Annotated in this window: 225 protein-coding genes, 1 tRNA gene and 2 pseudogenes (1 of these 228 running past the window's edge); 128 read left to right on the top strand and 100 right to left on the bottom strand. The window is 62.0% G+C overall.

The features are described from left to right. Positions 1 to 430: the 3' end of a DUF2125 domain-containing protein gene (locus ROSMUC_RS10140; protein WP_245875154.1), read on the top strand. 572 nt of this gene lie to the left of the window's left edge; 430 of the gene's 1,002 nt are visible here — the last part of the coding sequence; its start codon lies off the left edge, out of view; the stop codon is at positions 428 to 430. A gap of 2 nt (positions 431 to 432) precedes the next feature. Here ROSMUC_RS10140 and ROSMUC_RS10135 read toward each other — a convergent pair whose 3' ends face one another. From ROSMUC_RS10135 to cobU, 3 genes are read right to left on the bottom strand one after another with little or no spacing between them, the layout of a single operon-like run. Then, a complete protein-coding gene (locus ROSMUC_RS10135) occupies positions 433 to 1,311 on the bottom strand; it encodes a glutathione S-transferase (RefSeq protein WP_037272567.1) in 879 nt (292 codons plus the stop codon). Positions 1,312 to 1,369: 58 nt separating this feature from the next. After that, positions 1,370 to 1,942, bottom strand: a complete 573-nt coding sequence (locus ROSMUC_RS10130) for a histidine phosphatase family protein (protein WP_037272564.1) — start codon at positions 1,940 to 1,942, stop codon at positions 1,370 to 1,372. Next, positions 1,939 to 2,466 (bottom strand): bifunctional adenosylcobinamide kinase/adenosylcobinamide-phosphate guanylyltransferase, encoded by a 528-nt coding sequence (gene cobU, locus ROSMUC_RS10125; RefSeq protein ID WP_037272985.1) that lies wholly within the window; start codon positions 2,464 to 2,466, stop codon positions 1,939 to 1,941. Before cobU ends, ROSMUC_RS10130 begins: the two co-directional genes overlap by 4 nt. Before the next feature lie 147 nt (positions 2,467 to 2,613). Here cobU and ROSMUC_RS10120 point away from each other — a divergent pair, with 147 nt between their 5' ends. From ROSMUC_RS10120 to ROSMUC_RS10095, 6 genes are all read left to right on the top strand, one after another. Further along, a complete protein-coding gene (locus tag ROSMUC_RS10120; RefSeq protein ID WP_037272983.1) occupies positions 2,614 to 3,447 on the top strand; it encodes an RNA polymerase factor sigma-32 in 834 nt (277 codons plus the stop codon). Beyond that, complete coding sequence (locus ROSMUC_RS10115) at positions 3,444 to 4,214, top strand: ChaN family lipoprotein (RefSeq protein ID WP_037272561.1); 771 nt, start codon at positions 3,444 to 3,446, stop codon at positions 4,212 to 4,214. The genes ROSMUC_RS10120 and ROSMUC_RS10115 overlap by 4 nt, the downstream gene beginning before the upstream one ends. Before the next feature lie 67 nt (positions 4,215 to 4,281). After that, positions 4,282 to 5,475, top strand: a complete 1,194-nt coding sequence (gene coaBC, locus ROSMUC_RS10110) for a bifunctional phosphopantothenoylcysteine decarboxylase/phosphopantothenate--cysteine ligase CoaBC (protein WP_037272558.1) — start codon at positions 4,282 to 4,284, stop codon at positions 5,473 to 5,475. A gap of 36 nt (positions 5,476 to 5,511) precedes the next feature. Beyond that, a complete protein-coding gene (dut, locus tag ROSMUC_RS10105) occupies positions 5,512 to 5,967 on the top strand; it encodes a dUTP diphosphatase (protein WP_037272556.1) in 456 nt (151 codons plus the stop codon). Continuing rightward, entirely contained in the window at positions 5,967 to 7,037 is a 1,071-nt protein-coding gene (locus ROSMUC_RS10100; protein ID WP_037272553.1) for a HesA/MoeB/ThiF family protein, read from the top strand. The genes dut and ROSMUC_RS10100 overlap by 1 nt, the downstream gene beginning before the upstream one ends. After that, positions 7,015 to 9,027 (top strand): M3 family metallopeptidase, encoded by a 2,013-nt coding sequence (locus ROSMUC_RS10095; RefSeq protein ID WP_037272552.1) that lies wholly within the window; start codon positions 7,015 to 7,017, stop codon positions 9,025 to 9,027. Before ROSMUC_RS10100 ends, ROSMUC_RS10095 begins: the two co-directional genes overlap by 23 nt. 128 nt (positions 9,028 to 9,155) lie before the next feature. Here ROSMUC_RS10095 and ROSMUC_RS10090 read toward each other — a convergent pair whose 3' ends face one another. The 4 genes and pseudogenes from ROSMUC_RS10090 to ROSMUC_RS10075 form a co-directional block, all read right to left on the bottom strand. Next, on the bottom strand, positions 9,156 to 10,652 hold the full coding sequence (locus ROSMUC_RS10090) for a phosphomannomutase/phosphoglucomutase (RefSeq protein WP_037272549.1): 1,497 nt from the start codon (positions 10,650 to 10,652) through the stop codon (positions 9,156 to 9,158). A gap of 16 nt (positions 10,653 to 10,668) precedes the next feature. Then, positions 10,669 to 11,502: a 3-deoxy-8-phosphooctulonate synthase gene (kdsA, locus tag ROSMUC_RS10085; RefSeq protein ID WP_037272547.1), complete on the bottom strand. Its 834-nt coding sequence runs from the start codon at positions 11,500 to 11,502 to the stop codon at positions 10,669 to 10,671. A 1-nt stretch (position 11,503) separates the two neighbouring features. Next, positions 11,504 to 13,142, bottom strand: a pseudogene (locus tag ROSMUC_RS10080) (KpsE/RkpR family capsule polysaccharide export protein). Then, on the bottom strand, positions 13,120 to 13,779 hold the full coding sequence (locus ROSMUC_RS10075) for an ABC transporter ATP-binding protein (protein WP_037272544.1): 660 nt from the start codon (positions 13,777 to 13,779) through the stop codon (positions 13,120 to 13,122). The pseudogene ROSMUC_RS10080 and the gene ROSMUC_RS10075 overlap by 23 nt, the downstream one beginning before the upstream one ends. 276 nt (positions 13,780 to 14,055) lie before the next feature. On the opposite strand from ROSMUC_RS10075, the gene ROSMUC_RS10070 reads away from it, so the two are divergent. The 11 genes from ROSMUC_RS10070 to ROSMUC_RS10020 all read left to right on the top strand — a co-directional run bounded on the left by ROSMUC_RS10070 (position 14,056) and on the right by ROSMUC_RS10020 (position 22,368). Then, positions 14,056 to 14,535, top strand: coding sequence for a UPF0262 family protein (locus tag ROSMUC_RS10070; RefSeq protein WP_037272541.1), 480 nt, complete (start codon positions 14,056 to 14,058; stop codon positions 14,533 to 14,535). A 3-nt stretch (positions 14,536 to 14,538) separates the two neighbouring features. Further along, the gene (locus ROSMUC_RS10065) at positions 14,539 to 15,000 is read left to right on the top strand and encodes an arsenate-mycothiol transferase ArsC (protein ID WP_037272538.1); all 462 of its coding nucleotides are present in this window, start codon (positions 14,539 to 14,541) and stop codon (positions 14,998 to 15,000) included. Further along, positions 14,997 to 15,392, top strand: a complete 396-nt coding sequence (locus ROSMUC_RS10060) for a ketosteroid isomerase-related protein (RefSeq protein WP_037272535.1) — start codon at positions 14,997 to 14,999, stop codon at positions 15,390 to 15,392. The genes ROSMUC_RS10065 and ROSMUC_RS10060 overlap by 4 nt, the downstream gene beginning before the upstream one ends. Then, a complete protein-coding gene (locus tag ROSMUC_RS10055; RefSeq protein ID WP_037272532.1) occupies positions 15,389 to 15,973 on the top strand; it encodes a GNAT family N-acetyltransferase in 585 nt (194 codons plus the stop codon). The genes ROSMUC_RS10060 and ROSMUC_RS10055 overlap by 4 nt, the downstream gene beginning before the upstream one ends. Positions 15,974 to 16,099: 126 nt before the next feature. Continuing rightward, a complete protein-coding gene (locus ROSMUC_RS10050) occupies positions 16,100 to 17,032 on the top strand; it encodes a lipid A-modifier LpxR family protein (protein ID WP_037272529.1) in 933 nt (310 codons plus the stop codon). 101 nt (positions 17,033 to 17,133) lie between these two features. Continuing rightward, complete coding sequence (locus tag ROSMUC_RS10045) at positions 17,134 to 18,198, top strand: Hint domain-containing protein (protein WP_037272526.1); 1,065 nt, start codon at positions 17,134 to 17,136, stop codon at positions 18,196 to 18,198. A 139-nt stretch (positions 18,199 to 18,337) separates the two neighbouring features. Further along, on the top strand, positions 18,338 to 18,868 hold the full coding sequence (locus tag ROSMUC_RS10040; protein ID WP_037272523.1) for a peroxiredoxin: 531 nt from the start codon (positions 18,338 to 18,340) through the stop codon (positions 18,866 to 18,868). A 155-nt stretch (positions 18,869 to 19,023) separates the two neighbouring features. Beyond that, positions 19,024 to 19,644 carry a 30S ribosomal protein S4 gene (gene rpsD, locus ROSMUC_RS10035; RefSeq protein ID WP_008280757.1) on the top strand — a complete coding sequence of 207 codons (621 nt, stop codon included), beginning with the start codon at positions 19,024 to 19,026 and terminating at the stop codon, positions 19,642 to 19,644. Between the two features lie 116 nt (positions 19,645 to 19,760). After that, entirely contained in the window at positions 19,761 to 20,843 is a 1,083-nt protein-coding gene (hisC, locus tag ROSMUC_RS10030; protein WP_037272520.1) for a histidinol-phosphate transaminase, read from the top strand. Continuing rightward, complete coding sequence (locus ROSMUC_RS10025; RefSeq protein ID WP_206018442.1) at positions 20,843 to 21,760, top strand: prephenate/arogenate dehydrogenase family protein; 918 nt, start codon at positions 20,843 to 20,845, stop codon at positions 21,758 to 21,760. The genes hisC and ROSMUC_RS10025 overlap by 1 nt, the downstream gene beginning before the upstream one ends. Next, a complete protein-coding gene (locus ROSMUC_RS10020; protein WP_037272515.1) occupies positions 21,757 to 22,368 on the top strand; it encodes an extensin-like domain-containing protein in 612 nt (203 codons plus the stop codon). Before ROSMUC_RS10025 ends, ROSMUC_RS10020 begins: the two co-directional genes overlap by 4 nt. 3 nt (positions 22,369 to 22,371) lie before the next feature. On the opposite strand, the gene ROSMUC_RS10015 is transcribed toward ROSMUC_RS10020, so the two are convergent. The 7 genes from ROSMUC_RS10015 to ROSMUC_RS09985 all read right to left on the bottom strand — a co-directional run bounded on the left by ROSMUC_RS10015 (position 22,372) and on the right by ROSMUC_RS09985 (position 32,056). Next, entirely contained in the window at positions 22,372 to 23,133 is a 762-nt protein-coding gene (locus ROSMUC_RS10015) for an SDR family NAD(P)-dependent oxidoreductase (protein WP_037272513.1), read from the bottom strand. Then, on the bottom strand, positions 23,130 to 24,707 hold the full coding sequence (locus ROSMUC_RS10010; RefSeq protein ID WP_037272511.1) for a GMC oxidoreductase: 1,578 nt from the start codon (positions 24,705 to 24,707) through the stop codon (positions 23,130 to 23,132). The genes ROSMUC_RS10015 and ROSMUC_RS10010 overlap by 4 nt, the downstream gene beginning before the upstream one ends. Further along, positions 24,704 to 26,698, bottom strand: a complete 1,995-nt coding sequence (locus ROSMUC_RS10005; RefSeq protein ID WP_037272509.1) for an acyltransferase family protein — start codon at positions 26,696 to 26,698, stop codon at positions 24,704 to 24,706. The genes ROSMUC_RS10010 and ROSMUC_RS10005 overlap by 4 nt, the downstream gene beginning before the upstream one ends. Beyond that, on the bottom strand, positions 26,695 to 27,984 hold the full coding sequence (locus tag ROSMUC_RS10000; RefSeq protein ID WP_037272507.1) for a glycosyltransferase family 4 protein: 1,290 nt from the start codon (positions 27,982 to 27,984) through the stop codon (positions 26,695 to 26,697). Before ROSMUC_RS10000 ends, ROSMUC_RS10005 begins: the two co-directional genes overlap by 4 nt. A 10-nt stretch (positions 27,985 to 27,994) precedes the next feature. Next, positions 27,995 to 29,389: a membrane protein gene (locus ROSMUC_RS09995; RefSeq protein ID WP_037272504.1), complete on the bottom strand. Its 1,395-nt coding sequence runs from the start codon at positions 29,387 to 29,389 to the stop codon at positions 27,995 to 27,997. A gap of 210 nt (positions 29,390 to 29,599) precedes the next feature. Continuing rightward, the gene (locus ROSMUC_RS09990; protein WP_037272503.1) at positions 29,600 to 30,289 is read right to left on the bottom strand and encodes a sugar transferase; all 690 of its coding nucleotides are present in this window, start codon (positions 30,287 to 30,289) and stop codon (positions 29,600 to 29,602) included. 900 nt (positions 30,290 to 31,189) lie between these two features. Continuing rightward, on the bottom strand, positions 31,190 to 32,056 hold the full coding sequence (locus ROSMUC_RS09985) for a branched-chain amino acid aminotransferase (protein ID WP_037272501.1): 867 nt from the start codon (positions 32,054 to 32,056) through the stop codon (positions 31,190 to 31,192). Positions 32,057 to 32,221: 165 nt separating this feature from the next. On the opposite strand from ROSMUC_RS09985, the gene ROSMUC_RS09980 reads away from it, so the two are divergent. The 8 genes from ROSMUC_RS09980 to leuB all read left to right on the top strand — a co-directional run bounded on the left by ROSMUC_RS09980 (position 32,222) and on the right by leuB (position 39,806). After that, positions 32,222 to 32,719 (top strand): MarR family winged helix-turn-helix transcriptional regulator, encoded by a 498-nt coding sequence (locus ROSMUC_RS09980; RefSeq protein WP_037272981.1) that lies wholly within the window; start codon positions 32,222 to 32,224, stop codon positions 32,717 to 32,719. Then, complete coding sequence (locus tag ROSMUC_RS09975; RefSeq protein WP_037272499.1) at positions 32,716 to 33,417, top strand: response regulator; 702 nt, start codon at positions 32,716 to 32,718, stop codon at positions 33,415 to 33,417. The genes ROSMUC_RS09980 and ROSMUC_RS09975 overlap by 4 nt, the downstream gene beginning before the upstream one ends. A gap of 151 nt (positions 33,418 to 33,568) precedes the next feature. Continuing rightward, a complete protein-coding gene (locus ROSMUC_RS09970) occupies positions 33,569 to 34,075 on the top strand; it encodes a hypothetical protein (RefSeq protein ID WP_206018441.1) in 507 nt (168 codons plus the stop codon). A gap of 306 nt (positions 34,076 to 34,381) precedes the next feature. Then, positions 34,382 to 35,785, top strand: coding sequence for a 3-isopropylmalate dehydratase large subunit (gene leuC, locus ROSMUC_RS09960; RefSeq protein WP_037272496.1), 1,404 nt, complete (start codon positions 34,382 to 34,384; stop codon positions 35,783 to 35,785). Continuing rightward, complete coding sequence (leuD, locus tag ROSMUC_RS09955) at positions 35,785 to 36,390, top strand: 3-isopropylmalate dehydratase small subunit (RefSeq protein ID WP_037272495.1); 606 nt, start codon at positions 35,785 to 35,787, stop codon at positions 36,388 to 36,390. Before leuC ends, leuD begins: the two co-directional genes overlap by 1 nt. Before the next feature lie 333 nt (positions 36,391 to 36,723). Next, positions 36,724 to 37,572: a hypothetical protein gene (locus ROSMUC_RS09950; protein WP_037272493.1), complete on the top strand. Its 849-nt coding sequence runs from the start codon at positions 36,724 to 36,726 to the stop codon at positions 37,570 to 37,572. Beyond that, positions 37,572 to 38,621, top strand: coding sequence for an endonuclease/exonuclease/phosphatase family protein (locus ROSMUC_RS09945; protein WP_037272977.1), 1,050 nt, complete (start codon positions 37,572 to 37,574; stop codon positions 38,619 to 38,621). Before ROSMUC_RS09950 ends, ROSMUC_RS09945 begins: the two co-directional genes overlap by 1 nt. Positions 38,622 to 38,699: 78 nt before the next feature. Beyond that, complete coding sequence (gene leuB, locus ROSMUC_RS09940) at positions 38,700 to 39,806, top strand: 3-isopropylmalate dehydrogenase (RefSeq protein ID WP_037272491.1); 1,107 nt, start codon at positions 38,700 to 38,702, stop codon at positions 39,804 to 39,806. Between the two features lie 204 nt (positions 39,807 to 40,010). Here leuB and adh read toward each other — a convergent pair whose 3' ends face one another. Together adh and ROSMUC_RS09930 are read right to left on the bottom strand one after the other, a co-directional pair. Next, entirely contained in the window at positions 40,011 to 41,531 is a 1,521-nt protein-coding gene (gene adh, locus ROSMUC_RS09935; protein WP_037272488.1) for an aldehyde dehydrogenase, read from the bottom strand. 123 nt (positions 41,532 to 41,654) lie between these two features. Continuing rightward, on the bottom strand, positions 41,655 to 42,521 hold the full coding sequence (locus tag ROSMUC_RS09930; RefSeq protein WP_037272485.1) for a GAF domain-containing protein: 867 nt from the start codon (positions 42,519 to 42,521) through the stop codon (positions 41,655 to 41,657). A gap of 261 nt (positions 42,522 to 42,782) precedes the next feature. On the opposite strand from ROSMUC_RS09930, the gene ROSMUC_RS09925 reads away from it, so the two are divergent. Further along, positions 42,783 to 42,859: transfer RNA gene (locus ROSMUC_RS09925), tRNA-Pro, on the top strand. A gap of 115 nt (positions 42,860 to 42,974) precedes the next feature. Here ROSMUC_RS09925 and ROSMUC_RS09920 read toward each other — a convergent pair. From ROSMUC_RS09920 to ROSMUC_RS09910, 3 genes are all read right to left on the bottom strand, one after another. Next, a complete protein-coding gene (locus ROSMUC_RS09920) occupies positions 42,975 to 45,326 on the bottom strand; it encodes a DUF6851 domain-containing protein (RefSeq protein WP_037272975.1) in 2,352 nt (783 codons plus the stop codon). 241 nt (positions 45,327 to 45,567) lie between these two features. Further along, on the bottom strand, positions 45,568 to 48,333 hold the full coding sequence (locus ROSMUC_RS09915) for a [protein-PII] uridylyltransferase (RefSeq protein WP_037272482.1): 2,766 nt from the start codon (positions 48,331 to 48,333) through the stop codon (positions 45,568 to 45,570). A gap of 46 nt (positions 48,334 to 48,379) precedes the next feature. Next, the gene (locus ROSMUC_RS09910; RefSeq protein ID WP_037272479.1) at positions 48,380 to 49,558 is read right to left on the bottom strand and encodes a penicillin-binding protein activator; all 1,179 of its coding nucleotides are present in this window, start codon (positions 49,556 to 49,558) and stop codon (positions 48,380 to 48,382) included. A gap of 84 nt (positions 49,559 to 49,642) precedes the next feature. Between ROSMUC_RS09910 and rsmI the strand changes: the two genes are divergently transcribed. Genes rsmI through ROSMUC_RS09890 form a run of 4 tightly spaced genes read left to right on the top strand, consistent with a single transcriptional unit; the run spans position 49,643 to position 52,828 of the window. Continuing rightward, on the top strand, positions 49,643 to 50,521 hold the full coding sequence (gene rsmI / locus ROSMUC_RS09905; RefSeq protein WP_425442787.1) for a 16S rRNA (cytidine(1402)-2'-O)-methyltransferase: 879 nt from the start codon (positions 49,643 to 49,645) through the stop codon (positions 50,519 to 50,521). Positions 50,522 to 50,524: 3 nt separating this feature from the next. After that, a complete protein-coding gene (locus ROSMUC_RS09900; protein ID WP_037272477.1) occupies positions 50,525 to 50,959 on the top strand; it encodes a YraN family protein in 435 nt (144 codons plus the stop codon). Between the two features lie 58 nt (positions 50,960 to 51,017). Continuing rightward, the gene (gene gshB / locus ROSMUC_RS09895; RefSeq protein WP_037272475.1) at positions 51,018 to 51,953 is read left to right on the top strand and encodes a glutathione synthase; all 936 of its coding nucleotides are present in this window, start codon (positions 51,018 to 51,020) and stop codon (positions 51,951 to 51,953) included. Next, positions 51,950 to 52,828: an alpha/beta hydrolase gene (locus ROSMUC_RS09890; protein WP_037272473.1), complete on the top strand. Its 879-nt coding sequence runs from the start codon at positions 51,950 to 51,952 to the stop codon at positions 52,826 to 52,828. The genes gshB and ROSMUC_RS09890 overlap by 4 nt, the downstream gene beginning before the upstream one ends. Here the strand turns inward: ROSMUC_RS09890 and ROSMUC_RS09885 are convergent. Further along, positions 52,815 to 54,329: a YifB family Mg chelatase-like AAA ATPase gene (locus tag ROSMUC_RS09885; RefSeq protein ID WP_037272472.1), complete on the bottom strand. Its 1,515-nt coding sequence runs from the start codon at positions 54,327 to 54,329 to the stop codon at positions 52,815 to 52,817. The two genes, ROSMUC_RS09890 and ROSMUC_RS09885, sit on opposite strands and share 14 nt — an antisense overlap. 154 nt (positions 54,330 to 54,483) lie before the next feature. On the opposite strand from ROSMUC_RS09885, the gene rpiA reads away from it, so the two are divergent. From rpiA to ROSMUC_RS09800, 17 genes are all read left to right on the top strand, one after another. Next, positions 54,484 to 55,272, top strand: coding sequence for a ribose-5-phosphate isomerase RpiA (rpiA, locus tag ROSMUC_RS09880; RefSeq protein WP_037272471.1), 789 nt, complete (start codon positions 54,484 to 54,486; stop codon positions 55,270 to 55,272). Positions 55,273 to 55,282: 10 nt separating this feature from the next. Further along, positions 55,283 to 56,638: a glutathione-disulfide reductase gene (gor, locus tag ROSMUC_RS09875; RefSeq protein WP_037272470.1), complete on the top strand. Its 1,356-nt coding sequence runs from the start codon at positions 55,283 to 55,285 to the stop codon at positions 56,636 to 56,638. Positions 56,639 to 56,707: 69 nt separating this feature from the next. Beyond that, a complete protein-coding gene (gene hflK, locus ROSMUC_RS09870; RefSeq protein WP_037272468.1) occupies positions 56,708 to 57,859 on the top strand; it encodes an FtsH protease activity modulator HflK in 1,152 nt (383 codons plus the stop codon). Positions 57,860 to 57,863: 4 nt separating this feature from the next. Beyond that, positions 57,864 to 58,736: a protease modulator HflC gene (gene hflC / locus ROSMUC_RS09865; RefSeq protein WP_037272466.1), complete on the top strand. Its 873-nt coding sequence runs from the start codon at positions 57,864 to 57,866 to the stop codon at positions 58,734 to 58,736. Further along, entirely contained in the window at positions 58,733 to 58,930 is a 198-nt protein-coding gene (locus ROSMUC_RS09860; protein ID WP_037272462.1) for a DUF2065 domain-containing protein, read from the top strand. Before hflC ends, ROSMUC_RS09860 begins: the two co-directional genes overlap by 4 nt. A gap of 198 nt (positions 58,931 to 59,128) precedes the next feature. Next, the gene (locus ROSMUC_RS09855; protein WP_245875161.1) at positions 59,129 to 60,541 is read left to right on the top strand and encodes a Do family serine endopeptidase; all 1,413 of its coding nucleotides are present in this window, start codon (positions 59,129 to 59,131) and stop codon (positions 60,539 to 60,541) included. A 143-nt stretch (positions 60,542 to 60,684) separates the two neighbouring features. Beyond that, positions 60,685 to 62,019: a flagellar hook-length control protein FliK gene (locus tag ROSMUC_RS09850; RefSeq protein WP_052115307.1), complete on the top strand. Its 1,335-nt coding sequence runs from the start codon at positions 60,685 to 60,687 to the stop codon at positions 62,017 to 62,019. A 249-nt stretch (positions 62,020 to 62,268) separates the two neighbouring features. Beyond that, positions 62,269 to 62,604 (top strand): flagellar basal body-associated FliL family protein, encoded by a 336-nt coding sequence (locus ROSMUC_RS21310; RefSeq protein WP_245875152.1) that lies wholly within the window; start codon positions 62,269 to 62,271, stop codon positions 62,602 to 62,604. An 8-nt stretch (positions 62,605 to 62,612) separates the two neighbouring features. Continuing rightward, entirely contained in the window at positions 62,613 to 63,590 is a 978-nt protein-coding gene (gene fliM, locus ROSMUC_RS09840; RefSeq protein WP_037272450.1) for a flagellar motor switch protein FliM, read from the top strand. Positions 63,591 to 63,606: 16 nt separating this feature from the next. Continuing rightward, complete coding sequence (fliN, locus tag ROSMUC_RS09835; protein ID WP_037272447.1) at positions 63,607 to 63,915, top strand: flagellar motor switch protein FliN; 309 nt, start codon at positions 63,607 to 63,609, stop codon at positions 63,913 to 63,915. An 80-nt stretch (positions 63,916 to 63,995) separates the two neighbouring features. Further along, complete coding sequence (locus ROSMUC_RS09830) at positions 63,996 to 64,268, top strand: hypothetical protein (protein ID WP_037272444.1); 273 nt, start codon at positions 63,996 to 63,998, stop codon at positions 64,266 to 64,268. Next, positions 64,265 to 65,005: a flagellar type III secretion system pore protein FliP gene (gene fliP, locus ROSMUC_RS09825; protein WP_037272441.1), complete on the top strand. Its 741-nt coding sequence runs from the start codon at positions 64,265 to 64,267 to the stop codon at positions 65,003 to 65,005. The genes ROSMUC_RS09830 and fliP overlap by 4 nt, the downstream gene beginning before the upstream one ends. A gap of 2 nt (positions 65,006 to 65,007) precedes the next feature. After that, complete coding sequence (gene fliQ, locus ROSMUC_RS09820) at positions 65,008 to 65,274, top strand: flagellar biosynthesis protein FliQ (protein WP_037272439.1); 267 nt, start codon at positions 65,008 to 65,010, stop codon at positions 65,272 to 65,274. A 1-nt stretch (position 65,275) separates the two neighbouring features. Beyond that, on the top strand, positions 65,276 to 66,097 hold the full coding sequence (gene fliR / locus ROSMUC_RS09815; RefSeq protein ID WP_037272437.1) for a flagellar biosynthetic protein FliR: 822 nt from the start codon (positions 65,276 to 65,278) through the stop codon (positions 66,095 to 66,097). After that, entirely contained in the window at positions 66,090 to 67,244 is a 1,155-nt protein-coding gene (locus ROSMUC_RS09810; protein ID WP_037272435.1) for an EscU/YscU/HrcU family type III secretion system export apparatus switch protein, read from the top strand. The genes fliR and ROSMUC_RS09810 overlap by 8 nt, the downstream gene beginning before the upstream one ends. Then, positions 67,241 to 67,429: a hypothetical protein gene (locus ROSMUC_RS09805; RefSeq protein ID WP_102105923.1), complete on the top strand. Its 189-nt coding sequence runs from the start codon at positions 67,241 to 67,243 to the stop codon at positions 67,427 to 67,429. The genes ROSMUC_RS09810 and ROSMUC_RS09805 overlap by 4 nt, the downstream gene beginning before the upstream one ends. 188 nt (positions 67,430 to 67,617) lie before the next feature. Continuing rightward, positions 67,618 to 68,226 carry a response regulator gene (locus ROSMUC_RS09800; RefSeq protein ID WP_037272433.1) on the top strand — a complete coding sequence of 203 codons (609 nt, stop codon included), beginning with the start codon at positions 67,618 to 67,620 and terminating at the stop codon, positions 68,224 to 68,226. Positions 68,227 to 68,286: 60 nt separating this feature from the next. Here ROSMUC_RS09800 and ROSMUC_RS09795 read toward each other — a convergent pair whose 3' ends face one another. Continuing rightward, positions 68,287 to 68,673, bottom strand: a complete 387-nt coding sequence (locus ROSMUC_RS09795) for an META domain-containing protein (protein WP_037272431.1) — start codon at positions 68,671 to 68,673, stop codon at positions 68,287 to 68,289. Positions 68,674 to 68,678: 5 nt separating this feature from the next. Further along, complete coding sequence (locus ROSMUC_RS09790) at positions 68,679 to 69,236, bottom strand: TetR/AcrR family transcriptional regulator (protein ID WP_037272429.1); 558 nt, start codon at positions 69,234 to 69,236, stop codon at positions 68,679 to 68,681. A 162-nt stretch (positions 69,237 to 69,398) separates the two neighbouring features. On the opposite strand from ROSMUC_RS09790, the gene phnC reads away from it, so the two are divergent. The 7 genes from phnC (at position 69,399) to ROSMUC_RS09755 (ending at position 75,351) form a co-directional block, all read left to right on the top strand. Further along, positions 69,399 to 70,223, top strand: coding sequence for a phosphonate ABC transporter ATP-binding protein (gene phnC / locus ROSMUC_RS09785; protein WP_037272971.1), 825 nt, complete (start codon positions 69,399 to 69,401; stop codon positions 70,221 to 70,223). Positions 70,224 to 70,287: 64 nt separating this feature from the next. Beyond that, positions 70,288 to 71,202: a phosphonate ABC transporter substrate-binding protein gene (gene phnD, locus ROSMUC_RS09780; RefSeq protein WP_037272427.1), complete on the top strand. Its 915-nt coding sequence runs from the start codon at positions 70,288 to 70,290 to the stop codon at positions 71,200 to 71,202. A 69-nt stretch (positions 71,203 to 71,271) separates the two neighbouring features. Continuing rightward, positions 71,272 to 72,141: a phosphonate ABC transporter, permease protein PhnE gene (gene phnE, locus ROSMUC_RS09775; protein WP_037272425.1), complete on the top strand. Its 870-nt coding sequence runs from the start codon at positions 71,272 to 71,274 to the stop codon at positions 72,139 to 72,141. A gap of 4 nt (positions 72,142 to 72,145) precedes the next feature. Then, the gene (gene phnE / locus ROSMUC_RS09770; protein WP_052115305.1) at positions 72,146 to 73,492 is read left to right on the top strand and encodes a phosphonate ABC transporter, permease protein PhnE; all 1,347 of its coding nucleotides are present in this window, start codon (positions 72,146 to 72,148) and stop codon (positions 73,490 to 73,492) included. A 211-nt stretch (positions 73,493 to 73,703) separates the two neighbouring features. Beyond that, complete coding sequence (locus ROSMUC_RS09765) at positions 73,704 to 74,156, top strand: hypothetical protein (protein WP_037272423.1); 453 nt, start codon at positions 73,704 to 73,706, stop codon at positions 74,154 to 74,156. 11 nt (positions 74,157 to 74,167) lie between these two features. Further along, entirely contained in the window at positions 74,168 to 74,740 is a 573-nt protein-coding gene (locus tag ROSMUC_RS09760) for a hypothetical protein (protein WP_037272421.1), read from the top strand. After that, positions 74,737 to 75,351: an SCO family protein gene (locus ROSMUC_RS09755; RefSeq protein ID WP_037272417.1), complete on the top strand. Its 615-nt coding sequence runs from the start codon at positions 74,737 to 74,739 to the stop codon at positions 75,349 to 75,351. The genes ROSMUC_RS09760 and ROSMUC_RS09755 overlap by 4 nt, the downstream gene beginning before the upstream one ends. Before the next feature lie 220 nt (positions 75,352 to 75,571). On the opposite strand, the gene ROSMUC_RS09750 is transcribed toward ROSMUC_RS09755, so the two are convergent. From ROSMUC_RS09750 to ROSMUC_RS21015, 9 genes are all read right to left on the bottom strand, one after another. Next, positions 75,572 to 75,952, bottom strand: coding sequence for a hypothetical protein (locus tag ROSMUC_RS09750; protein WP_206018440.1), 381 nt, complete (start codon positions 75,950 to 75,952; stop codon positions 75,572 to 75,574). Positions 75,953 to 75,957: 5 nt separating this feature from the next. Continuing rightward, positions 75,958 to 76,569 (bottom strand): hypothetical protein, encoded by a 612-nt coding sequence (locus tag ROSMUC_RS09745; protein ID WP_102105922.1) that lies wholly within the window; start codon positions 76,567 to 76,569, stop codon positions 75,958 to 75,960. Beyond that, positions 76,563 to 78,980, bottom strand: coding sequence for a Hint domain-containing protein (locus ROSMUC_RS09740; RefSeq protein WP_102105921.1), 2,418 nt, complete (start codon positions 78,978 to 78,980; stop codon positions 76,563 to 76,565). The genes ROSMUC_RS09745 and ROSMUC_RS09740 overlap by 7 nt, the downstream gene beginning before the upstream one ends. 20 nt (positions 78,981 to 79,000) lie before the next feature. Further along, on the bottom strand, positions 79,001 to 79,288 hold the full coding sequence (locus tag ROSMUC_RS09735; protein WP_102105920.1) for a hypothetical protein: 288 nt from the start codon (positions 79,286 to 79,288) through the stop codon (positions 79,001 to 79,003). A 431-nt stretch (positions 79,289 to 79,719) separates the two neighbouring features. Beyond that, positions 79,720 to 80,268, bottom strand: a complete 549-nt coding sequence (locus ROSMUC_RS09730) for a carboxymuconolactone decarboxylase family protein (RefSeq protein WP_037272410.1) — start codon at positions 80,266 to 80,268, stop codon at positions 79,720 to 79,722. Positions 80,269 to 80,308: 40 nt separating this feature from the next. Further along, a complete protein-coding gene (locus ROSMUC_RS09725) occupies positions 80,309 to 80,671 on the bottom strand; it encodes a hypothetical protein (protein WP_037272407.1) in 363 nt (120 codons plus the stop codon). A gap of 171 nt (positions 80,672 to 80,842) precedes the next feature. Further along, entirely contained in the window at positions 80,843 to 81,313 is a 471-nt protein-coding gene (locus ROSMUC_RS09720; RefSeq protein ID WP_102105919.1) for a GNAT family N-acetyltransferase, read from the bottom strand. Continuing rightward, a complete protein-coding gene (locus ROSMUC_RS09715) occupies positions 81,310 to 82,275 on the bottom strand; it encodes an AraC family transcriptional regulator (RefSeq protein ID WP_037272401.1) in 966 nt (321 codons plus the stop codon). The genes ROSMUC_RS09720 and ROSMUC_RS09715 overlap by 4 nt, the downstream gene beginning before the upstream one ends. A gap of 10 nt (positions 82,276 to 82,285) precedes the next feature. Continuing rightward, positions 82,286 to 82,432 carry a hypothetical protein gene (locus tag ROSMUC_RS21015; RefSeq protein WP_170062560.1) on the bottom strand — a complete coding sequence of 49 codons (147 nt, stop codon included), beginning with the start codon at positions 82,430 to 82,432 and terminating at the stop codon, positions 82,286 to 82,288. A 38-nt stretch (positions 82,433 to 82,470) separates the two neighbouring features. Between ROSMUC_RS21015 and ROSMUC_RS09710 the strand changes: the two genes are divergently transcribed. The 7 genes from ROSMUC_RS09710 (at position 82,471) to ROSMUC_RS09680 (ending at position 86,605) form a co-directional block, all read left to right on the top strand. Beyond that, positions 82,471 to 83,019, top strand: coding sequence for a cytochrome P460 family protein (locus tag ROSMUC_RS09710; RefSeq protein ID WP_037272397.1), 549 nt, complete (start codon positions 82,471 to 82,473; stop codon positions 83,017 to 83,019). Positions 83,020 to 83,207: 188 nt separating this feature from the next. Next, positions 83,208 to 83,690, top strand: a complete 483-nt coding sequence (locus ROSMUC_RS09705; RefSeq protein WP_037272394.1) for a YHS domain-containing (seleno)protein — start codon at positions 83,208 to 83,210, stop codon at positions 83,688 to 83,690. A 271-nt stretch (positions 83,691 to 83,961) separates the two neighbouring features. After that, positions 83,962 to 84,318: a cupredoxin domain-containing protein gene (locus ROSMUC_RS09700; protein ID WP_075571730.1), complete on the top strand. Its 357-nt coding sequence runs from the start codon at positions 83,962 to 83,964 to the stop codon at positions 84,316 to 84,318. Between the two features lie 60 nt (positions 84,319 to 84,378). Next, positions 84,379 to 85,056, top strand: a complete 678-nt coding sequence (locus ROSMUC_RS09695; RefSeq protein ID WP_037272965.1) for a glutathione S-transferase family protein — start codon at positions 84,379 to 84,381, stop codon at positions 85,054 to 85,056. A gap of 13 nt (positions 85,057 to 85,069) precedes the next feature. After that, entirely contained in the window at positions 85,070 to 85,588 is a 519-nt protein-coding gene (locus ROSMUC_RS09690; RefSeq protein ID WP_037272390.1) for a GNAT family N-acetyltransferase, read from the top strand. A gap of 11 nt (positions 85,589 to 85,599) precedes the next feature. After that, positions 85,600 to 86,004 (top strand): VOC family protein, encoded by a 405-nt coding sequence (locus tag ROSMUC_RS09685; protein ID WP_245875151.1) that lies wholly within the window; start codon positions 85,600 to 85,602, stop codon positions 86,002 to 86,004. Beyond that, positions 85,970 to 86,605, top strand: coding sequence for a uracil-DNA glycosylase family protein (locus ROSMUC_RS09680; RefSeq protein WP_052115303.1), 636 nt, complete (start codon positions 85,970 to 85,972; stop codon positions 86,603 to 86,605). Before ROSMUC_RS09685 ends, ROSMUC_RS09680 begins: the two co-directional genes overlap by 35 nt. A gap of 101 nt (positions 86,606 to 86,706) precedes the next feature. On the opposite strand, the gene ROSMUC_RS09675 is transcribed toward ROSMUC_RS09680, so the two are convergent. Next, positions 86,707 to 87,189, bottom strand: a complete 483-nt coding sequence (locus ROSMUC_RS09675) for a YHS domain-containing (seleno)protein (protein ID WP_037272386.1) — start codon at positions 87,187 to 87,189, stop codon at positions 86,707 to 86,709. A 495-nt stretch (positions 87,190 to 87,684) separates the two neighbouring features. Between ROSMUC_RS09675 and ROSMUC_RS09670 the strand changes: the two genes are divergently transcribed. After that, a complete protein-coding gene (locus ROSMUC_RS09670; RefSeq protein ID WP_037272383.1) occupies positions 87,685 to 88,302 on the top strand; it encodes an LbetaH domain-containing protein in 618 nt (205 codons plus the stop codon). A gap of 128 nt (positions 88,303 to 88,430) precedes the next feature. Here ROSMUC_RS09670 and phnF read toward each other — a convergent pair whose 3' ends face one another. After that, the gene (phnF, locus tag ROSMUC_RS09665) at positions 88,431 to 89,150 is read right to left on the bottom strand and encodes a phosphonate metabolism transcriptional regulator PhnF (protein ID WP_037272380.1); all 720 of its coding nucleotides are present in this window, start codon (positions 89,148 to 89,150) and stop codon (positions 88,431 to 88,433) included. A gap of 114 nt (positions 89,151 to 89,264) precedes the next feature. On the opposite strand from phnF, the gene phnG reads away from it, so the two are divergent. From phnG to ROSMUC_RS09650, 3 genes are read left to right on the top strand one after another with little or no spacing between them, the layout of a single operon-like run. After that, entirely contained in the window at positions 89,265 to 89,708 is a 444-nt protein-coding gene (phnG, locus tag ROSMUC_RS09660; protein WP_037272377.1) for a phosphonate C-P lyase system protein PhnG, read from the top strand. Beyond that, entirely contained in the window at positions 89,708 to 90,277 is a 570-nt protein-coding gene (phnH, locus tag ROSMUC_RS09655) for a phosphonate C-P lyase system protein PhnH (RefSeq protein WP_037272375.1), read from the top strand. Before phnG ends, phnH begins: the two co-directional genes overlap by 1 nt. Then, positions 90,278 to 91,366: a carbon-phosphorus lyase complex subunit gene (locus ROSMUC_RS09650; protein ID WP_037272373.1), complete on the top strand. Its 1,089-nt coding sequence runs from the start codon at positions 90,278 to 90,280 to the stop codon at positions 91,364 to 91,366. Between the two features lie 29 nt (positions 91,367 to 91,395). On the opposite strand, the gene ROSMUC_RS21175 is transcribed toward ROSMUC_RS09650, so the two are convergent. After that, positions 91,396 to 91,563 carry a hypothetical protein gene (locus ROSMUC_RS21175; protein WP_206018439.1) on the bottom strand — a complete coding sequence of 56 codons (168 nt, stop codon included), beginning with the start codon at positions 91,561 to 91,563 and terminating at the stop codon, positions 91,396 to 91,398. Positions 91,564 to 91,616: 53 nt separating this feature from the next. On the opposite strand from ROSMUC_RS21175, the gene ROSMUC_RS09645 reads away from it, so the two are divergent. Genes ROSMUC_RS09645 through phnN form a run of 5 tightly spaced genes read left to right on the top strand, consistent with a single transcriptional unit; the run spans position 91,617 to position 95,102 of the window. Continuing rightward, positions 91,617 to 92,219, top strand: coding sequence for an HAD family hydrolase (locus tag ROSMUC_RS09645; RefSeq protein WP_037272370.1), 603 nt, complete (start codon positions 91,617 to 91,619; stop codon positions 92,217 to 92,219). Continuing rightward, entirely contained in the window at positions 92,216 to 93,085 is an 870-nt protein-coding gene (locus ROSMUC_RS09640) for an alpha-D-ribose 1-methylphosphonate 5-phosphate C-P-lyase PhnJ (protein ID WP_037272368.1), read from the top strand. Before ROSMUC_RS09645 ends, ROSMUC_RS09640 begins: the two co-directional genes overlap by 4 nt. Next, on the top strand, positions 93,082 to 93,852 hold the full coding sequence (phnK, locus tag ROSMUC_RS09635; RefSeq protein ID WP_037272366.1) for a phosphonate C-P lyase system protein PhnK: 771 nt from the start codon (positions 93,082 to 93,084) through the stop codon (positions 93,850 to 93,852). Before ROSMUC_RS09640 ends, phnK begins: the two co-directional genes overlap by 4 nt. Before the next feature lie 21 nt (positions 93,853 to 93,873). Next, positions 93,874 to 94,557 carry a phosphonate C-P lyase system protein PhnL gene (gene phnL / locus ROSMUC_RS09630; RefSeq protein WP_037272963.1) on the top strand — a complete coding sequence of 228 codons (684 nt, stop codon included), beginning with the start codon at positions 93,874 to 93,876 and terminating at the stop codon, positions 94,555 to 94,557. Further along, complete coding sequence (gene phnN, locus ROSMUC_RS09625) at positions 94,554 to 95,102, top strand: phosphonate metabolism protein/1,5-bisphosphokinase (PRPP-forming) PhnN (RefSeq protein WP_037272364.1); 549 nt, start codon at positions 94,554 to 94,556, stop codon at positions 95,100 to 95,102. Before phnL ends, phnN begins: the two co-directional genes overlap by 4 nt. Here phnN and ROSMUC_RS09620 read toward each other — a convergent pair. Next, positions 95,084 to 95,770 (bottom strand): DUF1045 domain-containing protein, encoded by a 687-nt coding sequence (locus ROSMUC_RS09620; RefSeq protein ID WP_037272361.1) that lies wholly within the window; start codon positions 95,768 to 95,770, stop codon positions 95,084 to 95,086. The genes phnN and ROSMUC_RS09620 overlap by 19 nt on opposite strands. A 50-nt stretch (positions 95,771 to 95,820) precedes the next feature. Here ROSMUC_RS09620 and ROSMUC_RS09615 point away from each other — a divergent pair, with 50 nt between their 5' ends. From ROSMUC_RS09615 to ROSMUC_RS09605, 3 genes are all read left to right on the top strand, one after another. Then, positions 95,821 to 96,963: an alpha-D-ribose 1-methylphosphonate 5-triphosphate diphosphatase gene (locus ROSMUC_RS09615; RefSeq protein WP_037272359.1), complete on the top strand. Its 1,143-nt coding sequence runs from the start codon at positions 95,821 to 95,823 to the stop codon at positions 96,961 to 96,963. Between the two features lie 71 nt (positions 96,964 to 97,034). After that, positions 97,035 to 97,733, top strand: coding sequence for a fumarylacetoacetate hydrolase family protein (locus tag ROSMUC_RS09610; protein WP_037272356.1), 699 nt, complete (start codon positions 97,035 to 97,037; stop codon positions 97,731 to 97,733). Positions 97,734 to 97,738: 5 nt separating this feature from the next. Then, a complete protein-coding gene (locus ROSMUC_RS09605) occupies positions 97,739 to 98,701 on the top strand; it encodes an SLAC1 anion channel family protein (protein WP_037272353.1) in 963 nt (320 codons plus the stop codon). 205 nt (positions 98,702 to 98,906) lie between these two features. Here ROSMUC_RS09605 and ROSMUC_RS09600 read toward each other — a convergent pair whose 3' ends face one another. Continuing rightward, a complete protein-coding gene (locus ROSMUC_RS09600) occupies positions 98,907 to 100,595 on the bottom strand; it encodes an acyl-CoA dehydrogenase family protein (protein ID WP_037272352.1) in 1,689 nt (562 codons plus the stop codon). A gap of 165 nt (positions 100,596 to 100,760) precedes the next feature. Between ROSMUC_RS09600 and ROSMUC_RS09595 the strand changes: the two genes are divergently transcribed. Then, complete coding sequence (locus tag ROSMUC_RS09595; protein ID WP_037272962.1) at positions 100,761 to 101,546, top strand: sulfite exporter TauE/SafE family protein; 786 nt, start codon at positions 100,761 to 100,763, stop codon at positions 101,544 to 101,546. 116 nt (positions 101,547 to 101,662) lie between these two features. Here the strand turns inward: ROSMUC_RS09595 and recO are convergent. From recO to folK, 14 genes and pseudogenes are all read right to left on the bottom strand, one after another. Continuing rightward, positions 101,663 to 102,399, bottom strand: a pseudogene (recO, locus tag ROSMUC_RS09590) (DNA repair protein RecO). Positions 102,400 to 102,405: 6 nt separating this feature from the next. Continuing rightward, positions 102,406 to 102,738: a DUF1491 family protein gene (locus tag ROSMUC_RS09585; RefSeq protein WP_037272350.1), complete on the bottom strand. Its 333-nt coding sequence runs from the start codon at positions 102,736 to 102,738 to the stop codon at positions 102,406 to 102,408. A 4-nt stretch (positions 102,739 to 102,742) separates the two neighbouring features. After that, positions 102,743 to 103,648 carry a GTPase Era gene (gene era / locus ROSMUC_RS09580; RefSeq protein ID WP_037272349.1) on the bottom strand — a complete coding sequence of 302 codons (906 nt, stop codon included), beginning with the start codon at positions 103,646 to 103,648 and terminating at the stop codon, positions 102,743 to 102,745. A gap of 69 nt (positions 103,649 to 103,717) precedes the next feature. Continuing rightward, the gene (locus ROSMUC_RS09575) at positions 103,718 to 104,014 is read right to left on the bottom strand and encodes a hypothetical protein (protein ID WP_037272348.1); all 297 of its coding nucleotides are present in this window, start codon (positions 104,012 to 104,014) and stop codon (positions 103,718 to 103,720) included. 31 nt (positions 104,015 to 104,045) lie between these two features. After that, positions 104,046 to 104,729, bottom strand: coding sequence for a ribonuclease III (rnc, locus tag ROSMUC_RS09570; RefSeq protein WP_037272346.1), 684 nt, complete (start codon positions 104,727 to 104,729; stop codon positions 104,046 to 104,048). Next, the gene (gene lepB / locus ROSMUC_RS09565; RefSeq protein WP_037272345.1) at positions 104,726 to 105,556 is read right to left on the bottom strand and encodes a signal peptidase I; all 831 of its coding nucleotides are present in this window, start codon (positions 105,554 to 105,556) and stop codon (positions 104,726 to 104,728) included. The genes rnc and lepB overlap by 4 nt, the downstream gene beginning before the upstream one ends. 53 nt (positions 105,557 to 105,609) lie before the next feature. Next, on the bottom strand, positions 105,610 to 106,020 hold the full coding sequence (gene acpS / locus ROSMUC_RS09560; RefSeq protein ID WP_037272344.1) for a holo-ACP synthase: 411 nt from the start codon (positions 106,018 to 106,020) through the stop codon (positions 105,610 to 105,612). After that, positions 106,017 to 107,504 (bottom strand): alpha/beta hydrolase, encoded by a 1,488-nt coding sequence (locus ROSMUC_RS09555; RefSeq protein ID WP_052115302.1) that lies wholly within the window; start codon positions 107,502 to 107,504, stop codon positions 106,017 to 106,019. Before ROSMUC_RS09555 ends, acpS begins: the two co-directional genes overlap by 4 nt. 11 nt (positions 107,505 to 107,515) lie before the next feature. Further along, positions 107,516 to 108,316, bottom strand: a complete 801-nt coding sequence (locus tag ROSMUC_RS09550) for an MreC domain-containing protein (protein WP_037272342.1) — start codon at positions 108,314 to 108,316, stop codon at positions 107,516 to 107,518. Between the two features lie 4 nt (positions 108,317 to 108,320). After that, entirely contained in the window at positions 108,321 to 109,070 is a 750-nt protein-coding gene (locus ROSMUC_RS09545; protein ID WP_037272340.1) for a pyridoxine 5'-phosphate synthase, read from the bottom strand. Between the two features lie 39 nt (positions 109,071 to 109,109). Then, entirely contained in the window at positions 109,110 to 109,790 is a 681-nt protein-coding gene (locus ROSMUC_RS09540) for a DUF2062 domain-containing protein (RefSeq protein ID WP_037272339.1), read from the bottom strand. Between the two features lie 23 nt (positions 109,791 to 109,813). Then, positions 109,814 to 111,940, bottom strand: a complete 2,127-nt coding sequence (locus tag ROSMUC_RS09535) for a RelA/SpoT family protein (protein WP_037272338.1) — start codon at positions 111,938 to 111,940, stop codon at positions 109,814 to 109,816. Positions 111,941 to 111,970: 30 nt separating this feature from the next. After that, positions 111,971 to 112,324 (bottom strand): DNA-directed RNA polymerase subunit omega, encoded by a 354-nt coding sequence (gene rpoZ, locus ROSMUC_RS09530; RefSeq protein ID WP_037272337.1) that lies wholly within the window; start codon positions 112,322 to 112,324, stop codon positions 111,971 to 111,973. 79 nt (positions 112,325 to 112,403) lie between these two features. Further along, complete coding sequence (gene folK, locus ROSMUC_RS09525; RefSeq protein ID WP_037272336.1) at positions 112,404 to 112,970, bottom strand: 2-amino-4-hydroxy-6-hydroxymethyldihydropteridine diphosphokinase; 567 nt, start codon at positions 112,968 to 112,970, stop codon at positions 112,404 to 112,406. 146 nt (positions 112,971 to 113,116) lie between these two features. On the opposite strand from folK, the gene ROSMUC_RS09520 reads away from it, so the two are divergent. The 4 genes from ROSMUC_RS09520 to ROSMUC_RS09505 all read left to right on the top strand — a co-directional run bounded on the left by ROSMUC_RS09520 (position 113,117) and on the right by ROSMUC_RS09505 (position 115,875). Continuing rightward, the gene (locus tag ROSMUC_RS09520) at positions 113,117 to 113,689 is read left to right on the top strand and encodes a LabA-like NYN domain-containing protein (RefSeq protein ID WP_037272326.1); all 573 of its coding nucleotides are present in this window, start codon (positions 113,117 to 113,119) and stop codon (positions 113,687 to 113,689) included. A 42-nt stretch (positions 113,690 to 113,731) separates the two neighbouring features. Next, positions 113,732 to 114,184 carry a YqaA family protein gene (locus ROSMUC_RS09515; RefSeq protein ID WP_037272323.1) on the top strand — a complete coding sequence of 151 codons (453 nt, stop codon included), beginning with the start codon at positions 113,732 to 113,734 and terminating at the stop codon, positions 114,182 to 114,184. A 192-nt stretch (positions 114,185 to 114,376) separates the two neighbouring features. After that, positions 114,377 to 115,327: a 4-hydroxy-3-methylbut-2-enyl diphosphate reductase gene (gene ispH / locus ROSMUC_RS09510; protein ID WP_037272320.1), complete on the top strand. Its 951-nt coding sequence runs from the start codon at positions 114,377 to 114,379 to the stop codon at positions 115,325 to 115,327. A gap of 146 nt (positions 115,328 to 115,473) precedes the next feature. Next, a complete protein-coding gene (locus tag ROSMUC_RS09505; RefSeq protein WP_146005682.1) occupies positions 115,474 to 115,875 on the top strand; it encodes a hypothetical protein in 402 nt (133 codons plus the stop codon). Positions 115,876 to 116,012: 137 nt separating this feature from the next. On the opposite strand, the gene ROSMUC_RS09500 is transcribed toward ROSMUC_RS09505, so the two are convergent. The 5 genes from ROSMUC_RS09500 to ROSMUC_RS09480 all read right to left on the bottom strand — a co-directional run bounded on the left by ROSMUC_RS09500 (position 116,013) and on the right by ROSMUC_RS09480 (position 121,723). Further along, a complete protein-coding gene (locus ROSMUC_RS09500; RefSeq protein ID WP_037272314.1) occupies positions 116,013 to 116,825 on the bottom strand; it encodes an MBL fold metallo-hydrolase in 813 nt (270 codons plus the stop codon). A 73-nt stretch (positions 116,826 to 116,898) separates the two neighbouring features. Then, complete coding sequence (locus ROSMUC_RS09495) at positions 116,899 to 118,068, bottom strand: DNA recombination protein RmuC (protein WP_037272310.1); 1,170 nt, start codon at positions 118,066 to 118,068, stop codon at positions 116,899 to 116,901. Further along, positions 118,065 to 119,900 (bottom strand): DNA mismatch repair endonuclease MutL, encoded by a 1,836-nt coding sequence (gene mutL / locus ROSMUC_RS09490; RefSeq protein ID WP_037272307.1) that lies wholly within the window; start codon positions 119,898 to 119,900, stop codon positions 118,065 to 118,067. Before mutL ends, ROSMUC_RS09495 begins: the two co-directional genes overlap by 4 nt. A gap of 124 nt (positions 119,901 to 120,024) precedes the next feature. Next, positions 120,025 to 121,359 carry an ammonium transporter gene (locus ROSMUC_RS09485; protein WP_037272304.1) on the bottom strand — a complete coding sequence of 445 codons (1,335 nt, stop codon included), beginning with the start codon at positions 121,357 to 121,359 and terminating at the stop codon, positions 120,025 to 120,027. 25 nt (positions 121,360 to 121,384) lie between these two features. After that, the gene (locus tag ROSMUC_RS09480) at positions 121,385 to 121,723 is read right to left on the bottom strand and encodes a P-II family nitrogen regulator (protein WP_008279099.1); all 339 of its coding nucleotides are present in this window, start codon (positions 121,721 to 121,723) and stop codon (positions 121,385 to 121,387) included. A gap of 255 nt (positions 121,724 to 121,978) precedes the next feature. On the opposite strand from ROSMUC_RS09480, the gene ROSMUC_RS09475 reads away from it, so the two are divergent. Continuing rightward, positions 121,979 to 124,123 carry a transglycosylase domain-containing protein gene (locus ROSMUC_RS09475; protein ID WP_102105917.1) on the top strand — a complete coding sequence of 715 codons (2,145 nt, stop codon included), beginning with the start codon at positions 121,979 to 121,981 and terminating at the stop codon, positions 124,121 to 124,123. 52 nt (positions 124,124 to 124,175) lie between these two features. Here the strand turns inward: ROSMUC_RS09475 and ROSMUC_RS09470 are convergent, their stop codons facing one another. Both ROSMUC_RS09470 and ROSMUC_RS09465 read right to left on the bottom strand, forming a co-directional pair. Further along, positions 124,176 to 124,781 carry an MlaC/ttg2D family ABC transporter substrate-binding protein gene (locus ROSMUC_RS09470; protein WP_037272300.1) on the bottom strand — a complete coding sequence of 202 codons (606 nt, stop codon included), beginning with the start codon at positions 124,779 to 124,781 and terminating at the stop codon, positions 124,176 to 124,178. Then, a complete protein-coding gene (locus ROSMUC_RS09465; protein WP_075571723.1) occupies positions 124,771 to 125,586 on the bottom strand; it encodes an MlaA family lipoprotein in 816 nt (271 codons plus the stop codon). Before ROSMUC_RS09465 ends, ROSMUC_RS09470 begins: the two co-directional genes overlap by 11 nt. Before the next feature lie 168 nt (positions 125,587 to 125,754). Between ROSMUC_RS09465 and ROSMUC_RS09460 the strand changes: the two genes are divergently transcribed. Together ROSMUC_RS09460 and ROSMUC_RS09455 are read left to right on the top strand one after the other, a co-directional pair. Further along, a complete protein-coding gene (locus ROSMUC_RS09460; protein WP_037272295.1) occupies positions 125,755 to 127,479 on the top strand; it encodes a type I secretion system permease/ATPase in 1,725 nt (574 codons plus the stop codon). After that, complete coding sequence (locus tag ROSMUC_RS09455; protein WP_037272290.1) at positions 127,476 to 128,783, top strand: HlyD family type I secretion periplasmic adaptor subunit; 1,308 nt, start codon at positions 127,476 to 127,478, stop codon at positions 128,781 to 128,783. The genes ROSMUC_RS09460 and ROSMUC_RS09455 overlap by 4 nt, the downstream gene beginning before the upstream one ends. A gap of 9 nt (positions 128,784 to 128,792) precedes the next feature. Here ROSMUC_RS09455 and ROSMUC_RS09450 read toward each other — a convergent pair whose 3' ends face one another. The 9 genes from ROSMUC_RS09450 to coxB form a co-directional block, all read right to left on the bottom strand. Next, positions 128,793 to 129,377, bottom strand: a complete 585-nt coding sequence (locus tag ROSMUC_RS09450) for a GNAT family N-acetyltransferase (protein ID WP_037272956.1) — start codon at positions 129,375 to 129,377, stop codon at positions 128,793 to 128,795. A 2-nt stretch (positions 129,378 to 129,379) separates the two neighbouring features. After that, positions 129,380 to 130,642, bottom strand: a complete 1,263-nt coding sequence (locus tag ROSMUC_RS09445) for a M16 family metallopeptidase (protein WP_037272283.1) — start codon at positions 130,640 to 130,642, stop codon at positions 129,380 to 129,382. Next, a complete protein-coding gene (thrC, locus tag ROSMUC_RS09440) occupies positions 130,639 to 132,027 on the bottom strand; it encodes a threonine synthase (RefSeq protein WP_037272281.1) in 1,389 nt (462 codons plus the stop codon). The genes ROSMUC_RS09445 and thrC overlap by 4 nt, the downstream gene beginning before the upstream one ends. Then, a complete protein-coding gene (locus ROSMUC_RS09435; RefSeq protein ID WP_037272273.1) occupies positions 132,024 to 132,707 on the bottom strand; it encodes an SURF1 family protein in 684 nt (227 codons plus the stop codon). Before ROSMUC_RS09435 ends, thrC begins: the two co-directional genes overlap by 4 nt. A 101-nt stretch (positions 132,708 to 132,808) precedes the next feature. Further along, positions 132,809 to 133,609 (bottom strand): cytochrome c oxidase subunit 3, encoded by an 801-nt coding sequence (locus tag ROSMUC_RS09430; RefSeq protein WP_037272271.1) that lies wholly within the window; start codon positions 133,607 to 133,609, stop codon positions 132,809 to 132,811. Positions 133,610 to 133,634: 25 nt separating this feature from the next. Beyond that, positions 133,635 to 134,216, bottom strand: coding sequence for a cytochrome c oxidase assembly protein (locus ROSMUC_RS09425; protein ID WP_037272268.1), 582 nt, complete (start codon positions 134,214 to 134,216; stop codon positions 133,635 to 133,637). After that, positions 134,216 to 134,380, bottom strand: coding sequence for a hypothetical protein (locus ROSMUC_RS21010; protein WP_037272953.1), 165 nt, complete (start codon positions 134,378 to 134,380; stop codon positions 134,216 to 134,218). Before ROSMUC_RS21010 ends, ROSMUC_RS09425 begins: the two co-directional genes overlap by 1 nt. Next, positions 134,377 to 135,333, bottom strand: a complete 957-nt coding sequence (gene cyoE, locus ROSMUC_RS09420; protein WP_037272257.1) for a heme o synthase — start codon at positions 135,331 to 135,333, stop codon at positions 134,377 to 134,379. The genes ROSMUC_RS21010 and cyoE overlap by 4 nt, the downstream gene beginning before the upstream one ends. 85 nt (positions 135,334 to 135,418) lie before the next feature. Continuing rightward, the gene (coxB, locus tag ROSMUC_RS09415; protein WP_037272252.1) at positions 135,419 to 136,303 is read right to left on the bottom strand and encodes a cytochrome c oxidase subunit II; all 885 of its coding nucleotides are present in this window, start codon (positions 136,301 to 136,303) and stop codon (positions 135,419 to 135,421) included. A 200-nt stretch (positions 136,304 to 136,503) separates the two neighbouring features. Here coxB and tldD point away from each other — a divergent pair, with 200 nt between their 5' ends. The 5 genes from tldD (at position 136,504) to ROSMUC_RS09385 (ending at position 144,813) form a co-directional block, all read left to right on the top strand. Then, positions 136,504 to 137,925, top strand: a complete 1,422-nt coding sequence (gene tldD / locus ROSMUC_RS09410) for a metalloprotease TldD (RefSeq protein WP_037272249.1) — start codon at positions 136,504 to 136,506, stop codon at positions 137,923 to 137,925. A gap of 1,483 nt (positions 137,926 to 139,408) precedes the next feature. Beyond that, a complete protein-coding gene (gene dprA / locus ROSMUC_RS09400; protein ID WP_075571722.1) occupies positions 139,409 to 140,542 on the top strand; it encodes a DNA-processing protein DprA in 1,134 nt (377 codons plus the stop codon). Positions 140,543 to 140,666: 124 nt separating this feature from the next. Further along, complete coding sequence (topA, locus tag ROSMUC_RS09395; protein ID WP_037272240.1) at positions 140,667 to 143,351, top strand: type I DNA topoisomerase; 2,685 nt, start codon at positions 140,667 to 140,669, stop codon at positions 143,349 to 143,351. 137 nt (positions 143,352 to 143,488) lie between these two features. Further along, the gene (locus ROSMUC_RS09390) at positions 143,489 to 144,184 is read left to right on the top strand and encodes a CoA transferase subunit A (RefSeq protein ID WP_037272239.1); all 696 of its coding nucleotides are present in this window, start codon (positions 143,489 to 143,491) and stop codon (positions 144,182 to 144,184) included. Further along, on the top strand, positions 144,184 to 144,813 hold the full coding sequence (locus ROSMUC_RS09385; RefSeq protein ID WP_037272237.1) for a 3-oxoacid CoA-transferase subunit B: 630 nt from the start codon (positions 144,184 to 144,186) through the stop codon (positions 144,811 to 144,813). Before ROSMUC_RS09390 ends, ROSMUC_RS09385 begins: the two co-directional genes overlap by 1 nt. 48 nt (positions 144,814 to 144,861) lie before the next feature. On the opposite strand, the gene ROSMUC_RS09380 is transcribed toward ROSMUC_RS09385, so the two are convergent. Beyond that, positions 144,862 to 145,680, bottom strand: a complete 819-nt coding sequence (locus ROSMUC_RS09380; RefSeq protein ID WP_037272235.1) for a lytic transglycosylase domain-containing protein — start codon at positions 145,678 to 145,680, stop codon at positions 144,862 to 144,864. A gap of 356 nt (positions 145,681 to 146,036) precedes the next feature. On the opposite strand from ROSMUC_RS09380, the gene ROSMUC_RS09375 reads away from it, so the two are divergent. The 14 genes from ROSMUC_RS09375 to ROSMUC_RS09310 all read left to right on the top strand — a co-directional run bounded on the left by ROSMUC_RS09375 (position 146,037) and on the right by ROSMUC_RS09310 (position 159,293). Further along, positions 146,037 to 146,237 carry a Flp family type IVb pilin gene (locus ROSMUC_RS09375; protein ID WP_037272232.1) on the top strand — a complete coding sequence of 67 codons (201 nt, stop codon included), beginning with the start codon at positions 146,037 to 146,039 and terminating at the stop codon, positions 146,235 to 146,237. A 220-nt stretch (positions 146,238 to 146,457) separates the two neighbouring features. Next, complete coding sequence (gene cpaB / locus ROSMUC_RS09370) at positions 146,458 to 147,327, top strand: Flp pilus assembly protein CpaB (RefSeq protein WP_037272230.1); 870 nt, start codon at positions 146,458 to 146,460, stop codon at positions 147,325 to 147,327. Positions 147,328 to 147,518: 191 nt separating this feature from the next. Beyond that, a complete protein-coding gene (locus ROSMUC_RS09365; protein ID WP_037272227.1) occupies positions 147,519 to 148,937 on the top strand; it encodes a type II and III secretion system protein family protein in 1,419 nt (472 codons plus the stop codon). Between the two features lie 16 nt (positions 148,938 to 148,953). Beyond that, a complete protein-coding gene (locus ROSMUC_RS09360) occupies positions 148,954 to 149,616 on the top strand; it encodes an OmpA family protein (RefSeq protein WP_037272224.1) in 663 nt (220 codons plus the stop codon). Between the two features lie 254 nt (positions 149,617 to 149,870). Next, positions 149,871 to 151,121 (top strand): CpaE/TadZ family protein, encoded by a 1,251-nt coding sequence (locus ROSMUC_RS09355; protein ID WP_052115318.1) that lies wholly within the window; start codon positions 149,871 to 149,873, stop codon positions 151,119 to 151,121. Between the two features lie 16 nt (positions 151,122 to 151,137). Then, complete coding sequence (locus ROSMUC_RS09350) at positions 151,138 to 152,583, top strand: TadA family conjugal transfer-associated ATPase (protein ID WP_037272221.1); 1,446 nt, start codon at positions 151,138 to 151,140, stop codon at positions 152,581 to 152,583. A 5-nt stretch (positions 152,584 to 152,588) separates the two neighbouring features. Then, on the top strand, positions 152,589 to 153,557 hold the full coding sequence (locus tag ROSMUC_RS09345) for a type II secretion system F family protein (RefSeq protein ID WP_037272218.1): 969 nt from the start codon (positions 152,589 to 152,591) through the stop codon (positions 153,555 to 153,557). A gap of 10 nt (positions 153,558 to 153,567) precedes the next feature. Beyond that, positions 153,568 to 154,554, top strand: coding sequence for a type II secretion system F family protein (locus ROSMUC_RS09340; protein ID WP_037272215.1), 987 nt, complete (start codon positions 153,568 to 153,570; stop codon positions 154,552 to 154,554). A 9-nt stretch (positions 154,555 to 154,563) separates the two neighbouring features. Further along, positions 154,564 to 155,115 carry a tetratricopeptide repeat protein gene (locus tag ROSMUC_RS09335; RefSeq protein ID WP_037272213.1) on the top strand — a complete coding sequence of 184 codons (552 nt, stop codon included), beginning with the start codon at positions 154,564 to 154,566 and terminating at the stop codon, positions 155,113 to 155,115. A gap of 29 nt (positions 155,116 to 155,144) precedes the next feature. Further along, entirely contained in the window at positions 155,145 to 156,002 is an 858-nt protein-coding gene (locus ROSMUC_RS09330) for a tetratricopeptide repeat protein (RefSeq protein WP_037272211.1), read from the top strand. 9 nt (positions 156,003 to 156,011) lie between these two features. Beyond that, positions 156,012 to 156,512 (top strand): A24 family peptidase, encoded by a 501-nt coding sequence (locus ROSMUC_RS09325; RefSeq protein ID WP_037272210.1) that lies wholly within the window; start codon positions 156,012 to 156,014, stop codon positions 156,510 to 156,512. Positions 156,513 to 156,669: 157 nt separating this feature from the next. Then, positions 156,670 to 157,980, top strand: coding sequence for a P-loop NTPase family protein (locus ROSMUC_RS09320; protein ID WP_037272950.1), 1,311 nt, complete (start codon positions 156,670 to 156,672; stop codon positions 157,978 to 157,980). Positions 157,981 to 158,098: 118 nt separating this feature from the next. After that, entirely contained in the window at positions 158,099 to 158,701 is a 603-nt protein-coding gene (locus ROSMUC_RS09315; protein WP_037272207.1) for an ImuA family protein, read from the top strand. Between the two features lie 34 nt (positions 158,702 to 158,735). After that, positions 158,736 to 159,293: a YceI family protein gene (locus tag ROSMUC_RS09310; RefSeq protein ID WP_037272204.1), complete on the top strand. Its 558-nt coding sequence runs from the start codon at positions 158,736 to 158,738 to the stop codon at positions 159,291 to 159,293. A 146-nt stretch (positions 159,294 to 159,439) separates the two neighbouring features. On the opposite strand, the gene ROSMUC_RS09305 is transcribed toward ROSMUC_RS09310, so the two are convergent. Further along, positions 159,440 to 160,519 (bottom strand): AraC family transcriptional regulator, encoded by a 1,080-nt coding sequence (locus ROSMUC_RS09305; protein ID WP_342748350.1) that lies wholly within the window; start codon positions 160,517 to 160,519, stop codon positions 159,440 to 159,442. Between the two features lie 118 nt (positions 160,520 to 160,637). Between ROSMUC_RS09305 and ROSMUC_RS09300 the strand changes: the two genes are divergently transcribed. Genes ROSMUC_RS09300 through ROSMUC_RS09285 form a run of 4 tightly spaced genes read left to right on the top strand, consistent with a single transcriptional unit; the run spans position 160,638 to position 165,894 of the window. Further along, a complete protein-coding gene (locus tag ROSMUC_RS09300) occupies positions 160,638 to 162,326 on the top strand; it encodes an acyl-CoA dehydrogenase family protein (RefSeq protein WP_281256593.1) in 1,689 nt (562 codons plus the stop codon). A gap of 21 nt (positions 162,327 to 162,347) precedes the next feature. Beyond that, positions 162,348 to 163,157, top strand: a complete 810-nt coding sequence (gene dmdD / locus ROSMUC_RS09295) for a methylthioacryloyl-CoA hydratase (protein WP_037272196.1) — start codon at positions 162,348 to 162,350, stop codon at positions 163,155 to 163,157. A gap of 16 nt (positions 163,158 to 163,173) precedes the next feature. Continuing rightward, positions 163,174 to 164,784, top strand: coding sequence for an AMP-binding protein (locus ROSMUC_RS09290; RefSeq protein ID WP_037272193.1), 1,611 nt, complete (start codon positions 163,174 to 163,176; stop codon positions 164,782 to 164,784). Positions 164,785 to 164,790: 6 nt separating this feature from the next. Beyond that, positions 164,791 to 165,894, top strand: a complete 1,104-nt coding sequence (locus ROSMUC_RS09285; protein ID WP_037272190.1) for a dimethylsulfoniopropionate demethylase — start codon at positions 164,791 to 164,793, stop codon at positions 165,892 to 165,894. 375 nt (positions 165,895 to 166,269) lie between these two features. On the opposite strand, the gene ROSMUC_RS09280 is transcribed toward ROSMUC_RS09285, so the two are convergent. From ROSMUC_RS09280 to ROSMUC_RS09265, 4 genes are all read right to left on the bottom strand, one after another. Then, on the bottom strand, positions 166,270 to 167,115 hold the full coding sequence (locus tag ROSMUC_RS09280; RefSeq protein ID WP_245875150.1) for a DMT family transporter: 846 nt from the start codon (positions 167,113 to 167,115) through the stop codon (positions 166,270 to 166,272). Positions 167,116 to 167,335: 220 nt separating this feature from the next. Next, entirely contained in the window at positions 167,336 to 167,557 is a 222-nt protein-coding gene (locus ROSMUC_RS09275) for a tautomerase family protein (RefSeq protein WP_037272188.1), read from the bottom strand. A 4-nt stretch (positions 167,558 to 167,561) separates the two neighbouring features. Beyond that, a complete protein-coding gene (locus ROSMUC_RS09270) occupies positions 167,562 to 167,942 on the bottom strand; it encodes a nuclear transport factor 2 family protein (protein ID WP_037272185.1) in 381 nt (126 codons plus the stop codon). A gap of 395 nt (positions 167,943 to 168,337) precedes the next feature. Next, on the bottom strand, positions 168,338 to 169,219 hold the full coding sequence (locus tag ROSMUC_RS09265; protein ID WP_037272183.1) for a LysR family transcriptional regulator: 882 nt from the start codon (positions 169,217 to 169,219) through the stop codon (positions 168,338 to 168,340). Positions 169,220 to 169,411: 192 nt separating this feature from the next. Here ROSMUC_RS09265 and ROSMUC_RS09260 point away from each other — a divergent pair, with 192 nt between their 5' ends. Then, entirely contained in the window at positions 169,412 to 170,005 is a 594-nt protein-coding gene (locus tag ROSMUC_RS09260; RefSeq protein ID WP_037272180.1) for a flavodoxin family protein, read from the top strand. Between the two features lie 207 nt (positions 170,006 to 170,212). On the opposite strand, the gene ROSMUC_RS09255 is transcribed toward ROSMUC_RS09260, so the two are convergent. Next, a complete protein-coding gene (locus tag ROSMUC_RS09255; protein ID WP_245875148.1) occupies positions 170,213 to 171,142 on the bottom strand; it encodes a LysR substrate-binding domain-containing protein in 930 nt (309 codons plus the stop codon). An 88-nt stretch (positions 171,143 to 171,230) separates the two neighbouring features. On the opposite strand from ROSMUC_RS09255, the gene ROSMUC_RS09250 reads away from it, so the two are divergent. Continuing rightward, the gene (locus tag ROSMUC_RS09250; protein ID WP_037272173.1) at positions 171,231 to 171,899 is read left to right on the top strand and encodes an FMN-dependent NADH-azoreductase; all 669 of its coding nucleotides are present in this window, start codon (positions 171,231 to 171,233) and stop codon (positions 171,897 to 171,899) included. A 74-nt stretch (positions 171,900 to 171,973) separates the two neighbouring features. On the opposite strand, the gene ROSMUC_RS09245 is transcribed toward ROSMUC_RS09250, so the two are convergent. From ROSMUC_RS09245 to ROSMUC_RS09215, 7 genes are read right to left on the bottom strand one after another with little or no spacing between them, the layout of a single operon-like run. Continuing rightward, the gene (locus ROSMUC_RS09245) at positions 171,974 to 172,675 is read right to left on the bottom strand and encodes a DUF1989 domain-containing protein (protein WP_037272169.1); all 702 of its coding nucleotides are present in this window, start codon (positions 172,673 to 172,675) and stop codon (positions 171,974 to 171,976) included. Positions 172,676 to 172,677: 2 nt separating this feature from the next. Then, positions 172,678 to 173,571 carry a polysaccharide deacetylase family protein gene (locus tag ROSMUC_RS09240; RefSeq protein WP_037272166.1) on the bottom strand — a complete coding sequence of 298 codons (894 nt, stop codon included), beginning with the start codon at positions 173,569 to 173,571 and terminating at the stop codon, positions 172,678 to 172,680. Beyond that, positions 173,568 to 174,836, bottom strand: a complete 1,269-nt coding sequence (locus tag ROSMUC_RS09235; RefSeq protein ID WP_037272163.1) for an amidase family protein — start codon at positions 174,834 to 174,836, stop codon at positions 173,568 to 173,570. The genes ROSMUC_RS09240 and ROSMUC_RS09235 overlap by 4 nt, the downstream gene beginning before the upstream one ends. Next, positions 174,833 to 175,951 (bottom strand): ABC transporter ATP-binding protein, encoded by a 1,119-nt coding sequence (locus ROSMUC_RS09230; RefSeq protein WP_037272161.1) that lies wholly within the window; start codon positions 175,949 to 175,951, stop codon positions 174,833 to 174,835. Before ROSMUC_RS09230 ends, ROSMUC_RS09235 begins: the two co-directional genes overlap by 4 nt. After that, positions 175,948 to 176,769: an ABC transporter permease gene (locus ROSMUC_RS09225; protein ID WP_037272158.1), complete on the bottom strand. Its 822-nt coding sequence runs from the start codon at positions 176,767 to 176,769 to the stop codon at positions 175,948 to 175,950. The genes ROSMUC_RS09230 and ROSMUC_RS09225 overlap by 4 nt, the downstream gene beginning before the upstream one ends. A gap of 3 nt (positions 176,770 to 176,772) precedes the next feature. Beyond that, positions 176,773 to 177,660, bottom strand: a complete 888-nt coding sequence (locus ROSMUC_RS09220) for an ABC transporter permease (RefSeq protein ID WP_037272155.1) — start codon at positions 177,658 to 177,660, stop codon at positions 176,773 to 176,775. A 57-nt stretch (positions 177,661 to 177,717) separates the two neighbouring features. Further along, entirely contained in the window at positions 177,718 to 178,833 is a 1,116-nt protein-coding gene (locus tag ROSMUC_RS09215; RefSeq protein WP_102105913.1) for a polyamine ABC transporter substrate-binding protein, read from the bottom strand. A gap of 105 nt (positions 178,834 to 178,938) precedes the next feature. On the opposite strand from ROSMUC_RS09215, the gene ROSMUC_RS09210 reads away from it, so the two are divergent. Beyond that, positions 178,939 to 179,811, top strand: a complete 873-nt coding sequence (locus ROSMUC_RS09210; RefSeq protein WP_037272149.1) for a LysR substrate-binding domain-containing protein — start codon at positions 178,939 to 178,941, stop codon at positions 179,809 to 179,811. Between the two features lie 542 nt (positions 179,812 to 180,353). Here the strand turns inward: ROSMUC_RS09210 and ROSMUC_RS09205 are convergent. Next, on the bottom strand, positions 180,354 to 181,298 hold the full coding sequence (locus ROSMUC_RS09205; protein ID WP_245875160.1) for an AraC family transcriptional regulator: 945 nt from the start codon (positions 181,296 to 181,298) through the stop codon (positions 180,354 to 180,356). Between the two features lie 108 nt (positions 181,299 to 181,406). Here ROSMUC_RS09205 and ROSMUC_RS09200 point away from each other — a divergent pair, with 108 nt between their 5' ends. The 4 genes from ROSMUC_RS09200 to metG all read left to right on the top strand — a co-directional run bounded on the left by ROSMUC_RS09200 (position 181,407) and on the right by metG (position 186,494). Further along, the gene (locus ROSMUC_RS09200) at positions 181,407 to 182,276 is read left to right on the top strand and encodes an SDR family NAD(P)-dependent oxidoreductase (protein WP_037272147.1); all 870 of its coding nucleotides are present in this window, start codon (positions 181,407 to 181,409) and stop codon (positions 182,274 to 182,276) included. A gap of 12 nt (positions 182,277 to 182,288) precedes the next feature. Continuing rightward, on the top strand, positions 182,289 to 183,101 hold the full coding sequence (locus ROSMUC_RS09195; RefSeq protein WP_037272145.1) for an SDR family oxidoreductase: 813 nt from the start codon (positions 182,289 to 182,291) through the stop codon (positions 183,099 to 183,101). A 383-nt stretch (positions 183,102 to 183,484) separates the two neighbouring features. After that, a complete protein-coding gene (locus tag ROSMUC_RS09190) occupies positions 183,485 to 184,720 on the top strand; it encodes an MFS transporter (protein ID WP_037272143.1) in 1,236 nt (411 codons plus the stop codon). 55 nt (positions 184,721 to 184,775) lie between these two features. Continuing rightward, positions 184,776 to 186,494 carry a methionine--tRNA ligase gene (metG, locus tag ROSMUC_RS09185; RefSeq protein ID WP_037272140.1) on the top strand — a complete coding sequence of 573 codons (1,719 nt, stop codon included), beginning with the start codon at positions 184,776 to 184,778 and terminating at the stop codon, positions 186,492 to 186,494. 49 nt (positions 186,495 to 186,543) lie between these two features. On the opposite strand, the gene ROSMUC_RS09180 is transcribed toward metG, so the two are convergent. Next, the gene (locus ROSMUC_RS09180) at positions 186,544 to 187,278 is read right to left on the bottom strand and encodes a hypothetical protein (RefSeq protein ID WP_052115300.1); all 735 of its coding nucleotides are present in this window, start codon (positions 187,276 to 187,278) and stop codon (positions 186,544 to 186,546) included. A gap of 88 nt (positions 187,279 to 187,366) precedes the next feature. On the opposite strand from ROSMUC_RS09180, the gene ROSMUC_RS09175 reads away from it, so the two are divergent. Then, positions 187,367 to 187,690, top strand: a complete 324-nt coding sequence (locus ROSMUC_RS09175) for a winged helix-turn-helix transcriptional regulator (protein ID WP_037272137.1) — start codon at positions 187,367 to 187,369, stop codon at positions 187,688 to 187,690. Positions 187,691 to 187,751: 61 nt separating this feature from the next. Here ROSMUC_RS09175 and ROSMUC_RS09170 read toward each other — a convergent pair whose 3' ends face one another. Continuing rightward, complete coding sequence (locus ROSMUC_RS09170; protein ID WP_037272134.1) at positions 187,752 to 187,988, bottom strand: HP1242/YdcH family protein; 237 nt, start codon at positions 187,986 to 187,988, stop codon at positions 187,752 to 187,754. Between the two features lie 110 nt (positions 187,989 to 188,098). Continuing rightward, positions 188,099 to 188,905 (bottom strand): pseudouridine synthase, encoded by an 807-nt coding sequence (locus ROSMUC_RS09165; RefSeq protein WP_037272131.1) that lies wholly within the window; start codon positions 188,903 to 188,905, stop codon positions 188,099 to 188,101. A 62-nt stretch (positions 188,906 to 188,967) separates the two neighbouring features. On the opposite strand from ROSMUC_RS09165, the gene ROSMUC_RS09160 reads away from it, so the two are divergent. Continuing rightward, on the top strand, positions 188,968 to 189,435 hold the full coding sequence (locus ROSMUC_RS09160) for a nucleoside deaminase (protein WP_037272128.1): 468 nt from the start codon (positions 188,968 to 188,970) through the stop codon (positions 189,433 to 189,435). Here the strand turns inward: ROSMUC_RS09160 and ROSMUC_RS09155 are convergent. The 4 genes from ROSMUC_RS09155 to ROSMUC_RS09140 all read right to left on the bottom strand — a co-directional run bounded on the left by ROSMUC_RS09155 (position 189,421) and on the right by ROSMUC_RS09140 (position 193,481). Then, on the bottom strand, positions 189,421 to 190,386 hold the full coding sequence (locus ROSMUC_RS09155) for a LysR family transcriptional regulator (RefSeq protein ID WP_037272125.1): 966 nt from the start codon (positions 190,384 to 190,386) through the stop codon (positions 189,421 to 189,423). The two genes, ROSMUC_RS09160 and ROSMUC_RS09155, sit on opposite strands and share 15 nt — an antisense overlap. Before the next feature lie 6 nt (positions 190,387 to 190,392). After that, complete coding sequence (gene phaR, locus ROSMUC_RS09150; protein WP_037272122.1) at positions 190,393 to 190,950, bottom strand: polyhydroxyalkanoate synthesis repressor PhaR; 558 nt, start codon at positions 190,948 to 190,950, stop codon at positions 190,393 to 190,395. 138 nt (positions 190,951 to 191,088) lie between these two features. Further along, positions 191,089 to 191,538, bottom strand: a complete 450-nt coding sequence (locus ROSMUC_RS09145; RefSeq protein WP_037272119.1) for a hypothetical protein — start codon at positions 191,536 to 191,538, stop codon at positions 191,089 to 191,091. Between the two features lie 140 nt (positions 191,539 to 191,678). After that, the gene (locus tag ROSMUC_RS09140; RefSeq protein ID WP_037272117.1) at positions 191,679 to 193,481 is read right to left on the bottom strand and encodes a PHA/PHB synthase family protein; all 1,803 of its coding nucleotides are present in this window, start codon (positions 193,479 to 193,481) and stop codon (positions 191,679 to 191,681) included. A 108-nt stretch (positions 193,482 to 193,589) separates the two neighbouring features. Here ROSMUC_RS09140 and phaZ point away from each other — a divergent pair, with 108 nt between their 5' ends. Then, positions 193,590 to 194,864: a polyhydroxyalkanoate depolymerase gene (phaZ, locus tag ROSMUC_RS09135; RefSeq protein ID WP_037272942.1), complete on the top strand. Its 1,275-nt coding sequence runs from the start codon at positions 193,590 to 193,592 to the stop codon at positions 194,862 to 194,864. Positions 194,865 to 194,900: 36 nt separating this feature from the next. Here the strand turns inward: phaZ and ROSMUC_RS09130 are convergent, their stop codons facing one another. The 3 genes from ROSMUC_RS09130 to ROSMUC_RS09120 form a co-directional block, all read right to left on the bottom strand. Further along, on the bottom strand, positions 194,901 to 195,629 hold the full coding sequence (locus ROSMUC_RS09130; RefSeq protein ID WP_037272114.1) for an alpha/beta fold hydrolase: 729 nt from the start codon (positions 195,627 to 195,629) through the stop codon (positions 194,901 to 194,903). An 83-nt stretch (positions 195,630 to 195,712) separates the two neighbouring features. Then, complete coding sequence (locus tag ROSMUC_RS09125; protein ID WP_037272939.1) at positions 195,713 to 196,456, bottom strand: alpha/beta fold hydrolase; 744 nt, start codon at positions 196,454 to 196,456, stop codon at positions 195,713 to 195,715. 77 nt (positions 196,457 to 196,533) lie between these two features. Beyond that, a complete protein-coding gene (locus tag ROSMUC_RS09120) occupies positions 196,534 to 196,758 on the bottom strand; it encodes a hypothetical protein (protein WP_037272111.1) in 225 nt (74 codons plus the stop codon). 250 nt (positions 196,759 to 197,008) lie between these two features. On the opposite strand from ROSMUC_RS09120, the gene thrS reads away from it, so the two are divergent. Next, positions 197,009 to 198,955: a threonine--tRNA ligase gene (gene thrS / locus ROSMUC_RS09115; RefSeq protein WP_037272109.1), complete on the top strand. Its 1,947-nt coding sequence runs from the start codon at positions 197,009 to 197,011 to the stop codon at positions 198,953 to 198,955. A 12-nt stretch (positions 198,956 to 198,967) separates the two neighbouring features. Here thrS and ROSMUC_RS09110 read toward each other — a convergent pair whose 3' ends face one another. Beyond that, complete coding sequence (locus ROSMUC_RS09110; protein ID WP_037272106.1) at positions 198,968 to 199,684, bottom strand: GNAT family N-acetyltransferase; 717 nt, start codon at positions 199,682 to 199,684, stop codon at positions 198,968 to 198,970. A gap of 68 nt (positions 199,685 to 199,752) precedes the next feature. Continuing rightward, positions 199,753 to 201,534, bottom strand: a complete 1,782-nt coding sequence (gene aspS, locus ROSMUC_RS09105; RefSeq protein ID WP_037272937.1) for an aspartate--tRNA ligase — start codon at positions 201,532 to 201,534, stop codon at positions 199,753 to 199,755. 236 nt (positions 201,535 to 201,770) lie between these two features. Here aspS and ROSMUC_RS09100 point away from each other — a divergent pair, with 236 nt between their 5' ends. Then, entirely contained in the window at positions 201,771 to 202,997 is a 1,227-nt protein-coding gene (locus ROSMUC_RS09100) for an SAM-dependent methyltransferase (RefSeq protein WP_037272104.1), read from the top strand. A 6-nt stretch (positions 202,998 to 203,003) separates the two neighbouring features. Here the strand turns inward: ROSMUC_RS09100 and ROSMUC_RS09095 are convergent, their stop codons facing one another. Then, the gene (locus ROSMUC_RS09095; protein ID WP_037272102.1) at positions 203,004 to 204,128 is read right to left on the bottom strand and encodes an aminodeoxychorismate synthase component I; all 1,125 of its coding nucleotides are present in this window, start codon (positions 204,126 to 204,128) and stop codon (positions 203,004 to 203,006) included. Positions 204,129 to 204,288: 160 nt separating this feature from the next. Between ROSMUC_RS09095 and ROSMUC_RS09090 the strand changes: the two genes are divergently transcribed. From ROSMUC_RS09090 to ROSMUC_RS09065, 6 genes are all read left to right on the top strand, one after another. Further along, positions 204,289 to 204,810, top strand: coding sequence for a hypothetical protein (locus ROSMUC_RS09090; RefSeq protein WP_037272099.1), 522 nt, complete (start codon positions 204,289 to 204,291; stop codon positions 204,808 to 204,810). 108 nt (positions 204,811 to 204,918) lie between these two features. After that, positions 204,919 to 208,218 carry a carbamoyl-phosphate synthase large subunit gene (carB, locus tag ROSMUC_RS09085; protein ID WP_037272096.1) on the top strand — a complete coding sequence of 1,100 codons (3,300 nt, stop codon included), beginning with the start codon at positions 204,919 to 204,921 and terminating at the stop codon, positions 208,216 to 208,218. A gap of 138 nt (positions 208,219 to 208,356) precedes the next feature. After that, a complete protein-coding gene (locus ROSMUC_RS09080; protein WP_037272094.1) occupies positions 208,357 to 208,623 on the top strand; it encodes a hypothetical protein in 267 nt (88 codons plus the stop codon). A gap of 91 nt (positions 208,624 to 208,714) precedes the next feature. Next, positions 208,715 to 209,086 carry a helix-hairpin-helix domain-containing protein gene (locus tag ROSMUC_RS09075; RefSeq protein WP_037272092.1) on the top strand — a complete coding sequence of 124 codons (372 nt, stop codon included), beginning with the start codon at positions 208,715 to 208,717 and terminating at the stop codon, positions 209,084 to 209,086. 373 nt (positions 209,087 to 209,459) lie between these two features. After that, complete coding sequence (locus tag ROSMUC_RS09070) at positions 209,460 to 209,798, top strand: hypothetical protein (protein WP_037272090.1); 339 nt, start codon at positions 209,460 to 209,462, stop codon at positions 209,796 to 209,798. Positions 209,799 to 209,999: 201 nt separating this feature from the next. After that, the gene (locus ROSMUC_RS09065) at positions 210,000 to 211,670 is read left to right on the top strand and encodes a hypothetical protein (RefSeq protein WP_037272087.1); all 1,671 of its coding nucleotides are present in this window, start codon (positions 210,000 to 210,002) and stop codon (positions 211,668 to 211,670) included. 12 nt (positions 211,671 to 211,682) lie between these two features. Here ROSMUC_RS09065 and ROSMUC_RS09060 read toward each other — a convergent pair whose 3' ends face one another. After that, positions 211,683 to 212,513, bottom strand: coding sequence for an ABC transporter permease (locus ROSMUC_RS09060; protein WP_037272085.1), 831 nt, complete (start codon positions 212,511 to 212,513; stop codon positions 211,683 to 211,685). Between the two features lie 178 nt (positions 212,514 to 212,691). On the opposite strand from ROSMUC_RS09060, the gene ROSMUC_RS09055 reads away from it, so the two are divergent. Next, positions 212,692 to 213,291 (top strand): GcrA family cell cycle regulator, encoded by a 600-nt coding sequence (locus tag ROSMUC_RS09055; RefSeq protein WP_037272083.1) that lies wholly within the window; start codon positions 212,692 to 212,694, stop codon positions 213,289 to 213,291. A gap of 19 nt (positions 213,292 to 213,310) precedes the next feature. Here the strand turns inward: ROSMUC_RS09055 and ROSMUC_RS09050 are convergent, their stop codons facing one another. Both ROSMUC_RS09050 and dapE read right to left on the bottom strand, forming a co-directional pair. Beyond that, positions 213,311 to 213,892: a TIGR04282 family arsenosugar biosynthesis glycosyltransferase gene (locus tag ROSMUC_RS09050; protein WP_037272081.1), complete on the bottom strand. Its 582-nt coding sequence runs from the start codon at positions 213,890 to 213,892 to the stop codon at positions 213,311 to 213,313. Next, a complete protein-coding gene (gene dapE / locus ROSMUC_RS09045) occupies positions 213,892 to 215,043 on the bottom strand; it encodes a succinyl-diaminopimelate desuccinylase (RefSeq protein ID WP_037272078.1) in 1,152 nt (383 codons plus the stop codon). Before dapE ends, ROSMUC_RS09050 begins: the two co-directional genes overlap by 1 nt. Before the next feature lie 368 nt (positions 215,044 to 215,411). Here dapE and ROSMUC_RS09040 point away from each other — a divergent pair, with 368 nt between their 5' ends. Next, positions 215,412 to 216,992 carry a Hint domain-containing protein gene (locus tag ROSMUC_RS09040; protein WP_037272075.1) on the top strand — a complete coding sequence of 527 codons (1,581 nt, stop codon included), beginning with the start codon at positions 215,412 to 215,414 and terminating at the stop codon, positions 216,990 to 216,992. Positions 216,993 to 216,995: 3 nt separating this feature from the next. Next, positions 216,996 to 218,084 carry a Hint domain-containing protein gene (locus ROSMUC_RS09035; protein ID WP_037272072.1) on the top strand — a complete coding sequence of 363 codons (1,089 nt, stop codon included), beginning with the start codon at positions 216,996 to 216,998 and terminating at the stop codon, positions 218,082 to 218,084. Here ROSMUC_RS09035 and ROSMUC_RS09030 read toward each other — a convergent pair. Together ROSMUC_RS09030 and ROSMUC_RS09025 are read right to left on the bottom strand one after the other, a co-directional pair. Then, entirely contained in the window at positions 218,056 to 219,321 is a 1,266-nt protein-coding gene (locus ROSMUC_RS09030) for a sensor histidine kinase (RefSeq protein WP_052115299.1), read from the bottom strand. The two genes, ROSMUC_RS09035 and ROSMUC_RS09030, sit on opposite strands and share 29 nt — an antisense overlap. 375 nt (positions 219,322 to 219,696) lie before the next feature. Further along, entirely contained in the window at positions 219,697 to 220,029 is a 333-nt protein-coding gene (locus ROSMUC_RS09025; protein ID WP_052115298.1) for a hypothetical protein, read from the bottom strand. Positions 220,030 to 220,160: 131 nt separating this feature from the next. Here ROSMUC_RS09025 and ROSMUC_RS09020 point away from each other — a divergent pair, with 131 nt between their 5' ends. Beyond that, a complete protein-coding gene (locus ROSMUC_RS09020) occupies positions 220,161 to 220,553 on the top strand; it encodes a rhodanese-like domain-containing protein (protein ID WP_206018438.1) in 393 nt (130 codons plus the stop codon). A gap of 67 nt (positions 220,554 to 220,620) precedes the next feature. Further along, positions 220,621 to 221,859: an NAD(P)/FAD-dependent oxidoreductase gene (locus tag ROSMUC_RS09015; protein WP_037272063.1), complete on the top strand. Its 1,239-nt coding sequence runs from the start codon at positions 220,621 to 220,623 to the stop codon at positions 221,857 to 221,859. A gap of 66 nt (positions 221,860 to 221,925) precedes the next feature. Here ROSMUC_RS09015 and ROSMUC_RS09010 read toward each other — a convergent pair. After that, positions 221,926 to 223,121: phenylacetate--CoA ligase family protein (locus ROSMUC_RS09010; RefSeq protein ID WP_037272060.1), on the bottom strand; the 1,196-nt coding region annotated here is incomplete at its 5' end.

The following is a 223,121-nucleotide window of genomic DNA, read 5'->3' as shown; positions in this document are numbered from 1 at the left end:
GCAAGGGCGCCTGCCTCGGCAGATTTCCGGGCTCCATGCCGATCTGACCGTGCGATTTGACCGGATCTGGGACCGCAGCGCCGTCGAAGACGCCCGGCCACAACCGACCGAGATCAAGGTAAAGCTTGCCGATGCGAAATGGGGGCAACTGCATCTTCAGGCTGCGGGCGCGGTCAAGGTCACGCCCGAAGGCTGGCCCGAGGGCGACATCACGCTCAAAGCACGCAACTGGCGCGACATCCTGCAAATCGCAGCTCAGACCGGGGCGGTGCCTGAGAGCATGCTGGGAACGCTTGAGAACGGTCTCTCCCTCATGGCGCAGATGTCAGGCAATCCCGAAACGCTGGATGTGCCACTGACATTTCGCAACGGGCGTATCCTGCTGGGGCTAATCCCGATCGGCCCGGCACCGATACTGCGGCTGAGATAGGTTCAGGCCCCGTCGCGCAGGGCAACAAAGGCCGGCCATGCATCGGGATCAGCCACTGTCTTGTCGCGGCAGAACGGGTTGCAAAAGCCGAAGATGCGCCCTTCGCTCTCCATCAGGTCGGTCACGGGATCGCCGGAATAGGGACAGGCCGTATTCTCGGGCGTGCCCTCAGCCACCGCGCGTGCCGGGCGCGGCACCGGGCCGGGCCAAGGTGCCGTGGCATAGGGCTTGGCATAGCGGGCAAGCGTCGCCCCGCGCACCAGTCCCATGGCGCGCCAACGACGAAACGCAGGATCGTTCAGATGGGCCGCAACATAGGCGCGGGCATGCTCGGACACCGGCAGGCCATACCCCGCAATCCGCGCAGCCACCGGTGCAAAAAACGCATCCGCAGCGCTGTAATCCCCACAAAGCCATGGGCCATTTGGCGCGCAGGTGGCACGGGCGTGCTGCCACAGGGTCTCGATCCGGGCGAGATCATTCAGCACCGCCTGCGAAGGCGTGACACCGATATAGGCCGCGCGCAGGTTCATCGGACAATCGCCGCGCAGAGCCCCAAAGCCCGAATGCATTTCCGCTGCAAGTGTGCGCGCCGTTGCGCGGGCTCGTGGATCGGTGGGCCATATCACCGCCTCGGGATGTCGGCTGGCCAATTCCTCGGCCATGGCAAGGCTGTCTGACACTGCAACCCCTTCGGGCGTCACCAGCACCGGCACGGTGCGTGCCGGGGCCAAATCGGCCAATTGCTGCGCCACGCTCGCCTCGGCGTCGAAATCGAGCAGGCGCACGCGATAAGGAAGTCCAAATCGCGCGAGCAAGAGCCATCCGCGCAGGGACCAGGACGAATAGGCGTAATCGCCAAGGATGAGATCATAGGTCATGGGGCGATGCTATCGCTGGCCCCGCCCCGCGCCTAGTGCGATTTTGTGCGACCCTGCATCACGGATGGTGATTGATCGCACGTGCCTGCCAACCCACCCCGACCCAATGCAACTCGGTCACCGAGAGGTTGTCGATCCGATGCGCGAACGCCTCGTAGGCCGTGACCCCGAGGGCGGCCTGCACCTGTGTCAGGATCGCGCCCATATGCGCCACCGCGACAATATCGCGACCCGGATGAGCGGCACGCAATCGCTCTGCGGCGCGCGAGACGCGGGCGGACACCTCATGCCAGCTTTCACCGCCGGGTGCGCGGATATCGCCCGGCTTTTCCCAGAAAGCGCGCAACAGGGGTTGATCGGGCACGGTATCAAAAGCCTGCAATTCCCATGCGCCAAAATGGATTTCGCGCAGGTCGGGATCATCGGCAAGACGGTCTCGCCTACCCGCAATGGCATCGGCCGTGGCACGCGCGCGGCTCAGGTCAGACGAAATCACCAAGGCATCGTCGGGCAGATGCGATGCCACCCGCGCCAGCCGTGCCACATCGCTCAGGTCCGCCGGAATATCCGACCAGCCCACCATGGACTTGGCATGCGTCGGCCCGTGGCGAACCCAGAAAAATCGGCTCACGGCAGCGTACCCTTCAGAACTTGGGGCAATCCCGCGATGACATTCACCACCAGATCCGCGCGGGCCGCCAACGCCTGATTGATCCGGCCCTGCGCGTCCCGGAACCGACGGGCGAGCGCGTTGTCGGGCACCACCGAAAGCCCCACCTCGTTCGAGACCATCACCACGGGTGCAGCGCAGGCATCAAGCGCGGCGATCAGCGCCGCTTGCGCTCGGTCGAGGTCATGCTCGGCCAGCAGGTGATTGCTGAGCCACATCGTGATACAATCCAGCAACACGACCTCATCCGCCCCCGCCTGTTCCAGCGCCGGGGCCAGATCGAGTGATGCCTCAATGGTGCGCCAGTCTGGTCCGCGCATGACGCGATGACGCTCCAGCTTGGCGCGCATCTCGTCGTCAAAGGCCTGCGCCGTCGCCAGATAGACCCGTGTGCGTTCGGTGCCGGTAACAAGCGCCTCGGCAAACCCTGATTTACCCGAAGCAGCGCCCCCCAGAACAAGGCTCAGTCGTGGAAGATTGGACACGCGCCCTCCTTTTTTGATCCGGTCACGCCCGCGCTGCGTAGCACTTTGCGACAAGAGGAAAAAGGGCGCAACGAAGTCACGCCGCCGATAGGGGGAAATGAGATGCCACTGGACGCACCGCAGCAAAGGTCCATGTCCCGCACCGCCATGAAAGCGGAAATGCTGGACGCCGAAACCGAACTGGCGCTTGCCTATGCTTGGCGCGATCAGCGCGACGAAGAAGCGCTGCATCGCTTGATCAACGCTTACATGAGGCTTGCGATTTCGATGGCGTCGAAATTCCGCCGCTATGGCGCGCCGATGAATGACCTCATTCAAGAGGCTGGCCTTGGCCTGATGAAAGCGGCGGACAAGTTTGACCCCGACCGTGGCGTCCGGTTTTCGACCTATGCCGTGTGGTGGATCAAGGCCAGCATTCAGGACTATGTGATGCGCAATTGGTCGATGGTACGCACAGGGTCTACGTCCTCGCAAAAGTCCTTGTTTTTCAACATGCGCCGCGTGCAGGCACGGCTGGAGCGCGAGGCCCTTGCGAATGGCGAACAGCTAGACGGCTATCAACTGCGTGAGATGATCGCGCATGAGGTGGGGGTGCCGTTGCGTGATGTCGAGATGATGGAGGGGCGTCTGTCGGGCTCTGATTTCTCGCTCAATGCGACGCAATCCTCCGAGGATGAGGGCCGCCAGTGGATCGACACGCTCGAAGACGATGGCGCGCGCGGAGACGAGATCGTGGAACGCGACCATGATATGCACGCGCTGCGCACATGGCTGGCGGATGCCTTGTTGCGCCTCAATGATCGCGAGCGGTTCATCGTGCGCGAACGCAAGCTGCGGGATGATCCGCGCACGCTGGAGAGCCTTGGCGAGGAGCTGAACCTCAGCAAGGAACGCGTTCGCCAGCTTGAGGCGGCGGCCTTCCAGAAAATGCGCAAGCATCTTGAAAAGCACGGTGGCGAGGTGCAAAACCTGCTCGCATGACCGTGCGCGCCCTTGCCCTTTCGATCAGCTTTGTCTTGGCCTCGCCTACATGCGCGCAGGACGTGGTGATACTCGGCGAAGTGCATGACAATCCCGCACACCATGCAGAACAGGCTGCGCGCGTCGCTCGAACAAGGCCAAAGGCAATCGTATTCGAAATGCTGACTGCTGAGCAGGCCGCGCGCGTCACCCCACAGGTGCGGGGGGATGAAGCAGAACTTGAGGCAGCGTTAGGTTGGGCCGAGAGTGGCTGGCCAGATTTTTCGATGTATTATCCGATCTTCGCCGCAGCCCCTGAGGCCGAAATCTATGGCGCGCAGGTGCCTCGTGACGCCGCGCGCGCAGTGATTGCCGACGGGCCAGCCGCTTCGTTCGGGGAAGAGGCTGCGCGCTACGGGCTCGACCGCGATCTTCCGCCGCAAGAGCAGACAGCCCGTGAAACGCTCCAGAAAGAGGCGCATTGCAACGCCCTGCCCGCAGAGATGCTGCCCGGCATGGTCGCCATCCAACGCCTGCGCGACGCCGTATTGGCCCGTGCGGCCATAGAGGCGCTCGAGGCAACCGGCGGGCCGGTGGCGGTAATCACTGGCAACGGCCACGCCCGCCGCGACTGGGGCGTGCCCGCCTACCTGACTATGGTCGCGCCGGATCTCGACATCTGGGTTCTGGGCCAGACCGAGGACGGCCGCCCGCTCGACGGCGGGTTTGACTTGGTCACAAGCGCCCCTGCGGTCGAGCGCCCCGACCCCTGCGCGGCGTTCAAGTGATCCGGCGCACCCTTGCGCGGCCCCGGCCCCGGCCCTAGTGTCAGGGCGCAAGTCACAAGGAGCGGCCATGCTCAGCGCGAAACGCATTCTTCTGATCATCGGCGGCGGCATCGCGGCCTACAAGACGCTCGATCTCATCCGGCGTTTGCGCGAACGCGGCGCGTCGGTAACGCCGGTGCTGACCCGCGCCGGGGCGGAATTCGTGACCCCGCTCGCGGTCTCGGCTCTGGCTGGGCAAAAGGTGTTCTCGGACCTCTTCGACCTCACCGACGAGGCAGAGATGGGCCATATCCAACTTAGCCGCTCTGCCGATCTGATCGTGGTGGCCCCGGCCACCGCCGACCTCATGGCCAAGATGGCGACGGGCCGGGCGGACGATCTTGCATCAACAGTTCTGTTGGCCACCGATACGCCTGTGCTGATCGCCCCCGCGATGAATGTGCGGATGTGGGAGCACCCTGCTACGCAACGCAATATCGCTGTGCTGAAAGGCGACGGAATTACCTTTGTCGGACCAAATGCGGGCGATATGGCGTGCGGAGAGCATGGTCCGGGACGCATGGCCGAGGTGCCGGAAATTTTGAGTGCCATTGAAACAGCGCTTGGCGATGGCCCGCTGAAGGGGCAGCGCGTGCTCGTAACCTCTGGCCCCACGCATGAACCCATCGACCCGGTGCGCTATATCGCCAACCGGTCGTCTGGGGCGCAGGGCACGGCGATTGCCCGAGCGCTTGCGGCCCTCGGGGCGCATGTGGTCTTTGTCACCGGCCCCGCCACTGTGCCGCCACCCGATGGGGTGATAGTGATCCGTGTCGAGACCGCCCAAGAAATGCTGGACGCCGTCGAAGCCACCCTGCCGGTGGATGCAGCAATCTGCGCTGCCGCTGTGGCGGATTGGCGCGTTTCCAGTGCGAGTGACCACAAGATCAAGAAAACCAAGGGTGGCCTCCCGGTGCTGGAGTTCGCCGAGAACCCCGACATACTTGCAACGCTCAGCCAGAAGACGACGGACAGACCAAGGCTGGTCGTGGGCTTTGCCGCCGAAACCAATGACGTGATTGCGAACGCCACCGCCAAACGCGCGCGCAAGGGCTGTGACTGGATCGTCGCCAATGATGTGCGTCCCGATACCGGCATCATGGGAGGCAGTGAAAACGCTGTCACGCTGATCACCGCGGACGGAGCCGAAGACTGGCCGCGTATGGGCAAAGATCAGGTGGCCACGCAACTGGCGGCCAGGATCGCTACGGCCCTGAGCTGAAATTATGCTTACTTTCAACAGGATGGAGAGGGGCGTATGCTGACCGTCGCATTTCAATGGGAGGACGGGGCAGACCGCGACCTTGGCCTGCCCGCCTATGAAACCACCGGCGCGGCCGGGGCCGATCTGCGCGCGAATTTCCCGGATCGCGCTTCGGTCATGCTGGCACCGGGCGCACGGGCGCTGGCGCCCACAGGGCTGCGGTTGGCGGTGCCGGCGGGGTACGAAGTGCAGGTGCGCCCACGCTCGGGCCTTGCCCTCAAGCATGGGATCACACTTCTCAATAGTCCCGGCACCATCGACAGCGATTATCGCGGCCCCTTGGGCGTGATCGTGATGAATGCCGGAACGGAGGCCTTTGAAATCACACACGGAATGCGGATTGCACAAATGGTGGTGGCCCCTGTGGTGCAGGCGCGGTTCACCCTGGTCGAAACTCTGGACGAGACCGCGCGCGGTGCGGGTGGGTTCGGCTCGACGGGGATCGGCTGATGCTGCTGGTGGGGGTCATGGCGGCGGTGCTCTGGGGCATTGGCGCGGCGTTAGGCACGCCCCGGCGGCTGCGGTGGGGGATGATCGCGGGGCTATGGGCTGCGGTGGTGCTGACGCATCTGGTGCTGCCGGAGGGCCATCCGCTCCGCATGGTCACGGGCGAGAGCCCCGCGCTCTGGCTGATGATCGGCGGCTCGGCGGTGATCGTGCTGATCTACCGCGCCGGATTGCGCCACATGCGGGCGCGCTCAGTGCGGGCAGAAACGGCGGTTGATACGCACAAACCCTTGTTTTCAGAGACAGAACTTGGACGTTACGCGCGCCATATCGTGCTCCGGGAAATTGGCGGACCGGGGCAAAAGGCGCTGAAGCAAGCCCGCGTTCTGGTCATTGGCGCGGGTGGTCTTGGCTCGCCAGCGTTGCTCTATCTGGCGGCGGCGGGTGTGGGCACCATAGGGATCATCGACGATGATATGGTGGATAACTCCAACCTGCAGCGGCAGGTGATCCACCGAGATGCGGATATCGGCCTGCCCAAGGTGCAATCAGCGATGGCAGCGATGCAGGCGCAGAATCCACATGCCGTGGTGCGCCCCTATCAACGCCGTCTGACACCCGAAATCGCGAGTGACCTCTTTGCCGATTATGATCTGATTCTTGACGGCACCGACAATTTCGAGACGCGCTATCTGGCCAATGCGACCGCAGCAAAACAGGGCAAGCCGCTGATTTCAGGAGCTTTATCGCAATGGGAAGGGCAGTTGAGTGTATTTGACCCAGCCCATGGCACACCCTGCTATCAGTGCATCTTTCCAGAGGCCCCCGCCCCCGGTCTGGCGCCATCCTGCTCCGAAGCGGGGGTCTTGGGGCCCTTGCCAGGCGTGGTCGGTGCCATGATGGCCACCGAGGCGGTGAAACTCATTACTGGAGCAGGACAATCCCTGCGCGGAGAGATGTTGATCTATGACGCGCTCTATGGCGAAAGCCGCAAGATAGGGCTAAGCCGCCGTGCAGATTGCCCTATATGTGGGGGAAAAGGAGAGAGTGATGACCAACATGTTGCTGGCTGAGTGGACAACACCATTCGCCCTTGCCCCCTTTCACGCCATTTCGGACGCGGATTTCACACCTGCGTTCGAGGCAGCTCTGGACCAGGCGCGCGCCGAAATTGCGACGATTGCCGATAATCCGGAGCCGCCCAGCTTTGCCAACACGATCGAGGCGCTGGAAGCCTCGGGCAAGGGATTGGATCAGGTGCTGTCGGTTTTCTACACGCTGGCGGGTGCGGACAGCAATCCAAAGCGGCAGGAATTGCAGCGTCAATTCGCCCCGAAGCTCGCGGCATATTCGTCAGAATTATATGGAAATAAAGCGCTTTTTTCACGTATTGAAACCCTCTGGGCGGCTCGGGACACTCTAGACCTGACACCGGAAGAGGAGCGATTGCTGATACTGACCCACCGGGGCTTCCGCCGCTCTGGCGCGGCATTGACCGGGGATGAGGAAGCCCGGATGCGCGCAATCATGGCGCGGCTGGCGGAATTGGGGACGGCATTCACGCAGAACCTGCTGGCTGATGAGGCCGGGTGGCATATGGAACTGGCTGAGGCTGATTTGGCGGGGTTGCCTGATTTTCTGGTCGATGCCGCCCGCGCGGCGGGGCGCGAAAAGGGGCTGGAACGGCCAGTTATCACCCTCTCGCGGTCGTTGATCGTGCCGTTCCTACAATTCTCGCCCCGTCGTGATCTGAGAAAAAAGGCATATGAATCATGGGTTTCGCGTGGGGCCATGGGAGGTGAGACTGACAATCGCGAGGTGGCTGCCGAGATTCTGCGCCTGCGGGCAGCGCGGGCGGCGTTGCTCGGATACGAGAGCTTTGCGGCTTACAAGCTGGAAACCGAGATGGCCAAGACACCAGAGGCGGTGCGCGACCTCTTGATGGCAGTATGGGAACCGGCCAAGGCGCAGGCGGAAAGGGATGCCGCGCGCCTGACGGAAATGATGCAAGCCGATGGAATCAATGGAGAATTGGAGCCATGGGACTGGCGCTACTATGCCGAGAAACGGCGGCAGGCAGAGCATGATCTGGATGAAACCGCGCTCAAACCTTACCTATCGCTCGAGAGTATGATCGCGGCGGCGTTTGGCTGTGCCAATCGGCTGTTCGGTTTGGAGTTTCACCCCCTTGATGTGCCCCTCTACCACCCTGATTGCCGGGCCTGGGAGGTGACGCGCAATGGTGAGCATGTCGCTGTTTTCATTGGGGATTATTTTGCGCGCGGGTCCAAGCGGTCGGGTGCCTGGTGCTCGGCGATGCGCGGTCAGGCCAAGCGGCCAAAGGTGCAGGGGCCGGTGGTGATCAATGTCTGCAACTTTGCCAAGGGCGATCCGGCGCTGCTGAGTTATGACGATGCGCGCACCCTCTTTCACGAGTTCGGCCATGCCCTGCACCAGATGCTGTCAGACGTGAATTATGAAAGTATTTCAGGGACTTCCGTGGCGCGTGACTTTGTCGAGCTGCCCTCGCAGCTCTATGAGCACTGGCTGGAAGTGCCCGAAGTGCTGGAACGCTATGCAACCCATGTCGAGACGGGCGAAGCCATGCCACGGGAATTGCTGGATAAATTGCTAAGAGCCGCGAATTTCGATCAGGGGTTTCAGACGGTCGAATATGTCGCCTCTGCCCTTGTCGATCTGGCGTTCCACGAGGGCGAAGCCCCCCGCGACATCATGGCCAAGCAGTTGGAAATATTGGACAATATTGGCATGCCGAAGGCCATTACCATGCGCCATGCCAGCCCGCATTTCGCGCATGTCTTTTCCGGGGATGGGTATTCCAGCGGGTATTACAGCTATATGTGGTCCGAGGTGATGGATGCGGATGCCTTTGCCAGTTTCGAGGAAGCCAGCGGGCCATTTGACGCGGAGCGGGCCAAGGCCTTGGAATCGCACATTCTTTCGCGCGGCGGATCAGAGGATGCCGAAACGCTCTATCTGAAATTCCGTGGGCGGATGCCGGGGGTCGCGGCGCTGCTCAAAGGTCGCGGGCTTGCGGCGTGAGCGGTGTAAGCTCTGTAAGGTTTGTCAGGTGATTTTGTAAGGTCCAAGGGGGGATTGGGGGCGCTGCCCCCGCCCCGGATGAAATCCGGGACTCCCCCGAGGTATTTTCGGCCAGATGAAACCCGGTTTCAGATCGTCTGGTCGTAGTCGCCTACGCCCGGTTCGGTGCGGATGACGGCATCAATATCCGCGAAGATGGCGCGCATTTCCGCGTCGCTGTCGCTGCTCTCGCACACGACCACGAGGTTCGGGGTGTTGGAGGAGGCACGCACGAGGCCCCAAGAGCCATTGTCGAGAATGACGCGGGCGCCATTGACGGTCACGACCTCTTTGATCGCGCGCCCGGCGAGGGGTTCGCCTGCGGCATGACGCGCGACAAGGCGCGCGACAATACGGTCCAGCACGGCGTATTTCTCGGTATCGGCGCAATAGGGCGACATGGTGGGGGTCGAATAGGTCACGGGCAGCGCGCGGCGCAGGTCGGACATCGACATATCGGGGTTGCGGTCCATCAGTTTGCAAATCTCGACCGCGACGCGCATGCCGCAGTCGTAGCCCCGTCCGATGGGTTCGGCGAGGAAGTAATGCCCCGATTTCTCAAAGCCCGCGAGCGCACCCAGTTCCTTGACCCGGCGCTTCATATGGCTATGGCCGGTTTTCCAGTAATCGGCGGTCACGCCGTTTTTGATGAGTTCGGGGTCAGAGGCGAAGAGGCCGGTGGATTTCACATCCGCAACGAAGGTGGCGTTGGGGTAAATCTTGGACAGGTCGCGCGCCATGATGACGCCCACCTTGTCAGCAAATATTTCCTCGCCCTCGTCATCCACCACGCCGCAGCGGTCGCCGTCGCCGTCAAAGCCGAGCGCGAAATCGGCGCCCGTCGCGCGCACGGTTTCGGCCATGTCATGCAGCATTTCCATGGCTTCGGGATTGGGATTGTAATGCGGAAAGGTGTAATCGAGCGTGTTGTGCGAGGGGATCACCTCGACCCCCAAGCGCTCGAACAGCTCAGGCGCAAAGGCCGAGGCGGTGCCGTTGCCGGTGGCGCAGACGACGCGGAGTTTGCGGGTCATGCGGAAATCGCCGACGAGATCGTCGAGATAGGCCTCGCGCACGCCAGGAACAAATTCGTAAGCGCCGCCGGGGCGGGGCAGACCGCGCCCTTCGAGCACGATGTCGCGGAGTTCGGCCATCTCGTCGGGGCCGTGGGTGAGCGGGCGATCAAAGCCCATCTTGACCCCGGTCCAGCCATTCGGGTTGTGCGAGGCCGTGACCATGGCAACGGCGGGCACATCGAGATGGAATTGCGCGAAATAGGCCATGGGGCTGAGGGCGGGGCCAATATCCTTGACCGTGATCCCAGCCTGCATGAGACCGAGGATAAGGGCGTTCTTGATCGAGAGCGAATAGTCGCGATAGTCATTGCCGACCGCGATCACAGGTGCGATGCCGCGCGCGTGCATCTGGGTGCCGAGACCGAGACCGAGAGCGGTAATGCCGGGCAGGTTGATCTGATCGGGGTATTTCCAGCGGGCGTCATATTCGCGAAAGCCGGTGGGCGCGATCATGGCATCGCGGAGAAATTCCCAGGTGTTGGGAGTGACGGTCGGCAAGGGTTTGGTCATAAAAGCACTTTGTCAGTCAGAGGTGGATCGGGTTGGCCTTGGCCAGACGGTCGAATTGCATCAGCGTGTCGATAAGCGCTGACATCTGCGAGAGCGGGATCATGTTGGGTCCGTCAGAGGGTGCGTTGTCCGGGTCTTCATGGGTTTCGATGAAGACGGAGGCGACGCCCAAGGCAACCGCCGCGCGGGCCATCACAGGAGCGAATTCGCGCTGTCCACCACTGCTGCCGCCGCGCCCGCCGGGTTGTTGCACCGAATGGGTTGCGTCCATCACCACGGGATAGCCGGTCGCCGCCATCTGCGGCAGGCTGCGCATATCGGCGACGAGGGTGTTGTAGCCAAAGGAGGTGCCGCGTTCGGTCAGCAGGATGCGGGTATTGCCGGTGCTTTCGATCTTGGAGATGACATTGGGCATGTCCCAAGGGGCGAGAAACTGGCCCTTCTTGACGTTGATCACCGCGCCGGTTTCACCGGCCGCGATCAAGAGATCGGTCTGGCGACAGAGAAAGGCGGGGATTTGCAGCACATCGACCACCTCGGCCACAGGCGCGCATTGGTCGGCGGTGTGGATGTCGGTGAGCACCGGAAGACCGAGCGCATCCTTGACCGATTGCAGCACCTTGAGACCCTCGTCGATGCCCAGACCGCGCTTGCCCGAGAGCGAGGTGCGGTTGGCCTTGTCAAAGCTGCCCTTGAAGATCAGCCCCGCACCATGGGCAGCGCAGGCCTCTTGCAGCGTGCCCGCGATCATCTGGGCGTGATCGGCGGATTCGAGCTGGCAAGGCCCGGCAATGAACGTCAGAGGGCGGTCATTGCCGATGGCCCATCCGTTGAGGTCGATATGTTTCATATCAGGAAGACACCTGTTCACGCAGAATGGAAGCTGTAAGCGATATGAGCAGGTAGATACCAGAAAAGATCAGGAAGGCCAGTATCGTATTCTCGAAGGCCCGCGGATAGGAGGAATCCTGCGAGGCAAGGGGCCGCACGCTAACCGTGAGATAGCGGACCTGCTTGTTGGCCTCGATCTCGGACTGGCGCTTTGCCTCAAGCGCGGATTGCAACACGAGGTCTGCGGTGGCGAGGTCGGCCTGTGCCATCTGGATCGCGGCGGTCTTGGAGGCGAGCGAGCTTTCGCCGGCGGTGGCCTCGGTCAGGCGGCTTTTCTGGCGGGAGAGTTCGGCGCGCAGGATCTCGATCTCGCTCTGGAGTGCCTCGACGCGGGCGGCGTTGGGGCGGGCGTTGTTGAGTTGGATATTGAGGGCCAGTTCCTTTTCCTGAAGCTGCAATTCGACGGTGTTCACGAGGGCGCGGATGCTGGCAATCTCGCCCTCGGGATCGAGGATGGTCCCCTCTTGCAACGTCACGAGCATCTGCTGGGCGGCGCGACGGTCGGCCTTGGCCTGCTCCAGGCTGGTGGCGGCGGTGCTGACCGCGTCCTGACGTTTTTGGCGGCTGAGGTCATCCACGCGCTCTTCGGCATATTTGATGAGGCGTTCGGAAAAGGTGGCGCTGAGGGCGGGATCTGCGGTCGAAACCTCCATCCGGATCACGCCTTCGGTCGGGTCGTAGCCGAGTTTTCACGTATTTGCGATAGAGCTTGTAGGCTGTTTCGTGGCTGGCATCGGGATCGAGTCGCTGGAGCGGGTCGATCGAGGGGTCGCTGAAATGCGCACGAAAGCCGAGTTCCTCGTCAAGGCGCAGCATCGCATCCTTGGATTCGAGATATTCCTGAGTGGCGATGGCATCCTGACCGGTGGCGAATTGCGTGGGCAAAAGGCCGCCCAAACCGCCACCTGTGCTGCTGCCGCCATCCGCCGACAGGATCAAGAAGGCGGATTTGGTCGAATACATCGGCGTGGCGATGGCGTAGAAATAATAGCTGACCACGATGGTCGGCAGCAACACGAAGGCTGCAAGGCGCGAAAAGAGCAACAGCAAACGGCGGCGGCGGCGGCGACCGATGTCGCGCTGAATTTCCTGGATTTCCTTGGCGCGGCGATCCGCCGGGCTGATATCGGTGGAGGGCAGCGTCTGGCGCGCGACGGGCACGGTTTGCGGCAATTGCACGCGGCCCTGCGGCGCGCCCGGATCACTTGCCGCGGCGGGGCCATTGGGCGGGGGCGGCGGGGTGTTGCCACCATCGCTGGCCACAAGTTCGAGAATGTTGGCCCGCTGAAACGGGTCAATGCCGCGCGCGCGCAAGAGGCGCACGGCGTCGAAATCCGACGTGGGCGCGAGCCCGTGCTTTTGCGCCATGCGCCGGGCCATGCGCAGTTCGCGCCCGGTCAACCCCTCGCGGCGGATGTCGTCGATACTTTGACTGGTCGCGGTTTCGCGCGCCGAGGCGACCTGCCCCTCTTGTGCGGGCGGTAACGTTTCCGCAACAGGCGCGGCAGCACCTGCATCATCCGAGGTGGCGACACGCGGCGCGAGGGAATCGGCGCTCCGGCGGATGCGGAACTTTCTAGCCTTGGGTTTCGTAGTCATAAAGCTCTTTTGCCTCTTCCAAGGTGTCAAACATGTATAGTTTGCCGCCCATCAGCACAGCGGCCGAACGGGCGAATTTCTCCAGCACCTTGGGATCATGCGAGACGATGATCACGGTGGTGGTGCGCAGACGTTCCTGAAGGATATCGCCTGCCTTGCGGTTGAACTCGACATCGGTCGAGCCGGGCATACCCTCGTCGATCAGATACATATCAAAATCGAGGGCCAGCATGAGCGCGAAGCTGAAGCGCGCGCGCATGCCCGAAGAATAGGTACCGAGCGGTTGGTCGAAATATTCGCCCAAGCCACAGAGCCAGCGGCAGTAGGCCTCGATGTAGTCGGGATCAAGGCCGTAGAGACGCGCGATATAGCGCGAGTTGTCCAGCGCCGAGAGGCGGTTGACCACCCCCCCCATGAAGCCCAGAGGAAAGGAGATGCGACAGCTGCGCCGAACCACCCCCTCGTCCGGTTTTTCAAGACCGGCCATCATGTTGATCAGCGTCGTCTTGCCGGTGCCGTTGGGTGCCAGAATGCCAAGGCTATGGCCAAGCTCGACGCGGAACGACACCCGGTCGAGGATGACCTTACGCTGTGTGCCTGTCCAAAAGGACTTGCTGACGTTCTCGAACTCGAGCATTCAATCGCCCCGGTAAACCTGCTCTCCCCGATTATAACGGGATACTCTTAAGGTCGGCTTAGCCTGTTTTTCAGTATTATTGCCGATCTGGGAACAATTTGCCACGGCAACAAGGCAAGATTGTGATCAATCGCCAAGATTTCGCGGCAATTTCCCGGCATGCGTGGCGGGGGAGTGACGCCACGCGCCCCAAGCGACGGCCAAGAGGTCACGGCGATTGCCCAAGCCGCCGCGCTGCGTTAGGGACGAGGGAAGGACGCAGCACGAGTAAGACCAATGAGCCGGATTTGCCATATAGAGTTGGACGATGCCAACCTTCCGCCCCCCACGCCCGAGATCGAGCAGGAGCGCAAGGTGGCGATGTATGATCTCATCGAGGAAAACAGTTTTGCGCTGCCCGCGCGCGACGACCGCCCGGTGCCGGAGGGTCCGTATCGTCTGGGGCTGGCGATCCGCGAAAAACGGTTGGTGTTCGACATCCGCACCGACGCGGACGAACCGGCGGCCGAGTTCCATCTGTCGCTCAGCCCGTTCCGGCAGGTGGTCAAGGATTACTGGGCTATCTGCGAGAGCTATTTTGACGCGGTGAAGAACATGCCGCCCTCTCAGATCGAGACCATCGACATGGCGCGGCGCGGGATTCACAATGAGGGCGCGCGCGTGCTGGCCGAGCGGCTGGAGGGCAAGGCCGAGATCGACAATGACACCGCGCGGCGCCTGTTCACGCTGATCTGCGTGTTGCATTTCGGGGGCTGAGGCATGCCCGAGCCGCTGCCGCAATCGGTGCTGTTTTGTTGCGATCACAACGCGGTCCGCTCGCCCATGGCTGAGGGGATCATGAAGAAGTTTTATGGCACCGACACCTATGTGCAATCGGCGGGCGTCAAGAACGATATGGAGATCGACGGTTTCAGCATCGCCGTATGCCGAGAGATCGGCGTGGAGCTGGAGCGGCACCGCAGCCGCAGCTTTGACCAGATGGAGCAGTGGGGCGACGATCTGTCATCCTTTGACATCATCGTCGCGCTCAGCCCGGCAAGCCAGCGGCGGGCGCTGGAATTGACGCGGTTTTTTCATCTCGATGTGGTCTATTGGCCGATCATGGACCCGACCGGCCTTGCGCAGACGCGCGAGGCGCGGTTGGATAGCTATCGTCAGACCCGAGATCAGATCATCGGGCATTTGCAGGACCGTTGGGGACCACCCCGGGAGGATTTATGAACGAGACCGTCAAAGCCTATTTTGATGCCTTCAACCGGGGCGATGTGCCCGGCATGTTGGCCTGCCTGAGCGACGATGTGCGCCACCATGTGAACGAGGGGCAGGTGCGAGAGGGCAAGGACCTCTTTCGTGCGTTTTGCGATCACATGAGCCGGTGCTACCGCGAGGAGCTGACCGATATGGTGATCTTTGACGCCGAAGGTGGCACGCGGGCGGCGGCGGAATTCGTCGTGAACGGCACCTATCTGGAGACCGACGAGGGCCTGCCGGAGGCGAAGGGGCAGACCTATGTTCTGCCTGCCGGGTCGTTCTTCACGCTCAAGGATGGGCTGATCACCCGCGTCGTGACCTATTACAACCTTGCGGATTGGGTGAAACAGGTCTCGGCATGATCCGGGTCGAGCGGCTGACGGGGGCGGCGCTGGCGCGCGCCCTGCCCGATGTGGCGCGGCTCCGGATCGAGGTGTTTCGTGCCTATCCCTATCTCTACGAGGGCGATGCCGCCTATGAAGAGCGGTATTTGCAGGTCTACCGCGACAGTGCCGATGCCATTCTGGTAGGGGCCTATGACGGCGCGCGGCTGATTGGGGCGGCCACGGGCGCCCCGATGGAGGATCACGCCGACGATTTCGGCGCGGCCTTTGCCGAGAGTGGCATTGCGCTGGAGCGGATATTCTATTGCGCTGAAAGCGTGCTTTTACCCGAGTATCGCGGTCAGGGGATCGGTCATCGGTTCTTTGATCTGCGCGAGGCGCAGGCGCGGGAACTGGGGCGCGACTATGCCGCCTTTTGCTCGGTTGTGCGGCCCAAGGATCACCCGGCGCGCCCCGACGGGTATCAGCCCCTGGACGACTTTTGGCACAAGCGGGGCTATGCGCCTTTGTCAGGAGCGGTGGCGCAATTCAACTGGCGGGAGATCGGGGCGGCGCAGGAAAGCGCCCATGATCTGCAAGTCTGGATGCGCGCGCTCTGACCTTGCGCGCGCGAAACCATGGGATTTGCGCCACGGTTTCACGGAATGGTAAAGTTTAGCTGGTCAATTCGCGTGAGGGTTTGCTAAGCAGAAAACGCCGGGGGGCGCAACATGGGGACGTGACGCATGACACGTAGTTTCGCCATTGCCCTCGGGGCGTTTCTGGCACTGACAATGGGCCTGAGCACGGTTGCCTCGGCACAATCCGAAGGGCGGCAACGCCTGGGCTATGGCCTGTTGTTCACCAATGACGTTCTGGGCGACACGGACGATCGCTGGCGCACCGGGTCGATCACGTCGAGCCGGGTTTGGGGGCCTGCGTGGCAGGGTCACGCGCCAGAGCGCATCGGGCAGCTTCTGGAATTCCGGTTTCACGGTGAGGTAATTGCCCCCGAGAACCTGAGCCGCCCTGCCCCGCTGGATCGGCCCTATGTGGGCGCGCTCGGCTTTGGGCTGCATACGCATTTCCAGAAAGCTCAGGTGGATTACGCCTTGGGCGCAGATCTGATCGTGACCGGGCCGCAAACGCAGCTCGATGATTTCCAAGACTTTTTGCACGGGTTTCTGGGCGGGCGCGACGTGGGCCGGCGGGTCCGGCGCAACCAGATCGACGATGGAATCCGCCCCTCGGGCGTGTTCGAAGCGAGCCGCGAGTTTGAGCTGGGCTTTGCGCGGCTGCGCCCCTTTGCCGAGGCACGGCTGGGGGTCGAGGACCTGATCCGGGCGGGGGCAGACATCACCTTTGGGGACATCGGGCGCGGCGAGTTGCAGGTGCGCGATGCGGTCACGGGCCACCGCTACCGCGTGGTGCGCGCCGAGCAGGCGGGCACGGCGTTTCTCTTGGGGGCCGACATTGCCTATGTCGATGACAGCGATTACCTGCCCGCGCGCAGCGGTGTCACCCTGACCGAGGACCGCACACGGGTGCGCGCAGGGCTGCATTGGGAAAACCGCAACGGGGCCGCGCTCTTTTACGGGCTGACGTGGCTGAGCGAGGAATTCGATGAACAGCGCGAGGGGCAATTTCTGGGCGCTGTGCAGTTCAGGCTGCGGTTCTGACAAAAATGCAATCAGGGGCTTTTCAGACTGATTCGCCTTTGCTACCTTAACGATAATAATAAGCGATAAAAAAAGAAACGAAGAGGCAGGCAGTCAGGGTTATGGGGACGGGCTTTCGAGGCACGTTCGTCATTTCCTGGTCGCAAACAGAACTGGACGGGATCACGACTGCGCCGGTGCAGTCACTTTCGGTGGGACAGACGTGGTCCTGGCGGGGTGATGCGGTGCGAGTCGATGGGCCGAACCAACTGTTGCGTCTGGAAGGGGCGAATGGGGGAACCGTGAACCGCAAACGTGCGGCACGGATGGTGCGGCGTCTGGTGGGCGCAGCGATGAATAACACACGCGATCTGATCCCGGCGGATGTGGAAGAGCCGCTGATGGATTTGGGTTTCGTCGTCACAGACGGCACGCGCAGCTATACGGTCACGATCATCGAAGTGGGCAGCGAGGGCACGCCGCTGTTGATGTTTCACGACGAAATTCCGCCCCGCGGGCGGGAAATGTGGATCGTGCACCACTCGCTTGAGGGGATGCGCGGGGCCTCAACCGGACCGGCGAGCGGAGGGGTCATCTGTTTTACCCCCGGCACGCGGATCGAAACGCCCGAGGGACCGCGGCTTGTCGAGGAGTTGCGCGAGGGCGACCATGTGCAGACCCGGGACAACGGCGCCGAGGAAATCCAGTGGATCGGCAGTCGCCGGATGACCGGAGCACGGCTCTTTGCCATGCCCAAGCTGCGGCCGATCCGTCTACGGGCCGGGGCACTTGGCATCGGGCGGCCGGATGCGGAATTGCTGGTCAGCCCGGAACACCGGATGCTGGTGCGGGGCGATGTGGCGCGCGCGCTCTTCAACACGCCCGAGGTGCTGGTGATGGCGCGTGACCTCATCAACAATGACACGGTGGCGGTTGATCTGGCCTCTCGCGAGGTGACGTATATTCATCTGCTTTTGCCGCGCCATCAGATCATCTGGGCCAATGGCCTGGAAACCGAGAGCTTTCACCCCGCGAGCGCGGCACTCTCGACGCTGGACGAGGGCGATCGCGCGCGGCTCCTCGCGATCAATCCCAATCTGGAATACGAGCCCAATCTCTATGGCGGCTATGCCCGGCGCTGTCTGAACGGGTCCGAGGCGGCGATCCTCGCGCATGAGGCGGCGTAAGGTTCGGGGGCGCTGCCCCCGGACCCCCGAGGTATTTCGGGCCAGATGAAGAACGGATTTTGGCGGGTTTGGCCCCTTTACCACGCGCGCGGGTGGTTTATGTCGGGGAACAGTTCCAGCCTCAACCGGAGATCCCGACGTGACCCCCAAAACCGTGCCTGATGTCATCTTTCATACCCGCGTGCGCAATCCGGCGCTGGAGGGCGACAATCCCTTTGAGTGGAAGGATCTGAGCACCGCCGATATTTTCGCGGGCAAGCGCGTGGTGGTTTTTGGCCTGCCGGGCGCGTTCACGCCCGCCTGTTCCGAGAGCCACCTGCCGGGGTATGAGTGGCTCTATGACGAATTCATCGCTGCCGGGATCGACCGGGTGATCTGCACCGCTGTGAACGATGCCTTTGTGATGTTCCAATGGGGCAAGGCGCAGGGGATCGAGAAGACCATGATGCTGCCCGATGGCAATGGCGATTTTGCCCACGGTTTGGGCATGCTGGTGGATCGCTCGCGTCAGGGCATGGGCAAGCGCAGCTGGCGGTATTCGATGCTGGTGGAGGATGGGGTGATCACCGCGCTCTTTGCCGAGCCGGGGTTGCAAGACAACCCGGCGGGCGTGCCGGTCAAGGTGTCGGATGCTGAGACGCTGCTGGCGCATATTCGCGAGAAAGAATAAAGGGGCACTGCCCCCTGTTGACACCCGCTGGCGCGCCTGTATAAGCGCGGCTTCATTGGTGTTGGTGGACCCCGCAAGGGGAGACCTGTCGGCTGACCGGAACGTGCCGGAACGCAGAGGACAACGCCCTTCGATTCAAGTGAAGGAGATCAGCCGTGACCAAACGCACGTCTGCCAAGTACAAAATTGACCGCCGGATGGGTGAAAACATCTGGGGCCGCCCGAAATCCCCCGTCAACAAGCGTGAATATGGCCCCGGCCAGCACGGTCAGCGCCGCAAGGCCAAAATCTCTGACTTTGGCCTGCAGCTGCGCGCCAAGCAGAAGCTGAAGGGCTATTACGGCGACCTGACCGAAAAGCAGTTCCGCCGCATCTATGCCGAGGCCGAGCGTCTGAAGGGCGACACCGGCGAGAACCTGATCGGCCTCTTGGAGCGTCGTCTGGATGCCGTGGTTTACCGCGCCAAATTCGTGGTCACCATGTTTGCCGCGCGCCAGTTCGTGAACCATGGCCATGTCACCGTGAATGGCCAGCGGGTCAATATCCCCTCCTACCGTGTGAAAGAGGGCGATGTGATTGAGGTCCGTGACCGTTCCAAGCAGATGACCGTTCTGCTCGAGGCCGTGCAACTGGCCGAGCGTGACGTGCCCGATTACATCGAGGCGGATCATTCCAAGATGAAGGCCACCTTTGTCCGTCAGCCCGGCCTGTCGGATGTGCCCTATCCGGTGATGATGGAACCGAACCTCGTGATCGAATTCTACGCGCAGAACTAAGCGTTCTGAAATGCAGCGAAGAGGCCGCGACGGGGAACCGCCGCGGCCTTTTCCTTTTGGTGCTGGTCAAGCCGGGGCACCAAAGCTAGAACCTCTGACGATAGACGGGGAATGACATGACCAAGATCACGCCGCAGCCGGGCATCATGGAAATCGCGCTCTACAAGAGTGGCGAGGCCGTGATTGCAGGCAAAGCCGAGCCACTGAAGCTTTCGGCCAATGAGAGCCCTTATGGCCCGTCGGACAAGGCCAAGACGGCCTTTGCCCGCTCTGCCGCGACGCTGCATCGCTATCCCGGCACCGACCATGCCGAGTTGCGCAGCGCGATTGCCGAAGCGCATGGGCTGGACCCGGAGCGGGTGATCTGTGGCGTGGGATCGGACGAGGTGTTGCAATTCGTGGCACAAGCCTATGCCGGAGCGGGTGACGAGGTGATCCACACCGAGCACGGCTTTGCCATGTATCCCATCCTCGCGCATGCGGTGGGGGCCACGCCGGTCTGTGTGGCCGAGCGGGAGCGCGTGGTGGATGTGGACGCCATTCTGGCGGCCTGCACGGCGCGAACGCGGATCGTCTTTATCGCCAATCCCGGCAATCCCACCGGCACCATCCTGCCCGAGGCGGAATTGGCGCGGCTTGCCGATGGCCTGCCCGAGGGGGCCATTCTGGTGCTGGATGGGGCCTATACGGAATTCGCCGCAGGCTATGACGGCGGTGTGGCGCTGGTCGAGGCACGCGACAATGTCATCATGACGCGCACCTTTTCCAAGGCCTATGGTCTGGGCGGGCTGCGGATCGGCTGGGGCTATGCGCAGCGCGCGATGATCGAGGTGCTGAACCGCATTCGCCAGCCTTTCAATCTGTCGCCCACGCAACTCGTCACCGCCGAAGCGGCGGTGCGGGATCAGGAGTGGCTGGGCAAGGTGGTGAGCGACACGCTGCGCAACCGGGCCTGGCTGACCGAGGCGCTGCGCGAGAGCGGTGTTGCGGTGGACGAGAGCCACGCCAATTTCGTGCTGGCGCGGTTTGACTCGGAGGACGAGGCGGCGGCCTGCGATGCGGCCCTGCGCGCCGATGGGATCATCGTGCGCCGGGTGGGCGGCTATGGCTTTCCCAATGGGTTGCGGATCACGGTGGGCGAGGAATCCGCCTGTCGCCGGGTGGCGCATGTGATCGGACAGTTCAAGGGGGTCCGGTGATGGCGCAGATCTATGACCGGGTGGCGCTGATCGGGCTGGGGCTGATTGCATCATCCATGGCACATGCGATGCGCCGCGCGGGTGTTGTGGGCGAGATCACGGGCTATGCGCGCTCGCCCCAGACGCGCGAAGTGGCACGCGAAATCGGGCTGTGTGATCGCGTCTGCGACAGCGCGGCAGAGGCAGCGGCGGGTGCCGATCTGGTGGTGCTCTGCGTGCCGGTGGGCGCGATGGGGGCGGTTGCCGCCGAGATCGCGGGCGCGCTCAAGCCCGGTGCCACGGTCAGCGATGTGGGATCGGTCAAGAAGGCGGTGATCGAGGCGGTCGCCCCCCATATTCCGGCGGGCGTGCATTTCGTGCCGGCGCATCCGCTGGCGGGGACCGAACATTCGGGGCCGCGGTCGGGCTTTGCCGAACTCTTTGACAACCGCTGGTGCCTGATCGTGCCGCAAGCGGGCAGCGACCGTGCGGCGGTGGAGCGGCTGGAGGCGTTCTGGCGGGCGCTTGGGTCGAACACCGATGAGATGGACGCCGAGCATCACGATCTGGTGCTGGCGGTGACGAGCCATGCGCCGCATCTGATTGCCTATACGATGGTCGGTGTGGCCGACGATCTGCGCCGCGTCACCGATAGCGAGGTGATCAAGTATTCCGCCGCCGGGTTCCGGGATTTCACCCGGATTGCCGCGTCTGATCCGACCATGTGGCGCGATGTGTTTCTCAACAACAAGGAGGCGACATTGGAAATTCTGGGCCGCTTTACCGAGGAGTTGTTCGCGCTGCAACGCGCCATTCGCATTGGCGATGGCGATCACCTGCACGCCTATTTCACCCGCACCCGTGCCATTCGGCGCGGCATCATCGAGGCCGGGCAGGACACTGCCGCGCCGGATTTCGGCCGGGCCAAGAAGGCATGAGGCGGGCGGTTCTGGGCATCGCCGCGGGCCTGAGCCTGATCGCGTCGGGCTGTGGGCGCAGCGACAATGACGAGGTCAGCCGGGGGGGCGGGCTCTGTGGTGATCCGGGGTTGATCGGGTCTGTCTCGGGGTTTCAGCACCATGAGGTGAATGGCTGTGGGATTGAGCGCGCCGTGCGGCTTGAGGCGGTGCATGGCGTGCGATTGAGCCAAGCGGCGACGCTCGATTGCCCGACGGCGCGGGCGCTCGGGGATTGGGTCAAGCGCAGCGCCAAGCCGGCGGTCGGGCGCATGGGCGGCGGGCTGACGGGGTTGCAGGTGCCGGCGCATTACGTCTGCCGCACGCGCAACAGCCAGCCGGGCGCGCGGATTTCCGAACATGGGCGCGGCAAGGCAATTGATATTTCGGCGCTGAAGCTCAAAGACGGCTCGGATATCTCGGTTCTCAGGGATTGGGGCCGAGGTCATGAGGGGCGTATCCTCAAGCGGGTGCATGGCGAGGCTTGCGGGACGTTTGGCACCGTGCTTGGCCCGAATTCGGACCGGCACCATAAGGACCATTTCCATTTCGACACGGCCAAGCACGGCAACGGGCCGTATTGCCGGTAACGGTCAGGTCTGGATCACGCGCGGGCGGCGGCGGCGCAGCAAGAGCGCATCCTTGATCAGGCCCTTGAGGCCGCGCGCGGGCAGGATTTCGCGATCCTGCTCGAACACCGCGCCATTGAGCGTGGGATCGTGCCAGAGCGCAAGAGCGGCACCCCAGCGTGCAGCCTGCGCCGGGTCAAGCCCATGGGGCACGCCCATGCGGGTAGCGAGCATGCCGGGCATCCAGTCGGTCAGGACAATGCCCGGAAAGCGGTCGGCAAGGTCGGCCAGAAGCGCGCGGGTCAGGATGCGCCCTGCCCCCTTGGACACCGCATAGGCCGAGGAGGCGGGCAAGGGGACCAGATCGGCGAAGGTCGAGACATTGAGGATGCGGCCAAAGCCGGTTTCGACCATGCTGTCGAGAGCGAGCCGGGTGCAGGCCACGGTGCCGCCCAGATTGATCGCCACGGTTTCGGCAAAGCTCTCGGGGGTTTCATCCAGAAAATCGCGGCGCGGGTAGACGGCGGCGTTGTTGACGAGCAGCGTCACCGGCGCGGTTCGGGTGATCTGGGCAAAGGCCGCGCGCAGGGCCTGCGGGCCTGTGACATCGGCGGTGACGGGCGTGATCCGGCCGCTTTTGTCCATGGCGGCGGTCTCGGCGATCCCATCGGGGGCGCGGCCAAGGGCCACGACACACTGACCGCGCGCCGCGAGGTCTAGGGCTAGCGCACGCCCCAAACCGCCGCCTGCGCCGGTCACGACCGCCAATCCGTCCGAGAGCCTCATGTCATGGCCTTTCTGCGGCGGGCGATCACCTCGGCCACGCGCAGCGCGTTGGCGGCGATGGTGAGGCTTGGGTTGACCCCCATGGACGAGGGCATGAAAGAGGCATCCGCCACATGGAGATTATCGAGCCCATGCGCCCGGCAGTCGGGGTCAAGCACGCTGGAGCCGGGATCGGTGCCAAACCGCAGCGTGCCGCAGGGATGGCCAAAGTTCAACTCTGGCGTATGGGTGAGAAAGAGCCTCCGGTGCCCGCGCAGCCCCGCCCGGATAGCCTGTCGAAAGGCGCGGCGGCGTGCGAGCAATTCAGGGTGCAGCGTGTAGCTGATGTCGATGGCATCGGGCGTGGTGCGGTCATAGGTGACACGGTTCTCGGGGTATCCCAGATCCTCCATCAGCCCGACAAAAACCTGTGCCCGCCCCAATATCCGCGCCGCAAGGGCCGCAGGCAGGCGGGTGAAATGGCGCAAGGGGCGGATATGGCGCAGGGCGGAGCGGTCGAACATGCCGTTCAGCGTGTGCACGATTTCGCCATAGCCCGCCGCGATGCCCATCGACTGCACCGTACCAAAGCGTTGGCCATCGGTGTGGTAGAAATCACGCAGCGAGATCGCCTTGCTCGGGCCGCTGTCGGGCGTGCCGCGGGGCGGCCAGAGGGCGAAAATCTCGTTGAGGTGGAACATGAGGTTGCGCCCCACGAGGCCGGAGCCATTGGCGCAACCCTCGGGCCAGTGCTCGGATGCGGAGGCCAAAAGCAGGCGGGGCGAGCCAAGCGCGCCTGCGGCGAGCACGATCTGGGGTGCTGTAAGCGTGAAGCTCTCGCCCTCGCGGATGACCTCGATATGGGTGATGGTCTGGGACGTGCCGCAGAGGCGGCGCACCTCGGCACGATCCAGAAGGGCCGCATTGCCGGTGGCAAGGGCCGGTTCCACGCCCGCAGAGCGGCCATCCATCTTGCAGGGCTTGGGGCATTTGACGCCCAGACACTCATGGCACCCCGGCACATGGCGGATCGCGGCATGGAGGCGGTAGGGATGCAGCCCCACCGCGCGCAGGCTCTGCATGAGGGCGGCATCGGGAGCCGAGAGCGGCGGTGCCGGGCGCAGCGGCGCGTCCGCCTCGGGCGAAAGCGGATCGGCATCGCCACAGATATGCAAGAGGGTTTCGGCCTGATCATACCAGTCGCGCATCGCGTCAAAGCCCACGGGCCAGCCGCCGGTCGGGTGCGGGCGGGTCTCTGTCGCATCGAGATCGTGGCGTTCGGGGCGTTCCAGCGTGGCGGCGTAGAATACGGACGAGCCGCCCACCCCGGCCCCGATGGGATCAAAGAATTCCGAGGCACGCCCATTGATCTGCGCCCGGATCGGCCCCGGCCAATAGCCGCGCAGCTGGCGGGCGGTGGGATCGACCATTTCGGGGTTGAGGCCCTGACGCTCGGACCTGTGGCCTTTGGGGCCTTTCTCGATGAAGAGCACCTTGAGGCCACGCTCGGCCAGCCTGCGCCCGATGAGGCCACCGCCCATGCCGGTGCCGATGACGATCACGTCCCAATGGGCATTGCGTATCTCGGCGGTCATTGCGAGGCCTCGAAGGTGGGCGCGAAAAGATCGCTGAGGGCGATGGCGGCGCGGTTGGTGAGGTGGTTGTTGTCGAAATAGAGCGCTTGGCCGTCCTGCATCACGCCGCATGTGCTGGCATCGCAGAGCCGTGGCCAAGGGTCGATGAGGGTGATCGCCCCGGAGCGGGCCAAGGCCATCAGCGGCGCCTCGGCGCGGGCGGCACGCGCCTCGGCCATGGCGCGGGGCACGGTGAGGCGGGTCGTGTCGTCCACGCCCATGCGGCCATGTACCAGTGCGCGGGCCACGGCGCGGGAATCGTACTCTGGCACCTCGGGCGGTTGGCGCAGGATATGGATGCGCGGGACGTGCGTGGAGATCTCGGCGATGGTGCGGGTCAAGCCTGCGTTGAAGAGCGTGTGTTGCGGACCTTGGGGCAAGAGGCTGTCGGGCAATGGCGCAAGAGTAATGCGGTTGTGCGCGTCGAGCCCTACCCCCTGCCCTTCGGCATAATAGGACCAGCGGCCGATCAGGAGCAGGGTTTGCAGGCTGTCCATTTGGGCGATGCCGGAACGGATGGTCTGATTGGCGCGGGTGCAGGCGGCGTCCTGGGCCGGGGTGGCGGCGGTTTCGGCCTTGGCCACGTCAAAGAGTGGCGGACAGCCTGCGTGCCAGAGGATGAGCGCGGGGCGGTTGGCGGCGAAGGCGGCGACCTCCAACCCCTCTTTCATGGCGCGCAGGTGGCTGTCGCCCCAGATCAGCACCTCAGGCGGGCCATCCGGGCCGATGGGGCAGGTCTCGACCCCCGCCAGTGGGCCGGTGGTCGGGGTGGTGCAGCGCGACCAGTCCTGATTGAAATCACCCGAGGCGGCGATATGCGTGCGCAACTCGGGCGCAAAGCGGGTGGGCAGGCCATCGCCGCGCCAGAGGAGCAGACCCACGGCCAATAGGGCAAGCGAGGCCAGCGCCGTGCCTGAGACAAGCGCGCGCGTACCGCCCTGCATCCGGCGCACGGGGCGTTCGATGTAACGCCACGAGAGGATGGAAAGGGCAAAAGCAAGCGTGAGCCAGGCGGCAGACTCGACCGGGCCGGAATAGCCATCGCGCCAATAGGAGGAGAGAACAAAGATCGGCCAGTGCCAGAGGTAGAGCGAATAGGAGATGAGGCCGATGAATACCGGTGCCCGGTGCATCAGGGCGCGGTTCACGGGGTTGGCATCGCGGCCATTCATCAGGATCAGCAGCGTGCCCGCGACGGGCAAGAGCGCCTGCCAGCCGGGAAAGCCCTCGGCCCGGATCAGGGTGATGGAGGCGAGCAGGAGCGCCAGACCGGCCCACGAGAGCGCAGGATGAAGGGCGTAGCGCGCCTTGTTCTCCTGCCCCGCGATGGCCAGCAGGACGCCCGCCAAAAGCTCCCACGCGCGGAAGGGGAAGAGGTAAAACGCCGCCGTGGGCGAGTGGGGCGTGAGCCAGAGACAGGCGGCGAGCGAGAGCGCGGCGAGGGCCGCGAGGATCATGGGCAGCGTGGGGCGCCAGCGGACCAGAGCCAAGAGGAGGAAGGGCAGGACGATGTAGAATTGTTCCTCGACCGCCAGCGACCATGTGTGCAAGAGCGGCTTTTCCTCGGACACGCCGTCGAAATAGCCCGCTTCACGGTAGAAATGGATGTTGGAGAGATAGACCGTGGCGGCGATCAGGGATTTGCCGAATTCGCGAAACTCGAATGGCAAGAGGATGAGCCAGCCCATCAGCAGCGTTGCCGCTGCCATGGCGAAATAGGCAGGGGCCAGACGGCGCAGGCGGCGCAGGTAAAACCGGGCAAGGCGAATGCGGCCCGTTTCACGCAGGTCCGCCCAGAGGATGCCGCCGATCAGAAAGCCGGAGATGACGAAGAAGATGTCCACGCCGACAAAGCCGCCGGGAATGCCCGGCATCCCGAAGTGATAGAGCACCACGAACAACACCGCGATGGCGCGCAAACCGTCGATTTCGGGGCGGTAGGCGGCGCTCATGCGGCAAAGACCTCGGGCAGCGGGGCCTTGGCCAGCAGGGCGTCGTAGACGGCGCGCACCTGGCCTGCCTTGGCGGCCCATGTGGCCTGGTCCAGCACCCATGCGCGGCCCGCCTGCCCCATGGCGGCGAGGGCGGCGCGGTCGTGGCTGAGCGCCTCAAGCGCCTTGGCAAAGCCTGCGATGATTTCGGCCCGCGTGCCCAAGGGCACCTTGAGCCCGCGCGCGGCTGTGACCAGCTCGCCGGGGCCAGCGTAATCGACGATGAGCGGCGGCACGGCCAGGGCCATCGCCTCGAGCACCACGCCGCCGCCGAATTCGCGGATCGAGGGGAAGGCGAAGAGGTGGCAGGTGGCGAGCACGTCCTGCACGGCGCGATGCTCCAGCCAGCCGTGAAAGGTGATCTGAGTGCTCACGCCCAAGGTATCGGCCTGCGCGCGCAAGGCGGACATCATCGGCCCGTCGCCCACCAGATCAAGACGCAGGTGCCCCGAGCGCAAGAGAGGTGCTGCAGCCTCGATCAGCATATCGGGGCCTTTATAGGGCACGAGCCGCCCGACGAAGGCCGCGCGCAAGGGGCCATTCGAGGCGGGTGTGGCGATGCGGGAAAAGCGGGCGGGGTCGATGGCGTTCTCGGGCAGATAGACGGTCTTGGCACGGGCAAAGGCAGGCAATTCGCCCATCGTGTGACGAGAGCCTGCAAAGATGGCGGCGCTATGGCGCAGGGTCGCGGTGCGGCCCGGCAGCGCCTTGTAGGCGCTGCGCAGATAGCTGAAATATTCGCGCTCGCGCCGCCGCTCGGCATCAAAGCCAGCGGGCCATGGCACGCCGCCGTTGAGCGGCCCGAGGACAAAGGGCACGCCCGCACGGGCGCATTTGCCCGCAAGAGACGAGGAAATCGTCGGGCTGAGCGGGGTGATGCGATGCACGATGTCATAGCGCCCGGCGCGGATAGCCGCGCCGAACTGTTGCCACACAAGATGCTCGAACCACGGATAGCTGAGCGCGTTGATCACTTGCAGCGTGGTCCAGCCCCTGCCCTGCCCCATGCGCAGCCGCTCGCCCAGGGCCCAGAGGGGGCGGGCCAGCGCCTCGGAATCGATGGCGGTGAAATCCACGCCCTCGACCAGCCCCGCGCGCAAAAACGCATCGCGGTTGCGGATTTGGGTGACGATATGCACCTCGGCCACCTCGCGCAGGGCGGTGGCCAGCGACCATCCGACCAACGGCACGCTGACCCATTCGGGATTGGCGGCCTCGGCAAGGACCAGCACGCGGGGGCGGGTCATGGCGCGCGCCTCACATGATCGGCCGCCAGCCCAGAGGGCGGCGGCGGGCGGTCACGGGGCGCTGATGGCGCGCGGTCTCGGCCAAGCCCAGCACCGCCCCGGCAAAGAGCCATGTCAGCGGCGTGAGTGTGGCATTGGGCAGCATGTCAATCAGGTTGACCGCGAGCAAGAGCGCCACCGGGCCAATCAGGCGCATATGAGCCGCATCGCCCAGACGGCGACCATAGACCCAGAGCATCAGGACCGGCAGGGCAATCAGGCCAAATTCCGCCAGATACCCAACCCAGCCGAAAATACCGATCAGGATGATCCAGCGCCCATCGGTCACGGTCTCGATCACGCCGGTGATGGGATTGAGGATATGGTTACGCCCCCAGCTGCCCCAGCCAAAGAGCGGCTTTTCAAGGGCGCGTTCCATCAGGATGTCCTCGTTATCGAGGCGGAAGCGCAGGGAATTGGCGCGCTCGGGGTCCACCTTGGCGGCCTGTTCGAGAATCCAGTCCACGGGGATCAGGCCTGCGCCCTTGAGCACGGGATAGGCAATCGCCACCACCGCAATGACCCCTGCGATGTGGATTTGCATCCGGGTGGGCAGGAACAGCGCCAGAGGGGCCAGATAGACGCCGTAGATGAGCGACCCCAGCGATTTGCAGAGCACCAGCACGCCGCCGAGATAGAGCGCCGCCAAGAGGTAAAAGATGCGCCGCCGCACATCCGCCTCGCGCGCAAGCGCGATGGCGCAGGTCATGGCCATGACCGTGAAGAAGGCCACCCAGAGGCCATGATACATGAAGACGATGGGGCGGAAGCCGCCCGCGCGCATCATCTGCTCGAAACTGTGCTGGAAGTAGCCGTAAATCCAGATGTTGAGCTGGGGAGAGAGCCGCACCTCGAGGAGCATCGGCAGGGAATAGATCAACCCGCCCAGCATCAGCGCCTTCACCAGTTCGCGCAGCCCCTCAGGCGTGGCCAGATGTTGCCGCGCCAGCAGAAAGGGCAAGAGCAGGATGGCTTGCAAGAGGCAGAGCGCCACCATGTCCTTGAGCCCGAGCGCGGGCAGGCCGATACGGCCATAGAACACCGGCTCGCCATTGGTGAGGACCGTGGCCACCGGGCTGAGGATGAAGAGGGCGACAAGGACGCGGGCCGGCAGGGTCTGAGGCAAGAGCGGCGCGCGGGCCTTGGCATGGATGAGGCAGATGACAAAAGTGGCAAGGCTGGGCAGCGATTCCTTGGTCAGGGGTGGCATCAGCGGGAAATCGAAGGCCGCAGGCGGCGGAGGCAGGAACATATAGGCGCCCAAGAGCGACCAGATCAGCGCACGCTCCATGGGCCAACGCCGGAACATCACCAGCGTGATCAGCGGCCAGGCGGCCAGCATCAGATAGGCCAAGGCATTGGGCATGACGCGCCGGGCACCTCTTTGACTGTTTCGCCGGTCTGGCAGCGGGTCGCAGCGCGCCCCACAAAGCCAGATGGCACGGATAGCCTAGGTGCCAAAACCGATGAATTTCAATAGATTCAGACCGATGCGCCGCGATTTTGGCCGCTAGGTGCATCAATGCGCCAGTCCCGGTCAGATTGTCCCGCGCGCAGGCAAGGGCGGTGCAGGTGCCTAACAGCCGGTCCCGCTCAAGACCACGCGGAAAGTGCAGAGCATCACGCGCAGGTCGGTCCACAAGGACAGCTCACGCAGATACTTGGTATCGAATTGGGCGCGTTCGGCAAAGCTGCTCTCGTTGCGCACCGAAATCTGCCAATAGCCGGTGATGCCGGGACGCAGGGCGTAATAGCCGCGAGCGGGATAGAGCGCCTTTTGGTTGGGCATCATGGGGCGCGGGCCCACGATGGACATATCACCGATCAGCACGTTCCACAGTTGCGGCAGCTCATCGAGCGAGGTCTTGCGGATCAGCCGACCGATGCGGGTGATCCGCGGATCATGGCGCAGTTTCTGATGCTCGTCCCATTCCAGACGACGGGCGGGATTGGCCGCAAGATAGCTCTCAAGCTGTTCATCGGCATTCAGCACCATGCTGCGCAGTTTCCACATCCGGAAGATGCGGCCATTCTTGCCAACCCGGTCCTGCGAATAGAAGGGCGACGCGCCATCCCGTGCAATCAACACGCAAAGGGCGAGTACGACCGTGAGCACGGCGGGTGCCGCAAGCAGGACGATCACAATATCCAGAACGCGCTTAAAAAAATGTCCGTAGACCTGAACCGATTTCAATCCGACGGTCGGATTTTGAATCAAATTCGCGTCTTCCCGGCGCAAAGGCACCGAAATAGATCGCAGTGACATGGCAGCTCTCCCCAGAATCTCGAAACCCTAAAACCGTTTACACATACCCCGCCCTGCCTGTTGCCACGGGCCGCGCCTGTCGTCTGGCGCACCGTTACAATGATGTCCGAAATGTGGCGCAACTGTCGCCAGAGTTCGGCAGGCTGGGACCAAGTAATGCGTCACTTTTCGCATATGACTTCGGTCAGGCAATTCACCCCGAGGATACGACCGGCCAATGCCCCCACTGCCTGTCATTTCCAGATTTACTAGTTATTAACGTAACTTACATGTTGATGCACCTTGCCTCTGACCAAGTCAAGGACCCCGAAAAAATACAACTCAGGGGTGTTTTCGGCCGCCACCGCTTCCCGTCAGGTCACGGCAGCCCCCCCTGTGGCCGCCCATGTTTTGCCACAATGCGTCTTGCCCATTTTGTCCGGATGCGGCCAGATCATGCCACATTTTAACCACAAACTGTCCCTCGAACTGTTGACGGCATCACGGATCGCACAGGGGGTTGTGCGCCGGATTGTCCCGCCTCTCGAAACAACCCTTCGATACGCCGCGCATTGCCGCCGCGATAGGGGGAAAAATACCGCTTTGGTTGCCAAGCACGGGTTGCGACGTAGCGTAATGTTGCAGCCCTGGAAACAGGAGATGATCTGGACCGTGCGCCGAAGCCCTCGCAGGCAGAGCTGCGTTGTGCGACGCAGGCGCGACACATTTCTGACACGTTTAAGGAGAGCTTTGAGGGGAACTTTTACGGGATCAAATGGCGTCGCGGTGTGAAATTTCAGCGAATCACTCAGTCAGCACGGTGCAAAAACACCGGACTCCGCATGAAAACGCCGCCCGACAGGACCGAGCGGCGATTGTGGCGAAATTAGGGCCGGGGTCCGGCCGGGGCTTTGCAGCCGGTCAGGCGCGCACAAGCGCCTCGTAGGCCTGTGAGACGTCGCGCGTCATCGCGCCCACCTCAAAGGTGTAGTCGCCGATCTGGCCCACCGGCGTCACCTCGGCGGCGGAACCGGTCAGCCAGCACTGTTCGAACCCTTCCAACTCTTCCGGCATGATATGGCGCTCATGCACCTTGATCTGGCGATCCTTGAGCATGCCGATCACGGTCTGGCGCGTGAGGCCGTTGAGGATCGCATCGGCCAGCGGCGTATGCACCTCGCCATCCTTGACGAAAAAGATATTGGCCCCCGTCGCCTCGGCCACATAGCCGCGATAGTCGAGGAACATGGCATCCGAACAGCCCTTGGCCTCGGCGGCGTGTTTGGACATGGTGCAGATCATGTAGAGACCGGCGGCCTTGGCGGCGACGGGGATCGTTTCGGGGCTGGGGCGTTTCCATTTGGCGATGTCGAGCTTGGCCCCCTTCATCTTGGCGTCGCCGTAGTAATTGCCCCATTCCCAGGCGGTGACGGCCATGCGGATCGGGTTGCGCGCAGCGGCAACACCCATGTCGGGGCCCGCTCCCCGGAATGCGACGACACGCACATAGGCATCGGTGAGGTTGTTGGCCTCGAGCACGGCGCGCTTGGCCGCCTCGATTTCATCCACCGTGTAGGGGATCGCCATATCCATCAACTCGCCCGATTTCAGCAGGCGTTCGGAATGGGCGCGGCTCTTGAAGACCTTGCCGCCATAGCAGCGCTCGCCCTCGAAGACCGAGCTGGCATAATGCAGCGCATGGGTCAGGATATGCACATTGGCATCCCGCCAGTCCACCATTTTGCCATCCATCCAGATTTTGCCGTCCCGATCGTCATAGCCAGACATTTCCGCTTCCTCTTCGCGATGTTTGCATTTATTGCGCTGCTTATGTCCGCCTCGGACATATTATTGCGCAAAAACTGAGATTCGGTAGCAGTTTGATCTTGGAATGTCAACAAAGCTGACTTAATATGAAATATGTGGCGTGATGATTGTGAACGGAGCCTGAGCATGGCCGAAATGCATGGTGGCGAAAACCTGTTGTTTCTCACCGACGAGCAATTGCGTCAGGGTATCGAGGCGATGTTCTTTGCCTATCGCGGATTTACCGCCGATCCCGACCGTATTCTGGCCACCATGGCCTATGGCCGGGCGCATCACCGGGCGATCCATTTCATCGCGCGCAGCCCCGGCACCACGGTCAACAACCTGCTGGCCATCCTTGGCGTGACCAAGCAATCCCTGAACCGCGTGCTGCGCACCCTGATCGAGGACGGGCTGGTCGAGAGCCGGGTCGGCACCACGGACAAGCGCGAGCGGCACCTGACCTTGACCGAAGCGGGGGCGGCACTTGAGCGCAAGCTGTCGGACGCACAGCGCGCGCGCATGCGCGCCGCCTATCGCGCGGCGGGTCCGCAGGCCGTCGCCGGGTTCCGTCAGGTACTGGAGGCGATGATGGAACCAGACTTGCGCCGCCGTTATCATGCCATCCGGGAGAGTGACACATGACCGAGCCCGCCCCGCATCTGCTGATTGTGGATGACGACGAGCGTATTCGCGGCCTTTTGCGCAAGTTCCTGATGCGGCATGGATTCCTGGTGTCCGTGGCGCGCGACGCAGGCCATGCGCGCCGCGTGCTGGCGGGGCTGGATTTCGACCTCATCGTGCTGGATGTGATGATGCCCGGCGAGAGCGGGGTGGAATTGACGCGCGCGCTGCGCGCCACCCACAAGACGCCGATCCTGCTCTTGACCGCCAAGGGAGAGACACCCGACCGGATCGAAGGGCTGGAGGCGGGCGCCGATGACTATCTGCCCAAGCCGTTCGAGCCCAAGGAACTGTTGCTGCGGATCAACGCGATCCTGCGCCGAATGCCCGAGCCCGAGCAGGAGCCCGCGCAACCCAAGATCGTGCATCTGGGGCCGGTGCGCTATGACATCGAGCGCGCGGAACTCAGCCGGGCGGGCAAGCCTGTGCGCCTGACCGCGACCGAGGTGCAGCTGATGCGGATCTTTGCCGAGAACCTGCGCAAGCCGGTGAGCCGCGCCAAGCTGGTCGAGGATCTCGGCCGCGACGGTGGGCAGGCGCAGGAACGCGCGGTGGATGTGCAGATCACCCGTTTGCGCCGCAAGATCGAGAGCGATCCCAAGCAGCCGCGTTATCTGCAGACCGTGCGCGGCGAGGGCTATATGCTGTCGTCGGACTGAGCGTGGCCCCCATACATTCCAAAATCACGATATTTGCACGCATAAGTGACTGACTGAAATCAAACAACCGTTGAGCGCGTGGTGCCTGCGTGAAAAGCTTTGCCTGTCGGCCGATCAGGCTTGGACAGATCGTTTCGCAGGAGAACCACAAATGCATTTTAGATTTGAGACAGCGCGCCTTGCGGCGCTGAGCGCAGTCACCTTGCTGCTGGCGGGCGGGGCGATGGCCGCGCCCGTATCCGTCAGCGCGGTCATGGACCCGCAAGAGCAGATGCGCTTTGAGATGGGCGACGGCACCCCGCATTTCGTACTGGCGGTGCGCCGCGAAGGCGTATCCGAGGGAGAGGGCGTGCTGGCCGGGGCAAAGGTCACGGAATTCGGCTGGCATGACATTCAGCCGCCCCTGGGGGGCGACCCGCGCGGCTATCTGCGGTTCGAGGCGGAAAACGGCGATGTGGCGGTCATCAAGTTCACCGTGCGCGCCGTTTTCATGAAAGGGGCCGACAAGCCCGCCCTGCATGATGACGGGTTTTGGGAACTGGTCAGCGGCACCGGGCAATTCGCGGACAAGCGCGGGGTTGGCGCGCTCAAGATCGAACCGGCGGGCGATCCCAAGCGGCTCTTTACCCTGGTAGGCGAGATCGGCGACAAGCCTTGATTTGAAAAGTGGGATGGGGGCGCTGCCCCCGTCCCGGATTTCATCCGGGACTCCCCCGAGGTATTTTGGGCCAGATGAAGCCGGAGCGGCACGGCATTGACCGCATCGCGGCGCGCTACCCTCTTGATAGAGGGGCGGCGGCACTGTATCTGCGGTGCATGACACGGGTTTTCGACATGGATGATCGCGCGCGCCTGCCCTGGAGGTTCTTTGGGGCGATGTGCAGCATTACTGCGCGCCTATGAGGCGCGCTGCCTTTTCGTGACGTCTCTTAGCCAATCCAACCAGCAAAACGGGAGAGGACGCATGTCCCCCAAGACACTCTATGACAAGATATGGGATGCCCATGTGGCCCATGAGGCCGAAGATGGCACGTGCCTTTTGTATATCGACCGCCACCTCGTGCATGAGGTGACAAGCCCGCAAGCCTTTGAAGGGCTGCGGATGGCCGGGCGCAAGGTACATGCCCCCGACAAGACCATTGCCGTGCCCGATCACAACGTGCCCACGACGCTCGACCGCGCCAATGCCGCCACCATGACCGAGGACAGCCGTATTCAGGTTGAAGCGCTGGACAAGAATGCGCGCGATTTCGGCATTCATTATTATCCGGTGTCGGATGTGCGGCAGGGGATCGTGCATATTGTCGGCCCCGAACAGGGCTGGACCCTGCCCGGCATGACGGTGGTGTGCGGCGACAGCCACACCGCGACGCATGGGGCCTTTGGCGCGCTCGCGCATGGCATCGGCACCTCGGAGGTCGAGCACGTGCTGGCGACGCAGACGCTCATTCAGCGCAAGGGCAAGAACATGAAGGTCGAGATCACCGGCAAACTGCGCCCCGGTGTGACCGCCAAGGACATCACGCTCTCGGTCATCGGCGCCACCGGCACGGCGGGCGGCACCGGCTATGTGATCGAATATTGCGGCGAGGCCATTCGCGATCTGAGCATGGAAGGCCGCATGACGGTGTGCAACATGGCGATCGAGGGCGGCGCGCGCGCAGGCCTGATCGCGCCGGACGAAAAGACATTCGAATATGTCAAAGGCCGGCCGCACGCGCCCAAGGGCGCGCAGTGGGAGGCGGCGCTCAATTGGTGGAAAACGCTCTATTCCGATGACGACGCGCATTGGGACAAGGTGGTGACACTCAAGGGTGAGGATATCGCCCCCGTCGTGACATGGGGCACGAGCCCCGAGGACGTGTTGCCGATTACCGCCACCGTGCCTGCGCCCGAAGATTTCAGCGGCGGCAAGGTGGATGCGGCCCGCCGGTCGCTGGAATACATGGGCCTCAAGCCCGGTCAGAAGCTGAGCGAGGTCGAGATCGACACCGTCTTTATCGGCTCTTGCACCAATGGCCGGATCGAGGACCTGCGGGCCGCGGCCGAAATCCTGAAGGGCAAGAAGATCAAGGTGAAACGCGCCATGATCGTGCCCGGCTCTGGCCTTGTGCGGGCGCAGGCCGAAGAAGAGGGGTTGGCGGATATTTTCATCGAGGCCGGTTTTGAGTGGCGGCTTGCGGGTTGTTCGATGTGCCTTGCGATGAACCCCGACCAGTTGTCGCCGGGCGAGCGCTGCGCGGCCACCTCGAACCGCAACTTCGAAGGGCGTCAGGGCCGGGGCGGACGCACCCACCTGATGAGCCCCGCCATGGCGGCGGCGGCAGCGGTGACAGGGCATCTGACGGATGTAAGGGAGATGATGTGATGGAAAAGTTCGAGAAACTCAGCGGTATCGCCGCCCCCCTGCCCCTGATCAATATCGACACCGATATGATCATCCCCAAGCAGTTCCTCAAAACGATCAAGCGGTCGGGGCTGGGGGTGAACCTCTTTGACGAGATGCGCTATGACAGCGAAGGCAAGGAAATCCCCGATTTCGTGCTGAACAAGCCGCAGTATCGCGACGCGCAGATCTTGGTTGCGGGCGACAATTTCGGCTGCGGGTCGAGCCGCGAGCACGCCCCCTGGGCGATCAAGGATTTCGGCATCCGCTGTGTCATCGCGCCGAGCTTTGCCGATATCTTTTACAACAACTGCTTCAAGAACGGCATCCTTCCGATTGCCCTGCCGCAAGAGCAGGTGGATGTGCTGATGAAAGAGGCCGAGAAGGGCGCCAATGCGCGGATCGAGATTGATCTGGAGGCGCAGACCGTGTCGACGTCGGAAGGTCAAATCTTTGGCTTCGAAGTGGATGCGTTCAAGAAGCATTGCTTGCTGGAAGGGTTGGACGACATTGGCCTGACGCTGGAAAAGGCCGCGGCCATCGAGAGCTTTGAGGCGCAGGCGGCACAGGCGCGCCCCTGGGTCTGAACCGGACCGCCACACAAGAAAAGGACGCCGCGGAGCAATTCGCGGCGTTTTCTTTTGGCCGCGCGCCTTGTGGCCAGCCCGACACACGCTACAAGATACAGTGTTTACAGCCCCTTACGCCACAAAGTTGAACCAAGTTTGATGCAATCCTGCACCACTTGGACCCTCAATCGGCCCTAAATCTTTCGTCTTATTAACCAAGGGCTTGTGGTGAATAGTGAAAGTAGGCAAAAATTGGGCGAGATTGAGGCAACCCGCCATAAAGTGTGGGATCAAGTTGGAACAAGGGCGCGGCACCGCATCGCGACCGACCAAGTTGAAGGGGAACGGGCAGTGTTTTCACTGATTCCAGGTGCGCTTGCGCGTGCCATACTGATTGCGATCCTGGTCGCCACGCCCTCTTTGGTCGTGCCGTCCACAGGCGCGGATACCGCGCAGATCGTGATCGTGCTCTCGATCCTCGCGGGGTTCATGACCTTTATCGAATATTACGGCAAATATCCCAGCATCATCGAATTCCGCTTTGCCCCGCCGTTCAACCGATCCAAGTTTTTTGCATTGGCCGCCATCCTCGTGTCATTGTCGATGATCGTGCGCGGCACGACCAACCCAACCGAAGCGACCGAGTGGGTGACGCAATTCGGCCGGGGTTTGGGCGACGCCATCGATTTTCCCTATTCACCCGTGCGTCTGGTGGTGCTGATGATGCCTGCAGATGCCGATGCCGCGCTGATAGACATGGTGCGGATCGCCTCGGGGATTTCCTATACCTTGTCGCTGGTCATGATCCTCTATTTCGTGACGCTGGTGCGGTTCCTGGGCTGGCCTGCACGGTCGGGGGCGTTCAACGTCTGGATCAACCTGCCGCTCTTTGATCCCACAGGCGGCGGCGATGTGCTGCACCGTTTGCGGCGGGATGCCGCTCTTAACGTTGTATTAGGATCTTTGCTGCCATTCTTGATTCCAGCAGTGGTGCGCGCGGCCTCGGGTATGATTGACCCGATTTCGATCACGCAACCGCAAACCTTGATCTGGACGATGACCGCATGGGCGTTTCTTCCTGCCAGCATGTTGATGCGCGGCATCGCGATGAGCCGGATCGCCGACATGATCGAGGACAAGCGCCGCCGCGCCTATGCCGAAGGCGACGCGCTGATCGCAAAGGGGCTGCAGGGCGCCTGATCTGGGGGCTTTTCGCGCTATTTCTCTGCGCACTGCCCGCCTATGCAGACAGACTGCGTCTGGCGAGTTGGAATGTAGACTTGGAACGCGCGGGGCCGGGCCTTCTTTTGCGGGATTTGCGGCAGGGCGACGATGCGCAGATCGCAGCAATCCTGCATGTGCTGGCGCAAACTCAGCCGGATATTCTGGTCTTGCAGGGGGTGGATTATGACCTGGATCTGCTTGCGCTGAGCACGCTGCGCGACCGTATTTCCGACAGGGGCGGGCCACGTTACGAACACCTCTTTGCCCGCGCCCCCAATGCAGGTCTCGCCACCGGGCTCGACATGGATGGCGACGGGCGGCGCGGCGGACCACGGGATGCGCAGGGGTATGGCGCCTTTGCCGGTCAGGGCGGCATGGCGCTCTTGTCGCGCTATCCCGTGGGGGAGGCGGACGCGCGAGACTTCACCGCGTTTCTGTGGCGGGACCTGCCCGGCGCGCTTTTGCCCCGAAAGGGCGATGCCCCCTTCCCCTCAGATGCGGCACAGGCGGTGCAGCGCCTGTCGTCGCGCGCACATTGGGTGGTGCCGGTCCTGCTGCCTTCGGGGCCGTTGCAGGTGATGACCTTTCACGCCACCCCGCCGGTCTTTGACGGCCCGGAGGATCTGAACGGGCGGCGCAACCATGATGAGCTTCGGTTCTGGCAGCTCTACCTTGATGGCGCGTTTGGGCCGTCGCCTAGGGGACGGTTCGTGCTGATGGGCGTTGCCAATCTGGATCCCGAGATCGGCGAGGGGCGGCCTGAGGCACTGCGCGCGCTCTTGGCCGACCCGCGCCTGCAAGACCCCCGCCCGATACGCCCCGGAGAAAAGGCGGCGCAGCTGGAAACCGTCGAATGGCCCCCTCCGGGCCCCGGCGCGCGGCGGGTGTCCTATATCCTGCCCGCCGCTGATTTGAGGGTCGCGGATGCAGGCGTGCATTGGCCGCCCGAGGGCACGCCAGAGGGGGATATGGCCGCCACCGCCAGCCGTCATCGGCTGGTCTGGGTCGATCTGAGCCTGCCGTAACATCGGGGTTTCTTGACCATTCCGGGGCTTGCGTATAGGCCAACGGGCAACATCCAACGCAAGCCAAGGAAACGCCCCATGAGCAACCCATCGCTTCTTATTCTGCCCGGTGACGGTATCGGCCCCGAGGTCATGACCGAGGTGGTCAAGATCATCGACTGGTACGGGGCCAAGCGCGGGCTGGTGTTCGACGTCTCCGAGGATCTGGTGGGCGGGGCCGCCTATGACAAGCACGGCACGCCGCTGCATGACGACACGATGGCACGCGCGCAAGAGGTCGACGCCGTGCTCTTGGGGGCCGTGGGCGGTCCGAAATACGACAACCTCGATTTCAGCGTCAAACCAGAACGTGGCCTTTTGCGGCTGCGCAAGGAAATGGACCTTTTCGCCAACCTGCGCCCGGCGCAATGCTTTGACGCGCTGGCGGATTTTTCAAGCCTCAAGCGGGATGTGGTGGCCGGTCTCGACATCATGATCGTGCGGGAATTGACCAGCGGCATCTATTTCGGCGAGCCGCGCGGCATTTTCACCGAAGGCAATGAGCGCGTCGGCATCAACACGCAACGCTACACCGAGAGCGAGATCGACCGCGTGGCACGTGCCGCGTTCGAGCTGGCGCGCAAGCGGGGCAACAAGGTCTGTTCCATGGAAAAGGCCAATGTCATGGAGTCGGGCATTCTCTGGCGCGAGGTCGTGCAGAAGGTGCATGACGCGGATTACCCCGATGTCGAGCTGAGCCATATGTATGCGGACGCAGGCGCGATGCAGCTTTGCCGCTGGCCCAAACAGTTCGACGTGATCGTCACCGACAACCTCTTTGGCGATTTGCTGTCGGATGCGGCGGCGATGCTCACGGGATCGCTGGGTATGCTGCCGTCCGCCTCTCTCGGCCTGCCGATGGCCAATGGCCGGCCCAAGGCGCTCTATGAGCCGGTGCATGGCTCTGCCCCTGACATTGCCGGACAGGGCAAGGCCAACCCGATCGCCTGTATCCTCAGCTTTGCCATGGCGCTGCGCTATTCGTTCGACCAAGGGGCAGAGGCCACGCGCCTGGAGAAGGCCGTGGAGCAGGTGCTGGCGGACGGGCTGCGCACTGCCGATCTCTTGGGCGAAGAGGGTGTAACGCCGGTCTCTACCTCGGAAATGGGGGATGCCATCGTGGCGGCGCTGGAGGCAAGCCTCTGAGGCGAACGCCGCTACAAAAGTCCAAAGGCCCGCCAATTGCGCGGGCCTTTTTGTTGGAGGGGGTGCACGGCGTAGGTTTGGCTGGGTGGCGGGGGCCAATGCCACAAGAGATGAGCCGCGCATTGACGATTGGGGCCAGCGTCAACCCAATGCAAAAACCGCCGGGAATGCCCCCGGCGGCTCACACTCTTTAACCGTGAACCTTCAGAAAAACCCGAGCTTGTTGGGATTGTAGCTGACCAGCATGTTCTTGGTCTGCTGGTAGTGATCCAGCATCATCTTGTGGGTCTCGCGCCCGATGCCCGATTGCTTGTAGCCGCCAAAGGCCGCGTGGGCGGGGTAGGCGTGATAGTTGTTGACCCAGACGCGGCCCGCCTCGATAGCCCGGCCAAAGCGGTAGGCGCGCGTGCCATCGCGGGTCCAGACCCCGGCCCCAAGGCCATACATCGTGTCATTGGCGATGGCGAGCGCCTCGGCCTCGTCCTTGAAGGTGGTCACGGACACGACCGGGCCAAAGATTTCTTCCTGGAACACGCGCATCTTGTTGTGGCCCTTGAGGATGGTAGGCTGGATGTAATAGCCGCCCGCAATCTCGCCGTTGAAGCGGGCAGCGTCGCCACCGACCAGCACCTCGGCCCCCTCTTCCACACCGATGGTGAAGTAGGACATGATTTTTTCGAACTGCTGCAGGCTGGCCTGTGCGCCGACCATTGTGGTCATCTCGCGCGGGTCGCCCTGCTGAATGGCCTTCACGCGGGCGATGCAGCGCGCGATGAACTCTTCATAGATGTCTTCCTGGATCAGCGCGCGGCTGGGGCAGGTGCAAACCTCGCCCTGATTGAAGGCAAAGAGAACAAAGCCCTCGACCGCCTTGTCGAGAAAGGCGTCATCGGCGGCCATCACATCCGAGAAGAAGATGTTGGGGGATTTGCCGCCCAGTTCCAGCGTCACGGGAATGAGGTTCTCGGTCGCGGCCTCCATGATCTTGCGGCCTGTCGCGGTCGAGCCGGTAAAGGCAATCTTGGCGATGCGGGTGGATTTGGCGAGCGGCGCGCCAACCTCGGCCCCCATGCCGTTGACGATGTTGAGCACACCGGCGGGCAGGAGAGGGGCGACGAGTTCGGCCAGAACCATGATCGCGGCAGGGGTCTGTTCGGCCGGTTTCAGCACGATGCAATTGCCAGCGGCCAAGGCCGGGGCGAGTTTCCACGCCGCCATCAGGATCGAGAAATTCCACGGGATGATCTGACCCACCACACCCAAGGGTTCGTGGAAATGATAGGCGACCGTGTCATGGTCGATCTCGGACATGGTGCCTTCTTGGCTGCGCAGGACGCCTGCGAAATAGCGGAAATGATCGACGGCCAGCGGGATGTCGGCATTGGTCGTCTCGCGAATGGGCTTGCCGTTGTCCCATGTTTCGGCCTGCGCCAAGAGGTCGAGATTGGCCTCGAGCACATCGGCGATCTTGAGCAGGGTGTTGGAGCGCTCAGCGGCCGAGGTACGGCCCCAGGCCTCGCGCGCGGCATGGGCGGCATCAAGCGCCAGTTCCACATCCATCGCGTCGGAGCGGGCGACCTCGCAGATCACCTCGCCGGTGATGGGCGTGATATTGTCGAAATAGCGGCCATTGACGGGGGGCACGAATGTGCCGCCGATGAAATTGTCATAGCGTGTCTTGAAGGGCGAGGCATAGCTGCCCGCGACTTGGGTCATCTCGTTCATTGGGGTTCCTCCGGTTGCGCCCGGTCCTCCGCCGGGAATGACCAGAGAATGCGCCCTGCCCCGGCTTGCGTCACCGGGGGGGCGGGGCACCGGGCGGCCCACCTGTCTCAGGAGTGAGACACATCAATGCAGGTTTTCACCGATCCCCAGCCGTTTCATCCGGCGATAGAGCGTGGCGCGGCCGATACCCAAAGCGCGCGCCGCCTCGGACACATTGCCGGACGCGCGGGCAAGGGCGCGAATCACCGCTGCCCGCTCTGCCCGCTCAAAGCCGCTGGGGCCATCCTCGCGATCAAAGATGTCAGAGGCGGGAACAGGGCGGATCGGCCCGGTGGCCCCCAGATTGAACGCCTTGCGCGCGGCGCGGGTGGCACCCACGACGATGTCATCGGTATCGACCGCGAGCAGCATCGCCGCCTCGGTTTCGTCGTGGTCGGCATAGAGAATACGAGCGCGCGGATGGGCGGCGCGGAAATTGTCGGCCTCGATCTGGCGGGCGGTCTGGGCCACCATCGCGGCGATCAGGCGGTTGAATGCCTCGGTCTGGTCGGAACGGGCCGAGGACACATCGAGCGCACCGATGATGCGCCCATCCGCGCCATAGATCGGCGCGTCCATACAGCTCATGGCGGTGTTGCGCGCCAGAAAATGCTCATCCCGGTGGATGATGACACGGCGATCCTCGGCAAGACAGGTGCCGATCCCGTTGGTGCCCTCGGAGGCCTCGGACCAATCGGCACCCTGCCAGAGGCCCCAGTCCTGAAAGATCGCGGCATCGCCCTGCGCGCAGCGTTGATCCAGAACAACCCCCTCGGCATCGGTCAGGAGCACGGCACAGCCGGAATGGCCGACAAGGCCGAAGAGCTGATCGAGTTTGGGTGCGGCCACTTGCAGGAATTGCGCCTGCGCGCCCTGGCGGGCAACAAGATCGCTGGCCTCTACCCGCCCCGGCGCGCGGCGTTCGGCGGGGTCCAGCCCATGCTTGAGCATCGAGCGCCGCCAAGAGGCGACGATGCGCGAGCGCGCGGGCGCAGAGGCTGACTGCGATTCCTCGAGAACCTTGTCGATATGGGTGCGGCGATGGGCGATCTGGGGGCCTCTTGCAATCCCGGCAGCGATGGAATGTCTCTTTAGATGCCAGTGGCGCCTGCCCTGTCAATCCGACCTTCGGACCGGTTGCACAGCGCGGGCAAAACACCGCGAAACCCCTTGCAATGCCCCGCCACGCGGTATAATCGCCTGTCTCACGGTCGGGCTGTAGCGCAGCCTGGTAGCGCACCTGCTTCGGGAGCAGGGGGTCGGAGGTTCGAATCCTCTCAGCCCGACCAGTGACACCCTTGAGACGAACGCCGCATGAAAAAGGCCCCTTTCGGGGCCTTTGTTTTTTTGTGGTCCGCGTCTGTCAAACGGTGACAGGGGGCGGCATCCGCCCCCCGCCCGCGATCACAGGAACGTAAAGCTGTCGAGCGTCAGATCTGCGGCCAGCACGGCCTCAACGAGCACGTCGTTGCCGTTCACGTTGAACTGGGCACCGGCCACGGTATCGACGATGCCAAGCGCGTCAACGAAGCCCTGAAGCCCGTTGCCACCGTTGTCGAGGTCGTCGACACGGATGAAGAAGCTGTCGATCCCCACCTCGAAATCGGTGATGAGGTCGAAATCGCCCGCGACAAATTCGTTGAACACGAAGAGGTCCGCGCCTTCGCCGCCCGACATCTCGTCATTGCCAGCTCCGGCATTGATCGTGTCATTGCCCGCGCCACCGTCGATGATGTCATCACGGCCACCGCCTGCGAGGAAGTCGTTGCCGTCACCGCCGAAGATATCGTCATCGCCTTCGCCGCCGCCGATCTGATCGTCGCCTGCGCCGCCCAGGATCGTATCCTGCCCAGTGCCGCCGCCGACGATGTCATTGCCGTCGCCTGCATCGATGCTGTCGCTGCCAAAGCTGCCGGACATTGAATCGTCGCCCGCGCCACCGCCCAGCGTATCATTGCCGGCACCACCGCTGACCACGTCATTGCCGTCACCACCTGCGGCTATGTCATCGCCTTGGCCTGCGCCGATCACGTCATCGCCGGCGCCGCCGTCAATCGTGTCATTGCCCAGGCCGCCGCCGATCCGGTCAGCGCCATCCTCACCGAGCACGAAGTCATTGCCGTCGCTGGCGGCCAGCACGTCATCGCCTGCGCCGCCTTCGATCGTGTCGTCCCCGGCCCCGCCGACGACGCTGTCATTGCCAGCGCCCGCAAGGGCAAGCGCGCCGTCATCGGAGAGGGTGATGAAATCCGACCCGCCGTTGGAGAAGAGCGCGCTCCACCGTGCTTGGGCGTTTTCCGCAACCTGCTCGCCCACTTGCAGACCGAACAAGTTGCCGTCCTGAATGTGGATGCCGCCGAAAATGCGGGACTGTCCCGCTTCCTGCGCTGCCTCGGTCAGGGTTTCCCACCGCAGCACGATCGGATCACCGCCATCGGCGCGATCCTCGAAGGTCAGCTCAGAGGTGACGAATTCGCCAAGCAGGTCGAGACCTTCGACACCGTCGAGGTCATAGTTGCTGACGCTGGTGCCATCGTAATAGGCATCGCTGCCCAGATAGGCGGCCAGGGTCCGCGCGGCGGCTGCCGAAAAGGTCGAGTGACCCGAAACAAATTCGGGGAAGGGCGGCGTGGGCGCCGTCACATCCTGATACGGCAGCCAGTTCTGGCCAAGGATGGTCTGGGTGCCCTGGTTCGGACCGCCCCATGCCTGAATTTCCTGATCGAAGAAGAGATCACGAATGGCCGAATAGGGGCGAATGTAGGTATAGGTGTATTTCGCCTCCCAGGTCGCGATCCCGGCGTCGAAAATGGCGGTGCTAAGCGCAAAGAACATCTCGGCGTCCTGCGCATTGCCATGGCCGTCGCGCAGCGCCAGATCCTGAGCGATCTGGAACCAGTGACCCGGAGGTGTCTCGCCGCGCGGACCGTTGGCCCAGTATTCGGCAATCAGCTTTTGCTCATCGGTCAGGTTGGCAGAGATTTCGAGCACTTGGCCGATTTGTGCGCGATAGGCGGCATCGCCCGTGGTGACATTGCCAAGCCCGTCGACATACTCGGAGAAATCACCGAGTTGCGGCGGTGCGGGCGGACGGAACTGATCGCCCGACGTCAGGGCGAAACCGTCAACGCCGCCCCAATGCGGGGTCAGGGCGCTTTGATCCTTGAAGGTGCTGGGATCATCATTGTCAAAGATCGGAATACCGTTGTCATCGGTCAGCGTGCCATTCGGCTCGCGCAGCGGCTGCCACTGGTTGGGATCGAAATTCTCGCCACCGGGCGCACGATCCGAGGTCGGATCAGCCTCGTTCACGGGCACGAAGCCGGTGGTATCAGCAAAATCATTCTCGAAGTTCGAGCCGTCATCGGCACGGGCGGCAAAGACATTCTGCGCCGCCAGATTGCCAAGACCGGCCGCCGTGTCCGGATCGGTCGAGACATTGGCCGGGTCGTATCCGAGGTCCACAAGGAAGGCTTCGAAATCAGCGGCTCTTTCCGGGTGAAGCTGGCTCATGACCGTGAAGGCCGCATAGCTGATCGCCTCGGCCAAGTTTGCATCGGTGTTCTCGAGCGAGGTCTCGATCTCGGAGTAGTGGCCCGAGGCAGTGGTCGACAATGCGGCATAGGCATCGTAGATCGCCGCATTCGCAAGGTGCAGTTGATAGGTTGTGGGTGTGGGGGCTGGTCCGCCTTCGCGGATTACTTCAAGTTGAAGTTCATTCCACTGGGCGACGACAGATTGTTGAATAGGTTCCATAAATTCTTCCTGTTGATCAAAGGTGTCCGTCACCGGTCACGCAAAATGACGGTGCGTAACGTTTGCGTGTATCCTTGATTCAGATCAAGGAATTTCTGAGAGATACCCTGCACTATTAACGATTATTCTGGATTTTTGCACAGACTCACGGCGCGCCCGAACCTACGCGAGCGGAGGCCGTGCACCCCACGACGCAGGGTTGTGAATGCGCCCCTCCAGGGTGGAGAGGGGCACAGCCGCCTCACATCGAGGCGCGTTCGACCCCTTCGGCGATGGCCGCGCGGAGTTTGCGTTCGAGCGCGGCGCGTTTGCTCTCGGAGTGGAATTTCAGCCCGAACATATCCTTGACGTAAAATGTATCGACCACCTGTTCACCAAAGGTCGCGATCACGGCGGAGGCGATATAAACGTTGTTGGCCGCCAAGGTCCGCGTGAGGTCATAGAGCAGGCCGGGACGGTCGCGGGTGTCCACCTCGATGATCGTGTAGATTTCCGAGCCATCGTTATCAAAGGTGATATGCGTGGGCACGCGGAAGGCGCGTTCGCGTTTCTTGAGCTTGTCGCGGGATTTGATCGCCTCGCGCGGGACCACTTCGCCCTTCAGTGTCTTTTGGATCATGTTGCGCAGGCGCGGCAGGCGGTCGGCCTCGAACGGGTGCCCATCGGCGTCCTGTATCCAGAAAACGGCGGTGGCAAATCCATCCTTGGAGGTATAGGTGCGCGCGTCCACCACATTGGCCCCCACCAGCGCCAGGGCCCCCGCCAGACGCGAGAAAATGCCCGGATGATCGGCCAGCGCGAAACAGGCGCGGGTCGCGTCGCGGTCCTCGTCAATCGCCAGATCAATGGCGATCTCATCCTCGTGCAGATTGTGCAGGAGGCGGGCAAAGACCACATGCGCGGTGACATGCAGCCCCTGCCAATAGGGTGGGTAATGGCGCGAGGTCTCGTGCTTGAGGTCCTTGGCATCCCAACCGGGCAGCGCCTCGCGAAGGTTGCGCTTGGCATCCGAGCCGCGCTGTTCGCGGTTGAGATCCTCAAGCCCGCCTTCCATGGCGCGGCGGGTCTGGCGGTAGAGCGCGCGCAAAAGCGACGCCTTCCAGTTGTTCCAGGTGCCGGGGCCCACGCCACGAATATCGCAAACGGTGAGCAGCAAGAGGAGGTCAAGCCGCTCGCGCGTCTGCACCGCCTTGGCGAAATCACGCACGGTACGGGGATCGGCAATGTCGCGTTTCTGCGCCATGTCGGACATCAGAAGGTGATAGCGCACCAGCCATTCCACGGTATCCACCTCGCGCGGCTTCAGCCCCAGACGGGGCCCAACGCGGCGTGCGATGCGCGCGCCCAGGATGGCGTGATCCTCTTCGCGCCCCTTGCCGATGTCATGCAAGAGAAGCGCGACATAGAGCACGCGCCGGTTGATCCCCTCCTTGAGGATGGAGGAAGAGACCGGCAGTTCCTCGATCAATTCGCGCCGCTCGATCTGGGCCAGGTGGCTGATACATTGGATGATATGCTCATCCACCGTGTAGTGGTGATACATGTTGAACTGCATCATCGCCACGATGGGTTCGAATTCGGGCAGAAAGGCCGATAGCACGCCCAATTCGTTCATCCGCCGCAGGGCGCGTTCAGGATTGCCGTGTTTCAGCAGGAGGTCGAGAAAGAGCTTCTGTGCCGCCGGGTCATTGCGCATACGCTCGTCGATCAGCCCGATATTGGCAGAGACGAGGAGCATCGCGTCGGGATGGATCAAGAGGCCCGTACGCAGCGCCTCTTCGAACAGGCGCAAGAGGTTGAGCGGATCGCCAAGAAACCCCTTGGGATCGACGATGCCAAGGCGGCCATGCACCTCGACATAGCCCTCTTTCAGCGTCTTGCGGCGGCGCAGGAGCCTTTGCAACAGCGGCTCGGACTTGATCTGCGTCGCCTCGAGCTTGGTCAGGAAGATGCGCGTCAGATCGCCCACGGCGGTGGCGTGGCGGAAATAATCCTGCATGAAGATTTCGACCCCGCGCCGGGCGGCGGTGTCCTTGTAGCCCATGCGCTGCGCCACCTCGACCTGCATGTCAAAGGTGAGCTGGTCATTGGGCCGCCCGATGATCAGATGCAGATGACAGCGCACCGCCCAGAGGAAGTTTTCGGCCTTGGCAAAGGTGGCAAATTCCTCGGGGGTGAACATGCCCAAGGCCACGAGTTCGCTCACATCACGGACGCGGTGCAGGTATTTGGCGATCCAGAACAGCGATTGCAGGTCTCGCAGACCGCCCTTGCCCTCTTTGACATTGGGCTCGACCATATAGCGCTCGCCCTGCTTTTCGTGCCGCGCGTCGCGTTCCGCCAGCTTGGCCTCGGCAAAGGCGCGCTCAGTGCCCTTGAAGAGATCGTCCCAGAGGCGTTGATTGAGTTTCTCGGCCAGATCGCCTTCGCCCGCCAGAAAGCGGTTTTCGAGGAGGGCGGTGCGGATCGTGTAATCCTCTGCGCCCAAGCGCAGGCAGTCGCGGATGGTGCGGCTGGCATGGCCCACCTTGAGCCGCAGATCCCAGAGCATGTAGAGCATCGATTCAATCACGCTCTCGGCCCAGGGGGTGATCTTGTAGGGCGTGAGAAACAGCAGGTCTACATCGGAATGCGGGGCCATTTCTCCACGGCCATAACCGCCCACGGCAAAGACGGCGATGCGCTCGGCCTCGGTCGGGTTGGGCAGCGGGTGCATCACACGGGTGGCCACATCGAGCGTGGTCAGGATCACGCAATCCGTGAGCCAGCAATAGGCGCGGGTGGTGGCGCGCGCGGCAAAGGGCTGGGCCGCCAGCCCCTCGGCAATCGCGGCGCGGCCTTGGGCAATGCGGGCGCTCAGGCAGGAGACGACCGCCCGGCGCAGCGCGCCCATGTCCGGCCCGGCCTCGGCCACGGCCTGCGCGACCTCTGCCGCGACGGCGGGAACATCGAAAATCGTCTCGGCGGGACAGATCAGATCGTCCCGCACCGTGATGGGCTGGATCATGTCAGGCGTTTCACACCCGTGTCAGAGCACGTTTGACCGGCGCGGCTCAAAATCCGGCCCCGCCAAAGCTCTGGGGTGCCGGCGACAGGATCGTCACGCGCTTGTCGCGGATCGTGGCCACGGCCAGGCCCCGCTCGTTGCTGCCATCGGAACGAAAGCGAAAGACGCCGCTCACGCCCTGGAACCCGGCGGATTGAGTGAGCGCATTGCGCCCCAGCGCCTCGCGGTTGCCGGATTTCACCAAGGCCCCGACTGCGGCGATGCCGTCGTAGGACAGGCTCGCGATCGGATGCGGCGCGTTGCCATAGGCGGCGCTGAAACGCTGGGTGAACTGGCTGGCGCGCGCCGGGTCCGGCAGGGCGAACCAGCCCCCCTGAACCCCCGGTAGATCGAGCGTCTGCGGCGGGGTATCCCAGCGCGAAAGGCCGATATATTGCACCCGGTCAGGGCCCAGCCCGTTCTCCGGCAGCATCTGGGAAAAGAGTGGCAGGGCACCGGCGGAATTTGCGGTCAGGAAAATCGCATCGGCGGCATTGGTCTCGGCGGCACTCTTGATCTTGGGAATGGCGTCGATCACGCCCTCTTGCGAGAATTCGTAGCCCACGCTGCCCGCCAGCGTCGCGCCATTGTCGCGCACCGCCTGCTCAATCGCCGCACGCCCCAATTGCCCCGCGAGATTGTCGGAATAGACCGCCATGATCCGGGATTTACCCTGGCGGGAGGCAAAATCCGCAAGCCGGTTGGCAGTGGTCTGGAAGGTCTGCCCGAGAATGAAGAGATTGCCGCCCGCAATGGTCGGGTTGTTGGAAAAGGCCAGCACGTTGATGTTGCGCGGGGCCATGGCGACCGCCACGGCATTGGCCGATTCGGCGTGGAGCGGCCCGATGATGATACGCGCACCATCCGCGGCAGCATTGAGGGCCGCCTGCTGCGCCTGCTGTGCTTGGCCTGCGGTGCCATAGACGCGCAGGTCGATCTGCACCCCCGCAAGGTCCGACACGGCAAGCCGCGCGGCGTTTTCCAGATCACGCGCCAACTGCGCCTCTTGCGCATCCGCGCTGCCATGCGGCACGAGGAGCGCCACTGGAACCGGTCCCGAAGGGGCCGTACCGCCACCGCCCGGGGTGGCCACCGACACCGGCTGACAGGCGGCGAGAAAGAGCGCGGCAAGCACAAGGAAAGAGCCGGCGAACGACTTGCGGATGATGTGTAAAACGGCGAACATGCGTATCTCTCACTCCCTTGTTGCGCTTTGCCCTTGGCCAGACGCGATTGCGGACAATCATAACGGTCATACGGAGCGGGTCCAGTGGTGAATCCCAAACAGCAGAAACTGGCCGGTGGTCTCTATCTGATTGCCACCCCCATCGGGACCGCGCGCGACATCACGCTGCGCGCGCTCGACATCTTGGCCTCGGCGGATGTGCTGGTGGCCGAGGATACCCGTAGCCTGCGGCGGCTGATGGAAATTCACGGCGTGTCCTTGGGCGAGCGCCCGCTCTGGCCCTATCACGATCACAATGGCGCGCAGATGCGGCCCCGGATTCTGGCGGCGCTCGAGGCCGGGCAATCGGTGGTCTATGCCTCGGAGGCGGGCACACCGATGGTGGCGGATCCCGGGTTCGATCTGGGCCGCGCGGCGGTGGCAGCGGGGTTTGACCTTGTCTCGGCCCCCGGCCCTTCGGCGGTGATCACGGCGCTGACGCTGGCGGGCCTGCCCACGGATCGGTTTCTCTTTGCGGGCTTCCTGCCCAACACCGCCTCCAAGCGCAAGGCGGTGCTCCGGGAACTGGCGAGCGTGCCCGCGACGCTGGCCTTTTACGAATCACCCAAGCGGGTGGCGGCGATGCTGCGCGATGCGGCCGAAGTGCTGGGGGTTGCGCGCTCGGCGGCAGTCTGTCGTGAATTGACCAAGAAATTCGAAGAAGTCCGGCGCGGCACACTGGAGGAATTGGCCCAGATCTGGGCCGATGCGCCACCGAAAGGCGAAATTGTCGTGATTATTGATCGCGGCGGTTTGGAGAAAATTAAGGAAGACGATTTAGACCATTTGGTGTTGGAGGCGCTGAAGGGGCATTCTGTGCGCGATGCGGCGGATCTTGTGGCGGCGAACACAGGCACGCCGCGGCGCGAGGTCTATCAACGGGCGCTCTTTCTGTCAAAGGGCGGGCAAACAGAGGCGGAGTAAGAGATGCGGCAACTGGCGTTTGATTTCGAGGCCGTTGGCGGGACGGCGATTGTGGTGCCGCCCGACCTCTTGCGCCGTCAGGACCGGGGGCGGCGGGCCTATCTCTCGGGTCAGGCGGCGGAGGCGGCCGTGTTGCGTGCCTATGAACGGTGCTCGGTGGCGCTCTTGCAGCAGCGCTGGCGCGGGCAAAGCGGCGAGATCGACATGATCCTGCGCGCGCCCGATACCTATGTCTTTTGCGAGGTCAAGCAAGCGGCCAGTTTCGACCTGGCCATCGAGCGGCTGCATCAAGGCCAGATGCGGCGGATTCATGCGGCGGCCTCGGAATATCTTGGCCTCTTGCCCGAGGGGCAATTGGCCCCGGTCCGGTTCGACCTGGGGATCGTGGATGGCCGGGGGGATGTGCGCATCCTCGAGAACGCCTTTGGTCATTTCTGAATTGCGCCCCCCGCGCTCTTGCCGCATGTAGGCAGGAGACGGTGAAAAGGGGCAGGATATGAAAATCGCTTTTCAGATGGACCCGATCGGGCCGATCAATATCAACGGGGACAGCACCTTTCGCCTCGCGGAAGAGGCGCAGGCGCGGGGGTATGAGCTGTTTTACTACACGCCCGACCGGCTGGCCTATGACGAGGGGCGGGTGACGGCGCGGGGCTGGCCGCTGACGGTGCAGCGGGTGCAGGGCGACCATTTTCGGCTGGGCGCGGAGCAGACTGTCGATCTGAGCACCTTCGATGTGGTCTGGCTGCGGCAGGATCCGCCGTTCGATATGTTCTACATCACCACGACCCATATCCTGCAGCGGCTGAGCCCCGGCACGCTGGTGGTGAATGATCCCTTCTGGGTGCGCAACTATCCTGAAAAGCTGCTCATCCTCGATTTCCCCCAACTCATGCCGCCCACCGCGATTGCCCGCGACCTGGACACGATCCGGGCCTTTCGCGCACGGCACGGCGATGTGATCCTCAAGCCGCTTTATGGCAACGGCGGCGCGGGCGTGTTCCACCTGCCCGAGAGCGACCGGAATCTCGCCAGCCTGCATGAGATGTTCACCGGATTCAGCCGCGAGCCGCTGATTGTCCAGAAATACCTGCCCGCCGTCAGCAAGGGCGACAAGCGTGTGATTCTGGTCGATGGCGAACCGATCGGGGCCATCAACCGCGTGCCCGCGCAGGGCGAGACGCGCTCGAACATGCATGTGGGCGGGCGGGCTGAAAAGGTAGAGCTGACGGCCCGCGACCGCGAGATTTGCGCCACCATCGGGCCGCTCCTGCGCGAGAAGGGGCAGATCTTCGTGGGCATCGACGTGATCGGCGATTACCTCACGGAGATCAACGTGACCTCGCCCACCGGCTTGCAAGAGCTGGAGCGGTTTGATGGCACCAATGGCGCGGGGCTGATCTGGGATGCCATCGCGGCGCGGCGGGGATGAGCTGGCAGCTGCGCCTCTTGAACCGCCACCTGCGCTGGTTCGAGAAGCCGGCGCTGGCGCGCCATGACAAGGACCGCCTCAGGCGGTCCTTTGCGTTCAAATCCCGGCTCTATTTCCATGCCCCGCTTGGCACGTCGTTTGAACGCGCCAGCCTCGGCGGGGTGCCGGTGCAATGGGCGCGGGCCCGTAGTGTGCAACCTGCACCCGTGATCCTTTATTTCCATGGCGGGGCCTATGTCTTTGGCACCTCGACCACGCATCGCGCGATGCTGGCCAAGCTGTCGGCGCTGACCGGCCTGCCCGCCTGTCTGCCCGATTACCGGCTGGCACCCGAGCATCCCTTTCCGGCGCAGATCGACGATGCGCTGGCGTGTTACCGCGCGCTCCGGGCGACGCATGAGGTGATCATTGGCGGCGATAGTGCGGGCGGCGGGCTGGCGCTGGCGCTCTTGCACGAGATTTTGGCGCAGGGCCTCGCCCCGCCCATGGGTGTCTTTGCCTTTTCGCCGCTCACCGATGTGACCTATTCCGGCGCCTCCGTTGCCGAGAATGCCGCGCGCGATTGCGTGCTGTCGGCCACCCGGATTGGCGAGATGCTGGAGATGTTCTTGCACGGCCAAGACCCGCGCGATCCGCGCGCCTCGCCGCTCTTTGGCCGGTTCACCGGCGCGCCGCCCGTGTGGATGACCGTGGGCGATACCGAAATCCTGCGCGACGACACGCTGCGGATGCAGGCCGCGCTGGTGGCGCAGGGGGTGCAGAGCGTGGCGACCCTCAAGCCCGACCATCCGCATGTCTGGCCCATCTTTCACAATGTTTTGCCCGAGGCAGGGCAAACCCTGCGCGATCTGGCGCGGTGGATCAGGTCTCTTTGACCCCGGCGATGCGAAAGCTGACCGCCTCGGCGACATGCGGCAGGCGGACATGGTCCGAGCCGTCGAGATCGGCGATGGTGCGCGCGACGCGCAACACGCGGTGATAGCCCCGCGCCGTCAGGCCAAAGCGGCTGGCGACACGGGTGACAAGGGCGCGGCCCTCGGCATCGGGTGTGGCGATATCGTCGAGCACCGCCCCTTCGGCATCGGCGTTGAGGCGCATATGGGCGTGGCCCGCAAAGCGCGCCGCCTGCACCGCCCGCGCCCCCGCCACGCGCTCTGCAACCGTGGCCGAGGCATCGCCGGAGGCGGGCAGATCGAGATCGGCAAAGGCCACGGGCGGCACCTCGATCCGCAGATCGAAGCGGTCCATCAGCGGGCCGGAAATGCGCCCGATGTAATCCTCGCCGCAATTGGGCGCACGCGAACAGGCGCGGTTGGGGTCGCTCAGATAGCCGCATTTGCAAGGGTTGGCGGCAGCGATCAGCATGAAACGGCAGGGATATTTCACATGGGCATTGGCGCGGGCGACCATCACCTCGCCGGTCTCTATCGGTTGGCGCAGGGTCTCCAGCACGGTGCGGGGAAATTCCGGGAATTCATCCATGAAGAGCACGCCATTATGCGCAAGGCTGATTTCCCCCGGCTTGGCGCTGCGCCCGCCGCCGACAATCGCGGCCATCGAGGCGGTGTGATGCGGCTCGCGAAAGGGGCGGGCGCGGTTGATGCCGCCCTCTGACAAGAGCCCGGCAAGCGAATGGATCATCGAGGTTTCCAGCGCCTCTGGGGCCGAGAGTGGCGGCAGGATACCCGGCATACGCGCGGCCAGCATGGATTTGCCGGATCCCGGCGTGCCGATCATGATCAGGTGGTGACGGCCTGCCGCCGCGATTTCCAGCGCGCGCTTTGCCCGCTCCTGTCCCTTGACGTCGCGCAGGTCACGGCCCTGCGGTGCTGCGATCACCTCGCCGGGGTCAGAGGCGGGGATGGGCGCCTGCCCGGTGTAGTGGCGCACCACATCCGAGAGCGATGCCGCCGCAATAACCTGCACCGCCCCCACCCAGGCCGCCTCGGGGCCGCAGGCCTTGGGGCAGAGCAGGATGCGATGTTCCTCGGCGGCGGCCATGGCGGCGGGCAGCGCGCCGATCACCGGCACCAACGTGCCGTCGAGCGACAATTCCCCCAATGCCGTCGTGCCCTCGGCGGCATCATGCGGGATGATTTCGAGCGCCGCCAAGAGGGCGAGCGCGATGGGGAGGTCAAAATGGCTGCCCTCTTTGGGCATGTCGGCGGGCGAGAGGTTGATGGTGATCCGCCGCGACGGCAGGGCGATGGCCATGGCCGAGAGCGCCGCACGCACCCGGTCGCGCGCCTCGGACACCGCCTTGTCGGGCAGGCCCACGAGGGAAAAGGCGGGCACGCCCGGCGTGATGGCACATTGCACCTCCACGGGCTTGGCCTCGACCCCCTCAAAGGCCACAGTATAGGCGCGCGCGACCATGCGGTCCCCTATTCATCAGACAAGGTTAATGCGTAGCGCGGCAGGGGTTTAGGAATGGTTAACGCTTGCCCCCCGGTCGCTTGGGCGAATTCGGTCTCGCACCTGCGCGGCATCTCTCTTATAACCCCTGCGAAACAGTCGGGGAGTCGCTGCCATGACCGGAGAATTGTCGCCGATCGACAAGGCCAAGTTCGTTGCCGCCAAACGGTCGGTGGATTTCGTCGAGGACGGGATGCGCGTGGGCCTTGGCACCGGATCGACGGCCGCCTGGATGGTGCGCTGTCTGGGCGAGATGGTGCGCGACGGCGGCCTGCGCATTCGCGGCGTGCCGACATCGACGCGCACGGCGGAGCTGGCGCGAGAGGTAGGCATCGAGGTGATCAGCCTGGATGAGGCGAAATGGCTCGACCTCACCATCGACGGGGCAGATGAATTCGACAGCAATCTCAACCTGATCAAGGGTGGCGGCGGCGCGCTCTTGCAGGAAAAGATCGTGGCGACGGCCTCTGACCAGATGATCGTGATCGCCGATGTCGGCAAGGAGGTCGAGGCGCTGGGCGCCTTCCCCCTGCCGGTCGAGGTGATCCCCTTTGGCTGGCAGACGACGAAATCGCTGGTCGAGGAACTCTTGATCAACATGGATGTGCTGGGGCGCGATGCCACGCTGCGGATGAACGGCACGCGGCCCTTCATCACCGATGAGGGCAATTATATTCTCGATCTGCATCTGGGCCGCATCGGTGCCGCGCATCAACTCTCGATGGCGCTCAATCAGATGCCGGGGGTGGTTGAAAACGGGCTTTTCCTTGATATCTGCGATGTGGTCATTCTGGGTTATGGCGATGGCCGGGTGGAAACCCGCGACATAAACGAAGGAACGGTCGAAGAAGACCGGCTCGACTTTGTCGAGACCGACAATCTCTTTCGCGACCTGACGGATTGAGGGGACAGGCATGGCATTCGACTACGATCTTTTCGTGATCGGCGGCGGCTCTAGCGGGGTGCGCGCGGCGCGGGTTGCGGCACAGGGCGGCGCGCGCGTGGCCCTGGCCGAAGAGGATCGCTATGGCGGCACCTGCGTCATTCGCGGCTGCGTGCCCAAGAAACTGATGGTCTTTGCCTCGGAATATCGCGGGGCGATGGCCGATGCGCAGGCCTATGGCTGGACGGTCCATGCCGGCGGCTTCGATTGGGCCACCTTTCGGGACAAGCTGCATGCGGAATTGGACCGGCTCGAAACGGTCTATCGCGGCATCCTGAAAAACAACGGCGTCGAGACCTATGACAGCCGGGCACGGCTGGTTGATCCGCACACCGTGGAATTGGCCGATGGCACGCGTCACAGCGCCAAGCATATCCTCATCGCCACCGGCGGGCGGCCCGTGAAGCCCGATCTGCCCGGCGCGGACCATGCGATCACCAGCAATGACATCTTTCATCTGGAGCGCCTGCCCAAATCGATCCTGATCATCGGCGGCGGCTATATAGCCTGTGAATTCGCCTGTATCCTCAACGGTTTGGGGGTCAAGGTCACGCAGTTCTATCGCGGCGCACAAGTCCTGCGCGGTTTTGACGAAGAGGCGCGCGGGCTGGTCTCGGACGAGATGATTGCCTCGGGGATCACCCTGCATCTGGGCACCAATATCGAGACCATGGAAAAGGTCGACGGCGGCTATCGCGTGACCGGCACCAACGGCAGCGAAGCGGTATTCGAAGAGGTGATGTTCGCCACCGGGCGTGCGCCCAATACGGAAAATCTGGGCCTGGAGGCCGCAGGCGTTGCCGTGGGCCGCAAGGGCGAGATTGTCGTCGACCGCTATAGCCAGACCGGCGTGCCGTCGGTCTATGCGATTGGCGATGTGACCGACCGCGTCAACCTCACGCCCGTGGCGATCCGCGAAGGCATGGCCTTTGTCGAGACGGTGTTCAACGGCAACCCGACGCCTGTCGATCACGATCTCATCCCCACCGCGATTTTCACCCAACCGGAAATGGGCACCGTGGGGCTGAGCGAAGAGGCCGCGCGCGATCAAGAGCCGATCGAGGTCTATGCAACCTCGTTCCGGCCCATGCACTCGGCCTTTGCCGGGCGTCCTGACCGGGTGCTGATGAAACTGATCGTCAGTCAGGCCACCCGCAAGGTGCTGGGGTGTCATATCGTCGCCCCCGGCGCGGGTGAGATGATCCAACTGGCGGGCATCGCCGTCAAAATGGGGGCCACGAAAGAGGATTTCGACCGCACCGTGGCGGTGCATCCGACCATGTCGGAAGAGCTGGTAACGATGAAAACGCCTGTGCGCACCGCTTGATTTTTCGCCTGTGCTGCACAGGTTGTGAGACAAGCCGGGAACGGCAGGACAACAAGGGAAGACAAACGTATGGCTGGAAACTCTGGCGGCCCATGGGGCGGCGGCGGTAATTCGGGCGGTGGCGGTGATGATCGCGACCGCAACAACGGGGGCGGTCGGCGCCCTCCCGAAGGAGGACCGCAACTGCCCGAAATCGATGAGTTGGTGCGCAAGGGTCAGGATCAGCTTCGCGTTCTCATGGGCGGGCGTGGCGGCGGCAACCGGGGCGGTGGCACCGGCGGCGAAGGCGGACCACAGTTCGGCAAAGGCACGATTGGCCTTGCGGCCTTGGGTGCCGTGGCACTCTGGGTTTTCGCCAGCGTCTATACGGTCAAGCCCGAAGAGCAATCGGTCGAGTTGTTTCTGGGCGCCTACTACAAGACCGGCAATCCCGGTCTGAACTTTGCCCCATGGCCCATCGTGACCGCCGAAATCGTCAACGTCACCTCCGAACGGACTGAGGACATCGGCCGCAATACCGGCGGGCGTGAAGAGGGGCTGATGCTGACCACCGATGCCAATATCGTCGATATCGGTTTTCAGGTCGTGTGGAACATCTCTGATCCGGCGAAATTGCTCTTCAACATCCGCGATCCGCAACTGACTGTGCAGGCGGTATCGGAATCGGTCATGCGCGAGATCATTGCCGCGTCCAATCTGGCCCCCATTCTCAACCGGGATCGTGGCATCATCGCCGACAGCGCGATGCGTAACATCCAAGAGGCGCTTGACGAATATGACAGCGGGATTCAGGTCGTGCGGGTCAACCTCGACAAGGCCGATCCGCCGCGCGAGGTGATCGACAGCTTCCGCGAAGTGCAGGCCGCTGAACAGGAACGCGACCGTCTGCAACGGCAGGCGGATGCTTATGCCAACCGGGCACTGGCAGAGGCGCGCGGTCAGGCCGCACAAATCCTCGAGGACTCCGAGGGCTACCGTGCCCGCGTGGTCAACGAGGCACAGGGTGACGCCAGCCGCTTTACCTCGGTTCTCACGGAATACTCCAAGGCGCCCGAAGTCACGCGCAAACGTCTCTATATCGAGACGATGGAGCGGGTTCTGGGCGATATCGACAAGACCATCCTCGACAACTCGATCATCGGCAGCGAAGGCGGCAACGGCGTCGTGCCCTACCTGCCGCTGAACGAACTGCGCCGCAACACGACAGATCAGGGGAACTAAGAGCATGACGAAATTTCTAATTCCTCTTGTGGTCGTTCTGGGCTTTCTGGGCCTCTCGTCGATCTTTGTCGTGGACGAGCGTGAAAAGGTGCTGGTGCTGCAATTCGGTCAGATCAAGGCCGTCAAGGAAGAGCCGGGCCTCTCGTTCAAGATCCCCTTCATTCAGGAGGTGGTGCGCTATGACGACCGCATCCTGTCGCTCGATACCGACACCATCGAGGTGACGCCGTCGGATGATCGTCGTCTCGTGGTCGATGCCTTTGCCCGTTACCGCATCCGCGACGCGGTGCAGTTCCGTCAGGCCGTGGGTGTGGGCGGCGTGCGTCTGGCCGAGGACCGGCTGTCGTCGATCCTCAATGCACAGATCCGTGAAGTTCTGGGTGCCGATCAGGTGACATCCGACACCATCCTGTCCGAGGATCGCCGCGAGTTGATGCGCCGCATCCAGCGGCAGGCCCAGACCAGCGCGGCGGGCCTTGGCCTTGACGTGGTGGATGTGCGCCTCAAGCAGACCAACCTGCCCGAGCAGAACCTCGAGGCGACCTTTGCCCGGATGCGCGCCGAGCGTGAGCGCGAAGCCGCCGACGAGATCGCACGCGGTAACGAGGCGGCGCAGCGGGTGCGCGCGCTTGCCGACCGGACCGTGACCGAGACCCTCTCGGATGCCGAACGTGAAGCGCAGGTGATCCGAGGCGAGGCTGACGCAGAACGCAGCGCGATCTACGCCGAGGCCTATGGTCAGGATCAGGAGTTCTATTCCTTCTACCGCTCGCTCGAGGCCTATGAAAAAGCGCTGCAAGGCAAGAATTCGACCATGGTTATGACGCCGGATAGCGAATTTTTCGACTATCTGAAGTCGGGAACGGCACAGGAATGATCGAAACTGCCCTGCTCGCGCTGGGACTGGTGCTGATTGTGGAGGGGCTGGTCTATGCGCTGGCCCCTTCGCTCATTGAACAGATGCTGGTGGCCTTGACAGCACTGCCCACCGAGGCGCGGCGCCTGATGGGGGCGATTGCGCTGGTGTTGGGGCTGATCCTCGTCTGGGCGGCCAAGACGCTTGGCGCTTGATCTTGCCGCGTCAAAGCGGTCACATGGCTGTGAATTGATCCTGCGACCTTTGCCATCGCGCAAAGACCGCATACATTCCAGTGCAAGAGGGGCGCGCGTTTGTCGCCCAATGCACGAACCAAAGGAGACATTGGTGTGAAGACCCAAACGATTTCCGAAACACGATCCCTGTCCACCGGCCTGCGGGCGCTCTGGGTCATGGCCCTGATGGTTGGGCTGTTGATCGCGCAGGCAATGTCCGCAGCAGCGCGGCCCGACAGCTTTGCCGATCTGGCCGACAAGATCAGCCCGGCGGTCGTGAACATCACCACCTCGACCGTGGTGGAACGGGGCAAAGGCCCCGCCCCCATCGTGCCCGAAGGCTCGCCCTTCGAGGATTTCTTCGAGCAGTTCCGCGACCGCTTGGGCGAAGGCGACCGGCCACAGCGCTCGTCCGCGCTTGGTTCGGGTTTCGTGATTTCCGAGGATGGCTTTGTGGTCACGAACAACCACGTGATCGAAAGCGCGGATGAGATCCTGATCGAATTCTTTTCCGGCGAAACCCTGCCCGCCGAAGTGATCGGCACCGACCCCAAGACCGACATCGCCCTGCTCAAGGTCACGGCGGACAAGCCGCTGCCCTTCGTCAGCTTTGGCGACAGCGACACCGCGCGCGTGGGCGATTGGGTGCTGGCCATGGGCAACCCGCTGGGTCAGGGCTTCTCGCTCTCTGCCGGGATCGTGTCGGCGCGCAACCGCGCGCTCAGCGGCACCTATGACGACTATATCCAGACCGATGCCGCCATCAACCGGGGCAACTCGGGCGGTCCGCTCTTCAATCTCGACGGTCAGGTGGTTGGCGTGAACACCGCAATCCTCAGCCCCACCGGCGGCTCGATCGGCATTGGCTTTTCCATGGCCTCGAACGTGGTCAAGCGCGTGGTCGATCAGTTGCAGGAATATGGCGAGACGCGGCGTGGCTGGCTGGGCGTGCGAATTCAGGACGTGACCGCCGATGTGGCCGAGGCGATGGGGCTTGAGAAAGCCGCAGGTGCGCTCGTCACGGATGTGCCCGAGGGTCCCGCCGCCGAGGCTGGCATGCTGGCCGGCGACGTGATCATGTCCTTTGACGGGCAGGATGTGTCGGACACGCGCAGCCTTGTGCGCACCGTGGGCAATACCGAGGTGGGCAAGACCGTCCGCGTGGTCGTGTTCCGTGAGGGCAAGACCACCACGCTCAAGATCACGCTGGGCCGCCGCGAAGAGGCCGAGGGTGCCATTCCCGTGGCGCAACCCGGCGAAGATGCGACGCCAGAGGCCCCGGTGGAAAAGACCATGCTTGGCCTGACCTTGACCCCGCTCAACGATGAGTTGCGGTCGCAACTCGAGCTGGACAATAACGCAACCGGTCTGGTCGTGGTCAATATCGATGAGCTGTCCGAGGCCTATGAAAAGGGCCTGCGCATGGGCGACGTGATCACCGAGGCCGGACAGCAGAAGGTGGCCACGATTGCCGATCTCGACGACCGTATTGCCGAGGCCAAGGAAGCGGGGCGCAAATCCCTGCTGATGCTGGTGCGCAGCGGCGGCGATCCGCGTTTCGTGGCGCTCTCGCTCGAAGACAACAAGTAAACGCCCGCACATATGGGCGGCAAAGGCACCCCACTCCGGGGTGCCTTTTTCATTGCACCGGGCCCGTTTGACGGGGCCCGCACCCGCCGCCCGCTTGGCATGATGCTTGCACCCTCTGGACTGACCCCCAGACGGAGCCCAGTATGACCGCCCCGGTATTGACCAGCCTTCCCACCCCCGCTGCCACGGCCCCCGGCCGTGCCGCTGCGGCGCTTGGCCAAGGTTCTGGCATGCCGATCCAGGGCTTTTCTGCCCTGTTGAATGCGGCGCAGACCCCGGTCCAAACACCCGTTCAGGCCCCTGTCCAGCCCTCCGTGCAGGCATCGGCACAACCGCTTGCGCCTGTGCCTGCGCCAGACATGGCCCGGATGGGCTCTGTCCCTGCCTCTGTCCCTGCCTCTGTCCCTTCCTCTGTTGACCTTCTGTCCCCAATGGCCGCAGCCCCCGCAGCACCGGCGACTGCCCCAGCACCGGCAACACCCGCACTGCCACCGCCTGCCATTGCGGCGCAACCTTCTGCCGCGCCCATCACCCCATCCGGGTTAGATACACTCACCGAGGCCCAGAACTTGCCCGAGGATACCGGAACCGATGCCATCGACGCCACCGACGCCACCGACGCCGAAGACACGGGCCCCGAGGCTATGGGCACCGAGGCCATAGCCCTGCCTGACCCAACCACGCCGCAAACCCAGCCCGCCATCCCGTCCGTTGCGGCACAGGTGGCACAGCCGACGTCCGAGCCGGACACCGGCGACAAACCGGACCTCACCAAAGATCCAGAGGCATCCGAGGTGCCGAGTCTCGCCGCTCCGACCCTGCCCATGGCGGCCCCTCTGGTGCCCGCGCCGCCCACGGCCCCCGTGCCCACAGGCGACAGCGCGCCCAACAGCCCTGCCCTCAGCGCAGAGGCCGCCCCGCCACCAACCCTGGCCACCACAGAGGGTAGCGTCCTTGCCGCGCCCCAGCCCGCCCTGCCCGGCAGCGCCCCTGCACCGCTGGCAACAGCGCCCCTGCCCCAGACCCTCGATCTCGCGGCCCCTCAGTGGCCCGAGCAAATGGTGCAGGACATCCGCCAGAGCGCCAGCGCCGCGCTCGACAACCTGACACTCACGCTCACGCCCGAGCGTCTTGGCCCGCTGCAAATCCGGCTGGAGACCCAAGACGGCGTGACCCATGTGCATATCGTGACCGAAACGCCCGAGGCCGCCCGCGCCATGGCCGAGGCCCAGCCGCGTCTGGCCGAGGCCATGGCCCGCGCCGGGCTTGAGATGGGGAGCCAGTCCACCACCACGACGGGCGGCTCAGGCGGCGCAGCGGGCTTTGGCACGACGGGCGGCGATGCCAACCCGCGCGGCAATGGCCATCCCGGCACCGAACCGGGTCCGCAGGGCAACGCGACCGCCTTTGATGACACCGCATCACAACCACTGTCCCCGCGCGCGCCTGCGCGCTCTTCCATTGACTTGATCGCCTGAGGTTCCCCATGGCCGATGCTGCACTCCCCAATCTCGATGCCCGCCCCAAGGGGGGCTTTCTCAAGAAGATGCTCGTCTGGCTCTTGATGGCGCTCATTCTTGGCGGCGGCGGCTTTGGCGCGGGATTCTACCTCTCCGGCGGGGCGCTGTCGCCGTCGCAAGAGGTGCTGCGCCTCATCGAACTGGAAACCGCCGCCTCCGAGGCTGCGGGCGACGCCGAGGGCGGCCCCCAAGCGTATACCCAAGGAAATGCCCGAAGCGCCCGTCTTCGAAACCCGCTACCACGAGTTTCCCGACCCGCTGACCACCAACCTCAAAAGTTCGCGCCGGTTTCTTCAGATCGGCGTCGGTGTCTCGACCCAATATGACGAGAGCGTCATCGCCAATGTCGAAACCCACGCCATGGCGCTGCGCTCGGATATGCTTGCCGTGATCTCGGGCTTTGCCGAAGAGGATGTCGAAGGCACCGCCGGGCGCGAGGCCCTGGCCGAGGCGCTCAAGACCGCGATCAACACCCGGCTCGAGGCGCTCGAAGGGTTTGGCGGCATCGAGGGCGTGTTCTTTCCCTCCTTTGTTCTGCAATAGGTCGCACCATGGCCCGCCCCACCACCAGCGCCACCCACAAACTCAGCTCGAACGAGGTCGCAGCCCTTGTCGACGGTCTGCTCGACATGGAGAAAGAGCAGAACCAAGGCACCGAGAACGTCAAGCGCTACAAATTCGGCTCTGACAACCTGTCGATCATGGGTGACTATCACGGGTTGCGCATGGTCAACGAACGCTTTTGCCGTCTGGCACGCCCTGTGTTCCTGCCGTTCTTGCGGATGCACCCGCGCATCTCCGCCTTTCCACCCGAGGTCAAAAGCTTTTCGCATTATTGCGACGAGTTGGAAAACTTTGTCAGCCTCACCACCGCCCGCGTCGATGCGCTGCGCAGCAATCAGCTCATCATGCTGCCGCCCAATTTCGTATCCTTGCTGACCAATGCCTATTACGGCGGCAATATCGCCTATCTGCCGGGTGGTCGCGCCGAATTCACCGCCAGCGAGACGCGCGTGATCGAGATCGTGACCAAAGGCATCTACCGCGCACTCGAGGCCGCGTGGCGCGATCTTATCCCGCTCGAGTTTGCCAACCCGATACACGAGGACAACCTGCAATTCGCAACATTCGTTGAAAGCGAGGAAAAGGTCGTCTGCTGCTCCTTCATCATTCAGCTGCCCGAGGCGGACCCGGCCACGCTGGACCTCATCTATCCGCTACAGGCGCTCAAACCCATTGCTGCGCGCTTGCGCTCGCGGATGCAGTCCGATCAGGTGGCCGATGACCTGCGCTGGCGCAACCGCCTGCGCGAGGCGGTGATGGCCGTGCCCCTCAATGTCACGGCGCGTCTGGCCGAACCCAATGTGCCGATCAGCGCCCTCACGGGGCTACGCCCCGGCCGCGTGGTGCCGATCGATCTGACACTACGCCCGCAATTGCTTGTCGAAGGCACGCCGCTCTTTGATGCCGAACCGGGCGCGCAGAATGGCCGTGCCGCGCTCTCGCTTACCCACCGTATTGAACCCTGATCCCGAGGAAACCGCCATGACCATCGACACAACCGAACCGACCGGCCAGCCCGACAGCAGCACAAGCAATGTGGATCTCGGCCTCTTGGCCAATGTCCGCGTCAGCATGACCGTCGAGGTGGGCAACACCCAGATCACGCTGCAAGACCTCTTGCGCCTCAACGAAGGCTCGGTGGTCGAGCTGGACCGCATGGCGGGCGATCCGCTCGACATTCTGGTGAACGGCACCCCCATCGCCAAGGGCGAGGTGGTCGTCGTGGGCGAGAAGTTCGGCATCCGCTTTGGCGATATCGTCGATCCCCGGCAACGGATCGAAACCGTCTGACACCCTACCCCTTCGCGTGGCACGAAACCTGCAACGGTTGATCAACTGAACCTTGATCAACCGTCGCAGGAGATTGCCCCGTGGACGTTCTAACCCCCGACCGCATCCTGACCATTGCGGGCTTTCTCGGCGTGCTCGTGCTCGCCTGGGCCGTGATCCGCCACAAACGCGCGCCGCTCAGCGCCCGTCTGGCAAGCATCCGCCAACTGGAACTGACCGAGACCCTCAATCTGGGCGGCGACAGCCGCGCGCTCTTGCTCAAGGCCGAAGGGCAAACCGTGCTCGTGGTGATGGGGCGCCGGTCCGGCACCGCCCTCACCCTGCTGCCCCGGGCCGAGGGGACCACAGCATGAGCCGCCTTCTTCCGCTCCTGATCCTCGCCCTCGTCCTGCCCGCGCCGGTTCTGGCGCAACAGGGCCTGCCCGCGATCACCCTCTCGGATGAGAACGGCACCACCTATTCGCTCTCGTTGCAAATTCTGGCGCTGATGACGGCGCTCACGGTGCTGCCGTCGCTGGTGCTGGGCATGACCGCCTTTACCCGCATCATCATCGTGCTCTCGATCCTGAGGCAAGCCATGGGCACGATGCAGACACCGCCCAATCAGGTGCTCATCGCCATCGCACTCTTTCTGTCCTTCTTCGTCATGCAGCCGGTGCTGACCGTGATTTACGACACTGCGCTCAGCCCCTATCTCGACGGGCAGATGGCCCCGGATGTGGCCATCGGGCTGGCATGGGATCACCTCTCGGGCTTCATGCTGGCCAATACCCGGCAAAACGACCTCTTGATGTTCGCGGAACTGGCGGGCGACGCCCCCTATGCCAGCGACGCCGACGTGCCCGTCGGGGTGCTCTTGCCCGCCTATATCACCTCGGAACTCAAGACCGCGTTCCAGATCGGCTTTCTGCTCTTTCTGCCCTTTCTGGTGATCGACATGGTGATTGCCTCGATCCTCATGGCGCTGGGGATGATGATGCTCTCGCCGATGATCGTGTCCCTGCCCTTCAAGCTGCTGTTGTTCGTGCTGGTGGATGGCTGGGCGCTGACCATGGGCTCGCTCGCCTCCAGCTTTCAAGGGGCGCTCTGACCATGGATTTCGACGCCAATATCGAACATCTGCGCATGGCCTATTGGAACATCCTGCTGACGGCGGGTCCGGTTCTCTTGGTGGCGCTCGCCGTGGGTCTGGTGATCGGTATCCTTCAGGCCGCCACCTCGATCAACGAACAGACCCTCAGCTTCGTGCCCAAAATGGCCATCGTGATCCTGACCATGGCGCTGATGTCGGGCTTCATGCTCAGCACGATGACCGACTATTTCACCCATATCTTCGACACGATTGCGACGATGCACTAGGATGCTGCCCGATCTTGCCCCCTCCGCGACCGGCCTGCCCGGTGTTGAGCTCACGCAGTTGACGGGGCTGGCGCTGCAATTTCTCTTTGCGATGCTGCGGATCGGGGCGTTTGTCCTCTCGGCACCGCTCTTTGCGGCGCGCTTCATCTCCTTGCCGGTGCGGATCATCATTTCGGTGTGTCTCACGGTCCCGCTGATGGGACAGGTGCCGATCCCCGAACCCGACGCGCTCTCCAGCCTCTCCAGCGTGGTCATCGCCTTGCGCGAACTGGCCATCGGGCTGTCTGCCGGAATGGTGCTGCAAATCCTCTTTGCCGCCGCCGTCATGGCTGGCGACCGTATCGCCAATACCGCCGGTCTCGGCCTTGCGGCGCAGGTCGATCCCACCAGCGGGTCGCAATCGCCGGTGATCGGCCAGTTCTTCATGCTGTTTCTCCTGGCCATCTTCGTGACCGAGGACGGGCATCTCGCCGCTATTCGCCTGATCCTCGACAGTTACCGCCTCATTCCCATCGGCACGCCTATCGCGGGCACGGTGCTGATCGACGCGGGCCTCGGGGCCACCACCACCATGTTCCTCAATGCGGCGCAATTGATGATGCCGGTCGTGTCTGTGCTCTTGCTTCTGAACCTCGTGATCGGGGTCATCACCCGCTCTGCCCCCTCGCTCAATCTCTTTGCCTTCGGCTTTCCGCTGACCATGACCGCCACACTGCTCTTGCTTTTTCTCACCGTCACCAGCCTTGGGCCCGCCCTGTCGGAACGGGTGGCACAGGCCTTGCAGCATCTGATGGAGATGTTGAACGGATTACCCAATGGCTGACGCAGACGACGGACAGGAAAAGACCGAAGAGCCAACCCAGAAACGCCGCCAGGAGGCGCGCGAAGAGGGTCGGATCACCACCTCGACCGAGGTCTTCGTGCTGGTCACGCTGGGCATGGGTGCGCTCATCCTCAGCGCCGGGCAATGGGCCTTGCCGGGTCTGGCGGGGCTCTGGGCCAAGGGGCTGGTCATCGAGGGCGCGCAATCGCTCGACGCGATGATGATCGCGCACACGCGCGACATGATGCTCTGGATGCTTGCCGCCGGTCCGGGGCTTGGCCTGCCACTGCTGGCCGCTGTGCTGATGGCGCAATCGGCGATGGGCGGCCTCAATTTCGCGCCCAAGGCACTGGGCTTCAAACCCGAGAAAATGAACCCGCTCACCGGGCTTGGGCGGATGGTGTCGATGAAGGCGCTGGTCGATCTGCTCAAGGCGGTGCTCAAGGTCACGCTCCTGCTTGCGGCGGGGGTGCTGATGCTGCAACCGCTCTTGCCTGCGCTGGGCAGCTCTTCGGCGCTGGCCCCCGGCGATGCGATGGTGCTCTTTGGCACCGCCATGTTGCGGGTGATGGGCGGGCTGCTTCTTGGCCTTGTGGTGATCGCCGCGCTCGATCTTGGCTGGCAGATCCATTCCAACACCAAATCCATGCGCATGTCGCGACAGGACATCAAGGACGAATCCAAGGAATCCGAAGGCTCGCCCGAACAGAAGGGCGCGATGCGCCGCCGCCAGATGCAGGCCTCGCACCGCGCCTCGGAACGCAAGGCGTTGGCCGATGTGCCGATGGCCACCGCCATCATCACCAACCCCACGCATTTCGCCGTGGCCCTGCGCTATGAACCGGGCACCGATACAGCCCCGCGCATTCTCGCCATGGGCAAGGGGCCAATGGCCCAGGCCGTGATCCGCCGGGGCCGTCGCGCCGGTGTGACCACGCTGCAAGTGCCGCCACTGGCGCGTGCACTCTATTTTACCGGCGCGATTGGCCGGGAAATCCCCGATGTGCTCTTTGCCGCCGTGGCGGTGATCCTCGCGCATGTCTGGCGTCTGGAACAGGGGCAGCCCGCCCCCATGCCCGATGTCGATCTGCCTCCCGACCTCACCCTTGACGAATTTGGCCGCCCCCTCAGATGGAGAAACCAATGACTGAGCGCCCCCGCTCCACCGGAGAAATGATCTCGACCCTCTGTTTTATCGGCGTGGGCCTCTGGTCGCTCGGCACCGCGCTAGAGGCCCCGCAGCCCAAGGCAGCCCTCCTGATACTCTGCGCTGTCGCCTGTTTTCTGGGCGCGGCGCGGCACCCCATCGCCCGGCGGCTTGAACGCTGGTAAACAGGAAATAACCCCGCCGCCCGCACAAAACGCAACACGTGACGACGGATTCACCCAAAATCGCACTCAAACTATTGAACTTCGCTCCGGAATAGCTATCAGATAGGTGAGGTTCACGATGCGCAGGGCTGGGGCCGCGTCGCCACGCCGCGATTTAATTACAGCGCAGGACAACCCAGGCAATGTCTATGAAAATTCTTCTTGCAGACGATCACAACCTTCTGGCCGAAGCGGTGGGCAACATGCTCAACGCACAGCCCGGCAATGAGGCGATCACCACCGATTCCTATGACGGTATCCTCAGCCTGCTGGCCGAGCATAGCGATGTCGACATTGTCCTGCTCGACCTCAAGATGCCCGGCATGGTGGGCCTTGCCAGCGTCAAGAGCGTGATCGAGAAAGCCTCGCCCGCCAAGGTCGTGCTCTTTACCGGCATGGTGGACCGGCATTTCCTGCACAGCGCGCTGGAACTGGGCTGCAAGGGGCTGATCCCCAAGACGATGCCGCTGCAATCGCTCAACAGCGTGCTGCAACTAATCAATTCGGGTCAGGTCTTTGTGCCGATGGATGCGGGCACCCCCGGCCTCGACAAGACCGGCCCGGACCATGACCTGACGGAAAAGGAACTCTTCGTGCTGCGCCTTGCCGCCGATGGCCTGACCAACAAGGAAATCGCGCGCGACATGGGCACCAACGAGGTGACGATCAAGATGCACATGCGCTCGATCTGTAAAAAGCTGAACGCCCGCAACCGCGCCCATGCCGCGATGATCAGCCGCGAACGCGCGTTGATCTGAGGGGGCGGACAAGGCTGGTCTCCCGAGACCGGCCTCGCGGCACCACGGGCGCCGCACCCCCTACTTCGGCCGAAACACCATCTCGCGGCCCGCGTCATTGGACAGGATCATGACGTCCCCCAGCACCTCGACGAGTGTCATCTCGCCCAGCGCCGCGAGATAGGCCGCCTCCTCTGCCAACTCCGGGCAGGCCCGCTCGGTCGCGATCACGCTTTCGGCCGCGAACCACGGATAGGGCACGGTCTGCTCGCCCGAATAGCTGTTGCACGGCCCCTCACCCCGCAATTCCCCCTCTGCCGGAAACATGAGCGTGGCGCGCGCGCCAAACACCGCACCATCAAGGCGCTCCAGATGCCAGACCTTTTCGGCCCCGCCATGACCCGTCACGGTCTCGTCTTTGCAGTATCCCAGCGCCGACAGCGCCATGACCGCCAGAACCAGCCGCATCGGCCCTACCTCAGTGCGAGAATGAGATCGACCAGCGACCCGATGGCAGGGGCGGCCTGATCCTGCGCGGGATCGCGCATCGCCTGCATGCCGATCGCGGAGGCATAGAGAATCCGCGCCATTTCCAGATTGCCGATGTCGCAGGCAGAAAGCAGCCGATGCAGATGCGCCAAACGCATCTCATCCACCCGCGCCACCGCCTCTGCGGCCATGGTATCGGTGCCTGCCCAGGCCCGGATCGCTGATTCGGCGCGCAGCGTCACGCTCTCGGCCTCTGCGGTGGCGGCCATCGCCTGCGCACAACCCCGCAGCCGCGCCACGTCCGTGGCCGCCTCTGATGCCACCTCCAGCCCACGCGCGGCGTCTTCCTCCCAAAGCGTCAAAAGTGCCGCGGAATAGGCCGGAACATCCGTGAAATGCCAGTAAAACGACCCTTTCGTCGCCCCCAGCCGCCGCGCCAAGGGCTCTGCGCCCAGCGCCGCCGGGCCTGTTTCGCACAGGGCCTCGAACCCGGCCAATAGCCAGTCATCTTGGGTCAAGCGGGGGCGGCGCAACGCGGTCATGCCCCTGCCATACGCAGCCCGCCCTTGGGCTGCAAGAGGTGCCGCTGTCGCGGGGCGCAGCATTGGCCCTATCCGCCCCCTGTCGCAAAAGTTTTACGCATCTGTCGCAAACTCTTTGGGAACCGCCGTTAGGTGGTGGCCCGACCCAAGGAGGCATCCGACGTGCTCAGCATCGAGAAACTGACCAGAACCTTCGGCCAGAACACCGCCGTGGACAAGGTGTCCTTCACCGTCGAGAAACCGGCGATGATCGGCATCATCGGCCGCTCGGGGGCTGGCAAATCCACCCTGCTGCGCATGATCAACCGCCTGACCGATGCCACCTCTGGCCGCATCCTGTTCGAGGGGCGCGACGTGACCGCGCTCAAGGGGGCCGACAAGCGCGCGTGGCATTCGGACTGCGCGATGATCTTTCAACAGTTCAACCTCGTGCCGCGCATGGATGTGGTCTCGAACGTGCTGCATGGCACGCTCAACCGCCGCTCGACGCTGGCGACGATGTTCAATCTCTACCCCGATGCCGACATTCACCGCGCCATCGAGATCCTCGACCGGCTGGGCATTGCCGACCATGCCCCCAAACGCGCCGAGGCGCTCTCGGGCGGGCAGCAACAGCGCGTGGCGATTGCTCGCGCGCTGATGCAGGACCCCAGGATCGTGCTCGCGGATGAACCCATCGCCAGCCTCGATCCGATGAATGCGCAGCTCGTGATGGACGACCTGCGCCGCATCCACGAAGAGGACGGCCGCACGGTCATTGCCAACCTGCACACGCTCGACACCGCGCGCCGCTACTGCGACCGCGTGATCGGCATGTTGCATGGCCGCGTCGTGTTCGACGGCACGCCCGAACAACTGACCACCGGCGTGGCGCGCGACATCTACGGTGCCGATGCCTCCTTTTCCGAGGCGAGCACATCGACCTCGATCGAAACGCTCGACCGCAGCACCGCCCGCGCCCTGCGCGCGGCCGAGGCGGCGATCTGATCGTCCCCCCACCACCCATGGCCCGCCGGGGGTGGCGGGCCGCAATCCAACCGGAGAAAAATCCATGAAGAACCTCGTTGCTGCCATTCTTGCTACCACCGCGCTCACCGGCGCGGCCTTTGCCGATACTCATGGCGAAGCCAAGATCACCGAATTTCGCATTGGCGTGCTGGGCGGCGAGAACGCCCAGGACCGCATGACCTCGAACGAATGCCTGCGCGCCAAGACCGAGGAACTGCTGGGCGTGCCCACCAAGGTCTTTACCCCCGCCGATTACGACGGCGTCATTCAGGGTCTGTTGGGCGGCACCATCGACGTGGCTTGGCTGGGTGCCTCGGGCTATGCCAAGACCTATCTGACCGATCCCACCGCGGTCGAGCCGGTTCTGGTCAAGGTCAACATGGATGGGTCTTACGGCTATCACTCCATCGGCTTTACCCGCAAGGAGACGGGCATCACCTCGCTCGCCGACATGAAGGGCAAGACCTTCGGCTTCGGCGATCCGAACTCCACCAGCGGCTACCTGATCCCCTCCATTGAAATCCCGGTCGAGACCGGCGCCAGCATGGAATCGGGCGACTATTTCGGCGAAGTGAAATTCACCGGCGGCCATGAGCAGACCATCGTCGCCGTCGCCAATGGCGATATCGACGCAGGCGTGACATGGGCCGATGGCCAAGGCGCATGGGAAGACGGCTACAACTCGGGCGCGCTGCGCAAAGCCGTGGATGCGGGCCTCGTCGACATGAACCAGATCGTCGAGATCTGGAAATCCAAGCCCATCCCCGAAGGCCCCGTCGTGCTGCGTCAGGACCTGCCCGAAGACGTGAAGCTCAAGGTCACGGGCCTCTGGGCCTCGCTGAAATCCATCGACCCCGATTGCGCCTACGGCGTGCTGCAGGGTGAGGCGCTCGGCTTCATGCCGATCACCCACGACGCCTATCTCTCGATCATCGAGGCACGCAAGGCCTCGAACTAAGGTCGAAACACGAGTATTGAACCGGGCCTGCATCGACGCGGGCCCGGTCTCTTTTGACGGGGGACCTCCATGACCGATATGACAGCAGGCCAGAGCGCCGCGCGGGTGAAATCCGTGCAGGACGCCTATATGCAGATGACCCGGCGCAAGCGTACCTATGGCGCGGTCATGCTGATCGTCTTCATCGCCCTCATGGTCTCGGGCTTTCGCGTGGCGGACGGGCGCAACGCGGGCGGTTTCTGGGACGGGATCGGCAACATCTTTCAGTTTCCGGGCGAGGTGCTGTCCGAAGCAGGTCAGAAAATCGCCAACCTGCCGGGGCTGATGTGGAAATTCCTGCCCTCCCTGATCGAGACCGTCAACATCGCCGCCGCCTCTACCCTCTTGGGCGCACTCGGCGCCGGGATGATCTCGCTTCTGGCGACGCGCGGCCTTGCCAAATGGCCGCGCCTCATCGGCCTCTTTCGCCGGATCATGGACATCCTGCGCGCGGTGCCGGAGATAGTGATTGCCCTCGTGCTGATCTTCATCCTCGGCGGCGGCCCGGTGCCCGCAATGATCGCCATCGCCATTCACACCATGGGCGCACTGGGCAAACTCTTTTCCGAAGTGAATGAAAACGCCAGCCTCAAACCCGTCGAGGGGCTGCAATCGGTAGGGGCGACATGGGGCCAGCGCATGTGGCTGGGTGTCATCCCGCAGGTGGCCCCCAATTATCTCAGCTACGCGCTCCTGCGCTTCGAGATCAACATCCGCGCCTCCGCCATCCTCGGCTTTGTCGGCTCTGGCGGCATCGGCTACGACCTGAAAAACGCCTTTAGCTGGGGGCAAGGGCGCTATGACGAGGTGGCCGCGATCTTTCTGCTGCTCTTTGGCACGATCGTGCTCTTTGACCAGATGTCGAGCCATTTCCGCAACAAGCTGATCGGCGAGAGCTAAGACCATGAGCATGATGACCGACATCACCCCGCCCCACTTTGACGCAGCTGCCCTCTTTCGGCGCAAACGGCGGCTGGCCTTTGCCGCCCCGGCGGTGATCCTCGCCTATTTCGCCTATATCTTCTTTGCCTTCGACATCATGGGGCTGGCCGAGCGCGCCCGGCTCGACAATGCCCGCATCCTCGTCGCCGACAGCTACAGCTACAAGACGCATGTCACCCGCGACAACCGCAGCGGTACGCTCAGCATCGCGGTCGAGGGCGAGAACAAGGGCACATGGCCCGAGGGCACCCACCCCGATTGGGTCGAGATCCAGAGCCCCGAGCGCACGCTGGTCTCCCTGAAACATGGCCAAGAGGTACTGATCGACGGCAACCGGATGCGCTACGACGTGCCGGGCTATGGGCTCATCACGGCAGAGATTACGCGCCGCGAGGGTGTCAAACTCACCCTGCCCACCGACACCATCCCCGACTGGATCAGCGCCAGCAACGCCCGCGTCGACATCACCACCGACGCAGGCCGCGTGACGCTGACCCGCGCCCGCACCGAGGTCATGCGCTATCACTTCGGCTGGGAACTCTTCTGGTTCACCCTCGACAGCCCGTTTTACGGCAAGAGCCTTGGCGAATTGGCAACGCTCGCCCTGTCCTCCGACCGCGTTGTCGAGGGCAAGAGCAATCTTGCCGCCATGGCCTCCGACGTCTGGAACAACCGCATGTGGCAACACAAGGATGTGATCTGGGCCATCTTCGAGACCATCCTCATGGCCTTTCTCGGGACCATGGGGGCTGGCATCGTCGCCCTACCGCTGGCCTTTGCGGCCGCGCGCAATTTCTCGCCCTATCTGGCGGTGCGCGCCGCCGTGCGGCGGGTCTTTGACCTCTTGCGCGGGGTCGACGCGCTGATCTGGACGCTGGTGCTGGCCCGCGCCTTTGGCCCCGGCCCGATGACCGGCGCGTTGGCCATTCTGCTCACCGATACCGGCACATTCGGCAAACTCTTCTCCGAGGCGCTGGAAAACGTCGACAAGAAACAGATCGAAGGCGTGCAATCGACCGGGGCCAAACCGTTGCAACGCTACCGCTTCGGCGTGATCCCCCAGATCACCCCCGTCCTGCTCAGCCAACTGCTCTATTACCTCGAATCCAACACCCGCAGCGCCACCGTGATCGGTGCCATCACCGGCGGTGGTATCGGCCTCTTGCTCACCCAGGCGATGATCACGCAAAAAGACTGGGAAGAGGTCAGCTATTACATCATTCTCATTCTGATCATGGTGATGCTGATGGATACCCTGTCCGGCTGGCTGCGCCGCAAGCTCATCACCTCGGACGACAGTGGGCACTGAGAGGGCGGATTTGAGTATTTGAACCATAAAGAAACAATCCCCGCTGCTTCTTTATGGCAAAAATACTCCCGCCGGGGGCCTCGTTTTCGTCGGCACAGCAGGGCCCGCTTGGGCAACTCTTCACCTGACCTGACAGAAACTTTATTTGGCTGTTGCCCGCAATAAATGGTTAGCTCCGCAGCAGAGACTGCATAGCCTGAGAGGTAGAACCATGCGCAAGCAACTACTCATGGCAGCAATGTTGCTGCCTTTGCCGATTGCCGCCCTTGCAGCCGAGGGCGAGCGCATTCAGGTCCGGGGTGAGATCATTGATACGTGGTGCTATTACTCCGGCGTGATGGGTGGCCCCGACGCGGTAACCGGGACGGCGCATCACACCTGCGCTCTTTGGTGTTCGGCTGGCGGCATCCCGGTGGGACTGCTGGCAGAGGACGGTCAGGTCTACATGGTGCTCAAGATCGCGGGCGACGATGCATCCGCCGGGGGCGATACGCAACTGCGCCTTGCCAGCCACGAGATCACGGCGGATGGCCTGCTCTATCATCGCGACGGGCTGAATTATCTGGTGGTAGAAGAAGTGGTCACGGATCACGGGATCACGAAGCTCAACCACGAGGATTACGGGGCAGTTCCGCCGTTTGCCATTCCAAAGCCGGGTAAGTGAGGGAACGCACGATGAAACATTTGCTGATGATGCTCGCGTTCACCGGCATGGCGCTTCCTGCCGGCGCGCAGGACTTTTCCCAAGGGTCCGAGGCGAAACCGTGGAACCTCTATGCCGAGCAACCCGCGCGGTTTGAGGCCAAGGTGGTGGATATCCTGTGCGAACTCACCGGGGATTGCCCAACAGATTGCGGTGGCGGGGTGCGACAGCTGGGGTTGCTGCGCGACGTCGACAACGTTCTGGTCTATCCCAACAAGAACGCGCAGGCCGCATTCACAGGGGCGGTGGTTGAACTATTGCCATTCTGTGGCAGGCAGGTCGAGGTTGATGGTCTGTTGATCGAGGATCCAGACCTAAAGGCAACGAACATCTATCTGGTGCAAAAGATCCGCGATGTGGGCGATGCCGAATGGACCGCAGCCAACCGCTGGACCAAGGTATGGGCGGAAAACAACCCCGAAGCAGATGGCAAGGGGCCTTGGTTCCGCCGCGACCCGCGTGTCAAAGCAGAGATTGCCGCACATGGCTACACCGGTATCGGCGTTGAAGAAGAACAGCAATTCATAAAGGAATTGTTTGAATGAGACTTCGAAATCTGCTGCTGGCCGTGGCATGTAGTGGTTTGGCATCTGGCGCACTGGCCCATGGCACCGAGACGCACGCAGCGCCGCCCGCCCTTGCGCTATCGGATCAGGTCACGGCACTGCCGTGGAAACTGGGCGGCGCGTTCGAACTTGTCGATCAGACTGGCGCACCCCGCACCCAGACTGATCCGGACGGTCGGATGCAGCTTGTATTCTTTGGCTATGCCAATTGCCCCGGCATCTGCAGTGCGGCGCTGCCGATGATGGCGGATGCGGCAGAGCTTTTGGAGCGGCGTGGCATCACAGTCAGCCCGGTTCTGATCACCATTGATCCGGTGCTGGACACGGTCGAGACGATGGGCCCGGCCCTGGCGAAAATTTCGACGGATCTTGTCGGCTTGACCGGCGATCGTGAGGCGCTGAGCGAGGCCTACGATGCATTTCAGATCGACTTTGAAAAGATCATGGACGATCCAGAGTATGGCCCGATCTACGCTCATAGTAGCCATATCTTTCTTCTGGATCAGGCCGGAAAGGTTTTGACCTTGCTGCCCCCGGTCCTTCCGCCAGAGCAGGTGGCGGACATCGTGATGAAATACGCCGGGAGCTGAAATCTGACTGGTCCTCAAGATGGCTACCTACGCATGTTCGCGCACACGACTTGCATCAAGATTTACCGGCTTGAAAACACCACGCCCCGGATATTCCGAACATGCTGAACCGGTCCCTTTTTCGACCAAACACTTTGGCCTCTACCTGAGCGCGTGCTTTTAGCCAGGATAGAAATCGTCGGTGATGCCGTTCGTCGCCAACGCCGACAAACTGGGTTCTCTATGCCGCGACATCACGTTCGATTTTCCGCAGTTCCTCTTGCAGGCTGTGCTCTTCTTCCGGGGTGAGGCCGCCATTGGACACATCATGCGTATCATCAAGAATATCCGAGAACAGGTTCTCAACCTCAAATCCAAGGCTTGCCCCTCCGAAGTAACGGTCTAGCCAGTCCCAAGCAGTCTCGATAATGCGGCGCTTGGTTCTACGCCAGCGGTAGTTTTCCCTTTCAATCAGCTCAATACAGACGAACATTTCACCAATGTAAGGGTCCTGCTGCTCGGACAGCCGAAATCGCAGCTTTACCTGTGCCGACAGACGATCGCTATTCTCATGGCGTGTCACGGAAATAACGTCTGCTTCGATCTTTTCGAAGGTTTCCAACCCTGTCATTCGCCACCACCCGCACGCTCGCAAGGTACGGCAACGCGCTCGGATTTCATCGGTGATCTGTCAAGAAGCAACCACACCCATCCCAAGAAGCCGATTGCGCAAACCGCGATTTGAAGGGCGACCTCATCGGTAAACCTGATCGTTAGAAACAACGCACAGATGATGATCAACCACCATATCCGGACCCATCTATTGCGTGCGGACAGAACGTGCACAGTTTCCGTTGTTTCACATTCCACGAGATCCAGCGCATTCTCTGCGATGCTTAAGCTGCCCATTGGCCGCGCGGCAAAGTAAGCAAGGCCAAATAATGCCGTGAAAAGCAAAATGGAAACAACAAGATATACAAAGAAACTCATCACGAGACTGCTACCGAGAATTGCAGAAACAACCGCCAGGCCAAATCCAATCGCACTGCTGACAACAATCAGGATCACGGCGTTCACCGTGGTCACTTCGTGCAAATCGCCCATATCCTCGCTGTCTTCACAAGGCACAGCTCGCGGCTTCTCACGCGGTTCGAACCCGGCCTTGCAGCTCTTCACGGTGTTCTGCGCACCCGGCACCACCCCCCCCAAACGGGTCTTGTTTTCTCCTTGCATCAACATAGCGTCCGTTTTTTGGTTCGATTGCCCCCGTTGCGCATCGCCTGCAACGACACGGCCGCCTCCTTGCGGTTCACCACGTAACGCGCAGTGATCATGTCTGAATTACCGGTGAGGGCATCGAGGCAGGGAAAGAGATCCAGGATCTCTGCCCGCACCTCCTCGCAGAGCGTTGACCAGCCGACGCAGCCGGGATGAAAGCTCTCGGTCCAACACTGCTCCGAAAGAACGAGCTCGTGGCAGTCAAAGAGAATGTGAAAGTATTCCACATCACCCGGCGGCTCACGCAGGATCGTTTCTCCGTCGACGAGGTATTTGGCCGGAACCAGCACTTCTGTATGGCCGAGCAACAGCTCCAACATCGGTCCCTTCAGGAGAACGCGATGATTGGGTGAAATGCGCAAATCACGAACGTTCTGCAGGACGCCCTTGCGTATCCGGATCGGCGCGATCTCGACATGTGCCTTGACCGTTGTGCGCCCGATCCAGCGGATTTTCTGATAACCGTGATCACGCGTGATCACGCGATCTCCAACATTCAGATCCTCGACCGCGATCTCGCCATTGGCGCATGCGATGCGCGTTCCACGGCAAAAACAAATGACATTGGTTGTGTCAAAGTTCAGCGTTTGTGGATCGACCGTGGCGCCCCTGTTGGTCAGGGTCAGGCTGTTGCCCGCTGTCCATCCCGCCGCGCGCTCATTAAGGATTCCGTCATCGCCGTAGTCGGCACGCAGCCATTCCAGCGGATTGCGGATGACCGCAGGGTCGATATCACCCGTCAGGACGGCGGCGTCGTAATTGGCCTGATTGTAAAAACCCGACAGATCCACAAAGTCGTTGTTCGACTGATCACCATCCCGGACAGCATTCGTGTCGTCACTTCCAAAGTCCGAAATCGTGTCGTGCCCGGTTCCCGGCACGAAACGATCATTCCCCGTACCTCCAGCAATAAGATCATCACCGTCCCGCCCCAGCAACAGATCGTCACCGGCATCACCAAACAAGGTGTCATTCGCAGAGGTGGTAATATTGGGAACGAGGGGGTTGGTATCGACAAAGAGCTCATAGATTGCCCCATCGATCGTTTCAAACGACGTCGTGGAGATGAAAATATCGAGGCGCGAATGCGGAATTCTGATCGTCAACTCGAGGAATGCCTGTTCACTGTCCGCGGGGTCGGCAAGCAATCCGGTCAGCCTGCCGGCCGAGTCGATGGTAAAGGCGCCGTTGCCTTCGAATGATACATTTCCCGACGCGATGGCAGCATTCAGATTGAGCGCAATTCCGTCGAGGCTCAGGGTGACGACCTCCAAAATCTCCACACGGCTCATGAGAATCCGCACACCGGGAATCTGGGTCGAGGCCAAACCTTCGGTGTATCGGTGAGTATGCGTCTCACTTGCAGCATTTGGGTTCGGAAGAACTCTATCACCCACGAAAAACCCAGTTAAATCGTCCGTAGAACCGAGTGTGACGGTTTCATTGGACGTTGTCGTGACGGTGAAAGCCCCACGTCCGTTAGCGCCGGCGACGGCCTGTGCACCGGCTGTCGAAATCTCCTGATAAATGGGTCCTAAGGCGGTATCACTGGCGTCGGTGCCCGTACCCCCGTCTAGGGTGTCATTCCCCATCCCGCCGAAAACCAGGTCAGCTCCGGTTCCACCATCGAGGCTGTCGTTTCCATCGCCCCCGAGAATTGTGTCATTCCCGAACCCGGCCAGAACCGTGTCATTACCGCCAGATGCGTTGACGAAATCCGCGTTGCTATTGACGAGCTCGCCATTCGTTCCCGCAGCGTCCAGATTATCAATTCGGTCGCCGTTCGGATCCCCAACGTAATCCTGATTGATCAGATCATTGCCGAGCGTGCCGGCAATCAGCCCATCCCCAGCACTCAACAGAATATCGACGTTCGAAACATCACCACCCAGTGACATCGCTCCAAAGCTCTGTGGAAAGCTCTGTGCCGATAGATCGATATCCTCGCTTCTGACTTGGCCTGAAACACGTAGCGTCGCGACATCCCGTTCGGTGCCATCATTTTCGGAAAAGAGTGCGACCGCCCCCAAATCCTCCGCCGAAACGCTGAAAAAGAGATCGCCGTTCGACATCTGCACGACCGCCCCGGCCGGGACACGCTGAACATCTCCATCCATGAATGTTACTTGGAACGACGAGGTATAAACCTGCCCAACCGATGCACTCGCCAAGCCGCCCTCGACATATAGGTAGCTTAAGTTCAGGGCACTTCCTTCTTTGCTGTCCGCCCTGTCCAAAGCGACCCTGAGGTAGTCAACAGGTTCGAATATATCCCCCCTCGACAGCTCGAAGACCTGCGCCCCGGTGGGCGTAGCCTCGGTCGAAGGATCGGCAGCAATTTTTCCAAGGAAAAGCCACGTTAGTCTTTTCATGGGTGGGTGGCCTTCTTACTTCAGCGGCACGCGAGCACATGCTCGGCACTGCACGCATGCAACTTCGGCGCGGTGTTGTGATCGTGGCCTTCGGCAAAGCCGACGATCAGCAAGAGGCACAGCAAACAGCTCAGCATCACAGCTGCGCCGCGCGGAGCGTGGCGTTTGTGACGGCGAAGGGCGTGCTGGCGCGGACCGGTGTTAGAGACTGATTGGTTGGGCCGCCCCCTCTTGCTGGGCAGGCCGGAAAATTCAGAGGCCTCGTGCATCATCGCATCAGCGCGCAGTGCTTCGGGGGCGCGTAGCATTCCACTCTCTCCGTGCAGTAGTGCCATTCAGTTCGGACACGACGTTTGATCGCGGCGCCACGTTACGTTTGATGGGAAAGCCGATGAATGTCGGGGGGTCCGGGATCTCTGCGCAAACGTCCAGTTCTGTGGTCAGCAGAATTGGGCTTACGATTGATGGCCAGCCGTGCCTGACAGCAGGGCGACAGCAGAGCCAGCGCGCGCGGTCTGACAGGCGCATCCCTGCGGGCAGAGGTGATTTCCAGATTAGGTAAGAGGAGGTTAGCTGCTCAGCCTTGCCACGCATAAGGCCTTGCGGGACCTCTCCAGCCAGAGCGCTGATGTGCGAGCAAGCAATATCGCGTCAAGCATACCGGTTCCTTCACGGTAGCTTCGCACCGGATGACCGGAACGCGCGACAGGCCCGCCGAAAGGTCGGCGGGCCTGCTGGTTTACGCCGCGACCTGACCCGTGGAAACGACAGGAAAGTCGATATCGGTGTCCGCCACATGATTCAGATAGTTGGTAAAGATGTTCGCGACGACATTGGCGAGTGTCTCCACAATGTCAGCCTCGCTCAGCCCTGCGGCACGCGCCGCCGCGAGATCGGCATCCGACACTTTGCCCTTTGCGGCCACGATACTGACCGACAGCTTCAGGATCGCGGCCGTGCGCGGATCGTCGGAGCGGCCGACAAGATGGTCCTTGACCGCCTCGGGTGCAACCTTGAGCCCAGCCGAGATCGCCGAATGCGCCGAGGCGCAGTAATCGCAGGTATTGGCGCCGGCCACGGCGAGGGCAATGGCTTCTCGGGTGCGGCTATCAAAGGCGCCCCCCGACAGCGTCTCGTTCAGACCGAGCATGGCCGCCAGAACCGACGGCTGGTTCGCAGCAACGCGATACAGGTTGGGCACCATGCCGATCTTGCCCTTGATGGCGGAAAAGAGGGCGCTTGCCTCAGGCGTGGCGGCGGTATCGGAGATTTGGGTGATGCGTGCCATGGAATCATGTCCTTTCGTTGGCAGTTGAGAAAACGGGGGATCAGGCCGCAGGCATCTGCGGTTCGGGCTTCGACAGCCCTATGACGGTCACGACCGCGGCGCCGTTCAGCCAGTAATAGGCGGCGTCCAAACCAGAGAAGCCAAGGGCGAAGGGCAGCACCAGAAACAGCAGCCCGACCGCAAGATCGACGGCAAGATGCAATTTGTAGGGCAGCACCCGGATCATCCCGAGGTGGTGATCCGTAAAGACCGTGAGCAAGAAGGCCGCCAGCCCGACCACGGGCGAGATCTTCAGCGCCAGCGGATTGGACGCACCGAGCCCCAACAGGAACGGCAGCCCCATGAGAGCGATGGCGACCGGGTAATCGAGATAGGCGTGGATGTTTTTGGTAACGAAGCGCATGGCGCAGGGACCTTTCTTAATGATTTTGGGAACGGCGGCTCGCCGTATTCCCGACATAGATCCACTGACACGGACGGTGAATGTTCAGAAATCCGCTAAAACTGCGTGATCGTCCGGATCTTGGGTCAATCATCGCCTATCCCCGACGAACCTCCGCCACGGCGAGGGCCGTCACACCGACGGCAGGTCGATCACCCGAATTTCGATGTCGCTCACTTTGCGCGCTCCCGCATGGTCGTAAAATGCGCGGGCTGCGATGTTACAGACCCAAAGATCCGCCACGATGGCGCCACATCCCAGATCCAGCGCCCGGCGTTTGACCGCCTGCAACAGCAAACCGCCGATCCCCAGCCCTCGGATGCCCTCGTCCACGACAAGATCGGCCAGCCAGAGGGTTTTTTGTCGAGTGTGAAGTTCGAAACGTCGGCCATAGGCGGCAAGGCCGAGGATAACGCCACCCTGCTCCGCCACAAGAACGTCGAGCCATCGCTCCGTCCCGAAACAGGCCGCTACAATCAGCGACGTGTCATCGCCGGGATCGGGGTCTGCGACATGCACCGCCAGCGCCCGAGACAGGCGCGCAAGTTCGGTGGCATCGTCGGGCTGCGCCTCGCGGATCTCCACCGGAGGCACTGTATTCACGCCGCATTCAAGGCGTCACGCCCGGCTTTGGCAAGCAACCGAACCGCCGCCGGGGTGACGCCGATCTCTTTCTTGAACACCCGACTGAACGCTGATTCCGATGCATATCCCGAAACCTCGGCGGCCTCGGCCACCGACAGGCCGCGCTCCGCCAATGCCTCACGTGCAATCTGCATCCGCCATGCGGTCACGTAACTCATGGGGGTCACCCCAAGGCGCGCTGTGAATCGTTCGGCAAAACCGGTGCGCGACAGGCCCGCGACCCGCGCAAGGCCAGCCACCGTCCATTCGGCAGCAGGGTCGCGATGAAACATGCTCAGCGCGCGTGCGATCTGCGGGTCGGCAAAGCCAGCGATCCCCGGAATGCCCTCGGGTGATTGCTCGATAAAGGCTCGGATGGCTTGGGCAAAGATTGCCTCGGACATCTTGAGCGCAATCAGATCGCCGCCAAGCCGCGCGCCGCCCGCCTCGGCCCCGATAACCTTGAGCGTCGCATCGAGCCACCCCCCGGCCTCTTCACCATATCCTCGCAGATGAATGTACGGCGGCAGCCGATCAAAGAGCAGGTGGCGCGACCCTTCGGCCAGCGCAAAATGCCCGCAGATGAGCTGCGTATCTCGCGGGCTTTCCTCTCCACCCCATACAAGCGTGCCATATCCAGGAAACCCCGAGCGGGACAGCACATCATCAAGCGGCAAGGCCTCCTCTGGTCCGGTATGCCGGCAAGATAGAACATGCGGCTCACCATGCGGAATGATCACAAGATCACCCTGCGCAAGGGTCACCGGCGCCTGTTGACCGCCAACACGCACCAGCGCCTCGCCGCGATGGGCATAATGAAAGCGCGCCACATCGCGATAAGCTGGCACACGCACTCCCCAAGGTTCTGTGAAACTCGTGCGGAAGTAGAGCGTGCCGCGAAACGACAGGCGGGTAAGGATATCGCTGAGTAGGTCCAACATGCATCACAGCTTACAGGTTCGGCGCGTAGAATCCAGAGCCGTGGACGATCGAGCAATAATTTCGGACGAGACGCCATTCATCGCGCCGGAATTTTGCGGTGAACAGGCGCAGCCGCGTGGCGATGGCCGACCGCAAGGTGACGGTCTCGCCGGTCAATGCGGCTTTGCTTAACCGTACCACAAGGAGACGCCCAAATGAGATCCAAAACCCTTGCCATGATCCTGTCCATCACAAGCCTGCCCGCTTTCGCTCAGATGGCGACAGAGGCGGGGCAAATCACCGTAGAACCAGTGCTCGAGGTTCCCTCCGAAGACTATCGCACCGGGTGGGTGCAGATCGGGGCATTTTCGGTGCTCGCAGAGAACCCCGCGGAAGGTGCGCATGAAATTCACGCTGTCTTCATCGACGAAGACGCGCTCAAGGCCTATCTCGCCGAGGGTCGGTTTGTCGAGGGGACGAAGATCGTCAAAGAGGTCTGGGGCACCCAAACCGAGGACCTGACAACCGGGCGCGCCAGCTATGCCGACACGCTCAAGGGCCGTTTCGTCATGGTCGCCGACCCCGACGGCAAGCTGGGTGAAGGCCCGCGGTTTGGCGACGGTTGGGGATGGGCCTTTTTCCCGGGACAGGAAACCCGGATTACCGATACCGAAGACTACCGGGATGCCTGCCTGGCCTGCCATGAACCGGCCCGCGATCAGGGGTTGATCTACCTTCAGGGCTATCCGGCCCTGCGCAGATAACACAGCGGCACAGCACAGCCTCAACTGGACGATTGAGCATAATATTAGGCCGAACCAGCATTAATAATACGAAATCCTCTAGGTAACATGTGCCCACATCGCCAAAATGTACCGCAACTCACGCGGCGCCATGGTGATGCCCCGTCCCAGCCGGGATGGGGATTTCCATGACAGAGAAAGGACAACGAATGAAACGGAAACTGACACTTACCGCTGCAACCCTTTCAGCGCTTCTCGCCTTCGGGCCGGCAATGGCCGCAGACGAATTCAACGTCGTATCGGGCCTGACTGCGGCGGGTGCTCCGCTCGGGGTGCATGGCGTCGACGTGGTTTCGCTGATCGAGTACAACAAGGAGCAGGCCGGAAGCGCAAAGTTTACCACGGTCCACGACGGTGTTTCGTACTACTTCACCAGCGCAAAGCACCAGAAATCCTTTGAGGCCAATCCGTCGAAATATATCCCGCAGAACGGCGGCTTCTGCACCTATGGGGTTTCTGTGGGCAAGAAGTTCGATGGCGACCCGAGCTTTGCGTCGGTGGTCGATGGAAAACTCTACGTCTTCCTGAACGAGGATATCTACAACCTTTACCTCAAGGATCAGGCCGGAACGATCCATAAGGCCGAAGAGAACTGGAAGAAAATCCAGCACACCGCCGCCAAGGATCTCTGACACAGAGATCTCGCAGAGCCGGTCGGACAAGCCGGCTCTGCGTCTTCCGCGTGATATGACAAACGAATGGTGGCTTGGCCGCTTCCTGTCGTCAGCCAGCAGGTCATCCCCGGCGTCCGGCACATTCTAAGGGTTCCGGACGATCACGCAGAAATATCGAACGCAATCGCATTCAGACGCCAGCAAAATTCAGGCAATTTCAGTCGCGAATATCTGAGCGAGAGAATAACCGATGAACCCTCACTGTTCCTAGGTGCCAATGCCCAATTTGATGCCACTCACACGCCGCCGCTTCGGTATCGGTCTTGGCGCGCTTCTGGGGTGTGCCGGAACGCGGCGCCGTTCACACGCGCACGATGGGGTGCAAGAGACGATGGTGCGAATTGACAATTCCACCTTCGAACCCTTGCTCGTTGAAATCTTTGCCGGGGATAGCGTGACCTGGGAGAATAACGATCTCGCGTCCCATACCGCGACGGCTCTGGACGGAAGCTGGGACACCGGGCTGCTCGAGCGGGGCGCGCGGGGCCGGATCATCTTCACCGAACCCGGCGAGTATCCCTATGTCAGCACGTTTCGCTCGCACATGAAAGCAACCGTTCTGGTGCGCAACCGCGATGGCGGATGAGCGAACTCGTAAATGCGAAATGCCATGGCTGGGATCTGCCGATGGCGTCAGGAGAATACCATGAAAAAGCCGATCACCCTCAGCAGCCACGCGCTCTGCCCCTATGTGCAACGCATCGCCATAGCCCTTGTTGAAAAAGGTGTTGCGCATGAGCGACGCGTTGTTGATCTCGGCAACAAGCCGCAGTGGTTTCTGGAAATTTCTCCGCTGGGACGCACGCCGGTACTGACGGTCGGGGACGCGTCGCTCTTCGAGTCTACCGCAATCCTCGAGTATCTCGAGGAAACGCAGCCCAATCCATTACATCCCACCGACCCGGTGGCGCGCGCGCGCCACCGCGCCTGGATGGTTTTCGGCGCAGAGGTGCTCGACACGATCGCAGGATTCTATTCGGCCCGGGATGCCGTGACATTCGAGGCAAAGACGGCCGCACTCCGCCGTCACTTCACACTCTTGGAGGATCATCTTAGCGAAGGACCGTGGTTCTATGGTGCAGACTTCAGCCTCGTCGACGTGGTTTTCGCTCCGGTTTTCCGATATTTTGACGTCTTTAACGAGATTGACAGATTCGAGTTCTTCGATGGGCTGACCAAAGTTCAAGCCTGGTCACTGCTTCTTGCCGCCCGCCCTTCGGTGCGAGATGCGGTGAGCAAGGATTACAACGCGCTCTTGCGTGCCTTTCTGCTTCGCCGCGACAGCGTGCTTGCCGCGCGCATGAAGGCTTCGGGCGCGGCCTGAGTCACTGTCCACGATGATCCAGTCTCACTCACATCCTGATTTGACCTTCGCACGCCTTACGGAGGTGCCGCTCGAAACGCTTGTCGAGCATATGTCCGACCCCCGCGTCGCACGGCATATGCCGCTCTTGTCGCAACCTTGGGATGTCGATGCAGCGAAACACTTTGTCGTCGCCAAAGAAGCGTGCTGGCAGCGTGACGGGTTAGGGCATTGGGCGTTTCTGCAAGACGGCCACTACGTCGGCTGGGGCGGCTTCCAAAAGGAAGGAACGGAGTGGGATTTTGGCCTTGTCCTACGGGGAGAGGCCTTTGGTCTTGGCCGCGCGATCACACATGCGGCATTGAATTTTGCCCATGCGGACGCACGCATCCCTTTCGTCACTTTTCTGCTGCCACCTTCGCGTCGTCATCTTGGTGCCCTTGCTAGGATAGGCGCAGAGCTGGTGGGCGAGGTGCCTTATGAAACGGCACGATTTCTCAAATTTCGTCTTGATACCCCCTGCCCTGCCACTCCCTCCACTTTGCGAAACTGAAAGGACAATCCATGACAATGATCGACCACCTAAGCCTCGGTGTTGCCGATATCTCTGCCGCTTGCGGTTTCTATGCCCGCCTGTTCGAACCGCTCGGAATCAACTGTCTGGCCGCAGGCGACGGCTTTGCCGCCTTCGGTCGTGACCGGATCGCGTTTCTGTTGCTGCCACCCTTCGACGGCAAACCGGCAAGCGCTGGCAATGGCGCGCATGTCGCATTCGCAGCACCGTCGCGCGAGGCGGTCGATGCCGCACATGCTGCTGGGCTTTCCGCCGGGGCTGGTGATGAAGGAGCGCCGGGTGTGCGCGCGGCCTATCCCATGCCGAATGTCTACGCCGCCTATCTGCGCGATCCTTGGGGCAACAAGCTGGAAATCGTCCATGCCGGATTCTCGGCCTCACAAGACCCGGCCTGAGATCGCGCAGCTGCGGGCCGAAATCACGGCCTGCAGCGCCTGCTCAGACTTGCCGTTCGGACCTCGTCCGCTTTTTCAGATCGGTGCGGGTGCGCGCATCCTCATCGTTGGACAGGCCCCAGGTCGTAGAACACACCTTGCAGGACGGCTCTTCGATGATGCCTCAGGCGTGCGGCTGCGCAACTGGCTTGGCCTAGACGAAGCGACGTTTCGTGATCCGGAAAAGATCGCGATCCTGCCCATGGGCTTCTGTTTTCCTGGCACTGGCCGTTCGGGTGATCTGCCTCCGCGCCCGGAATGCGCCCCATTGTGGCGTGCCCGCGCGATGGCGCTGTTGCCCGACATCATGCTGACGGTCGTGATCGGTCGCTACGCCCAAAACTGGCATTTGCCCGAAACCTCACACCTGCCCCTCGCCGAGGCGATGCGGGATTGGCCCGCACGTTGGCCAGCCAGCATCCTTCTCCCGCATCCAAGCCCGCGCAATATGGCATGGTTTCAACGCAATGTTTGGTTCGAAACGGATCTGCTCCCCGTATTACAGGCGCGAGTCATCGAACTTGTCGGAAAATGTGCCGAGCAGCGCACTTTGGGTCACTGACTCGAGATCGGACAGCTTGAGCCCGAATTGAAATCACGACCGCACTCTTTGAAACATCCGGGCCAGCATGCGACAGGCTGGCCCGGTGTCGGTTGCCCTCGTCAGAGGTCCGTTGCGGCAGTGTGTTTGATCTTGCCCCAGTTGGCCTCAGCCTTTGCGACAGTGCCCGCCTGATCCTTGAGGTATGCCTTGTAAACATCCTCGTTGAGGAAAACGTAAAGTTTGTCGTGCATCACGGCTGCAAAGCTCGGGTCGCCGTCAAACTTTTTCCCGACCGAGACACCAAAGGCGCAGAACCCGCCATATTGCGGCATGTAGCGCGCCGGGTTCGCCTTGAACGCCTTCATGTTCTTTTCCGAGGCAAAGTAGTAGGCGATCCCGTCATGAGCGGCAACATAAGCGGCGCTGCCTTCGGTGTTTTCACCATGATCGATTAGTGAAACCGGGTCGGCACCATGCAGGCCAAGCGGCGCACCGCTATAGGTAAGACCCGGAGTGACGTTGGCTTCGTCGGCAGCCATTGCAGGTCCGAAAGCACAGAGCGCGGTCAGCGCGGTGGCCGCGAAGATCAACTTGCGAGACATTGGATTTCCTCTTTTCATAGGTGATTACATTCCGTACCGAACGGCACAGTCCGCCAAAGCTCGCGGGAAAAGGATTGCTTCCCGCCAACGAAGGCGCGGTGCCAAACTATCCAATCCAAGCGTTTCTTTAATGCCGGTTAGTCCGCATTATATGTCTGTTCGTCCCTTTCGATGAACGATTCTGACTTGGCTGTCAGCCCCATGGGCGGACTCAACCTGCTTGGGGATGCCCTCTGAAATGCCATTGAATTTCTAGAGGGCTCGTCCGCCGCGCCACGCATGGTCTGACCTTCGAAGGGGGCATTCCCATGCAGTCCGGGTAGATCCCTGAGGTGCGCCGCCCGCCCTGAACGCAGGCCTCGTTACCATGACCACCAGAAAGCATGGACGGAAAAGTGGATTTCTGTATCGAGACCACCGTAGCACCATAAAAATATTACCTTTATTTGCTAACAGCATTCCCACCAGAGACCCGAAACCCTTAAGGAGCGCGCGATGTCCCGATTGCAGGCCGACGAGGCCCTGATCCACCCCGACTGCGAGATCACCGATTGCGAGTTCGGCATCTACACAGAGGTCGGGCGTGGCAGCCGCCTCGCGCATGTGGCGATGGGGGATTATTCCTATTGCGACCGATATTGCGACCTCGCCAATGCCGAGATCGGCAAATTCGCCAATATCGCCAGCTTCGTGCGCGTTGGCGCCACCGATCACCCGCTCGACCGCGCCAGCCTGCATCATTTTCTCTATCGCTCGGCCAGCTATTGGGACGATGCCGCCGACGATGCGCTCTGGTTCGACAAACGCCGCGCCCGCGTGGCGCGCATCGGCCATGACACCTGGATCGGCCATAATGCGCAGGTAAAGCCCGAGATCACCGTGGGCCATGGCGCGGTGATTGCCGCGGGGGCCGTGGTCACGCATGACGTGGCCCCCTATACCATCGTCGCGGGCGTGCCCGCCCGGCCTCTGCGCCTGCGCCTTGCCCCCGCCCTGGCCGACCGCATGATGGCGCTCGCGTGGTGGGATTGGGATCACGCCCGCCTGGGGGAAACCCTGGATGATTTCCGCAGCCTGAGCGCCGAGGCCTTTCTCGAAAAACACGGCGGCTGAGCACAAGAAAAAGGCGGCCGCAAAGGGCCGCCCGTTGGATGCTGAAAATGACGGATAAAAACGGCAGCAGGAATAACCCTGCTGATAGGCAACGGGTGTGACAGGACCGTGACAAGACGGGCGGTTTTTCAGCTCTCCGCCAGTGTCAGCGTGATCCGATCCCCGGCAAACCAGGTGCGCCCATATTCAATGGGCCGCCCCTCGGGATCGACATTGACCGCGAGGGTGCGCAGGATCGGCGCGCCGGGGCTGAGGTTCAGATGCACCGCCTGCATCGGGCTTGCCAGTTTCGCGTTGAGCCGGGTCGAGGCGCGGGTAAAATCCGCCACCCCCTGCGCGGCCAGCGCCGCCGTCACCGATCTCAGCCGCCTCAGCGCCTCGGGCAGGTCGGGAAACCGCGCGGCCGGGAAGGTGCTGCGAAACACCGCCACCGGCACGCCATCCGCCAACGACACCCCGTCACAGACATGCACCATCGCCCCCGGAACCAGCCGCAGCGCCTCGGCCTCTGCGGCATCGGCACTGCGGGTCTCAAGCGCGAGAATCTCCTTGGTCGGCAAGCGGCCGGCGGCCTGCAGATTCTGGTGAAACCGCACCCGCCGGCCAATCGGATACTCGGTCGGGCGATGCGCCACAAAGGCCCCCGCCCCGCGCCGGGTAAAGATCGCCCCCGCCTCGGCCAAAGCGCCCAGCGCGCGCCGCACCGTATGACGATTGACCCCGAATCGCGCGGAGAGCGCCGCTTCGGTCGGCAGCTTGTCTCCGGGGCCATAGCGCCCCGCCGCGATGTCATCGCTCAGGCTGTCATGGATCGCGCGCCACAGGGCCTCAGATTTTTCTCGGCTCATGTCACAGAAGTTTCACCTGTTGCGGCCTTGCTAGGGGGCGGGGTTTCGCGTATAAATTTGTCTAGTTGTATAGTATCTCCAACAACTTCGCAAGATGTCCAACAAGGTGTCCGCATGAGCACAGAAACCGAACGCAAGGGCTGGATGGGCCTCTTGGCGCGCGCCCCGGCCGAGGATCTGCACCGGCTCTGGTCCGACACCGGGCTGACCCCCGATCACGCCTATCTGCGCGCGCCCGAGGTGGGCGGCGTCATGGTGCACGGGCGCGCCGGGGCCACCGGGGCCGCCTTCAACCTTGGCGAAATGACCGTTACCCGCTGCGCGCTGCAACTCGGCGATGGCCGGGTCGGCCACGGCTATGTGCAGGGCCGTGACAAGCGTCACGCCACGCAAGCCGCCTTGATCGACGCGCTGATGCAAGGGGCCGAGGCAGAGAGGATCCGCACCATGATTCTGGACCCTTTGACCGAGGCCGAGACCGCCCGCCACACCGCCCGCGCCACCCGCGCCGCCGCGACCAAGGTGGATTTCTTCACCCTCGTACGAGGAGAGGATTGATGCAGACCGAGGCCCTGACCGGCGGCTTTACCACCGCCCCGACCCAAGCCGCCGAGGCGTTTCGCGCGGTGATGCGCGCCATGGCCCGCCCCGGCACCGTTGAGCGGATCACGGGGGCACGGCCGCCGCTGCCGCTCTCACCTGCCGCCGGCGCCGTGATCCTGACGCTTTGCGATCCCGAAACGCCTCTGCATCTGGCGGGGGCGGCCGATACCCCGGCTGTGCGCGACTGGATCACCTTTCACACCGGCGCACCGCTGGTGGACCGCGCCCGCGCCAGCTTTGCGCTCGGCTCCTGGCAGGCGCTCTTGCCCCTCACCGACTATCCCATCGGCAGCGCCGAATACCCCGACCGCTCGACCACCCTGATTGTCGAGATGGCGCAACTCACGCATACCGGCGCGCGCCTCACCGGGCCGGGGATCGCAACCGCCGCCACCCTCTCGCTGCCAGACATTGCCGCCTTTCAGCGCAACGCGGCGCTCTATCCCTTGGGGCTGGATTTTCTCTTTACCGCTGGCGATCACCTCGCGGCCCTGCCGCGCTCAACCCGCGTGGAGGGCCACTAGATGTATGTCGCAGTCAAAGGCGGCGAACGCGCCATCGACAATGCCCATGCCTGGCTGGCCGAGGAACGGCGCGGCGACACCTCCATTGCCGAACTCAGCGTGGCGCAGATCCGCGAACAGCTCAGCCTCGCCGTCAACCGCGTCATGGCCGAAGGCTCGCTCTATGATCCCGACCTCGCCGCGCTTGCCATCAAACAGGCGCGCGGCGACCTGATCGAGGCGATCTTTCTCATCCGCGCCTACCGCACCACCCTGCCCCGCTTTGGCGCGTCGCATCCGGTGAACACCGCCGCCATGCGCTGCGACCGGCGCATTTCGGCCACGTTCAAGGACGCGCCGGGCGGCCAGGTGCTGGGCCCGACCTTTGACTACACGCATCGCTTGCTGGATTTCAAACTCGCGGCAGAGGGCGAAACTCCCCAAGCGCCGACCGCCACGCCCGCCCCCGGCCCCACGCCGCATATCATGGGCTATCTCGACCGCGAGGGGCTGATCCAGCAAGAAAACCCAAGCGATACCACGCCCCCCGACCTCACCCGCGAACCGATGCAATTGCCCGCGGACCGCGCGCTGCGGCTTCAGGCGCTCACGCGTGGCGACGAGGGCTTCATCCTCTCGCTCGCCTATTCCACCCAGCGCGGCTATGCCCGCAACCACGCCTTTGTGGGGGAGCTCAGGATCGGCGCGGTGGCGGTGGAAATGGACATCCCCGAACTGGGCTTTGCGATTGAATTGGGCGAAATCACCCTCACCGAATGCGAAACCGTCAACCAGTTCAAAGGCTCGAAAACCGAACCGCCGCAATTCACCCGTGGCTATGGGCTGGTCTTTGGCCAGACCGAGCGCAAGGCCATCGCCATGGCGCTCGTGGACCGCGCGCTGCGCTGGCGGGAACTGGGCGAAGAAGACCAGGGCGCACCCGCACAAGACGAGGAATTCGTCCTCATGCATGCCGACAACATTCAGGCCACCGGCTTTCTCGAACATATCAAGCTGCCGCATTACGTCGATTTCCAGTCCGAACTGGAACTGGTGCGCAAACTCCGCCGCGAGGCCGGGGGCGCGGCGCACCGGGAGGCGGCGGAATGAGTATTTATGGAACGCTGAACCGGGACGCGTCAGCCTTTGGGCGGTCTGTCGTCATCATCCCGGTAGAGACCGGGAAAAAGCTGTTTGCGGATGATAAACAGAAGAATGCCGATCAGGATCGGAATGATCCACGCGAATTCCGCAAGCTCTCCGCCGTGGCGAAAGTAATTGAATCGAAGCTGGGAAATCATAATCATGGCAGAGAGATAGCCGTTTCCCCATTTGCTTGGCAAGACGGTGGGGTCCAGCCATGACCCTCATCGTCTTTGACATCGGCAATGTCCTCTTGCACTGGGACCCGCAGGCGGCCTTTCGTCATGCCATCGGCAGCGACGCCGAGATTGACGCGCTGCTGGCAGAGGTCGGTTTCTACGACTGGAATTATGAGCAGGACCGGGGCCGGAGCAGGACCGAGGCGGTGGCGGCGATTGCCGCCCACTGGCCACATCATGCAGAGCTCATGGACGGCTATTTCGACCGCTTCGGCCTGACCATCCAGAACCGCATCCAAGGGTCATGGGACATCGCCGCCGCGCTCAAGGAAAGCGGTCATCGCCTCTGGGCGCTCACCAATTTCTCGGCCGATACCTGGCCGCAGGCGCTGCAATTGCATCCCCAACTGACCACGCTGTTCGAGGGCATCGTCGTGTCGGGGCATGAGCGCATGGTCAAACCCGACCGCGAGATCTTTGACCTCCTCTGCACCCGCGCCAAGGCCGCACCGGAGGCGTGTTATTTCATCGACGACAGCGCCGACAACGTGGCAGGCGCCCGCGCCGCAGGCTGGCAGGCGCATCACTTCACCGGGCCAGAGGCCCTCAATGCCGACCTGCGCGACCGGGGGCTATTATGAGCGATTACAACTTTGCCTATCTCGACGAGCAGACCAAGCGCATGATCCGCCGCGCCATTCTCAAGGCGCTCGCGATCCCCGGCTATCAGGTGCCCTTTGCCAGCCGCGAAATGCCGATGCCCTATGGCTGGGGCACGGGCGGCGTGCAGGTCTCTGCCGCCTGTCTCACGCCCAATGACACGCTCAAGGTGATCGACCAGGGCGCGGATGACACCACCAACGCGGTCTCGATCCGCAAATTCTTTGAAAAGACCGCGCAGGTCGCCACCACCGAGGAAACCGCCCGCGCCAGCCTCATCCAGACCCGCCACCGCATCCCCGAGGAACCACTGACCGAGGATCAGATCCTTGTCTATCAGGTGCCGATCCCCGAACCGCTGCGCTTTCTCGAACCCTCCGAGGTCGAAACCCGCAAGATGCACGCGCTCGAGGAATACGGCCTCATGCATGTGAAACTCTATGAGGACATCAGCCAACACGGGGCCATCGCCACCGCCTATGCCTATCCGGTCAAGGTCGAGGGGCGCTATGTGATGGACCCCTCCCCGATCCCCAAATTCGACAACCCAAAACTCAGCATGGCCGCGATCCAGCTTTTCGGCGCGGGGCGCGAACAGCGCATCTATGCCCTGCCGCCCTATACCCAAGTTGTCAGTCTCGATTTCGAGGATCACCCGTTCGAGGCCAGCAAGGCCGATCACGATTGCGACCTCTGCGGGGCCGCCGACAGCTATCTCGACGAGGTGATCACGGATGACGCGGGCGGGCGGATGTTCGTCTGCTCCGACACCGATTATTGCCGCGCGCGGCGCGCGGCGGGCCATATCGGCGCCCAGGGCGCCCCCTATGAAGAGGCCACAGCATGACCCCCCTCTTGCAAGTCCGCGATCTTGCCAAGTTCTACGGCCCCCGGCGCGGCTGCGAAGGCGTCAGTTTCGATCTCTGGCCCGGCGAGGTGATGGGCATCGTGGGCGAAAGCGGATCAGGCAAATCCACGCTTCTGTCCTGCCTTGCCGGGCATCTGCCCCCCGACCGGGGCGAGGTGATCTTTGACACGCACGGCCACGGCCCTCGCGACACGCTCACCATGTCCGAACCCGAACGCCGGATGCTGATGCGCACCGATTGGGCCTTTGTGCATCAACATGCCCGCGACGGGCTGCGCATGGGGGTGAGTGCAGGCGGCAATGTCGGCGAGCGGCTGATGGCCGTGGGCGCGCGGCATTACGGGCATATCCGCGAACAGGCGATTGATTGGCTTGGCCGGGTCGAGATTGCCGCCGATCGTGTCGATGACAAACCGCAGGCGTTTTCAGGCGGCATGCAGCAGCGCCTGCAAATCGCCCGCAACCTCGTGACCGGCCCGCGCCTTGTGTTCATGGACGAACCCACCGGCGGGCTTGATGTCAGTGTTCAGGCGCGGCTTCTCGATCTCCTGCGCGGGCTGGTGCGCGAAATGGGGCTCTCGGCCATCATCGTCACGCATGATCTGGCCGTCGTGCGCCTGCTCGCCGACCGGCTGATGGTGATGAAGGATGGCCGCGTGGTCGAGGACGGGCTGACCGATCAGGTGCTCGACGATCCGCAACACGGCTACACGCAATTGCTTGTCTCCAGCGTGTTGCAGGTCTGACCGATGAAAGGGACGCAAGCCATGATCGAGATCGAAAACCTGAGCAAGAGCTTCACCCTGCACAATCAGGGCGGCGCGGTCATCCCGGTGATGGCGGGCGCACATCTGCACGTCGGCCCCGGCGACTGCGTGGCGCTGACCGGCAGTTCCGGCGCGGGCAAATCCACCCTGATGCGGATGATCTATGGCAATTACCGCGCCAATACGGGCCGTATCCTCGTGGGTGAGACCGATGTCGCCCGCGCCGCGCCGCGCGACATCATCCAGTTGCGCCGTCATACCCTCGGCTATGTCAGCCAGTTCCTGCGCGTCGTGCCGCGCGTGCCCACCCGCGATGTGGTGGCCGAACCGCTCATGATCCTTGGCACCCCGCGCGAGGCGGCATTGGCCCGCGCCGAGGCGCTGCTCGCACGCCTCAATATCCCCGAACGGCTCTGGTCGCTCAGCCCCACGACCTTTTCGGGCGGCGAGCAACAGCGCGTCAACATCGCGCGCGGCTTTGCCCATGACTTTCCCGCGCTCCTGCTCGATGAACCCACCGCCAGCCTTGATGCCACCAACCGCGAGGTGGTGCTGACCCTGATCGAAGAGGCCAAGGCGCGCGGCGCGGCCATCGTCGGCATTTTCCACGACGAAGCCGCCCGCGCCCGCCTCTGCGACCGAGAGGTGGATGTAACCGCCTTTACCCCGGCGCGCGCGGCATGACGCGCGGTCGCCTCATCGCCGTGGTCGGCCCCTCGGGCGTGGGCAAGGACACGCTGATGCGCGCCATGATCGCAGAGCGTCCCGGCCTGCGCCGCGTGCGCCGCGTCATCACCCGCGCCCCCGACCCCGAGGGCGAAGGCCACGAGGCAGTAAGCGAGACCGAATTCGACGCCCGCCTCAAGGAGGGGGGCTTCTCGCTCCACTGGCGGGCGCACGGGCTGCGCTACGGCGTGCCGGTGGGCGTCTGTCTTGATCTGGCGGCGGGGCGCGACCTGCTCGTGAACCTCTCGCGCGGCGTCCTGGAGCAGGCGCAGGCGCGGTTTCAGCCCTTCGTCATCCTGCACCTGACCGCCACGCCACAGGTCCTGGCCGCCCGCCTTGCCGCGCGCGGGCGCGAAAACCCACAGGACATTGCCGAACGCCTGACCGGCGCCGATATGGCCCTGCCCGAGGGGGTCGGCCCGGTCGTGACCCTCGACACCGACGCGCCCCTGCCCCGACTGACCAAATCGGCGCTCAAATCCATCTATGCGGTGAGGGTCTGACGGTGGATCAGATGAAACCGCCCCGCCGCATCCTCGCCCATCAGCGACAGCGCGTCGATTTCATAGGGGCGCGGCAGCAAGGGCAGCAACAGCCCCTCCAGCGCCGCCTTGATCCCCGGCAATTCGCCCTTGGGCCGCTTGCCCGTGAGCGTGATGTGAAAGCGGAATTCCTCCATCACATAGGGATAGCCCCAGCGCAGCAAGAGCGCGTCTTGCGCGGGGCTCAGCCCCCCCGCCCGTCGCCGCGCCACTTGCGCCTCGCTCAAGGGTGCGCGCCACGGCTCGAACGCCGCCACGGCCCGCGCGGCCAGGGCGCACAATGCGCCCTGATCCCCCACCGGCACCAGCGCCAGAAACCGGCCCAGCGCCGCAATCTGCAACCTCTCCAGCGTGACCGCCGCCTCGCCTGCGCAGAACCGCTCCAAGGCCGCGATCAACCCGGCCTCTGTCTGCCCCTCGGCCAGGGCGAAGGGCGGCTTGATCGTCGCATGCAGCCCGTATTTGCGCGGCGTCTCGGTGATCTCGGCCACGGGGGCTGGCAGGCCCGGGACCTCTGGATGCGCCGCGGCACAGCCCTGCGCCACATCCCATCCCAACCACGCCGCACCAAGCGCGGCAAACTCCCCCTCGGGGGGCGTGAAATAAATAGCGTAGCGGTGAAAATCCATGATCTCTCTCGTCGGGTTGCCGTGACGTGCCAGGAAAGCGTGACATCCCAATGACAGAAGACATCATACTCGCCAATGCCCTCCTTGTTTTGCCCAACGAGGTGATCCGCGGCGCGCTGCATATCAAGGGCGGCAAAATCACCGCCATCGACAGCGGCGCGGCCCTGCCTCCCGGCGCGGTCGATTGCGACGGCGATTACCTCGCCCCTGGCCTGATCGAGCTGCATACCGACAATCTGGAGCGGCACATCCAACCCCGCCCCAAGGTCGACTGGCCGCATAACGCCGCCATCCTCGCCCATGACGCGGAATTGGCCAGCGTGGGCATCACCACGGTTTTCGACGCCATGCGCGTGGGCTCGATCCCGACCGGCGTCGGGCGCTATGGTAAATATGCGCGCGGTCTCGCCAACGAGCTTCTCAGCCTGCGCGCCGAGGATGCGCTCAAGATCAGCCACTTTCTCCACCTGCGCGCCGAGGTCTGCTCGGAAACGCTGGAAGAGGAGATGGAGGAGTTCGGCCCCGAGGACCGCGTTGGCATCGTCAGCCTGATGGACCATACGCCGGGGCAGCGGCAATTCCGCGACCTGACAAAGCTCGAAGCCTATGTGAAAGGCAAACACGCGCTCTCGGACGCAGAATTTGCCGAACACGTGGCCCAGCTTCAGGCCCTGCGCGCCGCCAATGGCGCCCGCCACGAGGCCGCCGCCGTAGCCCATGCCGCCCGCTACGGCGCGGTGCTGGCCAGCCATGACGACACGACCGCCGAACAGGTGGCGGTATCCAGCGGCTATGGCATCCGCCTGGCCGAATTTCCCACAACGGTCGAGGCCGCGCGCGCCTGCCATGCCCATAGCATCAGCGTCATCATGGGCGCGCCCAATCTCATCCGGGGCGGCTCGCACTCGGGCAATGTCGCCGCCGCCGAGCTGGCCGATCTCGGCTACCTCGATATTCTCTCGTCCGATTACGTGCCCTCGGCCCTTCTACTGAGCGCAGTGCAACTGGGCACGCGCTGGGGCGACATGGCACGCGGTCTGGCCACGGTCACCGCCAATCCCGCCCGCGCGGTGGGCCTGTCGGACCGGGGCCAACTGGCGGTGGACGCCCGTGCCGACCTCATCCGCTTTCGCCTGCGCGGCGGCGCACCGGCGCTGCGCGGTGTCTGGTCTCAGGGCCGCCGCGTCGCCTGAGCGCACTTTGACAAGGGGCAAATCGGGGCGCATAAGAGGCGCGAATTCAATCGCTTGCGCCGGAGGCCCCGATGACCCAACCGCTCTTTACCCTGCCCCAACCGCCCCTCGTGCCGATCTCCGGCACGGACCTGGGCTATCCGGTGCAGCGCATCTTCTGCGTCGGGCGCAACTACGCCGCCCATGCGCTTGAAATGGGCAACGAGGTGGACCGCGAAGCGCCCTTCTACTTCAACAAGGCGCCGCAAACCCTCTGCCTCAGTGGTGCCAGCATCCCCTATCCGCTGGAAACCTCGGATTGCCATTACGAGATGGAATTCGTCGTGGCCCTCAGCGCCCCCGCCTTCCGCGTCAGCGTGGACGAGGCGATGGACGCGGTCTACGGCTATGCCTGCGGCATCGACCTCACCCGCCGCGACCTGCAAGGCGTGGCCAAGGAAAAGCGCCGCCCCTGGGACATCGGCAAGGATTTCGAAAACGCCTCGATCATCGCCCCGCTGACCCCCAAGTCCGAGTTCGGCGACATCGCGGAGCAAACCATCCGCCTCTCCGTGGACGGGCGCATCGCCCAAGAGGCGACCCTCGCTGACATGATCTGGTCCGTGCCCGAAATCATCGCCCACCTGTCGCGCTTCTATCATCTGGAGCCGGGCGATCTGATCTATACCGGCACGCCCGCAGGGGTCGGCCCCGTGCTGCCCGGCAACGTGCTTTTGGGCGAAATCGACGGTCTCGCACCCCTGCATCTGACCATCACCGCCGCAGAGTAATCGCAATGTCAGACCCGACACAAAGCCGCCTGCAATATGTGCCGGTGACACTCTTTACCGTCGTCATGGGCCTCTGCGGCTTTACCCTTGCACTCCGCGCGGGCGAAAACTCCCTTGGCCTGACGCACGCGGCCTCTTGGGCCGCGCATTCGCTGACCATGGCGGTCTTTGCCGCCGTGGCGCTTGGCTATCTCGCCAAGGCGATCCGCCACCCCGCCGCCGTCGCCGCCGAATGGCGACACCCGGTAAAGCTTGCCTTCTTCCCGGCGATTTCCATCGCGCTGGTGCTGATGTCCATCGTCATGCTCGCCCCCGCCCCGGCCATCGCCCATGTCATGTGGCTGATCGCCGTGCCGATGCAACTGGTCCTCACCCTCGCGGTGGTCAGCGGCTGGATCAGCGCGCGCGCCTTTCAACACGGGCACCTGTCACCTGCATGGTTCATCCCGGCGGTGGGCAATGTGATTGTGGCCATCGCGGGCGTGCCGCTCGGCTACCCCGAAATAAGCTGGTTCTTCACCAGCGTCGGCCTCATCTTCTGGCTCGTGCTGCTCTCGCTGGTGATGAACCGCCTGATCTTTCACGATCCCCTGCCCGAACGCCTGCAACCCTCGCTCGTGATCCTGATCGCACCGCCCTCGGTGGGCTTTCTCGCCTGGGTGCAATTGGTGGGCGGGGTCGATGCCTTCGCCCATGTGCTGCTCAATTGTGCCTATCTCTTTACGCTGATTGTCGCGGTGCAACTGCCCCGGCTCTTGAAGTTGCAGTTTTCCCTCAGCTTCTGGGCCCTCAGCTTTCCCATGGCGGGCGTCACCATCGCCAGTTTCACCTATGCCGAGGCGGTGGGATCACCCGGCCATCGCCTGATCGGCCTTGCCCTGCTTGGCGCCCTCTGCGTGATCATTGGCGGGCTCCTGTGGCGCACGCTCAAGGCCCTGCGCGCGGATGCGATCTTTCAGCCGGATTGAGATGGCCGAGGCGTGTTGCGTCACATCAAAACCACACCCGTCCCGGGCTTGACCCGGGACCTCGCCGAGGCGACGTGAAGGCCCCGGCACGGGCGCAGGGGCGACGTGACCACGATCAGACGCAAGTGCTCCATAAATCATCCGCGCCGCGCTCCTTGAGGCACAGATGACTAATTAGTCACCCACGGCTAATTCCAGCTCACCCTCAGCCCAACAGCCGCCGGGCGATCACCTGCGCCTGAATCTCGGCCGCCCCTTCAAAGATGTTCAAAATCCGCGCATCGCAGAGAATCCGGCTGATCGTGTATTCCAGCGCAAAGCCGTTGCCACCATGGATCTGCAACCCGTTATCCGCCGCCGACCACGCCACACGCGCACCGAGAAGCTTGGCCATCCCCGCCTCCAGGTCACAGCGCCGCCCGTGATCCTTTTCCCAGGCCGAGAAATAGGTCAATTGCCGCGCCACCATGATTTCGACCGCCATCATCGCCAGCTTGCCCGACACGCGCGGAAACTCGATCAGCGCGCGACCGAACTGCTTGCGGTCCTGCGCATAGCGCATCGCCACATCGAGCGCCGATTGCGCAACCCCCACGGCCCGCGCGGCGGTCTGAATGCGCGCGGATTCAAACGTCTCCATCAACTGCTTGAATCCCTTGCCTTCTTCGCCGCCGAGCAGGTTCTCGCCCTTCACATGGAAATTGTCGAAGCCAAGTTCGTATTCCTTCATGCCGCGATAGCCCAACACCTCGATCTCGCCGCCGGTCATGCCGGGAGTCGGAAACGGGGCCTCATCCGTGCCCGGCGTCTTCTCGGCCAGGAACATCGACAGCCCCCGGTGATCGGTGGTGTCCGGCACGGTGCGCGCCAGAAGCGTCATCACATGGGTGCGCGCGGCATGGGTGATCCAGGTCTTGTTGCCCGTCACCTTCCAGTCGCCATTCTCGTCCTTGACCGCGCGGGTGCGCAGACTGCCCAGATCCGATCCGGTATTGGGTTCCGTGAACACCGCCGTCGGCAGGATTTCGGCACTGGCCAGCTTGGGCAACCACTGTGCCTTTTGTTCGTCGGTTCCCCCGCAGAGGATCAACTCGGCGGCAATCTCGGATCGCGTGCCAAGGGACCCCACACCGATATATCCCCGGCTCAGCTCTTCCGACACCACCACCATCGACGCCTTGCTGAGGCCAAACCCACCGAATTCTTCGGGAATGGTCAGGCCAAACACGCCCATTTCCGCCAATTCCTCGATGATCTCCATCGGGATCAGCTCATCCTTGAGATGCCACTCATGCGCGTGCGGTTCGACCTTCTCGACCGAAAAGCGGCGGAACTGCTCGCGGATCATCTCCAGCTCGTCATCCAGCCCCGTGCGCCCCACAGTGATCTCGGCGGCACGTTCCTGCATCAACGCCACCAACCGGGTCCGCGCCGCTTGGGTATTGCCCGCCTGCATCAGCATTTGCGCGGCCGGGTCCATCAGTAGATGCGCATCATCCGGGCTCAGGCCCAGATCCTGAAGCCGCACCATCTCGCCCTGGTTCATCTGGATGCCGCCTGCGATCTGGCTCAGATATTCGCCATAGGCGATTTGCAGGATCAATTGCTCGACCTCGCCAAACTGCCCCTTCTCGTCCAGCCGCACTGCCCAGTTCTGCATCTGGCGCAGCGATTCGACATAAGTGGCCAGCCAGGCCAGACCATGCGCCGCCGTCTGATGCGCCTCGATCGCCGCCCCCGACACACGGCCCTCGACCGTCACCATGGCACGCACCGCCCCCGTAGCCCGCTCCAGCAGCGCCTCGGCCGGGGCCAGAGCCACCCCCGTCAGCGCCAACAGGTCGCCCAGAATGATCGGTTGTGCCATCGCCAGATCCTGTCCGTCATGTGCCATGAATCGCATCCTTTTCCTGATCTGGTGCCTTTTATCCATTATGCAGGTGCAGCGCAACTATTATGCTTTTTGTCGCAGGCTTTTGTTCGAAAATTGCGCGTTGATTTTTTGCAGCGCAGCACTAACGCCATGGTCAGCCGCCCAAACGCCATGATAAGAGGCGAAATGGACGCATTTTTCGACATAAGCCCTCTCTGGAATCCGCTTTGGGGTTGGGCCATGGCCTTTACCGTGGCGGTCTGTGCCGGCATGGTCAAGGGCGTGGTGGGCTTTGCCATGCCCACGGTGATGATCGCGGGGCTCAGCACGATGATGCCCCCCGATCTGGCCCTTGCCGGGCTGATCCTGCCGACACTGGCCACCAACCTGTGGCAGGCGCTGCGACAGGGTCCGCGCGCCGCAATAGCTTCTATCGCCCGCTTCCGGGTGTTTCTCATTGCGGGCGGTCTGGTCATGGTTTGCGCCGCGCAATTGGTGCCGGTGCTGCCGCCCTCCGCGATGCTGCTCTTCATCGGCCCGCTGATCACACTCTACGCCGCCTCTACCCTGCTCGGGCGCGGTCTGCGCCTGCCGCCAGAGCAGGGGATCAAGGGCGAGGCGGGCATGGGCGCGCTCGCCGGTCTCTTTGGCGGCCTCTCGGGCATCTGGGGGCCACCTACCGTCGCCATGCTGATCGCGCGCGGTACCGAGAAAACCGAACAGATGCGCGTGCAGGGCGTGATCTACGGTCTGGGCGCGCTGGTGCTGCTTGGCTCGCATATCGGATCGGGCGTGTTGCGCGCCGAAACCCTGCCGCTCTCGGCGGCCATGGTCGCCCCGGCGCTCTTCGGGATTTGGATCGGCTTTCGCCTTCAGGACCGGTTCGATCAGGCCACCTTTCGCAAGATCACGCTCTGGGTGCTGCTGATTGCCGGGCTCAATCTCGTCCGGCGCGGGGTGATGCTGCTTTAACACCCGTCTCGGGCTTGACCCGGGACCTCGCCACGGCGGGGTGGAGGCCGGGGCGATGTGACAGGCCCCGGATCTTACAAAATCCAGGGGCAAACCTTACAGAGCTTACACGCGGCTCATCCCTTTGCCACCTCTGCCGCGAACCGCGCCACATACCGCGCCCGCGCCTCGGGCAGGGGCCGATTGCCCAGTTGTGGGGCAAGGTGGTTTTTCAGGAAATGTCCCGTTACTTCAAACCCTTGCAGGATTTCCGCATCGGGCGCCGGACCATGCCCCATCAGGCAGGGCGGCAGCGGCAAGAGGCGATCCGCCCATTCCCCCGCCCCCCGCGCGGGGACACAGCGCGCCCGGTCTTGGGGGATATGTAACTGAGATCATTGGCCTTTTCCCCCAAAACCGCACAGCGCCGCAGGTCCAAACCAAAGCCCATTTCCTCCAATAGCGCCATTTCCCAATTGAGATAGGCCAGCGTCCAGATCTCGGGCTGATCCAGAAGATCAAGCAATATCAATGTCTTGCGGTATAGCTCCGCATGTGCCTCGCGCTCTGGCAGCACAAACAGCAAGAGCGCACAAACCGCGTTCAACCCGGCCAGCGCCATCCGGTCTCCCATGGTCCAAGCCCTTGATTTCAAAGGTTCAACCCGGAATGTCCCGATGTGATCCTCCAGCCGCGCGCGCCATTCCACATCCAGTTGCGCCCCCGGTTGCAGCACAGGGGCCATCTTGCGCGATGCGCCACCCCGCACAACACCCGCATGCCGCCCGCGCTCAGGCGTGAAAACTTCAATTATTACAGAGGTTTCCCCGTGGCTTCGGCTACTCAGAAGAATACCCTGATCGCGCCAATCCATCGACCCTCACCCCGCCAAACCATCCTGATCGAGCAGATGCCGCCCCTCCCGGTCCTCCACCTCGATCACCCAGAGATCAGGATCATAGCCCCTTTGCCGCGCAATCGCCGAATCCACGTCGGATTCCGCGCCCTCGGCCAAGGTGATCCAGACCCGCGCGCCACTCATGAGGTCGATAGAGCGTTGAAAAACCGTCGCTTTTCCATCGAGCGTATTAAGCTTGACCAGAACCGCGCCCCCGGTGTCATCGCCATGCGCCACCACGAAGGCGGGGACATCCGCCAACCTGAGACGCGCCAGATAGGCATCCACCCAAAAGCGCGCGCTCAGTCGGGCCATGGGATCAGTTCCCGTCCTTGAAATCCAGCCCCATCTCGGAATAGCGCTCGGATTCCTCTTGCCAGTTCTCTCGTACTTTTACCTGCAAAAACAGGTGGATACGGCGACCAAGGAACTCTTCCAACTCTTCGCGCGCGGCCTTGGAGACGGCCTTGATGGTCTCGCCCTTGTTGCCCAGAACGATGCCCTTGTGCCCGTCGCGCACCACATAGACCACCTGATCAATCCGGGCAGAGCCATCCTTGCGCTCTTCCCAATTCTCGGTTTCGACGGTCAATTGATAGGGCAATTCCTGATGCAGCCGCAGCGTCAGCTTTTCGCGGGTCATCTCGGCGGCGATCATCCGCATCGGCAGATCGGCGATCTGATCCTCGGGATAAAGCCATGGTCCCTCGGGCACCTCACCCGCCAGCCAGTGCCGCAGATCGTCCACTCCGTGCCCCTTCTCGGCGGAAATTAAGAACGTCTTTTCAAAGGCGAAGCGCTCGTTCATGTCCTTGGTCAGCGCCAACAGAACTGGCGCCTGTACCCGGTCAATCTTGTTGACAGCGAGCGCCACCTTGCGTCCCTTCGCAATCCCGCTCAGCCCCTCAAGGATACGCTCCACCCCTTCGGTGATACCGCGATGCGCCTCTATGAGAAGGATCACCACATCGGCATCCGATGCCCCCCCCCAAGCAGCCGCGACCATCGCGCGGTCCAGCCTGCGGCGCGGCTGAAAGAGGCCGGGCGTGTCCACGAACACCAACTGGCTCTCGCCCTCCATCGCCACGCCCCGGATGCGCGCGCGGGTAGTCTGCACCTTGTGGGTGACGATGCTGACTTTGGCCCCCACCATGCGGTTGAGAAGGGTGGATTTGCCCGCGTTGGGCTCTCCGATCAGGGCAATGAATCCGGCGCGCGTGGTCATGGGAGGCGTCTCGTCTGTTATGATTGACAGGCTCTAGCCGATTTGATGCGCCGCGACCAGAGCAGAGCGTCAGTTCTGGCATCCGAAGGGGACAAAGGTGCTCGCCATGCCCTCGTTCATCGTCATCATGGTCAGCAAATCGGCCAACGCATAGTCCTGTGCAGTCTGTGCACAAATGCGCGCGGGCGCGACACATCCAGACCTTATAAAGGCTTTGTTTTCCTCTAAAAATCTTGGACTTAGCCCCTCTTGGCCAAGGGCGGCCAAGGCATCTTCGGTCGCCTGCGCATAGAGCGCGCATTTGCGGAGCGTCCAGGTATCGGCGGGGGTCTCTTCAGTCTCGGCCAACGCGCCCAAGACCAGCATTACGGCCACGGAAACAGCCCCGCGCACAGGCTCATTCCGCCTGCAATTCATCCAGCAGCGCGCGCGCCGCTGCCTGTTCCGCCTGCCGCTTGGACCCGGCGGTGGCTTCGGCGCTCTGGCCGCTCTTCAATTGCGCGGCAATGGTAAAGACCGGCGCGTGATCTGGTCCCGTACGGGCCAGTTCGACGTAATCGGGCGGCGGCAGCCCGCGCGCCTGCGCCCATTCCTGCAACGCAGTCTTGGCATCGCGCGCATCTTCCTTGACCGCGCCCACCCGCGCACCCCAGAGCCGCAGCACCACCGCGCGTGCTGCCTCGAACCCGGCATCGAGATAGACGGCGGCGATCACCGCCTCCATCGCATCGCCCAACAGAGCCTCTTTGCGCCGCCCACCCGAGAGCATTTCGGAGCGCCCCAATTTCAGCACCGCACCAAGGTCGATCTCACGTGCAACATCGGCGCAGGCCTCCTTGCGCACCAACGCGTTGAACCGTGGCGCAAGCTGGCCCTCGGTGGCCGCCTGATCCTGCGACAAGAGCGCCTCGGCCATCACAAGGCCGAGGACCCGATCACCCAAAAACTCCAGCCGCTGATTGTCATCGCGATTGGGCGTCGCCATCGAGGAATGGGTCAGCGCCCGCACCAAGAGGCCCGCATCGGAAAACTGATGCCCGAGCCGCGCCTGAAACGCCTTTGTTTCCGCCGAAATCTTCACTCAAGCCTCTTGAAGAAGCGATCGCCGCGCCATGTCCAGAAGGCCAGCATCGACCGGCCCCCCGAGGAAAAGATCACCCGGTTCGCACGCCCGATCAGGTTCTCGAAGGGCACAAAACCAACCCCGCCCACCGCCTGCGGAAAACGCGAGTCGGTGGAATTGTCGCGGTTGTCGCCCATGAAGAAGTAATGCCCGGCGGGTACGGTAAAGACGCCCGTATGATCCGACCGCTGATCGCCGATATTGAGGATCGCGTGTGACCGACCGTTGGGCAGCGTCTCGATCTGGCGGGATTTGAGGCAATCGGCCCCCTCGCCCACCACGCCATTCTCACAGCGCGGGCGGATACCCATCGGCCCTTGGCGCGTGAATTCTTCAACGAAATCTCCCGCCGGTTCCAACCCGACAGCAACCTCGTTGATATGCAGCACGCCATCCTTCATCTGGATGCGATCCCCCGGCAGGCCGATCACCCGCTTGATGAAATCGGTGCCGTCGGTCGGCTGACGAAAGACGATGATATCACCGCGCTCGGGCTCTGAGCCAAAGATCCGTGTGTTATCCCCGTCGATGAAGGCGCAGATCTTTTGCGCATCGAGGTTCAAGCCGCCCAGCCGGATCGACGGGCAAGAGGCATAGGAATATCCATAGGCCATCTTGTTGACGAAGAGAAAGTCACCGATCAGCAGCGTGTCCTTCATCGAGCCGGAGGGAATCCAGAAGGGTTGAAAGAACAGCGTGCGGAACAGCCCCGCGATCACGAGGGCCCAGAACACCGTCTTGACGGTTTCCCAGATAGAGCTCGATGTCTTGCCTGTGGCGGCCATTTGGCGTCCTCCGCTATCTCTCCGGCGCTACATGCGGGGCCGGGGCCATGGTGTCAAGCCGGGGCTGCGACGGGCCGCGCCTCGATCACCACAAAGGCCTGTGCCCAAGGGTGATCGTCGGTCAGCGTCACATGGATGATCGCCTCGTGCCCCGGTGGCGTCATCTCGGCCAGACGCGTCGCGGCCCAGCCCGTAACCTGCATGACAGGCTGGCCTGTGGGCAGGTTCGTGACCGCCATGTCCTTCCACGCGATGCCCATGCGCAGGCCCGTGCCAAGCGCTTTGGAACAGGCTTCTTTCGCAGCCCACCGTTTCGCATAGGTACCCGCAACATCGGCGCGACGTTCGGCCTTGGCCTGTTCTACGGGCGTGAAAACCCGGTTGCGAAACCGGTCGCCGAACCGCTCGAGCGTGCGTGCAATCCGTTCGATATTCGCGAGGTCCGTGCCAATCCCCAAGATCATCCATTCATCCCCGTTACAAACAGCGGAAAGCTGACGCCAAGCGCCCAGGCGAGGATGAGGCCAAGCGCCAGACCCGCGCTCAGTGCCCCTGCCCGTGCCGCGACCCATCGGCCCATCAGCCCGTATATCAGGAAAAAGAGCAGGATCACCGGCGCAATCATCGCCAAGAAGAAGAGCCGCTCGGTATCGAGCAGGATGGCCAGCCCCAACGAGGCCAGAAAGCCCGCCCGCGCCGTCAGCCTCTGCCAGAACGGCGCGCCGCGGGTCAGAACCGCATCCGCCACCATGAAAGGAACCGCACCAAGGCTCAGCGCGGCGATGATCGCCAATCGTTCGGGCGTGGGCCAGAAATTCGCGCCATAGCGGTCGAGTGCCAAGCCGAAAACGCCAAGCCCCCAAACCATAAGCACCAGCACAGCCGCGAGGCGCACCCCCTCGGGCCTGCGCCCCATGCCCCACATCAGCGCCAGTTGGCACAGCCCGTAGAGCACCAGATGCAGCGCCAGATAATCCGCCACCAAGACCGGCAACAGCCGCGTTTGCACCTGCACCGCCAAAAGCGGCGCAAGCAACGCAGGCACCAGAACGACAAGGGTGAATTGCCCCCCGCGCAAGGCCCTCGGCGCGCGCGGCGCAGTCTGCGGCAAAAGCCGCACCAATGGGGCCGCGAGCGCCACGATCGCCGCCATCAGCACCAGAAACCATGGCCCCGTTGCACGCACCGCGACATCGCTCGTGCGGCCATAGGCGGCATCGAGCCAGCCAATCGCCTCGGCCCGGCCCAGACGGCTGTGCAGGACCGCCACATGCTCGGACCAGGGTGCCACCACCGCGCGGCGCGTGACCGCCCCGGTCCGCACGGTATCGCCCTCGCCCGCGCCGGGCGTGACCATCGCCACCGCCGCGCGGGCAAAGTTCCGCAGTCCCTTCTCCCACGCGCCGGTGATGAGCAGAAGATTGTCTGGCTCTGTCGCAGTCACCGCTTGCGAAAAAGCCGAAATCGCCACCACAGGACCGATCCGGGCATCCTCCAATGCGGTGCGGATGATGATATCCGTGGCCATGGAATGCCCCAAGAGCGCGACCTTGCCGGTAAAGCCCTCTTGCGCCACCGCTGCTGTGACCACGCGGCCCGTTTGCGCGATCAAGAGCCGCGTCGTGCCGTCGATGCGGTTCACATCGCCCGACATCGGCACCCGGTTGCGGCCATGCCCTTCGAAATCAAAGGCCCAGACCCGGTAACCCGCCCGCGCCAGATCAAGCCCATAGGCCTGCATCATCTGCCGCGACCCGGCGAAACCATGCGCCACCACCACCACCGGCCCATCGGCCCCCGGCATGGCCATCCGCGTGATCGGCGTGTCCGAGACCGTGAATGTGGATATTTCAACACCACGCCGCTGCCCCTCAAGCTGCCAGAGCGCGAGGCACAATAGCGCCACTGAAAACACACACTCGAGGAATTGAACGATCCCCGCCCGCATTCTTATTCCTATCATTCGGGAATGGCCGCTTGCGCTTCGCAGGGTAAAACGCGGCACGCCAGATTCGAAACAAACTCTAATCCATTGGCATAAGTTTCAGAGAAATCAGGCAATTGTGGTGTGTATTCCTTAGCCGTGGCCCAAGCGTCTGATGGGCTCTCGCGAATAGCCTGCCAAACTTCTGCTTTATCAGGTACTCGCAACCCGCATACCTCGGTGCCGTCAATCGCGCTCTCTGGATTGAAAGCGACGTCGAGTTCGTGAAGGTCCTTCATCATCTCGCAGGAATCCTTCACTTCCCAAAGAGTGGCCCCGACGATGACCCCGACACCCACAAACGGCAAAGACTCAGCGAAAACAGATGCCACGTTCCGGCTCGAAGCAATGGTAACCCGGCGCGCGAGACGTCCGCTTGTGTCTTTTACTGCTTCTCTGGCGAGCTTCCTTTCGCCTCTGTAGGTGACCTTACCGTCCGAAAGTTCGCGCGTCACTCTCCGGTTCTCATCTGCCAACGACCCAGCCCGCTTTCTCAGGGCATCATTTTCTGCTGCCAACGCATCCAACCGCGAGGATTGTTTTGCTCTCACCGTCCTCGGACCAATGACCGCTTCAACGGCGGAAGACATCATATTGAAAAAAAGCGAAACAGTTGTCGTGGCAACACTCAAGGCAATCGCTCCTGCCATCAGCAACAAGAGCACACCTTTCGAAAGCGAAAGGAGGACCACTATGGGAAACTTCAAAATCCCTAAGAAACGCCTGATAATGTTTTTACTGTTTCTTCCCCCAGACTCGTGACCCAACTCACTCATGAGATCACCCCCGCGCCTCGTCCATCAGCCGCCGCATTTCCGCAATGGCCGGTCCCAATCCGCGAAAGATCGACTCGCCAATGAGGAAATGCCCGATGTTGAGCTCCATCACCTCGGGGAAAGCTGCGACCGGCTTTACCGTTTCATAGTTCAATCCATGCCCCGCGTGCACCTCGAGCCCCAAGGAATGGGCATAGGCGGACATCTCGCGCAAACTCTCCAATTCGCGGTCACGGGCGTCGAAATGCCCCTCGGCATGGGCATCGCAATAGGCGCCGGTGTGCAATTCGATCACCTCGGCCCCGATGCGATGCGCGGCCTCGATTTGCCGCTTGTCGGCCGCGATAAAGATCGACACCCGGCACCCTGCCTCGCGCAGCGGCGCTAAGAAATGCGCCAGCCGGTTTTCCTCACGCGCGACTTCCAGCCCGCCCTCGGTGGTGCGCTCCTCGCGCTTTTCCGGCACGATGCAGACGGCATGCGGTTTGTTGCGCAGGGCAATCCGCTGCATTTCCTCGGTCGCAGCCATCTCGAAGTTGAGCGGCACTGTCAGCACCTCCATCAGCCCGTCGATATCCGCGTCCGAGATATGGCGGCGATCCTCGCGCAGATGCGCGGTAATGCCATCTGCCCCCGCCTCTTGCGCAATCTTGGCGGCGCGCAGGGGGTCAGGATAGGCCCCGCCGCGCGCATTGCGCACCGTGGCCACATGGTCGATATTGACGCCTAGGCGTAGCTTCTTTCCGGCTGACATCGGCCTCTCCCGTAATTGATCCGCGACTCGTGATGCAAGCTAGTCCGATTTACCCGCCTCGTCAGCCGCGTGCGCCTGTTTTTCCTTGGTCGCCTTCTTTTCCTTCATCGCCACCCATTTCGCCTTGAGCGCCCCCTTGCGGCGGTGCTGATAGGCGGTGATCACCGGCAGGCTGATGTAATAGGCCGCGAGTGCCGTCACGATCCCCGGCACAATTCCCCCGATCATATAGGGAAAGAAAACATCGTCATAAAAGAGCTTGAGACTGCTCCAGTCAGCCTTGTGGTCCATGAAAATGGCCAGAAAGTTGTTCTTGAGATCATCGCCCGCGTCCAGAAACTTGCCCCCGAGCGAGCGGCTGATTTCATCCTCAGCCATGGCGCCGCGCCCCAGCATCGCGTGCCCGGTCTGAAGCGAGACAACCCCGATGGGCACATAGGTCAGCGGATTGCCAAAGAACGTCCCCAAGAGAGCCGCCGGGATATTGCCACGTAAAATCCACGCCAGCGTGGCGGCCACGATGAAATGCAACCCGTAAAACGGTGTAAAGGTTGTGAACACGCCTGCGAAAATTCCACGCGCGATGCGGTCGGGCGGATCAGGCAGCCGGTTCAGTCGATGGCGGACATAGGTAAAGGCCCGCCCCCATCCGCCCTTGGGCCAGAGAAACCCGGCAATGACCTTCCACCAGGGGCGTCTGTCACGACGTCTGAATACCACCTGCGCGGCTCCTTGAATTGGTCTCAGCCCGCCCCCACGCGGGACGGATCACGATAGCGCTCGACAGCGGCGACATCGCTTTCCGCATCAAGCGCCGAGAGCACGCCGTGCAAATGCTCGGCATCGCGCAACTCGACATCAATCAAAAGACGATAGAAATCCGGTTTCCGGTCCACGAATGTCAGGTCCGAGATATTGGCCTTCTGCTCGCCGATCAAGGTGCAAATCCGCCCCAGAACCCCGGCATCATTGCCGATGGTCAGATCGAGCGTCACGTCATAGGCCGCCGGATGCGTGCCGGTGTGCCAGTGCAGGTCCATCCAGCGGTCGGGTTGCTGGTCATATTGCGACAGCGTTTCGCAGTCGATGGCATGGATCACCACACCCCGCCCACGATAGGTGATACCCACGATCCGTTCACCCGGTAGCGGCTGACAGCAGCGCGCCCGCTCAAAACTCTGGTCTGCCTCCAGACCGATCACCGCACGGTCGCGCGTCACCTCGTTGCCAGCCTCGGGCATGAGATCGGGATAAACGGCATGGAGCACCTGATGCGCGGTCAGTTCGGCGCTGCCCAGCCTTGCGCGCACCTCGTCGGCATCGCGCAGACGCAACGTGCGCGCTGCGGCCTCAAGCGCCTTGTCGGTGGCCTTCTTGCCCACATGCTCGAACGCCGAGCGGGCGAGCTCGCGACCCAGCTTGATATAGCGGTCGCGGTCCAGCTCACGCAGCGCACGACGAATGGCCGCCCGCGCCTTGCCAGTGGTGGCGATATCGAGCCAGGTGGCCTGCGGCGTCTGCCCGTCGGCGGTGATCACCTCGACCGATTGACCGTTCTTGATCCGGGTCCAGAGCGGCACGCGCATGCCGTCCACCTTGGCCCCGACACAGGCATGGCCGATCCGCGTGTGGATCGCATAGGCAAAGTCAATCGGGGTGGCCCCGCGCGGCAGCTTGATCACATCGCCCTTGGGGGTAAAGCAGAACACCTGATCCGCATACATCTCGAGCTTGACCGCCTCGAGAAAATCCTCGTGATCCTCCTCGGCGTCGAACTGCTCGCTCACGCTCGAAATCCACTTGGCGGGATCGACGGCAAAGGGGTTTTCCGAGCGAACCCCGTCCCGATAGGACCAATGCGCCGCCACGCCGGTTTCGGCCACGTCATGCATCGCTTGCGTGCGGATCTGCACCTCGACCCGCTTGCCGTCCCGCCCCGACACCGTGGTGTGAATCGAGCGGTAACCGTTCGATTTCGGTTGACTGATGTAATCCTTGAAACGCCCCGGCACCGCGCGCCAGCGTTGGTGAATGGCCCCGAGCGCGCGGTAGCAATCATTCTCGGAACGGGTGATCACGCGAAAGCCGTAGATGTCCGACAGCCGCGAGAACCCCATCTCCTTTTCCTGCATCTTGCGCCAGATCGAATAGGGCTTCTTGGCGCGGCCAAAGACATCGGCCTCGATGCCCGCCTTGTCCAATTCGTGCCGCATGTCGCCGGTGATCCGCTCGACCACATCGCCGGTCTCGCGTTGCAGGGTGATGAACCGGCGGATGATGCTGGCGCGCGCCTCGGGGTTGAGCACGCGAAAGGCCAGATCCTCGAGTTCTTCGCGCATCCATTGCATACCCATGCGCCCCGCCAGCGGCCCATAGATATCCATGGTTTCACGCGCCTTTTGCGCCTGCTTTTCCGGGCGCATCGCCTTGATGGTGCGCATATTGTGAAGCCGGTCGGCAAGCTTGACCAGAATGACCCGCAGATCCTTGGACATCGCCATGAACAGCTTGCGGAAATTCTCGGCCTGCTTGGTCTCGGAATTCGACAGTTGCAGATTGGTCAGCTTGGTGACGCCATCCACCAGATCGGCCACTTCGCGGCCAAACTTCTCAGCAACGATCTGATAGGACGCTTTGGTGTCCTCGATCGTATCGTGCAAGAGCGCGGTGATGATGGTGGCATCGTCCAGCCGTTGCTCGGTCAGGATCGCGGCCACGGCAACGGGATGGGTAAAATAGGGCTCGCCCGAATGGCGAAACTGCCCTTCATGCATGGCGCGACCAAAATCATAGGCCGCACGAATGAGCGCCTCGTCCGTGCGGGGGTTGTAGTGGCGCACCAGCGTGATCAGGTCATCAACGGCGATCATCGGGGTCGCGCCTTGCCGTAGGGGTCGGAGTTATCCCTGACCCTGTGCTTCCATCAGGGCGCGCAGCAGCTTTTCTTCCGACATATCGTCAGTGTCAGGCTTGTCCACATCACCACCCATCAGGAGAGCCATGGAATCCTCTTCCGGCTCGTCCACCTCGATCTGGGTCTGATTCGATTCGATCAGCCGCTCGCGCAGGTCATCCGCCGATTGGGTTTCTTCGGCGATTTCGCGTAGCGCCACGACCGGGTTCTTGTCGTTGTCGCGGTCCACCGTCAATGGCGATCCCGCCGCAATTTCACGGGCGCGGTGTGCGGCAAGCATCACCAGATCAAAACGGTTTGGAACCTTGTCAACGCAATCTTCTGTGGTAACGCGGGCCATCAGACCTCCGGAACGGGTTGGGGCGGATTTCAAGAAGCCTTGTATTTAGGGCGTCAAACCGGGATTTACAAGCAGAGAATCAAAGCGCCTCGACCTCGTCGCGCGCGGCTTGCGGCAAGTCGTCCAGCATCTGTTGCACGGACCGGCCCAGCACCGGATGCACCCAGTCGGGGGCCACATCCGCCAGCGGCACCAACACAAAGGCCCGCTCATGCAGGCGCGGATGCGGCAGGATCAGCCGGTCCGGCGCGCGGCTCTGCTGCGCCTCGGGCGTCAGACCGCGCCACGCCTCGAACCCCGTCCGGTCCGGCAGGACATGCGCGCCCATTGCTATGAGATCAAGATCCAGCGTGCGCTCGCCCCACCGCGTTACGCGCTTGCGACCAAGGGCCGCCTCGACCCGGTGCAAGAGCGTCAGAACCGCCTCCGGCTCGAGCGCCACCCGCAGGACGGCCGCCGCATTGACAAAATCCGGGCCAGCCCCGGCAGGAAAGGCCGGTGTTCGGAAAAACCGACTCACCGCTTGGATTTCCGGCCCCTCTTCGCGCAAGCGCACAAGGGCCTCCGCCAGGATCTCTTCAGGGCCCAACGTGCCGAACGGCAAGTTTCCACCCATCGCGATCAAGCATTGTTGATCCAAAGTCATCACTCCCCTATCCTATCCCGACGTAACATGCCCTTGCATGCAGAATTCTTAACCCCTAATTATCGCTGCTACCCTGTCCTGCCTTCACCACTCACACCACTCACACACTCCTAGGCAAGACATGACCATTCGGAAGGACATTTAAGATGTTTTACAAGGACGAGCGTTTAGCCTTGTTCATCGACGGCTCGAATCTCTACGCTGCGGGCAAGGCGCTTGGGTTCGACATCGACTACAAGTTGCTGAGATCCGAGTTCATGCGCCGCGGCAAGCTGCTGCGCGCGTTTTACTATACTGCCCTGTTGGAAAATGACGAGTATTCACCGATCCGCCCGCTGGTCGATTGGCTGCATTACAACGGCTATTCCATGGTCACGAAACCGGCCAAGGAATACACCGACAGCCAAGGCCGCCGCAAGGTCAAGGGCAACATGGATATTGAGCTGACCGTGGATGCGATGGAACTCGCCCCGCGTGTCGATCATATCGTGCTCTTCTCTGGAGATGGCGATTTCCGGCCCCTTGTCGAGAGCCTTCAACGTCAGGGCGTGCGCGTTTCGGTTGTCTCTACCATCCGCAGCCAGCCGCCGATGATCTCGGATGAATTGCGCCGTCAGGCGGATAATTTCATCGAGCTGGCAGACCTCAAGGATGTCATCGGCCGCCCGCCGCGTGACACCCAGAACGACCGCCAAGAGGCCTATGCCGAAACCGAGTGATCTGCTTCTTGGATCCTGCGGCAAAGCCCGGATTTCCCCTGCATGAACATGGGTGATCCGGGCGTTTTCGCGCAATTGGCCGGGCTTTTTGCGGCGGCCTTTGGCGCAGCGACCATCCTGCCCTTTCAGTCGGAAGTGGTGTTTGTCGGCCTACAACTGGCAGGCACGATCTCTTTCACGACACTCATTGTCGTGGCCAGCGTCGGCAACACGCTGGGGGCCGTAGTCAATTACGCGATGGGGCGTGGGATCGAACGGTTTCGCCACCGCCGCTGGTTCCCGGCCAATGCCGCGCAAATGGCACGGGCAGAGCGGTGGTATGCGCGATGGGGCGTCTGGACACTTCTGCTCAGCTGGGCGCCCTTGGGCGATGCCTTTACCGTGATCGCCGGGGTCCTGCGCACACCAGTCTGGCTATTCCTTCTGCTGGTCACGATTGCCAAGACAGGCCGCTACATCGTGCTGGCCTGGATCACGGCGCAGGCGATGGGCTGAGGAGGCGGTTGAGGGTCAGTTCGATTTCCCCCCGCGCGGAACAAGGCGCGGAACGCGCCGCCGCGCGATGGCTGGGCCGTCCCGCGACCTAGCGACCGCACGGCTCAGAGGCGTCACAAAGCCTATTTCCAACCCCACCCTTTACCTGCGTGCCCGCCTGCCTTACCTCTATCCCCGATCAGGAGACGCGCGATGACCAAGCCCCCCCTCACCCTCTATCTCGCGGCGCCGCGTGGTTTTTGCGCCGGTGTGGACCGTGCCATCAAGATCGTGGAAATGGCGCTCTCGAAATGGGGCGCGCCCGTCTATGTGCGCCACGAGATCGTGCATAACGAATACGTGGTCGATGATCTGCGCGCCAAGGGGGCCGTCTTTGTCGAGGAACTCGACGAGTGCCCCACCGACCGCCCGGTGATCTTTTCCGCCCACGGCGTGCCCAAATCGGTCCCGGCAGAGGCCGCCGCCCGCCAGATGCTCTATGTCGATGCTACATGCCCGCTGGTCAGCAAGGTGCATATCGAGGCAGAGCGGCACCATGAAAACGGGCTGCAAATCGTGATGATCGGCCACGCGGGCCATCCCGAAACCGTCGGCACCATGGGGCAATTGCCAGATGGCGAGGTGCTCTTGGTCGAGACCCCCGCCGATGTGGCCACGCTAGACGTGCGCGATGCGACCCGCCTCGCCTTTGTTACCCAAACCACCCTCTCGGTCGATGACACCGCCGAGGTGGTTGCCGCCCTCCAGACGCGCTTTCCGGCCATCGTCGGCCCGCACAAGGAGGACATCTGCTATGCCACCACCAACCGCCAAGAGGCGGTCAAGGCCATGGCTGAACGGGCTGAGGCCATGCTCGTGGTGGGCGCGCCAAACTCATCCAATTCCAAACGTCTGGTCGAGGTCGGCGCGCGTGCGGGCTGCGCCTATGCCCAGCTTGTGCAGCGCGCCACCGACATCGACTGGCGCGCACTCGACGGTATCCGCAGCATGGGTATCACAGCGGGTGCCTCTGCCCCCGAAGTGCTGGTGAACGAGGTGATCGACGCCTTTCGCGCGCGCTACGAGGTCACGGTAGAGATCATCGAGACCGCACAGGAAAACGTCGAGTTCAAGGTGCCGAGGGTGCTGCGCGAAAGAGTGTGAGCCAGGACACAAAGGGTTAGAACAGATCGTAACCCGTTGCGCTCATTCCGATTTAGGCTGTGCATGGCGTAAAACTTGGGGATCATGGATTGACCGCCCCAGTCGTTCGTGCTCAAAACGCCTAAATATCAAGCAGGAGACCTTCATTGAAACTTTTTTCTATCGCTCGCACGAGTGCTGTTTTGGCGGCGTTTTCGATCCTGTCCGCATGCGGAGGCACATCGGGGGCGAGCATTTCGAGCAGTAATCCGAGTTTCTTTTCTTCGCGCGTTTCCGAAGGAACCATGCTCGGCGCGTTTAACCCTGCCGGTTTCTCTGCCAAGGATGTCCGCAAGTTGGTCTCCGAAACATGCACGGGTGCGCTTGGAGGATTCAACACTCAACCGCGCGAAGATGGCTTGACCGCTTTTTCCGCAACCTGCGCTTCGTGGCGCAGCGGGGCGCGTGCTGTCGAGTTTGAACGCGCCGGCGGGTCAACGGTGATCATTGAAATCACAGGCTCAAAATTGGGGAATATCCTCTACGACCGGATCGAAACCAACGTCTGATTGGCTATCAGCGGTCCTTACGTCTGGCACGGTCACTGCCGTGTCAGACGCCATCAAATTGCGAGCGCGCCATCACCATCGGCAGACCAGCTTCTCGCTGGCCAATGGCCGCGATCTCGTCACAGACCGCGCACCCATTACTCGTTATCCCGCAGCCACGCAGGCCGCAAAACGACGATTGTTGGCCGATCCGGCAGGCTGCGCAAAGAGACCTCAATCTCGCTCACACCGGGGCGGGAAATCGCAAACTCGCCCTCCATCCCCGCCAGAAACCGCTCCAGCGTGCTATCGCCAAACCAGTGCATCGGCAGCACGATCGACGCCTTCACCCGCCTGAGCACGTTCATCATGTTCTCGATATTCATGGTATAGCCACCATCGACCGGGGCCATGACCACATCCATCCGGCCAAGCGCGGCGTATTGATCGTCGCTCGGCTCGTGGTGCAGATGCCCCAGATGGGCAATGCACAGCCCCTCCGCCTCGAAGACGAAAATCGAATTGCCATTGGCCTCTACCCCGCCACCGGATCGGATGTCTGTGGGCACATTGCGCACCACCAGCCCGCCCAGATCAAGGTGATGATCGGCCCCCACGCCATTCTCTCCCCAACCGCGCAGGACATGCGGGATCGCCGGATCGGGAAAGGCGGTCCAATGCGTTTCATGCGCGTGGTTCATCGTAACAACATCGGGGATCAGATTTGCGCTGCCGATAAAGCCGGTGAAATCCGTCACCGCATTGTATCCGCCCGCCTGAATGAGAAAGGACGCATGCGCGATGTAGCGTAGCCGAACCGTATACTCCGGCAAAGGCGCGCGAAAACTGGCCCGGTGCAGATATTCCAGCCCCGGCGCGGCATCGGCAAGCGCGATACAATGGCTCGGGCGGCGATCCTGCGCGGTGGCAGGCGCGGCCAGCATCAAGACGAACAAGACAAGTCGGATCATGGGCGGTCCTCCTCTTGGTCCTGTGCAAGATAGCACGCTTTGCAAAAGCGTCATCTTTTCCGAAGGGGCGCGCTCAGCTTTCCTTGACCAACGGTACGATCGCTGGATCGGTTTCGGGCGCCAGTTCCTCGAAATCGAAATTGTCCAACCGCCGCGCCCGCCGCCCGGCCTTGTCCGCCGAAATCTTGATCTCCGCCACATCCTTGGCGGCCTGCGTGAAATGCCGGTCGAGGTTCTCGACCCGCGCGCCCAAACGCTCCACATCCGCAAAGAGAAGACCCAATTCACGCCGGATCGCGCCTGCCTGTTCCCGCATCCGCGCATCCTTGAGGATCGCGCGCATGGTATTGAGCGTGGCCATGCAGGTCGTGGGCGAAACGATCCAGACGCGTGCGGCAAATCCATCGCGCACCACCTCGGCGAAATTGGCGTGCAATTCCGCATAGACCGCCTCGGAGGGCAGGAACATCAACGCCCCGTCGGCGGTTTCGCCCTCGATGATGTATTTCTCGGAAATATCCTTGATATGCTTACGCACCGCCGTGCGCATGCCGCGTGCCGCCTCAGTCAACTCCCCTTCTGTCTTGGCGCGGCGCAGCGCCTCATAGGCCTCCAATGGGAATTTGCTGTCGATACAGATCGGCCCCGGTGGATTGGGCAAGTGGATCAGACAATCCGCCCGCCGCCCGTTCGAGAGCGTCGCTTGTAACGTGTAGCTGTCCGAGGGCAGCGCCTTGGTGACAATATCCGTGAGCTGGATTTCCCCGAACGCCCCGCGCGTCTGCTTGTTCGACAGAATATCCTGCAACGAGAGCACATCGCCCGACAGCTTGGTGATATTGTCCTGCGCCTTGTCGATGGCCTGCAAGCGCTGCTGCAATTCCCCAAGCGATTGCGCCGTGCGCCGCGAGGTGCCTTGCAGGTTCTCGGTCATGGCCTGGCTCACCTGCGCCAGTCGCTTTTCCATCAGTTGCAACAGATGCGATTGCGCCGCCGCCTGCGCCTCGGACACATGGTTGAGACCACCGGCAAGTTGATGCTGCCCATCCGACAGGCCCTGCACCCGCTGGCCCAATTGCCCAACCTGATAGGCCAAAGGCTCTGCCAGCCGCGCCGAGCGATTGGCAGCCCGCAGGGCGAGAATGAGCAGCAGCAGGATGAGCAGTAACACCACCACGCCAACGAGCCCCGCCAGAACAACAGGATCATCAAAGGCATAGGTTTGCGTACCGATCTGGATCATGTGCGCCCGAACAGCCGTTCAATATCCGCAAGCCGCAATTCCACATAGGTGGGCCGCCCGTGGTTGCATTGCCCCGACATCGGCGTGCGCTCCATCTCGCGCAGAAGGGCGTTCATCTCGTCCGCGCTCATCCGGCGCCCCGAGCGGACCGAGCCATGGCAGGCAACCCGGCTCAAGATCGCGTCGATCCGCGATTTCAGCGTGCCGCTTGCGCCCTCGTCCTGCAATTCGTCCAGAATGTCGCGTAACAGCGCGTTGGCGTTGACCGGCCCCAGAATGGCCGGGGTTTCCCGTACGGCGAGGCTGCCGGGCCCAAACGGCTCGATCCCGAGGCCCAGGCCCGCCAACTCCTCGGCATGGTCCATCAACAGCGCGCAATCGGCCTCAGAAAAGTCGACAATTTCCGGGATCAACAGCGCCTGCGCCGCAATCCCACTCTCGGCCATCTGACGTTTCAACCGCTCATAGACCAACCGCTCATGGGCGGCGTGCTGATCCACGATCACCATGCCCGTTTCGGTTTGCGCGATGATGTAATTCTCATGCACCTGCGCCCGCGCGGCCCCAAGCGGCAGCGCTGTGGCCGGCACCTCTTGCGCCTCAGGCTCTGGCGCGGATTCGACCCGCGCGCTCCACTCTACGCCCATATCGGCAAAGCCCGGCGCCTGCGCGTTATAGGCAAGGGCCCGCGCCTGAGGTGACGGGCGATCCATCTGATAGACGCGCCCCACCGGCTCTGCCCGGAACGCGCCCAATGTCGCCCCCGCCACCGTGGTCGAGGCCCGATGACCGGCTTCGGCCAAGGCATGCCGCAAGCCCGAAACAATCAGCCCCCGCGCCAGCCCCGGATCGCGAAACCGCACCTCGGATTTCGCCGGATGCACATTCACATCGACCAGCGTGGGATCACAGCCCAAAAACAGCGCCGCTGCCGGATGACGGTCGCGGCTCAGCACGTCCTGATAGGCGGCGCGCAGCGCGCCGTAGAGCATCTTGTCCCGCACCGGGCGGCCATTGACAAAGAGATACTGCGCCACCGCCGATCCGCGCGCATAGGTGGGCAGCGCAGCATAGCCGGTCAGGCGCAGCCCCTCGCGCGTGGCATCAATTCTCAGCGCATTCTCGGCAAACTCGGCCCCCAGAACACGCGCCAGTCGCCCATGCAGCGCGTCAAAGAGATCACCATTCTCCGGGTCGGCACGGAACACGATCCGCCCCTCACCCCCGCCCGAGACATCGCGCAGCACGAAGCCCACGAACGGCTCTGCCATCGCCAGCCGCTTGACGGTATCGGCAATCGCCTGCGCCTCGGCCCGGTCCGAGCGCATGAATTTGAGCCGCGCAGGCGTGGCGTAGAAAAGATCGCGCAGCGTCACCACCGTGCCCGCATTGAGGGCCGTTGGCTTCACCGCCCCCATTTGCCCACCCGCAACCGTGATTTCGGCGGCCTCGACACCTGCGCGCGATGCGATCGTCAGCCGCCCCACCGCCCCCAGGGACGGCAGCGCCTCGCCGCGAAACCCAAAGGAATGGATGTTCAAAAGGTCCGAGCCGTCGATCTTTGACGTCGCATGCCGCGCAAGCGCGAGCGGCAGTTGGTCGGGCGTCATGCCGCACCCATCATCCCCCACACGGATCAGGGTCTTGCCGCCGTCCGCATAGCTCACCTCGATCCGGGTGGCCCCGGCGTCGAGCGCGTTTTCCACCAGTTCCTTGACCGCCGAAGCCGGGCGTTCGACCACCTCGCCCGCCGCGATACGATTGATCGCCCCCTCGTCCAACTGGCGAATCTGCGGGTGTGCGGCGCTTATCTTGGGGCTTGGGCTGTTCATACCGCAACACTTAGCACGGATTACCGCGATTCTGCCAGAGAAGGCATATTCGCAGCCGCATATAAAAAACCCGGGCGCGAACGCCCGGGCAAGCTCTCTCAAGATCTGTCAGGAAGGAGAAGGATCAGCCCTTGGAGAATTCAGGATAGGCTTCCATACCCATTTCCGCCATGTCGAGCCCGTTGATCTCGGTCTCTTGATCGACCCGCAGACCCATGGTGCCCTTGATGATCAGCCAGAGCACGAAGCTCACGACAAAGGTGAAGGCACCGTAGGCAAGGATCCCCAGAAGCTGCGTGCCGAGGCTGGCATCGCCGTAGAACACCACAGCAATCGTGCCCCAGATCCCGCAGAAGAGGTGCACCGGAATGGCGCCGACCACGTCGTCGATCTTGAACTTGTCGAGCATGGGCACGGCCAGCACCACGATCACGCCGCCAACAGCACCGATCCAGAGGGCGCCAAAGAGGCTGGGCGCAAGCGGCTCAGCGGTGATCGACACAAGGCCAGCCAAGGCACCGTTGAGAACCATGGTAAGGTCAGGCTTCTTGTAGAGCACTTGCGTCAGGATGAGTGCCGCAATCGAGCCCGCCGCCGCAGCCATATTGGTGTTGGCAAAGATCCGCGACACATCCGAGACATCGCCCACGGTGCCCATGGCCAGCTGCGAGCCGCCATTGAAGCCGAACCAACCCAGCCACAGGATGAACGTGCCCAGAGTGGCAAGCGCGAGGTTCGAGCCCGGCATCGGCGTGACCTTGCCATCCTTGCCGTATTTCCCAAGGCGCGGCCCGAGGATGATCGCACCGGCCAGAGCAGCCCAGCCACCCACCGAGTGAACGATGGTCGAGCCTGCGAAGTCGGAGAAGCCAGCTTCGGACAACCAGCCACCGCCCCACTGCCAGGACCCAGAAATCGGATACATGAAGCCGGTCAGAAGGATGACGAACACAAGGAACGGCCAGAGCTTGATCCGCTCCGCCAGGGCACCCGACACGATCGAAGCTGTCGCCGCAACGAACACCAACTGGAAGAAGAAGTCAGAGCCGACCGAGGCATAATCCAGCGCGGCATCTGCCGCCGCGACACCCACCGGGTCCAGCTCGGTCATCGAGAAGAACGGCCCGACCCAACCGGCCACCAACCAGCCGTCGCCGGGATACATGAGGTTGAAGCCAACCAGCCAATACATGATCGTCGCAAAGGAATAGAGCACGACGTTCTTGGTCATCTGCATCGTGACGTTCTTTGAGCGCACCAGCCCGCCTTCCAGCATGGCAAAGCCCGCCGCCATGAAGAAGACCAGAAAGCCCGCCATGCAGAACAGCAGCGTCGTCATGATGTAGGGGCCGATTTCATCAAAGCTCGGCACGGCCTCCGCCGCCGCCTCTTGAGCCAGCCCCATCTGCGGCAGCGCAATCAGCGTTGCGGCAAGGCCGAGTTTTAACGTGGAGTTCATAGTAATTATCCTTTCCCCTGCGCGCTCAGAGCGCGTCATCGTTGGTTTCGCCGGTGCGCACACGCACGGCTTGCTGGATGTCGAGCACGAAAATCTTGCCGTCACCGATTTTGCCAGTGCGGGCGGTTTTGGTGATTGTCTCGACGACCTGATCGGCCATCGCGGCGGAGACCGCGATTTCCAGCTTGATCTTGGGTACGAAATTCACGGCGTATTCCGCACCGCGATAGATTTCCGTGTGCCCGGATTGTGAGCCGAAGCCCTTGATTTCGGTCACCATCATGCCGCGCACGCCGATGTCGGTCAGCGCCTCGCGGACCTCTTCCAGCTTGAACGGCTTTATCGTTGCAATGATGAGTTTCACGTCTGCCCCTTTCGGTTTGCGGTGTCTCAGCGCGTAGTTTGCACATGCAGAAAAGGCGCAGATGGCAGAGTCTGGAAGGGTCAAGGCGGGAATTCGCCGCTCGAATTCGCCTCATATGCATAAAATTTAGGCATATTGGTTAATTTGCACTATTTTTGTGCACATCGGAAAGCGCGATCGGCACGCGTGGGGTCTCTACTTTTGTGATCCCACACTATAAACTGAGCCGAACACATGAGGCCGAGCAGGGCAACAATGAGCACGACAGGACCAAAAAAACCGCCTCTGGTGGCCCCCAAGCGCACCCCCAAGGCGCGCCCCAAGCCTGCGCCCGCGCGCAAGGCTAAAGGTGCGCGGCGCCGCGCTCGTCCACGCTCCAACAACGTGATGGTGCGGCTTGTCGGCGGGCTGTTGCGGGGGATATTGCGCGTAACCTGGTGGATCACATGGCGGGTAACGGCGATCGTCGCCCTTGTCGTAGGCACTCTGGTGGCCATCACTTATTCAAGCCTGCCCGAATACCAGACTCTCATGGATGGCCGCGCCAAAGGCTCTGTCACCCTTCTCGATCACGAGGGCGAGGTCTTTGCCTGGCGCGGCGATCAATTTGGCGGCGTCGTGACCGCCGACACCGTCAGCCCGCATCTCAAGAACGCGGTGATCGCCACCGAAGACCGGCGCTTTTATCTGCACCCTGGAGTCGATCCCATTGGCATCGCCAGCGCCATCCGCATCAACCTGAACGAGGGCCGTGGCCCCCTGCAGGGCAACGGCGGCTCGACCATCACGCAGCAGACCGCGAAACTCCTGTGCTTTGGCAACGCCTATAAAGAAAGTGAATGGGAGAGCGAGGCCGATTATATCGCTGATTGCCGCCGCTCGTCGCTGTCGCGCAAAGCGCGCGAGGCGATCTATGCCATGGCAATGGAGGCAAAATACACCAAGGATCAGATCCTGTCGGTCTATCTCAACCGCGCCTATCTGGGGGGCGGAGCCTATGGCGCAGAGGCCGCAGCACAGCGCTATTTCGGCAAATCTGCGGCCAATCTCAACCCCGCCGAGGGTGCGATGATCGCGGGTCTGCTGACCGCACCCTCAACCCTCGCGCCCACTGCCAATCTGGAACGCTCGCGCAACCGTGCCTCGGTCGTGGTGGGGCTCATGCGCCGTCAGGGCTATCTCTCCGATCAGGAAGCGGCCCTCGCCCTCGCCAATCCCGCCGAACTCTCCGAGGCCGCAGAACGCCAGGCAGGCGGCTATTTCGCCGATTGGGTGATGGCCTCCGGCCCCGAATTCTTTACCCGCGACACGACCGAGGATGTGATCATCCGCACCACCCTCGATCAGCGCATCCAGCGCGCGGCCGAGGACGCGCTGACCTATATCTTTGACGAAAAGGTGCGTGAAGGCTCCAAGGCGCAAGCCGCCATAGTGGTCATGTCCGCCGATGGCGCGGTGCGGGCCATGGTCGGCGGGCGCAAAACCAAGGTGGTCGGCGCCTTTAACCGCGCCACTCAGGCCAAGCGCCAGACCGGATCTGCCTTCAAGCCCTTTGTCTACGCCACCGCCGTCGAACTGGGCTACAGCTATGATTCGGTCGTGGTGGACGAGCCCTATTGCCTCGACATCCCCGGTTCGGGCCGCTGGTGCCCGGAAAACTACACCCGAAACTACAAAGGCCGCGTCACCCTTACCGACGCATTGGCGCAATCGCTCAACATCCCGGCGGTCAAGATCTCCGAAAGCGTCGGACGTGATCTCGTGCGCAAGGTGGCCAGCGATTTCGGCATCGACAGCGATCTGGCCGCAGGTCCGGCCTTGGCGCTTGGGGCCTCAGAGAGCACGTTGCTAGAAATGACCGGCGCCTATGCGGGTATCCTCAACGGCGGCTCGTCGGTCACGCCCTACGGCCTTGTCGAATTGAAACTGCTGGGCGAGTCAGAACCGCTCATGGGCACCGGCGGCGGCATCGGCGAACGTGTCATTCAGGAAAGCGCGGCGCAGGAACTCATCTACATGATGACCAAGGTGATCGAAGGCGGCACCGGCAGCCGCGCCCGCCTTCCAGGCCGTGAGGCGGCAGGCAAGACCGGCACCACACAGGCCGCCCGCGATGCGTGGTTTCTGGGCTTTACCGCCGATTACGTGGCCGGGGTCTGGATGGGCTATGACGACAACACGCCCCTCAAAGGCGTGACGGGCGGCGGATTGCCCGCAGAAATCTGGCAGGAAACCATGGTGCGCGTGCATGAGGGGATTGATCCCAAACCCCTGCCGATGTTGCGCCCGCAACCCCGACCCGCGCCTACGCCCGCCCCGCAGAACCAGCAACGCCGCGCGCCGATTGCCAGCGGCAACCCAATTGAAAACATCCTGCGCAGCATCTTTGGCGGAAATTGAGAACGGCGCCCGCAGGGGCGCCGATCAAGATACAGTGAATAGTAAAAGAGCCTCAGCCCGCTTGTTTGAGGTCCGCAATCAGCGCGTTCACATCACCATTGCGGCGGTCCAGCATCGCGCCAATCTCGGTGCGCTCGCTCAGCCGCAGGCTGATACCCTCGATGATCATATCGAAGAACAGGTCCTTGCCCGACCGGTCAGACACAAGGAAACTCACCTCGAACGGCGACTGCCCGCGCAAATAAGCGGTGGATTTCACCTCATGCCAGGATTTCACAGGCTTGACCGAATTGACCTCGATACGACCGCCGGCGAATTCGTTGAACCGCTTGCCGTATTTTCGCGCAATATAGCCGCGGAACGCATCGGTAAAGGCGCGCATCTGCGCCGCCGACACCCGGTTGGCATCGGCCCCAAGGGTCGAACGCGCGATGATGTTCACATCGGCATAGGTGTTAAAAATACGCTCGAAATCCTTGATCATCCCCGATAGCGGCTTGCCCGAGGCGATCACGCGGTTGATGTTCACAACCACCTCATCCACCAGCGTTCGGGCGCGCGCATCGTCCAGTGCCCAACCCATCCGGGGCAGCGCGGTCAGCGCGGTTGCAGCCAAGGCTGCGTTGAAAAAATGGCGGCGGTTTATCTTACTCAGCATAGGGGTCCTCCAATGGCGCGGATGGCTCAAGAGTGCCGTAAGGGTCGTCGTAGACACTACCAGCCGTGCCGCCCAGTTTGAAGCGCCGGTTTTGCAGGAAAATGGACCGCGACTGTGCATAACTGTCGGCGCTCTCATAGAGAATGGCGTCAATCGTCTCGCTGAACTTATCGCGCTTGGACAGGCCTGCGGCCACACCCGCCCCAGTGCCGATCAGGCTCTCGGGGGATTCGACAAGATAACTCAAGGGGTTGGTAAAGAGATCGACGGCGATGCCCCAGGTATCCCGCTCGGTCGACGGCCCCAAGACCGGCAGTTCCACATAGGCCCCTTCCCGCGCGCCCCAGACGTGCAAGGTTTCGCCGAAATCGGTGTTTGTGCCCGCAGGCATCCCCATTTCGCTGGCGGGATCGAACAGGCCACCAAGGCCAAAGGTGGTATTCACCACCAGCCGCGCGGTATCATGGATGGCACCCCGCATGTTCAACTGCAGGACGTTATTCACGATGTCGCTGGGCAGTGAGAGATTCGTCGCAAAACGCCCGATAACCGTTTCGATATCATCGGGAATTGCGGCGCTGTAGCCTTTGGCGACCGGCCGCACGAGCGCACGGTCAAAACCTCGGTTAAAGTCATGCACCTCGCGGTTCTGCGATTCGTAGGGATCGAACACGTCGCGCGTGGCCTCAGACGGGCTGGGCTTTGCGCAGGCGCTCAGCGCGACCACTCCTGACAGGCCGATCAGGCGCAGCACAGCTCTGGCGGGCACAGGGAAAGATAAGGTTAGCAATGGGGTATCCGTCATTAAACGAGTCTCAGCCTTACATAAACTATAGCCCGAACAAACCCATCATCCTACGCCCCATGTTCACAATGCTGTGGCAGAATGGTGACATTGCCTGTAAGGGAAGGCAGGATTGCTGTGATGCCTTAAAGACTTGAACACAAAAGACGGAATACGAGTTTGGACAAGATGAAACTGGAAGCGGGCCGCCAGGAATTGCGCGCGGCCCGACGTGAAAGCCGTAGTCTCTACTGGTTTGTCGGCATCTTCAGCTTTTTCGCCAATCTGCTGATGTTGACCGGTCCCATCTATATGTTGCAGGTCTATGATCGTGTCCTCGGCAGCCGTTCACTGGAAACCCTGATCGCCCTCTCGGTACTGGTGCTGTTTCTCTATACGATGATGGGCCTTCTCGATTATGCTCGAGGGCGCATCATGGGCCGTGTGGGCGCGCGCTTTCAGGCGCGGCTCGACCGGCGGGTGTTCGACGCGGTGATTCGAAAATCCGCCGTTCAACCCGATGCCAACACCGCCACCGGCCTGCGCGACCTCGAATCGATCCAGCGCCTGATGACCTCGCCAGTGCTTCTGGCGATTTTCGACATGCCATGGGCACCGTTCTTTCTGGCCGCAATCTGGGTGTTTCACCCTTGGCTTGGCATACTTGCCCTTGCCGGGGGCGCTCTCTTGGTGGTCGTGACCCTTGTCAATCAGATCGTGACCCGCCGCCCCACGGGGCAGGCCACCAGCGCAAGCGTTCAGGCTGAAGCGATTTCCGAACAGTTGCGTAACGAATCCGAGATGATTCAGGCCATGGGTATGCGCGATGCCGCCTTTGACCGCTGGCAGGCCATGCGCGGGCGTGCCCTCTCGACCGCAATCGACGCCGCCGATCTCGGTGGCACCTTCACAACCACCACCAAGACGCTGCGCCTGCTGTTGCAATCGGCGATGCTGGGCCTTGGCGCGTGGCTGGTGCTGCGTGGAGAGTTGACGCCCGGTGCCATGATTGCAGGCTCGATCCTGATGGGGCGCGCACTTGCGCCCATCGAACAGGCCATCGGCCAATGGGCCCTGGTGCAGCGCGCCAGCAAGGGTTGGGGCAGCTTGGCCGAACTTCTCGGCACTGTCCCGCCCGAACAGCCGCGCACGCCCCTGCCCCGCCCCAAGGCGCGGCTTGAGGTGCAACAGCTCACCATGGTCCCCCCGGGCGAGAGCCAAGCCGTGCTGAAAACCCTGAATTTCAAGATCGAACCGGGGCAGGCCGTGGGCGTGATCGGACCCTCTGGCGCGGGCAAATCCACCCTCGCACGCGCCATCACCGGTGTCTGGCGGCCAGCGGGCGGCAAGATCCGCCTTGATGGGGCGACACTCGACCAATACGCACCCTCCGTGCTGGGCGAGTTGATCGGCTACCTGCCGCAGCGTGTGCAGCTTTTTGACGGCACCATAGCCGAAAACATCGCCCGCCTCGCCCCCGAACCCGACCCTGCCAAGATCGTCGCAGCCGCCCGCAAGGCCGACGCGCATGAGATGATCCTCAAACTGCCCAATGGCTATGATACCCGGGTCAGCGCCAATGGCGGACGGCTCTCGGGCGGTCAAATGCAACGCATCGGACTGGCCCGTGCCATGTATGGCGATCCCATGATCCTCGTGCTCGATGAACCCAATTCAAATCTCGACAACGAAGGCAGCGAGGCGGTCAATCTTGCCATTCGCAGCCTAAAGGCCGAAGGCAAGGCGGTGATCGTCGTCGCTCACCGCCCCGCCGCAATCAAGGAATGCGACATGCTTCTGATGCTTGAGGCCGGCGTCATGCGCGCCTTTGGTCCACGCGAACAGGTACTCAAGGATGTGCTCCAGAACCATCAACAAGTCACCGGATCAACCGGACCCGGAGGTGTGCGATGAGCGCCCCAAACAATAGCGCTTGGTCGGCAAGCAAGCCGCTGATTATCGGCCTCATTGGACTTGTTCTGCTGGTGGGCGGTTTTGGCACTTGGGCCAGCTTCACCCAGATTTCCGGGGCGATCATCGCGCCGGGACGCATCGAGGTGGATCAGAACCGGCAAGTGGTGCAACACCCCGACGGGGGTGTCGTCTCTGCCATCGAGGTCAAGGAGGGCGACAAGGTCACCACCGGTCAGGTACTCGTGCGGCTCGATCCTACCGAACTCAAGTCAGAGCTCTCGATCATCGAGAACCAGCTTGCCGAACTCATGGCGCGCCGTGGCCGTCTAGAGGCCGAGCGTGACGGGCGCGATACCCTGAAGTTCGATCCGCTCCTGATCGAACTTTCGGCGCAGAACGCCGATGCTGCCGATCTCATGACAGGTCAGAAAACCCTGTTCGAGGCCCGCGCCCAAACCGTTGCCGCCGAGATTGACCAACTCGACAAGCGGCGCGGGCAGATTTCCAACCAGATCGACGGCATCGAGGCGCAACAAGTGGCCCTCGCCCGCCAGCTTGAACTGATCGAGATGGAACTGACCGACCAGCAATCGCTGCTGGATCGCGGTCTGGCACAGGCAACCCGCGTGCTCGGGCTGCAACGCGAACAGGCACGGCTAAGCGGCACCATGGGCGATCTTGCCGCCCAAAAGGCCGAAGCCGAGGGCCGCATCACCGAAATCGAAATCTCGATCCTCAAGCTTGGGACCGACCGGCGCGAAGAGGCAATCACCACCTTGCGCGACCTGCAATTCCGCGAACTGGAGCTGCGCGAACAACGCCGCGCCCTGATCGAGCAGATGGGACGACTTGACATTCCAGCCCCACTTTCCGGTGTGGTCTATAACCTTCAGGTTTTTGCCCTACGCTCGGTCATTCGTCCTGCCGATCCGGTCCTCTTCATCGTGCCACAGGACCGCCCGCTGGTGATCAACGCGCGTGTCGACAGCATCCATATCGACAAACTATTTGTTGGACAGGAAGTCACCCTGCGCTTTTCCGCGCTCGATCAACGCACCACGCCGGAACTCTTTGGTCGTGTGACCCAAATTTCAGCCGATGCGTTCGAGGATGAGGCCACGCGCGCCAGCTATTACCGCGCCGAGATCGTGCTGAGTGAAGGCGAACAGGCCCGCTTGCCCGAGGGCAGCACGCTCATCCCCGGCATGCCAGTCGAGGCGTTCATCCGCACCGCCGACCGCACGCCGCTGGCTTATCTGGTCAAACCCTTCACCGATTATCTGGCCAAGGCGTTCCGCGAATGACCTATGGGCTTAGCCCACATCCGTCCGCCCGCGCCGGTCCGCCCGCAACTGCGCATAAAGAACATGCGTCCGCCAGCGTCCGTTGATCTGCAAGTAACTCTGCGCGACGCCTTCGTATTTGAAGCCACATTTTTCCAACAGCGCCCGTGACGCCTGATTTTCTGGAAGGCACGCCGCTTCGATCCGGCTCAGATCCAGCCTATCAAAGGCGTGGTGCACCACCCCCGCAATCGCCTCGCGCATATAGCCTTGGCGCGCATAGGGCTGGCCGATCCAATAGCCCAGCGTGCCCGCCTGCGCAGGCCCGCGCCGGATATTGTCCAGCGTGATCGCGCCCAATAGCGCCTGATCCTCGCGCCTCACCAAAAAGAGTGGCATCGCGCTGCCACTGGCGATTGAACGCTGCGCCCACCAGACCCGGTTGGAGAACCCCTTGCGCGCCAAATGGTCCACCGCCCAGAGCGGTTCCCAAGGCGTCAGGAAATCCGCGCTATCTGCCCGCAAACTGCTCCAGTTGCGAAAATCACCAATCACCGGCTGCCGCAGGGTAAGACGCTCTGTCTCGATCCTGAGCTTGCGGCGCGGCAAGAGCATCATCAGGCGGCACGCCTCGCATCAAGCGCGGCCAACGTCGGGGCCTGCTCAACCGGACCATAGAGCGCCAGCGCTGAAGGCGCGCGCGCGACCGTCGTTTCGGCCAACCGCCGCACATCCGCCAGCGTCACCGCGTCGATTCGTTCCACAACCTCAGGCAGGTCCGGCACCCGCCCCCAGATTTGCAACATCCGCGCCAGACGCTCCGCCCGGTTGCTCGGGCTTTCAAGACCCATCAACAGCCCAGCCTTCATCTGCGCCCGTGCCCGCTCGACTTCGGCGGCAGTCATATCCTCGGCAGCGCGCTTCATCTCTTCGATGGTAATCCCCGCAAGATCGCCCAATTGCTCGCCCGAAGTGCCTGCATAAATCGTCATCATGCCGGTGTCGGAATAGGCCCCGGCCTGCGCATAGATCGAATAGCACAGGCCCCGCCGCTCGCGGATTTCCTGAAACAGCCGCGACGACATCGACCCGCCCAGCGCCGAGGCATAGATTTGCGCGGTGTAAATATCGGGATGCGCATAATCCGGGCTCTCGAAGGCCAGCGCGAAATGCGCCTGCTCCAGATCCTTGACATGCCGCGTCTCGCCCCCGGCAAATCGCGCAACCGGCGGCTCGATCGCATGGCTGGGGATCATGTCGCCGAACATGTCTTCGGCCATACGCACCAGCGCATCATGATCCACCGCTCCGGCCGCAGACAGAACCATCTGACCGGGCCGATAATACTGATCCACAAACCGCTCCAGATCGGGCTTGGCAAAGCCGCGCACCCGCTCTTCCGCCCCCAGGATGGTGCGGCCAAGCGGGTGGTCGGGATAGGCCTTTTCCTGCAACCAGTCGAAAATGATGTCATCGGGCGTATCCGCCGCCTGCCCGATCTCTTGCAGGATCACGCCACGCTCTACTTCGATCTCGCGCGGATCAAACACCGGGTTGCGCAAAATATCCGCCACCACGTCTAGCGCCAGCGGCACATCTTCCTTGAGGACGCGCACATAATAGGCCGTCACCTCGCGGCTCGTGTAGGCGTTGATATAGCCGCCTACATCCTCAATCGCCTCTGCAATCTGCAAGGCCGAGCGCCGCTTGGTCCCCTTAAAGGCCATATGCTCCAGAAAATGCGCGATGCCATTCTGGCTGGCCTCTTCATGGCGCGCCCCGGCCAGAACCCAGACGCCAATCGCTGCCGATTGCAGGCCGGGCATATGTTCCGAAACGATGCGAAATCCGTTCGGCAGGGTGGTCAGTTGGACACTCAATGGGCAATCCGTTCCTTGATCAGTGTTTCAATGGCGCTCAGATCGTTCTCGACACGCGTCACACGTTCATCCCGCTCATACAGGTCCGCCATACGCGCGGGCAAGGGGGGGTGAATGCCGCTCGCCTCCTCGACCGCCGCCGGAAACTTGGCCGGATGCGCCGTGGCCAGCGTGATCATCGGCACATGCGCATCGCGCTGCGCCTCGGCCACATGCACCCCCACGGCACTATGCGGGCAGAGCAACTCGCCACTCGCGCCCCATGTCTCCCGGATCGCAGCGCGGGTCTGATCCTCGTCACAGCGCCCGCTGTCAAAGGTCTCACGCAGCGCCTCCAGCGCCCCTTGGCTCACGGTGAATCCGCCCGCCTTCAGCTCGTCCATCACCTGCCCCACGGCATTGCCATCCTGCCCGTAGGCGTAAAAGAGCGCCCGCTCGAAATTCGAGGACACCTGAATATCCATCGACGGGCTGATCGACGGGGCCACACCATCTGGGCGGTAGTCGCCCGTGCTCAGGCAGCGGTGCAGAATGTCATTCTGGTTGGTCGCCACCACCAGCCGGTCAATCGGCAGCCCCATCCGCTTGGCGATATAGCCCGCAAAGACATCGCCGAAATTGCCCGTAGGCACCGTGAAACTGACTTTGCGGTCGGGCGCGCCAAGACTGACAGCAGAGGTGAAGTAATAGACCACCTGCGCCAGAACCCGCGCCCAGTTGATGCTATTGACCCCCGCCAACCGCACGCCGTCACGGAACTCAAAATCGTTGAACATATCCTTGACGCGCGCTTGGGCATCGTCGAAATGCCCGTCGATGGCCAGCGCATGCACATTGCTCTCACCCGGCGTCGTCATCTGCCGCCGCTGCACCTCGCTGACGCGCCCATGCGGATAGAGGATGAACACATCCACCGCATCCAGACCCCGAAACGCCTCGATCGCCGCCGACCCGGTATCGCCGGAGGTCGCGCCGACGATGCTCACCCGGCTCCCCGACCGCTTCAGCGAGAATTCGAACATCTGCCCGATTAGCTGCATGGCGAAATCCTTGAACGCCAGCGTCGGCCCGTGGAACAGCTCCAGCAGGAAATGCCCACTATCCAGCTGCTTCAACGGGGCCCGTGCCGCGTGACCGAACCCCTCGTAGGCCCGCGCGATGATCCCGCGAAACTCGTCGTCGGTAAAGGCATCGCCGATATAGGGCCGCATCACCCGGAACGCGGCCTCCTCATAGCTCACGCCCTCCAGCGCGCGGATATCATCCGCCGCCATCACCGGAATGCTCTCCGGCAGATAAAGCCCGCCATCACGCGCGAGCCCCGTCAGCATCGCCTCTTCGAAACTCAGCGTGGGCGCGCGGCCCCGTGTCGAGATGTATTTCACGTCCTGCCTCTTTCTGCCTGCCGCATGCGCCAGATGAAAAACCCTGTCATCGCGGCCCATATCACGGCCAGCGAAAACCATGTGATTGCGTAACTCAGGTGATCGTTCGGAATTCCGCTCGTGTCGACCGGCAAGGGCGACACGCCCACCTCCGGCTCCGACAATTTCCGCGTCACCACCAGCACCGGCTCGGTGCCCAGAACCTCGGCCATCTGCGCGATGTCGCGCGCGAACCAGATATTGCCCGCCACGTCGTTCTCGGGCGTCGAACTCAGCCGTTCGTCCGGCCAGTGCAGATTGCCTTGCACCGTGACCGCCTCCTCGGGCGGGGCCGGAATATCGGCACTTACCTTGACAAACCCCCGATCCAACAGCACCCGCCGCCCGTCGGTTTCCAGCGGGGAAATCACGCGGTATCCAGCCCCCACCTGCTTTTGACTGACGAGTACCCGCAGCGCGGTGTCGCCAATACGCCCCGTCACAGCCACCGGCAGATAGCGATCCCTCTCCGGCTCTACCATCTCGGGCAACGCCACCGGGTCCGCGCTGATATGCGCGGCAATATCGGCCAGGACACCCTCTTTCCACGCCAGCCGCTCGACCTGCCACTGGCCCAAGCGGACCAGCACCGCCACACCGGCAATGCCAAAGATCAGGGGGATCAGAACGCTTTTCCGCATGTCACACTCTCAAAAGGAAAATGCGGGGAAAGAAAACCCCCCGCATCTTCTTCTTGGTTCAAATACTCAGGCGCAAAGCGCCGATCTCCTTCAGAAGATCGTCACGCACCCCAGATGTAGACCGCGGCAAAGAGGAACAGCCACACCACATCGACAAAGTGCCAATACCAAGCCGCGGCTTCAAATCCTACGTGCTGCTGAGGCGTGAAATGCCCTTTTTGCACGCGAATGAGGCAAACGAAGAGGAAAATCGTGCCGATCACCACATGCGCGCCGTGGAACCCGGTCGCCATGAAGAAGTTGGCACCGTAGATATTGCCGGAGAAGCCAAACGCCGCATGGCTGTATTCATAGGCCTGGAACACGGTAAAGATCGCGCCCAAGGCAATCGCGATAATCAGCCCTCGCTTCATGTCCTGACGGTTGTTCTCATGCACCAGCGCATGATGCGCCCAAGTGGCGGCACAGCCCGAGCACAAAAGGATCAGCGTGTTGATCAGCGGTAGGTGCCAGGGATCAAAGGTCTCGATCCCGGCAGGCGGCCAGACGCCATCGACCATCGGATAGTTTTCGCCCATCGGGTACATGGCGTGCTTGAAAAAGCTCCAGAACCACGCGGCAAAGAACATCACTTCCGACATGATGAACATGATGAAGCCATAGCGCAGACCAATCCGCACGACCGGGGTGTGATCGCCGGTCTGGCCCTCGTTCACCACATCGGCCCACCAGCCGAACATGACATAGAGCACGCCGACGACGCCCGCGAGCAGCATCCACGGCCCATGATCGTGAAAGAACAGAACCGCCCCGAAGAGCATGACGAACCCCGCCAAAGAGCCAAGCAACGGCCAGATGGAGGGGGGCAGAATGTGGTAATCGTGGTTTTTCTCGTGTGCCATCTTTGTATTATCCCTCGTCGAAGGCTCAGTTCAGGTTTTTATCTTGTGATGTGCCCTGTTCAAGCGCAGCTTGCTCTTCGGGCAGGTCAATTTCGTGGAACGTATAGGACAGCGTGATCGTATGCACGTATTTCGCGTCACGGTCGGTCACGATCTCCGGGTCAACATAAAAGGTCACGGGCATCTGCACTCGCTCGCCCGGCTGTAGCACCTGTTGTTCGAAACAGAAACAGTCGATCTTGGTGAAAAAGCCACCCGCTTCGTAAGGTGTCACATTATAGCTGGCCGATCCCGCCACAACACGGTCGGTGGGATTATAGGCCTCATAAAACGCCAGCCCCGTATCGCCGATGCGTAGCTCCATCTGGCGCTCCATCGGCTTGAACTCCCACGGCATTCCGCGCTCCTTGCTGGCGTCGAACCGCACCTTGACGGTTTGCTCCAGCACATCCTCGCTTGCTACCTCGGAAACGCCCGTCGCCCCGCCAAAGCCGGTGACACGGCAGAACCAGTCATAAAACGGCACCGAGGCCCAGGCGAGCCCGCCCATCAGCACCACCACGCCAACAGTCTGGGTCACTGTCTTGAGTTTCGGGTCCATCGCCATCACTTCCCCTCCTGCTCGATCTTGGGCACCGCAAATCCGTCGTCGGACACCTTGGCAATCGTCATTCCAAAGACCAGTGCCACGAACCCCGCCAGCACAAGGCCAAGACCCAGATTGCGGCCAAACCGGCGCTTGTGCAGCTCATGCTCCTCGCGAAAGCTCATGCCCATCCCCCAAGGCCAAGACCGCCCAGCGCGGCCTCCGCCAGAATGGCCGTGAAATGTGCAAAGAGATACCAGAGCGACAGCTTGAACGCCCGTTTTTCGACCCGGTAGTTATCGGCCTCGGCCTGATCCTCGTCGCGGCGCCAGATTGCAATCGCGTCGCGCAGGAACAGGGCATTGAACACCAAAGCAACCACAAGATAAACCGGCCCGCCAATACCTGTGAACGCAGCGCCAATCGCCAGCGCCGCCAAGAGCACGGTGTAGACCAGAATGTGCACCCGCGTGGCGCGCCGTCCATGCGTCACGGTCAGCATCGGCACGCCTGCCGTGTCGTAATCGCCGCGCATGAAGAGTGCGAGAGCCCAGAAATGCGGCGGTGTCCACATGAAGATCAGGGCGAACATCAAAACCGACTCGAGGCTCACCGTGCCCGTCGCCGCCGCCCAGCCAATCATCGGAGGGAACGCACCCGCCGCCCCGCCAATGACGATATTCTGCGGCGTCCAGCGTTTCAGGCCGATCGTGTAGATCACGACGTAGAAGAAGATCGTAAACGCAAGGATACCCGCCGCCAGCGCGTTGGTGGCCAGCCAAAGCATGACAACCGACATCACCGCCAGCGTGATGCCAAAGGCAAAGGCCTCGTCCCGCGTGACCTTGCCCGCCGGAATCGGCCGCTTCTGCGTCCGTTTCATCAGCGCGTCGATGTCGGATTCCCACCACATGTTGAGCGCGCCTGCGGCACCGCCACCAACAGCAATGAACAGGATCGCGGCAAAGCCGATGACCGGATGCACGCCCACGGGCGCTGCCAAGAGACCAACCAGCGCCGTGAACACGACAAGCGTCATTACCCGCGGCTTGAGCAGGGCAAAGAAATCGCCAAAGCCTGCCTCACCCTCTTGGGCGCGGCTCACGGGGCTGGCTGTGTTCAGGCTCGCATCGCTCATCTTTTTCTCCTGCCGGAACGCGCAAGGTGCGCGGCCCTCAGCGGTAGGCGTGGGGCTCAACCTTGCGGCGCGCGCCCCGGTCTTGTCAGTCGGCTTGCGCCACGGTCACGGAACGCGGCGTGCCCGCGTATTCCTCGATCGCACCATCCAGCCATGTCTCGTACTCGGCCTCGCTGACGACCTTGACGGTGATAGGCATATAGGCGTGCGCCTGACCGCAAAGCTCGGAACACTGTCCGAAATAGATACCTTCCTTCTCGGCCTTGAACCACAGCTGCGCCAGACGCCCGGGCACCGCATCCTGCTTCACGCCAAAGGCGGGAATCGTCCAGCTATGGATCACATCCGCCCCGGTTACAGTCATGACCACAGTCTTGCCCACGGGAACCACGACCGAAGTGTCGGTGGCCAGCAGGAACTCATCCTTGCTGTAACCGGCCTCAATCAACTGCGCCTCGACCTCGGGCGTCATGCGGTTGTCGCCACCCGTTGCCGGCGCCCCGATCATGTAGCTGTCAAAGGCGAAATCGTGGTCGGTATATTCATACCCCCAATACCACTGATAGCCCGTCACTTTGATGTTGATTTCGCCATCGGGAATTTCTTGCTGCTTGAACAGCACCGGCAAAGAGAAAGCGCCGATAAAGACGAGAATCACAATCGGGATGATTGTCCAGGCAATTTCCAGCGGTGAATTATGTGTAAAACTCGCCGGTTTTGCGTTGGATTTGCGGTTATAGCGGATCATCACCACCACCAACAGCGCCGTCACAAAAAGCACGATCGCGATAATGATCACGTTGATCATCCCGTCCAGCCATTGCAGGTCGCGCGCAAGCTCGGTCGCCGCCGGCTGAAAGCCCATCTTGCCCTCTACGGGCTTACCCACGATCTCAAGCCCGTCTTGAGCCATGGCAGGAAGGGCGAGAAAGGCGGTCAGAGCCGCCATAAGGCTGGAAGTTAGTCGCATTTTACACCCTGATCGGTTAAAGCGGTTCATGTCTTTTTGCGAAGGTCATCCCGCCGCAGGGCGGAATCCCATTGTCTCGGTGCTGTCTAAAACCATATTCTGCCTGAAACGACAAGAAAGACCATTGCGGCAAACGGACGCTTTTTTGATTTAAATCAAATTATCGCCCCCACGGACCGCACGGCAGAGAAAGAATCCCCATGACCGACACCGCCTTTCGCCCATTCGAGACCCTGCTTGACCGCGATACCGCCCTCACACGCCTGCGCGCGGCGACCCATGGGGCCGACGATGGCGAGCTGTTTCTCGAACGCCGCCGCGCCGAGGGGCTCATGTTCGACGATGGCCGGGTCAAGACCGCGTCCTATGACGCCTCCGAGGGGTTTGGCCTGCGCGCCGTGCGCGGCGAGGTGACGGGCTATGCGCATTCCTCTGACGTGACAGAGGCCGCGCTGAAACGCGCGGTGGAAACGGCGCGTCTTGCGGTGGGGGCAGGCGGCGGCACATTGGCAGCGGGGCCAACCCCGACCAATCGTCGCCTCTATACCGATGCCGATCCCATCGCCGGGGCCTCCTTTCCGGTCAAGCTCGACACGCTGCGCGAGATGGACGCTTTCGCGCGCGGCCTTGATGCCCGCGTCGTACAGGTCACGGCCTCGATCGCGGCCTCGTGCCAAGAGGTCGTGATCCTGCGCCCCGATGGCCAGGAGTTGCAGGACGTCCGCCCGATGACCCGCGTCAATGTCTCGATCATCGTCGAGCAGGAGGGCCGCCGCGAGAGCGGCAGCGCCGGGGGCGGCGGGCGTGTTGGGCTGGATGGCCTGCTTGATCCCGCCGACTGGCAGGCCAAGACCCGCGAGGCGCTGCGCATAGCGCTCGTCAACCTCGATGCCGAACCGGCCCCCGCGGGCACCATGGATGTGGTGCTTGGCCCCGGCTGGCCCGGCATCCTCTTGCACGAGGCCATCGGTCATGGGCTTGAGGGCGATTTCAACCGCAAGGGCTCGTCCGCCTTTGCGGGCCTCATGGGCCAACGGATCGCGTCCCCCGGTGTTACCGTGCTCGACGACGGCACCATCCCCGACCGGCGCGGCAGCATCACCATCGACGACGAAGGCACGCCCTCGGCCCGCAATGTCCTGATCGAGGATGGCATCCTCGTGGGCTATATGCAGGACCGCCAGAACGCCCGCCTGATGGGCGTGGCCCCCACCGGCAACGGGCGCCGCGAGAGCTATGCCCACGCCCCCATGCCGCGCATGACCAACACCTACATGATGGGTGGCTCCGCCAGCCCCGGCGATCTGGTGGCCGAGTTGAAGGACGGCATATACGCCGTGGGCTTCGGCGGCGGTCAGGTCGACATCACCAACGGCAAATTCGTCTTTTCCTGCACCGAGGCCTACCGCGTGAAGAACGGCCAGATCGGCGCGCCCGTCAAAGGCGCCACCCTGATCGGCGACGGCGCCACCGCCCTCCAACAGATCCGGGGCTTGGGCAACGACATGGCCCTCGATCCCGGCATGGGCAATTGCGGCAAACAGGGACAATGGGTGCCGGTGGGTGTCGGCCAACCCACGGTGCTGATCGGCGGGCTGACGGTGGGCGGCTCGGCGGCGTAGCGCGGCGCGAGTGACGGGTCCGCAGTTCACGCGAACACCCGCGATGCGCAGATCGTAACCTTCGCAAAGTCTGGGCAGTTTCCCGACAGCGGACCTTCAAGCCACGTGCGGCGAATGACTGGAACGAGCCCGTCTTGCAAGAATGCTGCATTGCCGCCAATGTCCGCTATACCGAAAAATTGAATTGGCGCGCCGGTTACCAGCGCGGCGGAGGACCAGAATATTTTCTCTAACGCTCAAAGATATATGGCGCTGATCGGAGCGGTAATTATTGCTCTTGGATTTGTTCCTGTACCATTATCAGACCCCTCCCTGCTAACGGCGACTTGGTTCGAGCGGTCAATTGCTGTTTTGCCTCTAATGCCGCTTGCAGTCTTGATAGTCTCAGTCGCGAGTAGTCGGAGAATGCCCATAGTTTTTGCGGCAGTCCTTGCCCTGTTGTTTCTAAGCGCGGGCGCGGTTGTAACAATCGCAATGATGGCATTGTCGGGCGGCGGAACAAAGATGGTCGCATTCCACGGAACGGCTTTGACGTTGGCGTGTGTCGCATCCATTTTGTTGATCTCAACCCTTGGGCAAAAAGCTAGGGCGTTTGTATTGGCTGTTTACACGTTCCCTGTACTGGTGGGAGTTTGGTCGCTAGCGATGGTTCCGCTCTCTTACTCAAACGCTATCGAAGTCTCTTCGGGCCGTGCATTCTGCATTGGTGAACACAGTCCTATAGCGAGAGAACTAGGTTCCCTCATTGGGCTGCGTGGCCTGTCATTCTACACAACACGATCAGGTTACAAAATCGGAGACTCTTGGTACTTTCACGGACTGCTTCTCGTTGAAGATGATGGCGATACAAGCGTGTACAACTGGTCGCCTCGCCATATGGAATTTCAGGCAGTCGAACGACCACAGCTACTAATTGCGAGCCCGTTTAAGGCTTGCGCGCCGAGGGGGAAGTTCCTTCAAGAACTCGACGTGTTCTAGCGAACACCGAGAATTTAGCGGACATTGGTTGCTGGCTGCCGAATGTCCTCATCGTCCCGCATCTCAGTAACTCGACCGCGCGACTATAAAGGTCCGCTTTACCATCTCAGAGCGAAGCCTTTATGACTGCGCCGGGCTAAGAGACCCCATCGCATCCCCTACGACAAAACGCCGGTCCATCCCAGCAACCGGGCCGCCCCCCTTTCACCGTACCCAAGATACTCAAATCCCGCCCGGCACACCCCTTGCCATTCCGTGCCAGCACCGCGCGCCCCGGTCACACCCGGCACCCGTCAGGCCCGCCCGCTTCCGCCACCGACGCGATACCGACAGGATACCGACGCGATACAGACACCGGCCAATTTCAGAGCGCGAAAATAATTAATTCAATATTTCAATGACTTATATGAATAAGCAAGGAAAACCGCGACTCACCCGGTTTCGGTTTACCACCCATTAACCACCCGTGCGCTATCCATGGTCTTGCAAGCAGGCGAGGTCACGGATGCCCAAGACTACTCATCCTTCCACTCACCCCCCACTCCCACCCACCACGGAAGATGACCGGGTGTCGTGGCTTCGCCTCTTGCGCTCTCGCCGGGTCGGACCGGCCACCTTTCATCGGCTCCTCAGCGAACACGGCACCGCCCAGGCGGCGCTCAACGCCCTGCCCGAGGTTGCCCGCGCCGCCGGTGTCACCGACTACACCCCCTGCCCTGCAGGCGTCGCCGAGGCCGAATTGCGCGCCGGAAAAACGGCGGGCGCGACCCTGCTCACGCACGCAGATGCCAACTATCCCAAGGCCTTACGCGATCTGCCCGACGCCCCGCCCGTCCTCTGGGTGATGGGCGATATGGCCGTGCTCGACCGGCCCATGATCGCCCTCGTGGGTGCGCGCAACGCCTCGTCGCTCGGAACCCGCATGGCCCGGTCGCTCGCTGCCGACCTCTCGGCGCGCGGCTATCTCATTGTCTCGGGCCTCGCGCGCGGCATCGACACCGCCGCCCATCTCGGCAGTCTCGAGGCGGGAACCATCGCGGTCATGGCGGGCGGGGTCGATGTCATCTACCCGGCCGAAAACACCAAACTCGCGGGCGACATTCTCGCCACCGGCCTGCGCCTCTCGGAACAACCGATCGGCCTCATTCCGCAGGCCCGCCATTTTCCCAGCCGCAATCGGCTGGTCAGTGGACTCGCACAGGCTGTGGTCGTGGTCGAGGCGGCGGCCAAATCCGGATCGCTCATCACCGCCCGCACCGCGCTCGACCAGGGGCGCGAAGTGATGGCCGTCCCCGGCCACCCGATCGATGCCCGCGCCAGCGGCTGCAATATGCTGATCCGCGACGGGGCCACTCTCATCCGCAACGCCGAGGATGTGATCGACGCGCTGCCACAGGTCCCGATCACGAAAACCGCTCCTCAGCCCGATCTGCCGCTGGCGCCCACGCCCACACTCCGCGACATCGCCAGCCTGCATGCGCAGATACTCAACCGTCTCGGGCCCTCTCCTCTGGCCGAGGATCAGCTTATCCGCGATCTGGCCACGCCGGCCCACCGGGTCGCCCCCGCCCTCTTGGATCTGGAGCTCGACGGGCGCATCACGCGGCATCCGGGCGGTCTTCTGGCCCTCGCACGGTAGCCACTACACCACAGAGGGTCATAAGGTCGCGCTCCTGCAACCCTTGCGGCCAGATTGACAATTCCCCTTGCCAGCCCACATGGTGCCCCGCCATAAGCCTCGACCAGAGTCGGAAGGAGTGCCCATGCCCGTTGTCGTTGTCGAATCGCCCGCAAAAGCCAAGACGATCAACAAGTATCTGGGCGACGGTTACACGGTTTTGGCAAGCTATGGCCATGTACGCGACTTGCCCGCCAAAGATGGCTCGGTCGATACCGAAAACGGTTTTGACATGACTTGGGAAGTCGGTCCCGACAGCCGCAAGCATGTCAAGGCCATTGCCGACGCGCTTAAGGATGACAACGCCCTTATCCTCGCCACCGACCCCGACCGCGAAGGCGAGGCAATCAGCTGGCACCTCGAAGAAACCCTGCGCAAACGCAAGGCGATCAACAAGGATACGCCCGTCAGCCGCGTGGTGTTCAACGCCATCACCAAATCCGCCGTAACCGAGGCGATGAAGAATCCCCGTCAGGTCGATGCGCCCTTGGTCGAGGCCTATCTCGCCCGCCGTGCGCTGGATTATCTCGTGGGCTTCAACCTCTCGCCGGTGCTCTGGCGCAAACTGCCCGGCGCGCGTTCTGCGGGGCGTGTGCAATCGGTCTGCCTGCGCCTCATCGTCGAGCGCGAGATGGAGATCGAGGCGTTCACCGCCCGCGAATACTGGTCCGTCAAGGCGCTGCTGACCACGCCACGCGGCCAAGAATATGAGGCGCGGCTTGTCTCGCTCGCCGGCAAGAAGCTCGACAAATTCGATCTGGAGAACGCCACTCAGGCCGAAATGGCGGTGCAAGCCATGACGTCGCGGTCCCTCACCGTCACCTCGGTCGAGGCGAAACCGGCCAGCCGCAACCCCTCCGCCCCCTTCATGACCTCGACGCTGCAACAAGAGGCCAGCCGCAAATTCGGCATGGGCGCCAAGCAGTGCATGTCCGCCGCGCAACGGCTCTACGAGGCGGGATATATCACCTATATGCGCACCGACGGGATCGACATGGCCCCCGAGGCAGTGATGGCCGCCCGCGATGCGATCAAGGACCGCTTCGGCCCGGAATATCTGCCGAAATCGCCCCGCATGTACAAGAATAAGGCCAAGAATGCCCAAGAGGCGCATGAATGTATCCGTCCCACAGACATGACGCGCGACGCAGGCCATATCAAAACCTCTGATGCGGATCAGCGCAAACTCTACGATCTCATCTGGAAGCGCACCCTCGCCTGCCAGATGGAGGCCGCCCGGATGGAGCGCACCACCGTCGAGATCGGCAGCTCTGATGGTCAGGTCGGCCTGCGCGCCACCGGTCAGGTGATGCTGTTCGAGGGCTTTCTCAAAGTTTATGAAGAGGGCCGCGATGATGTGATCAGCGGCGACGACGATGATGGCCGCCTGCCCCAGATCATGCAGGGAGAGCCCGCAGCCTTTGCCAAATCATCGCTTCACGCCGAATTCGCCCGCGCCAGCGACGGGGCCGAGACAACCGCCGCCGTGCTCTCGCCAAACGAAGCCATCCTCGCGCTCCGGCATTTCACCCAGCCCCCGCCCCGCTACACCGAGGCGACGTTGGTCAAGAAGATGGAAGAACTGGGCATTGGCCGCCCCTCGACCTATGCCAGTGTCCTGACCACGATCCAGGACCGCGAATATGTCCGCAAGGAACAAAATCGCCTCTTCCCAGAGGATAAGGGCCGGATCGTCACGGTCTTTCTGATCAACTTCTTCCGTAAATACGTGGGCTACGAGTTCACCGCCAATCTCGAAGAGGATCTGGATCGCGTCAGTGCAGGCGAGGCGGATTACAAGGAAATTCTCGCCCGTTTCTGGCGCGATTTCTCTGCCGCCATTGCCGAAACCTCGGAACTGCGCATCACCGAAGTGCTCGACGTGCTCGACGCGGCCCTCGCGCCCACGCTCTATCCCCCGCGCGAGGATGGCAGCGACCCGCGCCAATGCCCGCTCTGCGGCACCGGTCAATTGCATCTCAAAACTTCCCGTTCGGGCGGGTTTGTCGGCTGCGGCAATTACCCCGAATGCCGTTATACCCGGCCCATTGGTGGCGATGCCGGGGAAAATGGCGATCGTATTCTGGGCGCGGATGACGCGGGCAACGAGATTTCGCTGCGCTCCGGCCGCTTTGGCCCCTATGTCCAGCGCGGCGAAGCGACGGAAGAGAACAAGAAGCCCGACCGCGCCAGCCTACCCAAAGGTTGGACCGCCGAGGCGATGACGCTGGACAAGGCGCTGACCCTGCTCAGCCTGCCGCGCGCGGTCGGTCAACACCCCGAAGGCGGCATGATCTCTGCCAATTTCGGGCGCTTCGGCCCCTATCTCATGCACCAATTGCCGGACGAGGCCAAACCCGTCTACGCCAATCTCAAAGACCCGAATGATGTGTTCGAGATCGGCATGAACCGCGCCGTCGAACTTCTGGCGGCCAAACGCGCCAATCCCGGCGGGCGCGGACGTGCCGCCGCCAAAGCGCTGCGCGATCTGGGCGAACATCCAGAGCATGGCGGCCCCATCCAGATCCTCGAAGGGCGCTATGGACCCTATATCAAATGGGACAAGATCAACGCGACCCTGCCCAAGGGCACCGAACCCGAGGATGTGACCATGGAGATGGCGGTTGAGGCGATTGCCGCCAAGGCCACCAAGCCTGGCAAGGCGCGCAAAACCGCAGCCAAGAAACCCGCTGCCAAGGCCAAGGCCACCACGACCAAGAAGCCTGCCGCGAAAAAGGCACCTGCCAAACGCGCTGCCGCCGGGAAATAACCCGGCGCGCCGCCGCGCCCTACGTAAAGCTCTACGTAGAAATCCCTATTCCGTTGCGATGACCGGCGGCGCGCGTTGACTCGCGCCCGGCTTGCGCCGCATAGGAGGGGCAACCCACTGTCTGGAGGAGGTTCCACATGAACAAGGTTTACGGCTCGGCCGCCGAAGCGCTGGACGGGCTTTTGCGCGACGACATGCTGATTGCGGCGGGCGGCTTTGGCCTCTGCGGCATCCCCGAATTGCTCTTGGCCGCGATCCGCGACTCGGGCGTCAAGGATCTGACTTTCGCGTCCAACAATGCAGGCGTCGATGATTTCGGCATCGGCATCCTGCTGCAAACGCGGCAGGTGCGCAAAATGATGTCCTCTTACGTGGGCGAGAATGCCGAATTCATGCGCCAGTATCTCTCGGGCGAGCTTGAGCTGGAATTCAACCCCCAGGGCACGCTGGCCGAGCGGATGCGCGCAGGCGGCTGCGGCATCCCCGGCTTCTACACCAAGACCGGCGTGGGCACCCAGGTGGCCGAGGGCAAGGAACACAAAGAGTTCAACGGCGAGACCTATATTCTCGAACGCGGCATCTTTGCCGATCTGTCCATCGTCAAGGCATGGAAGGCCGACACCACCGGCAACGCAATTTTCCGCAAGACCGCGCGCAACTTCAACCCGCCCGCCGCCATGTGCGGCAAGGTCTGCGTGATGGAGGTCGAGGAAATCGTCCAACCCGGCGAACTCGACCCCGACTGCATCCACCTGCCCGGCATTTACGTGCATCGCCTTGTGCAGGGCACCCATGAGAAACGTATCGAACAACGCACCGTGAGGGCTGCATAATGGCTTGGGATCGCAATCAGATGGCCGCACGCGCGGCGCTCGAACTTCAGGACGGGACCTATGTGAACCTCGGGATCGGCATCCCGACACTGGTGCCCAATTTCATCCCCGAGGGCGTGCATGTCACGCTGCAATCGGAAAATGGCATGCTGGGCATGGGGCCCTTTCCCATCGCCGGCACCGAGGACCCTGACCTCATCAACGCGGGCAAGCAGACCATCACCGAACTGCCTGACACCTCTTATTTCGACAGCGCCACCTCTTTTGGTATGATCCGGGGCGGCAAGATCGCCATGGCGATCCTTGGGGCGATGGAAGTGGCCGAGAATGGCGATCTCGCCAACTGGATGATCCCCGGCAAGCTGGTCAAGGGCATGGGTGGGGCCATGGATCTGGTCGCGGGCGTGGGCCGCGTGGTCGTTGTCATGGATCACACCAACAAGCATGGTGAATCCAAAGTGCTGAAATACTGCACCCTGCCGCTCACCGGCACGGGCGTGGTCAACCGTATCATCTCGAACCTTGGCGTCCTCGACGTGGTCGAGGGCGGGCTCAAGATTGTTGAACTGGCTGACGGCGTAACCGACGCGGAACTGCGCGCCGCGACTGAGGCGACCATCGTCAACTGATCTGCAAGACCGGAAATCCAGGGGCCGAACACCGCAAGGGTCCGGCCCTTATTTCATCGCGAGATTGAGCGCGCAGGCATCCGTGATCAGCTCTGGCTGCGTCTTGCACAGGCCACGCGCCACCTCATAGGCGGCCAGCACCTTGGGAATGTAATCGCGGGTCTCGGTATAGGGCGGCACGCCGCCATGCTGTTTGACCGCATTCTCGCCTGCGTTGTAACCCGCCAAGGCCAGCAGCACGTCGCCCTTGAACTCCTTCATCAGCCAATCGAGATAGGCCACCCCGCCCCGGATATTCTCGGCTGGTGACAGGCTATCGGTCACACCGAACCGGCGCGCGGTATCCGGCATGAGCTGCATCAGCCCCTGCGCCCCGGCAGAACTGACCGCCGCTGTGCGCCCCGAGGATTCCACCGCGATCACCGCCAAGACTAGAGCGGGCGAAATCTGCGTGCCAATGGTCTGGCTCAGGATATGGCTGCCTTCGGCGCGGGCAATCTCTTGCACCGATTGCAGGCGCGGCGCGCTCACCCCCTTGCCTGCGGGCGGTTTGGCCAGATGTTCCATCGCCGCGCGCAGGCGCAAAGCGCCATCCGTGCCAATATCGGCAGGAACCCTTTCCCAGAACCAGCCATAGGCGGCCTCGCGCGGCGTGACCGGGCCATCTGGTCCCTTTTCCGGCAGCGCTGCGCGCGGCGGCTCTGGCGCTGCGGGCTCGATCTGCACCAGAGGGCCACGCCGCATACCCGGTGCCGGGGCCTTTTCCCGCTTGAACGTGAATTCCTTGAACGGCTGCGGAGCCTGCGCCGCAACCGAACTTGCCCCTGCGAGAATCGCAGCAGAAACCAAAAGGCTTAAAAATTTCATAGCGGGCGCTGCTCTGCCTCTGATTGATTGTCGCCAGTATCGCAAAAATCCGGACTCCACGCCAGCATTGTTCAACATAACATCGCGAACCCCCCACATTTGCGCCACATTTACCGCCTCAAAGCCCTTTTCAGACAATTATTCAGAGTTTCTTTTGTTATCTTTCAGTATCTTAAGATTTTTCGAATGCTTTTTTCAGGCCACTCCAAAAACGATCCAGTCACGCCAAATTCCCGCCCGATTTGACCCGCTATATGGCATCACACCACGACGGCAACGGACCATAAAAAACTGGGGGTCCTAAACCGAAGCGGGTGTAACAACACAAGCAACTGATCCTTTGGAGGGACCAAACCATGATCAAATTCATCAAGAACTTCTCGAAAGACGAAGACGGCGCAGTGACGGTTGACTGGGTCGTGCTGACCGCAGCAGTCGTTGGCCTCGGCATCGCCGGCGTGTCCACCGTGAGCACCGGCATTGAAAACCTCGCCACCACCATCGGCACCGAAGTGGGCGGCTCGGCGGTTGTCGACCTCGGCACCCTCGGCCAATAAGCGCCTGACGGCCCGGGCCTGAACCGGGCAATCACATAGAAATGGCCACGGATAGCTCCTATCCGTGGCCATTTTCTTTCGTGTCACGGCCACATCTCGCGGGGCTGAAAGGCGCTATATCGCCGCCCCTTGTCCCTGATTTTGACACAATGGCGCGATATCATCAGGTTTGATCACCGGTCCCCTGTCGGACCTCCTCTTGCGAAGAAAGGGAAACCCCATGCGAGCAGTTTTCGGATTGGTGCTGATCGTGGGCCTCGGGCTCGCGGGATTTGCGGTTTACATGGCCAAAAACTACATTGACGGTTATCAGCGCCAACTGGCGGCAGAGCGTCAACAACGCGCGCCCGTCATCGAAACCGTTGACATCTATGTTGCAACCCGCGCCTTGCAATATGGCGAAGCGATTGACAAAGACGCGGTGCGCCTCACGGCCTTCCCCAAAACATCCCTGCCCGAAGGCGTGTTCAAATCGAAAGAAGAGCTGTTTCCCAAGGGTGAGGTCGTCGCGCGCCGCGCCCTGCGCCGGATGGAGATGAACGAGCCCATTTTGGCTGTCAAGGTCACGGAACCGGGGGCCGAAGTGGGCATCACATCGCAACTCGAACGCGGCATGCGTGCCTTTGCCATCAAGGTCGATGTGACCAGCGGCGTTTCGGGCTTTCTTCGGCCCGGTGATACCATCGACATTTATTGGACCGGCAACGTCGGTGAGGGCAATATGCGGACCGAAGGTAATTCCATTGGCGAAGTCACCAAACTGATTGAAAACGGGGTCAAACTCATCGCCGTGGATCAGGTGGCCGACATGGATACCTCCGAGACGGTCATCGCCCGCACGGTGACGGTCGCGGTCAAACCGCAACAGGTGGCGGCCCTTGCTCAGGCACAATCGACCGGGCGTCTGTCGCTGTCGCTTGTGGGCGCGCTTGACGATACGGTGGCCGAGGTGATCGAAGTGGATCAACACAGGCTGCTTGGCATCACCGCCGAGGCCGTGGTCGAACAGGCCCCTTTGCCCGAGACCTGCACCATCCGCACCCGGCGCGGGGCAGAGGTGATCGAAACCCCGATCCCCTGCACCAACTGACCCGCCGCACCACATTCTAAAAGGGCACCCGGTCACGGGTGCCTTTTGCATATTTTGGAATTTGGTCACACTCTCAAGAAAAATGAGCAAAAATGCATTGATTCTTGAAAAAAATCCCGAACTGCCCCAGAGTAACCGAAATGCGGGCGCTAAGACCCGAAAAATGAGGCGTGATCGGAAAGGCAGGTCACATGAAATTGCGTAGACATATTTGCGCGGCCCTATTGGGGGTTGCGCTTGTTGCGGGGCATGCGCCGCAACCTGCACAGGCGGAAAACATCCGCGTGGTGCGCAATGGCACCTCGAGCGCCCTCAGCGTTGCCATGAACCGCGCCGTGGTAGTCGAGAGCGACCAGCCCTTCGCGGAACTCAGCATCGCCAACCCGGCGATCGCCGATTTCTCCACCCTGTCGGATCGCACGATCTATGTGCTGGGCAAGACACCGGGGCGCACCACGCTCAGCCTCTTTGACGGCGTGGGCCAACTCATCACGAATATCGACGTGCATGTCAGCACCGATATCGAAGAGTTCAAGGAACGGCTGAAGCAGATTCTGCCGGGCGAACCCATCGAAGTGCGCAGCGCCAACGACGGGATCGTCATTTCCGGCACCGTGTCCAGCACCTCGCGCATGCAGCGCGCCCTTGATCTGGCCGAGCGCTATGCGCCCGAACGCGTGTCAAACCTGATGTCGGTCTCTGGCAAGCAGCAGGTCATGCTCAAGGTCCGCTTCGCCGAAATGCAGCGCAGCGTGTCCAAGGCGCTCTCGTCCTCGCTCTCTATTGACGCGCGCGGGGCCAACAAAGTGGGCATTATCGGCGGCACCAACACCACCAATACCCAAGGCGGCGTTTTGGGCACATTGGCCGGGGCCATTCCTGGCGCAAATGAAAACAACGCGGCCTTCGCCTTCGGCTTTGACGTGGGCTCGGTCGAGGTGGGCATCCTGCTCGAAGCGCTCGAAACCAAGGGCGTCGTGCGCACCCTGGCAGAGCCGAACCTGACCGCACTTTCAGGCCAAGAGGCCAAGTTCCTCGCAGGTGGCGAATTTCCCGTGCCCGTGGCGCAGGACAACAATACCACCTCCATCGAATTCAAACCTTTCGGGGTCGAACTGAACTTCGTGCCGCGCGTCGTCGACGATGGCATCATCAACCTTGAAATGGCCGCGGCCGTTTCTTCCATCGACACGGCCAATGCCTTGGTTTCAAACGGGTTTTCAATCCCCGCCTTCCGCCGCCGCGACACCTCAACCACCGTGGCCCTACGCGATGGAGAGAGTTTCGCCATCGCCGGCCTGCTTCAGGATGATTTCCGCGACAATGCCGGTCAGGTGCCATGGCTGGGCGATGTACCGGTTCTGGGTGCCCTCTTCCGAAGCGCCGATTACCAGCGTTCGCAAACCGAACTGGTGATTATCATCTCGGCACATCTCGTGTCCCCCTCCCGTGGCGAGGCGCTGGCCCTGCCCACGGATCGTGTCAAACTGCCCTCGGAAAAGGATCTTTTCCTTAATGGCCGTGTTGCAAGAGGCGTCAGTGACAAGGGGGCCGTGGGCGAGGTGGCCAAGCAGGATTTCACCGGCTCCTATGGCTATGTGATGGATTGAGCGGGGGAAACGGGCCATGAAACACGCTTTCGCAATCGTCGGCCTGATCGCCGCCACCGCCTGCACCTCGCAGGACGCCGTCTACCGCTCCTATTTCGGTGAGGTCGGCGCGCATGTGGACAACGGCCATTTCGGCGAGGCGGTGATGAACAACCACCTCGTGATGACCGGCGAGCGCAGCTATACCTTCGACCTCGCCAATCGCTTTGCCAGCGAGGTGATGAGCACCGTCAACTTCGCCTTCAACTCGGCCGAGCTGGATGCAGGTGCACGCGACACCCTGCGCGAACAGGCCCGATGGATACGTCAATTCCCCGAAGTGCGCTTTCGCGTCTATGGCCATACCGATGCGGTTGGCTCCGACAGCTATAACAAGACCCTCGGCATGCGCCGCGCTCAGGCCGTGGTCGCCTTCCTCACCAGCCAGGGCATAAGCCGCTCGCGGCTTGAGGCGGTTGCCTCCTTCGGCGAAACCCAACCGCTGATCGTGACCCAAGGCCGCGAGCGCCGCAACCGGCGCACCGTGACCGAAGTGTCGGGCTTCGTGCAGTCCCATCCGATCATCATGGATGGCAAATACGCCGAGGTCGTCTACCGCGAATACATCAACAGCGCTGCGCCACGATCGACCCTGTTGATGGTCGAATCCTCCGCCGGCGCGGACGACTCTGGCGGATAACGCCAAGAACCGTTTCTCCCTGTTCGGCTCTGTCCGGACCACCTCGAACCCGCCCCCACTTGGGCGGGTTTTTGTCTCTCAAGACCGCACAATTACGATCTTTTGGCCCAAATGTCGCCAATATTCCCGCGCATCTTGCACCAGAGCCAAAGGTTTCCGTCGCATGCGGTGCCGGGTTGGATGGCCAGATTTCCATGTCCAGCCCGCGTATTGGCGAATACCGCCGGAACGACGGCAAGAACAGGACCGAGAGAATGACGAGTAGTGTAGCGAAACAGCCTGATCCCATCCCGATCGTCGCCTGTACCATCAGTCGCGACGTGCAGAACTTTGACCTGCTGATCGAGGACATGGAAGCCGCCCTGGGCGAATCCTGGGGCGATCTGGGCTTCGCCGAAGCGCTGGCCTTTTTCAACCAGCCCGAGGCCAACTCCTTGGAATTCGTGGCAGTTGCCATCGACGAAGCCGACGAAGACGATCTTGTCATGCTGGGCGAAATCATCTCACTGGCCAACAAGAAAGGCATCAAGGTTATTCTCATCGCCGAGGATGTCAGCCCAGCCGCCCTGCACCAATTGCTGCGTCAGGGTGCCGATGAATTCGTCCCCTACCCCCTGCCCGAGGGCGAGCTTCAGGCCGCAATCGACCGCCTGCGCCATGCGCCCCCGCCCGCGCATGCCGCCCCGGCTGCTGCAAATACCCATCCTGCCCTTGCCAATCCGACGGCTGGGGACGGGGTGATTCTTGCTGTGCAAAGCCTCGCGGGTGGCACCGGAGCCACCACCCTCGCAGTCAACCTCGCGTGGGAGCTGGCCAATGTTGACAAGGCCAGCCCGCCGCGCGTCTGCCTGCTGGATTTCGGACTGCAATTCGGCTCGGTCGCGACCTATCTCGACTTGCCGCGCCGCGATGTCGTGTTCGAGATGTGGTCCGATACCGAGGTGCTCGATGATGACATATTCCGCCAGGCCCTTGTTGCCTTCGAGGACAAACTCTGGGTGCTGACCGCCCCCGCCGATGTGCTCCCACTCGACATGATTTCTTCCGAGGATGTGAACAAGTTGCTCGGCCTTGCGCGCAAACATTTCGACTACGTCGTGATCGACATGCCCGGCTCGTTGGTCCAATGGACCGAAGCGGTGCTGCACGCCTCCCAGATATACTTTGCCACGCTCGATCTTGACATGCGCTCGGCCCAGAATGCGCTGCGGCTCAAACGGGCCATGCAGTCCGAAGATCTGCCAGTGGACAAACTACGCTATTGCCTTAACCGGTCGCCGAAATTCACCGACCTGAACGGCAAGAGCCGCGTTAAACGCATGGCCGAGAGCTTGGAAATCCGCATCGAACTTCTCTTGCCGGATGGCGGGCGGGCGGTCTGCCAGAGCTCGGATCATGGCCTGCCGCTGGCCTCCAGTTCCGCCAAGAATCCGCTGCGCCGCGAAATCGCCAAATTGGCCAGCTCCTTGCATGCTCTTGGCAAGAGCGACGCCGAAGCCGCCTAACCAGAGGTAGGACCAGATGTTCTCTCGTTACAAGAAATCCGCCAACGACCGGACCGCTCCAAAAGCCTCCGCAGCGCCCATGCCTCTCCCTCGGACCGCCCCGGTCGAGGCCGCCGCCCTCCCCTCCTTCCGCAAACCCGCGCAACAGGTTGCGGCAGTGCCTGTGGGCATGGACAAAGAACGCAAGCGCAAAGAACGGATCAGCGAGATCAAGATCGAATTGCACCGCGCAATGCTCGATCACCTCAATCTGGCCGCGCTCGATACGGCCACCGAATCCGACCTGCGGGCCGAAATCAGCTCTATTGCCGGCGAGATTCTCGAAGAAAAAGGCATCGTCCTCAACCGCGAGGACCGCACGCAACTCACCCAGGAACTCTATGACGAGGTCAAGGGCCTCGGTCCGCTTGAAACCCTTCTCAAGGATGACACGGTCAACGATATTCTCGTCAATGGCCCGCACCAGATCTTTATCGAACGCGCGGGCAAGCTCGAACTCAGCGACGTCACCTTCAAGGATGAAAAGCATCTCCTGCGTATCATCGACAAGATCGTGTCGGCGGTGGGTCGGCGCGTGGACGAATCCAACCCCTATGTCGACGCCCGCCTTGCCGATGGCTCGCGCTTCAATGCCATGGTGCCCCCCGTCGCGGTGGATGGCAGCCTGGTTTCCATCCGGAAATTCAAGAAGGACAAGCTGGGCATCGACGATCTGGTGAAATTCGGGGCCTTTTCCGAGGAAATGGCCGCCTATCTTCAGGCCGCCGTCGCCACCCGCCTCAACGTCATCGTCTCGGGGGGCACCGGCTCGGGCAAAACCACCACGCTCAACGCACTTTCCTCCTTCATCGACAATGCAGAGCGGATCCTCACCATCGAGGACACTGCCGAATTGCAACTACAACAGATCCACGTGGGCCGGATGGAAAGCCGCCCGCCCAACGTCGAAGGCAAGGGCGAGGTGTCTCCCCGCGACTGTCTCAAGAACGCGCTGCGGATGCGCCCCGACCGCATCATCGTCGGCGAAACGCGGGGTGAAGAGGTGATCGACATGCTTCAGGCCATGAACACCGGCCATGACGGCTCGATGACCACGATCCACGCCAACAACCCGCGCGATGGCATCTCGCGCCTCGAGAACATGGTCGCCATGGCCGGCATTGAAATGCCGCTCAAGGCCGTGCGCAGCCAGATCTCCAGCGCTGTCAATCTCATCGTGCAGGCCAGCCGCCTTCAGGACGGCTCGCGCCGCATGACCTCGATCACCGAGATCACCGGCATGGAAGGCGATGTCATCTCGATGCAGGAGATCTTCCGCTTTCAGCGCGTGGGCCTGACCCCCGACAACAAGATCATCGGCCATTTCACCGCCACCGGGGTCCGCTCGCACTATTCCGAACGCTTCCGTCTCTGGGGCTATGATCTGCCCGCCCATATCTACGAACCCATCGCAGCGGAGTAACGCAGATGACCCTCAGTGCCGAACCTATCATTTATGCGTTGATCTTCGTCGGCGTGCTCGTTCTGGTCGAGGGGATTTATCTCACCGTGTTCGGGCGCTCGATCAGCCTCAATAACCGGGTCAACCGGCGGCTCGAAATGCTCGACAAATCGGGCAACCGCGAAGAGGTGATGGAAAAGCTGCGCAAGGAAATGCAGCAGCACCTCAAGGCGCGTAAACTGCCGCTCTATTCCATCCTTTCGGACAAGGCGCAAAAGGCCGCCATCGCCTTTACCCCCCGGCAGTTGATCATGCTGATGGGCGGTCTCAGCGTTCTGGCCTTTATCGGCCTCTCGGTCGGCACCGATACCGCCGCCCCGGTGCGCGCGATTGCCTCTGTCGGGATCGGCGTGGGCGGCATCTTTACCTGGATCAGCATGAAGGCGGCCAAGCGCATGGCGCTACTCGAGGAACAATTGCCCGACGCCATCGAACTCATGGTTCGATCCCTCCGGGTCGGCCATCCGTTTTCCTCGGCCATCGGCATTGTCGCGACAGAGGTCGGCGATCCGCTCGCCACCGAATTCGGCATCATCGCGGACGAGGCCGCCTATGGCCGCGACATGGGCGAGGCGCTCAAGGAAATGGCCGAACGGCTCGACATGCAGGATTTGCGCTTTCTCGCCGTGGCCGTGACCATCCAGCAGCAATCGGGCGGCAACCTCGCGGAAATTCTCGCCGGTCTGGCCAAGGTGATCCGCGCCCGCTTTCGCCTCTTCCGCCGGGTCAAGGCCATCACCGCCGAGGCAAAATGGTCCGGCAAATTCCTCTCCGGCTTTCCCATTCTCGCGCTGATCGGCATTCAGTTGATCAAGCCCGACTATTACGACGAAGCGATGGAGCACCCCTTCTTTATCCCCGCCGTTCTGGTCGTCGGTGTCTTTCTGGTGATGAACCTGATCGTCATGCGCGCCCTCGTGAACATCAAGGTCTGAGGAACGGATCATGCAAATTCTCTCGGTTCTCAACGATGTCCTGACTGGCGCGCTCGGGCCTTTCGGCCCTCTGATCGCAGTGGGCGGCTTGGGCGTCATGCTCATCCTCATCACCATCCCGATGATGCTGCGGCAAAAGCAGGACCCGCTCGAAAAACTCAAGCAGGCCAATCAACGCCAATCCGCCGCGTCTGGCGGTGGCAAAACCAACCTGCGCGCGGGCAAGCAGAACAAGAAACTCGACCGCTACGCCACCTTCCTCGAACCGCAAGACGCCAAGCAACTCAGCCAGGTCCGGCTCAAGCTGATGCAGGCTGGCTACCGGCATCGCGACGCTGTGCGCTATTTCCACTTTGCGCAATTCGCGCTCGCAGTCGGCTTGCTGATCCTTGGGGTGATCTACTACGTTCTGTTCAAAGCAGGCACGGAAACCAGCACTCAGGAAACCCTGCTCTATATCCTTGGGCCCGCGGGCATTGGCTATATGATGCCGAAGTACTGGGTCACGAAACGCCAGCAGAAACGCCAAGAGGAAATTCAGGACGGCTTTCCTGACAGTCTCGACATGATGCTCGTCTGCATTGAGGCTGGTCAATCGATGGACCAATCCATCATCCGCGTCGCCAGCGAAATGCGCGCCTCCTACCCGGCTCTTGCCGAGGAATTCGAGATCGTAGCCCTCCAGATCAAGGCCGGGCGCGACAAGCCCTCGGTTCTGGGCGAAATGGCCGAGCGCTGCGGCGTGCAGGATATTTCCAGCTTTGTCACCGTTCTGGTGCAATCGCAGACTTTCGGCACCTCCATCGGCGAGGCTCTGCGCGTCTATGCAGGCGAGATGCGTGACAAACGGGTCATGCGCGCCGAGGAAAAAGCCAACAAGCTGCCGACCAAGATGACATTGGCCACAATGATGCTTACAGTGCCACCATTGCTGATCATTCTGGTCGGGCCATCCGTTCTGGGCATCATGGAGCTCTTGGCGATGTCCCAGAAATAACGGGGCGACATGTTAAGGCGGGTGGCGGTTTTTCTGGTAGGCACACTGACGCTTGCAGGCTGCCTTGCCCCCGCCACGCCCAAGGGGCCCTATGCCCCCGGCGTGGCCCCTGGCGCTGAGGCCGTCGATGGCCTTCTGGTCGGGCATCGCCTCATGGATGCGGGCGAATATGAACTGGCACACAAGGCCTATACCCGTGCCGCTGTCACTCACGGCATGACCGCCGATGTGCTGGCGGGATTGGGCAGCGCCAATCTTGCTCTGGGGCGTCTTGGCACCGCCGAACGTCTCCTGCGTGAGGCCATCGAACAACCCGACGCTACCCCCGAAACCTGGAACAACCTCGGGGTCGTGCTGGTCGAAAAGGGAAATTACCCAGAGGCCGAACAGATGCTGCGCCGCGCCTATGCGCTGGACAATGGCGAAAGTGACGCAATTCGCGACAATTTGCGCTTAGCACTCGCAAAATCGGAAAATTCTGATTATGGTGATGTAGAAGAGCAAGATTACAAACTGGTGCGGCGGGGCAGTGGCGACTATCTGGTCCGCAAGATACCATGACGAGGCCGAGGCAGTAAAAGGACGCAAAAATGCGCCACCCTATTCTTGTTTCCTTGTGCGTGGCAGGGGCATTTGCCTTGTCCGCCTGTGAGCAGTCCAGCGGAAATGACGTAGACCGCGCGTTCCAAGACATCAATGTCGTGGACGAAACCAACCTCAACGACGTGATGCTGACCGCCAGCGACCCGAACGAGGCGGTCGCCTATTTCCAGCGCGCCGTGGGCGAAAAGCCTGAACGTATCGACCTCTTGCGCGGCTTGGGAAAATCTCTCGTGCGCGCCAAACGCAACACCGAGGCCGTGTCGATCTGGACGCGCATCACTGAACACAAGGATGCCACCGACGAAGATCGCGTCGATCTGGCCGATGCCCTGATCCGCAACAACGAATGGGACCGCGCCAAGACGACCCTCGACAGCATCCCCCCCACCCATGAAACCTTCAAACGCTACCGGCTCGAAGCCATGGTCGCCGACAGCAAGCAGGACTGGAAAAAGGCCGACAGCTTTTATGAGATTGCCGTTGGCCTTACGACCCAGCCTGCCAGCGTGATGAACAACTGGGGCTATTCCAAACTGACGCGTGGCGATTATCCCGGCGCAGAGCGGCTCTTTACCGATGCCGTCCGCCAGGATCCGGCGCTCTTCACCGCCAAGAACAACCTTGTTCTCGCCCGTGGCGCGCAGCGCAACTATTCCCTGCCCGTCCTGCCGGTCAGCCAGACCGAACGCGCGCAGTTGCTGTATACCCTCGGCCTCTCGGCCATCAAACAGGGCGATACCGCGATTGGCGAAGGGCTCTTGCGCGATGCCGTCGAAACCCATCCCCAGCATTTCGAAGATGCCGTGCGCTCGCTGCGCGCTCTCGAAACCAAAGTATCGGGCTAGGACCGCCAGATGTCGCTTGAGATTACCGCGCATTCGGCCCTCTGGTTCCTGCCGTTCGTCCTGCCGGTCTGCGTCTGGGTTGCGCTCAGCGATCTGCGCCGCATGAAGATCCCCAACACCGCCGTCCTGACGCTTGTGGGGATTTTTCTCGTGGTCGGGCTTTTGACTTTGCCGCTCGTGGATTACGCTTGGCGGCTCTCGCACCTGGCAGTGATGCTGGTGGCGGGCATCGCGATGAACGCCGTCCGGCTGATGGGCGCGGGGGATGCCAAGTTCATCGCCGCCGCCGCCCCCTTTGTGGCGCTTGGCGATGCCGCCACTCTCGCCTTCATCTTCGCCGCCACCCTGCTTGGGGCATTCGTGACCCATCGGGCGATCATGTATAGCCCGCTGCGCCGCCTCGCCCCCGACTGGCAAAGCTGGCACACCGGCAAGAAATTCCCCATGGGTCTGGCCTTGGGCGGCACGCTCGCGATCTATCTGAGCTTGGGCGCGCTCTACGGGGCCTGAAACGATTTCAGAAAAAGCGGCGTGACGTGTTCGGTTCGAGATTTCGCCCAGTCCGCCATGCAAAGCGCCGCAGAGCTGCCCGACACTCTCCACAATTTCTGCACCTTTTGATGCGACGGTGTCGGTAATGCAATCCGACCCAGCACAGGCAGACCAGATGAACATGCAGGCCAGCACCGGCGTTCAGCCGCCCCCGCCCCCGTCCCGGCTGGAGGAAATGCAATTGCCGGTCGTGATGATGCGGGACATCCTGCTCAAGACCATGTTCCGCAAAAACCTCGACCTTGCCACCGACATCGCTGAGGCGATCTGCCTGCCGCGCGCCGTCACGCAAGAACTGATCGACATGGCCCGTAGCCAGAAACTGATCGAGGCCACCGGCACGCTCAACGCCAATTCCGGCGGCGAAATGGGCTATCAACTGACCGATGCCGGCAAATCCCGCGCCCTCGACGCGCTCAGCCAATCGGAATATTTCGGGGCCATGCCCGTGCCCCTCTCGGTTTACCGCGAACAGGTCAAGCGTCAGTCGATCCGCAACATTCAGGTCACGCGCGAGCAATTGACCAATGCGATGGGTCACCTGATCCTGCCCAATGCCCTGCTCGATCACCTCGGTCCCGCAGTCAGCGCTGGCCGTTCGATCCTGATGTATGGCCCGCCCGGCAACGGCAAATCCTCGATCTCCAATGGCATTCGCGATGCCATGGGCGACAAGATCTACGTGCCCCGCGCCATCGAATATTCCGGTCAGGTCATCACCGTCTACGATCCCATCGTCCATTCCAAGGCCGAGGTCGAGATTGACGATCCCAATTCCCTGCGCCGCAAACGCACCTTTGATACGCGCTATGTCCGCTGCGAACGCCCAACCGTGATCACCGGCGGCGAACTTAGCCTGTCGATGCTCGATCTCGTCTATAACCCCACCGCGCGCACCTATCAGGCGCCGCTGCAACTCAAATCCACCGGCGGCATCTTTATCGTCGACGACCTTGGCCGTCAGGCCGAACCGCCGCAGGCCCTCGTCAACCGCTGGATCGTGCCCCTGGAAGAGGCCAAGGATATTCTCGCCCTGCAATCGGGTGAGAAATTCGAGGTGCCGTTCGACACGCTGGTGATTTTCTCGACCAACTTTCACCCCAATTCGATCTTCGACAAGGCCGCGCTGCGCCGGATTTTCTACAAGATCAAGATCGACGGCCCCTGCCAATCTGACTTCCTCAAGATCTTCGCCATGGTCGCCCGCAAGAAGGGCATGCCGCTCGACGAGGCCGCGCTGATCTACCTGATCAAGGAAAAATACCCCACGATCGACAATGTCTATGCCAATTATCAGCCGGTCTTTCTGATCGACCAGATGATCTCGATCTGCAACTTCGAGGGCATCCCCTATCAGATGACCCCCGAACTCATCGAACGTGCATGGGCCAATATGTTCGTGCGCGAGGAAGAGATCCTGCACTAGGCGGCTTTGCCTGCAAGAAAGGTTGATGCCGCGCGCGAGACAGATGCTGGGCTGTATTATGATTATGGCCGCGCACAGCCCGATTGAGAACATTTAGCGAACACGCTATTCTTCCCCTATGACGATTCCGCTTCTCAGCCGCGACAGCCACCGCCCTGCCCTGCGCCTGCTGGGCGCGCTCGACTTGGCCCTCACCCGCCTGCATGAATGCACCGGCCCCGCCCGCCACAGTTTTGCGCTGCTCCTCATCGGGGCCCTGCGCGGTCCCGTGCTCTGGATCGCCCCCGCTTGGGCGCGCGACCGCCTCAACCCCGATGGCATCTGCCCCCTCACCGGGGCCGAGAATGGCCCGGAATCCCTCATCTTCATCACACCTGAGCGGCGCGAGGATCTCTTGTGGTGCATGGAAGAGGCCCTGCGCAGCGGGGCCGCCCCGCTCATCATCGCCGACCTGCCAGAACCGCCCGCCCTCACCCCGGTCCGCCGCCTGCATCTCGCCGCCGAAGAAGGCGCGGCGCGCGGTCCTCACCGCCCCTTGGGCCTGATCCTCACACCGGGCGATGGTGGCGCACCCGGCGTGGAAACCCGCTGGCACATGGCCCCGGCGCATGACCCACAGATCGACCGCTGGCACCTCACCCGCCGCCGCGCCCGCACAGCTCCCCCCGCCGAATGGCATCTTACCGGCCAACCCGGCGCATGGGCGCTCAAGCAAACGTGACATCCGTTTGCCCACAGCGCGCGTATTCTTTCTCATGATCCACCGCATCGCCCTCGCCTTCTGCCTGATCACCACGCAGGCCACCGCCGCACCAGAGGCTTACCGCCTCGACACGGCCCGCTCCACCGTGGGCTTCACCTATGACTTCCCCATCGGCGACAATCGCGGCACCATGCCGATCACAGCGGCGGATATGCGGATTGATCTGGGCAACCTCAGCGCCAGCCGGATTGATGTGACCCTCAACGCGACCGGAGTCCGCGCCGGGTTTCCCTTCGCCGCAGAGGCGATGAAGGGCAGCGAATTGCTCGACGCCGCCCGCCATCCCGCCATCACCTTCCGCTCGACCGCGATCACCGGCACCCTGCAAGAGTCCCGGATCACCGGCCTCTTGACCGTGCGCGGCGTGACCCACCCCGTCACCCTCACCGCCGGCCTCTACCGCCAAGCCGAAACCGACCCCAAGGACCTCTCCCACCTCACAATCCTCCTCACCGGCACCCTCAACCGCCACAGCTTCGGCGCAAGCGGCTATGCCACCCTCGTCGGCCCCGAGATCGGGTTGAGGATCGTGGCACAGGTGGAGAGGTAGGGGCAGAACGCGGTCGCTCGCGGCACAAAGCCCCAAGAGCCGCTTTGCCGAACCAAGCGAGCTTCGCTGCGCCAGCCATGTAGACGCAGTGGCAAAAGTGCTGGATCAGATCACCCGTGAAGAGATGTCAATGTTCGAACCCGAAGTTATAATCGGTAAGATCCGGGCGTCCGGTTGGTCCACTTGTGAAAGGCCCGGTGGAAGTTCGACGGTGCGGAAAAGCCGGTGTCAAAGGCGATCTGTTCGATACTGTCCGTCCCTTGCTGAAGCGCGCGGATAGCGATGTCGCGGCGCAGAGCGTCCTTTATGTCCTGAAAGGATGTTCCTTCCTCCTTCAGGCGGCGGTTCAACGTTCGGGGCGTCATCTTCAGGGCGTGGGCCGCATCCGGGAGTTGGCAGCTCTGCCATGTCGCTCCGTAAAGAAAGGCGCGGACGCGAAGGCTATTCGTGTGGGCGCGCGAGCTGGTGAAAATCCAGTCAAGCGGCGCCCGTTGTAGGAACACGGATGCTTCGGCCGGGCTGCGGGTGATCGGACGGTCAAAGTGGCGCGGATCGAATAGGATGCTGGTATGCTGTGCGTCGAACGCGACCGGGCAGGGAAAAACCACCGCGTAGTCGGCCGCGAAATGCGGACGGGCAAAGGCAAAGCGTATCTCTTTCACCGAGGTTTCCGACCCGCCCAGCCAAGACAGAAGCCCATGCGCCAATTTGAGGATCAGCATGTGACCAAATCGCTGAGGCTCGGTGTCCGGGTAGCAAGCGATCAATGACAGCTCCACCTCCTCATAGCTGTTCCGCAATTCCAGGCGAAAATCATCCAGGAGCAGGTTCCAGAACGTCGAGAACCGAAACAGCGCTGAGACCAGGCTGCTCGCCTCACGCTGCACGGTCAAAAGATGCTGCAAAGCGCGAGGGCGGATCGGGCGGCTCCAGAGCCCCATCATTTCATCACCGGTCTCCGGCGCGGCCAGCTGGTAAAGGGTGGCGATTTCCTTGAGCGTCACGCGCTGCGTGGGCACCATGGGGATGGTTTGCAGACCCGAGCGCTCCAGCAGAGAGGCCATCGCCTGCGGTGTGCATCGAGATTTCAGCGCGTCGAGCCAGTCCTGGATGAACCCCGCCGAAACGGTCGTCAGAGAGATAGGATCATGACTGGTCATGGGGGCTCTGATGGCGTGATCTGATATGATTTTGGCATAAAATGAGCTTATTGGCAAGTTATTCACCAGCTAAATGACAGGAAGCAATAGTTACCGTGGAGAGCCTCGAATGTCCTATCTGCCGCCCGTGCAAGATTTGATGTTCTGTATCGAACACCTGTCCCATTGGGAAAGGGTGTCCGCTATGGACGCGTATTCTGACTGCGAGCTGTCGGATATTGGTGCCGCACTGGAAAGCTATGCCCGGTTTTGCGCCGAACAGATCGTGCCATTGTCTCATATAGGCGACACCTTGGGTGCCCGGTTTGAGAATGGCCGTGTGACCATGCCCGAAGGTGACGCGCAGGCCTATGCTCGGTTTATCGAAATGGGCTGGCAGGCGCTGACACATCCGGCGGAATATGGCGGCATCGGGCTGCCGCGTGCCGTGGGCGCGGCGGCGATAGAGATGCTAAATGCCGCCGACATGAGCTTTGGTCTTTGTCCTCTGCTGACCGACGGGGCGATCGAGGCGCTGCTGCTGACCGGCTCGGAGGAGCAGAAGGCCACCTATCTTGGGCCGCTGATCGAAGGGCGCTGGTCCGGCACGATGAACCTGACCGAACCGCAGGCGGGCAGCGATCTGGGCCGGGTGGCAACAAAGGCGGTGCGGCGCGCCGACGGCACCTATGGCATCTCTGGCACGAAGATTTTCATCACCTATGGCGCCCATGACCTGACCGAGAACATCATTCACCTCGTGTTGGCGCGCACACCTGATGCGCCATACGGGCCGAAGGGGTTGAGCCTTTTCATCGTGCCGCAGAAACTGGTGGAACCGGACGGTACGCCGGGTGCCGAGAACGCGGTCAACTGTGTCAGTATCGAACACAAACTGGGCGTGCGCGCCAGCCCGACGGCCGTACTGGAATACGTCGATGCCATCGGATTCCTGATTGGCGAGGAAAATAGCGGGCTGGAACACATGTTCATCATGATGAACGCCGCGCGGTTCTCGGTGGGTGTGCAGGGGATTGCGCTCTCCGAGCGGTCCTATCAGCGGGCTTTGGCCTACGCGCGCGACCGCGTGCAGAGCCGCCCTGTGAATGGTCAGAGCAAGCACGCCGTGCCGATCATCGAACACCCTGACGTGCGCCGCATGTTGATGCGGATGCGCAGCCTGACCGAAGGCGGACGGGCGATGGCTGCTGCGACTGCGGGGCTGTTGGACATGGCGCACCACAGGGGTGATGCGGAGACCATCGCAGAGGCCGAATTCATGGTCCCGCTGGTCAAGGGCTTTTGCACCGAACGCGCGGTCGAAGTCGCATCGTTGGGCATACAAATCCATGGCGGCATGGGCTTCATCGAAGAAACCGGCGCAGCACAGCACTACCGCGACGCTCGCATCCTGCCGATTTACGAGGGCACCACAGCCATTCAGGCAAATGACCTGCTGGGGCGCAAGGTGATGCGAGACGGGGGGGCAATCGCCCGCCTGTTCGCCGCCCGAATTGCGGAAACCGAAGCAAGGCTGGCAAGCGGCGACGCATCGGCCCAGGCAATCGGCACACGTCTCGCGCAGGCGCGCGGCGCTTTCGAAGCTGCCCTGGACTGGATGCTGGAAAACAGCCGCAAGGATATCGACGCGGCCTTTGCGGGCTCTGTCCCCTTCCTGATGCTCTCCGGCACACTGGCGGCGGGCTGGATGCTGGCCAAGGGGGCGCTGGCGGCGCAAACCGCGCGCGACGCGGGACAGGACACTGCGTTCCTGACCCAGAAGATCGCCACCGCGCTGTTCTATGCCCAGCACATCCTGCCCGAATGCGCCACCGAACAAGCCCGCATCCTGCACGGCGCGCAAAGCCTGCTGGACGCGGCCTTCCCCGATTGATCCATCGAAAGGACCTAACCCATGAATGACGTCGTGAACCCCGACACCTACGAACGCCTCGCGATTTCCGCGCGTGACAATGGCCTCTATGTGGTGACGCTGAACCGCCCTGACAAACGCAACGCGCTCGATGTGCTCACCATTGAGGAGCTGATCCGCTTCTTCAGCGGCGCGCGCATGGCGGGCGTCAGGGCGGTGTTGCTCGAAGGCGCGGGCGATCACTTCTGCGCCGGTCTCGATCTCGTCGAACATTGGAAGGCCGACCGCAGCGCCGATGACTTCATGCACGTCTGCCTGCGCTGGCACGAAGCCTTCAACAAGATGGAATATGGCGGCGTTCCGATCATTGCCGCGCTAAAGGGCGCGGTTGTCGGGGGCGGGCTGGAGCTGGCCAGCGCCGCCCATGTGCGCGTGATCGACCCCGGCACCTATTTCGCTCTGCCCGAAGGCCAACGCGGGATCTTCACCGGCGGCGGCGCGACGATCCGGGTGTCGGACATGATCGGCAAGTACCGGATGATCGACATGATCCTGACCGGCCGTGTCTACCAGGGGCAGGAGGCCGTCGACCTGGGGCTGGCGCAGTATATCACCGAACCGGGCGGCAGTTTCGACAAGGCGATGGAACTGGCGGACAAGGTGGCGCAGAACCTGCCGCTGACGAACTTCGCGATCTGTTCGGCCGTCAGCCACATGAACAACATGTCCGGCATGGACGCCGCCTATGCCGAGGCGTTCGTGGGCGGCATCGTCAACACCCAGCCCGCCGCGCGCGAACGTCTTGAAGCCTTCGCAAACAAGACCGCCGCCCGCGTGCGGCCCAACGATTAAGCCAGGCGGATCCGGGATGCGTCAACATTTCGAGGCTCTTCAAAAGACAGGGGCCAACCATGTGCCCTTGTCGCCCCTGTCCTTCCTGCGCCGCGCCGAAAGCCTGCATGCCGCGCGCACGGCGGTGATCTATGGTGACATCCGGCGCAGCTGGGCCGAAACCTGTGACCGCATTCGTGCGGTGGCGGCAGGGTTCATGGGGCTTGGCGTTGCGCCGGGCGATACCGTCTCGGTGCTCAGCCCGAACATTCCCGAACTGTTCGAGCTGCATTTCGCGCTCCCTCTGACAGGCGCGGTGCTGAACACGCTCAACACCCGGCTGGAACCCGAAACCATCGCCTATATCCTGGATCACGCGGATACCAGGCTGGTGGTTGTCGACCGGGAACTGGTGCCGCTGCTGTCACAGGCCTTTGACCGTCTTGGCCGCACGCTGCCCGTGGTCGAGATCGCCGATCCGAATGCGCCCGGCGAAACCCTTGGCGGCCCGACCTATGACAGCCTGCTGGCAAACGAGCCCTTGCCGGTTGTCCTGCCGGATGATGAATGGAATGCGATTGCGCTGAATTACACGTCCGGCACCTCCGGGCGGCCCAAAGGTGTCGTCTATCACCACCGCGGGGCCTACCTGATGGCGCTTGGCACCGGAACCGCGTGGCAGATGCCACCTTATCCGATCTACCTTTCGGTCGTGCCCATGTTCCACTGCAACGGTTGGGGGCATCCTTGGCTGATGGCGATGCTCGGGGGAACGATGGTCTTCACCCGCGTTCCGGCAGCAGACCGCATCCTTGCCGCGATCCGCACCCATGGCGTGACCCATTTCGGCGCAGCCCCTATCGTCTTGCAGATGCTTGCCGAGGCCGAAAGCAACGCCACGCCCTTTGATCCCGCGATCCGCGTTCTGACCGCAGGCGCACCGCCGCCACCTTCGGTGCTGGAAAAGACCCGAGCCATGGGGTTCGACGTCATGCAGGTCTATGGCCTGACGGAAACCTACGGCCATATCTCGCAGTGTCTATGGCAAGAGGACTGGGACGACCTGACTCCTGCGGAACAATCCGAATTGCAGGCGCAACAGGGTATTGCCTTTCCCATGGTCGAAGAGGTCACCGTAATCGACCGCGCAAGCGGCGCGCCCGTTCCGCGCGACGGCACCACCCAAGGTGAAATCGCCATTCGCGGCAATACGGTCATGGCGGGCTACTACAAGGACGCCGAGGCCACCGCAGCAGCATTTGCAGATGGCTGGTTCTGGTCCGGCGATGGCGCTGTCGTTCATGAAAATGCCTATATCCAGATCCGCGACCGCCTGAAGGACGTAATCATCTCGGGCGGGGAAAACATTTCCTCGGTCGAGGTTGAGGCCGTGCTTTATCGCCACGACGCCGTTCAGGCTGCCGCCGTGGTCGCCATGCCGCATGAAAAATGGGGCGAGGTCCCCTGCGCCTTTGTGGAATTGCGTGATGGGGTACAGGCCACTTCGGACGAACTCATCGCCTTCTGCCGGACCAATCTGGCTGGCTTCAAAGCCCCCAAGTCTGTCATTTTCGAAACCCTCCCCAAAACATCAACCGGCAAGATCCAGAAGTTCCAGCTTCGCAATCGCGCCAAAAGCCTGGAGTAACCTGGAATGACCCTGATCTCCCCCTCACGCCGACTGCGGCGCACCCCCTTTTCCGACGGCGTCGAGGCCGCCGGAGTAAAGGCCTATACCGTCTACAACCATATGCTGCTGCCGACGGTCTTTCGTTCGGTGGAGGAGGATTACCACCACCTCAAGCAGGCTGTGCAGGTTTGGGACGTCGCCTGCGAACGTCAGGTCGAATTGCGCGGCCCCGATGCCGGGCGTCTAATGCAACTGCTAACCCCGCGCGACCTGCGGTCAATGCTGCCCGGCCAGTGCTATTATGTGCCCATCGTCGACGAAACCGGCGGCATGTTGAACGACCCGGTTGCGGTCAAGCTGGCCGAGGACCGCTGGTGGATCTCCATCGCTGACAGCGATCTGCTATATTGGATCAAGGGACTGGCCTATGGCTATCGCCTTGACGTGCTGGTGGACGAACCCGACGTGTCACCTCTCGCCGTGCAGGGCCCGCGCGCAGATGACCTGATGGCGGCAGTCTTTGGCGATGCGGTGCGCGACGTCCGCTTCTTCCGTTTCGCACATCTGGATTTCCAGGGGCACGACATGGTTGTTGCGCGATCGGGCTACTCGAAACAGGGCGGTTTCGAGATCTACGTCGAGGGTGAAGACCTTGGCATGCCGCTTTGGAACGCCCTGATGGAGGCCGGCAAGTCGATGGACGTTCATGCCGGCTGCCCCAACCTGATCGAACGGATCGAGGGCGGTTTGCTATCCTACGGAAACGACATGACCGACGACAACACGCCGCACGAATGCGGGCTCGGAAAGTTCTGCAACACCCAGACCGCCATTGGCTGTATCGGCCGCGATGCCTTGCTGCGCGTCGCCAAGGAAGGCCCGGTCAAGCAGATCCGTGCGCTGGAGATCGACGGCCCGGCCGTGCCCGGATGCGACCGCTGGTGGCCGCTGAAGCACGGGGCGAAAACGGTCGGCCGCATCTCCTCGGCCGCCTGGTCGCCGGATTTCAAGACGAATGTCGCCATCGGCATGGTGCGCATGACCCATTGGAACGACGGCACCGAACTGACCGTCGAGACGCCGGCCGGGCCGCGACAGGCCAAAGTTCGCAGGAATTTCTGGGCATAGCAGCGTTTCGCAACAACATTGGAGACAACACGCAAGCTCATGGCTTGGCCAAAGGGTTCATTCGAGCAGCACTTCGGGTTCAACCGAAAACCAGATCAGTGCTCGAAGTCTTGGCGTTGTCTCCAATGGTCGCGTTGGCAAAGCCGTCCTGCTGCAAGACGGATGCGCCTCCCCGCAGCGGTATCGAGACCTCTTCAATTTGAAGAGGTCGCCTGCCGACCGGCAATGGGAACGCCCTGAGCCTAGAACGGTTCGTGTTTCGACATGGCAAGTGCGTTTTCATGAAGAGATCGCCACATCTCTTGTCAAACTTGCTTTGCATTCTGATTTCGATAGGTGCGCGTAAGGCTCTGTCTCGTGTTTTTCGAGTGCCGCTCAGGAAAGCTTCGGGCCGATGTTCCAGATAAACAAACCCGTCACGACGACCCCAAGGGCGAGGGCGTCCGACACTTGAGGAACTTGGCCGAGGACCGGCACAGCCAGTACGGCCGCGACGCCGGGTGTCAGGGCCGACAGTCCGGACGCCTGCCCACCGATGAGACGAAGCGCCCGGCCGAAAGCATATACTGAAATCATGCCCGAAATGATGCCCTGAAAGACGGCCTGAAAGGCAATGTCGGACCATTGCGCCGTGGCAATGTTGGACAGATCGGAAACGATCCAAAACGGCAACAGCCAAATTGTCGATACAGCGCCCACTATGGCGGTCGCTAGGAACGCAGGGATTTCGAAGGCTCGGATCGTTACGGTGAAACAGGCCCAACAGAGCGCACCCAACAAGAAGAGAAGGTGTCCAAACCGCACATCTAGCACGGCCAACTGATCCGAGCCGCGCAGAAGGATTGTCACTGCGCCGGAAATGATGAGCATGAGGGCAACAGCATCGCCTTTGCTCAACCTCAGGCCCAGGAACAGACAGGCCAAAGCAACGGCAAAAACAGGCATCAAGCCAGGAACCATGGCACCCGCGTGGGCCACCGGCGCAAAGCCCAATCCGTGGCCCACGAGCAATGTGAAGGGTGCCCCGTAGGCGGACAGCAGCAAGCATCGTGCTGCGCCCATTCGGGCAACAATGCGACGGTGGCGCCAAAGCAAAGGGCCCAGCACCACCGTCGGGATGACAGCGCGAAATGCGGCAAGATCCAAGACCGAAAGAGACGTCGTGCGCCCGGCAGAGGTCAGCACCAGCCAACTCGCCCAGATCAACACGGCGAGCGACATCCAGGCATAGCCCGCTGCCGTTGCACTTCTTTGGCGGGCCGTTTGCCTGTCACGCCCCTTGCAGGGCGGATAGCCCGCGCGTTGCGTCGAGACGGCAGTGTTCCGATCGGCGGGCGGCCTTGAAATGACCCAGAGATTTCCTGACATCGGACAAGCCTTTCCTGCCGGGGCGCCTGCAACCGCACCGTCGCCATTGGATGATTGCATGGGATCCGGGAGGTCAGGTCCGTTCCGCGCGAATGGTGCTGACTTGCCGACCCTCTAAGCCCCAATTCTCGAGTGGAACTTCATCGATGACAACAAACGTGGTGGCCGGGGTCTTGCCCAGAACTTTAAACAGCAGATCCGTGACTCCGGCGACGAGCTGTCGCTTTTCTTCCGTCGAAGGGCCCGTACCTGTCGGGCCACCTTCTTGCGTTACCTTGATGTTTACGTAGGGCATTCGTTCAGTCCTTTCGTGCAACGAATGAGAAAACCTTAGTGAGCACGCGCCACCCTTCATCTGTATTGATGATCGTCAGCAAGTCTTGGTAGTTGCGGCCCATCATCGTCATGCGAGCCTCGACAATGCCGATGCGATCTCCCTTGAACTCGATCCGTTCGACGATCTCTTCTCTGGCGTCGCCGCGTGAGGCTGGTGGCGTCCGAGCATCGATCCGCGCCATGTAGTCTTCAAGCCCCATATGCTCGTAAGTATCGGCAGTCCCGTTCACATAGGTGAGATCCGTGTGAAAGACGGATCGCAAAACCGTGCTGTTTGAGTGATAGAGACCATCGAAGTAGAGCTTCATGAGTTCGCGAACTTCGGTTTCATTCGATCCAGTCATCGCGCAAGACTTCCCGTCACAAAGATAGCCTTCGCCATAGGTCGAGGGCCGAGATCGCGCGGCTTGCTGTGATCGGCAATGCCCCGGGTCCAAGATTTGGAATACAGTTTCATCAAACGCTCCGTTCTAGTGTCTTGCGCAGACCTAGCAACAAAGATCCTCAAATGATAATATCGAGTTTTCATGATTTTGATCGTGAAAAAAGATCATGTTATCCACGTCACGTCCGCAGTGCGTCATCAAGCGTGTCAGGTGCCGACAAGGGCCAGTTTCGGGACTGCGGTCCGACAATACCCGCGTGACCGCCCGTATGCGCGTAAAGTCGCGGGCACCGACGACAAACCTACCCGCTCAGCTTCAGTAACCGCGTCACACGCGACCAACGGCTTTTCACCTCAACGTGGCATTTCCGAAAATCTTTCCCAGATGCTCGACATGACTTTTCCCATCGGGCGATCCCGGCGTCTGATTGCGAATATCTCCGTGCGGCGTGGAGGGTAGCCCTCGACGGCGAGGGGGACGAGCTCGCCTGACGCCAACTCTTCGGCCATCAGGTGTTCCGGAATTCCACCCCACCCCAAGCCTGCCTTGATAATCGATTTCTTGGCCTCAAAATCCGAAACGGTCCATCGCTGCCCGCCAGAGAGCAAGTCACGACTTTGGTCGTAATCCTTTCCGCCCGTTCCCGAAACGATGACTTGAGTGTAGCCCTGCATCTCGCGCCGCGACCTGACGCCTGGCCGGTAAGCTGCTGGAAACCCGGGGCTGGCAACGGGTCGTATCGTGATCGTGCCAACCGGGAGCGTTTCGACTTCGTCGATCGGCACGCCATCAAGCCCCGCAATGATCAGGTCGGCTTCACCCTTCATGAGGCGCGCCAACGGACCGCCCATCATTTCGGTCACCAGCTTGACATGTGTTCCGGGAAAGGCGCGCCCGACATCTCCCAAAATGCTCAGGATCGGATCGAGAGGCATTGTTGCCGTCATCGCGATCGAAATCATGGGCTCCTGCTCACTCCGGAGTCCGGCTGCCACAGTTTTCAATCCATGAACTTGCTCTAGAACCCGCGTCACTTCGCGAAAGAAAACCTCGCCTTCCGGGGATAAACTTGGTCTGTAGGAATCGCGCAAGAAGAGATCGAACCCCAGTTCGTCCTCAAGCTTTTTGATTTGATGGCTGACAGCGGACTGCGCCTTGTTCAGCCGATCAGCCGCCCCGCGGAACGTTCCGGAGGCAACGATCGCGTCTAGGGCTACGAGTTGATCCAATGTCATATGGCGGCTCAGGTGATCTGTTTTTTAGATCATAATCATGAAAACTCGATATTATCAACTCGCGCTGCTCATCGATATCTCCGTGCAAGACATCGCAACAGGGGTTTGGCCAAAGCTCTTCTCCAAGAACCTGGTGTCGCCTGTAACAGCAACCCGGCCCGCGAGGTCGACGCAACTCACAAGGAGAAAGAAATGGTGAAGATAGCAATCGTCTACCACAGTGGATACGGCCACACCGCAGTTCAGGCCCAAGCGGTTTTCCGCGGCGCAAGCGAAGTTGCCGGTGCAGACGTCACACTGATCCCGGTCGAAGAGTGCGCGACGCATTGGGAGGTTTTTGACGCGGCCGACGCTATCGTCTTTGGCGCACCGACATATTTCGGAAGTGCATCCGCGCAATTCAAATCCTTTCTGGACGAAACGTCGGGCCGGTGGCTCGAAGGTCGATGGGCCAACAAGCTGGCCGCCGGGTTCACCAATTCGGCCGGCATGAGTGGCGACAAACTGGCGACACTTCAACAGATCAACCATTTCGCAATGCAGCACGGTATGGTCTGGATCGGGCTGGGGCTGCCGCCAGGGAACAACACCAGCACAGGCTCGCCCGAGGATCTGAATCGCCTCGGCGGGTTCTTGGGCGCGATGTCGCAAGCAGATGCTGATGTTCCGCCCGAAGTTGCACCGTCGGGCTCGGACCTCAGAACCGCCGAATACCTTGGCCGCCGTGTCGCAGAGGCCGCGCATCGCTGGCAATCAGGCCGGGGAGCTGAGGCTGCAACCGCCTGAAACAGGATCAACCGGATAGTCTCTGTCGCTTCGCACACAGCAACGAGGGCAACCGAAGGCCCGTTTCATCCGAGTGCCGCTGTTTGGCGGTCTCGGATGCAGCTGGTTTACCGCAACGGCTGCACGCTTTGCACACTCAGAAAGAGAGGCCCGGATATATTGGGTGCGGCTGCGTGATCGGACGACTGGAACAATAGGTTTGCCCCGCTATCCGGAAGCGCGCGCCCATGAAGCAAAGCGCTCCACTTCGGCAAAACGCGGATGATCGCTGCGGCTCACCGCCCAAAAAGTTCTGCCGGGCAAAACCGCGTCAGACAGGCACACGAGGTGCCCGGCGGCAACAGCGGCACCAGCCAACACGCTAGACGCCAGTACCACGCCCTGACCTGCAAGCGCCGAGTCAATGGCATTGATTTCCTCGGAAAAGTGCTGTGTGACCTCTGGCACCGCATCCCCGAGCCCGGCTGCGTGAGACCAGCGCTGCCAGCTAGGCGACGCTTCCGCGCCGCAATTCCAGCGGTACTGGATCAGCGGCAGGCCCAAAATACCGGCGTCATCTTTGATCGGAGTCCGGCGCAGCAGTTCCGGCGCGCAGAGCGGGATCAGGCTGTCTTCGAACAGCGGCAGCCAACGATCTTCGGGCTGCGCCTGGACTGCGTAGCGAACCGCAAAGTCGACACCGCTAGCGGACAGGTCTACCGGCTGGTTGTCGGCCTCGACCTTCAGGTTCAGCCCGGTCTGACTACGCAATGCGGGCAGGCGCCGCATCAGCCAGAGGCTGGCGAAGGCCACCGTGACGGAAACCGTCAGCGGGCGGTCCGTATCCAGTTGCGAAATCCCTGCGATGGCGCTGCTCATGCGGTCGAAACTCTCGCGCAGCACCGGGTACAATGCCGCGCCTTCTGCCGACAGTCGGATCGGGCGCGGATAGCGGTGGAAGAGTTTCACCTCGAGGATCTCTTCCAACTGGCGGATCTGGTGGCTGATCGCGGTTGGCGTCAGGTGAAGCTCGGCCGCGGCTCGGGCGAAATGCAGATGCCGGGCGGCGGCTTCAAAAGCGCGTAGCGCGTGGAGTGGAGGCAGGCGCCGCATCGGTTCAATCCTTTCAGTTCGGGGTAGCGCCAAGGTGAATTTCATTCATCCTGTCCATGAAAAATTCGCCTTCGCCAGAGGGGCGGCCGCTTGGTAGGCACATTGCGCAATGCATAAACTCAGGAGATTGCCTATGCCCACTCTGTTGCGAATCGATGCAAGCGCTCAGCTCGAAGAACGCTCCCTCACACGTCATCTGACCGGACTGTTCACGCAAAACTTTCTGGCTCAAGCACCGGACACGAAAGTGATCACCCGGGATGTCGGCTTGAACCCGATTCCTGCGATCGACCATAAATTCATTCACGCGGCCTTCACCCCGCCAGAAGAGCGCGAACCGTGGATGCACGAGCGTCTGGCGCTGTCCGACGAGTTGGTCGATGAGGTGATCGCGGCGGATATCGTCGTCCTGGGCGCGCCGATGTACAACTATGGAATGCCGACCGCCCTGAAAGGCTGGATCGACCACATCGCACGGATCGGTCGGACCTTTTCTTTTGACCTTGCCCGCGGCGACACACCGATCGAGCCGATCTTGTCGGGAAAACTGCTGGTGGTGCTGTCGTCGCGTGGTGAATTCGGCTTTGCCCCAGGTGGTGTGCGTGCCCATCTTAACGCGCTTGACCCGGCTCTGGCGGCTTGTGCGCATTACTTCGGCGTTGCTCAGGCGGATATCGAGACAATCGCGATCGAATATCAGGAATTCAAAGACGCGCGCCACGAGGCGTCGGTTGAATCGGCAGTGGCCCGCACCAGCAACCTGGCCGTGAAACTGGCCGGTGGGGCGGCGCAAGCGGCCTGAAACAAATCTTTGAAACGGCAAGGCTAAGTGGCGCGGATCGAAATCCGCGCCGCCAATTCGTTTTGCAGTCGGGTTCACTCGGCCCCCCGGTGTAGCAGGACTTCCAGCGCCTGCGGCTGCGCATCTGTGCCATTGATCGGCAGCAGGTCCATCGGGCAGCAGGAAATCACCACCACAGCATCCATTTCAGCGCGAAACAGCACATGATCCCCTTTGGTCGAGACAGGGGGCCGCCACTCCATCGCGCCCCCTTCGATGACAGGCGTGTTCATCCAGAGGTTCAGCGGGCAAGGTACTGATCCCGGACGCAAGCCGATTGCCCCCAGCGCCATGCGCAGGTTGTCGGTGCAATTGTCATGATAACCGTGATGTCCCAGTTGGGCATACCGGTGAATATCGCAGGACGCGACAAGCGTGTCGTGAACGCCGGGCGAGGTGTCCTCAAGCAGTGTCAGAATAGGGCGCCGCCGGTTGGTCACCAGCGCATCGCCGGGGCGCGGCGAGACACGCTGCAGCGTCGGGCGCAGGTGCTCCATCGACAGATATTCGTTGCAGTCACCTTCGGCAAAAGCCCAGAAATCGCCGATCTGGCTGCCGTCACGGTTGATAACCGACAGCAGTTCCCCCTTTTTCACGCGCATCGCCCGGCCCTGACGGGCAGGAATGGTGTAGGGGGCATTGGGGCTTAGGCGGCCATCCTCTGCAAGCGTCTGATATGCGCTCGGGTTTTCACCATCGGGCCGTGCGGCATCAAAGGGGGTGTTGAGGGTATCCATGTTTATTTCTCCATCAGGACTGGATGCGTGTAGGGCGCTGCGGGCTCACGATGCGGCTGCCAGGCCCCTTCGGCCTCCTGGCTTGCGGCGTAGGCGGCGATTTCTTCCAGCGGTGCAAACCAGACATCGCCTCGCGACAGCACCTCTTCGAGCCACCGCTCGACAACCCGCCAGCGGGCCAACCGCCCGGTCAGGAACGGGTGCCATATCCCGATCCAGAGCCCGCCAGCCTCGTACTGCGCCTCAAACTCCTCAAATGAGGCCTCCAACCCGCGGTGCGGCGACATCACCGGCATCTTGTAGCCGATCTCGTCAAAATGAGCGAAAGGCGGCCAATCATCGCTGCCCCAATGCACCGGCAATTCGAAAAGAGACCCGGATGCGGTGTCGATCCGATAGGGCAGATCCTCCGCCATCATCGAGCTTTCATAGGTCAACCCGTGCTTCACCGCGAGCGACAGCACCTCGGGGGTGACATTATAGACCGGGGCGCGATAGCCGCGCGGGGTACTGCCAGTCATCTGCAGGTGAACTTCAAGCGCCCGCTCAAACCAATAGGTCTGTTCCTCGGCGCTCTGTTCGGCGGGGTCTTCGTGCAGATACCCATGGTGACCGATCTCATGCCCGCCGGCGAGGATCGCCTCGACCGTTTCGGGGTATTGTTCCATCACCCAGCCGGGCATGAAGAAGGACTGTTTGAGCCCCAATCTCCGGTAGGTTTCAAGAATACGCGGCACACCGGAATTCGGGCCATAGCGGCCCATGCTGATCGGATAGAGGCGGCGGTGCCCATCATACGGACGGGCGATGTGGATCAGGCTGTCGGCATCCACGTCAAACGTGATCGCACAGGCGCAGCGGGCCTTGTTCGGCCATCGGATCGGATTGCGGATCATGTCAAAGGCTCCTTTCGCTTTAGCAGCGTTTCGACCATTGCCGCAGTGGCAAGCAGGGTGCGGTCACTGTTTGGCGGACCGACCAACTGCAATCCTACCCAGCAGCCCGAGTCCGTTTTCCCGGCTGGTAGAGAAATGGCAGGCAAATCCAGCAGGCTCGCTGGCATGGTCAGGCGTAGAGCCGCAGTATTCGTTGCGGCAAAGGTTTCAGGATCTTCCAGCAGCGGTGCCAGCTGCGGGGCTTCGATGGCAACCGTCGGCAGGAGGTAGATGGTATCAGAGGTTCGGACGGTTTCGCGCAACGCTCTTGCGCCCTGTTTGACGCGCGCGATTTTGTCCGGGGCTAGGCAGGCCGACGCACGCAGCCGCGCCGCGATAAAGGGATCAAGGTGATGAGCGTTCTCGGTTTCGAGCAGGTGCCCGTAGGTTTCGACCGCTTCCATGGCACCCGGCCAGCCGCCCGCGCGGATCAGCGCCAGCGCCTCATCCAAAGGCGACTGTCTGGTGCGCTCCATCAGGAAACCCGCCTGTTCGAGAGCTGTCACCGCCTCCTTGCAACGCTGGAATACGGGCGCGGCAACACCGCCCCCCTCGAGCACGCCGATGGCAACCGAAAGACGGCCGACCGCATTCGCGCTGGCTGCATCGCCTGACAGAATGGCATCCAGTTCCATGATATCGGCAACCGTACGGGCAAAACTTCCAACCGTGTCGTAGCTGGGCGCGAGTGGCATCACACCGCTCATCGGATACCGTCCGCGCGTGGGCCGAAAACCCACCACGCCCTGAAACGCCGCAGGCACCCGGCAAGAGCCAGCAGTATCCGTACCGACGGCCAGTCGGGTGATCCCACGCGCCACAGAGGCCGCTGCCCCCGAGGAGGAACCGCCCGGTACCCGCCCCTCTGTCATCGGTGTTCCATAGTGGGGATTATAACCGATCCCGGAAAACGCCAGTTCCGATTGATTGGTGACGCCGATGCTTACCAAACCGGCCTTTCTGGCCCGCTCTACAACCTCTGCATCCGCGAACGCGGGCGCCTCCGCGTGCCGGTGCACAGAGCCCGCGCGCGTGGTGACGCCCTTGATCGCGATCATATCCTTCCAAGAGACCGTGCTCCCATCGAGGGGGCCCAATCTTTCGGTGCGATCATCGCTTTGACGCGCTTCCGCGCGGGCACGGTCCGGCAACAGGGACAGAAAAACCTCCCCTTCCCGCCCGGCTCGACGCAGAGCGTCCACGGTACTGTCGAGAACAGACCTCATGCAGCCCTCGCGTTGGCGCCCAACCCCGATTGTTGCGCACTCTCCAGAAGAAAGCCGTCGTCGGAGTGCCAGGACGCATAGACCCGTGTGCCGATGCTTGCGTCCAACTGCTCCAGGTCGCGCTGTTGGAGCTGTGCCACGAGATTATGACCTGACGCGGTTTCAAGATGCAAATTGACAACCGCTCCGGCGAACTCCTCAGAGATCAGAGTGCAGGCGATTTCGTTTTCGCCCCAGCCCGGCTCAACCGTCACGGAGATCCTGTCCGCCCGTACAGCCAGATCTGCGGCTGCGCCTTCGGCCAACCCGCTGCTGTGGGAAAGCCGGACTTTGCCGTCGCGTGTGTCCAGAAAGCGCTTGGTGTCCCCCCTGCCCGAAACCTTTCCTTCCAGCAGGCTGATCCCACCGACAAACTGCGCAACAAATTTGCTGCGGGGTCGCAGGAAGATGTCCTGCGGGCTGCCAATTTGCTCCACCCTGCCGGCGTTCATGATGACAACCCGGTCGGCGAGTGAAAAGGCCTCTGAATGGCTGTGGGTGACATAGACAAAGGTGATGCCGAGCTCGCGCTGGAGCTTCTTCAGTTCGCCCTGCATCTTAATGGCCATATGGGCGTCCAGAGCCGAAAGCGGCTCGTCCAAGAGCAGCACTTTGGGTTCCAGCACCAGGCTGCGGGCGAGAGCAACGCGCTGGCGCTGACCGCCTGACAGACGCGCGACATTGCGGTCTGCGTAGGTGGAAATGCCCAACCGCTCCAGCCAGTCGTCGGCACGGCGTCGGCGCTCTGCCCCCGCAACGCCGCGCATCTTTAGTCCGAACTCGACGTTTTCCCGCACGGTCATGAAGGGGAACAGCGCCAGGCTTTGCCAGACCATGGGGGTTTCCCGTTCCCAGACCGGCAGCTGGTCAATCCGGTTGCCCGCAAGGGTGATCTCACCGCGGTCTGCGGTTTCGAGACCGGCAAGCATGCGCAGGCTCGTGGTCTTGCCACAGCCGGACGGCCCCATGATTGCGATGAACTCCCCTTCGGAAATATCCAGCGAAAACTCTTCTACGGCGATGAAGTTACCATAGGACTTGGCAAGCCCGTCCATTTTCAGATGTGTGTTGGTCATGATGTCTCCTCCTTGGACATGGCGCCGCCGCTCTGGCTCAGGACCACGGCAAGCGCGATCAGAACCAGCGTCAGCGTGACGGAAAAACTCAATGTGCCGATGACATGGATGGTCGGGTCGACCTGCCCCTGAAGCGTGGTCAGGACCGCAACGGGAATGGTCTGGTTCAAGCCACCCGTGAACCAAGAGATCACATACTCGTCGAATGACACGGCAAAGGTGATCAGGAAGGCGGCGAGGATGGCGGGCGACGTATGCGGCAGCACGATACGGCCGAGCGCGGAATGCGGCAGCGCACCGAGGTTCTGGGCTGCGGTTTCCAACGTCTCATCCAGTTGCGCCAGCCGCAGACGGCAGACCGCCATCGCAAAGGGCGCGGCGATCACGACATGCGCGGCAACCACGGCCGCAAGCGTGCCAGCAATGCCGATGCGGGAGAAGAAAGCCAGCATCGCCAGACCTAGGATGACCAGCGGCACCGTCGGCGGCAGCAAGGCCAGCGCCAGCACGGCTTTCCGGCCAAAGAACCGGAAACGATAATCCGCATAGGCAGCGGCAAATCCCAGGGCTGTGGCGATCAGCGCGGTGATCCCCGCAACCGTCAGGCTGTTGCTGAGGGCCTCCAGCATGGCGTGGTCGGTCAGGACCTGCATATACCATTTGGTGCTGAACCCGGACATGTTGAGGCTTGGAAAGCGGTCGGCGCTGAAGGAAAACAGGACCGCCGACAGGATCGGTGCGTAGAGCAGCAGGAAAACCAATGCGAGTCCGGCAACCCAGAATGCTTTTGGCAAGGCGTGTTTCAGATGCGGAGGCATGTCTTATCCCTTCTCGCGGTAGGCCCAGAGGACGGTTACAAAGGCGGTGACCAGCAGGCTGGCGATCATCAACAGCGACACCACGGCGGCACGCGGCCATTGCTGACCGGCCCGAACAAGGTCCGTCACGAGGATCGGCAGGGTTTGGAAGGTGCCGCCGCCCAGATAGGAGGCGCTGACGAATTCCGCATATGACAGCAGGAACGCAAACAGCAGCCCGAGCGTCAGGCCGGGGCGGGCAGCGGGCAGGATCACCCGGAACAGGATCGCTCCGGGACGCGCGCCGAGGTTCGCGGCAGCTGAAATCCCGGTCCGGTCCACATTGGAAAGGGCGATGGTCTGCAGGATCAGGACCACCGGCAGCGCGAGCGTCGCATGGCCGATAAACAGCGCGAAATAGGTATTGAGAAGGCTTTCCCCCTTGCCACCGAACGCCTGAACGAGGGAGGAGATCACACCGCCTTCTGTCAGGAAGACCTGCCAGGAATAGATGCGCACAAGATAGCTTGTGAAAAACGGAGCAATCGCAAACCCCAGCAGGATCAGTCGCTGGCGCGGGGCTGCGACAAAGGCCATCGCGTAGGAGGCCGGAAAGGCCAGCAGCGAAATCGCGACCGCACTGGCCATCGACAGCCCGTAGCTGCGCCAGAAACTGGCCCAGAGGAAATCGAGGCCTAGAACATAGCGCCAGGCCGACAGCGTGGCATCCGGCGTCAGCCGGTAGTTCACCACGGACCAGAATGAAATCGCCACCAGCAAGCCAAGCGGCACTGCAAAGAACAACAGCAGCCAGGCAGGCAGCGGCAGGACCCAAAGCGCCTGCCAAGCTCGGTTAAAGAGGAAGTGGAACCGGCGCCCCGAAGTGTGGGCCGGGAAAGTAGGGGAAGTCATGTCGATATCTCCGATAGGGCTGCGGCCCCGACGATTGCGCCGGGGCAGGACCGGACATCAGGCGTTTTTGTAACGCGTCCAGGCGTCGTTCCAGGTTTCCAGAGATTGCTGTAGCGGAAGCTCCCGCAGCCGGATGCGCCCGGCGCGGATCTCATCAAGTGCATTGGGACCATTCAGCACCATGTTCTGGCGCTGCGCCTCTCCCGGCAGTTCATCATTCAGCCGAGCCCAGCCCGCCCGCGTCGGGATCATCGCCGGATAAGCCTTGAGCGTGGCGGTCTTCACCTGCCCTTGCGGCGACAGCATGTATTGGATGAATTGCCGGGCCAGATCCTGGTTTTTTGACTGCGCGCCGATCGACAGCGACTCGGTCCATTGCAGGCCACCTTCCTCGGGGATGGTCGTGGTGACATCCGCACCATCGCGGGCCAGCACGCCAGTGATCCAGTCGCCGATGCCGGGGATCGCGGAAACCTCGCCCGAACGCAGCGCCGACAGCATCCCGCCGTAATCATAGAAACCGCGCACCTGAGGCCGGAGCGACATCATCGTCTCGGTCAGTTCCGTCCAGTGTGCCTCATCAAGGTCAAACGGCGACGCGTTGCCATTGAGAAGGCTCAACGCGCCCAGGTTGGGCAGATGCCAGTCGAAATGGCCAATGCGTCCCACGTGCTGCGGATCCCACATGGTGCGATAGCTGCGGGCTTGCGCCTCGCTCATCGCGGTGCGGTTATGAGACAGCCCGAGGAAACCGAACCGCAGGAAGACCGCATAGGGCTGACCGTCGAACCAGTGGCCGCGGAAGTTCTGAAACTCCGGAAAGAAGTCGTCGAACGGGTAGTCCTCAGGCGTCAGCGGTTCAATGAATCCCGCTTGCTGCAATTGCACGACGTATTCCGCATCTGACAGGATTACATCGTAGGTCCCGGCCGGAGACTGCGCCATTTGCGCGAGCATTTGATCGCCGCCGACATATTCCTTGGCGCGGATGCGAACATTGTGCGTCTGCTCGAATGCGCCGATCACGTCAGGGTCGGCATGGCCTGCCCAGGTGAGCATCGACAAGTCACGGCGGCCCTGTGCGCGCAGGACAGCCGGGGTGGCGATGACGGCCGCGGCCGCAAGACCCCCCTTGATCAACCGCCTCCGGGTGGTGATAATATTATGTGTCATTTTTCCCTCCCTTTTCATTACACAAGCTTCAGAAAGTGGAGGCCAAAAAACAAATGACCATTCGTCAGGCCAAGCTGAGATTTCTTTGCGCAAGTGGGCGAAGCCATGCGTAAACTACCGCCGTTAAACGCAATTCGAGCCTTCGAAGCAGTCGCCCGAAGGCTCAGTTTTGCCGAGGCTGCGGAAGAGCTGAGCGTCACCTCCACCGCCATCAGCCACCAGATCAGACATTTGGAAGCCTACCTTGGCTTCCAAGTGGTAGAGCGCCGCCCCCGTCAGATTGCCCTCACTCCCGCCGGGCAAGAGTTGTTCCCCAAGCTGCAGACGGCTTTTGATATTTTGGGCGAAGCCTTCGCAATGCTCGACAAGGACGTCGAACAATCGCTGGTCCGGGTCACAACCACATATGCCTTTGCGGAACGCTGGCTGGTTCCGCGCCTGCCAGATTTTTTCGACAAGCACGGCGATATCAGGGTTGAGGTCGAAACCGATAACGTCGTTCTGGACTTACGGGTTGACCGGCTGGATCTGGCGATCCGATATGGCCCCCAGGTCTCCGCGAGTGAGGAAGCTGAGGTTTTGTTCTCGGATCGCTACATTCCTGTCGGTCTGGCTGACCTCCCGGAAACCGGCTTGCAGGACAACCGGCTGTTGGGCTTCCGCTGGCGTAATCCGGACATGGGCGGCCCGACCTGGGAAGAATGGTTCAAGGAGGCCGGGGAACCGTTCCCGTCGGACCGCATTACCCGTTTCAGCGATGAAAGTGCGGCTTTTAACGCGCTGGATCAGGGTCTGGGGCTGCTTTTGTCCAGCAGTGCGCTCGTTGATGACGGCCTGCAATCAGGCCGTTACACGCAAATCCCCGGTCCTGAGCTGCGCGGATTTGCCTATTGCCTTGTGCTCAATCCACTGTCGCGCAACAAGCAAGGCGTCAGGACATTCGCCGATTGGATTAGGCAAGCCGCCAAAAAGATATGAGCGCAATCTAATCCGCATCGACAGCATTCGTCTTTCCACGTTTCAATGTGGCTAGACAGAGTTCTGGGCATCAGGCGCACTATCGCACCGATAGCAATCAGGTCATGCACCCAATGATGTGCTGACCCATGGGGTCTGCGTATTCGATGCATCGAAGGCCTGCGTGAGGGTCGGATACAGCACGAGCTGCGCGTGTCGCGTTTCTGGCTGTGGCAGGGCTCTTTCTCATGCACATGAGCAGTATCGAGAACGACGACGAGTGGACGGCCATTCTCGATGACGTCAAAACCGTTCAGGAACGGTTGACCATTTGAGCGTCGTCCAGAGGACTAGCTGAGTATTCTCGACTGGCCCCTGACGAGCTCATTTGGCCGAATTTTAAGGAGCGCCCATTTTTGCGTGGCAGATACCGCGCAGATGCGGTGAACGCTGTTCCATCTGACAAAATGCTGCAGGCTAGATGAATGACAGCTCTGTTGAGCCCGCACCGCGGCAACGGTGCCCAGGGTCTAGGGCAGGTCTGCGCCGATCCCAGTCTGACCCTAGTTGATTGGCTCAAGCTCGCGGTCTTGCCTAGGAGATCTGCCGAACTTGCGCGAGTATTCTCGCGAGAACTGCGCTGAACTTTCATACCCGACAGCGAATGCGACCTCTGAGACCTTGGCGCGGCTCGTCCGCAGATCATCTCTGGCCTTCAGCAAGCGCAGGTCTTTCTGGTATTGTAGCGGCGATGTTCCGGTCACGGCTTTGAACTGCTCGAAAAACGCAGAGTTGCTCAGTCCGATCCTCGCAGCCAGATCACCAACGACGATGGTTTCCGACAGGTTGGCCTGAATATGCCGCGTTGCCAGAAAAATACGGCTCGCGGCGCTTTCATGCCAGAGAAGTCTCTGAAGGACCTTAGCTTGTTGCCCGATCAAGAGCCTCGCGTGGATTTCGCGAGACGTGATCGGCGCCAAAAGTTGCCGCGTTTCCTCTTCCTCGCACTGAACGAAAAAACGGTAGAGCGCGTCTTCCAGGCCGGGGTCGGTGTCACACTGACCAATCGAGAAAGGGTCTGAAGACGGTCCGCTTATCACAGGGGGCACCGCTGGAGCCAATGACCGAAGAAGATCGAGATCAAGTGGAAACACCAAGGCTGTATAAGGAACTTCTGACGACGCTTCGGTTATCCGTGAAATCACTGGCAAGGTATGGCTCACGATGAGTGACTGCCCAGCGCCGACAGTAAGTGTTCGGGTGCTGGACCCGACTTGCTTTGCACCCTGCAGGATCAGACAAAGAAGCGGTCGATAGATGGTCGCATTCAGATCGGTCGTAGTAGTATGCCTCAGCAGGTGGGTGCCACTGTGCGCATGATGGAATGCACCATCAGCGACCCCTGCCTGATCGAGCAGCGCAGTAACATGTGACAACAAGTTTTGGCTCTTCACGTTGTTGGCCTCCCATCCGACGTCTAACGATAGCAGTGTCGCGTGTTCCGGCATAACAGAAATCTGTTTTTTTGGAGAATTAGGCAAATATTTAGGCCAATCATGAAAGATTGAAGTTACCTTTACGACTAACGTGATCACGCCATAGCAGAGGAGACGGATATGCAAAAGGTCATGATCACCGGTATCGCCGGCGGCTTTGGCAAGCCAACGGCGCTCGCGCTTCTTGAAAAAGGCTATCAGGTTGCAGGAAGTGTTCGAAGCCGTGACGGAAAGAGCGCCGATACCGTTGCAGCGCTTGAGGCGGCTGGCGCGTTCATCGTTGAACTGGACGTGACCGACACGGCCGGCACCGAGCGTGGGATCGCTGATGCCATCGCACATCTTGGTGGCCTCGACGTCCTGTTCAACAATGCCGGGATCGGCTGTTACGGCATTCAGGAACTGATGTCGCCCGAGGAAATGGCCCTCGTCTTTGATGTGAATGTCATGGGCGTGCAACGGGTCATGCGTGCGGCTCTTCCTCACATGCGGTCACAAGGGCGGGGCACGGTTCTCTACACCTCTAGCTTGATTGGCCGTATCACGACACCATTCTATGGAACCTACTCGGCGTCAAAATGGGCGCTGGAAGCGGTTGTCGAATGCTATCGGACCGAATTGTCCGGCTTCGGGATCGAGTCTTGCATCATCGAACCTGGGGCCATGCCGACTGCCTTCTTCGATGGGATGGTCGCACCGGGCGATCCAGACCGCGAGGCACAGTACGGGGAATTCGCAGCGGTGCCCGCAATGGTGGCCGCCGGGTTGGCCGAGATGCTGGAGGCGACACCCAATCAACGCCCTGAGCGGATTGCGGAAGCAGTTATCGTCCTTCTGGAAACGCCCTTTGGGCAAAAACCTTTCCGCACTGTCGTGGATCATGTCGGGGTTGGCCCTCAGATTGAACACTACAACAACGTGCTTCACGACGTCACGCGCAACGTCATGATCAGCTTTGGCATTGACGACATGCTGAAGCTCAATGCCTGAAGGGGATAACGTATGAAAACCATTCTGATTACCGGAGCCTCTTCAGGCATTGGTGAGGCCACCGCGAAACATTTTCATGCCAACGGCTGGAACGTCGTCGCCACCATGCGGAACCCCGATAGCGCGGGTAGTCTTGCCGAGCTGGACAACGTCCACTTGACGCGCCTCGATGTGACCGATCTTGGCTCCATCACTGACGCGGTCATGGCTGGCATCGACCGTTTCGGCAGGATCGACGTTCTCCTCAACAATGCAGGCTACGGTGCCTATGGCGCGTTGGAAGCGTTCTCGATAGAGCGCATCCGCCGTCAGTTCGACACCAACGTGATCGGCCTGATGGAGGTCACGAAGACCGTGCTGCCGCACATGCGAGCAAACCGCGCTGGCACGATCATCAATATCTCGTCCATCGGGGGCCAGATCACGTTCCCGCTCGGTACGCTTTATCACGGGACCAAATTTGCAGTCGAAGGTCTCTCCGAAGCGCTTCACTATGAGCTTGAACCGCTAGGTATCAGTGTCCGCATTATCGAGCCTGGTATGATCAAGACGAACTTCGGAGGGAGTTCTTTTGATTTTGCCATGGATGAGGATCTGTCGGACTATGCGCCGATGGCCAAAGCCATGGGCCGTGTATTTGGAAAACTGGCGTCGAACCCGTCTGCACCTGCGACGGTTGCCGAGGTTATCTGGGAAGCTGCAAATGACACGGGAAAGCGGCTCCGTTTCCGGGCAGGTGCGGACGCGGTGGAATTGTTGGACAATCGCAAGGCGCAGGACGACGCGACCTTCATCGGCAGGATCAAGCAGTTGATGGAAGAGTGAGGTTTGACAAAATTGCAGCGGCGGCAAAGCCCGCTTTCGGGCAAGCCGCGCTGCGGCATCGTTTTTCACGATGAGCGGCCGCTGTGGGCCGAACGTGTCTTGCAGGGTGATAAGGTTCCCGACGTTGCAAGGCCCGCTCCCTGCGCCTTGCTGCCATCCGCGTGGACTGCAACCACAGATCAGACACGCCCCCTTCCAAGTGACCCCACTCCCACTGCGTGCGCCTCTACCCCCATCTCACTCCCAAATCCAACCGCCGGAATACCGACTCGGCACCGCTCCCCACCCCCTTAAGCTCCATTCGCGCGCCCCCGCCCGAAACCGACGCAAGATGTCGAAAACATCTGGTCCCCCATCTCTCGTCCTGCCATGGTAGCCTCACCATGCGCCTCCTCATTTCCTTTGCCGCCCTCTTTCTCTCGGTCGTGCTCCTGCAACTCTCGACAGGCGGGGTGGGGCCACTTGATGCGCTCTCGGGTCTGGCGCTTGATTTCACCACGGCTCAGATCGGACTCCTCGGCTCGGCACATTTCGTGGGCTTCTTCATCGGCTGCTGGTTCGCACCTCGCCTGATGGGCACCATCGGACACTCCCGCGCCTTTGCCGCCTTTACCGCTGCAGGGGCCATCGGCCTCTTGGCGCATATGCTGGTGATTGACCCCTACGCTTGGGCCTTGATGCGCGTGGCCTCTGGCCTCTGCGTCGCAGGCTGCTACACCGTGATCGAGGCCTGGCTTCAGGCCAAGGTCACGAACGAGACGCGCGGCCGCGCCATGGGTATCTACCGCGTGGTCGATATGGGCGCATCTTTGGCCGCGCAATTGCTGATTTCCGTATTGGCACCCGCCTCTTACGTCTCCTACAACCTACTGGCGCTCCTGTGCTGCGCGGCGCTTCTGCCGCTCACCCTGTCGCGCCTGCGCGAGCCGGAAACACCCGGCGCCCCCCGCCTACGCCCCATGTTGCTCATTGCCTGCTCGCCCCTGGCGGCGGCGGGCGTCTTGGTGGCGGCGCTCTCCAGCGCGTCCTTTCGCATGGTCGGGCCTCTCTATGGCCAACAGGTCGGCCTCGCCGTGGACCAAATCGCAGGCTTTCTCGCAGTCTTCGTTCTGGGCGGGGCCATGGCGCAATACCCGGTAGGCTGGCTTGCCGATCGCTATGACCGCCGCTGGGTATTGATCGGACTCTCGGTGGCTGCAATCCTGTCCTCGGTTGCCACCGCCATGACCGAAAATCTCGACACTTTCGGCATCCTCATGACGGCCTTCTTCTTCGGCATGACCACCTTTCCGATCTACTCGGTCAGCGCCGCCCACGCCCATGACTTCGCCGAGGCCCATGAACGGGTGGAGCTTTCCGCCGCCCTCATGTTCTTCTTCGCCGTTGGGGCCATCGCCGCCCCCCTCATGGCCTCTACATTGATCGAGGCCTACGGCCCCCCCGCCATGTTCGTGATGATCGCCGCCGGCCACGCCCTCCTCGTGGTCTTTGGCCTTATCAGGATGCGCGCCCGCCCTGCCGCCGAACGCCGCACCGCCTATGTCTGGTCGCCGCGCACCTCCTTCCTCATTGGCCGCCTCACCGGACGCAGCCGCGACAAGGACAGGAACGAGCGCTAGAACTGCCCGCGAAACCGCGCTAAACGGGGCAAAACCGTCAAGGAACAGGCGCAAAATGGCACGGCATCTCATCACCTCGGCAATCCCCTACATCAACGGGATCAAGCATCTTGGCAATCTCGTGGGCTCGCAGCTTCCGGCGGATCTCTTTGCCCGCTACTGCCGCGCGCGCGACCACGAGGTGCTCTTTCTCTGCGCCACGGACGAGCATGGCACCCCCGCCGAACTCGCCGCCGCCAAGGCAGGGCAGCCCGTGGCCGACTATTGCGCCGAAATGCACGCCGTTCAGGCCGAGATCGCGCGCGGCTTCCGCCTCAGCTTCGATCACTTCGGGCGCTCCTCCTCGGCTCAGAACCGCAAACTGACTCAGCATTTCGCCCGACGCCTGCATGATCAGGGGCTGATCCGCGAGGTGTCGGAAACCCAGATGTATTCACCCACCGATGGGCGCTATCTGCCCGACCGCTATATCGAGGGCACCTGCCCGAACTGCGGTTACGACTCGGCGCGCGGCGACCAATGCGACAACTGCACCAAGCAGTTGGACCCGGTCGATCTGATCAACCCCCGCTCGTCGGTCTCGGGGGCCACCGATCTTGAAATGCGAGAGACCAAGCATCTCTATCTGTGCCAGTCGCAGATGAAGGATGAGCTGGAAAAGTGGATCGACTCCAAAACCGACTGGCCGGTCCTGACCACCTCCATCGCCAAGAAATGGCTCAATGACGGCGACGGGCTTCAGGACCGTGGCATCACCCGCGATCTCGATTGGGGCATCCCCGTGCAATTCGACGGCGCGCCGTGGCAGGGGATGGAGGGCAAGGTGTTCTACGTCTGGTTCGACGCCCCCATCGAATATATCGCCTGTGGCGCGGAATGGGCCGAGGCGACCGGGCTTGACGCTTCCGCTTGGGAACGCTGGTGGCGCACCGACAAGGGCGCAGAGGACGTCACCTATACCCAGTTTATGGGCAAGGATAACGTGCCCTTCCACACGCTCAGCTTTCCCGCCACGATCCTTGGCTCGCGCGAGCCGTGGAAGCTGGTGGATTACATCAAATCCTTCAACTACCTCAATTATGACGGCGGTCAGTTCAGCACATCGCGCGGGCGCGGCGTTTTCATGGATCAGGCGCTCGAAATCCTGCCCGCCGATTACTGGCGCTGGTGGCTGCTCAGCCACGCCCCCGAAAGCTCGGATAGCGAGTTCACATGGGACAACTTCCAGGCCTCGGTGAACAAGGATCTCGCCGACGTTCTGGGCAATTTCGTCAGCCGCGTGACCAAATTCTGCCGCTCTAAATTCGGCGAGGCGGTGCCACAGGGCGGGGCTTACGGCGCGCAGGAAGAGGCACTGATCGCGCGCCTCACATCCCGCGTCCGCGAGTATCAAGACCACATGGAAGCGATGGAAGTCCGCAAATCGGCGAGCGCCCTGCGCGCCATCTGGGTCGAGGGCAACGAATACCTGCAAGAGGCCGCGCCCTGGTCCACCTTCAAGACCGACCCCGAGCGCGCCGCGATGCAAACCCGCCTCGCGCTCAACCTCATCCGCCTTTACGCCGTGCTCTCGTCCCCCTTCATCCCCGACGCCGCCGCCACGATGCTTGAGGCAATGCAAACCGAGGATGGCACATGGCCCGATGACGTGCCCGCAGCCCTCGCATGTCTCGCGCCGGGCCACGCCTTCACTGTGCCCGACGTGCTTTTTTCCAAGATCACTGACGAGTCCCGCGAGGACTGGCAGACGCGGTTTTCGGGGATCAGGACCTGAACGGGAAATAACGCGCAGGGCGGTCAACCCGCCCCGCGCGCCTTGTCTCTCACGCAGGCGCGGAAACTCTGGAGAAGTCGTGCCGCAACTTGCTCAGAGAGACAAAGTGAAAGGCGAGAAAGATCGCCACGAAATACCCCGGAAACATCGCCAGCGGATGCAGGTTGATGATATTGGGGGTCTCATGCGCCATCAGATGCGCGAACCCTTCTGACGTGGCGATCCCCGTCAGGACGGCCACAACGAAATCGGCCAGCCCTACGATATTGGCGCGCAGCACCTTGGCCTTTGCATCCGCCGCGCCATCGGCACAGGCCCGCCACGCCCGATAGCCTTCGATCCCGGCCCAGATATCGCCAAGACCCGCCAAAAGCGCGAATTGCCACGGGATGATCCCCGCCGCCCAACCGACAAGAAAGATCGCCCCCATGACGCGCGGAATCTGAAACGCCACCAGCAAGCCCTGATCCAATTGCGCCACAACCGCCCGCCCCGTCTGCGTCCGCGTGGCCAAGACCCAAAGCAGCGCCGCGCCGCCCAACATGGAAAAGAGCACCACGGGCGGATCCAGCACGGTCGCGGGCACCATGAATGTGCCCCTCCGCGAGAGATCCATCGCAAGCGCCCCCCAGAGCGCCAGGATGCAAGTAGGCGCCAGCACAGCGCGCGCCAGTGCCGCCCGGCCCAGCCCTGCGCGCTGCGCGCCCATGGCCACCACCGCCAGCGCAAGTCCGGGCAGTAGAATCAGGAATACATGCACATAGGCGAGCAGAGCGTCAGACATCTTGGTACCTCCATTTGATACCATTTTCATAGTCACTACATTTTTTATAGTCAATTCCTTTTTTGAATCCCCCAGCTATACTCTCCCCATGACGAAAACGAACCGCAGCAACTGCCCGATTCTGCGGGCCACCAATGCCATGGGCGACCAATGGTCTATCCTGATTCTGCGAGAGTTCTTTCTTGAGGGTCCACGGCGCTTTCAGGATTTGCAGGACACGCTGGCGCTGTCCCCAAACACCCTGTCCAACCGACTGAAAAAGCTTGAAAGTTCCGGCATCATTGCCCGCCGCACCTATTCCACGAACCCGCCGCGCGCGGAATATGTCCTGACAGAAACCGGTCATGCGCTCCGACCAGTGATGCGCGCGCTGCACGAATGGGGCGAGGCGCATACGCCCGACCTCGAATAGCGCCGACAAAATTCGCAGGGCGGTCCTCCCGCCCTGCGCAGCATGTTCTATCTGATGGGTCTCAGACCGTCAGCATCCGGTATAGCTCGTCCTTCAGCGCCGCGCGCTGCTTGCGCATCTCGACTTCGGTCAGTTCCTCGACCGGCTCGACCAGCGTTTCGGCCCGATGCACGGCACGGTTCAGCGCGTGATACTCTTCCGCCAGCTTGGCGAAATGCGCATCTGCCTGCTTCAATTCGCTGATCTTTGCGGCGAATTGCGGGAATTCGTCTGGCAGTTCATGGGGGGTGTTGGACATGGCGCATCTCTCCTTCTTGATTGCTCGCTCTCGACCCTAGGGATCAAGGCGCGCGCCCTCCTTGATACGGATCAACAAAGGCGACTTTCGCAATCATCTTGGAAAGAGATTTAGCGCCGCCTGCGTTGCGGCTTGGGGCGCGCGGGTTTGGCTTGCTCTGGTTCTGGTTCAGCGGGCATCCCCAACTGATCGCGCAACACGCGCGGGCGCACCTCTTCCACGGCACCGGGCTTCAACTGACCCAATTGGAACGGCCCATAAGACAGACGGATCAGCCGGTTCACCACCAGCCCCACCGCCTCCATCGCGCGGCGGATTTCGCGGTTCTTGCCCTCGCGAATGGCCACCGTGATCCAGGCGTTTGCCCCTTGCTGGCGATCCAGACTGACGATCATCGGCTGAAACGCTTCCCCCTCAACCACCAGCCCCTTGCGCAGCGGCTCGAACGTGGCCTCAGTGGGCCGCCCGTTGACCCGCACCCGGTAGCGCCGCAGCCAGCCCGTCGAGGGCAGTTCCAGCTTGCGCTTCAACTCGCCGTCATTGGTCAAGAGCAACAGGCCCTCGGAATTGAGGTCAAGCCGCCCGACACTCATCACGCGCGGCATATCCTCGGGCAGATCGTCATAGATCGTGCGGCGCCCCTTTTCGTCGCGCGTCGTCGTCACAAGGCCGGTGGGTTTGTGATAGAGCCAGAGCCGCGCCGGTTCTGCCGCCTCGAGCGCGCGCCCGTTCACCACCACCTTGTCGGACGCGGTGACATTCAGCGCGGCGCGCAGCACCTTTTGCCCGTTGACGGTCACGCGCCCCTCTTCGATCAGGCGCTCGGCCTCACGGCGGCTGGCGATACCCGCGCGGGCGATGACCTTGGCGATACGCTCGCCTTCCGGGGTCTTTTTCTCTGGGGTTTTGCTGTTCATGCGCCGCGCATAGCGCAATTGCAGAGCTTGCGAAAGCGTCTTGCGCGCGGCACAAGCAGGACATGACATTTCGCAGCCATATGGACATCGCCCTTGACGAGGCCCACGCCGCCGCCGCACGCGGCGAGGTGCCGGTTGGTGCCGTCATCGTGGCCCCCTCGGGCGCGGTTGTGGCCCGCGCTGGCAACCGCACCCGCGAACTGAACGACCCCACGGCCCATGCCGAGATCCTCGCCATCCGGGCAGCTTGTGCGGCCATCGGCTCAGAGCGCCTGCCTGACCATGATCTCTATGTGACGCTGGAGCCTTGCGCGATGTGCGCCAGTGCGATTGCGGCGGCGCGCATTGCCCGCCTCTACTATGGGGCCGCTGATCCAAAATCCGGCGGGGTGGCCGTGGGCGCGCGGATTTTCACCCATCCGCAATGCCACCACGCGCCCGAGGTCTACGACGGCATCGCCGCGACCGAGGCCGAGACCTTGCTCAAGACCTTCTTTCGCGACCGCCGCAGCCCGTCAGAAGAGCGATAGACCGTCCGCCAGAAACGGATGCCGCGCCACAATCGGCGTGACAATCGTATCGCGCAGAATGGGCTTCAGCTTCTCCGCCAGCGTCGCGGGCATATCCTGCAATATCCCCTTGCGGGCCGTCACGCTGATCGTTCGCGTCAGCGGTGCCATCGGCAGTTCGAACACGTCTATCTGATCGGCAAAGCGCCGCGCCCGCATCAAGGCCAGCGGCGTCAGGATCGACCACCCCGCCCCTTGGCCCACAAGCGCAAGGATGGAGTGATAGCTATCCAACTCGAACCGGTGCGGAATACTCAGGTTCTGCCGCGCCAGATGTGACGAAATAAGACGCCCCATGTAGTGCCGCTGCGTATACTGAATGAGCGGCAGGCGCTTCAATTGCCGTAGAACGTCGCGCTCGGGCCGGATCACGCCACGCGGGGCCACCACGGCAAAACCTTCGCGCAACACCGGATGCACCTCGACCCAATCCGCCTCACCGCCCAGTTCCGCCGCGACAATCACATCAAGCGCGCGCGCGTCCAACTGATCATAGAGGTGATGGCTCGCCCCCGTTTCCAGCAGAAACTGACAGCCTTTCAACTCACCCGCCATATGGGTCAAAAGCTGAGGCGTCACATCCGCCTCCAGATCCTCGATCATGCCGAGACGAAACCGTGTCAACGTCGAGAGATGCGACATTGCCAGTTCCGCCCGCGCCTGCGCCGCCTCGTTCAGAATGGCCAGCGCGCGGCGGTGCATGATCTCACCCGCCGGTGTCAGGCGAATGGGCCGCGCGTTGCGCTGCAAGAGGGTGGCACCCACCGCCCCTTCAAGATTGGTCAATTGCTGGCTGACCGCCGATGGACTCGCCCCCAATCGCCGCGCCGCCGCAGAAATCGAGCGTTCATCGGCCGCGGCCATGAACACCTCGATCCCCCACAGGGTTATCCGCCCGGGGCTTTCGACCATTTCGGCCTATTTGCCCAGCTTGGACAGCTTGTCTTGCAATTCGGCGAGCTGTTTCTTGATGTCGTCCAGCCCCTCCTTGCCGTCACCCGTCGTATTCTCCGACTGAGGCGCACTTGTGCCCATGCCCTTGAACCCACCGGTCATCGCCTTCATGAAGGCCTCTTGCTGCGCGCGCATGGCCTCCATGCCGGGCATCGCGGCCAAGGGGTTGGCCTTGGTCATGTTCTCAAGGATCTTCGACTGCCCGTCACGCAGCATCTCGAAACTGGCGGCAAGGAACTCGGGCACGACGCTGGTGGCCTGCGTGGTGTAGCTGCGCACCAGATCATTCAGCACATTGATCGGCAGCACGCTCTCGCCCCGGCTCTCGTGTTCCGCAATGATCTGGAGCAGGTATTGCCGCGTCAGATCATCCCCGGATTTCAGGTCGATGATCTGCACCTCGCGCCCTTCCCGGATAAACTCCGCGATATCCTCAAGGGTCACGTAATCCGATGTCTCGGTGTTATAGAGCCGCCTGCTGGCATAGCGTTTGATCAGCAGCGGTTTTTTGGAGTCGGCCAAGGGGTATCCTCCCGGAGAATGCAGCGCTGCAGCATAGCTTAGACACAAGCGCCACAAAAAGAAAGGGCGAGCCGCATGGCTCGCCCTTCGCAGTCCATACCCCTCAAGGGAGGGGATCAGGGTATGGCTCTGCTAACCTTACTTGGCCGCTGCGGTGGCCTTCTGGGTCGCTGCGGTCACGTCGTCTGCGGCCTTCTTGACAACCTTGGTCGCGTCTTCCTGCATGGTCTTGCCAGCGGCCAGCATCAGTTCGACGGTTTCCATCTGAACTTTCTTGGCAACTTCAGCGAAGGCGGCCATGTTCTCGGCGGCCACTTCGGCATTGGCCGATGCGAAATCGGTCATCGCCTTGGCGTAATCTGCGGGCTCTGCTTTGGCCTTGGACATTTCGCTCAGCTTGGCGAGGGTGTCTTTGGTCCATTTGTTCGAGATCTCGGCCGACTTTTCGGCTGCGGTCAGAGCCACACCCGAGAGCTTCTCGCTCAGGGTTGCCTGGTTCTTGAACGCATCTTCGAATGCCTTGGTGTCAACCGGAAATGTGCCCATGACGTCTTTGAACATCGCGGTGAAATCTTGTGCTTTTGCCATTGGTTCGGTCCTTTCGGCTAGGGCGGATCAGTCCGCCGGTTCTGCAACTGCAACTAGATATACATGCTGCACTGCAGCATTTCAAGTCTTTTTCTGCAGTGCAGCATTTTTCCGATTGCCTAATAAAAAAGCGCCAAAGATCAGAGCGTTGCCTTTTTGCGAACATAGGTGCCCGGGGCCGGGGCCAGCGCCGGATGCTCCGAATCGCCCGGTTCGCGCGCCGCAATCATCTTGCCCGACCGCTTGGCCAGCCACGATTCCCACCGCGGCCACCACGATCCGGCGGTATAGTCCGCCCCCTGCATCCAGGCCTCGGCATCGCCGGTCAGATCGGCATTGGTATAATGCCCGTACTTCTTCTTCGTCGGGGGATTGACGATACCCGCAATATGCCCCGACTCTGATACGATAAAGGTCCGGTCCTTTGCCCCGGTCTGCTGAAAGCCGCGATAGCAGTCTTTCCAGGCCGCGATATGATCGGTCTCGCAGGTGACCGACATCAGCGGCACCTTGACGTCCCGGATATGCAACCGCTCGCCGCAAATCTCGAAACCATCAGTCACGAACTGGTTGCCCTGACACAAGCCGCGCAAATATTGCACCGTCATTTTGCCCGGCAGGTTGGCCCCATCGCCATTCCAGTAGAGCAAATCAAAGGCAGGCGGCGCCTCGCCCATCATGTAACTGCGTACGGCGGGCTGATAGATCAGATCGCGCGACCGCAGAAAGGACATGGTCCGCCCCATGATGAACGACCGCAAAATCCCCTGCTGCGTCACCTCCTCTTCGATTCCATCAATGAAATCGTCCTGAAGAAAGGGCGTGAATTCCCCCTGCTCGGAAAAATCTGTGAGCGCAGTAAAAAAGGTGGCGGATTTGACCGATTTGTCGCCCCGCTTGGCCATCAACGCCAGCGTCATGTGCAGCGTGGTGCCCGCGATGCAATAGCCCACCGTGTTCACCTCTTTCTGCCCGGTGATCGCCTTGGCCTCACGAATCGCGGTCAGAAAGCCGTCTTCGATATAATCCTCCATGCCGACCTCGGCATGGCTGGCATCGGCATTGACCCAACTCACGACAAACAGCGTGTAGCCCTGATCAACCACCCATTTGATGAGAGAGTTATCGGGCTTGAGATCGAGAATGTAGAATTTGTTGATCCAGGGCGGAAAGATCACGACCGGAATCTCATGCACCTGCTCGGTCGTGGGGCTATATTGGATCAGCTCCATCATCCGGTTGCGATACACCACCTCGCCCTGCGTGGTGCCGATATTCTCGCCCAGCTTGAACGCTTTGTCATCCGCCAGCCGCACCACCAATTCGCCATTGTTGGCCTCAAGATCCGCGATTAGGTTCTCCAACCCCTTCACAAGGCTCTCGCCCTCGGTCGCCACGGCGCGTTCCAGAGCATCGGGATTGGTGCCCAGAAAATTCGTAGGCGACATCATGTCGATGATCTGATGCGCGAAATAATCCAGCCGCCGCTTGTCCTTGGGCGGCAGGTCCTCGACATCGCCCACCGCCTTCTCAATGGCCTGCGCGTTCAGCGCGTATTGCTGCTTGATGTAGCGGAAATAGGGATGCGTATTCCACAGCGGGTTGGCAAACCGCTTGTCACCCGCCAAGGGATCGGGCGCTTCCTCCTCGATCACCGGCTCGCCGCGCAGCATCACCTGCTGCGCCTCCAGAAAATGCCGCACCGACTTGCCCCAGTATTCCAACTGCTGCTCATAGATCTTGCCGGGGTTCTCGATGGCCTCGGCCCAATAGGATTTCGCCGCCTTGGCAAAAAGCTCTTGATTGGGGCCATTCAAAGTGGGGTTGGCAGGGTTACGCGCTGCAAGCGCTTGAATCAGCCGCTGCGACAGGTGCTCGACCTTGGCAAGGTTCTCGTTGAGTTTTTCCAGATTCTGCCCTGCGACATCGTCTTGCGTTGCCATTTTTTATATTTCCCCTTAACATTTTCTGCTATGCAGCATAGCGTCGTATTGATCGGAGGGGATCGTACGACGAGCAAACCGGGCAATCTGCCCGAACAGGAGACGAACATGCGCTACATGGCCACATACGACCTGATGGAATCCCTCCGAAATACCAATCAATGGCTGGGTGCCTCCGCCCTCTCGCTCGCATCCTATCCGCTTTTCAGTGTGGTGCCAAACCCTGCTTTGCAATGGATGGCCGCCTGGGGCGAAGTGACCGAGCGCAGCTTCAAGCGCATGGTGGCCAAGCCCGACTGGGGCATTCGTACCTTTACCCATAAGGATGGGCGCGACCACCTCGTCAACATCGAAACCGTCGTCTCGCGTCCATTTGGCGATCTTATTCACTTCAACGTCTCTGGCCGCCCGGAACAACCGCGCAAGATCCTGCTTGTCGCGCCCATGTCGGGCCATTACGCCACGCTCCTGCGATCGACCGTGAAATCGCTGATCGTGAATTGCGAGGTTTACGTCACCGACTGGCATAACGCGCGCGACATTCCCGTGTCAGAGGGCAAGTTCGATATCGAGGATTATACCCTCTACCTTGTCGATTTCATGAAGGCGCTTGGCCCGGACGTCAACGTGATCGCCGTGTGCCAACCCGCGCCGCTGACACTGGCCGCCACCGCCTATCTGGCCGAACTCGACCCCGATGCGCAGCCCAGCACGCTGACCCTGATCGGCGGGCCGATCAACCCCGATGCGACCCCGACCGACGTGACCGATTTTGGCCGCCGCGTCACCATGGGCCAGCTTGAGGAAACCATGATCCAGCGGGTCGGGTTCAAGTACAAGGGCGTTGGCCGTCAGGTCTATCCCGGCCTCCTGCAACTCGCCTCCTTCATGTCGATGAATGCCGAGCGCCATTCCACGGCCTTCTCGGATCAGATCCTGCGCGTCGCAGGCGGCGAAGCGTCTGACAACGACGCCCACAACCGCTTTTACGATGAATATCTGGCAGTCATGGACATGACCGCCGAATTCTACCTGTCGACGGTGGAGCGCATCTTCAAGGGTCTTGAAATCGCGCAGAACCGCTTTGTCGTGAATGGCCATCAGGTCGATCTGGGCAAGATCACCCGCGTCGCTGTCAAGACTGTCGAAGGCGGCAAGGATGACATCTCGGCGCCCGGCCAATGCGTGGCCGCGCTCGATCTTTGCACCGGCCTGCCCGACAGCCTCAAGGCCAGCTATCTGGAGCCCGAGGCCGGGCATTACGGCATCTTCGCCGGCCGCTCCTGGCGCAACAATATCCGGCCGCTTGTGCTCGATTTCATCGACGCCAACGCGCGCAAAGATCCTAAACCGGCGAACAAGAACGCCCGCGCAACGGGCTAAGACCCGAGGCGGCGGGTCCTCCCGCCGCCCGACCGCTCAGGCGTCCACCCGCCGTTGCAGCACCAGCGGCTGCCGCAGCCAGCCCCGCAGCGCGGCGATCGTGGTCTCTGGCTGCTCCAGCACCGGCAAATGTCCCGCCCCCGGCACCACCACCAGATTGGCATAGGGGATGAGATCGGCCATGAACCGATGCCGCTTGACTGGCGTCAGCCCATCCTCTTCCCCGCACATCACCAGCACCGGCACCTGACACCGCCGCAACACCGCCTGATAATCGCGCCGTCGTTGCAGTGCCCGCGTCTGCCGGATGATCACCTCAGGCCCAAGCGCCTCGGCCATGCGCACGACCTCGGCCATCACCTCCGCCCGTCGAGGCCCGGACGCCAGATACTCGGGCCGCAGCAGCATCTGCACCGCCTCGGCCATCGCCCCGGTCCGCAGTTTGATGATGAATGGCTCATAGGCTGTGGCCGATTGCGGTGTTTCGGCCAGCGAATTGGTATCCATCAGCGCCAATCGCGTCACCCGATCCGGGGCGCGGCGCAGAATCTCCATCGCCACGATCCCACCCATCGACAGGCCCGCCAAGGCAAACCGGCGCGGCAGCACATCGAGCAGGTCTGAGGCAATCTCTTCGATCCGGTCCCCGCCAGTAATCGGGGCCACGGTCACGGCCATATCGGGGCTCAAGGCCGTTATCTGTGGCGCGAAAAGCCGCGCGTCGCACATCATACCGGGCAGAAACACCACTGGTTCACTGCTCATCCGTCATCCCCGCCTTTGACCCGTCACATATGGAAACACACGCGGCACAGCATGACACCAGATACAAGCCCCCGACAAGAGCCTCACCCGCTCACCTCTGCCACCGCCGCGCCGATCAGCGCCAGACACTCCGGGTTTGAGAACCGGTGATCCGCCCCCTTGACCAGCGTCAGCCGCATATCCGGCCCTGTGGCATGGTCCAATAGCTGCAACGCCACCGACATATCCACATCCTTGTCGCAGGTGCCTTGCAGAAATCGAACAGGAAAGGGCAAATCGAGCGGGCTGCGCAAAACCAGATTGTTACGCCCCTCCTCGATCAATCGCCGTGTGATGATATAGGGCGCGCCATACTCCGACGGCAGCGCGACCTGCCCCTCCTCCAGCAACGCGCGCCGCTGTTCCGCGTCAAATCCACCCCACATGCTGTCCTCGGTGAAATCCGGCGCGGCGGCGATTGTTACCAGCCCCGCCACCCGCTCCGGCATTGATCGCGCCAGCAAGAGCGAAATCCAGCCCCCCATCGACGAGCCGACAAGAACCTGCGGACCCTCCGTGAGGCCTGCGATTACGGCGCGCGCATCCGCTGCCCAATCGCCGATCGCGCCATCCTCAAAACGGCCAGAGGATTGCCCGTGCCCGGAATAATCGAACCGCAGGAATGCCCGCCCCTCCGCGCGCGCCCAGTCCTCAAGCCAGAGCGCCTTGGTGCCCTCCATATCCGACTTGAACCCGCCAAGAAACACCACGCCGGGACCTGCACCGGCGCTCCGGTGATAGGCCAGCCTGCGGCCTTCTGGCCCGTCGAGATACTCAGGGTCCGCCATCGCATCCTCCGTATTCGCAATGGCGCGATCATGCACGCCCCGAACCAAAGGATCAAACCGGATTTATGGCGCGACGCTCAGCCGCCGATATAGGCGCCACGACGCGGACGATAGAACACCTTTTGATTATGCAACCGCCCTAACAGATCATGGATCTGGCGCAGGGTCTCGTCCTTGTCGTCCAATCCATCCGACGTGCGGTCCGGCTGCACCGACAAATCTGCCTTGGTCTTGAGCAAAGCACTCTCGATCAGGTCCATATCCGCGACCGACAACTCAAAATTCGAATTATACTTCGGCATTTTTCGACCCTCTCTTGGTTGCTCGCGCAAGAATCTTGCGCGTCCGATATACGGCATTTAGGGCCTCAAATGCGACCTGTCCACAGGTTTTTTCTGCACTGCGACAAAAGGGGAAACGTATGCTTTTGCATGCAAAATTAAGTGTCAAAACGCGCTCCTATTGACCTTGCGCGCCCGAACGGGCATGTGACGGGGACCAAACCCGCAACCGGGCGTTCCGTGGGCGCCAAACCGACGAGGAGCCAAGCAGATGGCCCAGATTTCCCTCACCTTTCCCGATGGCAATGCACGTGCGTTTGACGCAGGCGTGACCCCCGCTGACGTAGCCGCCAGCATTTCGCCGTCTCTGGCGAAACGCGCGATTTCGGCTCATGTGGATGGCGCACATTGGGATCTGCAATGGCCCATCGACCGCGACGCGGCCATCAGCATCAACACGATCAAGGACGAGGCCCCGGCGCTCGAACTCATCCGCCACGATCTTGCACATATCATGGCCCGCGCCGTTCAGGAAATCTGGCCCGATGTCAAAGTGACCATCGGCCCGGTCATCGCGAATGGCTGGTATTACGATTTCGACCGCGCCGCGCCCTTCACGCCCGAAGATCTCGGCCTGATCGAGAAAAAGATGAAAGAGATCATCAACCTGCGTGATCCCGTGCGTACCGAAATCTGGGACCGCGACCGCGCGATCCAGCATTATCGCGACACCGGCGAGCCCTACAAGATCGAGCTGATCGAGGCCATTCCCGGCACCGAGCCGCTGCGCATGTATTGGCACGGCGATTGGCAGGATCTCTGCCGGGGTCCGCATCTGCAGAACACCGGGCAAGTGCCCGCGGACGCCTTCAAACTCATGAGCGTGGCCGGTGCCTATTGGCGCGGCGACAGCACCCGCCCGATGCTGCAACGCATCTACGGTGTCGCGTTCCAGAACCGCGACGCGCTCAAGGATTATCTCACCTTTCTCGAAGAGGCCGACCGCCGCGACCACCGCAAATTGGGCCGCGAGATGGACCTCTTTCACATGCAGGAAGAGGCGCCCGGCCAGGTCTTCTGGCATCCGAACGGCTGGACCGTCTACACCACGCTTCAGGATTACATGCGCCGCCAGCAACGTCGCGGCGGTTATGTCGAGGTGAACACGCCCCAGGTGGTCGACCGCAAGCTGTGGGAGAAATCCGGCCACTGGGAAAAATATCAGGAAAACATGTTCATCGTCGAAGTGGACGAGGATCACGCCCGCGAAAAGGCCGTGAACGCGCTCAAACCGATGAATTGCCCCTGCCACGTGCAGATTTTCAATCAGGGTCTCAAATCCTACCGTGACCTGCCCCTGCGCATGGCCGAATTCGGCTCTTGCAACCGATATGAGCCCTCGGGTGCGCTGCACGGCATCATGCGCGTGCGCGGCTTTACCCAGGACGACGCGCATATCTTCTGCACCGAGGATCAGATCGAATCGGAAACGGCCCGCTTCATCGCATTCCTGTCGGGCATCTATGCCGATCTGGGCTTCCCGAATTTCGAGGTTCTGTTCTCTACCCGCCCCGACGTGCGCGCCGGGTCAGACGAGGTTTGGGACAAGGCCGAAGCGGCCCTTTTGTCCGCCACCCGCGCTGCCGGCATCGAACCCAAGGTTAATCCCGGCGAAGGCGCGTTCTACGGGCCCAAGCTGGAATTCACCCTGACCGACGCCATCGGCCGCAAATGGCAATGCGGTACGCATCAGGTGGATTTCGTCCTGCCCGAGCGGCTGGATGCAAATTACATCGGCACCGACGGGGCCAAACACCGTCCCGTGATGTTGCACCGCGCCGTTCTCGGCAGCTTCGAGCGCTTCATCGGCATCCTGATCGAGGAACACGCAGGCCGCCTGCCCTTCTGGCTGGCCCCGCGTCAGGTGGTGGTCGCCTCCATCGTGTCCGAGGCGGACGACTACGTTACAAAAGTCGCCCAAAACCTTACAGACCTTAACATCCGCGCCGAGGCCGACACCCGCAACGAAAAGATCAATTACAAGGTGCGCGAGCACTCTCTGGCCAAGGTTCCGGTGATCCTGGCCTGTGGTCCGCGCGAGGTCGAGGATGGCACCGTATCCCTGCGCCGTCTGGGCGAAAAGGACAGCCGCATCGTGCCGCTGGATCAGGTGGCGGCGGAACTGGCGCGCGAGGCTACCCCCCCCGACCTGTTGTAATTGCAGGGAAATTCAGCGCTGTGCGGGATCGGAAGAAACCCGCACAAGCCGCGTAAGGCTGCCAAGGCTCTCGCGTTGGCGGCCCTCCGCGTCGAAATTCGCAGGATCCAGCCAGAATGAAAACGCCTCTTTCAGCGCGGGCCATTCAGCGTCAATCGCGGCAAACCACGCCGTGTCGCGATTGCGCCCCTTGACCACCGTCGCCTGCCGGAAAATCCCCTCATAACTCAGCCCCAACCGCTGCGCCGCCCGTCGCGACGGCATGTTGAGCGCGTCGCATTTCCACTCGAACCGGCGATAGCCCGCCTCAAAAGCCCATTGAATCAAAAGGAAAATCGCCTCTGTCGCAGCGCGCGTGCGCTGAAGGGATGGGGCAAAATTGATATGCCCCACCTCGATCGAGCCCGCCTGCGGCGTGATCCGCAGATAGCTGGCAACACCCCCCACATGCCCTGTGTCGAGGTCGGTAATGGCATAGAACAGCGGATCATTCCCCGCCGCCATTTCCCGCGCCCATCGGTGCAACTGCGCTGACGAGGAAAACGGCCCATAGGGCAGATAGTCCCAGATCGCATCATCTACCGAAAACGCGCGGTGCAAATCCGCCGCGTGTCGATCCGCATCCAACCGCTCCAGGCGCGCGTATCGCCCGATCAGAGAGGTTACATCCGGTGCCGGCGGTGGGGTCCAGTTCAACAGCTTTGGCCCAACTGGCCGGTTTTGCGTCATTTTTTCGGGCCTTGCACAAATACCTTGACGCGACATTGCCTCAATATCGCGTCAAGGGAAAGCCCCGCCTAGTCCTGCGGAATGACCCGCAGGCCCAGTTCCATCAACTGATCGCTCGTCGGGTCAGACGGCGCGTTCATCATCAGATCCTCGGCCCGCTGGTTCATCGGGAACATGATGACCTCGCGGATGTTCGAGGTGCCTGCGAGCAGCATCACGATCCGGTCGATCCCCGCCGCACAGCCGCCATGCGGCGGCGCCCCGTATTGAAAGGCGTTGACCATGCCGCCAAAGCGCTTGCGCACCTCTTCCTCGCCATAGCCTGCGAGCTCGAACGCCTTGATCATGATGTCGAGCTTGTGGTTGCGGATCGCGCCCGAAACCAGCTCATAGCCATTGCAGGCGAGGTCATATTGATACCCCAGAACCTTGAGCGGATCGCCATTCAACGCCTCGATTCCACCCTGCGGCATCGAGAAGGGGTTGTGCGAGAAATCAATCTTGCCCGTGGTCTCGTCGGCCTCATACATCGGGAAATCGACAATCCACGCAAAGGCATAGCGGTTCTGATCGGTCAGACCCAACTCGTCGCCAATGACCGTGCGCGCCTTGCCCGCAACCCGTTCAAAGGCCTGCGGCTTGCCCCCGAGGAAGAACGCGGCATCGCCCACGCCAAGCCCAAGCTGCGCGCGAATGGCCTCGGTGCGCTCAGGGCCGATGTTCTTGGCAAGCGGCCCTGCGGCCTCCATCGCGCCATCGGCCTCACGCCAGAAAATATACCCCATCCCCGGCAGGCCCTCTTTCTGGGCAAAGGCGTTCATGCGGTCGCAGAACTTGCGGCTGCCACCGGTGGGGGCGGGGATCGCGCGGACCTCGGTGCCGTCCTGCTCCAAGAGCTTGGCGAAAATGGCAAAGCCGGATCCGCGGAAATGCTCGGACACGTCCTGCATCTTGATCGGGTTGCGCAGGTCGGGCTTGTCCGTGCCATACCAAAGCGCTGAATCCGCATAGGAAATCTGCGGCCATGCCTCGGGTGCATCGACCGTCTTGCCGCCGCCAAACTCTTGAAACACGCCCGCAATCACCGGCGCGATAGTGTTGAACACATCCGCTTGGGTGACAAAGCTCATTTCCATGTCGAGCTGATAAAAATCCGTGGGCGAGCGGTCGGCGCGCGGGTCTTCATCGCGGAAACAGGGGGCAATCTGGAAATACTTGTCAAAGCCAGAAACCATGATGAGCTGTTTGAACTGCTGCGGCGCCTGCGGCAGGGCATAGAACTTGCCCGGATGCAAACGGCTCGGCACCAGAAAGTCGCGCGCGCCCTCGGGACTGCTGGCCGTGATGATCGGCGTCTGAAACTCGCGGAACCCCTGGTCCCACATGCGGCGGCGCATCCCCGCCACCACATCCGAACGCAGGGTCATGTTGCGCTGCATCGCCTCGCGGCGCAGGTCAAGGTAGCGATAGCGCAGGCGCGTTTCCTCGGGGTATTCCTGATCGCCAAAGACCTGAAGCGGCAATTCGGCGGCAGAGCCGAGCACTTCCATGTCTCGAATGAACACCTCGATTTCGCCGGTCGGGATCTTGGGATTGATCAGCCCCGCGTCGCGCGCCTTCACCACACCATCGATTCGAATGCAATATTCGCTGCGCAGCTTTTCCACCTGCGCAAAAACCGGGCTATCGGGGTCACAGATGAGCTGAGTCACGCCATAGTGATCGCGCAGGTCGATAAAAAGAACCCCGCCATGATCGCGGATACGGTGCACCCATCCGGAAAGGCGGACATCGGCACCCACGTCCGATTTGGTCAGGTCTGCGCAGGAATGGCTGCGATATGCATGCATGTTGGCTCTCCGGTCCCGGCTCGGGGCGTTGGTCTTGGGTTCGGGCCGATACACCTTGGCGGGACGGCAAAGTCAAGGGCGTGGGGCGATGCACACCGCAAAACCGTTTACACAAAGGGCAATCTGCGCAAAAATACCCGCCACACGAGCAGGCAGTCCCGGGGAACACGGGAAGTAGGACCGGTTTGGTACACCGTTGAAATGCGCCGGTTGGGCGCGCGGACATGGGGTGTGACATGTGGACCAAGGCTCTCGATGGGTTGCTGACCCATTTTTTCAAAAGCGGATCTTTGCGCGTGACCTATCCCGATGGTAGCACGCGGACCTATGGGGCGGGGGGCGACGGCGTGGCTGTCACGCTGCACGACCCAACCCTGCCCCGCCGCATCGTGCTCTCGCCTGACCTGGCGGCGGGTGAAGGCTATATGGACGGCACGCTGACCATTGAGGGCGATGATCTATATGGCTTTCTCAGCCTCGCCATTCGCAACATCGGCGCGCAAGGGCAGCCATGGTTTCGCCGCCCGCTTGAGGCGCTACGCTGGTTCAAGCGGCGTCTGGATCAGTTCAACCCGGCGGCGCGCTCACGCGCCAATGTGGCGCATCATTATGATCTCTCGGGCGAGCTTTACGATCTCTTCCTTGATGCCGACCGGCAGTATTCCTGCGCCTATTTCGCCCGCCCCGACATGACGCTGGAAGAGGCGCAGGCCGCCAAGAAGGCCCATATCGCGGCCAAGCTGTTGATCGAGCCGGGTATGCGCGTGCTCGACATCGGCTGTGGTTGGGGCGGCATGGGTCTGACCTTGGCACGAGACTTTGGCGCGCAGGTAACAGGTGTGACGTTGTCGCAGGAACAGCACACGATTGCCAATCAGCGCGCGCAAAAGGCAGGGCTGGCGGACAAGGCGCGATTTCACCTGAAGGACTACCGCGATGTGAAGGGACAGTTTGATCGCATCGTATCGGTGGGCATGTTCGAGCATGTCGGCGTGCCCCACTATGATGCGTATTTCGCCACGGTCGAGCGGCTTCTGGCCCCGGATGGCATTGCGCTGATTCACACCATTGGACGCGCGGGGCCGCCGGGCGCGACAAGCCCCTGGATCACCAAGTATATTTTTCCGGGCGGTTATTGCCCTGCGATGTCCGAGACGATGGCAGCAGTGGAGCGGCACAAACTGGTCACAACCGATGTCGAGGTCTGGCGCCTGCATTACGCGGAAACCCTGCGCCTCTGGCGCGAGCGATTCGAGGCCAACATCGAGCGCGCGCGCGCGCTCTATGATGACCGCTTTTGCCGCATGTGGCGGTATTACCTGATTGCGAGCGAACTGACCTTTCGGCTCAACAATCAGGTGGTGTTCCAGTTCCAGTTGACGCCGAAACAGGATGCCGTGCCGCTCACGCGCGATTACCTCTATTGCGACGGTAATGCTGGCCTGCGCCACGCCGCCGAATAGGACGGATCAGGCTGGAACGGGGGCAAGCGCGCGGGCAAATCGCGCCTTCCAAAGCGCTTCTTCGTATTCGCCCGATGCCGTGCTGTCATAAACCACACCGCCGCCCACGTTGAGGGTGGCGCGCCCGTCCTCGACCATCAGGGTGCGGATGGCCACGTTGAACTCGGCCCGCCCATCCGGCGCAGCCCATCCGATGGCCCCGCAATAGATGTCGCGGGCGTGCTGTTCCAGCTCGGCCAAGATTTGCATCGCCCGCAATTTAGGCGCCCCGGTGATCGAGCCACAGGGAAAAAGCGCGCGCAGGATATCCGACAGACCCATGCCGGGCATCAGATCGGCGGTGATGAGTGAGGTCATCTGATGCAGGGTCTCGTAGGTCTCGACCGAGAAGAGCTCAGGCACGCGCACCGACCCCGGTACACTTACACGGCTGATGTCATTGCGCAAAAGATCCACGATCATCAGGTTTTCGGCGCGGTTCTTGGCATCCGATTGCAAAAAGAAGCGGCGGCGCGCATCCTCTGCCGCATCTGCGCTACGCGGCTGCGTGCCTTTCATGGGCCGGGTTTCGATCCGCCCATCAGCGTGGGTGCGAAAGAACAACTCGGGCGAGCGCGACAGGATCGCAGGCAGGCCCGCCGCCTCGATCAACGCGCCATAGCGCACCGGCTGTATGGCGCAGAGGGCCGCATAGAGGGCCTGCGGCGTACCCTGGGCCGTCATACGCAGCGGAAAGGTGAGGTTAGCCTGATAGATGTCGCCCGCGCATATATAGTCATGCACGGCCTCAAAAGCCCGCGCATAACGCGCCGAATCCCAGTCCGGCACAAGATCGCCAAGCGTGGCCGGACCCGCCTTGAGCGGCGCGGCTGGACCGGGCGCGGCAAAGGTTCCAAATTGCAAGAGCGGCAAACGACGACGCGCGGGCATACAGGACGCCAACCGCGTTTCCAGCGCGTGACCAAGTTCATAGCTGGCAAAACCCGCCAGCCAATAGCCCTCTGCCCGCGCCGCATCAAGCGCCGCAAGTGCACCGGGCACCTCTTCGGGCGTATGGGCCACGATCAGGCGCTCGGCCTGCGCGAACTGGCAGGCGTCGTCGTAGGGACCATGATCGAACCGAATCTGCACGTCGTATCCTCTTGGCAAGTGGAGTGTATTTAGGCCCATGATCCACAAAGCACACCCTTAAATGCGTCGGTTCGGGCCAGTTTTGCGGTCACACGCCCCCTTGACAGCACCTCACCGCCGCGAAACGCTGCACGCATGTGTTTCTGAGGAGGTCGCACGCATGGAGCGGTGGATCGGTGGCGTTGCCTGCCTCTGGCTCATGGCCTCGGTCGCAGAGGCAGGCCAGGTCTCTATTGGCTTCGAGGGACCGGAAGAAGGACCCGCTCCCATCGAAATGCCCGAGGATGGCTACCGCGTCGTCACCCGCGACATGATGATTTCCTCGGCCAGGAAATCCGGCAACGGCAGCGATGGCCCGAACGAAATCGAAAGCGCGATGAACACGCGCGGCGCAGTGGCGATTCTGCGTGAAGCGCCGTTTACCTTCGTATCGCTGGATTGGCAGACAGAAACAGGCGCGCCACAGGTGGTGGTCGAGGGGTATCTGGGGTCGGTGCTGGTTGCACGGGACCGGTTTGTCGCCCGCGGGACATATGACACGTTCACGACCCATCCAGCCGAAGCGCTGCAAGGGCAGGTAATCGACCGGCTGATCCTCTATCCGCAGCGTGACAACCGCGGCATGGGCGCGCTTGACCGCGTCATTCTGGAGGATGCGGCACCGTTGCCCGAAACCTCCTGAGCGCGGCACGGGTTTGCCCCTTGCACCCCGGCCTGTGATGGCTATAACCCCACCAATTTGCGCAGGTGGGCCATCCCCTCCTGCCCTTCCAGCTGCCCGGGGACCGATATGCCGAAAAGAACCGATATTTCATCCATCATGATCATCGGAGCGGGGCCAATCATCATCGGACAGGCCTGCGAATTCGACTATTCCGGTGCTCAGGCCTGCAAGGCTCTGCGCGAAGAAGGGTATCGGGTCATTCTCGTCAACTCCAACCCCGCGACGATCATGACCGATCCGGAATTGGCCGATGCCACCTATATCGAGCCGATCACCCCCGAGGTCGTGGCGCGCATCATCGAAAAGGAACGACCCGACGCACTCTTGCCCACGATGGGCGGGCAAACCGGGCTGAACACCGCGCTGGCCGTGGCGGACATGGGCGTGCTGGAGAAATTCGGCGTGGAACTGATCGGGGCCAACCGCCAAGCCATTGAAATGGCCGAAGACCGCAAGCTCTTCCGCGAGGCGATGGACCGTCTCGGGATCGAGAATCCCAAAGCGACCATCGCCAACAACATGGACGAATGCATGGCGGCGATTGATTATGTGGGCCTTCCCGCGATCATCCGCCCGGCCTTTACCCTTGGCGGCACCGGCGGCGGAGTGGCCTATAATCGCGACGACTATATCCATTATTGCAAGACGGGCCTAGATGCGTCCCCTGTCAGCCAGATCCTGATCGACGAGAGCCTGCTTGGCTGGAAGGAATTCGAGATGGAGGTGGTCCGCGACAAAGCGGACAATGCCATCATCGTCTGCTCAATCGAAAACGTCGATCCGATGGGCGTGCATACGGGCGATTCGATCACCGTGGCCCCAGCGCTTACGCTCACCGACAAGGAATACCAGATCATGCGCAATGGCAGCATCGCCGTGCTGCGCGAGATCGGGGTGGAAACCGGCGGTTCCAACGTGCAATGGGCCGTGAACCCCGAAGACGGGCGCATGGTGGTAATCGAGATGAACCCACGCGTGTCGCGGTCATCGGCGCTTGCGTCCAAGGCCACAGGTTTTCCCATTGCCAAGATCGCGGCCAAACTGGCCGTGGGCTATACGCTCGACGAGTTGGACAATGACATTACCAAGGTGACTCCGGCTTCTTTCGAGCCGACCATCGACTATGTCGTTACCAAGATTCCACGCTTTGCCTTTGAGAAATTCCCCGGTGCCAAGCCGAATCTGACCACCGCGATGAAATCGGTGGGCGAAGCGATGGCGATCGGCCGCACGATCCACGAGAGCCTGCAAAAGGCATTGGCGTCCATGGAAACGGGCCTCACCGGGTTTGACGAGGTCGACATTGAGGGTGCCCCCGACAAGGCCGCCGTTATCCGTGCGCTTTCTGTCGCCACACCTGATCGGATGCGCACCATCGCGCAGGCCATGCGTCATGGCCTCAGTGACGACGAAATCAACGCCGCGACCGCGTTCGATCCGTGGTTCCTTGCCCGTATCCGCGAAATCGTGGACGCAGAAGAGCGCATTCGCCGCGACGGCCTGCCCCTGACCGAAAATGGCCTGCGGCAGCTCAAGATGCTGGGCTTCACCGATGCTCGCTTGGCCAAACTGACGGGACGCGACGAAGGTCAGGTGCGCCGCGCGCGCATCAATCTGGGCGTGCGCGCCGTGTTCAAGCGGATCGACACCTGCGCCGCAGAGTTCGAGGCGCAGACACCCTATATGTATTCCACCTACGAGGCCCCCATGATGGGCGAGGTCGAATGCGAGGCGCGTCCGTCAAACGCCAAAAAGGTCGTCATTCTGGGCGGTGGCCCAAACCGGATCGGCCAAGGGATCGAGTTCGACTATTGCTGCTGCCATGCCTGCTTTGCCCTGTCCAAGACTGGGTATGAGACGATCATGATCAACTGCAACCCCGAAACGGTCTCGACTGATTATGACACCTCGGATCGCCTCTATTTCGAGCCGCTGACCTTTGAGCATGTGATGGAGATCCTGACCAAAGAGCAGGAGAACGGCACGCTGCATGGGGTCATCGTGCAGTTTGGCGGGCAAACGCCGCTCAAACTCGCGCGGGCTCTCGAAGCCGAGGGGATTCCGATCCTTGGCACCACGCCCGATGCCATTGATCTTGCCGAAGACCGCGAGCGGTTTCAGGCGCTTGTGAACAAACTCGGATTGAAGCAACCGCACAATGGCATTGCGAGCACGGACGCGCAGGCACTTGCCATAGCCGAGGACATCGGTTTTCCGCTGGTCATCCGCCCCTCCTATGTGCTGGGCGGGCGCGCGATGGAGATCGTGCGCGACATGGCGCATCTGGAACGCTACATCGCCGAGGCGGTCGTGGTCTCGGGCGATAGCCCGGTGTTGTTGGATAGCTACCTCTCTGGCGCCATCGAATGTGATGTGGACGCGCTCTGCGACGGCACCCGTGTCCATGTGGCCGGCATCATGCAGCATATCGAAGAAGCGGGTGTGCATTCGGGCGACTCCGCCTGCTCATTGCCGCCTTATTCGCTGAGCGATGCGACCATTGCCGAGATCAAGAAACAGACCGAGGCCCTTGCGCTCGCGCTCAATGTCGTGGGTCTCATGAACGTGCAGTTCGCGGTCAAGGGCGACGACATCTATCTGATCGAGGTAAACCCCCGCGCCAGCCGCACCGTGCCCTTTGTGGCCAAGGCGACCGATAGCGCCATTGCGTCAATTGCCGCGCGCCTGATGGCCGGTGAGACGCTCGACGCTTTCCCCTTCCGTGGTCCCTACCCCAAGGAAACCAAGCCAGGCACCCTGCCGATGGCTGATCAGATGACGTTGGCCGATCCCAATATGCCGTGGTTCTCGGTCAAGGAGGCGGTGCTGCCTTTTGCCCGCTTCCCCGGCGTGGATACCATCCTTGGGCCAGAAATGCGCTCGACGGGCGAGGTGATGGGCTGGGATGTGTCTTTCCCGCGCGCCTTCCTCAAGGCGCAGATGGGTGCAGGCGTGGACCTGCCTGAGAGCGGGCGCGTATTCATATCGATCAAGGATATGGACAAACAACCGCAGATGATCGAGGCGGCACAGGTACTGGTAGACCTTGGTTTCGAGATCATCGCGACGCGCGGGACGGCGGCCTTTCTATCAGAGGCAGGCATCGCCTGCGAGATCGTGAACAAGGTCTATGAGGGGCGCCCAAATATCGTGGACCTGCTCAAGGACGGGCAAATCGCGCTGGTGATGAACACGACCGAAGGCACGCAGGCGGTCGAGGATAGTCGTGAAATCCGCTCGGTCGCGCTCTATGACAAGATCCCGTATTACACGACCATGGCCGGGTCGCACGCCGCGGCCCTTGCGATCAAGGCCCGGCAAGAGGGGGAATTGACCGTTATGCCGTTGCAGGGCAGCACGGCCTGACTGGCAAGACAATTCAAGTAGAACGGAGCGGCGCGCCATGGGTGCGCCGCTTTCGTTTCTCAGCCAGAAATGGCTGCGAAATGTATATACATTGCATAGGCAAATTGGTATTCTGTGCCCGGTGGAGGAGCACGGCCCATGGCAGACGGATCGCGCAAACAGAAAGAGCGCAAGGATAGCCAATTGATCCTGCGTATCAACGGCAAGGATCGGGACGATTTCGTTGCGCTCTGCGAGGCTTTGGATACAAGTGCGGCGCGCGAAATCCGTGCCTTCATCCGTAGCTTTGTCGCGGCACATGCGCCGAGAGAGCCCGCGACCTCAGAGGCAGAGGACATCATCGGCGAAAGCACTGGTCCCCAGCCTCAAAAGCACAAATCCAAGCGCGGAAAGAAGCGAAAGTGATCTTCCTCTGATACCGAAGCGCTCCATGTCCCGACGCCCGCCATCACACATATCAATTAACAGCAACTCACGACCTCACAGGAAAAAGACCATGTCAGATCTCAACGACATTCCCGGCGTCGGCCCTGCTATTGCTCATGGCCTCGCCGATATAGGCATCACGACCACCCAAGACCTGAGCAAGGCCGACGTGGCGACCCTAACCAAGGTGCGCGGCATTTCCGAAGCCCGCGCCGAGCGGTTCATCGCTGTGGCGAAGATGGCCGTCGTTAGCCCAGAGATACCCGAGGCAGCCCCGGCGACGCCCAAAGGGCCTGAAGAGAGCAAGCCCTCCAAGGACACGTCGAAGTCCAAGAAAGAGGGCAGCAAGAAGGACAAAAAGAGCAAAAAGAAAAAGGAAGACAAGAAGTCGGGCAAATCCGGCGCGGACAAGAAGCCCAAGAAAGGCAAGAAAAAGAAGTAACACCAACCTTGCGGCACAAACGGCGGATTTCCACGTTCGCCCGACCTGAGCCTCACCGCACCGGCACTTTAACGCTTGCGTCCGGCCTGCCAAGGAGAGCCGAAAGCGGCGGTGGCGACATGCCCGAACGCTATCGGTATTGTCTGGCTTGGCTCAGGTCATGGCCAGATGCAGCAGGACGCCTCCGGGCACTTTTGGCCTACCCTCACGGGCGTTCCGTCTCGACATCCCGGTAAATTCGACCGCGACAGCGGCGGACGACAATCGCTGTGCGCCCCCCTGTTGCGAATTGAAGAATCTCGGCAATTGAGGCAAACAGTCCAACAACAAAGGCCCAAAACCGGGCGGGACAAACGAGCAAGAGGCACGGGTCATGAAGCAATGGGTGATGTTGGGGGCGGTGCTGGCCTTGGCGGGGTGCGGCGGGGGTGATGGCTATCGCGGGAACAACGGTGCGATCCCGATGGCCAGTGGCCCCATAAACAGCGCGTGCATGCAATCCGACCGCAAGGCCCGCTCCCGTGCCCTCTGCGGATGTATTCAAGCCGTTGCAAATGACACGCTGAGCAGTGCGCAACAGCGCCGCGCGGTGCGCTTTTACCGCGATCCGCAGGCCGCGCAGGATATCCGGCAATCCAAGCGCCCCGGCGACGAGCGCTTCTGGGATGCCTACAGCGCATATGCGCAACGCGCCGAGCAGGTCTGTCGCTAAGCCTCTGCGGGTCAGGATTACGGCGCCACCCGAATTACAGCCCAAACGTTGATCACCCCCTCGCATAAGGGCTGCTTAAGTGTTGCTCTGCAACAATAATCACGCTAAGGTTGTATTCTTAATATTGTAATCTCCCTTAAATAGTATCTTCGGACGAAACACCCCTGTGCCGGTTAACTCCGGGCAGATCGGAGCCGTGGGATGCCATTCACTCTATCGATCGAGAGCGCCGGGGGACCCTCCTTTACTGCCGAGCATTTCGGGGGAAACCTGCTTGCGACCCGCGATGTCGTCGGGGAGAATGGCACTTACCCGGACACCGCGGCCACGCTCGGGATTGGCCACCTTCGCTACCCCGGCGGCGCTCTGACCGAGGAATGCGCCTGCATTTACGAGGCGGATCGCCTGTCTGACCCGCCAAGCGCTGATGAAGATCCGGTCCTGACCTCTGTCACCGAAATGTTCCGCTATGCGTCCGAGGCTGGCATCGCTCTGACCATCGTCCTGCCGACCCGTGACTTTCTGACCGATGACACCGATGCGCATGGTCATCGTTTTGCCGCTGTGGACGAAACCGCGGTCCGCAACTTCATCGCGGATATTGCGAATGGCAATTTCGGCCCGGCCCCAACGATTCAGGCCTTTGAAATCGGAAATGAATATTGGGGAAGCGGCGAGATGACCGCGGTCGAATATGGTCGGCTGGCCTCTGAGATGGCCGTGATCATCGACGGCGAAATGTCCCGGAATTCCGAAAGCCCTCAGTTTGCGGACACCGATATTCTCGTGCAGATGGGCACGAACCACGGGCAGTCGAATTTGTCCGACCTGTTTGAGGGCACGGGCACGGAACAACTCGCGGCCGTGAACGAGATGTTCGGCCTGTCCTTGTCCGAGGCGGACTACATCTATTCTTCCGGCGAGGTCGCATGGTCCAAGGTGAATAATGCGATCCTCGTCGACCAGTTCAATACCGAAGCAGAGCGCGCCGCAGTGGATGGCGTCGTCGCGCATATCTATTCACGTGGCGAGGATGTGCCCGGCAGCCGAACGTTTGAACTATCCCAGATCGAGGATACCTGGCTCCATGAAATGCCAGAGCTGAAAATCTATGCGACGGAATGGAATCTCAAACGGACGGTCGGAGAGACACGCGACGAGGAATTCGGCCTGAAGCAGGCCCATGAAATGCTCAACATCGTTGAGGCGTTTCATTGGGGCGGTGTCGATGCCGCGCATGTCTGGGCGCTTCAACTCAACAGCCGCACCGCCTTGACCGAAGTCGAGGGGGACGCCGAGATGCGCGTAGCGGGGGAAATGTTCCGGCTTATGAACGATGTCCTGCCGGGCACCCGGCCACTATCGCTCGTAGGGAGCGAAGGCCGCGAGACCGAAGTGCAAGGCACCACCGCAGATGTGCACAGCTTCTATGCCGAAGACCGGCTCGTAACCTTTATCGCCTCAACCTCTGATGAGGCCGAGGAGCAGATTGTCGATTTCAATAATCTGGTGGCCGACCCGGGCCAGGTCACGATCACGCGACTCGGAGTGGCCGAGGGGGAAAACCCCACTTTCACATCGGCGGTGCCGCGGGTCACCCAAGAGGATTCCGATACGCTCTTGGACGATGGCATTCTGATCACGGATCTCGCCCCTCGGGAAATCCTGATGATCGAAATGACCAATCCCATCTATACCGACGCGGTGCTGGAGATTGCGGAAAACGATCTGCCGGACGATGATCCAGTTCTGCCCATGCTCCCCCCCGAAGACCCGCCACCGGATCAACACGCTGACGATGAGGACGAGGATGGCGGCGGATTGATGTCGACTTTGCTCGGTGTGCTCCCGCTCTTGTTCTTTGCGGGATAGGCGGGCCTGCCCCTACGCCTTCAGCCGATACCCCGTCGCCAACATGCGCCACGCAATAAGGCAAACCGCCAGCGTCGCCGCCGCGCCTACGGTCAACCCGAGCAGAGGGTCGCTGTCCGACACCCCGATCACCCCATAGCGGGCGCCGTCGATGAGATAGAAAATCGGGTTGAAATGCGTGACCGTGTAGAGCACCGGCGGCAGCGCCTCGACCGAGTAGAAAGTGCCCGACAGAAAGGCGAGAGGGGTCACGATGAAATTGGTAATCGCCGCCATTTGATCGAACTTGTTGGCAAAAATCCCAGCGACGATGCCGATCCCGCTCAGAAACCCGGCACCGAGCAGCACAAAACAAAGCGCCCAAAAAGGATGCGCAAGCCCGATCCCGAGAAAGACCCATAACCCAAGCCAGATCGCGACAGCCACCAGCAGACCACGCCCCACGCCCCCCGCAAGATAGCCCAACACCAACTCGCCCGCCGAGAGCGGCGGCATCAGGGTGTCTACGATGTTGCCCTGTACCTTGGAGATGACAATGGACGAAGATGTATTGGCAAAGGCGTTTTGGATGACCGTCATCATCAGAATGCCCGGCGCGATAAAGGTGGTAAAGGCCACGCCCATGACATCGCCACGGGTGGGACCAATGGCGATGGTGAAGATCAGCAGAAAGAGACCTGCCGTGACCAGCGGCGCAAGGATAGTCTGGGTCCAAACCGCCATGAAACGGCGTGTTTCACGCTCTGCCAGCGTGGCCAACCCGAGCCAGTTGACGCGCCCGAACCGCCGTGCGCCCATTGCCGCCATGACGGTCGATCTATCCTCTCGTGCATGATCTGTCATTTGCCGCTCCTTGCCTGGTTGATCTGGCTCTTTTGGGCGTGTTTCCACCACTATGTGCAGCCCGCCCACGATTCGATGCCTTGTAACTCACACGCCAGTGACTAGAATAGGGGCTTGATCAGATTTGCAAGGCGGCGGGCCCGGGGCCCGGTCCGCCTTTTGACCGAAGGAAGCCCCGATGTCCTGGAACGACGAACGCGTTGAAATGCTCAAGAAGATGTGGGGAGAAGGTCAGTCTGCAAGCCAGATCGCCAAGGAATTGGGCGGCGTTACCCGCAATGCAGTGATTGGCAAGGTGCATCGCCTTGGCCTGTCAAATCGCAATGGCACCGGATCAACAGCGGCCCCTGCCCCGAACACGGCGGAAACCAAGGCAAAGCCGGCCGCCGCCGCCAAGGCTGCAGAAGCGCCCAAGCCCGCGCCCAAGCCCGCGGCACGTGTGGAAGAACAGCCGGAGCCTGCGAACGAACCTGTTGTCGTGGCCCCAATCAGCCGGATCAAGGCAATCATTCCCGCAGGCCAACCCCTGCCACCGCAGCCCTCAGCAAACGAGATCGACCCCGAGGCACTGGCCAAGGTGAGCGAGATCGAGAAGAAGGCCAAGAAGCTCACCCTGATGGAATTGACTGAGCGCACCTGCAAATGGCCGGTGGGCGATCCCGCCACGCCCGATTTCTGGTTTTGCGGCCTGCCGGTGCAATCGGGCAAGCCCTATTGCGAAGCGCATGTGGGGGTGGCGTTCCAGCCCATGAGCAGCCGTCGCGACCGCAAACGCTAGAACAGGGTCTGAAACGCGCTCAACGCGATGGTGCCAGATCGCTTGCCGTATCCACATCGCGCAAGCGGTCGACAAACGCGATGCGTGCGCCCGGCAGTGTTTTGATCGTATCGCCGAGGGCATCCGCAGTTGACCAGCGGACCCCCTGAAAAAGCGTCGGCGCGACAGGCCGCGACCGTTTCAGACCGACCAGCCAATAGCCCCCGTCCATCGCCGGGCCGAACACCGCGTCGTTGCGTCCGAGGGCAGAAAAAGCCTGCACGACGTGTGCACGGGTGACACCCGGAATATCCGCACCGATAATGCAGACAGGGCCGGGCGGCATACTCCGCAAGAGCCGCCCCATCCGGTCGCCCAGATCACCCGCACCCTGCGCCACACGGGGCAAATGTGCGGGCCAAACGCGGCTCTTGAGCCCGGCGTGATCCGGGGACACCGCAAGCACCAGCTGCCAGCGGGGATCGTCCACCTCCCGCAAGAGCCGCGCCACCTGATGCCGAAACCACCACGCCGCCGCGACCATGCCGATGTCACGCCCCAGACGCGATTTGACGCGGCCGGGGCGAGGTTCCTTGACCATGACGATCAGATAGCGGCGCATCAGCCAAAGTAATCCCGAAGAATACGGGCATAAATCGCCTTTAGCTGGTGAATCTGCGCCACCTCGACCCGCTCATCGACCTGATGCATGGTCTGCCCGACAAGGCCGAATTCCACCACCGGGCAGTGATCCTTGACAAAGCGGGCATCCGAGGTGCCGCCAGAGGTCGACAGCACGGGCACCACGCCGGTCTCTGCCTCGACCGCGCGCGCGACCAAATCCGAGAGCGGCCCCGGCGGGGTGAGAAAGCTCTCGCCCGACACCTTGACGCGCATCTCGCCGGTGATGCCGAACTCTGCGCAGACTCCGTCCAATTCGGCCTGCATCCAGCTGATCAGATCGGCGCTGTGATGCGCATCGTTAAACCGGATATTGACAGTGGCGCGGGTCTGCGCCGGGATCACATTGGTCGCAGGATTGCCGGTGTCGATGGTCACGACCGCCAGCGTCGAGGGATCGAAATGCGCCGTGCCCTCGTCCAGCCGGTGCGAGGCGAGCCGGTCCATCAGCCGCGCCATGGCAGGCAGCGGATTACGGGCGCGGTGCGGATATGCGGAATGGCCCTGCACCCCGGTCAGCGTGAACCAAGCCGAGAGCGAACCGCGCCGCCCGATCTTGATCATCTCGCCCATGCGCTCGGGGCAGGTCGGCTCTCCGACAAGGCAGGCTGTCATGACCTCGCCCTGCGCCTGCATCCAGTCGAGCAAGGCCACCGTGCCATCCAGCGCGTCGCCTTCTTCATCGCCGGTGATGGCCAGGATCACCGCACCGTCGGGCGGCGTATCGCGCACGAAATCCACCGCCGCCGCAGCAAAGGCCGCAACGCCCGATTTCATATCCGTGGCCCCACGCCCCCAGATCATGCCGTCTTTCTCGACCCCACCAAAGGGTGGCACGGACCATGCCGCCAGATCCCCCACAGGCACCACATCGGTATGCCCGTTAAAGCCGAAACTGCGCGCCGCCCCTTTCGCTCCCCAGCGGGCAAAGAGATTGGGGACCCCGCCGCGATCCACACGAGTGCAAGTGAATCCAGCCTCACCGAGCACCTCTTGCAGCAGGCGCAGGGCACCGCCTTCTTCGGGTGTGACCGAGGCGCAGCGGATGAGATCAGCCGTCAGGCGAGCGGGATCAAGCGGGGTTTCGGGCATGGTATGCGTCCTGTCAGTCGGTATTGGCGGAGGCCTAGCGCGGATCGCAGGCAAAGGCAAACCGGGCGAAATACAACGCATGGCATACGGCGTCTTTGCCACAGCGCGCCTGCGCTTGGAGGGCCAAAGCGAATAAACCTTAACAACGCGCAAATTGTTTGCTATCCAAAAGGATATAATAAAACCCGAGGCAGGGTGATCAAACCACGTCAGGGCCGCCAGATCCGTAAAGGACAGACTGGTCCGCGACATTCGAGCAGCAAGGCGCATCGCAGGCAGTACCATGCGCTATTGCACCCGGATCGGGCGGCCCGCACGGGTCGTGCGTGAGCTTGGCACGCTGCCTCTGAAAAGGGGCAGGCAAAGACATGGTGGCAGGCGTCGAAATTCCGATTAATCGGAACGCATCCGCGATCCAGATGGCGCAGACGATCTTTGGTGATGGCACACAGGTGATCAACGCCTCTTATACAGGCGACCGCGACTCATCGGGCATCTATAGCAACGGCAATGCCATATCGCCCGGTGTCACGCCCAGCGATACGGGCGTCATGTTCTCGACCGGCGATTTGCGCGGCTTCACCAACAACAACTTCTTCCAATCGAACGAGAGCGCCAGCACAACGACCACTTCAAGCGGTCCGAATGGCGTGGCGGATTTCAACGCCGCCGCGGGGGCGCAGACCTTTGACGCGTCTTTCCTCGATGTCGATTTCATCCCCACCGGTGATGTGATGACGATGCAATTCGTCTTCGCCTCCGAGGAATATCCGGAATTCGCCGTGGGCGCATTCCAGGATTTCTTTGGCGTCTGGATCAATGGCAACCTTGTGCCGCTTAGCGTTGGGGACGGCGACATCGACCCCAATAACCTCAACGCCGGGTCCAACAGCAACCTTTTCATCGACAACACCCAAGACCAGTTCAACACCGAGATGGACGGGTTTACCTTGACCATGACCCTGACCATACCGGTCAACTCTGGCGAGGTGAATTCCATCCGCATCGGTATCGCGGACGTGACGGATGCCAACTACGACTCGACCGTTCTGATTGCGGCCGACAGCGTGCAAACCACGCTTGTTGCGATGGATGACACGACCACGCTCTTTCCCGAAGGCACCCGCATCCTCGACCTGCTCGGCAACGACGTCAACAACACCGCAGGCACGCTGACGATTACCCATATCAACGGCAAGGCTGTGTCGGCTGGCGACATCGTCACGCTCAATTCCGGTCAGCAAATCCAGCTGAACGCAGACGGCACCATTGAGGTGATCGGTGATGGCGACACCGAAGTGTTCAACTTCACCTACGAGGTCCAGAGCAGCACGGGCCAGACCGATGTAGGCTTTGTCACCGTCAATTCGGTGCCCTGCTTTGTGGCAGGCACGCTGATCCGAACGCCCGAGGGCGAAGTGCCCGTGGATATGCTACGCCCGGGCGACCTGGTAATGACACAGGATGACGGCGCGCAGCCCCTGCGCTGGATCGGGCATCGACGGGTTGCGGCCATCGGAGATTTTGCCCCGATCCAGATCGCGGCCAATACGTTTGGACGGCACCGTGCGCTGTTGCTCTCACCTCTGCACCGGGTGCTGATCCGCGATTCTCTGGCAGAGTTGCTCTTTGGCGAACGCGAAGTGCTGATTGCCGCGCGTGATCTGGTCAATGACCGATCCGTCCGGCGTATCGAGGGGGGTATGGTGGACTATGTCCACATCCTTTTTGACCGGCATCAAGTGGTCTTTTCCGAAGGGTTGGCCACCGAGAGCTTCTTGCCCGGGCCGCAAACCACCCGAAGCTTTGAGTCCGAGATTGTCGCAGAGATTTGCGCGCTTTTCCCGGAAATCGATCCAGAGACCGGCGCGGGCTATAGCCCCGCCGCACGTCGCACGCTCAAGAGTTACGAGGCGCGTCTCTTGGTGGCGCAGGGCGTGGCGGCCTGACCGATGGGGTGGATCGGAATCTCCGATCAGTCGGGTGGGCGATTTGCCCTGCACGGTCTTGATCGGCAACAAGACGGAACGCCCCCACCCGATGCCAACGCCTTGCTGACACGCGGCACTTTGATGATTGAAACCCGGCTCTCGTCTGAAGGACGGCCGCAAACCTTGGTGGCCTTCAGCCGTAGTCACCCGTGGAGCGGCGGCTTTTCGATACAGGCGCTTCCGGGGGGCGGGATCGTCTTGATCGAGACACAGGCCGGGGATGTACGCCATGCCACCCTGCCCTACCGCGCCGACGATCGCACGGATACCTTGCGTCTAACCTACTCTTGGGACGCGCCTGCCCGTTGGGGACGGCTCTCACTCGAGCGGCCAGAGATGGACCGCGTCCACAGCATTGCATTGCCGCCACCGCATCCGATGCCGCTGGCAGATCTGCGCACTTTGCTGACCGATCCAAGACAACGCCAGATCGACCCGGACGTGATCTTTGTTGCTCTGTCGAACCGGATTGAACCCATCGGCCCAATGCCCGGACTGACAACGAACGTCCCGGTCTGCACCCCAAGCGGCTATATGCCTGTGGGTCAACTCAAACGCGGGCATCTGGTGGATACCGACGAGGGACAGATCGTGCCGGTGCTGCAAACCGTCACGCGGCGAGTGCCCGCCATGGGCAGCTTTCGGCCGGTTCGCCTGCGTGCACCCTATTTCGGCCTCCGCCGAGATATCGTCGTCTCGCCGCAGCAAAGGCTGGTGATCCGTGGCTCTGAGGTGGAATACCTGTTTGGATGCGAGGCCGTTCTGGTTCCGGCGCGACATCTGATCAACGGATTCTCGGCGCTCTACGCCCAGACGTCCGATATTGTCAGCTATCATCACCTGCTGTTGCCCGCCCACGAAGAGATCATCGTGGCAGGCACACGCACCGAGAGCCTCTATATCGGGCGGCTCCGGCGCAACCCTGACCTATTGGGGGCCAGCGTTCTGGCCGGGTTCGACCGCGCCCGCCTTCCGGAACACCCCCGTCCAATCTGGCCGGTACTCAAACCCTATGAGGCGATCACGCTTGCGATGAACCGCGCGGCCTGAGCACTGTTCGGGATGTTGCCTCGCCAAAGGAGGCGGGCAATTCGATCCAGACCCGCGCGCCACTTGGCACGTCAAAATCTATCCCCACACTGCCAGACATCGCCTCGGCCTTGATTCGTGCGATAGCCAGCCCCATACCCGCGCCGAATGTCGTTCCCGTCGCATGCGCTAACCGCTCAAAGGGCGCAAAGGCCAGTGCTGGATCGACCGCCCCAAAACCGGGCCCATTATCAGAGACCGTGATCCTATGATACCCGGCCCGCTCACCCGCGACCGCGACCGTCACACAGCCGCCAGTTCCGCAATACCGCACGCCGTTTTCCAAGAGTTGCTCCAATGCCTCCTGAAACAAGGTAGGATCCGCGAGGACGAGTGAGCTGGTTTCCTCTGCCACAAGCGTGATGCCACGCTGTGTCGCTTCGGGACGGTAGGTCTCAACCACCCGCTCAACCACATCCGCAACAGGCACCGGAACCAGCGTCACAGCCGAGCGCCGCGCTGCGATATCCGCGAAATGCATGGTCTTTTCCACTGTCGCCAAGAGCGTCTCACCGGATTGCATGATCCGACCGGCAAAGTCGGCCTGCTGCGCATCCCCCTTTTTCATGCCATCCTCTCGCAAGAGTTCAGCAAGACCGATGACCGCATTCAGCGGCGTGCGCATCTCGTGGCTGATCCCCGACAGCAAGACCGTCTTGGCACGGCTCGATTGTTCGGCATCCTGACGGGCACGCTTGATCTCGGTCGAATGCTGCGCTGAGACAATCGCAAAATAGAACACCGGGTAGACAATGATACTAAACGCCGTGAGGGCTGACATAGGGGCGTAATACCGAATGGCCGTGGCTTGGTCGATGATCGGAGTCTGGACATCGTGCAACACAAACCATGTGAACCACAGGATAATTGGCAAGGCCACCATGGCCGCGATGTAGAACCTGTCGCGGTAGATAGAAAAAACGGCAAAGGGAAAGCCCACCATCGGAACCAGCATGATGTCGATATGCCCGTCGACATGCACGACACACGCCCCTAGGAAAATCGCAACATTGGTTGATGTCAGCCAACAGGTATTGACCCAGACCAAAGGCAATCGGTTCTTGAGCACCCGCACAAAGGCAAAGCCACCAAAGGCGAGCGCGCCGATGAGGAAAACCTCCAACTCACCACTGAGCCCGGTGATCACCATCCAAACCGTGGTGAATGAAAGCCCGAGCCAGACAAAGGCAAAAGACAATTTGCGGCGGCGCGCACCCCCCGTCCAACCGGCTTTTCATCATGGCCTGTTGTACCATAGGTACTGCTGCCTCTTTGTCATATTTCAAGGTGAACCGTAGCACATGTCGTGCCATCTCGCTCGCGTTTCACGATATGGGCAGACCGACGTAGCGTTCAACCAGCGCATACATACGTTTCAAACGATCAATGTAAAACGGAATTTTATTCCGCTTTCGACACCTACGCGCGCCATTGACAGGCTTTTGCCCAATCGCACCCCAATAGATTGAACCCGATCCCTCTGGCATCACCGCGTTACGATCCTAGGGAGAGTTTACCTTGGGGCAACCTGTTCTGCTTGCGCTGCTAGGTCGCAGGCCGAACCGGCCCGTATTCAGTCAAAAAACGGCGTCATCTGCGCGACGATGACTGAATTTTCATCCAAGGCGCGCTGCATCAGGGCGCGCTCTTCATCCGAGATGTCATGGCCTTCCGCCTCACGCTCGGCCAAGGTGCCATAGCCTGACACATCGAGCGGCGCGCAATCGGCCTGCTTCAGGATTGCCACGGTTTCACGCACGGCTTCAGCCTCATCCACACCCGAGGCATAGATCATCAGGGCCGCGCCGGTGGCCTTGTCGGGCAGGCCGTCGCCGCTCTTGCGCCCGATTTCGACCAAGAGCGTATAGACCTGTTGCCGATTGGCTTTCTTTTCCGTGTCGCTCATCCCCGGCCCTCCAACGGCCTTTCGTTGCGCGCAGACCTGAGCCAAGGCGCACGCAAAGTCAAGCGCGCCCGCTTTCCTTCGCCCTGCGGGACGGATAGCCTATACCCAACGCACGCGAAGGAGGACATAGAGTGAAACGGATCAAGGATATGGTGGCAGAGGCGAACGCGGTGGTCCCCCACGCCCCCGCAGCAGAGTTGCTGGCGCTTCACGGGGTCGAGGACGTGATCTTTGTCGACCTGCGCGACCCGCGCGAGCTGGAGCGCGATGGCATGATCCCCGGCGCCTTTCACTGTCCGCGCGGGATGCTCGAATTCTGGATTGACCCCGAAAGCCCCTATGCCAAGCCGCAATTCCAGAGCGGCAAGCGCTTTGTGTTCTATTGCGCGTCTGGCTGGCGTTCGGCCTTGTCAGCGCGCACCGCGCAAGACATGGGGCTGGAAGGCGTGAGCCATCTCAGCGACGGGTTCAAAGGCTGGCAGGCAGCCGGTGGACCGGTCGGAGAAAAGCCCCAAAAGGGCTGATCATGCCCCTTGCATCCCGCGCCCGCTTTGCGCAACGTGGCCTCGCATTTGAGAGAGGGCGCAGGCCATGTCGAGCAGGATCATTGTCGTCGGCGCGGGTATCTGCGGGTTGAGCGCGGCCATCTGGCTGCGCCGCGCAGGCCATGATGTTACCTTGCTGGACAAGGATGGGCCGGGTGCCGGCGCATCCTTTGGCAATGCTGGTCTTTTGGCGCAGTGGGCCATCGTGCCGGTCAATACACCCGGAGTGATGGCCACGGGTTTGAAATATGCCCTTAACCCCAACAAGCCGCTCTTCGTGCAATGGTCCTATTTCCCGCGCCTGATCCCGTGGCTTCTGAAATTCGCGGCCAATGCAAACGACCGCGACACCCGGCGGATGGTGGCGGGCATCACCGGTATCGTCGCGGATAGTCTGGATCAGCATCTGGCGCTGACGCGCGGCACGCGGGCGGAAAAATGGGTGGCCTCCAGCGATTTCAGCTATGCCTACGCGAGCCGCGCCGATTTCGAGGCCGATGCCTACGGTTGGGCGCTGAAACGCGCGGCAGGTTATGTGCCAGAGCTGTTAGAGGGCGGCGCGGTGCAAGAGGCGGAGCCGATTCTGGGCCCCGCAACGCAATGCCTTGCCACGCTGAAAGGGCACGGCCACATCCTCAACCCCGGTGCTTATATGGCCGATCTGGCAGCCGTATTGCTGGACGAGGGCGGGCAATATCTGCAGGCCGAGGTGCGCGACATCACCCTCACCGATGGGCGGATCAGCACGGTCGAGACGGATCGTGGTGCTATGCCTTGCGATGCGGCGGTTTTGGCGGCGGGGATATGGTCCAAGCCGCTGATGGCGAAACTGGGCCTCAAGGTGCCACTTGAGGCCGAGCGCGGGTATCACCTGCATTTTACCGCACCGTCGCAGATGCCGCGTAACCCGATGATGATCACGACCGGCAAATTTGCGGTCAATCCGATGGCGCACGGTCTGCGTTGCGCGGGCACGGTGGAATTGGGCGGGATCACCAAGGGCCCCTCGCGCGCGCCATTGGACCTTATCCGACGCGGCGTGGCGCAGGTCTTTCCGGATCTGGCCTATGAGGGCGTCGAGGAATGGATGGGCTTTCGCCCCTCTACCCCCGACAGCCTGCCGTTGATCGGCGAGATCGGGCAGACGGGGGTTCATGCGGCCTTTGGTCATCAGCATATCGGCCTGACCGCAGGGCCCAAGACAGGCAGGATCGTGGCCGACCTGATAAGCGGCAAGCGTCCAAATATCGACCTTGCGCCCTATGACGCCAACCGGTTTTCCTGACGACAAGCGGAGTGCCGCGATCTTGCAAAGATCGCGGTCCGAAATCTTTTCAAGATTTCGGCGCCCTCACTCGTAACTGCGCAGATCCTCGATTACCTTGCCATCATTGGGCAGGCTGCCGGGCGGTACGATCTCGATCCGACCCTTGAGTTTGAGGGTCTCCACCACCGACCCCGCGAAATGCTCGGCCTCGCCCCCCGTCGCTTCGATCCGCACGGTCATCACATCGGCCTCGCCCTCGCGGCTGGCGATGACACGGGCACGCGCAATTGTGTCATGCCGAGCGACCAATGCAGCCACCTGTTCGGGGCGCACGAACATGCCCTTGATTTTAGTCGTCTGATCGGCGCGGCCCATCCAGCCCTTGATGCGCAGGTTGGTACGGCCGCAGGGGCTTTCCCCCTCCATCACTGCGCTCAGATCGCCAGTGGCGAAGCGAATGAGCGGATAATCGGGGTTGAGCGTCGTCACCACCACTTCGCCCACCTCGCCGGGGGCAACCGGATTGCCGGTGCCGGGAGTCACGATCTCGACAATCACGTCCTCGTCCACGATCATCCCCTCCTGCGCCGCACTCTCGTAGGCGATATTGCCCAGATCGGCGGTAGCATAGCATTGCAGACAGGCGATCCCGCGCGCGGCATACTCCGCACGCAGCGACGGAAAGAGCGCACCGCCCCCGACAGCGGCCTTTGTGATCTTGAGGGAAAGTCCCATTTCTTCGGCCTTGTCGAGAATGACCTTGAGATAATCGGGCGTGCCCGCATAGGCGGTAACGCCAACGTCATGCGCGGCGCGCGCCTGCAACTCGGTCTGGCCGGTGCCGGCAGGCAGCACCGCGGCCCCGACGGCCCGTGCGCCATTCTCGAAGATCATGCCCGCAGGGGTCAGGTGATAACCAAAACAGTTCTGCACGATATCGCCCCGCCCAACACCGCAGGCATGCAGAAATCGGCCCATGCGCCACCAGTCATGGCTGACCCCGCCCGGCTCATAGATCGGGCCGGGGGATTGAAAGATATGGGCAAACCCCGAGGCAGGCAGGCTTGTCAGCCCGCCAAACGGGGACGCCGCCCCCTGTGCGCGACCCAGATCGGATTTGCGCAGAACCGGCAGGCGCGCCAGATCCTCGACCCGGGTGATCTGAGCGGCCTCCACCCCGTCCAAGGCCCCGTCGTAGCCGGGCAGCGCCTGCGCACGGCCGATCTGGTCTGGCAGGGCGCGGGCGAGCGCCTCGGCGCGCGCCTCGGCGCGCGCCTCGG

Source organism: Roseovarius mucosus DSM 17069, assembly GCF_000768555.3.
Taxonomy (GTDB): Bacteria; Pseudomonadota; Alphaproteobacteria; order Rhodobacterales; family Rhodobacteraceae; genus Roseovarius; species Roseovarius mucosus.
Note: the sequence above shows the minus strand (reverse complement) of the source record. Positions and strands in the feature narration are given on the sequence as shown.

What these genes read in the sequence shown, in the direction of transcription:
- ROSMUC_RS10015 (WP_037272513.1), bottom strand. Translation starts at nt 23,133, where the DNA reads ATGAGGCTCTCGGACGGATTGGCGGTCGTGACCGGCGCAGGCGGCGGT.
- ROSMUC_RS09500 (WP_037272314.1), bottom strand. Translation starts at nt 116,825, where the DNA reads ATGATCCGACTTGTCTTGTTCGTCTTGATGCTGGCCGCGCCTGCCACC.
- ROSMUC_RS10095 (WP_037272552.1), top strand. Translation starts at nt 7,015, where the DNA reads ATGACCAACATGTTGCTGGCTGAGTGGACAACACCATTCGCCCTTGCC.
- ROSMUC_RS09300 (WP_281256593.1), top strand. Translation starts at nt 160,638, where the DNA reads ATGGACGCGTATTCTGACTGCGAGCTGTCGGATATTGGTGCCGCACTG.
- ROSMUC_RS10050 (WP_037272529.1), top strand. Translation starts at nt 16,100, where the DNA reads ATGACACGTAGTTTCGCCATTGCCCTCGGGGCGTTTCTGGCACTGACA.
- ROSMUC_RS09255 (WP_245875148.1), bottom strand. Translation starts at nt 171,142, where the DNA reads ATGAAATTCACCTTGGCGCTACCCCGAACTGAAAGGATTGAACCGATG.
- ROSMUC_RS09240 (WP_037272166.1), bottom strand. Translation starts at nt 173,571, where the DNA reads ATGATCCGCAATCCGATCCGATGGCCGAACAAGGCCCGCTGCGCCTGT.
- ROSMUC_RS10135 (WP_037272567.1), bottom strand. Translation starts at nt 1,311, where the DNA reads ATGACCTATGATCTCATCCTTGGCGATTACGCCTATTCGTCCTGGTCC.
- phnF (WP_037272380.1), bottom strand. Translation starts at nt 89,150, where the DNA reads ATGAGCCGAGAAAAATCTGAGGCCCTGTGGCGCGCGATCCATGACAGC.
- ROSMUC_RS09070 (WP_037272090.1), top strand. Translation starts at nt 209,460, where the DNA reads ATGAAGCAATGGGTGATGTTGGGGGCGGTGCTGGCCTTGGCGGGGTGC.
- adh (WP_037272488.1), bottom strand. Translation starts at nt 41,531, where the DNA reads ATGAACGAGATGACCCAAGTCGCGGGCAGCTATGCCTCGCCCTTCAAG.
- ROSMUC_RS10070 (WP_037272541.1), top strand. Translation starts at nt 14,056, where the DNA reads ATGAGCCGGATTTGCCATATAGAGTTGGACGATGCCAACCTTCCGCCC.
- ROSMUC_RS09205 (WP_245875160.1), bottom strand. Translation starts at nt 181,298, where the DNA reads ATGCCGGAACACGCGACACTGCTATCGTTAGACGTCGGATGGGAGGCC.
- ROSMUC_RS09050 (WP_037272081.1), bottom strand. Translation starts at nt 213,892, where the DNA reads ATGCGCCGCTATCTGATCGTCATGGTCAAGGAACCTCGCCCCGGCCGC.
- ROSMUC_RS09675 (WP_037272386.1), bottom strand. Translation starts at nt 87,189, where the DNA reads ATGTCTCGCAAGTTGATCTTCGCGGCCACCGCGCTGACCGCGCTCTGT.
- ROSMUC_RS10075 (WP_037272544.1), bottom strand. Translation starts at nt 13,779, where the DNA reads ATGCTCGAGTTCGAGAACGTCAGCAAGTCCTTTTGGACAGGCACACAG.
- ROSMUC_RS09915 (WP_037272482.1), bottom strand. Translation starts at nt 48,333, where the DNA reads ATGATCCAGCCCATCACGGTGCGGGACGATCTGATCTGTCCCGCCGAG.
- ROSMUC_RS09735 (WP_102105920.1), bottom strand. Translation starts at nt 79,288, where the DNA reads ATGCTACGCGCCCCCGAAGCACTGCGCGCTGATGCGATGATGCACGAG.
- ROSMUC_RS09215 (WP_102105913.1), bottom strand. Translation starts at nt 178,833, where the DNA reads ATGACACATAATATTATCACCACCCGGAGGCGGTTGATCAAGGGGGGT.
- fliP (WP_037272441.1), top strand. Translation starts at nt 64,265, where the DNA reads ATGAGCCGCCTTCTTCCGCTCCTGATCCTCGCCCTCGTCCTGCCCGCG.
- ROSMUC_RS09740 (WP_102105921.1), bottom strand. Translation starts at nt 78,980, where the DNA reads ATGAAAAGACTAACGTGGCTTTTCCTTGGAAAAATTGCTGCCGATCCT.
- ROSMUC_RS09450 (WP_037272956.1), bottom strand. Translation starts at nt 129,377, where the DNA reads ATGCTCTTGCCGCGCCGCAAGCTCAGGATCGAGACAGAGCGTCTTACC.
- gor (WP_037272470.1), top strand. Translation starts at nt 55,283, where the DNA reads ATGGCATTCGACTACGATCTTTTCGTGATCGGCGGCGGCTCTAGCGGG.
- ROSMUC_RS09245 (WP_037272169.1), bottom strand. Translation starts at nt 172,675, where the DNA reads ATGGATACCCTCAACACCCCCTTTGATGCCGCACGGCCCGATGGTGAA.
- ROSMUC_RS09745 (WP_102105922.1), bottom strand. Translation starts at nt 76,569, where the DNA reads ATGTTGATGCAAGGAGAAAACAAGACCCGTTTGGGGGGGGTGGTGCCG.
- phnL (WP_037272963.1), top strand. Translation starts at nt 93,874, where the DNA reads ATGATCGAGATCGAAAACCTGAGCAAGAGCTTCACCCTGCACAATCAG.
- mutL (WP_037272307.1), bottom strand. Translation starts at nt 119,900, where the DNA reads ATGAACAGCCCAAGCCCCAAGATAAGCGCCGCACACCCGCAGATTCGC.
- ROSMUC_RS09850 (WP_052115307.1), top strand. Translation starts at nt 60,685, where the DNA reads ATGACCGCCCCGGTATTGACCAGCCTTCCCACCCCCGCTGCCACGGCC.
- ROSMUC_RS09090 (WP_037272099.1), top strand. Translation starts at nt 204,289, where the DNA reads ATGGAGCGGTGGATCGGTGGCGTTGCCTGCCTCTGGCTCATGGCCTCG.
- ROSMUC_RS09515 (WP_037272323.1), top strand. Translation starts at nt 113,732, where the DNA reads ATGAACATGGGTGATCCGGGCGTTTTCGCGCAATTGGCCGGGCTTTTT.
- ROSMUC_RS09495 (WP_037272310.1), bottom strand. Translation starts at nt 118,068, where the DNA reads ATGATCCAGATCGGTACGCAAACCTATGCCTTTGATGATCCTGTTGTT.
- ROSMUC_RS09910 (WP_037272479.1), bottom strand. Translation starts at nt 49,558, where the DNA reads ATGTTCGCCGTTTTACACATCATCCGCAAGTCGTTCGCCGGCTCTTTC.
- ROSMUC_RS09195 (WP_037272145.1), top strand. Translation starts at nt 182,289, where the DNA reads ATGAAAACCATTCTGATTACCGGAGCCTCTTCAGGCATTGGTGAGGCC.
- ROSMUC_RS09125 (WP_037272939.1), bottom strand. Translation starts at nt 196,456, where the DNA reads ATGGCGGACCCTGAGTATCTCGACGGGCCAGAAGGCCGCAGGCTGGCC.
- ROSMUC_RS09645 (WP_037272370.1), top strand. Translation starts at nt 91,617, where the DNA reads ATGACCCTCATCGTCTTTGACATCGGCAATGTCCTCTTGCACTGGGAC.
- ROSMUC_RS09920 (WP_037272975.1), bottom strand. Translation starts at nt 45,326, where the DNA reads ATGGAACCTATTCAACAATCTGTCGTCGCCCAGTGGAATGAACTTCAA.
- ROSMUC_RS09860 (WP_037272462.1), top strand. Translation starts at nt 58,733, where the DNA reads ATGATCGAAACTGCCCTGCTCGCGCTGGGACTGGTGCTGATTGTGGAG.
- leuC (WP_037272496.1), top strand. Translation starts at nt 34,382, where the DNA reads ATGTCCCCCAAGACACTCTATGACAAGATATGGGATGCCCATGTGGCC.
- ROSMUC_RS09290 (WP_037272193.1), top strand. Translation starts at nt 163,174, where the DNA reads ATGCGTCAACATTTCGAGGCTCTTCAAAAGACAGGGGCCAACCATGTG.
- metG (WP_037272140.1), top strand. Translation starts at nt 184,776, where the DNA reads ATGGCACGGCATCTCATCACCTCGGCAATCCCCTACATCAACGGGATC.
- ROSMUC_RS09710 (WP_037272397.1), top strand. Translation starts at nt 82,471, where the DNA reads ATGAGATCCAAAACCCTTGCCATGATCCTGTCCATCACAAGCCTGCCC.
- ROSMUC_RS09715 (WP_037272401.1), bottom strand. Translation starts at nt 82,275, where the DNA reads ATGTTGGACCTACTCAGCGATATCCTTACCCGCCTGTCGTTTCGCGGC.
- ROSMUC_RS21010 (WP_037272953.1), bottom strand. Translation starts at nt 134,380, where the DNA reads ATGAGCTTTCGCGAGGAGCATGAGCTGCACAAGCGCCGGTTTGGCCGC.
- coxB (WP_037272252.1), bottom strand. Translation starts at nt 136,303, where the DNA reads ATGCGACTAACTTCCAGCCTTATGGCGGCTCTGACCGCCTTTCTCGCC.
- ROSMUC_RS09900 (WP_037272477.1), top strand. Translation starts at nt 50,525, where the DNA reads ATGCGGCAACTGGCGTTTGATTTCGAGGCCGTTGGCGGGACGGCGATT.
- ROSMUC_RS09130 (WP_037272114.1), bottom strand. Translation starts at nt 195,629, where the DNA reads ATGAGCAGTGAACCAGTGGTGTTTCTGCCCGGTATGATGTGCGACGCG.
- dmdD (WP_037272196.1), top strand. Translation starts at nt 162,348, where the DNA reads ATGAATGACGTCGTGAACCCCGACACCTACGAACGCCTCGCGATTTCC.
- ROSMUC_RS09285 (WP_037272190.1), top strand. Translation starts at nt 164,791, where the DNA reads ATGACCCTGATCTCCCCCTCACGCCGACTGCGGCGCACCCCCTTTTCC.
- fliM (WP_037272450.1), top strand. Translation starts at nt 62,613, where the DNA reads ATGGCCCGCCCCACCACCAGCGCCACCCACAAACTCAGCTCGAACGAG.
- kdsA (WP_037272547.1), bottom strand. Translation starts at nt 11,502, where the DNA reads ATGAAACATATCGACCTCAACGGATGGGCCATCGGCAATGACCGCCCT.
- ROSMUC_RS09995 (WP_037272504.1), bottom strand. Translation starts at nt 29,389, where the DNA reads ATGCCCAATGCCTTGGCCTATCTGATGCTGGCCGCCTGGCCGCTGATC.
- ROSMUC_RS09695 (WP_037272965.1), top strand. Translation starts at nt 84,379, where the DNA reads ATGAAAAAGCCGATCACCCTCAGCAGCCACGCGCTCTGCCCCTATGTG.
- ROSMUC_RS09385 (WP_037272237.1), top strand. Translation starts at nt 144,184, where the DNA reads ATGGCTTGGGATCGCAATCAGATGGCCGCACGCGCGGCGCTCGAACTT.
- ROSMUC_RS09980 (WP_037272981.1), top strand. Translation starts at nt 32,222, where the DNA reads ATGGCCGAAATGCATGGTGGCGAAAACCTGTTGTTTCTCACCGACGAG.
- leuB (WP_037272491.1), top strand. Translation starts at nt 38,700, where the DNA reads ATGAGCAACCCATCGCTTCTTATTCTGCCCGGTGACGGTATCGGCCCC.
- ROSMUC_RS09065 (WP_037272087.1), top strand. Translation starts at nt 210,000, where the DNA reads ATGCCATTCACTCTATCGATCGAGAGCGCCGGGGGACCCTCCTTTACT.
- ROSMUC_RS09155 (WP_037272125.1), bottom strand. Translation starts at nt 190,386, where the DNA reads ATGGTCGAAAGCCCCGGGCGGATAACCCTGTGGGGGATCGAGGTGTTC.
- lepB (WP_037272345.1), bottom strand. Translation starts at nt 105,556, where the DNA reads ATGGCCGCCACAGGCAAGACATCGAGCTCTATCTGGGAAACCGTCAAG.
- ROSMUC_RS09175 (WP_037272137.1), top strand. Translation starts at nt 187,367, where the DNA reads ATGACGAAAACGAACCGCAGCAACTGCCCGATTCTGCGGGCCACCAAT.
- ROSMUC_RS09425 (WP_037272268.1), bottom strand. Translation starts at nt 134,216, where the DNA reads ATGGCGATGGACCCGAAACTCAAGACAGTGACCCAGACTGTTGGCGTG.
- coaBC (WP_037272558.1), top strand. Translation starts at nt 4,282, where the DNA reads ATGCTCAGCGCGAAACGCATTCTTCTGATCATCGGCGGCGGCATCGCG.
- ROSMUC_RS09210 (WP_037272149.1), top strand. Translation starts at nt 178,939, where the DNA reads ATGCGTAAACTACCGCCGTTAAACGCAATTCGAGCCTTCGAAGCAGTC.
- ROSMUC_RS09765 (WP_037272423.1), top strand. Translation starts at nt 73,704, where the DNA reads ATGCGCAAGCAACTACTCATGGCAGCAATGTTGCTGCCTTTGCCGATT.
- ROSMUC_RS09460 (WP_037272295.1), top strand. Translation starts at nt 125,755, where the DNA reads ATGAAACTGGAAGCGGGCCGCCAGGAATTGCGCGCGGCCCGACGTGAA.
- ROSMUC_RS09855 (WP_245875161.1), top strand. Translation starts at nt 59,129, where the DNA reads ATGGCCCTGATGGTTGGGCTGTTGATCGCGCAGGCAATGTCCGCAGCA.
- thrS (WP_037272109.1), top strand. Translation starts at nt 197,009, where the DNA reads ATGGCCCAGATTTCCCTCACCTTTCCCGATGGCAATGCACGTGCGTTT.
- ROSMUC_RS09620 (WP_037272361.1), bottom strand. Translation starts at nt 95,770, where the DNA reads ATGGATTTTCACCGCTACGCTATTTATTTCACGCCCCCCGAGGGGGAG.
- hflK (WP_037272468.1), top strand. Translation starts at nt 56,708, where the DNA reads ATGGCTGGAAACTCTGGCGGCCCATGGGGCGGCGGCGGTAATTCGGGC.
- ROSMUC_RS09705 (WP_037272394.1), top strand. Translation starts at nt 83,208, where the DNA reads ATGAAACGGAAACTGACACTTACCGCTGCAACCCTTTCAGCGCTTCTC.
- cpaB (WP_037272230.1), top strand. Translation starts at nt 146,458, where the DNA reads ATGCGAGCAGTTTTCGGATTGGTGCTGATCGTGGGCCTCGGGCTCGCG.
- ROSMUC_RS09345 (WP_037272218.1), top strand. Translation starts at nt 152,589, where the DNA reads ATGACCCTCAGTGCCGAACCTATCATTTATGCGTTGATCTTCGTCGGC.
- ROSMUC_RS09365 (WP_037272227.1), top strand. Translation starts at nt 147,519, where the DNA reads ATGAAATTGCGTAGACATATTTGCGCGGCCCTATTGGGGGTTGCGCTT.
- phnG (WP_037272377.1), top strand. Translation starts at nt 89,265, where the DNA reads ATGAGCACAGAAACCGAACGCAAGGGCTGGATGGGCCTCTTGGCGCGC.
- ROSMUC_RS09315 (WP_037272207.1), top strand. Translation starts at nt 158,099, where the DNA reads ATGACGATTCCGCTTCTCAGCCGCGACAGCCACCGCCCTGCCCTGCGC.
- fliR (WP_037272437.1), top strand. Translation starts at nt 65,276, where the DNA reads ATGCTGCCCGATCTTGCCCCCTCCGCGACCGGCCTGCCCGGTGTTGAG.
- carB (WP_037272096.1), top strand. Translation starts at nt 204,919, where the DNA reads ATGCCGAAAAGAACCGATATTTCATCCATCATGATCATCGGAGCGGGG.
- ROSMUC_RS09805 (WP_102105923.1), top strand. Translation starts at nt 67,241, where the DNA reads ATGACTGAGCGCCCCCGCTCCACCGGAGAAATGATCTCGACCCTCTGT.
- ROSMUC_RS09455 (WP_037272290.1), top strand. Translation starts at nt 127,476, where the DNA reads ATGAGCGCCCCAAACAATAGCGCTTGGTCGGCAAGCAAGCCGCTGATT.
- hisC (WP_037272520.1), top strand. Translation starts at nt 19,761, where the DNA reads ATGACCAAGATCACGCCGCAGCCGGGCATCATGGAAATCGCGCTCTAC.
- phnH (WP_037272375.1), top strand. Translation starts at nt 89,708, where the DNA reads ATGCAGACCGAGGCCCTGACCGGCGGCTTTACCACCGCCCCGACCCAA.
- ROSMUC_RS09330 (WP_037272211.1), top strand. Translation starts at nt 155,145, where the DNA reads ATGCGCCACCCTATTCTTGTTTCCTTGTGCGTGGCAGGGGCATTTGCC.
- folK (WP_037272336.1), bottom strand. Translation starts at nt 112,970, where the DNA reads ATGACTTTGGATCAACAATGCTTGATCGCGATGGGTGGAAACTTGCCG.
- ROSMUC_RS09140 (WP_037272117.1), bottom strand. Translation starts at nt 193,481, where the DNA reads ATGGCAACGCAAGACGATGTCGCAGGGCAGAATCTGGAAAAACTCAAC.
- ROSMUC_RS09375 (WP_037272232.1), top strand. Translation starts at nt 146,037, where the DNA reads ATGATCAAATTCATCAAGAACTTCTCGAAAGACGAAGACGGCGCAGTG.
- ROSMUC_RS09615 (WP_037272359.1), top strand. Translation starts at nt 95,821, where the DNA reads ATGACAGAAGACATCATACTCGCCAATGCCCTCCTTGTTTTGCCCAAC.
- ROSMUC_RS09200 (WP_037272147.1), top strand. Translation starts at nt 181,407, where the DNA reads ATGCAAAAGGTCATGATCACCGGTATCGCCGGCGGCTTTGGCAAGCCA.
- ROSMUC_RS09680 (WP_052115303.1), top strand. Translation starts at nt 85,970, where the DNA reads ATGCCGGATTCTCGGCCTCACAAGACCCGGCCTGAGATCGCGCAGCTG.
- ROSMUC_RS09985 (WP_037272501.1), bottom strand. Translation starts at nt 32,056, where the DNA reads ATGTCTGGCTATGACGATCGGGACGGCAAAATCTGGATGGATGGCAAA.
- ROSMUC_RS09755 (WP_037272417.1), top strand. Translation starts at nt 74,737, where the DNA reads ATGAGACTTCGAAATCTGCTGCTGGCCGTGGCATGTAGTGGTTTGGCA.
- ROSMUC_RS10115 (WP_037272561.1), top strand. Translation starts at nt 3,444, where the DNA reads ATGACCGTGCGCGCCCTTGCCCTTTCGATCAGCTTTGTCTTGGCCTCG.
- ROSMUC_RS09235 (WP_037272163.1), bottom strand. Translation starts at nt 174,836, where the DNA reads ATGAGGTCTGTTCTCGACAGTACCGTGGACGCTCTGCGTCGAGCCGGG.
- ROSMUC_RS09120 (WP_037272111.1), bottom strand. Translation starts at nt 196,758, where the DNA reads ATGCCGAAGTATAATTCGAATTTTGAGTTGTCGGTCGCGGATATGGAC.
- ROSMUC_RS09350 (WP_037272221.1), top strand. Translation starts at nt 151,138, where the DNA reads ATGTTCTCTCGTTACAAGAAATCCGCCAACGACCGGACCGCTCCAAAA.
- ROSMUC_RS09270 (WP_037272185.1), bottom strand. Translation starts at nt 167,942, where the DNA reads ATGACTGGATCGAATGAAACCGAAGTTCGCGAACTCATGAAGCTCTAC.
- ROSMUC_RS09145 (WP_037272119.1), bottom strand. Translation starts at nt 191,538, where the DNA reads ATGGCAAAAGCACAAGATTTCACCGCGATGTTCAAAGACGTCATGGGC.
- ROSMUC_RS09930 (WP_037272485.1), bottom strand. Translation starts at nt 42,521, where the DNA reads ATGCTCAAGCATGGGCTGGACCCCGCCGAACGCCGCGCGCCGGGGCGG.
- ROSMUC_RS09075 (WP_037272092.1), top strand. Translation starts at nt 208,715, where the DNA reads ATGTCAGATCTCAACGACATTCCCGGCGTCGGCCCTGCTATTGCTCAT.
- ROSMUC_RS10090 (WP_037272549.1), bottom strand. Translation starts at nt 10,652, where the DNA reads ATGACCAAACCCTTGCCGACCGTCACTCCCAACACCTGGGAATTTCTC.
- phnK (WP_037272366.1), top strand. Translation starts at nt 93,082, where the DNA reads ATGACCCCCCTCTTGCAAGTCCGCGATCTTGCCAAGTTCTACGGCCCC.
- fliN (WP_037272447.1), top strand. Translation starts at nt 63,607, where the DNA reads ATGACCATCGACACAACCGAACCGACCGGCCAGCCCGACAGCAGCACA.
- ROSMUC_RS09100 (WP_037272104.1), top strand. Translation starts at nt 201,771, where the DNA reads ATGTGGACCAAGGCTCTCGATGGGTTGCTGACCCATTTTTTCAAAAGC.
- ROSMUC_RS09690 (WP_037272390.1), top strand. Translation starts at nt 85,070, where the DNA reads ATGATCCAGTCTCACTCACATCCTGATTTGACCTTCGCACGCCTTACG.
- ROSMUC_RS09435 (WP_037272273.1), bottom strand. Translation starts at nt 132,707, where the DNA reads ATGCGGAAAAGCGTTCTGATCCCCCTGATCTTTGGCATTGCCGGTGTG.
- ROSMUC_RS09600 (WP_037272352.1), bottom strand. Translation starts at nt 100,595, where the DNA reads ATGGCACATGACGGACAGGATCTGGCGATGGCACAACCGATCATTCTG.
- ROSMUC_RS09230 (WP_037272161.1), bottom strand. Translation starts at nt 175,951, where the DNA reads ATGACCAACACACATCTGAAAATGGACGGGCTTGCCAAGTCCTATGGT.
- ROSMUC_RS09725 (WP_037272407.1), bottom strand. Translation starts at nt 80,671, where the DNA reads ATGCGCTTCGTTACCAAAAACATCCACGCCTATCTCGATTACCCGGTC.
- ROSMUC_RS09265 (WP_037272183.1), bottom strand. Translation starts at nt 169,219, where the DNA reads ATGACATTGGATCAACTCGTAGCCCTAGACGCGATCGTTGCCTCCGGA.
- ROSMUC_RS09890 (WP_037272473.1), top strand. Translation starts at nt 51,950, where the DNA reads ATGAGCTGGCAGCTGCGCCTCTTGAACCGCCACCTGCGCTGGTTCGAG.
- ROSMUC_RS09190 (WP_037272143.1), top strand. Translation starts at nt 183,485, where the DNA reads ATGCGCCTCCTCATTTCCTTTGCCGCCCTCTTTCTCTCGGTCGTGCTC.
- dapE (WP_037272078.1), bottom strand. Translation starts at nt 215,043, where the DNA reads ATGCCCGAAACCCCGCTTGATCCCGCTCGCCTGACGGCTGATCTCATC.
- ROSMUC_RS09585 (WP_037272350.1), bottom strand. Translation starts at nt 102,738, where the DNA reads ATGGCCCGACTGAGCGCGCGCTTTTGGGTGGATGCCTATCTGGCGCGT.
- ROSMUC_RS21175 (WP_206018439.1), bottom strand. Translation starts at nt 91,563, where the DNA reads ATGATTATGATTTCCCAGCTTCGATTCAATTACTTTCGCCACGGCGGA.
- ROSMUC_RS09790 (WP_037272429.1), bottom strand. Translation starts at nt 69,236, where the DNA reads ATGACCGCGTTGCGCCGCCCCCGCTTGACCCAAGATGACTGGCTATTG.
- ROSMUC_RS10010 (WP_037272511.1), bottom strand. Translation starts at nt 24,707, where the DNA reads ATGACCGCCGAGATACGCAATGCCCATTGGGACGTGATCGTCATCGGC.
- ROSMUC_RS10060 (WP_037272535.1), top strand. Translation starts at nt 14,997, where the DNA reads ATGAACGAGACCGTCAAAGCCTATTTTGATGCCTTCAACCGGGGCGAT.
- ROSMUC_RS10000 (WP_037272507.1), bottom strand. Translation starts at nt 27,984, where the DNA reads ATGACCCGCCCCCGCGTGCTGGTCCTTGCCGAGGCCGCCAATCCCGAA.
- ROSMUC_RS09015 (WP_037272063.1), top strand. Translation starts at nt 220,621, where the DNA reads ATGTCGAGCAGGATCATTGTCGTCGGCGCGGGTATCTGCGGGTTGAGC.
- ROSMUC_RS09605 (WP_037272353.1), top strand. Translation starts at nt 97,739, where the DNA reads ATGTCAGACCCGACACAAAGCCGCCTGCAATATGTGCCGGTGACACTC.
- ROSMUC_RS09220 (WP_037272155.1), bottom strand. Translation starts at nt 177,660, where the DNA reads ATGACTTCCCCTACTTTCCCGGCCCACACTTCGGGGCGCCGGTTCCAC.
- ROSMUC_RS09310 (WP_037272204.1), top strand. Translation starts at nt 158,736, where the DNA reads ATGATCCACCGCATCGCCCTCGCCTTCTGCCTGATCACCACGCAGGCC.
- ROSMUC_RS10065 (WP_037272538.1), top strand. Translation starts at nt 14,539, where the DNA reads ATGCCCGAGCCGCTGCCGCAATCGGTGCTGTTTTGTTGCGATCACAAC.
- ROSMUC_RS09170 (WP_037272134.1), bottom strand. Translation starts at nt 187,988, where the DNA reads ATGTCCAACACCCCCCATGAACTGCCAGACGAATTCCCGCAATTCGCC.
- ROSMUC_RS09990 (WP_037272503.1), bottom strand. Translation starts at nt 30,289, where the DNA reads ATGTCACTGCGATCTATTTCGGTGCCTTTGCGCCGGGAAGACGCGAAT.
- era (WP_037272349.1), bottom strand. Translation starts at nt 103,648, where the DNA reads ATGACCACGCGCGCCGGATTCATTGCCCTGATCGGAGAGCCCAACGCG.
- topA (WP_037272240.1), top strand. Translation starts at nt 140,667, where the DNA reads ATGCCCGTTGTCGTTGTCGAATCGCCCGCAAAAGCCAAGACGATCAAC.
- ROSMUC_RS09390 (WP_037272239.1), top strand. Translation starts at nt 143,489, where the DNA reads ATGAACAAGGTTTACGGCTCGGCCGCCGAAGCGCTGGACGGGCTTTTG.
- rpoZ (WP_037272337.1), bottom strand. Translation starts at nt 112,324, where the DNA reads ATGGCCCGCGTTACCACAGAAGATTGCGTTGACAAGGTTCCAAACCGT.
- ROSMUC_RS10005 (WP_037272509.1), bottom strand. Translation starts at nt 26,698, where the DNA reads ATGAGCGCCGCCTACCGCCCCGAAATCGACGGTTTGCGCGCCATCGCG.
- ROSMUC_RS10100 (WP_037272553.1), top strand. Translation starts at nt 5,967, where the DNA reads ATGCTGCTGGTGGGGGTCATGGCGGCGGTGCTCTGGGGCATTGGCGCG.
- ROSMUC_RS09610 (WP_037272356.1), top strand. Translation starts at nt 97,035, where the DNA reads ATGACCCAACCGCTCTTTACCCTGCCCCAACCGCCCCTCGTGCCGATC.
- ROSMUC_RS09275 (WP_037272188.1), bottom strand. Translation starts at nt 167,557, where the DNA reads ATGCCCTACGTAAACATCAAGGTAACGCAAGAAGGTGGCCCGACAGGT.
- ispH (WP_037272320.1), top strand. Translation starts at nt 114,377, where the DNA reads ATGACCAAGCCCCCCCTCACCCTCTATCTCGCGGCGCCGCGTGGTTTT.
- ROSMUC_RS09760 (WP_037272421.1), top strand. Translation starts at nt 74,168, where the DNA reads ATGAAACATTTGCTGATGATGCTCGCGTTCACCGGCATGGCGCTTCCT.
- ROSMUC_RS09165 (WP_037272131.1), bottom strand. Translation starts at nt 188,905, where the DNA reads ATGAACAGCAAAACCCCAGAGAAAAAGACCCCGGAAGGCGAGCGTATC.
- ROSMUC_RS09595 (WP_037272962.1), top strand. Translation starts at nt 100,761, where the DNA reads ATGGACGCATTTTTCGACATAAGCCCTCTCTGGAATCCGCTTTGGGGT.
- phnE (WP_052115305.1), top strand. Translation starts at nt 72,146, where the DNA reads ATGAGCATGATGACCGACATCACCCCGCCCCACTTTGACGCAGCTGCC.
- ROSMUC_RS09340 (WP_037272215.1), top strand. Translation starts at nt 153,568, where the DNA reads ATGCAAATTCTCTCGGTTCTCAACGATGTCCTGACTGGCGCGCTCGGG.
- ROSMUC_RS09355 (WP_052115318.1), top strand. Translation starts at nt 149,871, where the DNA reads ATGACGAGTAGTGTAGCGAAACAGCCTGATCCCATCCCGATCGTCGCC.
- ROSMUC_RS09060 (WP_037272085.1), bottom strand. Translation starts at nt 212,513, where the DNA reads ATGACAGATCATGCACGAGAGGATAGATCGACCGTCATGGCGGCAATG.
- ROSMUC_RS09640 (WP_037272368.1), top strand. Translation starts at nt 92,216, where the DNA reads ATGAGCGATTACAACTTTGCCTATCTCGACGAGCAGACCAAGCGCATG.
- tldD (WP_037272249.1), top strand. Translation starts at nt 136,504, where the DNA reads ATGACCGACACCGCCTTTCGCCCATTCGAGACCCTGCTTGACCGCGAT.
- ROSMUC_RS09545 (WP_037272340.1), bottom strand. Translation starts at nt 109,070, where the DNA reads ATGTCAGCCGGAAAGAAGCTACGCCTAGGCGTCAATATCGACCATGTG.
- ROSMUC_RS09730 (WP_037272410.1), bottom strand. Translation starts at nt 80,268, where the DNA reads ATGGCACGCATCACCCAAATCTCCGATACCGCCGCCACGCCTGAGGCA.
- gshB (WP_037272475.1), top strand. Translation starts at nt 51,018, where the DNA reads ATGAAAATCGCTTTTCAGATGGACCCGATCGGGCCGATCAATATCAAC.
- ROSMUC_RS09430 (WP_037272271.1), bottom strand. Translation starts at nt 133,609, where the DNA reads ATGGCACACGAGAAAAACCACGATTACCACATTCTGCCCCCCTCCATC.
- phnE (WP_037272425.1), top strand. Translation starts at nt 71,272, where the DNA reads ATGACCGATATGACAGCAGGCCAGAGCGCCGCGCGGGTGAAATCCGTG.
- leuD (WP_037272495.1), top strand. Translation starts at nt 35,785, where the DNA reads ATGGAAAAGTTCGAGAAACTCAGCGGTATCGCCGCCCCCCTGCCCCTG.
- ROSMUC_RS09550 (WP_037272342.1), bottom strand. Translation starts at nt 108,316, where the DNA reads ATGAGTGAGTTGGGTCACGAGTCTGGGGGAAGAAACAGTAAAAACATT.
- ROSMUC_RS09160 (WP_037272128.1), top strand. Translation starts at nt 188,968, where the DNA reads ATGACATTTCGCAGCCATATGGACATCGCCCTTGACGAGGCCCACGCC.
- ROSMUC_RS09470 (WP_037272300.1), bottom strand. Translation starts at nt 124,781, where the DNA reads ATGCTGAGTAAGATAAACCGCCGCCATTTTTTCAACGCAGCCTTGGCT.
- aspS (WP_037272937.1), bottom strand. Translation starts at nt 201,534, where the DNA reads ATGCATGCATATCGCAGCCATTCCTGCGCAGACCTGACCAAATCGGAC.
- ROSMUC_RS09035 (WP_037272072.1), top strand. Translation starts at nt 216,996, where the DNA reads ATGGGGTGGATCGGAATCTCCGATCAGTCGGGTGGGCGATTTGCCCTG.
- ROSMUC_RS09975 (WP_037272499.1), top strand. Translation starts at nt 32,716, where the DNA reads ATGACCGAGCCCGCCCCGCATCTGCTGATTGTGGATGACGACGAGCGT.
- ROSMUC_RS09280 (WP_245875150.1), bottom strand. Translation starts at nt 167,115, where the DNA reads ATGTCGCTCGCCGTGTTGATCTGGGCGAGTTGGCTGGTGCTGACCTCT.
- dut (WP_037272556.1), top strand. Translation starts at nt 5,512, where the DNA reads ATGCTGACCGTCGCATTTCAATGGGAGGACGGGGCAGACCGCGACCTT.
- ROSMUC_RS10055 (WP_037272532.1), top strand. Translation starts at nt 15,389, where the DNA reads ATGATCCGGGTCGAGCGGCTGACGGGGGCGGCGCTGGCGCGCGCCCTG.
- cyoE (WP_037272257.1), bottom strand. Translation starts at nt 135,333, where the DNA reads ATGAGCGATGCGAGCCTGAACACAGCCAGCCCCGTGAGCCGCGCCCAA.
- rpiA (WP_037272471.1), top strand. Translation starts at nt 54,484, where the DNA reads ATGACCGGAGAATTGTCGCCGATCGACAAGGCCAAGTTCGTTGCCGCC.
- ROSMUC_RS09475 (WP_102105917.1), top strand. Translation starts at nt 121,979, where the DNA reads ATGAGCACGACAGGACCAAAAAAACCGCCTCTGGTGGCCCCCAAGCGC.
- ROSMUC_RS09055 (WP_037272083.1), top strand. Translation starts at nt 212,692, where the DNA reads ATGTCCTGGAACGACGAACGCGTTGAAATGCTCAAGAAGATGTGGGGA.
- ROSMUC_RS09360 (WP_037272224.1), top strand. Translation starts at nt 148,954, where the DNA reads ATGAAACACGCTTTCGCAATCGTCGGCCTGATCGCCGCCACCGCCTGC.
- ROSMUC_RS09970 (WP_206018441.1), top strand. Translation starts at nt 33,569, where the DNA reads ATGCATTTTAGATTTGAGACAGCGCGCCTTGCGGCGCTGAGCGCAGTC.
- ROSMUC_RS09650 (WP_037272373.1), top strand. Translation starts at nt 90,278, where the DNA reads ATGTATGTCGCAGTCAAAGGCGGCGAACGCGCCATCGACAATGCCCAT.
- ROSMUC_RS09025 (WP_052115298.1), bottom strand. Translation starts at nt 220,029, where the DNA reads ATGAGCGACACGGAAAAGAAAGCCAATCGGCAACAGGTCTATACGCTC.
- ROSMUC_RS09800 (WP_037272433.1), top strand. Translation starts at nt 67,618, where the DNA reads ATGAAAATTCTTCTTGCAGACGATCACAACCTTCTGGCCGAAGCGGTG.
- ROSMUC_RS09575 (WP_037272348.1), bottom strand. Translation starts at nt 104,014, where the DNA reads ATGCTGGTCTTGGGCGCGTTGGCCGAGACTGAAGAGACCCCCGCCGAT.
- phnD (WP_037272427.1), top strand. Translation starts at nt 70,288, where the DNA reads ATGAAGAACCTCGTTGCTGCCATTCTTGCTACCACCGCGCTCACCGGC.
- ROSMUC_RS09335 (WP_037272213.1), top strand. Translation starts at nt 154,564, where the DNA reads ATGTTAAGGCGGGTGGCGGTTTTTCTGGTAGGCACACTGACGCTTGCA.
- ROSMUC_RS09250 (WP_037272173.1), top strand. Translation starts at nt 171,231, where the DNA reads ATGCCCACTCTGTTGCGAATCGATGCAAGCGCTCAGCTCGAAGAACGC.
- ROSMUC_RS09685 (WP_245875151.1), top strand. Translation starts at nt 85,600, where the DNA reads ATGACAATGATCGACCACCTAAGCCTCGGTGTTGCCGATATCTCTGCC.
- ROSMUC_RS21310 (WP_245875152.1), top strand. Translation starts at nt 62,269, where the DNA reads ATGCCCGAAGCGCCCGTCTTCGAAACCCGCTACCACGAGTTTCCCGAC.
- phnN (WP_037272364.1), top strand. Translation starts at nt 94,554, where the DNA reads ATGACGCGCGGTCGCCTCATCGCCGTGGTCGGCCCCTCGGGCGTGGGC.
- ROSMUC_RS09040 (WP_037272075.1), top strand. Translation starts at nt 215,412, where the DNA reads ATGGTGGCAGGCGTCGAAATTCCGATTAATCGGAACGCATCCGCGATC.
- ROSMUC_RS09795 (WP_037272431.1), bottom strand. Translation starts at nt 68,673, where the DNA reads ATGCGGCTGGTTCTGGCGGTCATGGCGCTGTCGGCGCTGGGATACTGC.
- ROSMUC_RS09260 (WP_037272180.1), top strand. Translation starts at nt 169,412, where the DNA reads ATGGTGAAGATAGCAATCGTCTACCACAGTGGATACGGCCACACCGCA.
- hflC (WP_037272466.1), top strand. Translation starts at nt 57,864, where the DNA reads ATGACGAAATTTCTAATTCCTCTTGTGGTCGTTCTGGGCTTTCTGGGC.
- ROSMUC_RS09520 (WP_037272326.1), top strand. Translation starts at nt 113,117, where the DNA reads ATGTTTTACAAGGACGAGCGTTTAGCCTTGTTCATCGACGGCTCGAAT.
- phaZ (WP_037272942.1), top strand. Translation starts at nt 193,590, where the DNA reads ATGCGCTACATGGCCACATACGACCTGATGGAATCCCTCCGAAATACC.
- ROSMUC_RS10020 (WP_037272515.1), top strand. Translation starts at nt 21,757, where the DNA reads ATGAGGCGGGCGGTTCTGGGCATCGCCGCGGGCCTGAGCCTGATCGCG.
- ROSMUC_RS09080 (WP_037272094.1), top strand. Translation starts at nt 208,357, where the DNA reads ATGGCAGACGGATCGCGCAAACAGAAAGAGCGCAAGGATAGCCAATTG.
- ROSMUC_RS09325 (WP_037272210.1), top strand. Translation starts at nt 156,012, where the DNA reads ATGTCGCTTGAGATTACCGCGCATTCGGCCCTCTGGTTCCTGCCGTTC.
- ROSMUC_RS09885 (WP_037272472.1), bottom strand. Translation starts at nt 54,329, where the DNA reads ATGGTCGCGCGCGCCTATACTGTGGCCTTTGAGGGGGTCGAGGCCAAG.
- ROSMUC_RS10120 (WP_037272983.1), top strand. Translation starts at nt 2,614, where the DNA reads ATGAAAGCGGAAATGCTGGACGCCGAAACCGAACTGGCGCTTGCCTAT.
- fliQ (WP_037272439.1), top strand. Translation starts at nt 65,008, where the DNA reads ATGGATTTCGACGCCAATATCGAACATCTGCGCATGGCCTATTGGAAC.
- ROSMUC_RS09180 (WP_052115300.1), bottom strand. Translation starts at nt 187,278, where the DNA reads ATGTCTGACGCTCTGCTCGCCTATGTGCATGTATTCCTGATTCTACTG.
- ROSMUC_RS09320 (WP_037272950.1), top strand. Translation starts at nt 156,670, where the DNA reads ATGAACATGCAGGCCAGCACCGGCGTTCAGCCGCCCCCGCCCCCGTCC.
- ROSMUC_RS09465 (WP_075571723.1), bottom strand. Translation starts at nt 125,586, where the DNA reads ATGACGGATACCCCATTGCTAACCTTATCTTTCCCTGTGCCCGCCAGA.
- ROSMUC_RS09225 (WP_037272158.1), bottom strand. Translation starts at nt 176,769, where the DNA reads ATGCCTCCGCATCTGAAACACGCCTTGCCAAAAGCATTCTGGGTTGCC.
- ROSMUC_RS09380 (WP_037272235.1), bottom strand. Translation starts at nt 145,680, where the DNA reads ATGAAATTTTTAAGCCTTTTGGTTTCTGCTGCGATTCTCGCAGGGGCA.
- ROSMUC_RS09670 (WP_037272383.1), top strand. Translation starts at nt 87,685, where the DNA reads ATGTCCCGATTGCAGGCCGACGAGGCCCTGATCCACCCCGACTGCGAG.
- ROSMUC_RS09700 (WP_075571730.1), top strand. Translation starts at nt 83,962, where the DNA reads ATGCCACTCACACGCCGCCGCTTCGGTATCGGTCTTGGCGCGCTTCTG.
- dprA (WP_075571722.1), top strand. Translation starts at nt 139,409, where the DNA reads ATGCCCAAGACTACTCATCCTTCCACTCACCCCCCACTCCCACCCACC.
- acpS (WP_037272344.1), bottom strand. Translation starts at nt 106,020, where the DNA reads ATGATCTTGGGGATTGGCACGGACCTCGCGAATATCGAACGGATTGCA.
- ROSMUC_RS09810 (WP_037272435.1), top strand. Translation starts at nt 66,090, where the DNA reads ATGGCTGACGCAGACGACGGACAGGAAAAGACCGAAGAGCCAACCCAG.
- ROSMUC_RS10025 (WP_206018442.1), top strand. Translation starts at nt 20,843, where the DNA reads ATGGCGCAGATCTATGACCGGGTGGCGCTGATCGGGCTGGGGCTGATT.
- ROSMUC_RS10045 (WP_037272526.1), top strand. Translation starts at nt 17,134, where the DNA reads ATGGGGACGGGCTTTCGAGGCACGTTCGTCATTTCCTGGTCGCAAACA.
- ROSMUC_RS09535 (WP_037272338.1), bottom strand. Translation starts at nt 111,940, where the DNA reads ATGATCGCCGTTGATGACCTGATCACGCTGGTGCGCCACTACAACCCC.
- ROSMUC_RS09485 (WP_037272304.1), bottom strand. Translation starts at nt 121,359, where the DNA reads ATGAACTCCACGTTAAAACTCGGCCTTGCCGCAACGCTGATTGCGCTG.
- ROSMUC_RS09110 (WP_037272106.1), bottom strand. Translation starts at nt 199,684, where the DNA reads ATGACGCAAAACCGGCCAGTTGGGCCAAAGCTGTTGAACTGGACCCCA.
- ROSMUC_RS09555 (WP_052115302.1), bottom strand. Translation starts at nt 107,504, where the DNA reads ATGCGGGCGGGGATCGTTCAATTCCTCGAGTGTGTGTTTTCAGTGGCG.